At 33.6% G+C, this 230,686-nt stretch carries 207 protein-coding genes, 4 tRNA genes and 13 pseudogenes (2 of these 224 cut by a window edge); 120 read left to right on the top strand and 104 right to left on the bottom strand.

Annotation, left to right across the window (positions count from 1 at the left end; genetic code table 11):
• From AAGD29_RS03985 to AAGD29_RS03965, 5 genes are all read left to right on the top strand, one after another.
• Positions 1–1,838, top strand: partial view of an NB-ARC domain-containing protein gene (locus tag AAGD29_RS03985; protein ID WP_341758604.1) — the 3' portion only. The gene continues 1,147 nt to the left of window position 1, outside the view; 1,838 of the gene's 2,985 nt are visible here — the last part of the coding sequence; the start codon falls outside the window, past its left edge; it ends in the stop codon at positions 1,836–1,838.
• Between the two features lie 1,025 nt (positions 1,839–2,863).
• Entirely contained in the window at positions 2,864–7,585 is a 4,722-nt protein-coding gene (locus AAGD29_RS03980; RefSeq protein WP_341758603.1) for an autotransporter outer membrane beta-barrel domain-containing protein, read from the top strand.
• Between the two features lie 152 nt (positions 7,586–7,737).
• Positions 7,738–7,872, top strand: coding sequence for a hypothetical protein (locus AAGD29_RS03975; RefSeq protein ID WP_341758602.1), 135 nt, complete (start codon positions 7,738–7,740; stop codon positions 7,870–7,872).
• Positions 7,873–8,639: 767 nt separating this feature from the next.
• Positions 8,640–9,080, top strand: a complete 441-nt coding sequence (gene tnpA, locus AAGD29_RS03970) for an IS200/IS605 family transposase (RefSeq protein ID WP_341758601.1) — start codon at positions 8,640–8,642, stop codon at positions 9,078–9,080.
• Positions 9,081–9,336: 256 nt separating this feature from the next.
• Positions 9,337–10,008, top strand: coding sequence for a hypothetical protein (locus AAGD29_RS03965; protein WP_341758600.1), 672 nt, complete (start codon positions 9,337–9,339; stop codon positions 10,006–10,008).
• On the opposite strand, the gene AAGD29_RS03960 is transcribed toward AAGD29_RS03965, so the two are convergent.
• A complete protein-coding gene (locus AAGD29_RS03960) occupies positions 9,955–10,521 on the bottom strand; it encodes a group II intron maturase-specific domain-containing protein (protein WP_341758599.1) in 567 nt (188 codons plus the stop codon). The two genes, AAGD29_RS03965 and AAGD29_RS03960, sit on opposite strands and share 54 nt — an antisense overlap.
• Before the next feature lie 81 nt (positions 10,522–10,602).
• Positions 10,603–11,244, bottom strand: coding sequence for a recombinase family protein (locus AAGD29_RS03955; protein ID WP_341757363.1), 642 nt, complete (start codon positions 11,242–11,244; stop codon positions 10,603–10,605).
• Between the two features lie 32 nt (positions 11,245–11,276).
• Between AAGD29_RS03955 and AAGD29_RS03950 the strand changes: the two genes are divergently transcribed.
• From AAGD29_RS03950 to AAGD29_RS03940, 4 genes and pseudogenes are all read left to right on the top strand, one after another.
• The gene (locus AAGD29_RS03950; protein ID WP_341757647.1) at positions 11,277–11,564 is read left to right on the top strand and encodes a hypothetical protein; all 288 of its coding nucleotides are present in this window, start codon (positions 11,277–11,279) and stop codon (positions 11,562–11,564) included.
• Between the two features lie 12 nt (positions 11,565–11,576).
• Positions 11,577–11,888 (top strand): annotated as a pseudogene (locus tag AAGD29_RS10255) (DUF4158 domain-containing protein); the annotation flags it as partial.
• Positions 11,889–11,984: 96 nt separating this feature from the next.
• A complete protein-coding gene (locus AAGD29_RS03945; protein ID WP_410521188.1) occupies positions 11,985–14,591 on the top strand; it encodes a Tn3 family transposase in 2,607 nt (868 codons plus the stop codon).
• 144 nt (positions 14,592–14,735) lie between these two features.
• Complete coding sequence (locus AAGD29_RS03940; RefSeq protein ID WP_341757373.1) at positions 14,736–15,626, top strand: IS982 family transposase; 891 nt, start codon at positions 14,736–14,738, stop codon at positions 15,624–15,626.
• On the opposite strand, the gene AAGD29_RS10250 is transcribed toward AAGD29_RS03940, so the two are convergent.
• From AAGD29_RS10250 to AAGD29_RS03920, 5 genes are all read right to left on the bottom strand, one after another.
• Positions 15,613–15,846, bottom strand: coding sequence for a carboxymuconolactone decarboxylase family protein (locus AAGD29_RS10250; protein WP_410521177.1), 234 nt, complete (start codon positions 15,844–15,846; stop codon positions 15,613–15,615). The two genes, AAGD29_RS03940 and AAGD29_RS10250, sit on opposite strands and share 14 nt — an antisense overlap.
• Before the next feature lie 694 nt (positions 15,847–16,540).
• Complete coding sequence (locus tag AAGD29_RS03935) at positions 16,541–17,104, bottom strand: tetratricopeptide repeat protein (protein ID WP_341758598.1); 564 nt, start codon at positions 17,102–17,104, stop codon at positions 16,541–16,543.
• 8 nt (positions 17,105–17,112) lie between these two features.
• Positions 17,113–18,420 carry a hypothetical protein gene (locus tag AAGD29_RS03930; RefSeq protein WP_341758597.1) on the bottom strand — a complete coding sequence of 436 codons (1,308 nt, stop codon included), beginning with the start codon at positions 18,418–18,420 and terminating at the stop codon, positions 17,113–17,115.
• A gap of 35 nt (positions 18,421–18,455) precedes the next feature.
• Entirely contained in the window at positions 18,456–18,782 is a 327-nt protein-coding gene (locus AAGD29_RS03925; RefSeq protein WP_341758596.1) for a hypothetical protein, read from the bottom strand.
• A 26-nt stretch (positions 18,783–18,808) separates the two neighbouring features.
• Positions 18,809–19,546, bottom strand: coding sequence for a hypothetical protein (locus AAGD29_RS03920; RefSeq protein WP_341758595.1), 738 nt, complete (start codon positions 19,544–19,546; stop codon positions 18,809–18,811).
• A 273-nt stretch (positions 19,547–19,819) separates the two neighbouring features.
• On the opposite strand from AAGD29_RS03920, the gene recA reads away from it, so the two are divergent.
• Both recA and fabG read left to right on the top strand, forming a co-directional pair.
• Positions 19,820–20,860, top strand: coding sequence for a recombinase RecA (recA, locus tag AAGD29_RS03915; RefSeq protein ID WP_341754445.1), 1,041 nt, complete (start codon positions 19,820–19,822; stop codon positions 20,858–20,860).
• A gap of 2 nt (positions 20,861–20,862) precedes the next feature.
• Positions 20,863–21,588 (top strand): 3-oxoacyl-ACP reductase FabG, encoded by a 726-nt coding sequence (fabG, locus tag AAGD29_RS03910; protein WP_341758594.1) that lies wholly within the window; start codon positions 20,863–20,865, stop codon positions 21,586–21,588.
• Between the two features lie 277 nt (positions 21,589–21,865).
• Here the strand turns inward: fabG and AAGD29_RS03905 are convergent, their stop codons facing one another.
• Positions 21,866–22,684, bottom strand: a complete 819-nt coding sequence (locus AAGD29_RS03905) for a YihY/virulence factor BrkB family protein (protein WP_341758593.1) — start codon at positions 22,682–22,684, stop codon at positions 21,866–21,868.
• Positions 22,685–23,136: 452 nt separating this feature from the next.
• Here AAGD29_RS03905 and AAGD29_RS03900 point away from each other — a divergent pair, with 452 nt between their 5' ends.
• The 15 genes from AAGD29_RS03900 (at position 23,137) to AAGD29_RS03830 (ending at position 42,873) form a co-directional block, all read left to right on the top strand.
• A complete protein-coding gene (locus tag AAGD29_RS03900; RefSeq protein WP_341758592.1) occupies positions 23,137–23,511 on the top strand; it encodes a helix-turn-helix domain-containing protein in 375 nt (124 codons plus the stop codon).
• Between the two features lie 139 nt (positions 23,512–23,650).
• On the top strand, positions 23,651–24,340 hold the full coding sequence (locus AAGD29_RS03895; protein ID WP_341758591.1) for an RNA methyltransferase: 690 nt from the start codon (positions 23,651–23,653) through the stop codon (positions 24,338–24,340).
• A 167-nt stretch (positions 24,341–24,507) separates the two neighbouring features.
• Positions 24,508–24,891 (top strand): 30S ribosomal protein S12, encoded by a 384-nt coding sequence (gene rpsL, locus AAGD29_RS03890; protein ID WP_341747241.1) that lies wholly within the window; start codon positions 24,508–24,510, stop codon positions 24,889–24,891.
• Between the two features lie 19 nt (positions 24,892–24,910).
• Positions 24,911–25,399, top strand: coding sequence for a 30S ribosomal protein S7 (rpsG, locus tag AAGD29_RS03885; RefSeq protein WP_341747240.1), 489 nt, complete (start codon positions 24,911–24,913; stop codon positions 25,397–25,399).
• Between the two features lie 9 nt (positions 25,400–25,408).
• Positions 25,409–27,484: an elongation factor G gene (gene fusA, locus AAGD29_RS03880; protein WP_410521176.1), complete on the top strand. Its 2,076-nt coding sequence runs from the start codon at positions 25,409–25,411 to the stop codon at positions 27,482–27,484.
• A gap of 148 nt (positions 27,485–27,632) precedes the next feature.
• Positions 27,633–27,708, top strand: a tRNA-Trp gene (locus tag AAGD29_RS03875).
• 21 nt (positions 27,709–27,729) lie between these two features.
• Positions 27,730–27,930 carry a preprotein translocase subunit SecE gene (secE, locus tag AAGD29_RS03870; RefSeq protein WP_341748453.1) on the top strand — a complete coding sequence of 67 codons (201 nt, stop codon included), beginning with the start codon at positions 27,730–27,732 and terminating at the stop codon, positions 27,928–27,930.
• Between the two features lie 19 nt (positions 27,931–27,949).
• Positions 27,950–28,483 (top strand): transcription termination/antitermination protein NusG, encoded by a 534-nt coding sequence (gene nusG, locus AAGD29_RS03865; RefSeq protein WP_341758747.1) that lies wholly within the window; start codon positions 27,950–27,952, stop codon positions 28,481–28,483.
• A 335-nt stretch (positions 28,484–28,818) separates the two neighbouring features.
• Positions 28,819–29,253, top strand: a complete 435-nt coding sequence (rplK, locus tag AAGD29_RS03860; protein WP_341758590.1) for a 50S ribosomal protein L11 — start codon at positions 28,819–28,821, stop codon at positions 29,251–29,253.
• Between the two features lie 3 nt (positions 29,254–29,256).
• Positions 29,257–29,964 (top strand): 50S ribosomal protein L1, encoded by a 708-nt coding sequence (rplA, locus tag AAGD29_RS03855; RefSeq protein ID WP_341758589.1) that lies wholly within the window; start codon positions 29,257–29,259, stop codon positions 29,962–29,964.
• A 21-nt stretch (positions 29,965–29,985) separates the two neighbouring features.
• On the top strand, positions 29,986–30,495 hold the full coding sequence (gene rplJ / locus AAGD29_RS03850; protein ID WP_341758588.1) for a 50S ribosomal protein L10: 510 nt from the start codon (positions 29,986–29,988) through the stop codon (positions 30,493–30,495).
• 32 nt (positions 30,496–30,527) lie between these two features.
• Positions 30,528–30,896 carry a 50S ribosomal protein L7/L12 gene (rplL, locus tag AAGD29_RS03845; RefSeq protein ID WP_341758587.1) on the top strand — a complete coding sequence of 123 codons (369 nt, stop codon included), beginning with the start codon at positions 30,528–30,530 and terminating at the stop codon, positions 30,894–30,896.
• Positions 30,897–32,625: 1,729 nt separating this feature from the next.
• Positions 32,626–36,732, top strand: coding sequence for a DNA-directed RNA polymerase subunit beta (gene rpoB / locus AAGD29_RS03840; RefSeq protein ID WP_341758586.1), 4,107 nt, complete (start codon positions 32,626–32,628; stop codon positions 36,730–36,732).
• Positions 36,733–36,825: 93 nt separating this feature from the next.
• Positions 36,826–40,956 carry a DNA-directed RNA polymerase subunit beta' gene (rpoC, locus tag AAGD29_RS03835; protein WP_341758585.1) on the top strand — a complete coding sequence of 1,377 codons (4,131 nt, stop codon included), beginning with the start codon at positions 36,826–36,828 and terminating at the stop codon, positions 40,954–40,956.
• 465 nt (positions 40,957–41,421) lie between these two features.
• Positions 41,422–42,873: an IS4 family transposase gene (locus tag AAGD29_RS03830; RefSeq protein ID WP_341757292.1), complete on the top strand. Its 1,452-nt coding sequence runs from the start codon at positions 41,422–41,424 to the stop codon at positions 42,871–42,873.
• A 311-nt stretch (positions 42,874–43,184) separates the two neighbouring features.
• On the opposite strand, the gene AAGD29_RS03825 is transcribed toward AAGD29_RS03830, so the two are convergent.
• The 5 genes and pseudogenes from AAGD29_RS03825 to AAGD29_RS03805 all read right to left on the bottom strand — a co-directional run.
• A complete protein-coding gene (locus AAGD29_RS03825; protein ID WP_341758584.1) occupies positions 43,185–43,850 on the bottom strand; it encodes a hypothetical protein in 666 nt (221 codons plus the stop codon).
• A gap of 22 nt (positions 43,851–43,872) precedes the next feature.
• Entirely contained in the window at positions 43,873–44,904 is a 1,032-nt protein-coding gene (locus AAGD29_RS03820; RefSeq protein WP_341748048.1) for a transposase, read from the bottom strand.
• A 30-nt stretch (positions 44,905–44,934) separates the two neighbouring features.
• Positions 44,935–45,195 (bottom strand): hypothetical protein, encoded by a 261-nt coding sequence (locus AAGD29_RS03815; RefSeq protein ID WP_341758583.1) that lies wholly within the window; start codon positions 45,193–45,195, stop codon positions 44,935–44,937.
• 14 nt (positions 45,196–45,209) lie between these two features.
• A pseudogene (locus AAGD29_RS03810) lies at positions 45,210–46,766 on the bottom strand (methyltransferase regulatory domain-containing protein); the annotation flags it as partial.
• Positions 46,767–46,911: 145 nt separating this feature from the next.
• Positions 46,912–47,274: pseudogene (locus AAGD29_RS03805) on the bottom strand (outer membrane protein); the annotation flags it as partial.
• A 76-nt stretch (positions 47,275–47,350) separates the two neighbouring features.
• Here AAGD29_RS03805 and AAGD29_RS03800 point away from each other — a divergent pair.
• Positions 47,351–48,114, top strand: a protein-coding gene (locus AAGD29_RS03800) for an IS5 family transposase (RefSeq protein ID WP_341757317.1) whose coding sequence is annotated in 2 segments (ribosomal slippage) — positions 47,351–47,683 and positions 47,686–48,114 — 762 coding nt in all. Because the reading frame shifts where the segments join, the coding sequence is not laid out codon by codon here.
• A gap of 10 nt (positions 48,115–48,124) precedes the next feature.
• Here AAGD29_RS03800 and AAGD29_RS03795 read toward each other — a convergent pair.
• Positions 48,125–48,496, bottom strand: a pseudogene (locus AAGD29_RS03795) (porin family protein); the annotation flags it as partial.
• Positions 48,497–48,592: 96 nt separating this feature from the next.
• On the bottom strand, positions 48,593–49,363 hold the full coding sequence (locus AAGD29_RS03790) for a restriction endonuclease subunit S (protein WP_341758746.1): 771 nt from the start codon (positions 49,361–49,363) through the stop codon (positions 48,593–48,595).
• On the opposite strand from AAGD29_RS03790, the gene AAGD29_RS03785 reads away from it, so the two are divergent.
• The 4 genes from AAGD29_RS03785 (at position 49,272) to AAGD29_RS03770 (ending at position 51,750) form a co-directional block, all read left to right on the top strand.
• Positions 49,272–49,889 (top strand): biotin transporter BioY, encoded by a 618-nt coding sequence (locus AAGD29_RS03785; protein WP_341758582.1) that lies wholly within the window; start codon positions 49,272–49,274, stop codon positions 49,887–49,889. The two genes, AAGD29_RS03790 and AAGD29_RS03785, sit on opposite strands and share 92 nt — an antisense overlap.
• Positions 49,890–49,941: 52 nt before the next feature.
• Positions 49,942–50,616 carry an energy-coupling factor ABC transporter ATP-binding protein gene (locus AAGD29_RS03780; protein WP_341758581.1) on the top strand — a complete coding sequence of 225 codons (675 nt, stop codon included), beginning with the start codon at positions 49,942–49,944 and terminating at the stop codon, positions 50,614–50,616.
• Between the two features lie 222 nt (positions 50,617–50,838).
• Entirely contained in the window at positions 50,839–51,204 is a 366-nt protein-coding gene (locus tag AAGD29_RS03775; protein WP_341758580.1) for an energy-coupling factor transporter transmembrane component T, read from the top strand.
• 21 nt (positions 51,205–51,225) lie between these two features.
• Complete coding sequence (locus AAGD29_RS03770) at positions 51,226–51,750, top strand: BPL-N domain-containing protein (RefSeq protein WP_341758579.1); 525 nt, start codon at positions 51,226–51,228, stop codon at positions 51,748–51,750.
• Here AAGD29_RS03770 and AAGD29_RS03765 read toward each other — a convergent pair.
• Positions 51,747–52,784 (bottom strand): IS630 family transposase, encoded by a 1,038-nt coding sequence (locus AAGD29_RS03765; protein ID WP_341758578.1) that lies wholly within the window; start codon positions 52,782–52,784, stop codon positions 51,747–51,749. The genes AAGD29_RS03770 and AAGD29_RS03765 overlap by 4 nt on opposite strands.
• 41 nt (positions 52,785–52,825) lie before the next feature.
• Here AAGD29_RS03765 and AAGD29_RS10245 point away from each other — a divergent pair, with 41 nt between their 5' ends.
• The 3 genes from AAGD29_RS10245 (at position 52,826) to AAGD29_RS03760 (ending at position 54,581) form a co-directional block, all read left to right on the top strand.
• Positions 52,826–53,110 carry a BPL-N domain-containing protein gene (locus tag AAGD29_RS10245; RefSeq protein WP_410521187.1) on the top strand — a complete coding sequence of 95 codons (285 nt, stop codon included), beginning with the start codon at positions 52,826–52,828 and terminating at the stop codon, positions 53,108–53,110.
• A gap of 491 nt (positions 53,111–53,601) precedes the next feature.
• Positions 53,602–53,817, top strand: coding sequence for a S16 family serine protease (locus tag AAGD29_RS10240; protein WP_410521175.1), 216 nt, complete (start codon positions 53,602–53,604; stop codon positions 53,815–53,817).
• 80 nt (positions 53,818–53,897) lie between these two features.
• A complete protein-coding gene (locus tag AAGD29_RS03760; protein WP_341758577.1) occupies positions 53,898–54,581 on the top strand; it encodes an HD domain-containing protein in 684 nt (227 codons plus the stop codon).
• On the opposite strand, the gene AAGD29_RS03755 is transcribed toward AAGD29_RS03760, so the two are convergent.
• On the bottom strand, positions 54,532–55,857 hold the full coding sequence (locus AAGD29_RS03755) for an MFS transporter (protein WP_341758576.1): 1,326 nt from the start codon (positions 55,855–55,857) through the stop codon (positions 54,532–54,534). The two genes, AAGD29_RS03760 and AAGD29_RS03755, sit on opposite strands and share 50 nt — an antisense overlap.
• A gap of 553 nt (positions 55,858–56,410) precedes the next feature.
• Between AAGD29_RS03755 and AAGD29_RS03750 the strand changes: the two genes are divergently transcribed.
• From AAGD29_RS03750 to AAGD29_RS03730, 5 genes are all read left to right on the top strand, one after another.
• Positions 56,411–57,808 carry a hypothetical protein gene (locus AAGD29_RS03750; protein ID WP_341758575.1) on the top strand — a complete coding sequence of 466 codons (1,398 nt, stop codon included), beginning with the start codon at positions 56,411–56,413 and terminating at the stop codon, positions 57,806–57,808.
• A gap of 21 nt (positions 57,809–57,829) precedes the next feature.
• Positions 57,830–58,450, top strand: a complete 621-nt coding sequence (locus AAGD29_RS03745) for a hypothetical protein (RefSeq protein ID WP_341758574.1) — start codon at positions 57,830–57,832, stop codon at positions 58,448–58,450.
• A gap of 94 nt (positions 58,451–58,544) precedes the next feature.
• Positions 58,545–60,215: a tetratricopeptide repeat protein gene (locus AAGD29_RS03740; RefSeq protein WP_341758573.1), complete on the top strand. Its 1,671-nt coding sequence runs from the start codon at positions 58,545–58,547 to the stop codon at positions 60,213–60,215.
• Between the two features lie 6 nt (positions 60,216–60,221).
• A complete protein-coding gene (locus AAGD29_RS03735; protein ID WP_341758572.1) occupies positions 60,222–61,610 on the top strand; it encodes an MFS transporter in 1,389 nt (462 codons plus the stop codon).
• Positions 61,611–61,651: 41 nt separating this feature from the next.
• A complete protein-coding gene (locus tag AAGD29_RS03730; protein WP_341758571.1) occupies positions 61,652–62,983 on the top strand; it encodes an MFS transporter in 1,332 nt (443 codons plus the stop codon).
• On the opposite strand, the gene AAGD29_RS03725 is transcribed toward AAGD29_RS03730, so the two are convergent.
• On the bottom strand, positions 62,901–63,626 hold the full coding sequence (locus AAGD29_RS03725; protein WP_341758570.1) for an HD domain-containing protein: 726 nt from the start codon (positions 63,624–63,626) through the stop codon (positions 62,901–62,903). The genes AAGD29_RS03730 and AAGD29_RS03725 overlap by 83 nt on opposite strands.
• Before the next feature lie 518 nt (positions 63,627–64,144).
• Here AAGD29_RS03725 and AAGD29_RS03720 point away from each other — a divergent pair.
• A pseudogene (locus tag AAGD29_RS03720) lies at positions 64,145–64,528 on the top strand (helix-turn-helix domain-containing protein).
• Positions 64,529–64,583: 55 nt separating this feature from the next.
• Here the strand turns inward: AAGD29_RS03720 and AAGD29_RS03715 are convergent.
• The 5 genes from AAGD29_RS03715 to AAGD29_RS03695 form a co-directional block, all read right to left on the bottom strand.
• Positions 64,584–64,979: a D-Ala-D-Ala carboxypeptidase family metallohydrolase gene (locus AAGD29_RS03715; protein ID WP_341758569.1), complete on the bottom strand. Its 396-nt coding sequence runs from the start codon at positions 64,977–64,979 to the stop codon at positions 64,584–64,586.
• A 14-nt stretch (positions 64,980–64,993) separates the two neighbouring features.
• Positions 64,994–65,284 (bottom strand): hypothetical protein, encoded by a 291-nt coding sequence (locus AAGD29_RS03710; RefSeq protein ID WP_341758568.1) that lies wholly within the window; start codon positions 65,282–65,284, stop codon positions 64,994–64,996.
• A 7-nt stretch (positions 65,285–65,291) separates the two neighbouring features.
• Positions 65,292–65,495 (bottom strand): hypothetical protein, encoded by a 204-nt coding sequence (locus tag AAGD29_RS03705; RefSeq protein WP_341758567.1) that lies wholly within the window; start codon positions 65,493–65,495, stop codon positions 65,292–65,294.
• A gap of 74 nt (positions 65,496–65,569) precedes the next feature.
• On the bottom strand, positions 65,570–65,905 hold the full coding sequence (locus AAGD29_RS03700; protein WP_341758566.1) for a DUF2793 domain-containing protein: 336 nt from the start codon (positions 65,903–65,905) through the stop codon (positions 65,570–65,572).
• An 8-nt stretch (positions 65,906–65,913) separates the two neighbouring features.
• Positions 65,914–66,588 (bottom strand): hypothetical protein, encoded by a 675-nt coding sequence (locus tag AAGD29_RS03695; RefSeq protein WP_341758565.1) that lies wholly within the window; start codon positions 66,586–66,588, stop codon positions 65,914–65,916.
• 150 nt (positions 66,589–66,738) lie between these two features.
• Here AAGD29_RS03695 and AAGD29_RS03690 point away from each other — a divergent pair, with 150 nt between their 5' ends.
• A complete protein-coding gene (locus AAGD29_RS03690) occupies positions 66,739–67,629 on the top strand; it encodes an IS982 family transposase (RefSeq protein ID WP_341757407.1) in 891 nt (296 codons plus the stop codon).
• Here the strand turns inward: AAGD29_RS03690 and AAGD29_RS03685 are convergent.
• The 5 genes and pseudogenes from AAGD29_RS03685 to AAGD29_RS03665 all read right to left on the bottom strand — a co-directional run bounded on the left by AAGD29_RS03685 (position 67,551) and on the right by AAGD29_RS03665 (position 71,375).
• Positions 67,551–68,420 (bottom strand): annotated as a pseudogene (locus tag AAGD29_RS03685) (phage tail protein). The gene AAGD29_RS03690 and the pseudogene AAGD29_RS03685 overlap by 79 nt on opposite strands.
• On the bottom strand, positions 68,421–68,642 hold the full coding sequence (locus tag AAGD29_RS03680) for a transposase (protein WP_341757360.1): 222 nt from the start codon (positions 68,640–68,642) through the stop codon (positions 68,421–68,423).
• An 18-nt stretch (positions 68,643–68,660) separates the two neighbouring features.
• Positions 68,661–69,424 (bottom strand): IS5 family transposase gene (locus AAGD29_RS03675; RefSeq protein ID WP_341757317.1). Its coding sequence is split into 2 segments (ribosomal slippage): positions 68,661–69,089 and positions 69,092–69,424, totalling 762 coding nucleotides; the frame shifts between segments, so codons are not numbered across the junction.
• A gap of 59 nt (positions 69,425–69,483) precedes the next feature.
• On the bottom strand, positions 69,484–70,314 hold the full coding sequence (locus tag AAGD29_RS03670; protein WP_341758564.1) for an IS630 family transposase: 831 nt from the start codon (positions 70,312–70,314) through the stop codon (positions 69,484–69,486).
• Between the two features lie 47 nt (positions 70,315–70,361).
• Complete coding sequence (locus AAGD29_RS03665) at positions 70,362–71,375, bottom strand: glycoside hydrolase TIM-barrel-like domain-containing protein (RefSeq protein ID WP_341758563.1); 1,014 nt, start codon at positions 71,373–71,375, stop codon at positions 70,362–70,364.
• A 39-nt stretch (positions 71,376–71,414) separates the two neighbouring features.
• On the opposite strand from AAGD29_RS03665, the pseudogene AAGD29_RS03660 reads away from it, so the two are divergent.
• Positions 71,415–71,786: pseudogene (locus AAGD29_RS03660) on the top strand (IS630 transposase-related protein).
• A complete protein-coding gene (locus AAGD29_RS03655) occupies positions 71,750–72,268 on the top strand; it encodes an IS630 family transposase (protein WP_341758101.1) in 519 nt (172 codons plus the stop codon). The pseudogene AAGD29_RS03660 and the gene AAGD29_RS03655 overlap by 37 nt, the downstream one beginning before the upstream one ends.
• Positions 72,269–72,787: 519 nt before the next feature.
• Here AAGD29_RS03655 and AAGD29_RS03650 read toward each other — a convergent pair.
• The 3 genes from AAGD29_RS03650 to AAGD29_RS03640 all read right to left on the bottom strand — a co-directional run bounded on the left by AAGD29_RS03650 (position 72,788) and on the right by AAGD29_RS03640 (position 74,650).
• Positions 72,788–74,002 carry an FAD-dependent oxidoreductase gene (locus tag AAGD29_RS03650; RefSeq protein WP_341758562.1) on the bottom strand — a complete coding sequence of 405 codons (1,215 nt, stop codon included), beginning with the start codon at positions 74,000–74,002 and terminating at the stop codon, positions 72,788–72,790.
• Between the two features lie 219 nt (positions 74,003–74,221).
• Entirely contained in the window at positions 74,222–74,437 is a 216-nt protein-coding gene (locus AAGD29_RS03645; RefSeq protein ID WP_341758561.1) for a hypothetical protein, read from the bottom strand.
• Between the two features lie 48 nt (positions 74,438–74,485).
• Positions 74,486–74,650, bottom strand: coding sequence for a helix-turn-helix domain-containing protein (locus AAGD29_RS03640; protein WP_341758560.1), 165 nt, complete (start codon positions 74,648–74,650; stop codon positions 74,486–74,488).
• A 240-nt stretch (positions 74,651–74,890) separates the two neighbouring features.
• On the opposite strand from AAGD29_RS03640, the gene AAGD29_RS03635 reads away from it, so the two are divergent.
• Both AAGD29_RS03635 and AAGD29_RS03630 read left to right on the top strand, forming a co-directional pair.
• On the top strand, positions 74,891–75,028 hold the full coding sequence (locus AAGD29_RS03635) for a hypothetical protein (protein ID WP_341758559.1): 138 nt from the start codon (positions 74,891–74,893) through the stop codon (positions 75,026–75,028).
• 386 nt (positions 75,029–75,414) lie between these two features.
• Positions 75,415–77,265: an AAA family ATPase gene (locus tag AAGD29_RS03630; protein ID WP_341758558.1), complete on the top strand. Its 1,851-nt coding sequence runs from the start codon at positions 75,415–75,417 to the stop codon at positions 77,263–77,265.
• A gap of 566 nt (positions 77,266–77,831) precedes the next feature.
• On the opposite strand, the gene AAGD29_RS03625 is transcribed toward AAGD29_RS03630, so the two are convergent.
• Positions 77,832–78,833, bottom strand: a complete 1,002-nt coding sequence (locus AAGD29_RS03625) for a serine/threonine dehydratase (protein ID WP_341758557.1) — start codon at positions 78,831–78,833, stop codon at positions 77,832–77,834.
• Positions 78,834–78,923: 90 nt separating this feature from the next.
• On the opposite strand from AAGD29_RS03625, the gene lon reads away from it, so the two are divergent.
• Positions 78,924–81,263 carry an endopeptidase La gene (lon, locus tag AAGD29_RS03620; protein WP_341758556.1) on the top strand — a complete coding sequence of 780 codons (2,340 nt, stop codon included), beginning with the start codon at positions 78,924–78,926 and terminating at the stop codon, positions 81,261–81,263.
• A 252-nt stretch (positions 81,264–81,515) separates the two neighbouring features.
• On the opposite strand, the gene AAGD29_RS03615 is transcribed toward lon, so the two are convergent.
• The gene (locus AAGD29_RS03615; RefSeq protein ID WP_341758555.1) at positions 81,516–82,064 is read right to left on the bottom strand and encodes a DUF1543 domain-containing protein; all 549 of its coding nucleotides are present in this window, start codon (positions 82,062–82,064) and stop codon (positions 81,516–81,518) included.
• Between the two features lie 267 nt (positions 82,065–82,331).
• Here AAGD29_RS03615 and AAGD29_RS03610 point away from each other — a divergent pair, with 267 nt between their 5' ends.
• Both AAGD29_RS03610 and AAGD29_RS03605 read left to right on the top strand, forming a co-directional pair.
• A complete protein-coding gene (locus tag AAGD29_RS03610) occupies positions 82,332–82,784 on the top strand; it encodes a 23S rRNA (pseudouridine(1915)-N(3))-methyltransferase RlmH (RefSeq protein WP_341758554.1) in 453 nt (150 codons plus the stop codon).
• Between the two features lie 28 nt (positions 82,785–82,812).
• On the top strand, positions 82,813–83,781 hold the full coding sequence (locus AAGD29_RS03605; protein ID WP_410520723.1) for an LD-carboxypeptidase: 969 nt from the start codon (positions 82,813–82,815) through the stop codon (positions 83,779–83,781).
• A gap of 29 nt (positions 83,782–83,810) precedes the next feature.
• Here the strand turns inward: AAGD29_RS03605 and hemC are convergent, their stop codons facing one another.
• A complete protein-coding gene (gene hemC / locus AAGD29_RS03600; protein ID WP_341758552.1) occupies positions 83,811–84,716 on the bottom strand; it encodes a hydroxymethylbilane synthase in 906 nt (301 codons plus the stop codon).
• A gap of 317 nt (positions 84,717–85,033) precedes the next feature.
• On the opposite strand from hemC, the gene AAGD29_RS03595 reads away from it, so the two are divergent.
• Positions 85,034–85,837 (top strand): IS982 family transposase, encoded by an 804-nt coding sequence (locus AAGD29_RS03595; RefSeq protein ID WP_341758551.1) that lies wholly within the window; start codon positions 85,034–85,036, stop codon positions 85,835–85,837.
• Here the strand turns inward: AAGD29_RS03595 and AAGD29_RS03590 are convergent.
• Positions 85,804–86,567, bottom strand: a protein-coding gene (locus AAGD29_RS03590; protein WP_341757859.1) for an IS5 family transposase whose coding sequence is annotated in 2 segments (ribosomal slippage) — positions 85,804–86,232 and positions 86,235–86,567 — 762 coding nt in all. Because the reading frame shifts where the segments join, the coding sequence is not laid out codon by codon here. The two genes, AAGD29_RS03595 and AAGD29_RS03590, sit on opposite strands and share 34 nt — an antisense overlap.
• A 354-nt stretch (positions 86,568–86,921) precedes the next feature.
• Between AAGD29_RS03590 and AAGD29_RS03585 the strand changes: the two genes are divergently transcribed.
• The gene (locus tag AAGD29_RS03585) at positions 86,922–87,191 is read left to right on the top strand and encodes a hypothetical protein (protein ID WP_341758550.1); all 270 of its coding nucleotides are present in this window, start codon (positions 86,922–86,924) and stop codon (positions 87,189–87,191) included.
• A gap of 241 nt (positions 87,192–87,432) precedes the next feature.
• Here AAGD29_RS03585 and AAGD29_RS03580 read toward each other — a convergent pair whose 3' ends face one another.
• Together AAGD29_RS03580 and AAGD29_RS03575 are read right to left on the bottom strand one after the other, a co-directional pair.
• Entirely contained in the window at positions 87,433–88,602 is a 1,170-nt protein-coding gene (locus AAGD29_RS03580; protein WP_341758549.1) for a hypothetical protein, read from the bottom strand.
• Positions 88,603–88,743: 141 nt separating this feature from the next.
• Positions 88,744–89,034 (bottom strand): hypothetical protein, encoded by a 291-nt coding sequence (locus tag AAGD29_RS03575; protein WP_341758548.1) that lies wholly within the window; start codon positions 89,032–89,034, stop codon positions 88,744–88,746.
• A 43-nt stretch (positions 89,035–89,077) separates the two neighbouring features.
• Between AAGD29_RS03575 and AAGD29_RS03570 the strand changes: the two genes are divergently transcribed.
• Positions 89,078–89,931, top strand: a protein-coding gene (locus AAGD29_RS03570; RefSeq protein ID WP_341758547.1) for an IS5 family transposase whose coding sequence is annotated in 2 segments (ribosomal slippage) — positions 89,078–89,465 and positions 89,465–89,931 — 855 coding nt in all. Because the reading frame shifts where the segments join, the coding sequence is not laid out codon by codon here.
• Here the strand turns inward: AAGD29_RS03570 and AAGD29_RS03565 are convergent.
• Both AAGD29_RS03565 and AAGD29_RS03560 read right to left on the bottom strand, forming a co-directional pair.
• Positions 89,893–90,474: a hypothetical protein gene (locus AAGD29_RS03565; RefSeq protein WP_341758546.1), complete on the bottom strand. Its 582-nt coding sequence runs from the start codon at positions 90,472–90,474 to the stop codon at positions 89,893–89,895. The two genes, AAGD29_RS03570 and AAGD29_RS03565, sit on opposite strands and share 39 nt — an antisense overlap.
• A gap of 138 nt (positions 90,475–90,612) precedes the next feature.
• Positions 90,613–90,689: transfer RNA gene (locus AAGD29_RS03560), tRNA-Pro, on the bottom strand.
• Between the two features lie 117 nt (positions 90,690–90,806).
• Between AAGD29_RS03560 and trmD the strand changes: the two genes are divergently transcribed.
• On the top strand, positions 90,807–91,523 hold the full coding sequence (gene trmD, locus AAGD29_RS03555; protein WP_341758545.1) for a tRNA (guanosine(37)-N1)-methyltransferase TrmD: 717 nt from the start codon (positions 90,807–90,809) through the stop codon (positions 91,521–91,523).
• Positions 91,523–91,948 carry a 50S ribosomal protein L19 gene (rplS, locus tag AAGD29_RS03550; RefSeq protein WP_341747533.1) on the top strand — a complete coding sequence of 142 codons (426 nt, stop codon included), beginning with the start codon at positions 91,523–91,525 and terminating at the stop codon, positions 91,946–91,948. Before trmD ends, rplS begins: the two co-directional genes overlap by 1 nt.
• Positions 91,949–91,961: 13 nt before the next feature.
• Here rplS and recN read toward each other — a convergent pair whose 3' ends face one another.
• Positions 91,962–93,674, bottom strand: coding sequence for a DNA repair protein RecN (gene recN / locus AAGD29_RS03545; RefSeq protein WP_341758544.1), 1,713 nt, complete (start codon positions 93,672–93,674; stop codon positions 91,962–91,964).
• Between the two features lie 157 nt (positions 93,675–93,831).
• Complete coding sequence (locus tag AAGD29_RS03540) at positions 93,832–94,590, bottom strand: outer membrane protein assembly factor BamD (RefSeq protein ID WP_341758543.1); 759 nt, start codon at positions 94,588–94,590, stop codon at positions 93,832–93,834.
• Between the two features lie 871 nt (positions 94,591–95,461).
• Here AAGD29_RS03540 and AAGD29_RS03535 point away from each other — a divergent pair.
• From AAGD29_RS03535 to AAGD29_RS03490, 10 genes and pseudogenes are all read left to right on the top strand, one after another.
• A complete protein-coding gene (locus tag AAGD29_RS03535; RefSeq protein ID WP_341758542.1) occupies positions 95,462–96,337 on the top strand; it encodes a glycine--tRNA ligase subunit alpha in 876 nt (291 codons plus the stop codon).
• 1 nt (position 96,338) lies between these two features.
• Complete coding sequence (gene glyS / locus AAGD29_RS03530; protein WP_341758541.1) at positions 96,339–98,450, top strand: glycine--tRNA ligase subunit beta; 2,112 nt, start codon at positions 96,339–96,341, stop codon at positions 98,448–98,450.
• A gap of 235 nt (positions 98,451–98,685) precedes the next feature.
• A complete protein-coding gene (locus tag AAGD29_RS03525) occupies positions 98,686–99,663 on the top strand; it encodes an L-threonylcarbamoyladenylate synthase (RefSeq protein WP_341758540.1) in 978 nt (325 codons plus the stop codon).
• Positions 99,660–100,571 (top strand): signal recognition particle-docking protein FtsY, encoded by a 912-nt coding sequence (gene ftsY / locus AAGD29_RS03520; RefSeq protein ID WP_341758539.1) that lies wholly within the window; start codon positions 99,660–99,662, stop codon positions 100,569–100,571. Before AAGD29_RS03525 ends, ftsY begins: the two co-directional genes overlap by 4 nt.
• A gap of 434 nt (positions 100,572–101,005) precedes the next feature.
• Positions 101,006–101,989 carry a Fic family protein gene (locus tag AAGD29_RS03515; protein WP_341758538.1) on the top strand — a complete coding sequence of 328 codons (984 nt, stop codon included), beginning with the start codon at positions 101,006–101,008 and terminating at the stop codon, positions 101,987–101,989.
• A gap of 241 nt (positions 101,990–102,230) precedes the next feature.
• Complete coding sequence (locus AAGD29_RS10235; protein WP_410521173.1) at positions 102,231–103,748, top strand: CCA tRNA nucleotidyltransferase; 1,518 nt, start codon at positions 102,231–102,233, stop codon at positions 103,746–103,748.
• A 209-nt stretch (positions 103,749–103,957) separates the two neighbouring features.
• On the top strand, positions 103,958–104,959 hold the full coding sequence (locus tag AAGD29_RS03505; RefSeq protein ID WP_341758537.1) for a metal ABC transporter solute-binding protein, Zn/Mn family: 1,002 nt from the start codon (positions 103,958–103,960) through the stop codon (positions 104,957–104,959).
• Positions 104,944–105,645 carry a heme ABC transporter permease gene (locus AAGD29_RS03500; protein ID WP_341758536.1) on the top strand — a complete coding sequence of 234 codons (702 nt, stop codon included), beginning with the start codon at positions 104,944–104,946 and terminating at the stop codon, positions 105,643–105,645. The genes AAGD29_RS03505 and AAGD29_RS03500 overlap by 16 nt, the downstream gene beginning before the upstream one ends.
• Positions 105,642–105,962, top strand: a complete 321-nt coding sequence (fdxA, locus tag AAGD29_RS03495; protein ID WP_341758535.1) for a ferredoxin FdxA — start codon at positions 105,642–105,644, stop codon at positions 105,960–105,962. The genes AAGD29_RS03500 and fdxA overlap by 4 nt, the downstream gene beginning before the upstream one ends.
• Before the next feature lie 153 nt (positions 105,963–106,115).
• A pseudogene (locus tag AAGD29_RS03490) lies at positions 106,116–107,568 on the top strand (IS4 family transposase).
• A 206-nt stretch (positions 107,569–107,774) separates the two neighbouring features.
• On the opposite strand, the gene AAGD29_RS03485 reads toward AAGD29_RS03490, so the two are convergent.
• On the bottom strand, positions 107,775–108,524 hold the full coding sequence (locus tag AAGD29_RS03485; protein ID WP_341758534.1) for a TlyA family RNA methyltransferase: 750 nt from the start codon (positions 108,522–108,524) through the stop codon (positions 107,775–107,777).
• 61 nt (positions 108,525–108,585) lie between these two features.
• Complete coding sequence (locus tag AAGD29_RS03480; RefSeq protein ID WP_341758533.1) at positions 108,586–110,163, bottom strand: lysine--tRNA ligase; 1,578 nt, start codon at positions 110,161–110,163, stop codon at positions 108,586–108,588.
• A 135-nt stretch (positions 110,164–110,298) separates the two neighbouring features.
• Here AAGD29_RS03480 and AAGD29_RS03475 point away from each other — a divergent pair, with 135 nt between their 5' ends.
• The gene (locus AAGD29_RS03475; RefSeq protein WP_341758532.1) at positions 110,299–110,862 is read left to right on the top strand and encodes a disulfide bond formation protein B; all 564 of its coding nucleotides are present in this window, start codon (positions 110,299–110,301) and stop codon (positions 110,860–110,862) included.
• A gap of 328 nt (positions 110,863–111,190) precedes the next feature.
• Here the strand turns inward: AAGD29_RS03475 and AAGD29_RS03470 are convergent, their stop codons facing one another.
• The 4 genes from AAGD29_RS03470 to AAGD29_RS03455 all read right to left on the bottom strand — a co-directional run bounded on the left by AAGD29_RS03470 (position 111,191) and on the right by AAGD29_RS03455 (position 113,543).
• Entirely contained in the window at positions 111,191–112,150 is a 960-nt protein-coding gene (locus AAGD29_RS03470; protein WP_341758531.1) for a cell envelope integrity protein TolA, read from the bottom strand.
• Positions 112,140–112,574, bottom strand: coding sequence for a protein TolR (gene tolR / locus AAGD29_RS03465; protein ID WP_341758530.1), 435 nt, complete (start codon positions 112,572–112,574; stop codon positions 112,140–112,142). The genes AAGD29_RS03470 and tolR overlap by 11 nt, the downstream gene beginning before the upstream one ends.
• Positions 112,574–113,299 (bottom strand): protein TolQ, encoded by a 726-nt coding sequence (tolQ, locus tag AAGD29_RS03460; protein WP_341758529.1) that lies wholly within the window; start codon positions 113,297–113,299, stop codon positions 112,574–112,576. Before tolQ ends, tolR begins: the two co-directional genes overlap by 1 nt.
• A gap of 159 nt (positions 113,300–113,458) precedes the next feature.
• A tRNA-Leu gene (locus tag AAGD29_RS03455) sits at positions 113,459–113,543 on the bottom strand.
• Between the two features lie 985 nt (positions 113,544–114,528).
• Here AAGD29_RS03455 and AAGD29_RS03450 point away from each other — a divergent pair.
• Positions 114,529–115,263, top strand: a complete 735-nt coding sequence (locus tag AAGD29_RS03450; protein WP_341758528.1) for a Bax inhibitor-1/YccA family protein — start codon at positions 114,529–114,531, stop codon at positions 115,261–115,263.
• Positions 115,264–115,585: 322 nt separating this feature from the next.
• Positions 115,586–115,711, top strand: coding sequence for a hypothetical protein (locus AAGD29_RS03445; RefSeq protein WP_341758527.1), 126 nt, complete (start codon positions 115,586–115,588; stop codon positions 115,709–115,711).
• A 541-nt stretch (positions 115,712–116,252) separates the two neighbouring features.
• Here AAGD29_RS03445 and AAGD29_RS03440 read toward each other — a convergent pair.
• From AAGD29_RS03440 to ubiG, 3 genes are read right to left on the bottom strand one after another with little or no spacing between them, the layout of a single operon-like run.
• The gene (locus tag AAGD29_RS03440; protein ID WP_341758526.1) at positions 116,253–116,846 is read right to left on the bottom strand and encodes a DUF6314 family protein; all 594 of its coding nucleotides are present in this window, start codon (positions 116,844–116,846) and stop codon (positions 116,253–116,255) included.
• On the bottom strand, positions 116,828–118,234 hold the full coding sequence (gltX, locus tag AAGD29_RS03435) for a glutamate--tRNA ligase (RefSeq protein ID WP_341758525.1): 1,407 nt from the start codon (positions 118,232–118,234) through the stop codon (positions 116,828–116,830). Before gltX ends, AAGD29_RS03440 begins: the two co-directional genes overlap by 19 nt.
• A gap of 16 nt (positions 118,235–118,250) precedes the next feature.
• Positions 118,251–119,018 carry a bifunctional 2-polyprenyl-6-hydroxyphenol methylase/3-demethylubiquinol 3-O-methyltransferase UbiG gene (gene ubiG / locus AAGD29_RS03430; protein WP_341758524.1) on the bottom strand — a complete coding sequence of 256 codons (768 nt, stop codon included), beginning with the start codon at positions 119,016–119,018 and terminating at the stop codon, positions 118,251–118,253.
• 96 nt (positions 119,019–119,114) lie between these two features.
• Here ubiG and AAGD29_RS03425 point away from each other — a divergent pair, with 96 nt between their 5' ends.
• Entirely contained in the window at positions 119,115–119,900 is a 786-nt protein-coding gene (locus tag AAGD29_RS03425; protein WP_341758523.1) for a metal ABC transporter permease, read from the top strand.
• A 115-nt stretch (positions 119,901–120,015) separates the two neighbouring features.
• Here the strand turns inward: AAGD29_RS03425 and AAGD29_RS03420 are convergent.
• Positions 120,016–120,090 (bottom strand) — tRNA-Gln (locus AAGD29_RS03420).
• A 217-nt stretch (positions 120,091–120,307) separates the two neighbouring features.
• Between AAGD29_RS03420 and AAGD29_RS03415 the strand changes: the two genes are divergently transcribed.
• The 10 genes from AAGD29_RS03415 (at position 120,308) to AAGD29_RS03370 (ending at position 131,468) form a co-directional block, all read left to right on the top strand.
• Positions 120,308–121,009 carry a VirB8/TrbF family protein gene (locus AAGD29_RS03415; protein ID WP_341758522.1) on the top strand — a complete coding sequence of 234 codons (702 nt, stop codon included), beginning with the start codon at positions 120,308–120,310 and terminating at the stop codon, positions 121,007–121,009.
• Positions 121,006–121,752, top strand: coding sequence for a P-type conjugative transfer protein VirB9 (gene virB9, locus AAGD29_RS03410; protein ID WP_341758521.1), 747 nt, complete (start codon positions 121,006–121,008; stop codon positions 121,750–121,752). Before AAGD29_RS03415 ends, virB9 begins: the two co-directional genes overlap by 4 nt.
• A gap of 292 nt (positions 121,753–122,044) precedes the next feature.
• Positions 122,045–122,401 (top strand): Na+/H+ antiporter subunit C, encoded by a 357-nt coding sequence (locus AAGD29_RS03405; RefSeq protein ID WP_341758745.1) that lies wholly within the window; start codon positions 122,045–122,047, stop codon positions 122,399–122,401.
• A complete protein-coding gene (locus AAGD29_RS03400) occupies positions 122,398–123,786 on the top strand; it encodes a proton-conducting transporter membrane subunit (protein ID WP_341758520.1) in 1,389 nt (462 codons plus the stop codon). Before AAGD29_RS03405 ends, AAGD29_RS03400 begins: the two co-directional genes overlap by 4 nt.
• A gap of 16 nt (positions 123,787–123,802) precedes the next feature.
• The gene (locus tag AAGD29_RS03395; RefSeq protein ID WP_341758519.1) at positions 123,803–123,952 is read left to right on the top strand and encodes a hypothetical protein; all 150 of its coding nucleotides are present in this window, start codon (positions 123,803–123,805) and stop codon (positions 123,950–123,952) included.
• Positions 123,952–125,421, top strand: a complete 1,470-nt coding sequence (locus AAGD29_RS03390) for a proton-conducting transporter membrane subunit (RefSeq protein WP_341758518.1) — start codon at positions 123,952–123,954, stop codon at positions 125,419–125,421. Before AAGD29_RS03395 ends, AAGD29_RS03390 begins: the two co-directional genes overlap by 1 nt.
• A 102-nt stretch (positions 125,422–125,523) precedes the next feature.
• Positions 125,524–126,396, top strand: coding sequence for a type II CAAX endopeptidase family protein (locus AAGD29_RS03385; protein ID WP_341758517.1), 873 nt, complete (start codon positions 125,524–125,526; stop codon positions 126,394–126,396).
• 460 nt (positions 126,397–126,856) lie between these two features.
• Complete coding sequence (locus AAGD29_RS03380; RefSeq protein ID WP_341758516.1) at positions 126,857–128,626, top strand: proton-conducting transporter membrane subunit; 1,770 nt, start codon at positions 126,857–126,859, stop codon at positions 128,624–128,626.
• 85 nt (positions 128,627–128,711) lie between these two features.
• Positions 128,712–130,817: a S9 family peptidase gene (locus AAGD29_RS03375; RefSeq protein WP_341758744.1), complete on the top strand. Its 2,106-nt coding sequence runs from the start codon at positions 128,712–128,714 to the stop codon at positions 130,815–130,817.
• Positions 130,818–131,024: 207 nt separating this feature from the next.
• Positions 131,025–131,468, top strand: a complete 444-nt coding sequence (locus AAGD29_RS03370; protein ID WP_341758515.1) for a phasin family protein — start codon at positions 131,025–131,027, stop codon at positions 131,466–131,468.
• A 12-nt stretch (positions 131,469–131,480) separates the two neighbouring features.
• Here AAGD29_RS03370 and AAGD29_RS03365 read toward each other — a convergent pair whose 3' ends face one another.
• Positions 131,481–132,764 carry an MFS transporter gene (locus AAGD29_RS03365; RefSeq protein ID WP_341758514.1) on the bottom strand — a complete coding sequence of 428 codons (1,284 nt, stop codon included), beginning with the start codon at positions 132,762–132,764 and terminating at the stop codon, positions 131,481–131,483.
• Positions 132,765–133,594: 830 nt separating this feature from the next.
• Between AAGD29_RS03365 and AAGD29_RS03360 the strand changes: the two genes are divergently transcribed.
• The 7 genes from AAGD29_RS03360 (at position 133,595) to AAGD29_RS03330 (ending at position 139,580) form a co-directional block, all read left to right on the top strand.
• Positions 133,595–133,837 carry a Holliday junction ATP-dependent DNA helicase RuvA gene (locus AAGD29_RS03360; protein ID WP_341758513.1) on the top strand — a complete coding sequence of 81 codons (243 nt, stop codon included), beginning with the start codon at positions 133,595–133,597 and terminating at the stop codon, positions 133,835–133,837.
• Positions 133,838–133,840: 3 nt separating this feature from the next.
• Positions 133,841–134,443: a Holliday junction branch migration protein RuvA gene (gene ruvA / locus AAGD29_RS03355; RefSeq protein WP_341758512.1), complete on the top strand. Its 603-nt coding sequence runs from the start codon at positions 133,841–133,843 to the stop codon at positions 134,441–134,443.
• Complete coding sequence (gene ruvB / locus AAGD29_RS03350; protein ID WP_341758511.1) at positions 134,436–135,416, top strand: Holliday junction branch migration DNA helicase RuvB; 981 nt, start codon at positions 134,436–134,438, stop codon at positions 135,414–135,416. Before ruvA ends, ruvB begins: the two co-directional genes overlap by 8 nt.
• A gap of 27 nt (positions 135,417–135,443) precedes the next feature.
• The gene (locus tag AAGD29_RS03345) at positions 135,444–136,589 is read left to right on the top strand and encodes a tetratricopeptide repeat protein (RefSeq protein WP_341758510.1); all 1,146 of its coding nucleotides are present in this window, start codon (positions 135,444–135,446) and stop codon (positions 136,587–136,589) included.
• 344 nt (positions 136,590–136,933) lie between these two features.
• The gene (locus AAGD29_RS03340; protein WP_341758509.1) at positions 136,934–137,932 is read left to right on the top strand and encodes an FKBP-type peptidyl-prolyl cis-trans isomerase; all 999 of its coding nucleotides are present in this window, start codon (positions 136,934–136,936) and stop codon (positions 137,930–137,932) included.
• A gap of 11 nt (positions 137,933–137,943) precedes the next feature.
• A complete protein-coding gene (gene thyX, locus AAGD29_RS03335) occupies positions 137,944–138,837 on the top strand; it encodes an FAD-dependent thymidylate synthase (RefSeq protein WP_341758508.1) in 894 nt (297 codons plus the stop codon).
• 11 nt (positions 138,838–138,848) lie between these two features.
• Positions 138,849–139,580 (top strand): N-acetylmuramoyl-L-alanine amidase, encoded by a 732-nt coding sequence (locus AAGD29_RS03330; protein WP_341758507.1) that lies wholly within the window; start codon positions 138,849–138,851, stop codon positions 139,578–139,580.
• 132 nt (positions 139,581–139,712) lie between these two features.
• On the opposite strand, the gene AAGD29_RS03325 is transcribed toward AAGD29_RS03330, so the two are convergent.
• Entirely contained in the window at positions 139,713–141,029 is a 1,317-nt protein-coding gene (locus AAGD29_RS03325) for a porin (RefSeq protein ID WP_341758506.1), read from the bottom strand.
• 1,085 nt (positions 141,030–142,114) lie between these two features.
• Here AAGD29_RS03325 and rimP point away from each other — a divergent pair.
• The 5 genes from rimP (at position 142,115) to AAGD29_RS03300 (ending at position 148,833) form a co-directional block, all read left to right on the top strand.
• On the top strand, positions 142,115–142,603 hold the full coding sequence (rimP, locus tag AAGD29_RS03320; RefSeq protein WP_341758505.1) for a ribosome maturation factor RimP: 489 nt from the start codon (positions 142,115–142,117) through the stop codon (positions 142,601–142,603).
• 217 nt (positions 142,604–142,820) lie between these two features.
• Positions 142,821–144,317 (top strand): transcription termination factor NusA, encoded by a 1,497-nt coding sequence (gene nusA, locus AAGD29_RS03315; protein ID WP_341758504.1) that lies wholly within the window; start codon positions 142,821–142,823, stop codon positions 144,315–144,317.
• A 1,152-nt stretch (positions 144,318–145,469) separates the two neighbouring features.
• Positions 145,470–147,959, top strand: a complete 2,490-nt coding sequence (gene infB, locus AAGD29_RS03310) for a translation initiation factor IF-2 (protein WP_341758503.1) — start codon at positions 145,470–145,472, stop codon at positions 147,957–147,959.
• Positions 147,960–148,355 carry a 30S ribosome-binding factor RbfA gene (rbfA, locus tag AAGD29_RS03305; protein ID WP_341758502.1) on the top strand — a complete coding sequence of 132 codons (396 nt, stop codon included), beginning with the start codon at positions 147,960–147,962 and terminating at the stop codon, positions 148,353–148,355. It abuts the gene before it with no gap.
• Positions 148,356–148,362: 7 nt separating this feature from the next.
• Positions 148,363–148,833, top strand: a complete 471-nt coding sequence (locus tag AAGD29_RS03300) for a GNAT family N-acetyltransferase (protein WP_341758501.1) — start codon at positions 148,363–148,365, stop codon at positions 148,831–148,833.
• A 431-nt stretch (positions 148,834–149,264) separates the two neighbouring features.
• On the opposite strand, the gene AAGD29_RS03290 is transcribed toward AAGD29_RS03300, so the two are convergent.
• The 5 genes from AAGD29_RS03290 to AAGD29_RS03270 all read right to left on the bottom strand — a co-directional run bounded on the left by AAGD29_RS03290 (position 149,265) and on the right by AAGD29_RS03270 (position 155,070).
• Positions 149,265–150,785 (bottom strand): HlyD family type I secretion periplasmic adaptor subunit, encoded by a 1,521-nt coding sequence (locus AAGD29_RS03290; RefSeq protein WP_341758500.1) that lies wholly within the window; start codon positions 150,783–150,785, stop codon positions 149,265–149,267.
• A 9-nt stretch (positions 150,786–150,794) separates the two neighbouring features.
• A complete protein-coding gene (locus tag AAGD29_RS03285; protein ID WP_341758499.1) occupies positions 150,795–152,552 on the bottom strand; it encodes a type I secretion system permease/ATPase in 1,758 nt (585 codons plus the stop codon).
• Positions 152,553–152,959: 407 nt separating this feature from the next.
• On the bottom strand, positions 152,960–153,985 hold the full coding sequence (gene asd / locus AAGD29_RS03280) for an aspartate-semialdehyde dehydrogenase (protein WP_341758498.1): 1,026 nt from the start codon (positions 153,983–153,985) through the stop codon (positions 152,960–152,962).
• Positions 153,986–154,076: 91 nt separating this feature from the next.
• On the bottom strand, positions 154,077–154,427 hold the full coding sequence (locus tag AAGD29_RS03275) for an HIT domain-containing protein (RefSeq protein WP_341758497.1): 351 nt from the start codon (positions 154,425–154,427) through the stop codon (positions 154,077–154,079).
• Positions 154,428–154,704: 277 nt separating this feature from the next.
• Positions 154,705–155,070: a DUF2628 domain-containing protein gene (locus tag AAGD29_RS03270; RefSeq protein WP_341758496.1), complete on the bottom strand. Its 366-nt coding sequence runs from the start codon at positions 155,068–155,070 to the stop codon at positions 154,705–154,707.
• A gap of 90 nt (positions 155,071–155,160) precedes the next feature.
• Here AAGD29_RS03270 and hslV point away from each other — a divergent pair, with 90 nt between their 5' ends.
• Genes hslV through AAGD29_RS03255 form a run of 3 tightly spaced genes read left to right on the top strand, consistent with a single transcriptional unit; the run spans position 155,161 to position 158,587 of the window.
• Positions 155,161–155,727 carry an ATP-dependent protease subunit HslV gene (hslV, locus tag AAGD29_RS03265; RefSeq protein ID WP_341753698.1) on the top strand — a complete coding sequence of 189 codons (567 nt, stop codon included), beginning with the start codon at positions 155,161–155,163 and terminating at the stop codon, positions 155,725–155,727.
• Positions 155,724–157,064, top strand: a complete 1,341-nt coding sequence (gene hslU / locus AAGD29_RS03260) for an ATP-dependent protease ATPase subunit HslU (protein ID WP_341758495.1) — start codon at positions 155,724–155,726, stop codon at positions 157,062–157,064. Before hslV ends, hslU begins: the two co-directional genes overlap by 4 nt.
• A gap of 2 nt (positions 157,065–157,066) precedes the next feature.
• On the top strand, positions 157,067–158,587 hold the full coding sequence (locus AAGD29_RS03255; RefSeq protein WP_341758494.1) for a YifB family Mg chelatase-like AAA ATPase: 1,521 nt from the start codon (positions 157,067–157,069) through the stop codon (positions 158,585–158,587).
• A 453-nt stretch (positions 158,588–159,040) separates the two neighbouring features.
• Here the strand turns inward: AAGD29_RS03255 and AAGD29_RS03250 are convergent, their stop codons facing one another.
• Entirely contained in the window at positions 159,041–159,295 is a 255-nt protein-coding gene (locus tag AAGD29_RS03250) for a hypothetical protein (RefSeq protein ID WP_341758493.1), read from the bottom strand.
• 264 nt (positions 159,296–159,559) lie between these two features.
• On the opposite strand from AAGD29_RS03250, the gene AAGD29_RS03245 reads away from it, so the two are divergent.
• Positions 159,560–160,323, top strand: a protein-coding gene (locus AAGD29_RS03245) for an IS5 family transposase (RefSeq protein WP_341757859.1) whose coding sequence is annotated in 2 segments (ribosomal slippage) — positions 159,560–159,892 and positions 159,895–160,323 — 762 coding nt in all. Because the reading frame shifts where the segments join, the coding sequence is not laid out codon by codon here.
• Between the two features lie 552 nt (positions 160,324–160,875).
• Here the strand turns inward: AAGD29_RS03245 and AAGD29_RS03240 are convergent.
• Positions 160,876–161,639 (bottom strand): IS5 family transposase gene (locus tag AAGD29_RS03240; RefSeq protein WP_341758492.1). Its coding sequence is split into 2 segments (ribosomal slippage): positions 160,876–161,304 and positions 161,307–161,639, totalling 762 coding nucleotides; the frame shifts between segments, so codons are not numbered across the junction.
• 66 nt (positions 161,640–161,705) lie between these two features.
• Between AAGD29_RS03240 and AAGD29_RS03235 the strand changes: the two genes are divergently transcribed.
• From AAGD29_RS03235 to AAGD29_RS03225, 3 genes are all read left to right on the top strand, one after another.
• Positions 161,706–162,362 carry an HD domain-containing protein gene (locus AAGD29_RS03235; protein ID WP_341758491.1) on the top strand — a complete coding sequence of 219 codons (657 nt, stop codon included), beginning with the start codon at positions 161,706–161,708 and terminating at the stop codon, positions 162,360–162,362.
• Between the two features lie 826 nt (positions 162,363–163,188).
• A complete protein-coding gene (locus AAGD29_RS03230) occupies positions 163,189–164,145 on the top strand; it encodes an MFS transporter (RefSeq protein WP_341758490.1) in 957 nt (318 codons plus the stop codon).
• 53 nt (positions 164,146–164,198) lie between these two features.
• Positions 164,199–164,765, top strand: coding sequence for a hypothetical protein (locus AAGD29_RS03225; RefSeq protein ID WP_341758489.1), 567 nt, complete (start codon positions 164,199–164,201; stop codon positions 164,763–164,765).
• 276 nt (positions 164,766–165,041) lie between these two features.
• On the opposite strand, the gene AAGD29_RS03220 is transcribed toward AAGD29_RS03225, so the two are convergent.
• Together AAGD29_RS03220 and AAGD29_RS03215 are read right to left on the bottom strand one after the other, a co-directional pair.
• On the bottom strand, positions 165,042–167,174 hold the full coding sequence (locus AAGD29_RS03220; RefSeq protein ID WP_341757396.1) for a recombinase family protein: 2,133 nt from the start codon (positions 167,172–167,174) through the stop codon (positions 165,042–165,044).
• Positions 167,171–167,386, bottom strand: coding sequence for a hypothetical protein (locus AAGD29_RS03215; protein ID WP_341757397.1), 216 nt, complete (start codon positions 167,384–167,386; stop codon positions 167,171–167,173). Before AAGD29_RS03215 ends, AAGD29_RS03220 begins: the two co-directional genes overlap by 4 nt.
• 116 nt (positions 167,387–167,502) lie before the next feature.
• Here AAGD29_RS03215 and AAGD29_RS10230 point away from each other — a divergent pair, with 116 nt between their 5' ends.
• Positions 167,503–167,745, top strand: coding sequence for a hypothetical protein (locus tag AAGD29_RS10230; RefSeq protein ID WP_410521172.1), 243 nt, complete (start codon positions 167,503–167,505; stop codon positions 167,743–167,745).
• On the opposite strand, the gene AAGD29_RS03205 is transcribed toward AAGD29_RS10230, so the two are convergent.
• Positions 167,742–168,488: an IS110 family transposase gene (locus AAGD29_RS03205; protein ID WP_341758488.1), complete on the bottom strand. Its 747-nt coding sequence runs from the start codon at positions 168,486–168,488 to the stop codon at positions 167,742–167,744. The two genes, AAGD29_RS10230 and AAGD29_RS03205, sit on opposite strands and share 4 nt — an antisense overlap.
• Before the next feature lie 539 nt (positions 168,489–169,027).
• Here AAGD29_RS03205 and AAGD29_RS03200 point away from each other — a divergent pair.
• The 11 genes from AAGD29_RS03200 (at position 169,028) to AAGD29_RS03150 (ending at position 180,932) form a co-directional block, all read left to right on the top strand.
• Positions 169,028–169,531, top strand: a complete 504-nt coding sequence (locus AAGD29_RS03200) for a DUF2155 domain-containing protein (RefSeq protein WP_410521171.1) — start codon at positions 169,028–169,030, stop codon at positions 169,529–169,531.
• A gap of 13 nt (positions 169,532–169,544) precedes the next feature.
• Positions 169,545–170,984 (top strand): O-antigen ligase family protein, encoded by a 1,440-nt coding sequence (locus AAGD29_RS03195; RefSeq protein ID WP_341758487.1) that lies wholly within the window; start codon positions 169,545–169,547, stop codon positions 170,982–170,984.
• On the top strand, positions 170,984–171,358 hold the full coding sequence (locus AAGD29_RS03190) for an NADH-quinone oxidoreductase subunit A (RefSeq protein WP_341754178.1): 375 nt from the start codon (positions 170,984–170,986) through the stop codon (positions 171,356–171,358). The genes AAGD29_RS03195 and AAGD29_RS03190 overlap by 1 nt, the downstream gene beginning before the upstream one ends.
• 4 nt (positions 171,359–171,362) lie before the next feature.
• A complete protein-coding gene (locus AAGD29_RS03185; RefSeq protein ID WP_341758486.1) occupies positions 171,363–171,908 on the top strand; it encodes a NuoB/complex I 20 kDa subunit family protein in 546 nt (181 codons plus the stop codon).
• Between the two features lie 7 nt (positions 171,909–171,915).
• Complete coding sequence (locus AAGD29_RS03180; RefSeq protein WP_410521170.1) at positions 171,916–172,512, top strand: NADH-quinone oxidoreductase subunit C; 597 nt, start codon at positions 171,916–171,918, stop codon at positions 172,510–172,512.
• Between the two features lie 869 nt (positions 172,513–173,381).
• Positions 173,382–174,743 (top strand): M23 family metallopeptidase, encoded by a 1,362-nt coding sequence (locus AAGD29_RS03175; RefSeq protein WP_341758485.1) that lies wholly within the window; start codon positions 173,382–173,384, stop codon positions 174,741–174,743.
• A gap of 563 nt (positions 174,744–175,306) precedes the next feature.
• On the top strand, positions 175,307–176,683 hold the full coding sequence (gene murD / locus AAGD29_RS03170; RefSeq protein ID WP_341758484.1) for a UDP-N-acetylmuramoyl-L-alanine--D-glutamate ligase: 1,377 nt from the start codon (positions 175,307–175,309) through the stop codon (positions 176,681–176,683).
• Entirely contained in the window at positions 176,661–177,821 is a 1,161-nt protein-coding gene (ftsW, locus tag AAGD29_RS03165) for a putative lipid II flippase FtsW (protein ID WP_341758483.1), read from the top strand. Before murD ends, ftsW begins: the two co-directional genes overlap by 23 nt.
• Entirely contained in the window at positions 177,818–178,894 is a 1,077-nt protein-coding gene (gene murG / locus AAGD29_RS03160; protein WP_341758482.1) for an undecaprenyldiphospho-muramoylpentapeptide beta-N-acetylglucosaminyltransferase, read from the top strand. Before ftsW ends, murG begins: the two co-directional genes overlap by 4 nt.
• 117 nt (positions 178,895–179,011) lie before the next feature.
• Positions 179,012–179,731: a hypothetical protein gene (locus tag AAGD29_RS03155; protein ID WP_341758481.1), complete on the top strand. Its 720-nt coding sequence runs from the start codon at positions 179,012–179,014 to the stop codon at positions 179,729–179,731.
• Between the two features lie 437 nt (positions 179,732–180,168).
• Positions 180,169–180,932 (top strand): IS5 family transposase gene (locus AAGD29_RS03150; RefSeq protein WP_341757859.1). Its coding sequence is split into 2 segments (ribosomal slippage): positions 180,169–180,501 and positions 180,504–180,932, totalling 762 coding nucleotides; the frame shifts between segments, so codons are not numbered across the junction.
• Positions 180,933–181,726: 794 nt separating this feature from the next.
• Here the strand turns inward: AAGD29_RS03150 and AAGD29_RS03145 are convergent.
• The 13 genes and pseudogenes from AAGD29_RS03145 to AAGD29_RS03085 all read right to left on the bottom strand — a co-directional run bounded on the left by AAGD29_RS03145 (position 181,727) and on the right by AAGD29_RS03085 (position 193,810).
• A complete protein-coding gene (locus tag AAGD29_RS03145; RefSeq protein WP_341758742.1) occupies positions 181,727–182,479 on the bottom strand; it encodes a cytochrome c1 in 753 nt (250 codons plus the stop codon).
• A 206-nt stretch (positions 182,480–182,685) separates the two neighbouring features.
• Positions 182,686–183,882 (bottom strand): cytochrome b/b6, encoded by a 1,197-nt coding sequence (locus AAGD29_RS03140; protein WP_341758480.1) that lies wholly within the window; start codon positions 183,880–183,882, stop codon positions 182,686–182,688.
• A gap of 6 nt (positions 183,883–183,888) precedes the next feature.
• Positions 183,889–184,416: a ubiquinol-cytochrome c reductase iron-sulfur subunit gene (gene petA, locus AAGD29_RS03135; RefSeq protein WP_341753569.1), complete on the bottom strand. Its 528-nt coding sequence runs from the start codon at positions 184,414–184,416 to the stop codon at positions 183,889–183,891.
• 730 nt (positions 184,417–185,146) lie between these two features.
• Complete coding sequence (locus tag AAGD29_RS03130) at positions 185,147–185,578, bottom strand: DUF2670 domain-containing protein (protein ID WP_341753570.1); 432 nt, start codon at positions 185,576–185,578, stop codon at positions 185,147–185,149.
• 109 nt (positions 185,579–185,687) lie between these two features.
• Positions 185,688–186,335, bottom strand: coding sequence for a heme exporter protein CcmB (locus AAGD29_RS03125; RefSeq protein WP_341758479.1), 648 nt, complete (start codon positions 186,333–186,335; stop codon positions 185,688–185,690).
• Between the two features lie 343 nt (positions 186,336–186,678).
• Positions 186,679–187,657 (bottom strand): annotated as a pseudogene (locus tag AAGD29_RS03120) (DUF4040 domain-containing protein).
• Between the two features lie 14 nt (positions 187,658–187,671).
• Positions 187,672–187,959 carry a Na+/H+ antiporter subunit G gene (locus AAGD29_RS03115; protein ID WP_341758478.1) on the bottom strand — a complete coding sequence of 96 codons (288 nt, stop codon included), beginning with the start codon at positions 187,957–187,959 and terminating at the stop codon, positions 187,672–187,674.
• Between the two features lie 7 nt (positions 187,960–187,966).
• Positions 187,967–189,421 carry an NADP-dependent isocitrate dehydrogenase gene (locus AAGD29_RS03110; protein ID WP_341758477.1) on the bottom strand — a complete coding sequence of 485 codons (1,455 nt, stop codon included), beginning with the start codon at positions 189,419–189,421 and terminating at the stop codon, positions 187,967–187,969.
• A 20-nt stretch (positions 189,422–189,441) separates the two neighbouring features.
• The gene (locus AAGD29_RS03105) at positions 189,442–190,014 is read right to left on the bottom strand and encodes an OmpH family outer membrane protein (protein ID WP_341758476.1); all 573 of its coding nucleotides are present in this window, start codon (positions 190,012–190,014) and stop codon (positions 189,442–189,444) included.
• Between the two features lie 394 nt (positions 190,015–190,408).
• Positions 190,409–190,870 carry a DNA polymerase III subunit chi gene (locus AAGD29_RS03100; RefSeq protein ID WP_341758475.1) on the bottom strand — a complete coding sequence of 154 codons (462 nt, stop codon included), beginning with the start codon at positions 190,868–190,870 and terminating at the stop codon, positions 190,409–190,411.
• A 50-nt stretch (positions 190,871–190,920) separates the two neighbouring features.
• A protein-coding gene (locus AAGD29_RS03095; protein WP_341757317.1) for an IS5 family transposase occupies positions 190,921–191,684 on the bottom strand; the annotation gives its coding sequence in 2 pieces (ribosomal slippage) (positions 190,921–191,349 and positions 191,352–191,684; 762 coding nt in all).
• Positions 191,685–191,930: 246 nt separating this feature from the next.
• Entirely contained in the window at positions 191,931–192,875 is a 945-nt protein-coding gene (gene prmC, locus AAGD29_RS03090; protein WP_341758474.1) for a peptide chain release factor N(5)-glutamine methyltransferase, read from the bottom strand.
• On the bottom strand, positions 192,872–193,810 hold the full coding sequence (locus AAGD29_RS03085; protein ID WP_341758473.1) for an RluA family pseudouridine synthase: 939 nt from the start codon (positions 193,808–193,810) through the stop codon (positions 192,872–192,874). The genes prmC and AAGD29_RS03085 overlap by 4 nt, the downstream gene beginning before the upstream one ends.
• 489 nt (positions 193,811–194,299) lie before the next feature.
• Between AAGD29_RS03085 and AAGD29_RS03080 the strand changes: the two genes are divergently transcribed.
• Positions 194,300–194,971 (top strand): uracil-DNA glycosylase family protein, encoded by a 672-nt coding sequence (locus tag AAGD29_RS03080; protein WP_410521186.1) that lies wholly within the window; start codon positions 194,300–194,302, stop codon positions 194,969–194,971.
• A 12-nt stretch (positions 194,972–194,983) separates the two neighbouring features.
• Here the strand turns inward: AAGD29_RS03080 and AAGD29_RS03075 are convergent, their stop codons facing one another.
• The 6 genes from AAGD29_RS03075 to AAGD29_RS03050 form a co-directional block, all read right to left on the bottom strand.
• Complete coding sequence (locus AAGD29_RS03075; RefSeq protein WP_341758472.1) at positions 194,984–195,637, bottom strand: hypothetical protein; 654 nt, start codon at positions 195,635–195,637, stop codon at positions 194,984–194,986.
• A gap of 66 nt (positions 195,638–195,703) precedes the next feature.
• The gene (locus AAGD29_RS03070) at positions 195,704–196,372 is read right to left on the bottom strand and encodes a glutathione S-transferase family protein (RefSeq protein ID WP_341758471.1); all 669 of its coding nucleotides are present in this window, start codon (positions 196,370–196,372) and stop codon (positions 195,704–195,706) included.
• 9 nt (positions 196,373–196,381) lie between these two features.
• Positions 196,382–197,479, bottom strand: a complete 1,098-nt coding sequence (ychF, locus tag AAGD29_RS03065; protein WP_341758470.1) for a redox-regulated ATPase YchF — start codon at positions 197,477–197,479, stop codon at positions 196,382–196,384.
• A 410-nt stretch (positions 197,480–197,889) separates the two neighbouring features.
• On the bottom strand, positions 197,890–198,315 hold the full coding sequence (locus tag AAGD29_RS03060) for a GNAT family N-acetyltransferase (protein ID WP_341758469.1): 426 nt from the start codon (positions 198,313–198,315) through the stop codon (positions 197,890–197,892).
• Positions 198,316–198,317: 2 nt separating this feature from the next.
• Complete coding sequence (gene pth, locus AAGD29_RS03055; protein ID WP_341758468.1) at positions 198,318–198,899, bottom strand: aminoacyl-tRNA hydrolase; 582 nt, start codon at positions 198,897–198,899, stop codon at positions 198,318–198,320.
• An 87-nt stretch (positions 198,900–198,986) separates the two neighbouring features.
• Positions 198,987–199,601 (bottom strand): 50S ribosomal protein L25/general stress protein Ctc, encoded by a 615-nt coding sequence (locus AAGD29_RS03050; RefSeq protein ID WP_341758467.1) that lies wholly within the window; start codon positions 199,599–199,601, stop codon positions 198,987–198,989.
• A gap of 364 nt (positions 199,602–199,965) precedes the next feature.
• On the opposite strand from AAGD29_RS03050, the gene AAGD29_RS03045 reads away from it, so the two are divergent.
• Positions 199,966–202,389, top strand: a complete 2,424-nt coding sequence (locus AAGD29_RS03045) for a hypothetical protein (RefSeq protein WP_341758466.1) — start codon at positions 199,966–199,968, stop codon at positions 202,387–202,389.
• Between the two features lie 652 nt (positions 202,390–203,041).
• Here AAGD29_RS03045 and AAGD29_RS10225 read toward each other — a convergent pair.
• The 7 genes and pseudogenes from AAGD29_RS10225 to AAGD29_RS03010 all read right to left on the bottom strand — a co-directional run.
• Positions 203,042–203,120 (bottom strand): annotated as a pseudogene (locus AAGD29_RS10225) (transposase); the annotation flags it as partial.
• A gap of 18 nt (positions 203,121–203,138) precedes the next feature.
• A protein-coding gene (locus AAGD29_RS03035; RefSeq protein WP_341757859.1) for an IS5 family transposase occupies positions 203,139–203,902 on the bottom strand; the annotation gives its coding sequence in 2 pieces (ribosomal slippage) (positions 203,139–203,567 and positions 203,570–203,902; 762 coding nt in all).
• Positions 203,903–203,961: 59 nt separating this feature from the next.
• Positions 203,962–204,768: an IS630 family transposase gene (locus AAGD29_RS03030; RefSeq protein WP_341757806.1), complete on the bottom strand. Its 807-nt coding sequence runs from the start codon at positions 204,766–204,768 to the stop codon at positions 203,962–203,964.
• A 115-nt stretch (positions 204,769–204,883) separates the two neighbouring features.
• Positions 204,884–205,057 (bottom strand): hypothetical protein, encoded by a 174-nt coding sequence (locus tag AAGD29_RS03025; protein ID WP_341758465.1) that lies wholly within the window; start codon positions 205,055–205,057, stop codon positions 204,884–204,886.
• A protein-coding gene (locus AAGD29_RS03020; RefSeq protein WP_341757859.1) for an IS5 family transposase occupies positions 205,057–205,820 on the bottom strand; the annotation gives its coding sequence in 2 pieces (ribosomal slippage) (positions 205,057–205,485 and positions 205,488–205,820; 762 coding nt in all). The genes AAGD29_RS03025 and AAGD29_RS03020 overlap by 1 nt, the downstream gene beginning before the upstream one ends.
• 59 nt (positions 205,821–205,879) lie before the next feature.
• A complete protein-coding gene (locus AAGD29_RS03015; RefSeq protein ID WP_341758464.1) occupies positions 205,880–206,635 on the bottom strand; it encodes a hypothetical protein in 756 nt (251 codons plus the stop codon).
• A gap of 538 nt (positions 206,636–207,173) precedes the next feature.
• Positions 207,174–207,386 (bottom strand): hypothetical protein, encoded by a 213-nt coding sequence (locus AAGD29_RS03010; protein WP_341758825.1) that lies wholly within the window; start codon positions 207,384–207,386, stop codon positions 207,174–207,176.
• Between the two features lie 52 nt (positions 207,387–207,438).
• On the opposite strand from AAGD29_RS03010, the gene AAGD29_RS03005 reads away from it, so the two are divergent.
• Positions 207,439–208,329, top strand: coding sequence for an IS982 family transposase (locus AAGD29_RS03005; protein WP_341757373.1), 891 nt, complete (start codon positions 207,439–207,441; stop codon positions 208,327–208,329).
• 4 nt (positions 208,330–208,333) lie between these two features.
• Here the strand turns inward: AAGD29_RS03005 and AAGD29_RS03000 are convergent.
• Positions 208,334–208,960: pseudogene (locus tag AAGD29_RS03000) on the bottom strand (outer membrane protein assembly factor BamD); the annotation flags it as partial.
• Between the two features lie 481 nt (positions 208,961–209,441).
• Between AAGD29_RS03000 and AAGD29_RS02995 the strand changes: the two are divergent.
• Positions 209,442–210,068 (top strand): superoxide dismutase, encoded by a 627-nt coding sequence (locus AAGD29_RS02995; RefSeq protein ID WP_341758463.1) that lies wholly within the window; start codon positions 209,442–209,444, stop codon positions 210,066–210,068.
• A 190-nt stretch (positions 210,069–210,258) separates the two neighbouring features.
• Here AAGD29_RS02995 and AAGD29_RS02990 read toward each other — a convergent pair whose 3' ends face one another.
• From AAGD29_RS02990 to coxB, 7 genes are all read right to left on the bottom strand, one after another.
• On the bottom strand, positions 210,259–211,218 hold the full coding sequence (locus tag AAGD29_RS02990; protein WP_341757783.1) for an IS110 family transposase: 960 nt from the start codon (positions 211,216–211,218) through the stop codon (positions 210,259–210,261).
• Positions 211,219–211,690: 472 nt separating this feature from the next.
• Positions 211,691–212,434: a gamma-glutamyl-gamma-aminobutyrate hydrolase family protein gene (locus AAGD29_RS02985; protein WP_341758740.1), complete on the bottom strand. Its 744-nt coding sequence runs from the start codon at positions 212,432–212,434 to the stop codon at positions 211,691–211,693.
• A gap of 10 nt (positions 212,435–212,444) precedes the next feature.
• Positions 212,445–212,861 (bottom strand): RDD family protein, encoded by a 417-nt coding sequence (locus tag AAGD29_RS02980; protein ID WP_341758462.1) that lies wholly within the window; start codon positions 212,859–212,861, stop codon positions 212,445–212,447.
• 4 nt (positions 212,862–212,865) lie between these two features.
• A complete protein-coding gene (gene ctaD / locus AAGD29_RS02975) occupies positions 212,866–214,485 on the bottom strand; it encodes a cytochrome c oxidase subunit I (RefSeq protein ID WP_341758461.1) in 1,620 nt (539 codons plus the stop codon).
• Positions 214,486–214,493: 8 nt separating this feature from the next.
• Positions 214,494–215,111 carry a CatB-related O-acetyltransferase gene (locus AAGD29_RS02970; protein WP_341758460.1) on the bottom strand — a complete coding sequence of 206 codons (618 nt, stop codon included), beginning with the start codon at positions 215,109–215,111 and terminating at the stop codon, positions 214,494–214,496.
• 219 nt (positions 215,112–215,330) lie between these two features.
• Positions 215,331–216,782 carry an IS4 family transposase gene (locus tag AAGD29_RS02965; protein ID WP_341757292.1) on the bottom strand — a complete coding sequence of 484 codons (1,452 nt, stop codon included), beginning with the start codon at positions 216,780–216,782 and terminating at the stop codon, positions 215,331–215,333.
• 152 nt (positions 216,783–216,934) lie between these two features.
• Positions 216,935–217,735 (bottom strand): cytochrome c oxidase subunit II, encoded by an 801-nt coding sequence (coxB, locus tag AAGD29_RS02960; protein WP_341758459.1) that lies wholly within the window; start codon positions 217,733–217,735, stop codon positions 216,935–216,937.
• Between the two features lie 177 nt (positions 217,736–217,912).
• Between coxB and AAGD29_RS02955 the strand changes: the two genes are divergently transcribed.
• From AAGD29_RS02955 to AAGD29_RS02945, 3 genes are read left to right on the top strand one after another with little or no spacing between them, the layout of a single operon-like run.
• A complete protein-coding gene (locus AAGD29_RS02955) occupies positions 217,913–218,665 on the top strand; it encodes a YebC/PmpR family DNA-binding transcriptional regulator (protein ID WP_341758458.1) in 753 nt (250 codons plus the stop codon).
• A 1-nt stretch (position 218,666) separates the two neighbouring features.
• Complete coding sequence (locus AAGD29_RS02950; protein ID WP_341758457.1) at positions 218,667–219,401, top strand: sugar phosphate nucleotidyltransferase; 735 nt, start codon at positions 218,667–218,669, stop codon at positions 219,399–219,401.
• Positions 219,402–219,440: 39 nt separating this feature from the next.
• On the top strand, positions 219,441–219,890 hold the full coding sequence (locus AAGD29_RS02945) for a hypothetical protein (protein ID WP_341758456.1): 450 nt from the start codon (positions 219,441–219,443) through the stop codon (positions 219,888–219,890).
• Here the strand turns inward: AAGD29_RS02945 and AAGD29_RS02940 are convergent.
• A complete protein-coding gene (locus AAGD29_RS02940) occupies positions 219,870–220,535 on the bottom strand; it encodes an HD domain-containing protein (protein ID WP_341758455.1) in 666 nt (221 codons plus the stop codon). The two genes, AAGD29_RS02945 and AAGD29_RS02940, sit on opposite strands and share 21 nt — an antisense overlap.
• A 120-nt stretch (positions 220,536–220,655) precedes the next feature.
• Between AAGD29_RS02940 and AAGD29_RS02935 the strand changes: the two genes are divergently transcribed.
• Positions 220,656–221,419 (top strand): IS5 family transposase gene (locus tag AAGD29_RS02935; RefSeq protein WP_341757317.1). Its coding sequence is split into 2 segments (ribosomal slippage): positions 220,656–220,988 and positions 220,991–221,419, totalling 762 coding nucleotides; the frame shifts between segments, so codons are not numbered across the junction.
• Positions 221,420–221,458: 39 nt separating this feature from the next.
• Here AAGD29_RS02935 and AAGD29_RS02930 read toward each other — a convergent pair.
• Complete coding sequence (locus AAGD29_RS02930; protein ID WP_341758454.1) at positions 221,459–221,782, bottom strand: hypothetical protein; 324 nt, start codon at positions 221,780–221,782, stop codon at positions 221,459–221,461.
• 301 nt (positions 221,783–222,083) lie between these two features.
• The gene (locus tag AAGD29_RS02925) at positions 222,084–222,932 is read right to left on the bottom strand and encodes a DsbA family protein (protein ID WP_341758453.1); all 849 of its coding nucleotides are present in this window, start codon (positions 222,930–222,932) and stop codon (positions 222,084–222,086) included.
• A gap of 427 nt (positions 222,933–223,359) precedes the next feature.
• Between AAGD29_RS02925 and AAGD29_RS02920 the strand changes: the two genes are divergently transcribed.
• From AAGD29_RS02920 to AAGD29_RS02905, 4 genes are all read left to right on the top strand, one after another.
• Complete coding sequence (locus tag AAGD29_RS02920) at positions 223,360–225,108, top strand: hypothetical protein (RefSeq protein WP_341758452.1); 1,749 nt, start codon at positions 223,360–223,362, stop codon at positions 225,106–225,108.
• A gap of 116 nt (positions 225,109–225,224) precedes the next feature.
• Positions 225,225–226,121, top strand: coding sequence for a DUF2608 domain-containing protein (locus tag AAGD29_RS02915; RefSeq protein ID WP_341758451.1), 897 nt, complete (start codon positions 225,225–225,227; stop codon positions 226,119–226,121).
• A complete protein-coding gene (locus tag AAGD29_RS02910; protein ID WP_341758450.1) occupies positions 226,105–226,938 on the top strand; it encodes a DUF2608 domain-containing protein in 834 nt (277 codons plus the stop codon). Before AAGD29_RS02915 ends, AAGD29_RS02910 begins: the two co-directional genes overlap by 17 nt.
• Positions 226,939–226,955: 17 nt before the next feature.
• A complete protein-coding gene (locus AAGD29_RS02905; protein WP_341758449.1) occupies positions 226,956–227,717 on the top strand; it encodes a 3'(2'),5'-bisphosphate nucleotidase CysQ in 762 nt (253 codons plus the stop codon).
• A gap of 382 nt (positions 227,718–228,099) precedes the next feature.
• On the opposite strand, the gene AAGD29_RS02900 is transcribed toward AAGD29_RS02905, so the two are convergent.
• The 4 genes and pseudogenes from AAGD29_RS02900 to queC form a co-directional block, all read right to left on the bottom strand.
• Positions 228,100–228,648 carry a GNAT family protein gene (locus tag AAGD29_RS02900; RefSeq protein WP_341753480.1) on the bottom strand — a complete coding sequence of 183 codons (549 nt, stop codon included), beginning with the start codon at positions 228,646–228,648 and terminating at the stop codon, positions 228,100–228,102.
• Positions 228,641–228,796, bottom strand: a pseudogene (locus tag AAGD29_RS02895) (7-cyano-7-deazaguanine synthase); the annotation flags it as partial. The gene AAGD29_RS02900 and the pseudogene AAGD29_RS02895, both read right to left, overlap by 8 nt.
• Before the next feature lie 24 nt (positions 228,797–228,820).
• Entirely contained in the window at positions 228,821–229,927 is a 1,107-nt protein-coding gene (locus AAGD29_RS02890) for an ISAs1 family transposase (RefSeq protein ID WP_341758448.1), read from the bottom strand.
• Positions 229,928–230,237: 310 nt separating this feature from the next.
• Positions 230,238–230,686 (bottom strand): annotated as a pseudogene (gene queC, locus AAGD29_RS02885) (7-cyano-7-deazaguanine synthase QueC) (its annotated part continues 121 nt past the right edge of the window); the annotation flags it as partial.

Below are 230,686 nucleotides of genomic sequence, written 5' to 3'. Positions count from 1 at the left end.
AGAATCATACACTAGAAGGAATAAATAATGTAGCAGTTACTGCATGTGCTGGACTTGGAGGAATTGGAAAAACACAATTAGCCTTGCAATATGTCAATCACACAAAGCATCCGTATACACTTAAAGTTTGGTTTCCTGCAGAAAACATTGATGATTTATATAATAAATATATTGAATTCGCTAAGTTATTAGGATACGCAGAAAACACCTATACAAAAGAAAACATTATTGCTTATGTTAAACAATGGTTAGTTGAGAATCCAGGGTGGCTTTTAGTTTATGATAACGTAAGCAACTATCGTAAAATTGCACCATTTTTACCAGAAACTGGTGGATATATGATTTTAACAACTCGTCAACGTCATTGGCCAACAAAATTTTCAATATTGCCTATTGATGTCATGACAGAAGAGGAGTCGATTAAAACAATAAAGACTTTAATACAGCGAAATGTGGCAGCAGAAGAACAAAATGCTATGAGGACATTAGTAGAAGTTTTAGGATATTTACCCTTAGCACTAGTACAAGCGAGTGCTTATATTAAGCAAAAACATATCACTATTCCAGAATATTTAGCTCTTTACCAGAGGTATGAATCAGAATTATTAGCTGATAATTCTTTTTTAGGAGAAACAAATAGTTATAACTACCCAGTGGCAATAACCTGGAACATCACCTTAGAGGCAATTGTTAGAGATACTAAAATTAACAATGAACCGCCAATAGCTATTGAGCTTTTAACAGTATGTGCTTACTTAGCACCAGACAGAATCTCTCGTAAACTATTGCTTACATGGCTACAAACCGCTCATCCTCATTTATCATCTCCAGAATTAACATTAAATAAACATATTGCTCTATTATGGCAATATTCCATGATCAATTATGATGATAATAATATTTCTATCCATCGCCTAGTACAAGCAGTTTTACATCATAAGATAATTCAGGTACTAAATAAAAACAATAATATTTATTCTACCTTAAATTTAGGGTGGTTTGAATCCCTATTACAATTTTTTATAGATAATGAACATGAATTTAAACTAACTAATTCTTTTCAACAAATTATTGAAACTAGTAAGCAATTTAAAACTAAATTTAAGGATAAATATAATGAAAATCTTGCGACATTAGATTTAATAATTGCTTCAATCTACTATTATCAAGAAAAATATGAAGATTTTTTAAAGATACTTGGTCAGGTTAATGCATATTTGCAGAAAACTGACGGCTTAGAAATGTTAAAATTTAGAGTTCTAACTTTATACTCAACATATTTTTGTAGAATTAGTAATTATCACGAGGCTGAAGAAAAGCTAAATAAAGCATTTGATGAGTATAAAAATGTGAAAATAAATAAGTCAGTAAAAGATCAGGATATGAAAGCTTTAAAGGCAAGATTATTGTATACTAAAGCTAATCTTGTCTTAGAGAAAAACACAAAAACAGATAAAATTAATATAAGTACACTAGAAATAGAGGCTTCTATTAAATCAATTCAAGAAGCAATAGTTTTATTTAAGGAAACTGATAACATTAGAGGCTTTTTACTATCAATCAGATTATATGGAGAACTACTTATGTTAACCAACCAAGCGGATAAAGTAATAATAGAGTTTAATAAATACAATAACTTAATTGAGCAAAGAGCTGATGACATAATAAAAATGTTTTTTTATATAACTTATTCAGATGCTTATTTTAGCAAAGGTGATTTCAACAAAGCTTTGGAGTATTCTAGTAGAGCTAAACAACAAGCAGAAAAATTACGTCTTAACAATAGATTAAATTATCTTAACAATAAAGAGAAAGATATTAAAGCATCGATGCAATAAAATTGAATAGGATTCTATAAAGAAAAATTATGAGTCAGTCACTTGTTTGAAGGTATTGGCGGGTCAATCATTTAATTTGTAAAAGTCAAGATTTGATCTTACAGTACGATGCAGGGTAATTTAAAAGTCACAATTAATAGTTGCTATAGATATAAATTCAATCGTTATAGATGTCATTCCCGCGTAGGCGGGAATCTAAAGAAACAGACAGAAAGGGTGCTTTAGACATTCTAGATTCCGCACCGAAGCGGGAATGTTAAGCTCCAACTGTGAATGATGTCACCCCTGCGTAGGCAGGGGTCTAAAGAAATAGCCTAATATGATAGTTTGAAGCAGGAAAGATTCCTGCTTACGCAGGAATGACATAAAGGGGGAGCAGGAATCCAAAAAATCGATATTCGAGGTTATAGTTAGATAACTTTATGCAACTTTCCAGTCAATTGTCAGATGTTTTTGGGGTAAGAAAGTTTGAGAGTCAAGTAAGTCAAACTATCATGATATAACAAATTTCTATAGCTGTTTCAAATATAACACAGTTGATAAGAATTTATAAAAAAAATAGTCAAGTAGCTTGTAATTAGTTATTTTTACATATATAGTAGCTGCGTGTTTAGATATTTCTAAAAAGGTTTTAAGGTATTATTGATTGCGTAGGGTTATCCCTATGCTTTCGATGTTATCCCTGCACCTTTGATGGTCAATTCTGTGCTTTTGATTGTCATCCCTGCGAAGGCAGGGATCTACTTGGCTACTTTTTTAGATACCAGCTTTCGCTGGGATGACACCGAGCGGGAATAACTTTTGAAACTAATACTACAGTTGTAGTACTAACGTCAGAACGATGTCATCCGAGCTACGGCGAGGATCTAATAATGTTTAATAGTCTTTAGGCTATTTTTTTAGATTCCGCACTGAAGCTGGAATGACATAGATGCAGGAATGACATCGAGCAGGAATAACTTTTGAAACTAATTGCTCTAAGAAACTGTATTTAGAAAATGAATTAACTTAAATAGGAAAAAATTATGGATAATAAAAGTAAAAAAAGCAGTTTTTTGAAAAACTTGCTAGCGACTGCTTCTATTGCTTCAGTTATAGTCGGTGGAAGTACGGCATTTGCTGCTGCGAATAGGGAGACGGATGGTGCTGACGCTGTGTTTAGGACAGGTGCCGGATTAAATCTAGGTGGTGCTACGCCATTTGTCACAGGTTCTAGTTTGAAATATGATAATCTGCGTAAGGTTAATGCTAACCTTGATGGTGGTCAAACTATTAGTTACATTGATCTACATAGAATTGCTGGTGATGGTGCTCAAGATACATTTACAGTTACTACAGACACAGTTATCAATTCGATAACTAATACTGCTGTTGGAGGTCCTAATAATGTACTGCCTTTTGCAATTGCAGCTGGTCGAAGTTTAACTATCGGTGGTAGGACTGTTGGTGCTATAGCTCCTGCTGCTGTTTTGGTTGCTGAGCATGTAGGTCCAGTTAACTTCGGTGGTGATAATGGTGTCTTGAATATTACTACTGGTGCTGGTGCTGGTGCTGGTGCTGGTTTTGCTTTTGCTCCTAGAGCTCTCGATTTTACTATGTTTAAAGTTGTTAATGGTGCAAATGCAACATTGAATATTGACAATAAAGGTGAAAATACAAAATTTGGTCAAGCAGAAGTTGCCACAGCCAACATAATTAACATTTTTGATGATAGTATTGTTGAATTCGACTCTACTGCTAGTGCTCGTGCTCCTAATACGTTGGATTTACAACAAGGAGCAAATAGTAGAATCAACTTTGGTAATACTGGTAATGGTACATTGTTATTTACTTCTAATGCTAATGCTGCTAACTTTACAGTTATAAATGGATCTCTTATTGGTGTTAAAGATGGAGAGGGTAAAATTCACTTCAATACTCATGTAATAGCTGGAACTCTTAGTCATGTAGTTGCAAATAAGGCCGTAGTTGGTACACGTAAGGATCTTAGAGTTCAGAAATTCACAGTTACTGCTGGTGCTGTTAATGCTGCAACAATTGTAGGAGGAGTATATACTAAAGAGCTTGAATTACTCGGGGGGCGTATCATTTTCAATGGTGAAGTTGATGTAGGAGATCAGGGTGTTACAAACATAAAAGCAGCTACAAATCTAGATATAAACGTCAATAGTAATCTTGGTACAACAAATTTCCATAATGTACCTAGTACAATTACTGTGGGAGTTAATAAAACACTTCAAGGAAATTTTTATGCTAACAAACAAGGTAGTGCTGGTGCAGTTAGAAATGGAACGATAGTTTTTCAAGGTAATGGTGAATTAAGTGGTACAGGAGACAACTTGATTGAAATTCGAAGTGATGCTGCTGGTACTCTGAAATTGTCAGGAGATCATAATGTCACTGAACTAAAAGGAATGGTGCTTGATACACATTTTACATTTGCTAAGGATTATAAACTGACCGGTAATATTAATGAAACTGTTGGTGCTGGTGTTCCTGGTGTTGGTTCTGCTTCAAATTTAACGTTTGAGGGTAATGCTGAAATTATTGGTAACATTGGTAACATTGGTGCTGCTGGTGCTGGAGCAGTTGGTAAGATTACCATTCCTAAGGATGCAATAGTAACAGTTAAAGGTGCTACGATTCGTGCTAATGATATCTTTAAGGATGCTGGTGGTGGAACATTGAAATTAAATAATGGAGCAGATGTAACCATTACATCTACAATAAGTGCTAATGGTGGTGGTACTATTGATGCAACTGAAATGACCGCGAGTAAGACTTTAACTATTGTTGGCACTATTGGTATGGATCCTGCTGGTGCTGATCCTAAGGGTCTAGATAAATTATTACTGAAAGAGCAAAAACTTAACTTTAACTTAGCTACAGCTGCCAATAAATGGGTTAATATTGCTGGAATTGATTTTGGTGGTAGAGCTACAACAGTTAAGATGGATGTTGCTGCTAACTATGCCTTTGGAGCTTTGACAAATGCAGAGGAATCTACATTTGAAGTTCATGAGAATGTCTCCTTATATAAGACAACAACCTCTGGGTTAAAGGAAGTCAAGTTTACAGCAGACAATAAGATTCTTACTCTTCATAAAGATAATGATATTACTGCTCAGAGTATAACTTCTTTCGGTAGAGCTCAAGGAGGTGATATAGTTTTTGCTGGGAATGCTACTCTAAAGGGTGCAATAGGAGATTCAGTAAAGAAATTTAACAATCTTACAGTAAATGATGGTGTTACGGCAATTACATCTGGTTCAGGCTTTTTCGGCGGAAATATAGAATTAGGTGACGGATCTACATTAGTTGTAGACAGTAATTATACTGCTAATGCAGTTGTTGGTAAAGCTCCTGGTAAGGGAATACTAAAATTTGTTAATGCTGCTGGTACTGGTGTAAAATTGACTACAGCAGCTGCTAATGCTGCTAACAACGGTATAGCTATCTTAGAATTGAATGGTGGTGATGTTGCATTAGAAGGTAACGGTATAAAATTTAGCACTATTAAGTTCACCAGTACAGCTGCTGCAAGCTTAACTTTAGCTCCACAGATGAAACTTGATGGGATAAATGTTGTTAGTACTTTGAAAGACGCTAGACCTACAGTTGTATTATCAGCTATTGATCACTCTATCGATAAAGCTATTGGTACTGATAGGGATCATTTGGTTAATCTACAATTTACTGGAGATAATACCATAAATGTTAGTACTCCAAGCTTCTTTGGTGTAACAACTAAAAATGATAATCAAGGTACTGTTAACTTTAAGGCTGCTCCTCATCAGGTTTATGGCTTAGGTTCTGAAGGACGCCACTTAAAAGCTGCAACTTTTGAAGTAAATACCGAGAACTTTGGTGATACTTATGTCAATAATGGTATTATAAATGACAATGTGGTTTACAAAGCTGGTGGAATGGTAGCTAGTAGACTACAAGTTGGTAGTGATAAAGGTGGTTCTGTAGCTGAGTTTAAAGATGGTGTGATTTTGACAGCTGCTATGACCAGTAAGGGAGACAATAATAAGATTAACTTCACAAATGATGCTGAGATCGGTGCTAATCTTGGTGCAGAGAACGCTCGTTTTAAGGCTATAACATTTAATGGCAATCAAGAAGCATTATTATACAACGCTGCTATGTATGCAGAAATAGTTGACTTCACTAGTGAAAATATCATAAGTCTTGGTGATAACATAATTAGTGGTACTTCACGTATTAATAGAGTGATTAATCTGACCGATGGTAAGTTAATCTTCCAAGATAACCAAAATAACATAGTTTCTACATGGGGTCCTAACACTGTGATTGCAACTACCTTAACTCCAGATGGAAAACTTGGTTCTATAGAGGTTAATACTCCTATAGATGTGCTTGCTAATGTACCAGTTCATGCTATAATCGTTAAGGATAAAGCTCAATTAGGGGCGGATCAAGAGTACAAGTTGATTGCCAAAGGTAAAAATCTACGTCTAGTTAATGGTGCGCAATTTGGTCCTCTAACAGGAGTAGAAACAGATCAACCATATGCACAGTGGACCGTTCATACTAAAGATGATAAAGATGTTTACTTGTTGCGTTCAAATGGTGCTGCAACTATAGCTCCAATTGATATAAAAGCTGTTGGTGGTGATGAGAAAGATCAGGAAAATGCTGCTTTGCTTGGTCGTGAGTCATTAGCTGCTATGACTGATATTGGTCTGTTATCAAAAGATCCAAAAGTACGTGGTATAGCAATACAACAACTTGTAAATACTGAGAATCGACTAGTAACTGAAGCTATTGAACATGCTAATGTTGGGATTGCTAATTTAGTGGGAGCAAGACTTGCCCAAGTTGATCAACAAAAACCTGTAGGTAGTGGTTCTGATGATGTAGCTGGTGAATCAATGGGTGCATGGGCTATGCCATACTATAATCAAGCTATTCAGAAGGGTGAAGGTAGTGTTGTTGGCTATAAAACAAAATCTGTTGGTGGAGTCCTTGGTTTCGATGCTTTAGCGAGCGAAAATCTAACGATCGGTGCTGCTGTTAGTATTGTTAGAACTGATATGAAATACAAAGATTATAAATTTGGAGAAAAAACAGACATTAATACTGTGATGCTCTCTCTTTATGGATCACAACAACTTGATAAAGATTTCTTTGTACAAGGTTTGGTTTCTTTTGGTTCAAATAAAATTAAAAATAGCGATCCTAGAAAAGTTCCTACTTCTCGTAATGCTAGTGGTCAGCAAATTGCTAAAGCTAGTTATGATTCTCTGTCTTACGGTGGTCAAGTATTATTTGGTTACAATGCTAAAGTATCTGACTCAGTATTATTAACACCGATGGCTGGAATTCGTTATACAGGATCTAGCGATGAAGGTTATAAAGAAACTAATACAGACAACGTAAATAAGGTCGTTGGTAAGAAGACTAGCAATAAAGTTGAAGCTGTGCTTGGTACTAGATTTGCAGTTTCTGTAGATGCTAGTGGTATTACAGTGATGCCTGAAGTACATGCTTTTGTTTCACAAAAGTTAGTTGGTAGTTTAGGGAAAGTTAATGCTAAATTAGATGGTATGACTAGTTCGTTTGCTACTAGATCTGACAAAGCTGCAAAAACATTATTTAACCTTGGTTTAGGCGTTACTGCTAAAGCTGGTAATATGGAGTATGGAGCTGGTTACGATGCATATTTAGCTAGTAAATATGTTGGTCACCAAGGTACTTTAAAAGTTCGTGTAAACTTCTAAACTAATCTTTTAAGTTTACTTATCTATTACTTTAAACAAAAGGGTTTTCTTTTTTAAAAGAAAACCCTTTTTGTTTAATAAGAGTGCCTACGAACTGACTTACTCACTGGTCTAGTTTTATGGGGTCATTATAAGGTGATTGCAAACATTTTATGGAAATTATCAAATTTATAAAAAAGCAACATAAGCCTATTACTTTTGTAGCTGATAAAGTTGATCGTGTCCAAAGAAGTCAAAAAGAAACGCCTATTTTAGATGATCTAATAAGGCAAGGTAACTTAACCTGAGCATCTGTTTTATGTTGTTGTTGGGATTGTTTAACGAGTTGCATACGGAAATTCGGTAAAATTATAGAAACAATCAGATTTGAGACGGCTCTGCATCTGATTGTTAAATTAACCTCAGTTTGATGTAAGAATAATTATTATTCTCTGCACGCTCGATGTCATCCCTGCGAAGGCAGGGATCTAAAAATGTTTAAGCACTTAATCCTTGCTACTGCTTTAGACCCCTGCCTACGCAGGGGTGACATCACCCACAATAGAGATGATACTGGGTCTAGTATTAACTTGTTACATCGAATTCAGGTTAAATTAATATTTTGCTAAAAACATGATTTTAAAAGATTAAAATCATGTTTTTAGTTTTAGAAAGGTTTAAAATGCATTCGCGTTAGCCGCTTTAAGAATATATTTTTCCTTATATTAAAGCCAATTCGGGATAAGAATTAACTAATTCTTATCCCGAATTGGGGTTATTTTATGTCTGAACTTTCGGTATTTTTTAAGTTGAAGTGGCTAGGAAAACTTTTACTGTGATAGATTTACAACCTATAAAATAAATATTATGATTAAATAGTATATAAATTATTATTAAAGCTAGAAGTGTGTAAAAATAATTAATGTCACAGTAGTAATGGATGTTGAAACAACAACCTAACTATCCCAAATGCTAAGCTACCGTTTTCAGCGGTGGAATCATAGTGTTTGACATATGCTAAAGATATCCCTAAATGATTTTGCCGCTCAAAGCAGAATCAAGAAGGATGATGTATATGCCAAACTATAATAGTTTAAACCACTGTACATGGGAATGTAAGTACCATGTTGTTTTTACACCCAAATATCGCAAGAAAACGATATTTGGATTAATTAGGAAAGAGTTAAAAGAAGTGTTTCATCGTTTAGCGGGTCAAAAGGAATGTAAGATAGAAGAAGGATATTTAATGCAGGATCATGTGCATATGCTAATATCCATTCTTCCCAAACATTCTATTTCAACCATTGTGGGTTTTATTAAAGGTAAAAGTTCTATATGGGTAGCACAAAATATAGCAAATAAACAGCAAAATTTTGTTGGTCATAAATTTTGGGCAAGAGGATATTTTGTGAGTACCGTAGGAGCGAATAAAGAGGTAGTACGTAAATACGTTCAAAACCAAGAATCTGAGGATAAAATAGCTGATCAACTTAACCTGTTTTACAGGTCAAAATAAGTAATATTAACCCGCTTTGAGCGGTTCTATAACAAACTCCCACTTCTAGATAAATAATATTTTTTTTAAGTATACTGTAAGTTATCATAGTCACCATTATACTTACTCCACAGTACAACGATTAATCTTTGATCCCCCTAGCCAGGAAAAAGAACTCCTCAGGCTAAGGGAAGAAGCGATCCACCATAAGAACAGTATTAACAAGGAATCGTATTATTACAATGCATTAGTAGAAACAAAACATAGGACATCTATTTTGGGTATAAATGCCGAACCTTATTATACTGAACATACAGAGAGAAGATTTAATCAGGGTGAATATGATCAAGATGTAACAGAAGCAACTAATACAATTCAATTACGTCAAAAAAATATTGATAATTTCTACGCTGCTATGACCGTCTTTAAACAACAAGAAGCGGAACAGGCTATTGAGCAGGAGAAACAGCAAAAAATAGCTGCTGAAAAAGCAAGATTAGATGCTATTGAACAGGAGAAGCAACAAAAAATAGCTGCTGAGAAAGCAAGATTGGCTGCTGAAGTTGCTGAACAAGCAAGATTAGATGCAGTAAAACATGGCAATGATGTAATAAGTGCTAATATTAGCAAGCAGCAAAAAGCTAATTTTGATATGTTGCAATCACTTAATAGCAAACAGCGGGCATTTTTCTTATCTGAACTATTTGGTAAGTCTGATAGTGAATCAATGACGATGATTAGTATAATAAAATCTCTAGGAGTTGATGCTGATGAGTTAGCATATTATGCCATTAAGAAAACACATAATGAGTTATTTGAATTGTCGGATAAGCAGAACCCATTACTGAGTTCCACTCTCCTAAGAACGCAGCATACTAGTTTCCCAGTACTACGCTCAAGCATTTATAAGGCCTTGGTAGACCCGGTTACTACTGTATACAATGGGTGATACTCTCTTATATTCTTCGCGTTTTTGAAAATATTCAAAATAACTAGGATCATAAGGTTGAGCATCAGCAAAAATTTTGGTATGACGTCTAATTTTAGTATCACTTGCTAATTTCAAGTTTAAATGAAAAGTTGTAGTATTTTTCTTATCATTCTTATTGACTTTAGCATGAAAATGCCACCTTCTTGAGGATGCTTGGCGTTGAAAGTACTTTTGGTAAATCCAACGGAATCCTTTATTATAGTGTCTTTTTCGTGTCCATCTATAGAGCAACTTATAAATTCGATTATCAATATAAGAGAAGATTTTTGAAGCGGCTGAGTGTCTATAGTAATTAGTCCAGCCAGTTATTTTGGGGTTTAGCAGATAAATTAGCTCTTCTGTTTTTGATCCAAAATTACGTCTGACTGTGGCTTTGATATCAGCAAGGAAAGCCTTTACAGAAGCCTTTGTAGGCTTCGTAAGAAATTTTTGCTTCTGACCGTATTTACGAATATGGGGTTCGAAGCACAAATCCCCGCCGATAAACCAGCATGAACTAAGCCTTTTATAATATAGGTTTTAGAGTGTTTTTTGTGTTATTAATTAAACCATTTAAAAACTCGTATTTTTGTCTCCATTTAAACTATCTTTCAATTTTCTTTTTTGAATATAAGTATTAAGCGATATATGGTTATTATAACCAAAGAATTTGGATATTTTTCTTACCGACAGACCTAGTTTTAGTAATTCTTTAATTTTACTAACGTCTTTATCAAACTTGCTTTTTTGTATACTACCAATTGGTTTACCTAATATTTGTCCTTGAGCTTTTTTAAGTGCAAGGGCATCTTTAGTACGAACACTGATTAGATCACGTTCAAGATCTGAAAATAATGCAAACAAGGTAATTGTGACTTTGGAATTCATATCCTGCTTGCTAATGTCAAGGTTTTGTTTAAGTATTACCACTCTGATATTTTTTTTTACTAATTCATTGACCAGATCTATGACTTCAGGAGTACTCCTGCCAAGCCTACTCAGCTCTGTTACAATCAACATATCAGTACTACAGAGTTTTCCTAAAACGTCTTCTATCCTTCGCTGTTTAGAAGTTTTTCTAGAAGAAACTTGAATTTCAATAAACTCAGATATTTTTAGATTATTTCTCTGGGCATACTCTAATATTGCAAGTTTTTGATTATTTAATTCCTGTTTATCGGTTGAGGTACGAATATAAGCTATAATTTTGGTCATTCTCTAGCCTGTTAAGTTTTAACTGTATTTTTATGAAAAAACTATACATATTGTATTATTTATATAACATATATAGCACTTACAAAATAGCAGTATCTTATCGACCGTTTTATCATATACAAAAAGCTATGATTTATGGTTTTATGGTTACAGGTTATAAACGCATCAAAATTTTAAGCGAGGCTGAAGTCAATGATCTTTATTCTTTGCCAAAGTTCACATTAGAAGAAAGGATTGTTTTCTTTTCTTTAAATAAGAAGGAGAGGCAGCTCATTGAAAAAATTCCCGATATTTCTTCTAAAGTTCATGCAATATTATAACTTGGCTATTTTAAAGCTAAAGGTCGGTTATTTTCTTTTGACTACAAAGATGTTCTGCTAGACTTGGATTATGTGTTAACTCAGTATTTTGCCATACAAGATAAGCGTAAAAGTATATTGCTTAAGGCAAAAAAAGAAGAAAGCAATAAGAAAATTTTGGCTTTACTGAATTTTAGAGACTTCAATGATAAAGCACGTAAAGAGCTTGTAGAACAAGCTTTGCTTTTAGTGCGTATTCATGCAAATCATCTAGATATTTTTAGGGAAATACTATCTCAGATTCAGATAAAACAAATTGTATTACCAAGTTACACTATATTACACGATATAATCAGCCTATCAATCAGTATCGAATTTAAACGTATAGAAAATATACTTCGAGATAATATACCTCCAGCACTTGATAATTTTTTGTTAGGTATGACTCAATCAGGCTCTACAATGAATTTATCAACACTCAAGCGAGAACCAAAGAATTTTAAATACTCAGAACTCAAAGAAGAATGTGCTAAGTCTCGTATATATTCAGAATATTATAAACTATCCAAACAGCTAATAGATAAACTTGAAATATCACCTAAATGTATTAGGTACTACGCCAGTATTGCAGATGAGTATAATATTTACAGATTAGAGCAATTTAGCAAACCACTTAGAAACCTGTATTTGCTATGCTACATTAATCAGAGATACAAAGAGATCATCAATAATTTAGTTACTAGTTTTATCTATTGTAATAACAACTTCATTCAAGAGTCCAATGAATATGCTCATCAGCAACTCGTACTCCATACAGTTCATTATAATGATAATTTACCAAAAGTAAGTAGCTTATTAAGATTTATGGGAGAGGCGGAACAAATAGAGCATACAAATTTTTGGAAATCTGCGTACAATATTCTCCCTAAAACTCAGTATCTACCAACAGCTGACTATATTGAGGGACAATCCTTTGACTTTGAGTCTGCTAAATGGGAATTCTATGTTAATAAAGCCAAGCGTATTAAGGGTAATCTCCGTATGCTATTTAGATCAATAGAGTTTTGTAGCAGTAAAAAGGATGATGATTTAATGCAAGCAATATCCTTTCTACAGGATGTTTTTGATAAAGAAGTGCCGCTAAGTAAGATCGCTAACGATAAATTTCCTGACACATTTATTCCAAAAAGTATCAGAAAATATCTATATATTTTTAAAGGCAATGAAACTAACACCAAACCCTCTGATGCAGCACAAACGTCACCTACGTCCAACCAAAGTCAAATCTTGGCTGGAACTGCCGTAACCACAACTCCTACGGCTGTTACTACAGCAACTAAACCAACCTCAAGCACGGCTACAACCTCCAATGCTTATCATCTAGATAAATATGAGTTTTATCTATACCAATCTATTGTAAAGGAAATTGATAAGGGGAATATTTTTTGTAATGAAAGTACTAAGTATAAAAGCCTAAGCACGGATCTTGTTTCTGATAAGGTATGGCAAAATAAAGACGAACTCATACAAAAACTGAACTACCCTAATATTGCTGTTGATATAGAACAAAGACTTGATGAATTAGAAACAAAACTTCATGCAAAAACTTTAGAAGTGAATAGAAAAATTGCTAGTAAAGAAAATAGCCACATTAAAATAAAAGAGAGTAAGACTAAAGCTGGCAAAGAGGATAAAGATGGTAACAAGAACTACAAATGGCACTTAATCAATCCTACTGTAGATAAGAGAGATGATAATTTCTTCGCTGGAATACCAAATATTAATATTAGTGAGTTGTTATATTGTATCAATGAGCAAACCAACTTCTGTGAAGCTTTTGATCATATCAAACCACGTTACTCTAAGCAAAAAGCTGATTATGAAGGAATCATTGCCTGCATTGTAGCCAATGGGTTTAGTTTTGGTACTTATCGCATGGCACGAAGTTGTGATATAAGCTATAGCACTCTGAGTAATATAGAAAAAAACTTTTTGAGCCTAGAAAATTTACGAGAGGCTAATGATATTATCAGTAACAAAATAGCTAGTCTTAAGGTATTTAACTCGTGGAACATTTTGACGGATAAATTACTAGCTGCAGTAGATGGCCAAAAGTTTGAAACAAGGTTAGATACTATGCAAGCAAGATACTCTCCCAAATATTTTGGCTTATATAAAGGCATTGTTCCGTTTAGTATGGTACTTAACCATGTGCCGATCAATTGCAAGATGATTGGTGCGAATGAGCATGAGAGCCATTATACCTACGACATTATATATAATAATACCTCTGACATTGATCCAAACGCCATATCAGGAGATATGCATTCAATTAACAGGGTTAACTTTGCTGTGCTTGATTCCATAAGCAAATTATTTATGCCAAATTTTAGCGACCCAAAAGAACAAGTCAAAAGCCTTAGAAGTATGAAGCCTTTGACCTTATACAAAGACTGCTTTATCAAACCAACTAAACTCGCCAATAGAAAACTCATCACAGAAGAATGGGATAATATTCAAAGAATATTTATATCGCTCGCGACGATGGAATCAACCCAAGCTACTATTATAGGTAAGTTGTCATCTCATAAGAGGTACAGCAGAATTAAAACAGCTCTTTGGGAATATGATTCAATACTGAAAAGTCTCTATTTATTAGATTTCATCGATGATGACATTTTACGGAGTCAAATTCGTAAAGCTTTAAACAGGGTTGAAGCTTACCACCAGCTACGTAGAGCTATAGCAAAAGTACATAGTGGGAAGTTTAGAGGACAGACCATTTTAGAGAATGAGATATGGAATCAATGTTCTAGATTACTGGCGAATTCTATAATATTATACAATGCAATTATACTAGACAAACTGCTTGCAGAGCTTACCACACAAGGAAATATAGAGGGAATAAACTATTTAAACAGCGTGTCTCCAGTAAGGTGGGAACATATTAACTTTATCGGCAAATATGAGTTTATGCAAGTAAAAGAGACAATAAAAATAGAGGATATAGTTGCACAGTTACAAAAAAATCTAAAAACAACCTTGTAAACCTAGAGATATAAGGTACATAGAGCATCCTAGTTTATCGGCGGGGATTTGTGCTTTGGATACCAAATAGTAATAGATAAAAGGATTGTCAAAAAGGAGTGCCTGCAGTATTTATATTTTTAAACAAAAAAACAAACTACAGGCATGAAAAAAGATATCACAGAATTATATAGTTTTATAGATGATTTTTGTAAAATTTATTTGGAGTATGAACAGAGAAAGTTATTACCATCAAATAAGCAGAGAAATCGCTGTTGTAGCATGAGTTTAAGTGAAATGTTAACAATAATAATTATGTTTCATACATCCTATGCTAAGAATTTTAAATTTTTCTATAAAAGTTATATAGAGTGCATGCATAAGGATGATTTCCCTAAAGCCTTGAGTTATAATAGATTTGTTGAATTAATGGCACGATTATTCATACCGCTAAATATGTTGATTCATTTGTTGTTTGGTGAGGAAACAGGTATTTATTTTATTGACTCTACAACGATTAAAGCTTGTCACAATAAAAGGCGTTATAGCAATAAAGTTTTTAAAGGATTAGCCAAACATAGTAAATCCTCTATGGGGTATTTTTATGGTTTTAAATTACATGTAATAATCAATAATAAAGGGGAGTTTATGGCATTAAAAGTGACCAAAGGCAATGTAGATGATAGGATTCCAGTACCGGAGTTAACAAAAAGATTAACTGGAATTATAGCAGCTGATAAAGGTTATATTAAGCAAAATTTGTTCTTAAATTTATATGAAAGAGGCTTAAAAATGATTCATGGAATTAAGAAGAATATGGAAAATAAATTAATGGATTTGAAAGAAAAAATCTTACTTCGAAAGCGTAACTTAATTGAAACAGTTTTTGATTATCTAAAAAATAAAATGAACCTTGAACATACTAGACATAGATCACCAATAAATGCCTTTGTCCATATATTATCTACTCTTGTTGCTTATTCATTAAAGAAAAATAAACCTTCAACAAAATTTGATTTTAATCTACATGTTCTCAATATCCTTATCCCGAATTGACGTATATTGGTAATAAATCTAGTTTCTCTTGGGAAACATTATTCTTTCTAGCATCGATAAGATGTAAATTGCAACAATAAAAGCAGCCATTTATTTGCGATACTCTTAGTTCAATTAAGGCTCTGAGTCCTTTGTCAATTGGAGACTCATTAAGACTTTCATAAGCTTTATATATGCATAAAATTGTGTGTTTAGAGATTTCGGCCTCAGTACACGACATAAAGGTTAACAAAAAGTTAATGTCTTGCAAAACATAATAATTATAATACAAAAATAGAAAATAACTGAATATTTTTAACTATTAAGTTATGATAACTAGATTGATGATATGTTTTGTATTACGTATTTTCTACTATTATGCCCCTTTTTCTTGGCTATTAATTTTTTGTTAACCTTTATGTCGTGTACTAAGGATTTCGGCATAATTCATTTTTTTTCCTTTAAATTAGTTATTTAGTAAATTATTATCGCTGCATTGAGCAATGGAAATCTCTGAACCATGTCGTCTATTAAGTAAGGATCTAACAAATTTACTAGGGCTTAAATCTTTAAATTTATCAACATTTTCAAACCATAACATCGAGTTATGAGCCACATTACACAAACCGTTAATTTCTCTTTTCCGTATATTTTGGTAAGCAACTAGAGTAGTGTAGTATGAGTATTTATATTTTTAACGCGAGTTGCCAATTAATTATACAGGTAAACCATTATTTAAAGCGGTTTACAAGTAGGAGTCGTAGTTAAAATGTTCGTTATAATTAGCTATATTTTAAAATATAGCTAATTTTGAGCCTTTTAATGCTATAAGTTACCTTCAAAGGCTTGATGAAATTCAGCTTTGTGCTTAGCAATTAATTGGCAACTTGCGTTGATAAGAAATTTATTAAATGGATACTGAAACAAAAATATACTCATCGTTGAGATTCAGGATAACATATCGAATCCATCTTTAGTATTTCGATACTTCTAGGATGATCTGAACCAAATTTGCTTATATGTTGATCATGAAATTTAATATACCAAGCTTTTTCTGCTAAATGACAAGTAGCTTTTGCTGTTGCTAAGTACATCAGACTTACTTCGTCAACATTTTTCATATTATCTTTATAATTATTCCAATATAACATTTCTGCTGTTAAATAAGACTGAACTGATTTCTCGTTTTGACCAAGAACTGCTAATGCATCCCCTTCAGCAACAAACGCCTTAGCTAAATCTATATCTGGTGAGGTGGTAAGGTTTTTATTAGGTCTGCTTGGATCATTAATGAATATGGTTGTAGCTTTTTGAGCATGTTCTAGAGCTTTGTTAGCATTTCCTAACCCAAGTTCAGCTCTTGACATTTGGGTAAAGATTCGACCAAATACTTCATGCTCTTCTTTCTTTACTGACTTATGCATATCATATAATTGCTGTGATTGTTCATAGGCTTCATTATATTTACCTAAGGAGTTTAGTATTTCAGATCTTGACATATAAGGTCCTACAAGATATATATCATTAGCTTGTACTCCACTTCAATATGTTTTTTTATAGTATTATTAACTTGCTCTAGTGCTTCTTTATATTTTCCTTGCATAAAAAATAAACTTGTTTTGGCATAATACAAATTTACTATATCTGGACTATTTACCAACTCCTTATTAAACATATTTTCTACTACTTGAATATTTTCCTCTGCTTTTTGAGTTCTTCCTAGTGAAATATAGGCTTTAGCTAAGAAATATACTACATTACATTTATAAGCTTCATAACCTTTTACTTTGTCAAAGATTTCTTTTGCTTTGGTGTAATATTCAATCGCAGTATTATAATTAACCTTACCTCTATAATAGATACCTATTAATTCTAGATAAGCTGCATACATGGCTTTCTCATCATTATTCATTAACCATAATTTAAAATTTCCTTGTTGATCGTTTTTATTAAACCAGTCAATTTTTTTTTCTACATTATAGTAATCATAAGAGTTCATATATTGAATTATTAATTGGGTATTTAACTCCATCAATTTATATATAGCAATATTATAATTGATGGAATTTTTTTCAATTATTTCAAAATTTTCTTGGATAGTCCTAGAATTCCTAAAAACACGTCCTTTTATTACATCCTTTGGAATATAATTAACCAATTTAGTAATAACATCTTCTAAAAAAGCTCTATTATTCTTATTTCCATTTAGTTCCATTATTTTATTAGCAACAACATTATGCATTTCAAAAATAGGATTAGTTTCATTTGAGTCAATGTTAGCTATCAAAGCAAATTTAGATAATTGATAAATATCATCATCAATGGTATTTTTATCATCAGTAATAATCCTTAGTAAGTTCTTGGAAAAGCCTTGGTTATTAATCAAGGCTATCTTATTCAGTAGTCTTTTAGTATTTGGTTTTAATTCATTAATTGCTAGAGTAATGTTTAGTTTAATTTTATCGGTAGAATTCTGTATCTTCTTTTTATACTCTTCTTGATTTAAATCTAGTGCTTGGTTTAATAACTGAACACCTTGTGCTATAAGTATAGGATAACCAGCAAATTCTTGAACTAAAAATCCTACTAGTTTAGGATCGTCTTTTTCTAAAATATTATTAGCAAGAGTAGTAGTATCATTTTTTTCAAATGCCGTCATTTTGATTGTATTATGTAATAACTCACTATCTTGGGAAGCAAAGATAACATGACCATTATGCTCCCAATTAATGAACTCTTGAACTTTTTGATTTTCTTTGATCTTTAAATTATCAAATACTAACAACCATTTATCTTTACTAGATAAGTAAGACAATACTTCTCTCTTTGCTGATTCTACATCTTCTGATATTAAGTTAGTCTTGCCTCTTCATTAATTGACTTTGCTAGCTTTAAAAACTCTTCATTAATATTTAAGTTACAATCAATAAACCAAATAAGCTCATAATTATTTTTATTCTCATAAGCATACATTCTTGCAAGTTGAGTCTTGCCCATGCCACTAATGCCAACGAGACTTGTCTGCCTATATTTAATTAAATTATTTTTAACTAAAGTTAATTGTTTAACATGGTCAACAAAATAACTAACTGGTATAACAAGATTAGATATTGCCGCTTGAACAACTGATATATAAGACATAATTAATACCATAATTATTAATAGAGATTTTTTCATCTTTTCCTCCAAGTATAAACAATTTACTATTTTATATGTTTATATTTTTTCAAACTTATTACCTTAGCTTTTTCTTTATTAGCAGTTGTAGTTTTTCGTAACTCAGTCTCTATTATATTTCTTTTGTTTTCATTATATATTGCGTAGTTTAACCCATGTTCCTTTAAAGGTTGAAATATTTTACTACAATTCAGTAAAAACGGATCAATAGTTTCTACAATCATACTATTTGATAAATTTACCATTATTTGTTCTGTTAATAAAAATTCATCATAGAAAATAGTTAATTTATGGGTAGTAAACGTTATACATAAGGACTTAGGTATTTTACTCTGATCCTCCATAAAATTTATTAAATTATAAAGTAGACTAAAAATTATCTGATAGAAAACATGTTGTCCACAATCTACTATTAATTTATCTATATTACACTCATATTTTATTGCTGTATATAAAAAATATTCAGCGAAATATTTTTTTAAATAATTAATTAGTTCTTTTGTATCAATCTCTGCTTGGGCATGCTTAGTAAAGCAGACTGGAAATAAATAATTACTGGGATCTATCTTATAAAGAAGGTAATTTGGAAATATTTTTGTAATTATTTCGTTGAAAGCTTGCAAATCGAAAATCAACGTGTTGTAAGAATTATTAATATAAATAGAAGATTTATCAGATAAAATAAGATTCAACGAAACATTTGGGTGTAATATTTCGTTGTTATTGATAATATTATTTTTTAAGTAAGAAAAAGGTTTTGTCAAATAAGTTTGAATTTAGAGCTATCTCTATATCCCTAGATAATAAAGTAATTATACTCTGTTGACAGATCATAGAGGGGAGGTTCTCTGAAAAGAGAACCTCCTACTCGAGCTATTAAACCGATGGCTTACATCGAACCTAGGTTAAAGAATAGATTTGTTTTAATTTTTAGTTGCAATTTTTAAATCATTATGATATTAATATTTGTAATTATTTTACTGGATTTTCCTCGTATGTTACTTTATAAATTTAATTTTATTAAGCTGATTCTAGAAATGAACGTTATAGACAAAGAAAGAGCATTGCTTGCCGCACTTAGCCAGATTGAAAAAAGTTACGGCAAAGGTTCTGTCATGAAACTCGGTCAACGCCCTGCTGTAGACGTTGAGGCAATACCAACAGGATCGCTAGGGCTTGACTTGGCACTCGGTATAGGTGGGTTACCTAAGGGAAGAATTATTGAAATTTTTGGGCCGGAAAGTTCAGGAAAGACCACTTTAACTCTACATGTAATTGCTGAAGCACAGAAGAAAGGTGGTACTTGTGCTTTTATTGATGCAGAACATGCTTTAGACCCAGCATATGCCAAAAAACTTGGCATAAATATTGACGAGCTTATTATTTCTCAACCAGATACTGGAGAGCAGGCACTTGAAATAACTGATACTCTAGTACGTTCTGGAGCTATTGATATGGTCGTTATAGATAGTGTTGCTGCTCTTGTGCCTAAAGCAGAGATTGAAGGGGAAATGGGTGACTCTCATATGGGGTTACAAGCTAGATTAATGAGCCAAGCACTTAGAAAACTCACTGCATCAATTTCAAGAACTAATTGTATAATTATTTTTATTAACCAAATTAGAATGAAAATAGGTGTCATGTTTGGTAGTCCAGAAACTACCACGGGTGGTAATGCTTTAAAATTTTATGCTTCAGTAAGGCTAGATATTAGAAGAGTTTCAACAATCAAGGATAAAGAAGAGCTAGTAGGGAGTCAAACTAAGATCAAAGTTGTTAAAAATAAAGTCTCTCCACCGTTTAAAACAGCGGAATTTGATATAATGTATGGTAGTGGTATTTCTAGAGAAAGCGAGATAATTGATCTTGGTGTTAAATTTGAAATAATAGAAAAATCGGGTTCTTGGTTTTCATATAATGACACTCGTATAGGTCAAGGTAGAGAAAATGTCAAACATTACCTAAGAGAACACCCTGCTATTTGCTTTGAAATAGAACAACTAATTCGTCAAAAGTCTTCTCATAATACTAGTGTTACTTTTGATAGTGAAACGATAACTATAGAAGAGGAAGAATAAAAATGATAGATTTAACTGCTAAAAAATCTCTAATTACTGGAGCATCTGGGACAATTGGTGGTAGCATTGCTAAGCTATTCCACTCTCTTGGTAGTCATGTGATAATTAGTGGTAGTAACCAAGAAAAACTACAAGCACTTGCAAATAACTTAAAAGATAATTATACGATAGTACCATGTAATCTAGCAAATATTGATGAATGTACTAACTTGGTGGCTAGTCTTGAACAAATCGACATTTTAGTTTGTAATGCCGGAATCACTCAAGATATGCTGGCAATGAAAATGTCCAATGAAATATTTGATCAAGTTATAGATATAAACTTAAAAGCTAGCTTTATTCTAAATCGTGAAGCGATAAAGAAAATGATGAAAGTTCGTTATGGTAGAATAATTAACATAGCGTCTGTGGTTGCAGTTTCCGGCAATCCAGGACAGGCAAATTATTGTGCTTCCAAAGCTGGCTTGATCGGTATGACAAAGTCTCTAGCAATTGAGGTAGCAAGTAGGGGTATCACAATTAATGCAGTTGCTCCTGGTTTTATTAAATCAAACATGACTGATAAATTAAACGAAGCTCAAAAAGAGGCTATAATGCAAAAAATTCCTCTTAGAACTTTCGGAGAAGCCGAAGATGTTGCAAACGTAGTAGCTTTTCTAGCAAGCGACAAAGCTTCCTACATCACCGGTCAAACTATCCATGTTAATGGTGGAATGTTGATGGTATAATTGAATTAGGTGAAGAAAATGAAAAACATAGCTTTTCTTGAAAGCAGAAGATCATAGTACCCTACATTTTTCTATAATCGTCATCGCGAGGCATCTTTAGATGCCGTGGCGATCTAGGTAAACAGCGAAGCTGTTTTTTCTAGTACGCTTCGCGTATCCTGGATTGCCGCGTCGCCTCTTTCAGCGACACCTCGCTAATAGACGATCAGCAGCCATTTTAATAGTGGTTATATAAAAAATGTAGGGTACTATGGCAGAAGAATATATTATTCTGCTTTCAAGGATATTCTCTTAGTAGGTAATTAAATTCTGCACCATATATAAAAATCATGTTAATAATATAAAAAAATATTAAAGTCACTATTATACTACCAAGTGAACCATATATTATACTTAATTGGTTATAATATATTATGTAGGTAGATAATAAATATCCACTTATCACCCATAAAATTACCGTTAATAAAGCTCCAGGAACTACGTCTGTAAAATTTAATGTTGCATTAGGGATTATATAATATAGTGATGAGGAGGTAATAAATAATGAGCAGAAAATTATAACATATCGAAAAAGGGTTAAAGTGTGCTTATGTTCTTCTATCATTTGTAAAATTATTGGTAGTTTTGTTAATATTATTGGTACTATAATGAGAATAAGCATGGCAAAGGTAATGAATATACTGATTACTAAAAACTGTGCTATGCTAAGTAATCTTCGCCTTATGTAGGTAGGAGGAGATTTTATCTCATATACTCTATTTAAAATTGTTCTTAAACATTCAACAAAAGATGAAGCAGTCCAAATACTTCCCATTATCGCTAAGGTCATTAGGCTCTGAGGAGGAGTTTTCCCAAGTTCATTTATCCTAGTTTTTATTGAGTCAGTAGCCAGTTCTGGCATACTTTCAAGAAGAATAGTGATAAAATTCTTTCCAAGTTCTGATGCTCCAACAAAACTTGTTAGTGCTAACAAAAAAACTAAAAAAGGAAAGATCGTTAGGAGTACCATAAATGACATATACCCTGAATATTCAACACCATCATGTTCAATTGTTCTAAAGGCTGCCTGATATAGGCATTTTATAATTCTTTTCATCAAGTAACTTTCTTTTGTTTTATATAATCATTCAAGTATATATATAAAATTCAACATTATCACTTTTTATATTAAGTATATTTTTTAACATTCTGCAATAATTCTTTAAATATCCTAGTTAATTCTATGATTTTAATTTTTTTAGTCTTATTCTATCTAGAATAGTAAAAAAAGGTTAAAAAAATACGATAAAAATGAAATTATAATTTACAAGGTTGCTAAGTATCTATAAGATCAGTATAATTATATAATAGTTAAAAAATATTAAGCACTACTTGTACATAAACAAAAAATATAATCAATATTTACTGATAGTAGACAGTTTGCATGTGGGTGTTCCTATGTGAATTGTTGGCTTTCTAGGTTATATAATATATGACAATAATCTTTTTATTTGTTAATAATCTATTATATTCTTAAAATTTAATAGTTCATGCATAAAGGAGTTAATTATGGCACGAAGAAATGACTACATACAAAAAGTTGATCAATTTATAGGTGGAAAAATCTATTCTCTAAGGCTTGCCAAGGGGTTGTCACGTCAACAACTTGCAGAGGTAATAGAGGTAACACATCAGCAGTTACAAAAATATGAGAAGGGTATTAATAGAATATCAATAGGTAGGTTGGTTCTTATTGCTAAAGCATTAGATAAAAATATCGATTATTTCTATCAAGGTTTAGAAGATGCTGACAATGTCGAGCCTGTGCTTACTCAACATCAGCGTATGTGTATAGAAGTGTCAAGGAATTTTATGAAAATTCGTAACTCAGAACATCAGCAAGCAGTTAATGCATTGATACGTTCTTTGATTAAAGAAGATTAGGTAAAATAAAAAAATCATTGGCTCGTTATGAAACTAAGAGTTGACAGAGATAAAAGAGTATAGTAATTAGATACGAGTAGTTAGTAGGAATTAAGTAGCTATTTAGAAGAAAATAATTACATATTAATCAAAGATATTTATGCCAATTATTATTTTAGTAGCACCTCAAATGGGTGAGAATATTGGTGCTACTGCTAGAGCAATGAAAAATTTTGATGTTTCAGAGTTGAGAATCGTTTCACCTAGAGATGGTTGGCCGAATGAACAGGCACGTAGTATGGCGGTATCAGCGGTAAATATCATAGATAATGCTAAGATTTATGATAGTTTGGAAGCAAGTATCGAGGATATTGATTATTTATATGCAACAAGTTCAGCAACACGTAATATCAATAAAAACTATGTTCTATCAGAGAATTTAAGTCAGGATTATCCTACAGGTCTTAAAGTCGCCATCATGTTTGGTCGTGAAAATTGTGGTCTGCAAAATAGAGAAATTACTTATGCCCATAAAATTATTAACATTAATACAGGGGGTTTTAGTTCTCTTAATATTGCACAGTCAGTAATTATTATATGTTATGAGCTATTTCGTAATAAACAGCTGAGAATGAATGTTAGTAATGAACAGGAAGTAGCATCAAAAGGAGAATTAGGATATTTCTTTGAACATTTGTTTACTGAATTAAACAAAAAGAATTTCTTTAAAGTGCCTGAGAAAAAATTACACATGACTCAAAATATTATGAATATTTTTACTCGTATAGATAAATTATCTAGTACAGAATTACAAGCTTTAAGGGGAATAATTACAACCCTAAGTTCATAAAAATAGCTAATCTAGTCAATGTTGTTAAAAACTCGTTGCTTTTATAAAAAAAATAGCTATAGTTCCACTTGTTGCCGCTTAATAATGAAAGTGGTACAGTATATAGTTTTCCCTATAGCTTTAAGGGTTGATAGATAAATATCAAAAGGAAAAATTTGGAGTATTGAATGCCAACAAACAATCAGTTAGTACGTTTTGGAAGACAGTCGAAGATTCGTAGGACAAAATCCCCAGCTTTGGAATCTAATCCATTTTTGAAAGGTGTTTGTGTAATAGTGAAAACTGTTACTCCTAAGAAACCTAATTCTGCTCTTCGTAAAATGGCACGTGTTCGCTTAAGTAATGGGCAGTACGTGAATGCTTATATACCTGGTGAAGGGCATAATTTACAAGAACACTCTACGGTGTTGGTAAGAGGCGGAAGAGTTCCTGATCTCCCAGGTGTTAAGTACCATATAGTACGCGGTGCTTATGATACTCAGGGTGTAAAAAATCGTAAGCAAGGACGCTCACGTTATGGTACATCAGCGAAGCAAGCTGTAAAAAAATAATTTGAAATAGAGAGATAAGATGTCACGTCGTCATGCCGCAGAGAAAAGGGTTATCTTGCCTGATATGAAATATAATAGCCCTCTGCTTGCTAGGTTTATTAATAATATCATGAAGGAAGGGAAAAAAGCTCTAGCCGAAAAGATAGTATATTCTGCTTTTAGTAAAATAGAAAAAAAACATAGGGTAGATCCTTATGAAACTTTCAATAATGCTATGAATAATGTAAAGCCATATCTTGAGGTTACCTCAGTGCGTGTGGGAGGTGCAAACTATCAGGTCCCTTCCCCTGTTGATGAAAGAAGAGGGTATGCACTTGCGTCACGTTGGATTATCAATGCAGCAAATAAACGTTCTGAAAAAATGATGATTGATAAGTTGGCAGAGGAATTATTTGAAGCATCAAATAATAGAGGGGTTGCTATTAAAAAAAGAGAGGACACTCATAAAATGGCTGAAGCTAACAAAGCTTTCGCTCATTTTAGTCCCAAAAAATCGCAACCAAGGTAATTAAATCATATGGCGATTACAGAATTTTCTCTTGCTAATACTCGTAATATAGGTATTTGTGCTCATATTGACGCTGGTAAAACTACCACAACCGAGCGTATTCTCTTTTATACAGGAAAATCACATAAAATTGGTGAAGTTCATGAAGGTGGTGCCACTATGGATTGGATGGCACAAGAACAAGAACGTGGTATCACTATTACTTCTGCTGCTACTACCTGTTACTGGAAAAATATAAGGATTAACATTATTGATACTCCAGGTCACGTAGATTTTACGATAGAAGTAGAAAGATCTTTACGTGTGTTAGATGGAGCGGTGGCGGTATTTGATGGTGTGGCCGGTGTTGAACCTCAGTCAGAAATAGTTTGGAGACAAGCTGATAAATATAGAGTACCTAGAATGTGCTTTGTCAATAAAATGGATAGAATGGGGGCTAATTTCTACAAATGTGTAGAAATGATTAAAGATCGTCTTGGTGCAAAACCTCTAGTAATTCAGTTGCCAGTTGGTATTGAAGAAAATTTTAAAGGAGTTATTGATTTAGTCAAGATGCAGGCCATAATTTGGAAGGATGAATCTCTTGGAGCTGAATATTCGTACCAAGAAATCCCTGCTGATATGTTAGAAAAGGCTGAAGAATACCGTGCTTTACTAATTGAAATGGTTGCTGAGACTGATGATCATTTGATGGAGAAATATTTATCAGGTGAAGAATTTACTGAAGAAGAAATTCAAGTAGTAATAAGGAAAGGAACGATCTCACGAGTCTTTTTTCCTGTGTTATGTGGTAGTGCCTTTAAAAATAAAGGTGTACAACCTTTGCTAGATGCGGTTGTTGACTACTTACCTTCACCAATCGATATTGGAATAGTCAAGGGAATAGATATTAATTCTGGAGAAGAAAAAGATTTTAAAATATCAGCATCTGAACCTTTCTCTGCTTTAGCTTTTAAGGTAATGACCGATCCATTTGTGGGATCGCTTACATTTATCAGGATTTACTCTGGTAAGATTAGTTCAGGTGCTACTGTCATTAATACGGTAAAAGACCAAAAAGAACGAGTAGGTAGGATGCTTCTGATGCATGCTAATGAAAGAGAAGATATTAAAGAAGCTTTTGCAGGAGATATTGTTGCTCTAGCTGGTCTTAAAAATACTACTACTGGTGATACTTTGTGTGATCCGGATAAGCAGGTTATTTTGGAGAGAATGGAATTTCCTGAACCGGTTATTGAATTAGCTGTAGAGCCAAAATCAACTGCCGATCAAGAAAAAATGGGAATGGCATTGTCTAGGTTAGCTGCTGAGGATCCATCTTTTAGAGTATCAACTGATCAGGAAAGCGGTCAAACTGTTATTAAAGGTATGGGTGAACTGCACCTAGAGATTATGGTTGATCGTATGAAACGTGAGTTTAAAGTTGAGGCTAACATTGGGGCACCACAAGTAGCTTATCGAGAGACAATTACCAAGCATTGTGAAATTGATTATACTCATAAAAAGCAATCTGGTGGAGCTGGACAATTTGCACGGGTTAAAATAATATTTGAACCTCAAGAAGCTGGAACAGGATTTGCTTTTGAAAGCAAAATTGTTGGAGGATCTATACCCAAAGAATTTATTCCTGGTGTTGAAAAGGGTCTAAATAATATTAAAGATACAGGTGTAGTTGCCGGCTATCCAATGATTGATTTTAAAGCAACTTTGATAGATGGAGCATTCCACGATGTAGATTCAAGTGTACTTGCATTTGAGATTGCTGCAAAAGCTGCTTTTAGAGAAGGTATGCCAAAAGGTAATCCAAAATTACTTGAGCCAATTATGAAAGTTGAAGTAATTACTCCTAATGAGTATATGGGAGATATTATTGGTGATCTAAATAGTCGTAGAGGGCAAATGCAAAGTATGGATCCAAGAGGTAATGCACAAGTTATAACTGCAAATGTGCCTCTAGCTGAAATGTTTGGGTATGTTAGTACTTTGAGATCTTTATCGCAAGGTAGATCTCAATATAGTATGGTTTTTTCTCATTATGAGCAAGTGCCGTTGCAGGTGGCTGAAACTATTAAAGCTAAAAAATAAGTTTTTTTATTCTAAATAGTATTAGTGTAGTTATGCAGAAATGATATACTAAAAGTGATGCACTAATGATTAATACTAGAATATTGTGTATAGTAGAGTGCTAATACTTTATTAAAAAAATAGTTTGATTTTTTAGTAAAAATATGATAGGAGTGTAGCTCAATTGGTAGAGCGTCGGTCTCCAAAACCGAAGGTTGCGGGTTCGATTCCTGTCGCTCCTGCCAACTATAATGAGTTCGTATAATATGTTAAAGGAAAATAGAGTCTACAAATTTTACGAGCAAGTAAAGCAAGAAGTTTATAAAATTGTTTGGCTTGGTAAGAAAGAGTTGATAACTTCAACTCTTATAGTAGTGGTGGCTGTATTTATTTTTAGTATAATTTGTTTGGTGTTAGACTACGGTATACATAGCATAATGCAGGTTTTACTTAATATTGGGAAGTAAAGAATAGGTTTAGGGAAAAATTGTGGTGCAGTGGTACGTTATTCATACATTATCAGGCTCAGAAAAGCGTGTAAAGCAAATGATTCTCGATCAAATTGCTAAGCAGGGTATGTCGGAGTTTTTTGAGGATATCGTTGTTCCGGTTATTGAAGTACCTGAGGTTAAACGTGGTAAAAACGTTAAGACAGAGAAGAAATTTATGCCTGGTTATATTCTGATTAAAATGAATATGACAGATGATTCTTGGCATTTGGTAAAAAGTGTAACTAAGGTTACAGGTTTTTTAGGTAGTAAAAGTACTCCACAAGCCCTTAGCGAAAAAGAAATACAAAATATTTTTAGTAAACTGGAAGCTGAAACCAAAGATGCTAGGATTTCGAAATTATATGAAATTGGCGAGGCAGTAATTGTTACTGATGGTCCGTTTGAGACTTTTACAGGGGTTATAGAAGAAATTGATTATGACAAAAATAGATTGCGTGTGTCTATATCTATTTTTGGTAAAGCAACTCCTATAGAACTAAATTTTACGCAGGTTAAGAAAAATAATTAGGGCTTGTTTAGGGCAGGGTCAGGGTAATTTAAAAGTCGGGTTGTAAGCCTAGTAGATAAAAGAAAAAGTGCTTAATATGTACTCGATGTCATTCCCGCTTCGGTGCGGGATCTAAAAAAGTTTACATATTCTTCTTGGTTACTTTTTTAGATCCCTGCTTTCGCAGGGATGACATCGATGCAGGAGCGATGCAGGAAAGGGATGACATCGATGCAGGAATGATTGCAGGGACTGCGTCCATACCAATCAATGGACTCCATATATGACATTGAGAGTGTATTGACAAAGCTCACGTGAATAAGGCTATTAATTAAATAAGTAAGGATAAGATTATAATGGCAAAAAAAATAACCGCTTATATTAAGTTAACTGTGCCAGCAGGTAAGGCTAATCCATCCCCACCTATTGGTCCTGCACTTGGTCAGAAGAAACTTAATATTATGGAGTTTTGTAAGGCGTTTAACGCAGCGACTAGTGCTATTGAACCAGGGACTCCTATCCCAGTTGTGATTACTGCTTATGAAGATAATAGTTTTACTTTTGTAACTAAGACTTCTCCAGCATCGTATTACTTAAAACAATTTGCTAAAATTCCTAAAGGTTCTAGTGCTACTAAAAAAGAAGCATTTGTTGGTAAGGTTACTATGTCAGATTGCATTGAAATTGCAAAAATTAAAATGGTAGATCTTAATACTGATAATTTAATAGCTGCCGCTAAAATTATTCGTGGTACTGCTGAATCTATGGGTCTTGAAGTGGTAGGAGATTAATATATGTTAGTTGATAAAAAATTAGTTGGTGGCAAAAAGATTAGAGAAGCAAGAAAAAAAGTAGCTCTAGTTGGCAACCGCACTTTAGCAGAAGGAATAGAGCTACTTAAGTCTGTGTCTTATACTAAATTTGACTCTACTTTAGAAGTGGTGATGAAATTAGGGGTAGATCCTAAGCACTCGGATCAAATGGTGCGTGGTGTTGTCGCATTACCAGCTGGTACGGGTAAAGTTAGTAGAGTTGCAGTGATTTGTAAGGATGAAAAGATAGAAGAAGCTAAAGAAGCTGGAGCAGATATTGCTGGTTCTACAGAAATTATCGATGATATTAAAGCAGGAAAAATTAATTTTGACGTTTGTATTGCAACACCAAATATGATGCCAGCAATAGGTGCAGTGGCAAGAATTTTAGGTCCAAAGGGCTTAATGCCAAATCCAAAACTTGGAACTGTAACTACCGATATCGTAACGGCAATTAAAAATGCCAAAAGTGGTCAAGTAGAGTATAGGGTTGAAAAGGCAGGTATTATTCATGCTGGAATTGGTAAATTATCATTTTCCAAACAAGATTTGCTAGATAATGCATCAACTTTGATATCTGCTGTAGTTAAAGCAAAGCCTTCTGGTGCTAAAGGAAATTATTTAAAAGCAATATATCTATCTTCTACTATGAGTCCATCAGTAAAAATAGATTTAGCAAGTATATCGTAAAATACGACAAGGAGAGTTAAGGTGTTAAGATCAGAGAAACATGAATTTGTCGTAGAACTTGAAGAGGTGTATAAACGGTCAAATTCCGTGATAATTACTCATTATCATGGGCTTACTGTTAGTCAAGTAACTCTACTGCGTAGGTCTCTTAAAGCAAAAAATGCGGGGTTCAAAGTAGTTAAGAATACTTTGTCAAAAATAGCAGCAAATAAGGCTGGTATTGGTGATATTGTACATTTGCTTGTTGGTCCGACAGCCTTTGCATATTCTGAAGACCCTGTTGAAGCTGCGAAAGTTGTCGTAGAATTTGCTAAAACTAATGAATGTTTGAAAATAGTTGGCGGTTTAGTAAATAATCAAGTATTAGATGCGAATTCTGTACAACAACTTGCAAAATTGCCTTCATTAAATGAGCTTAGAGGCAAAATTATTGGGCTGGTACAAGCTCCTGCAACTAAAATTGCTGGTGTGGTGCAAGCTCCTGCAGCCAAGTTTGCTAGAATTTTTCAAGCTTATCTAAATAAAGAATAATTTAATAAAAAAGTTTTAAAAGGAAGAAAATTATGACAGACATAGCAAAAATCGTAGATCAATTGTCAACACTTACAGTAATTCAAGCAGCAGAGCTTGCAAAAATGCTAGAAGAAAAATGGGGTGTAACAGCCGCAGCTCCTGTAGCACAGGTGGCGAGTCCTGTAGCATCAGAAGCAGTAGCTGAAAAGACAGCGTTTGAAGTTGTTTTAGTCAGTAGTGGTGATAAAAAAATAGAAGTAATTAAGGTAACTAGAGAACTTACTGGTCTTGGCTTAAAAGAGGCTAAAGAGTTAGTAGATGCTGCCCCAAAAACTATTAAATCCGGTGTAAATAAAGAAGATGCTGAAAGTTTTAAAGCAAAATTAGAAGCAGCTGGAGCAAAAATTGAATTAAAATAATTGAGTATATTATCGGGTGGAAAAAGCCTAGAGTTTACTTTGGGGGTGTATTAAGTAACTCGTTTGTGTAAGTCCATATTAATTAGTTTCTGTGAAGGTTGTTAGGATAACTTTCTAAGTTAAAAGAATAGGGGTAAAGGATTAAGCGTACATTTGTAAGTACGCGAATCCCCAGCAGTTTTCATGGGTATTAACTTAAGCACAGGGTTGTTATTGTTGAGCAGTGTTTCAATAAAAAAGATGTCATTCTCAGCAACGGCGGGAATCTAAAGAAATAGCATAGACAGTGTTAGATATTTTAGATCCCAGCCTACGCTGGGATGACATAAACTGCCATGAATTGTAGCCTTCAGAAAAAAAATTTGATTATCGAGTATACCGCAAGATTTAGAATCTACATAGATTGGTAAAAACATTTTGGGACTAAATCTAGGTTTGTATTGTTGATAATGGAAATGAACTTAATTGTGTGATATTCTATTTGGTTTACGAGTTATGTTGCTAAATACGTTATCATACCTGTGTAAACTATTACATTTTGTACAAAAATTTATAAAACTTTTAAGACAAAGTTCTTTTGGTTTAATAGGTCTTTGTACTTGTTTATCCAAAATTCTGAATCAGATGAAGATAAGAAACAGATTTGTGCATTTTAGTATATTTTTCTACTTTAAAGAATTGGTGTGGCAAAACTTCGGGTATTTGTGTATTCACGTACTAGATGTACGTATAGTCCGCTCACCCCTTGTTTGTTGTTCCCATTCTTCAAATCATTTGAGTACACCTCTATTATATTTGAATAATTTAAAGAATTGGCTTCGTAAAATTACAGAGTATTTGCATGTTTTTTTTCCTAATGTACATACGCTACGCTCTCCTCTTGTTTTATGCTCTAATTCTTTAAATCATTCAAGTATATTTTTAAATCGAGTTTTTTTAGAGTTTTATCTTTATTTGGAGTTTATATAGAATGCTAAAAAAGAAATCTAAGGTATACTCGAATGCTTTGAAGAATTGCTTTCGCAAATATTTGCGGGGATTTCGCGTACGAACAACGGTTTACTACGCTGCGTTTGCTCGCTCTTTGTTTGTTGTTCCCATTCTTCAGATCATTCGAGTATAACAATTAGTTTATGTTAAGGTAAAGAAATTGGTAATTAGAGTTTAATTTTGAATTAAATAACCTGAATTCGATGTAACAAGTTAATAGCAGATTTAATGTTATCTTTGTTAGGGTTGATGTCATCCGAGCTACGGCATCCTACTATTAATTCGGGATAAGAATTTGTCAATTCTTATCCCAAATTCGGTGAAGTTATAGAAACAATCAGATTTGAGACGGCTCTGCATCTGATTGTTAAATTAATATTTTGCTAAAAACATGATTTTAATCTTTTAAAATCATGTTTTTAGCTTTAGAAAGGTTTAAAATGCATTCGCAAAACCGCTTTAAGAATGCATTTTTCCTTATATTAAAGCCAATTCAGGATAAGAATTAACTAATTCTTATCCTGAATTGGGGTGGATAAGTAAACTCTATATCATCCCAGCTTCGGTGTGGGAAAAAAAGTAGCCTTCTAGGCTTTTTCTAGACCTCGCTACTTTCGTAGGGGTGATATTGAAGGGAATGACATTGAGACTATTGTAATATGTGAGACTCCAAGTTTGAACTAGCTTTTTACTTGGTTTCAAAATAAAAAATTATTAAAAGCATTAATCGGGAGATTATATGACAACGCAGTCCTTATCAATTGGCAAACGCGTAAGAAAAAATTTTGGTCACATAAATTTGGTAGCGTCTATACCAAATTTGATAGAGGTTCAGAAGAATTCTTATGAAAAAGGTTTTTTACAATTCGGAGTTAAAGATTCCGAGCGAGAAAACAGAGGATTACAATCAGTATTAAGTTCAATTTTTCCGATTCACGACCCCTCTAATATTGCATATTTAGAATTTGCTAAATATGAATTTGATAACCCTAAATATGATGTCGAAGAATGTACTCAAAGAGGTCTTAGTTATGCTGCTCCTCTTAAAGTCACATTGCGATTAAGTATTTGGGATATTGATGAAGACACTGGAGCAAAAGAAATCAAAGGTATTAAAGAACAAGAAGTTTATATGGGGGATATTCCCCTAATGACAAAGAATGGTACTTTTATTATTAATGGTACAGAAAGGGTGGTGGTATCACAGATGCATAGGTCACCTGGCGTATTTTTCTATCATGATGATGGAAAAATTCATTCTTCAGGGAAGTTTCTATATTCTGCTAGAGTTATACCTTATAGAGGATCATGGCTAGATTTTGAATTTGATGCTAAAGATATTGTTTACTTTAGAATAGATAGGAAAAGAAAGCTTTATGCTACTACTCTTCTTAGAGCCATTGGAATGTCTACCAATGAAATTATAAAATTCTATTATGATACGGTAACATGTTTTACCAAAAATGCAAGCTGGGCAACAAAGTTTATACCTGAGTCTATAACTGCTCATAGGCTAGTTAATGACTTAGTGGATGCGGATACCGGCAATGTGATACTTGCATCTGGTCAGAAGATTACTCCTCGTTTGGCTAAAAAATTTGCTAAAGATGGAGTGAAAAATATTTTGGTAGAACGTGAATATTTAGTAGGCAAATATTTATCACAAGATCTCGTTAATCCGAATAATGCTGAGGTACTAGCCGAAATTGGTGAAATGATTACAGTGGATATGCTGGATTCTATTATGACTCTTGGAATTTCGTCTGTCGATGTACTTGCTATAAATCCACAATCAGGTCCTTACATAAGGAACACCTTATTTGCTGATAAAAATCAAAATTATGAATCAGCATTGATAGACATATTTAGGGTATTAAGACCAGGAGAACCAGCTAATATTGAAGCTGCTAAAACATTATTTAACAACTTGTTCTTTGACCATGAAAGATATGATCTTTCAGAAGTTGGTCGTATTAAAATGAATGCAAGATTGGAACTTAATGTACCAGAATCTACAGCTATTTTAACTATTGAAGATATAAAAAATATTCTTAAAGTTTTAGTAGAGCTAAAAGATGGTAAAGGTTCGATAGATGATATTGATCACCTTGGTAACAGAAGAGTTAGGTCAGTTGGTGAACTAATTGAGAATCAGTTCCGAATTGGTCTTGTTCGTATGGAGAAATCAGTACTTGAAAGAATGTCGGTGGTTGATCTTGATGCCGTTATGCCTCATGATTTAGTAAATTCAAAAGTTTTAGTTTCTGTAGTAAAAGAATTTTTTAGTACTTCACAACTTTCTCAATTTATGGATCAAACTAATCCATTATCAGAAATAACTCATAAAAGAAGATTATCAGCTTTAGGACCTGGTGGAATTAACAGGGAGAGAGCAGGGTTTGAAGTGAGGGACGTCCACCCTACTCATTACGGGAGGATTTGTCCAATTGAAACACCAGAAGGACAGAACATAGGTTTGATTAATTCCATGGCTACTTATGCTAGAGTTAATAAGCATGGCTTCATTGAAACACCTTATCGAAAAGTCGTGGATTGTCATGTAACTGACGAAGTTGTTTACTTGTCAGCTATTGAAGAAGGAAAATATAAAATTGCTCAAGCTAATGCAGTTGTCGATCAAAAAGGTTTGTTACAAGAAGAATTAATTAATTGTCGAACTGAAGGTGGTAATTTTGTTATGGTTACCCCTCTAGAAGTAGATTACATTGACGTTACCCCGATGCAGGTTGTTTCCGTTGCTGCATCACTTATTCCATTTTTAGAAAATGATGATGCTAATAGAGCCTTGATGGGGTCAAACATGCAACGTCAGGCTGTACCGCTTATTAGAAGTGATGCCCCTTTAGTTGGTACTGGTATTGAAGGAATTGTTGCACAAGATTCTGGGGTTTCAGTTGTAGCCTTGCATGATGGGATAGTAGAGCAAGTTGATTCAACTAGAATAGTGGTGAGGACTAAGGAGCAGAAAACAGATGGATCACCTAGTGTGGACATTTATAATTTATTAAAGTTTCAAAGATCTAACCATAATACTTGTATTAATCAAAAGCCGTTGATTAACGTTGGTGATTATGTAAAAAAAGGTGAAGTAATTGCTGATGGACCAAGTACAGATAATGGTGAAATAGCTCTTGGTAGAAATGTACTGGTAGCTTTTTTACCATGGAATGGTTATAATTTTGAAGATTCGATTTTAATATCAGAACGTATTGTAAAAGATGATATTTATACCTCAATTCATATTGAAGAATTTGAAATAATTGCTAGAGATACAAGACTTGGTCCCGAAGAAATTACTCGCGATATTCCAAATGTTAGTGATGAAAGTTTACGCCATATTGACGAAGTCGGTATAGTATATGTTGGTGCAGAAATAAAACCAGGCGATATCTTGGTGGGTAAGGTTACCCCTAAAAGTGAGTCACCTATGACTCCAGAAGAGAAATTACTCAGAGCTATTTTTGGAGAAAAAGCTTCAGATGTTCGGGATTCATCTTTACGTGTTCCTACTGGGATCACTGGTACAGTGGTAGAAGTACGAGTGTTTTCTCGTAGGGGAATAGAAAAAGATGAGCGTGCTATAGCTATTGAAAAGCAACAAATTGAAAAATTATCAAAAGATAGGGATGATGAACTTCGAATCATAGAGCATTTTGTTTTTATGCGTTTAGAGAAGATTTTAACAGGACAAATAATTGTTAGCGGTCCTAAATCCGTAAAATCCGGTCAATTAATTAGTGATCAAACCCTTAAGTCATTATCAAAAGGACAATTTTGGCAACTGATTGTTGAAGATGCTAATGTAATGAATGAAATTGAGCAAATTAAACGTCATTATGATGAAAAGCAAGACAAGCTTAATAAGCGTTTTACTAGCAAAGTAGAGAAATTACAAAGTGGTGATGACTTACCACAAGGGGCTCTTAAAGTTGTAAAAGTATTCATTGCTACTAAACATAAGTTGCAACCTGGAGATAAAATGGCCGGAAGACACGGGAATAAGGGTGTTATCTCTCGTATTATGCCAGAAGAAGATATGCCATTTTTAGAAGATGGTACAGTAGTTGATATAGTTCTTAACCCACTTGGCTTACCTTCACGTATGAATGTCGGGCAGATTTTAGAGACTCATCTTGGTTGGGCGGCAGTAAATCTTGGTAAAAAAATATCTTCTATGTTGGATCAAGTTCATAACAACAAAATTGATGTAGAAGAGCTTAAATCTTTTGTTTCCGAGGTATATGGACATAACTCAACGACAAAAAATATAAAGAAAATGTCCAATCAAGAGATTATTGCGTTTTGTAATAATATCGATAAGGGGGTATATTTTTCAACTCCAGTTTTTGATGGTGCAAAGGTTGAGAATGTAAAAGAAATGCTAGTCCTTGCAGATCAAGACCCATCAGGTCAAATTAGGTTGATTGATGGTAGAACAGGAGAGTATTTTGATCGTGCTGTTACAGTTGGCTATAAATATTTCCTAAAATTACATCATTTGGCCGATGATAAAATCCATGCTCGTTCTATCGGTCCTTATAGTTTGGTAACTCAGCAACCATTAGGTGGTAAGTCGCATTTTGGAGGTCAAAGATTTGGTGAGATGGAGTGTTGGGCACTGCAAGCTTATGGTGCTGCTTATACGTTACAAGAAATGTTAACTGTAAAATCAGACGATGTGGTTGGTAGAATTAAAATTTATGAATCTATTGTCCGAGGTGATAACAATTTTGAATCGGGTATTCCTGAGTCGTTTAACGTGATGATCAAAGAATTCAGGTCCTTGTGCTTAAATGTAAAGCTTGAGGATACTACCACAGATTAAAGCTATTTTTTGCAATTACAGAAGGTCCAAGAGGCTTTTTACTAAACTAGATCTGATAAAATTTTTTAAGGAAGAATCTTTATGACAACAGGGATGACAAATTTTTACGGACAATTAAGCAGTACTCAGCAATTTGATCAAATAAGAATTAATATTGCTAGTCCTGATCAAGTGCGTTCATGGTCTTTTGGTGAGGTAATGAAACCTGAGACAATAAATTACCGTACTTTCAAGCCAGAGAAAGAAGGACTATTTTGTGCTAGAATTTTTGGACCCGTGAAGGACTATGAGTGTCTTTGTGGTAAATATAAACGTATGAAATATCGTGGCATCACTTGTGAGAAATGTGGTGTTGAAGTTACTACATCTAGAGTCCGAAGAGAAAGAATGGGGCATATTGAGCTAGCAGCACCAGTTGCCCATATATGGTTCTTGAAATCTTTACCATCAAGGATTAGTACATTGCTAGATATGACTATGAAGGATCTAGAAAAAGTTCTATATTTTGAAAGTTATGTTGTTGTTGATCCTGGGTTATCTGCTTTGCAAAAAGGTGATCTTTTATCGGAAGATGGTTTGCAAAAGGCACAAGATGAGTACGGAGAAGATAGTTTTACTGCTTCTATTGGGGCTGAAGTGATTCAGCAGATGCTTACAGAACTTGATTTACCTGAATTAAAGAAGAGTTTGCAAGAAGATTTATTAAATACATCTTCAGAAGTTAAAAAGAAGAAGATTGTTAAAAGACTTAAGTTAGTTGAAGATTTTCTTGAATCTGAGAATAAGCCAGAATGGATGATTATGACTGTTCTGCCAATTATCCCACCTGAAATTAGACCATTAGTTATGCTTGATGGTGGAAGGTTTGCAACTTCTGATCTTAACGAACTTTATAGAAGGGTTATTAATAGAAATAATAGATTAAAAAGACTACTTGAACTAAAAGCACCGGATATTATCATCAGAAATGAAAAAAGGATGTTACAAGAATCGGTCGATGCATTATTTGATAATGGTCGTCGTGGTAAAGTAGTGAAAAATACTAATAAACGTCCATTTAAGTCACTTAGTGATATGCTAAAAGGTAAACAAGGTCGTTTTCGTCAGAATTTGCTTGGTAAACGAGTGGATTATTCTGGTCGTTCTGTTATCGTTGTGGGACCAGAACTTAAGTTACACCAATGTGGTTTACCAAAGACGATGGCGTTGGAATTATTCAAGCCATTTATTTATTCAAAGCTTGAATTATATGGAATTGCTACCACTATAAAAGCTGCTAAGAAAATGGTTGAAGCTGAGAAATCAGAAGTATGGGATATTTTAGAAGAAGTCATACGTGAACACCCAGTATTGCTGAATAGAGCACCAACTTTGCACCGTTTAGGTATCCAAGCTTTTGAACCTTTACTGATAGAAGGGAAAGCTATCCAGCTACATCCTTTAGTCTGTGCTGCGTTTAATGCTGATTTTGATGGTGATCAGATGGCAGTGCATATCCCTCTTTCAATTGAGGCTCAGCTTGAGGCAAGAGTGCTTATGATGTCAACAAACAACATATTGAGTCCGGCAAATGGTCGTCCGATTATCGTCCCTGATAAGGACATAGTACTAGGTCTTTATTATTTAACAATGGTTTTTGACAATGAACCTGGTGAAGGGATGAGTTTTGCTAGCATGTCGGAGATTGAACATGCTTTGTATAATAAGGTAATAACTATTCACTCAAAGATAAGATTTCGTCGCGATGTGCTTAATGTTGAAGGGGATGTTGTATCAACTATGGTGGATACTACCCTTGGTAGGTTAATTATAGGAGAATTATTACCACGTAATCATAATGTTGGATTTAAGTTCGTAAATAAACCCATGACTAAAAAAGATATATCTGCGGTTATTGATTTGGTGTATCGCCATTGTGGACAAAAGGCTACAGTGATCTTTGCTGATCAACTAATGAAACTTGGATTTAAATATGCTTGTTCCTCAGGCATTTCTTTTGGTATGGACGACATGGTTGTACCAAAATCAAAAGATAGTCATATTAATTCAACATTGACTGAGGTAAAAGAATTTGAACAACAATATTCTGATGGTCTAATTACTTACGGTGAAAGATACAATAAAGTGATTGATGCTTGGTCTAAATGTACGGATAAAGTAGCAAATGATATGATGAAAGAAATTGCTATGACACCTGTTAATAATAAGCCTAATCATCAGAAAGTAAATTCGATATATATGATGGCTACTTCGGGAGCAAGGGGATCAGCAGCACAGATTAAGCAATTAGCTGGTATGCGTGGTTTGATGGCTAAACCATCAAGTGAGATTATTGAAACCCCGATTATTTCTAATTTCCGAGAAGGTCTTACTGTTCTTGAATATTTTAATTCTACACATGGTGCACGTAAAGGTCTTGCAGATACAGCGTTGAAAACAGCTAATTCTGGGTATTTAACCCGTAGATTAGTTGATGTTTCTCAAGATTGTATAATTACTGATGAAGATTGTAAAACTACAAAAGGCATAGAAGTCAGAAGTATTATCGATGGTGGTGAAGTTATTGTATCGCTCGCAGAGCAAATTTTAGGCAGAACAGTTGCGATTAACGTGTATCACCCAGTTACTAATGAACTATTACTATCAGCTGCTGAATTAATTAACGAAGCAAAATTAGAAGAAATCGAATCTTCTGGTTTGGATGTGGTAATGGTAAGATCTGTTCTAACATGTGAGGTTGCTGATGGAATATGTGTAAGATGTTATGGTAGAGATCTAGCCACTGGTTCTTTAGTATCAGTTGGAGAAGCAGTTGGAGTGATTGCTGCCCAGTCAATTGGCGAGCCAGGTACCCAGCTGACCATGAGAACTTTCCATATTGGAGGAGCTGCAACGAAAGGTGTTGAGATATCTTCAATAGAAGCCTCTCATGATGCAAAAGTGAAGCTTTTAGGTCGTAATGTGGTTATTGATTCTGAGGGACGTAAGATCGTAATGGGTCGTTCATGTGAGTTATTATTATTGGATGCTAATAATAACGAGAAGGCAAGACATAAAGTACCGTATGGTGCAAGATTAATAGCCGATGATTCAGATAAGGTGAAAAAAGGACAAAAATTAGTAGAGAGGGATCCGTACACTATTCCGATTATTACCGAGAAATCTGGAAAAGTTATATTCAAGGATATGGTAGAAGGAGTGTCAATTCGTGATATTACTGATGAAGCAACTGGTATTTCTAGCAAAGTTATAATTGAATCAAAACAATATTCACGCGGAGCAGAGTTACGTCCTCGTATTCAATTAGTTGATGAGAATGGAGAAACTATTATGCTATCCAATGGTTTGGAGGCTAGATATTACATACCAGTGAATGCTATTTTAAATGTTGAAGATGGTGCTAAGGTGTCAGTAGGTGATATTTTATCACGTATTCCAAGAGAGTCAACCAAAACCAAAGATATTACCGGTGGTCTTCCACGAGTAGCTGAACTTGTTGAGGCTAGACGTCCAAAAGATCATGCTGTTATTGCAGAAGTAGATGGTAGAGTTGAATTTGGCAAAGACTATAAGTCAAAAAGGCGTATTATTATTCAGCCAAGTGATAACACTACACCAATTGAGTATATGGTACCAAAAGGCAAACATGTTGTTGTTAATGAAGGTGATTTTGTTAAAAAAGGCGATATGTTAATTGATGGCAATCCAGTTCTACAGGATATTTTAAAGGTAATGGGAGTGGAAGCTCTTACAAGCTACATGGTAGGAGAAATCCAAGCAGTTTACCGTTTACAGGGTGTAAAAATTGACGATAAGCACATTGAGGTAATAATTCGTCAAATGTTACAAAAAGTAGAGGTAACCCATTCTGGGGATACGACATTAATGGTTGATGAGAAGATAGATCATCGTGAATTTGCTGAAATTAATAAAAAAGCTATAGATAATGGTTTAAGACCGGCTGAAGCCCAGCCAATCCTGCAAGGTATTACTAAGGCATCGTTGCAAACTAGATCATTTATTTCTGCTGCTTCTTTCCAAGAAACAACAAGAGTTCTAACGGAGTCTGCTATAGCTGGAAAAGTTGATAAATTGCGTGGGTTGAAAGAAAATGTCATAGTTGGTAGATTAGTACCAGCAGGAACAGGCTTTTACATGAATAGGATGCGTAAACTTGCAGCTAAACTGGATCAGGAAGAGGTCAATTATCAGAAAACTTTATGATAGATTCTTTTAATACTCGATAATCAAGTTTTTGAGTTATATAATTCAGGGCATTTTAAAAGTCATGAAAAGAAGCTGAGAAGATGTCACCCCTGCAAAAGCAGGAGTCTAAAAAAATAGCATAGAAGGTATGTTATGTAGTTTGAGATCCCAGCTTTCGCTGGGATGACATAGATGAAAATCAACAATTGTGTTGTTGTTTTTCAAGTGGGGCAGTTTAAAAGCATAGTACCCTACATTTTTTATTAAAATGGCTGCTGATAGTCATTGCGAGGAGTCGCTGAAAGCGGCGACGCGGCAATCCAGGATACGCAAAGCGTACTAGAAAAAACAGCGAAGCTGTTTACCTGGATCGCCACGGCATCTAAAGATGCCTTACTATTACCCACAAAATAACAATGGTGAAAAAGAAGTAAAAATAATATACTGATTTGCAATTAAAATATTACATTGTAGAGGTATAGTATGAGTCAAGAAATAATAAATAATTATTTGACCGAGGAATTTAGTGGAGCTATTTTGGGTGATAAAAGGCTGACAAATAGGTTAATAAAGATAGCTGATAATTTTGCAAATATACCTGAAAGCTCAATTAATCAAGCATGTGGAAATTGGGCAGAAACAAAAGCAGCATATCGTTTTTTTAAAAACGATAATGTTAAGGAATCAAAAATATTAGAAGCCCATATTGCTAAAGCAGTAGAAAGAATCAAAGAGCATGATAAAGTTCTTGTTATACAAGATACTAGTTATATCACATATACTAGTCATAAAAAAACTACTGGATTGGGTGTGTTATCAAGAAAAGAGGGAAAGAATGTTAAAAATATTGAATGTAAAGGTCTGATAATGCATACTGCCTTTGCGGTTGCTACCAATGGATTAGCACTTGGGTTGTTGGATCAAAAGATTCACAATAGACCAGCAGTGCCTGAAGAAATACAACAGTTAAAAAAAACTAGTCATGGTAATGCGGTACATATTAAAGATAAAGAAAGTATGAAGTGGCTTAATGCATTACAGAACACTATTAATGCAACGAATAATAGTAATACCCAAATTATAACTGTTTGTGATAGAGAAGCTGATATATATGATTTTTTTGAATTGGCACAAGCTCAGAAATCTAAAGTTTTAGTTAGAGCTGCACAGGATAGAGAAATAAATAAAAAGTCAAAATATTCCAAAAAAGATAGACAATATTTGTGGAAGGTAGTATCGGGTTTCCAGTGTGCTGGAGAAATAGCAGTTAAAGATACTAGTCAAGAAAATAAAGCTAATAGGATTAGACATTTGGAAGTTAGATTTGGAAAATTTATAATGAATCCTCCTGTAAACAATGTAAGACATAAAACAGAAACATTGCCAAATTTACCAGTATATGCCATCAATGTTATTGAGCGTCGTCCCCCTAGTGGAACAACACCATTAGAATGGATGTTACTAACCAATATAGTTATCAATAATTTTGAAGAAGCTATAGAGAAAGTAAGATGGTATTGTTTAAGATGGAGAATTGAAATTTTTCATAAAATTTTAAAATCTGGATTTAGGGTTGAACAATGTAGACTTGCAACAGGAGAAAGATTAATAAAATACTTGACAATCATGAGCATAATTGCTTGGAGAATTTTTTTTATTACTTTAATTGGCAGAACTAATCCTAATCTACCATGTAGTGTAATATTAGCTGAAGAAGAATGGCGAGTTTTGTATGTAAAGATACACAAAGCAGCTCCCCCTAATAATACAATTCCTACAATAAAAAATGCTATAATATGGGTTGCTAAATTGGGTGGGTATTTAGCAAGAAAAAATGATCTAGAGCCTGGTCCTATTGTATTGTGGAGAGGATGGCAACGGTTATTTGATCTAGTTCAAGGTTATCAATTAGCTAACTCTAATATTTGTGGGTAATAGTAAGCTAAAGATGCCTCGCGATGACGATTATAGAAAAATGTAGGGTACTATGGTTTAAAAGTCACACTTTAAGGTTGAAAATCATGTAAGCACAACTGCGAACGTCATGAGCTACGGAGGCTTCCTAAAGCCGATGAAGCAATCCATAACATGGTTTGTTTATAGATTATTTTTCTAGATTGCGTAGCTAGGCTCGCTAATAGCGTTTGTGACGTTGAATTTATACTCACCTAAGGATTATTTGAGTCTTCTGCAATTTAGGATGCGACTTTTAAACTGCCCTGTTCTAGGTGAACTAGAAGAGATAATCATTCATTGTTATTACCACCGTATGGAGTCGTAAGTTTATTTGCCTCCTCTGTTTTTAGATAATCCAAGATTTCTTGTTTTGTTTTCACAGGAAGCTTAGTAGGTTTAAATTGTATACCTTGTGAATTTATATAATCTACTACATCTTGCTCATATACTCTTTTAGCAACAGCATTTAAGTATCCTACCACAGGATTATCAATAATCATATAGAATGGCTTAGGATTCTTCTTTGTTCTATTATTACCTATTATTTCAAAGTCCCACGCTGACTCTTTAGTATCTATAAGTTTTTTTAATTCTTCTGTATTCCAAATACAGGCTTGTAAACTATTTCTGTAAGAAGAGTTTTTACTGCGATAAATTACTCCTTCAATTCCAGGTACAAGTTTTTTATGTTTTTCCATACCATATACAAACATACCTTCATCCTTGGCTACCTCTATATATGCCCCGTTAGTTTTTTCAAGTAAGGTAAGTAACTCTATAAAACGACTTTCATTAACAGGAGAATTAATTATATAGTCATCCAACAATAAGAATACATATTTAGTTTTTACTGAACTAAGTGCTTTAAGTAAGTTATTTGACCAAGTTGTATCCTCCCCAATCTTAAGGCTAACAACTCTAGGATCATTATAAGTCAATTCATTACTAATAAGCATTATAGGTATAAAACTACAAAACTTACGCTATGTAAGGTTCTAAATAGCGTAAAGAGGGTGAACGTAACTGCTGTTGCATATAATGATCTAAAAGCCCTAACTTTATTTGATAAACCGTCTTACCTATTTTGTGTGCAGTTCTTTTTAGAAAAGCCCACACTAAAAATGCACAACTAATGTGATTACGCTGGATGCGTTGTTTTCTGCATTGGCATCGTTCTATACCGGTAAGTTGCTTGATTTCTCTATGCATGCTCTCAATTACCCAACGAAAGCCACACTCATCTTGTACGGCTTTAGAAGATTTTTGAGTTTTGTTATTGGTAACAATATAATCAACTCTGTTGGTAGAAACAGTAAGTTTAAACAAATTAACATGCTTATCTTTTGCAAAGCCCTTTATATGAATCTCCACTCCGCTCTTAATTTCCTCATCTGAAAACGTTAACTTGCTAACAGCTTTATAAGGCTTAGAAGAGGAAGTTTTAGTAACGTTTCTATTTGCTTTAATAGGAGCATAATAATATTTACCCAAGGAATCAACATGTTGCATAATTTTATGCGTAGCATACCATGTGTCAAAAAGCACAGTTTGAAAAGGAATCTTTTTGCTATACACAGCATTATTTAACATATTTAATAGGTGTTCTACTTTTGTCGCTCCATCATGTTCGGGCGAAAAAATTCGGTAATCTATTACCCAAAACTTATTAATATCCGGATTATAATATACCAAACTTACTACTCCTATACCAGTAGTAATACCACCTGTAGCCCCACTGTACTGTGATCTAGCAATTTCTATTTTCTTGGTATTTCTTTTATTTAACACCGTATCATCAAATATTGTATATCCGTTAGGCGATAAAATAACATCATCCTTAATATGTTCCCATAACAAAGAAGGTGTATATTTTTCATTTTTTAAAAATCTATTAATAACATCATGGCTACATTTTTTGGCATGTTCAGCATAGTAGGTCAAACTATAATTCTTTTGACTCACTATTAGAAATTGACAGTAATCTGTCCTATTAACTGGTATTGCTTGCAATTTTATCCTCTTGGCATTTGTAAATTATACTCAACATAATTTACCATTTTTTTTCTCATAGCGTAAGTTTTGACTATTAGCCTTATTTAGCTCAGGCCAATTTTTGAATAATAGCTTATAATGTGACTCCCATAACTCAGAATAGCCATCATAAGATGAAGTAAGTATTGTAACTTCTTTAAGCAAATTTCTATTTGGTATTATAGACTCCTGCTTTGAAGAATATTGAAAATAACCATAAACTACAGCTACACACAATAACAATAATACGGGTAAAAGTTTAAATTTCATAAGATATCTTATCTTTAAATCAGCAGAGCATTAGTCACAAATCTAGTTAGTGTAGGTTGCAAAAATGTTTCTAATTCTTTATTGACTTCATCAATATTCTCTATTTTTTTACCATCACGGCTTAATGTCATCTCACCAGAATTAACATGCTGCATGACAGATTCAATTATTTGCTTATTATCATGCTTACCGTCCATATATTGCAGAACAAATTTTTCAAAAAGGTTAATAGCTACCACCTCATGTCTTTGATTTGTCACCCACATATTGGGTGTATGAGCTACCTGATATGCAATAAGCTTTGATGTTTTAGGTTTATTAATATCTACTTCTTTGCGAGTTACCTGTAACGTTATATTAATATATCCTTGCAATACTAATTTCATGGCATTAGCTAAGAACTCAGCCTTTATTTCATTCAATTTTGTTCCATGTAATTTTTTATTGCTACTCACGGCAATTTTATCAAAACTCATTGGGTTATTGATATTCTCAGAGAAAGTATAGAGTATTGCTTTCATATAAGGAGAAGATGTTGATAAACTACTATCCTTATTACCATTATAAAAAAACTTCTCTGTTTCAAGTGAATTAAGATCTATATCAACAAGAGGCTTTTCTGGCACTATATTAAATGTCATATTAAATTTATTAATATCCTCATTATTGATAGATCTATTTAATTTAACACTATTATGGCAAAGTAAGGTTGATCTAAATCGACGATTGGTAATGAAATCCATATATTGTTCGGTTCTAACAATATCATTTATCGCTTGTAATTTCTCCACCACTTTTGCCGGCATATTTCCTAAATACATGCTAGCTATACTACAATCAGACAGATATTGTAGATTATTTTTTCTAGCCTCATCCATAAATTCATGAAAATAATATTGTACATTATCTTCTTCTAGATGATCATGACGCAAATAATGGTCATTTTGTTTGGCAAGCAAACTGGCTTCAGATTTTAACACTTGAGCATAAGGAGAGTCGGAAGTTTCCAAGCTATCCTTAACAAATTCAAGTAACAATCTAGATTGAGCAATTTTATCTTGAATGTTATTAAACGTATTTGAGTGATAAAGCATCATATCTCTTATGGTACGAACCATATTCCAACCAGGTAGTGTATTATAACTAATATACGCGATGCCATTCTCTGATAAATTTTTACTACTTACTTCAAAAATCTTATCCTGAACAAATTTTGGTACCCAAGAGATTACTCCATGAGCAATTATGTAATCAAATTTACCAAATGATTCATCAATATCTGTAATAGAACAATGTCGGAATTCTATATTTTTAAGAGCTAATCCTTCTTTATGTTTATTAGCCTCATCTATTTGCACTTTAGATAGATCAACTCCAACAAAATGTGCTTTAGGATAATTGATAGCATGAGGTATTAAATTCCCGCCTGCAGCACATCCTAGCTCTAGAACTCGTGCAGTCTCAATTGCTGTTGGTTTCATCCCAAATAAAACAGCAAGTGTTCGTAGGTGATATGGATCGGTTAAGGCGTACGGATAACTCTCGTAAGGCACTTCATCGTATGTATTATGAGGTGCTGAGGTAAGTTCTAAATTAGTGGTCATATATTCTCCATAACGTTAAACAAAACAAGGATAATACCGTATTTTGCTGTCAATTTTTCAAATTTTTACTAGTATACACTAAAAAATTCAATACACTAATAGTCTTATTGCATTAAATTGGTAACCTATAAGTAAACCCTATACCAAATTCTCCAACCCCTATGGTCTTTTTAATAGGAGTGGCTGGTATAAATTGCTGGGTTTTCATATCCAAAGTAGCATACTTAATCTTTATTGAATGAGCAGCTTGTAATTTTACTGCTGCATCAATGCTAAAATTGCTAGATAACTCCTTAGAAAATCCAAGGCCCACTTGCCAAGCAAAACAATTACTACGAGTTGTTTTAATTCTAAAATACTCTACATTCATTAAATCCCAACGAGAAGAAGCAGAGCTAACTTTTACCCGTGCCACCCCAGCACCTAATATGACAAAAGGTGTTATTTCCTTCACTTTATCTAAATCATATACTAGGGTGTGTCATCAATTAAGTTGACAGGAGCGTTTATTTGTTGTGTAATAGAGAAAAAATTAAGGATAAATTTTCTCTATGCGTCGATATGCTCTACGTGACGATCAATGGGATCGGATTAAAGATAAGCTACCTGGAAGGGAAGAGTCTGTTGGTGTAACAGCCAAGGATAATCGCCTATTTGTAGAAGCAGTCTTGTATCGATATAGGGCTGGTATACCTTGGAGAGACCTACCTGAACGTTTTGGAGATTTTCGAGTGATTCACCTACGTCATTCAAGGTGGAGCAAGACAGGTGTGTGGAAAAAGGTTTTTGAGATGCTGGCTGAAGATGCTGATAACGAGTATGCCATGATTGATTCAACCATTGTTAGGGCTCATCAACATAGTGCCGGTGCTAAAAAAAAGAGTTAGATGATGACCAAGCAATTGGACGAGGTAAAGGGGGGCTGAGTACTAAAATCCATGCCACATGTGACGCTCTAGGGAATCCAACGGGATTCCATCTTACCCCGGGTCAAGCTCATGATTTGCAAGGATCTGATGTTTTGATGAATGAATTGACGAAAGCGGATGCTGTACTTGCTGATAAGGCTTATGATGCCGATGTACGTATGCGAGATAAGCTGAAAGATAAGGGATGTATAGCTGTGATTCCCCCAAAGAAGAATCGTGTGAATCCAGCTAAGTATGATAAGGACCTATATAAAGCTAGGCATTTGATTGAGAACTTTTTTGCAAAATTGAAGCAATATAGAGCTATTGCAACACGATATGACAAAACATCTCAGAACTTTTTGGGTGCTGTTTATATGGCTTCCATGGTAATTTGGCTCAATTGATGACACACCCTAGATTAACCATATATATATTGGAAATTACCTTAGTGATCCCTGGAGTTTGTGGTATAATTAGAGAGGGAGCTAGTTCTTTTTGTGGTAAAACATAATGTAGTCGATATTTTGGTTGATGTGTTACCGAAAACTCAATTGCCATTTGCGGATAGAAGCTGTAACCAATCTTACCGCTATACATCTTAGACCTTTTTAAAGTAAAATCACTACCTGAACTATGACGAAACTTTTTTATCACTGGCTCTACTATGCCAGCTTCAGTACCAATATAAAAAAATCTTTGATCAGCTGTAATCTCATCTGCCTGAGCATTGGCAAAAAATAATGAATATATATAAATTGTAGATAATATTTTCGGTAATTTATTCATTATAATTTTATACTTATTGAAAGCGTGGATTATATAATTATCTACTGATAGATCAATATAAAAAATTTTTTATTGTTGTATTTCTGTCTAATTTAGTTACTTCAAATGTTTATTTAATACTTCTTGTTTCATTTCTTTTGCATTTATTAGAAATTGTTTTGCTCGTTCAATTTCTTCAACTTCTTTTACAATTTTTTCTTGGATTTTAAGTAATGGTAGTTGGACTTTTACATCAGATATTTTAGGTATGGTTAATTGAGGTATTACTGAACCAGTATTTTTAATTCCTATTCTACTTAAGATATATTTCAGATACAGAGGATTTGCTACTTCTATTTTTGGTATTAATACAATTAATCTAATTATCGGATAGAATTTTTCATTTCTAAATTCAACATGACCTATTGTTCCACGGGCAGTTATTGTAACACACGGCTTGTTAACTTTGACAATGTTTGTATAACCATATATTGCTTTTTTTACATTATTAGAATAAATCGGTATTTGAAATTCATCTGTTTTCGATTTTGAAAAATTATCTCTTGGAATATCACCTCCAGCAAACAAACTTTTTGCAATATCTTTAATTGCGATTTCTTTAGCACTTACAGTGTCTTTTTGATATTCGAATATCTTGTTAATTCTGTCTTGTAATTTATTAATTTTTTGCTTTGCTTCACTTTCTTTTTTTTCAATTTCTGTGATTTCTCCTATAATTTTTTCTTGGATTTCAATAGGTGGGAGAAGAACTAAAAAATCTCTTAACATTTGAGTATTGACGTGTTTTACTCCAACATTATCTGTTAAAACACTTAAAGAATTAGTTTTATTTTCAAGAAAATATCCAAGATACTCAGGTTTTAGAATATTTTTACATGCTCTTTTTGCTGCAATTACGGCTGCGTTAGGTATCATACCTGGTATCGTAATTCCTGCTATTGGTGTTCCTATAAGTACACAATCTCTAGGAGCTATGCTTTCTGGCAGTATTTTAGGAGCTAAAAGAGGTGCTTTATCTCAAATTCTTTTTCTAGGAATAGTATCACTTGGTCTTCCAGTTCTTGCTGGTGGGTATGGAGGCTTAGGATCAATTTTAGGACCGAGTGGTGGATTTCTTTTAGGATGGCCGATTGCAGCGTTTGTTATTGGTTTTTTATTTAAAAAAAATTGGTCTAATTTAACTAATATTAGTGCTTTTATATATATTATAATTGGAGGTATACTAATTATGTATATTATAGGTATTTTATGGCTTAATATAATTATTAATATTTCTATAAATCAAGCTTTTATTGGAAGTATGATATTTATCCCAGGAGACCTTATTAAAGCAGTTATTGCTACTACTACAGCAATGGTAGTAAAACGTTCTTACCCTATAATACAAGATTAAGTTTTTATTTTATAATTTTAATATTAGTTAAAGTATAAGCTATAAAGTCTATATGATAAAAATTGAAAATGTTAGTTACAGTGTTAATAATTATGACATTTTATCAAATATAAGTTTAATACTAGGTGAAAGAAAGATTGGTATAGTCGGAGCAAACGGTAGTGGAAAAAGTACATTTGCAAGACTTCTTAATGGCATTAAACTACCTACTACTGGACTTGTAACAATTGATGGTTTAGATACACGTAAATTTGGTAAAGAAATAAGACGGAAAGTTGGATTTGTATTTCAGAATCCAGACAATCAAATTGTTTTTCCAATAGTTGAAGAAGACCTTGCTTTTGGTTTAAAAAATCTTGGTTACAATAAAGATAAGATTGAGCAAAGTATAAATTCAATCTTATTCTTATATAATATACATAATCTGCGTAAATCTCCATCTCATCTTCTTAGTGGCGGACAAAAACAATTATTAGCTATTGCCGGGGTATTAGTGATGAAACCTGATTATATAGTATTTGATGAGCCTACGACGCTTTTAGATTTAAGAAATAAAAAAAATATTTTCCAAGTAATAGAAAATTTAAAGCAAGTTGTTATTATGATTTCTCACGACCTTGAATTATTATCAAATTTTGATCGTGTAATTGTTTTTGAGCAAGGGCAAGTAATTGGAGATGATCATCCTTCTATTACTATACCGTTATATAAAAATATGATGACATGAATTTAGATACTTATTATCAATATAACTCTCCTATCCATCGCTTATCCCCAGGGATTAAGCTATATTTTCTAGTAGTTTTTTCAAGCGGATTATTTTTAGTATCTAATTTATTTTTGCTTAGTATAAGCTTATTTTTTACATTTTTTTTATATTTTATAGCTAAAATACCACTGCAAAAATTATTTATTCAATTACGCCCGATTACTATTATTATTAATTATTTTGCTTGTCCATATATTTACCAGTAATTGGATAGTAGGAGTACAAGTCATCATTCGATTTGCAACATTATTACTTTTCGCTTCATTGATAACACTTACAACACGTATATCTGAAATGATTGATGGTCTTAATGAAATTTTAATTTTATTATCTTATGTTGGGATTAATCATAAGAAAATAAGTCTATCCCTGTCTCTTGCTATACGATTTATTCCTGTGATTGTTAGTATTTTTCAGGAAATAAGTGTAGCTCAGCGTACCCGTGGTTTAGAACGTAATTTTATTGCAACTATAATTCCTACAATTATAAAAATTCTAAAAACAGCAGAAAATATTGCTGAAGCTATTGAATCACGTTCTTGGTAATTAACTAATTATATTTATAGAATGAAGAATAATATCATATACTTGTATAATGATTTAGGAGTGTCTATCGAATCTATTAAGCACATTATGTATACATTAAAACAAATTGTTTTATCTAACTATAAAATACATTTCATTAGTGCCTCAGAAATTATAGAAAACAAATGGTCAAATCAAGCTGCTCTATTAATAATACCCGGCGGGAGGGATATATATTATGCTAAACAACTTAATGGTAAAGGAAATAAAGCTATAAAGAATTATGTAGAAAACGGAGGTAATTATTTAGGTATTTGTGCCGGTGCGTATTACGGTTCAGGATTTGTAGAATTTGATAAAGATGGTTCTTTAGAAGTTTTAGGAGAAAGAGAATTAGCATTTTTTCCCAACAAAACTATCGGTCCTGTCCTTGCAAAATACAATTATGACGATAATAGTGGTGTACGTGCAGCATTAATTAAGTTAGCTATAGACGATAATTCTTTATCTAATAAAATTATGATTTATTATAATGGAGGTTCTTATTTTGTAGATATACTCAATTAACCTGAAGAGTTGGCAAAATGATTAAAAGTTATAGTCTGAAATTGGTCAGTTATAAGAGTAAGCAAATTACCTTTGTATTTATCAATATTACCAAAAAATCTATCTATAGCTTCTGAGAATTGAGCAAAATTATGGTAAAATTTATTATTTGTTACAATTCTATGCATAAATTTCCATAATCGTTCAATCGGATTAAGATTAGGGCTATAGGGAGGTAAAAATACTAATTCTATTTTGCTATTTACTAGATACTCCTTTACTTTCTTTGACTTATGATACCCAGCATTATCACAAATCAAATATATCTTCTCTTTATTAGGATTTTCTGCTTCTAATTTTTGTAGAAAATTGATTATATAATCACCGTTTACTTTAGGATTATCTGTGCTAACTAATTGCAAATCAGATAAATTAATTGCTCCTATTAAATGCTTCCTTTTCCAGCCACTAAATGTTGGTAAAGTTTTATTTTGATTCTTTCTGATCCAACCATAACGGGCTTTTGTTTGATACTGAGGATGAACGCTATCCATAAAATATATAGCTTCTTTAGCCTTGAGATTACCTTTTAACAAACTATATTCTAGCTTAAATAGTTCTTGCTTATCTACATCAAGCTTGCCGGGTACGATCTTTGGCTTTTTATATACAAAGCCTAATCTCCTTAATAGCTTTGTTACTCCTGCTATTGTATAGGCAACACCGTATTTTTTTTCTATGTAATTGCTAATATCTTTGGCATAAACATAATTACATACTTCTAAATGCTCTATTAACTCTTTCTCTTCTAGCTCACTTAGCTTACTTGCACTACCACCGTTAGCTGTCTCTAATTTATTAAATTTTTGATAATCTCTTATATGCTTTCTTATAGCTTCTTCACTTAACAGCAATGCTTCTGCTATTTCTCCATAGCTCCAACCTTTATCATACAGTAAAACTGCCTTAATTCGGTCACATACTCTCCTATCTCGTTCATTACCATGACGTGACTTCAGTACCGTTCTTTGTTCAGATGTTAAAATATTTCCCATAATCATATTCTAGCTTCTTTCTTCTCTTCCTTCAACTCTTCATTTACGAGCAGTATACTCAATTATATAAAAATATAATTACTATTGCTTACTATCAATTTTCAGACCAATCAGTTTTACCAGCAGTTTTAAAAATCAAATATGATAAGGGAAATGTAATTTTATCTGCCGTACACTTTGAGTATTCCTCAAAGTTATTAAATATGGAGGATAAATTTCATGCCCAAATTTTATCTGAATTAGAACAAAGTGAATTTGATAGAATTAAATTCGCTGGTGTTATTTTTAAATATTTAGGGTTGAAATCAAAAATCAAATGTAAATAACTATCCCATATGCTAAATCTCTGCTTTGAACGGTTCATAAAAAGATTCCCTCTTCTAATGGGAATCCTTTACCAATGCCAAGAATAATGTTTTCTTTATATGCTACTACAAAGTAAAATAGTTATATTGAAACAATTTTTAATGTTCTAAAGAATAAAATGAATCTTGAACATACAAGGCATAAGCCTACTATAAATGCTTTAGTCAATATATTATCAACTCTTATCGCTTATTCACTAAAAAAAATAACCTTCAACAAAACTTGACTTTAAATATGCATATCCACAACATCCTTATCCCAAACTAGCGTGTGGGAGTAATTGCGTATAATTTATTGTATACTCAATTAACCTGAAGAGTTGGCAAAATGATTAAAAGTTATAGTCTGAAATTGGTCAGTTATAAGAGTAAGCAAATTACCTTTGTATTTATCAATATTACCAAAAAATCTATCTATAGCTTCTGAGAATTAAGCAAAATTATGGTAAAATTTGAGTCAAGAAAAACTATCGGTAGCAGTTAGAGATAATATTAATACAGTGATCATACCTAGAGCCAACAAAAGAGATGTTGCTAAAATACCAGCTGAGATTAGGGATGTATTAACCATCATCCACATATCCCAGCTAGCGAATTATTGGATATTATTTTTATGGATAAGAAACTGTAATTTATACAACAAGATTAGAAAATATGCATATTTTTAAAAATAAAAAGTAGTAAATGCTTTGAGTAATAAAAATTTTAGTTTATTATAACTTTATAATTAAAAATATTATGATTTTCTATGGAAGAGATAAACTATTGGGATAATTCACAATACCAGTATTGTGCATATGCTGAGAGGTTGCTTAATGAATTAATTTTGCTAAATACAAAAGTAAAGCAACCAATAGACATTGATGTAGTAAAAAAAGGCATCTACTATGCTAAAAAATATCATGGCAGTCAAATGAGGCAGTCCGGCGAGGCATATTACTCACACCCAATAGAGGTGGCATATATGGTTGCCCAGTACACGGCACTAAAAATTCCAAAATATTTCAGAACTGACATGATTGTTACCGCATTACTGCACGATACCATTGAAGATACAAAACTGACCGAACCCCCCATGATTGCTTACATCTTTGACAGTCAAGTGGCTAGTCAAGTAGAAGACCTGACTAGAGTTAAGCCTCATGGCAAGATTAGCTCGGCAGAAACATTAAATATATTATTTCAACAAAAAAAACATGATGTAGCACTGATTAAACTTTTTGATAGAAAGCATAACTTGCAAACAATTGGAGCTAAATCTCTAGAGAAAGTAAAGAAAATCATTGAGGAGACTATAGAACATTTTATAATAATCTCTACCTATCTTGAAATGCCACAAATAAGCAATGACATAATTAAACTTTGTAAAGATAGTCTAGGTATCAAGTTACAGTCGAGTCATAACTACCAGTTACCTTCTCTAGATTTATGAAATGTAATAACCCAATCCCATATAATGTGATTATAGGGAGCATAGCAACTAACAGTCCATAATTACCCAAATATTCTATAAGGTAAACAATTCCAAAAGAAGTCACTACATACATTAATGCACGGGATATAGCAAATGTAAAGCTAGCGTAAGTAAAACGTTTAAAAACAGGAAAAGCTTTGTAAAAAATAGGGCTAGCTGGAAATGTACTAGGGGCAAATGCAGCTGTTAGTGCTTGAATCATGAATATACCTCCTACAGTATTAATATTGTTTAGAAGAAAAGGATACACTAAAACCAAAGCAAAAAATATTATTGACTGTGTTTTTAAAATTTTTAGAGGATGTATCTTATATGCTAAATATGTAAGTGTGATAACTACTAGTAGATCTACCATAGAAACTAAGAAATTGTGATGAATAACTTGCCCAGCATCAAAATTAAAAGAATTCCTCATACTATTGCTACAATAGATATAAATAAAATAAAACCACACAGGTTGTCCTAGTTCCATAAAAAAATATGATATTGCAGTTTTCTTACTAACTCTTTCTTGAATAACAGGATTAGCAACTAATGATTTTGTATTTATAGTAAACTCTTCGAAAGTTTTTTTTATCCGTCGTTTCGCGTCAGCAAATTCTGGCGTTTCTCTAAGTGCTGTTCTAGCTACTACACCAATCATAGCGATGCCTGTTCCAAAAAAGAAGATCATCCGCCAGTTAAAACCATAACTAGTAAATAAAGAAGCAATAGCTAAGGCACATACTGCACCTAGACTTACACTTACCATTATTAATGCTACTACCAAATATTGTACTGGTGATTTTTGAATAAGTTCTGTTAAATAAAGTTGTGCTCCTACCACTTCTCCCTTAGAAGAAATACCTTGCATAATACGGCATATAGTAACCACATAAGAAGCAGTAACACCAATTTGAGCATAAGTAGGAAGATTAGCCATCACAAAACAAGACAAGGCCATCATAAAAGTTGTTATAATAACAGTTGCTTTGCGTCCTACATTATCACCTATCCAACCAAAAATTAAAGCTCCTACTGGTCTTAAAACGTATGTTGAACAAAAAGTAAAAGCCATCATTAGAGAGGCTGTATGAGGATCAGTCGATTCAAAAAACAACTCATTCAACAATACTGCCATGTGTACATAAAGCGTCAAGTCAAAATATTCCAAAAAACTACCGATTGATAATAACCCAACAGCTTCTTTTTGCTCTTTCGTTAGGCTTCTTTGTTCTTGCTGGTATCCTATCATTTATTTACCTTACTATATTATTTATATAATAACCAATGTCTTACATGTCATTCCCGCGTACTATGTCATCCCTGCGAAAGCATTGCCCGCGTGGATCACTAGTATGTCATTCTTAGCAACGGCGGGAATCCATAATATCTAATAGCCTTTACAGGCTATTTTTTTAGCCCCCTGCCTACGCAGGGGTGACATCGGGATTGTTAAACCTAATGTCTTACATCGAATTGAGATATAACATATATATTGATGATTTGGTTGAACGATAGCAAGAAAAAATAATACAGAAAATTGAAATAATAAATCTTAGTTGTAACAATATCACGGTTCTATAAACAAATTAGAAGGGGGAAAAGAGATATTTGGTAAAAATATAGGCTTAAGATCAAAGAGATGTTGACTATCAAAACTGCATAGCATTCTAATAAATTATTAAAAATAATCTTTGCAGAGAAAATAGTTAAAAAATAATAATATTTATAATTAAAAAATACTTGACTATTATTTTAGAATTGATTCTAATTAAAATTATGGCAACATAAATCAACCTATTAGCATGGCAAAATATAAAATGGCTGATGATTTTGATGATAAGAATATGGGCAAAGAAGACTCTGCTTATTTTACTCAGTTTGAGAATGTTATTAATGGGATCAAATCTCAGCTGCATACTACTAACCCAGCTGAATTAGCTAGACTCAATAGTGCTATAAGTATTTTGTTAGCTAGTAATCTTCCAGCAAAAATACTAAAAAGTTTGGAATCTTTACAAGCTGCTGTTGCCAAAGAAGAGCAGCGTGCTGAACAAAATATTGCTTACAGGCAAGAAGAAAAAAGCAGAGAAGCAGTTGAGTTACAAAAGCAGATAGATTTTTTAGAAAAGGAGGCTGAGAGGCTAGAAGCTGAGCGGTTATTAGCACAGTTTCATCAAGCAGGCTCTAGGTTAGAAGAACAATGTGCAGAGTTTAACAAAAATGCTGATGCATATTTGACCGCAAGGAAAAGCTGGACAAATCAGTTGCACGATGTGGTTAAAGATCTTAAAGATGGCAAAGATGTAGAAAGTGAACTGCAAAAACTGGTAAAGAGCGAAGATCAGATTAAAAAACAAAATACAGAATATAAAAATTTACTTGAACATCGTGATAAAGTACATGAACATTACGATGGAGTAATGAAGCACGATGAAAAATTAAGAGCAGAGAAGGTAAGGTTAGAAAAGGAAGCTGAGAAAGAGAAACAAAAACCGAAAGAAATCCATTCACCAAGTGTGTTTGAAGAAGTAACGCAAAAAATAAAAGATCAGGATAAGAAAATTACGAATTTTGCCCCTGTTGTGGAACAAGCTCAAAAGCAGAAAGATGAGGTGGATGCTAAGGTTCAGGAGATAGAGGAGGTGAATAAGCTGTATGTTGCAGGTATGGAAGATATTAATAAAGAAATTGAAAAGTCTGAACATATTACTCCTGAAAAACGTAAGGTACTCAAAAAATTTACTACTTTGATTAAGAATCAAGAGGAAGCTATTACTGGTAATGGAATAGTTAATGATACATTACTTCGTAGTGAATTTACCGATAAAACTAAAAATGCAGAAAATTTAGAACCTGAAATAGCAGGAACTAACGCACCATCTTCCCCCTCTAAGCTAACTGAAGTAGCAAATGATAAAATCCCACAAGATTCTAAAACTATTGACCAAAAACAAGATAAAACACCAACAACCAATCTTAATAAAACTCTTAAAGACGAATCACATAAGCTTGGGGATAAAATAATACAAAAATTAGGATATGATGAACAGGTGGCAGTAATGAATCAATTATCAGAAAAACACTTAGATCAGCATATTACTAAGGGATTATCTGAGGCAAAGGCTGCTGTTCCTCTAAAACCTGTGCCAACTCCTAATCCCAAATTTACTACTCTACACAAGGATGACAAACAAAGGTAATCATTAAATAATAGGTAAATTATGGCAAAATCAACAGACTCATTAAAAAATTATATAGACCCAAAAAGAACTATGTTACGTACTAGTAATAATTTATATGAATATGCTGTATCTCAATTAGAATTAATAGAAGGGGTACAGGAAGAACAAGGATCAACATCTAAGGTCATAAATGCTTATAAAGCAGTAGGTGGTTATTTAAATCAAGCTTTGTTATTTGGAAAAGCAGAAGCAGCCTCTGGACTTGCTTATCTTTATCGCGAAGGTTTAGGAGTAGAAAAGAGTGAATATAAGGATAAACTTCACGTATCTATTGGAGCTAAGTTAGGTGATCCTTCTTGCAAAGAATTATTGCCTCAACGAGATCATAAAGATGTTGCTTCGGAAGCTGAAAAATGGGTAAAATCTATTAAAGATATTACCACAAGATATCCAAACAAGAAGGCAGAAATTACTGCGGCAGATATAGTTTGGGCTAACGGAGTATTAGAATTCCATTGTCAACAATTTCACTCACATCAGGGAGCGTCCTCTTCCCAGCTTAATGCTTCGTACGAAACTCCTGATACATCGTTTGACTCGGAAAAAGATACCTCACTAATTGGAAGTACTAAGCTTCATGTCTGTTGTGAAATTATATAGTATCAATTCCATAAATCATCATCCCCTATGCCAACTTGACATAGGGGCAACAACATCGAGGGAATACCTACAATCACGCAACATATGGCAAGCTATGTCGAAAGAGAATAATTACAGTGATTTGACTAGACTAGATATTCTTCTAGGTGAGCTTGGGGTTATGGTATTAAGAAAACATCATAAAGAAGCTCTTAAATGTTGCGATGAAATACTTAAACTAACGCATGATGAGGCGTGTATTTATTATATATGGTGGTATAAGGGGCGTATATATACAAAGATGGGGCTTTTTAAAAAGGCATATGATTGTCGGAAAAAAGCAATAGCATTAGACTCAGTAGATGCTGAGATTCATGATAATGAGGTTCATGATTTAGAATTTCTAGCAAATATTACTTATACGAAATGCTACGACACAATAAAAAAACGCTATGCTGATAATAAAAGCAAAGAGGTGTTAGAAAAAAGTAAAAACTATGCTCTAAAAACCCTTGATCTGTGCTTAAATGAAAAAGAGCGTTCATGTTTTAATAAAGGATGGAACTATAGTGATCAGAAATTATACTTAGATGCTATAAATATCTATGATAGAATTATATCGCAATGTGCTGATGTACAGTTTATACACTTCAAAGCTTTAGTATGTAAGGCAAGCTGTTTATTTAAATTAAGTAAATATGAAAAAGCATTAGAATGTTGTGAAAAAGAATTAGAATTAAAACCTAACGATGTTGATTCTTTGCTTTCTAAAGCACAGTGCTTATTTACACTAAATAGATATGAAGAAGTAATTAGCTGTTTAGATATAGTATTAAAGTTAGATAAATGTAGTGAACTTAATAAGAAGTGGGGTTTAGAATATCAAGCAAAAGCATATTTTAGACTAGAAAGATACAAAGAAGCATTAGAATATTATGATAAACTTTTAATTATTACGTCTTCTGCAGATTCTTTGAGAAATAAAGCAATATGCCTGATGGAATTAAACAAATTTGCAGAAGCATTTTACGTAATAAACGAAGCATTAACACTTGCTCCTCAAGATATACTAATATTACATAGTAAAGCATGTTGTTTAAGTGGTTTAGAGAAATATGAAGAGCTGTTGGAAGTTTGTAATGAAATAGCAAACAATCCTGAATATAAAAATGATCCACAAATTCTTGAATATAAAATATTAGCTCTATTAAAATTAGAAAGGTATGATGAAGCTATTACTTGCGAAAACAACTTATTAATAATGAATATTAACGATACTAAGGTTTTAGGATATAAAGCATCAACTCTGTACAAATTAGGTCAAAATGCAGAGTCAATAAAATATCTAGAGCGGGCTATTCATCTTGATCCAACAAATAAGGAATTAAATATAAGGTTGGCTTTATCACAAACTCTTCACTTAGAAAGTGAAGGAAAAATAGACAAAGCACTAATTGCGATTAATAAAGTACATGAACTCATACCCGATAACACAGCTATTATGGTGTATAAAGCACGTCTTTGTAATGCTGTTGGCAAATATTCTGAAGCGATTAAATACTGTAATAAAGTAATTGATAGAGAGCCATTGTTTATGGATGCATGGCAAGAAAAGGGCATAGCTTGTTCTAAATTAGGGGATGAAAAAGAAATGGGTATAATGTATTCTGCATTAGTGTCAAAATTAGATTTATTGAAATCACAAAATCAAAAGGACGCTACTAATTTAGCAGCTATAGTAAATTTTCCAACTAATATTAAAGTCAAACACAACAGTGAGATTTAAACAACTATGAGCAAATTTGTACGAGCAGATGGCAGGGTTATCCATCCCCAAACTAGTCTAACGAGAGAACAAAAACAAGCTATTGGTTTACTCTCAATCGGCACGTTCTTAGAGTACTTTGACTTGCTGTTATACATCCATATGGCTGTACTTCTTAATGAGTTATTTTTTCCTAAAACCGATCCGCATACGGCCACTCTTCTTTCAGCTGCTGCTTTTTGCTCTACTTACTTACTTAGACCATTTGGTGCATTAATATTTGGTTGGATAGGCGATAATATAGGACGAAAAGTATCTGTAGTTATTACAACTATGATGATGGCAATATCTTGTTTTGTAATGGCTAATCTACCAACTTTTGCTCAAATAGGAATTACTGCAGCTTGGTTGGTAACAATATGTCGTATTGTACAAGGTATGAGTTCTATGGGGGAAATTACAGGGGCTCAATTATATCTAACAGAATATCTAAATCCACCGGGACGATATGTTTCTGTAGCTCTTATAAGTCTCTGTGCTTCTATTGGTGGTTTTGCTGCTTTAGCTACAGCATCTTTTGTAACTTCTTATGGTCTTAATTGGCGATTGGCTTTTTGGTTTGGTACAGCCGTGGCATTAGTTGGCATGGGTGCTAGGACAACTTTACGAGAAACGCCTGAATTTGCTGACGCTAAACGTAGGTTAAATAGAACTTTGCATAAGTCAAAAAATGCTGGAGCTACTGTTGATCTTGACCATGTAATGCAAGATACTCTTGAAGTTCAAGAAAAAGCTAGTTGGAAAACAGCTGTAAGTCTACTGTTAGTAGATAATATATGGCCTGTACTGTTTTATTTTGTTTATATACATTGTGCCAATATTTTAAAATATTCGTTTAGCTACACAGCTGAGCAAATTATTCATAATAATTTTATTGTTTCAACGGTGTTTCTAATTAACGTTTCTTTTGTGGTATATTTAAGTAGTAAACTACATCCATTAGTTATACTAAAAATGAGGTTAATTGTAGCTTCTATATATTTTCTTGTGATGCCATTTTTATTAAATAACGCAGACACTGCCTTTAAAATATTGATAGTGCAATCTTTAGGGGTGCTTTTTGCATGCGATGCAACTCCAGCTAATGCAGTATTCTTCAAGCATTTTCCAGTATTTAAACGCTTTACTTACGCTAGTGTGATATATGCTGCGTCAAGAGCCTTAGTGTATCTTATTACGTCTGTCAGCCTTGTCTATTTAACAGAGTATTTTAGTCAGTGGGGGTTGTATTTTATTACAATTCCAATAATTGTTGGTTGTGTATATGGTTTGTCACATTTTATTAAACTTGAGAAAGATGCTGGAAATTATCCTCAGAGAATACCAAATGTTGATTTTACGGCAAAAGCTGTGTAACTATAGGTAAATGATAACATAACAAAGAGAGTTAAACAACTATGAGTAAATTTGTACGAGCAGATGGTAGGGTTATATATACTCAAACCAGTCTTACTAGACAACAAAAAGAAGCTTTTGGGTTGCTTTCTATTGGAACATTTTTAGAATATTTTGATTTGATGCTTTATGTGCATATGGCTGTACTTCTTAATGAGCTGTTTTTCCCAAAAGAAGATCCTCAAACTGCTAGTATTCTATCAGCCACAGCATTTTGTTCTACTTTTATTTTTAGACCAATAGGTGCTTTAATATTTGGTTGGATAGGGGATAATTTGGGGCGAAAAGTAACAGTCGTGATAACTACTCTTATGATGGCTATTTCATGTTTTGTTATGGCCAATTTGCCTACTTATGAACAAATAGGAATTACTGCTGCTTGGTTAGTGACCATATGTCGTATGGCACAAGGTATGGCATCTATGGGAGAAGTGACAGGAGCTGAATTATATATTACCGAAATGACCAAGCCACCAATACGGTATTTCCTTGTAGCCCTTATAGGTACAGTAGGGATTGTGGGTACTGTGTCAGCTTTAGGGATAGCTAGCATTGTGACTTCTCATGGCTTGAATTGGCGTCTTGCTTTTTGGGTTGGCATGGTTATAGCAGTGGTTGGTTCAATTGCTAGAACTACATTAAGAGAAGCACCAGAATTTATTGATGCAAAACGTAGAATTACAGAAGCATTTCAACATGCAAATAAAGATTCATCCTGCTTAAAGCAGCACACAATTTGGAAAGAGAAAATTCCCAAAAAAACATTATTATCCTATTTCTTAATACAATGTTCATGGCCTGTAATTTTTTATTTTGTATATATTTATTGTACAAATATACTAAAAGACTTATTTCACTTTACTTCTGCCCAAATCATTTTCCATAATTTTATTATTTCAATAGGACATTTATTGGGGAATTTTATCTTTGCATACCTAAGCTATAAAATATATCCATTAAAAATTCTTAGAACATTATTTATAATATTTACTATTGGTATGTTATGTTCACCGTTGCTATTATCAAACATAAAAACCCCTTTTCATTTATTACTAATTCAGTTGTTTTTTATCATGTTTGGACTTAGTGAATCCCCTGCTATGCCAATCTTCTTTAAACATTTCCCTGTTTTAAGACGTTTTACTTGCAGCAGTTTCTCATTTGCTTTATCACGTGCTTTTATGTACGTTATCGTTTCTTTTGGACTTTCTTACCTAATACAACTATTTGGTAATTATGGATTATTAGTGATTATGATACCAAATTGCTTAGGATATCGTTGGGGATTAAGTCATTTTGAAAGGTTAGAGAAGAATGATGGAAATTATCAATAATAGAAATTTGTTGTTTATATGTAGTTTCAGACCCTAGTTGTTTACACAAACTTCTTAAAGCAATTTCTAATTCTATAATGTCTATGTGTTGAGCAAAGAGCAAAAACTCCATTACAGTTTCCTCAATGATCTTCCTAGCTTTTTCCGGAGATTTAACCCCAACTGTTTGCAAATTATGAACCCGATCAAATAATTTAATTAATGCTACATCATGTTTTTTTTGCAGCCATAACGATTCCATAATTTCCGCCGAGCTAATTTTGCCGTGAGGTTTGTTCCTGCTTAAGTCTTCTACTTGACTAGCAACCTGATCCCCAAAAATACAAGCTATCATTTTTTCGCTAAGTTTTGTATCTTCGATGGTGTCATGCAGTATGCTGGTAACAATAATGTCAGTGCGAAAAATATAATCAGAGATCATATATGCTACCTCTATTGGGTGAGAATAATAAGGCTCACCAGACTGCCTCATTTGGCTGCCATGATATTTCTTGGCGTAATAAATAGCCTTTCTAACCTCATCAATATCTATGGGTCGGTTTACTTCCTCATTAATCTTACGTAATTTGTCCAGTAACCTAGTAGCATATTGACAAGATTCATACTGTGAGTTGTCCCAATAATTAATCTCTTCTTCTTCCATAAAAACCCTAATATTTTAAATCACTATACTAAATTAAACTAAAAACTAGAATATTACTAGGAATTTATTATATTTTTTTAAAAAAGATGAATATTTTTACATTTTATTGTTGTATAAATAGACAGCTACTCCCTTTATATTCATGTAGTTCATAATAAACTATTAAACTAAAATGTCACTACTAATCTATAGCTATAATATTTACATTAATATATTTTTAAAAACTGAACAAAATATTTAGATAGGTGCTGACTTAAGGTTATAGAAAAATCTAGCAATTACACTATTGTAGGGGCTAAGCTAGGTGATATAGTTAAGACCATAGGATTAGGTGACAAAGAACATAACAATTGTAAATTGTCATTCCCGCGTAGGCGGGAATCTAGATACCTGCTTTCGCAGGTATGACACAAAATTTGTATCACCTAATTCAATAGGTTTCACTATAGTACTTGTTTAATGGTGTTTCAGGAGTATACTATACAAATCTATAACGATGTTTTATCAAGGAAAATAGAATGGCAAGAAAAAACCAATACATAAAGCAAGTTGATCAACTTATTGGAGAAAAAATTTATACTTTGAGGTTGGCAAAAGGTTACGCACGGCAACAACTTGCTGATTTAATTGAAGTAACCCATCAACAATTATAAAAATATGAAAAAGGCATTAATAGAATATCCACAGGTAGATTAATGCTTATCGCCAAGGCATTAGATAAAAATATTGATTATTTTCTTGAAGGGTTGGGAAATACAGGTAGTGCTGAATCAGTACTTACCCAACACCAACTTATATGTATTGAAGTATCAAGAAATTTTATGAAAATTCGTAATTCAAAACATCAACAAGCTATTAATATTTTGATACATTCACTTATAGTACAAGAAACGTCGGAGTAATTTTATCAGTTTTTAAGAGCAAAAGAATATAACGGTTACTTGAACTGTGTGTTCTTTAATAAAGAAAAATCGTTTGTTTCAGGTCTGTATAATCAATCCGTCTATCCAAATGGGTGAAGTTTTTGTTGATGCCGATAGACCAGCCTAGCTGCCAAGCAAGTGAGATAAGGTTTCCTTTAATGGTATTGTCTGAAGTAGCTACATCAATAGCACAGCAGCCGCTAAAGCCATAACGTGGATAGTCGTAGATGTGGAAAGAATTTGGTACACCGCCGATCTTGCGGTTGTATTCTTTAGAACGACAGGCTGAGGTAAGCTGCATGGGGCAGTTAAATTTGCTACGTAAGGTAACTAGTTTTTCAGCAAAACCTGCCGCTAAAATGATTTGACCAGTTTGCCTGCATGCTAGCTCTTGGTGAGTAAAGTAGGGTAGGTAGTATTTGTTGTTCATAGTATTTTTATTATTTATTTAAATAAGATTATCTTTACACCTTCCCACAAGGTTACAGCTGCTGTCCCTATGGTTACTGAAATTATAGCCCGTATCAGCATGTGACTTGATTCTTCTGAGCGTTTGCGAAGTTTCCTTAAAAAATGAAAATCACATTGTACTTCTTGTTGATTGTCCATATCTGCACCAAAGGACTTTAAAGCACTTATCACGCCTTTCTCTATGGCTTTTTCAAGATGTACCTCTATACTTAATAATATTTCTCTTCTTAGGGCTTCACATATGCGTTTTTCTGTGAATCTCATGAGAAGCTTATTTTTGACGTTTGTTTTTTTTACCGCCTATAGGACTGTTAGTAAGAAACCGTAAGACAATATTGACAAGGGATACAATTGTGATAGTAATTGCGGTTTGATGATCTTCTGATACTTCAATAGCATGCTCACTAGTAAGCCAACTTGCTGCTATTGCGACCATATTGAAGGTAATAGTTTTAAAACCTTGTAGTATGTTCATAATAATTTCTCATTAGTTGTTATTGTTTAGATTAGAATTTTGGTTGAAGGTTAGATTTAGATTGGGAATTTGGACTATGATTTTATCCAACTATTTCCATCGAAGCGGTATTTGCTGCCATTACTATCAAGTGTTACTTCCAGCCATTTAGGAGCAGTAATAAACTTCCAGCCAATCTCCAACTTTTGGGCTATTTTGTTTGCATGGCTGATAAACTCACCTTGAGGATTTTGACTAACTATGTACAACTGTCCAGCAATTGCATCTTGAGGCGGCACAGTTACTTGAGTAGCTTCTACCACTGGATTAATGAGGATATCAAGTAAAGTTAGTGCTTCGTTATGAGTAATCTCCTTTTGTGCCTGCCCACTATGGATATATGGTAGCTTTAACCTAGAAGTGTAAGACATAGTAATTTTTAGAGTAACATTAAAGTTGCCCCGTAGCCTCTGCCGATTTGGCTGGAGAGTTGGTAAATGCTGGCATTTAAGTTTATCGGTAGTTCTGATGCATCGGCAAAATCAGCTGTTTGTGCTTGTTTGCTATATATAACATTTGGGCTTGAGGCTTCAAGGGTTCTAATAACATTATTACCACTTTTAATATCAACCTGATATTTTTCAAACTCTTCGCCAAGTGGTACATCAACATAATCACGCCATTCACTATCTATTCTACTCCGTCTAATCCAACTGATAATAATGTTACCCTGTTTATCTTTTTCAGACTTGGTATGCACTGGTGCAAGAGGTTTAAGATTTCTAGCCATAAACCTGCTCTCTATAGTATTAGTTTCACCAAATGAACTACCGACTGATACGGGTTTGTAGAGTAACTTCTGACCAATTAAGTGATGATTTAGATTAACTGCCATAACTGCTGAATTTAGAAGAACAAATTTATCTGCAATTTGGTGTTTATTAATAGCCCATTCTGTTCCTTGTCTACCTCTCAACAATTTTGTTAACTTATATTTATGATCACCAATTAATTCAGCGTTTTGGAATTGTACTAGCTCATCACCTATTAGAGCGGCGTTTGCCCCATTTAGTAACGCAAGTTCGCTGACGCTTGATAATGATCCATAAAGCAATTGTACAATTATTTCGTTATGACAATCAAAAATTACTGTATATACGTCAGTTTGGGATAAGATATAGATGAAATAGTAATAGATAAAAGGATTGTCAAAAAGGAGTGCCTGCAGTATTTATATTTTTAAACAAAAAAACAAACTACAGGCATGAAAAAAGATATCACAGAATTATATAGTTTTATAGATGATTTTTGTAAAATTTATTTGGAGTATGAACAGAGAAAGTTATTACCATCAAATAAGCAGAGAAATCGCTGTTGTAGCATGAGTTTAAGTGAAATGTTAACAATAATAATTATGTTTCATACATCCTATGCTAAGAATTTTAAATTTTTCTATAAAAGTTATATAGAGTGCATGCATAAGGATGATTTCCCTAAAGCCTTGAGTTATAATAGATTTGTTGAATTAATGGCACGATTATTCATACCGCTAAATATGTTGATTCATTTGTTGTTTGGTGAGGAAACAGGTATTTATTTTATTGACTCTACAACGATTAAAGCTTGTCACAATAAAAGGCGTTATAGCAATAAAGTTTTTAAAGGATTAGCCAAACATAGTAAATCCTCTATGGGGTATTTTTATGGTTTTAAATTACATGTAACAATCAATAATAAAGGGGAGTTTATGGCATTAAAAGTGACCAAAGGCAATGTAGATGATAGGATTCCAGTACCGGAGTTAACAAAAAGATTAACTGGAATTATAGCAGCTGATAAAGGTTATATTAAGCAAAATTTGTTCTTAAATTTATATGAAAGAGGCTTAAAAATGATTCATGGAATTAAGAAGAATATGGAAAATAAATTAATGGATTTGAAAGAAAAAATCTTACTTCGAAAGCGTAACTTAATTGAAACAGTTTTTGATTATCTAAAAAATAAAATGAACCTTGAACATACTAGACATAGATCACCAATAAATGCCTTTGTCCATATATTATCTACTCTTGTTGCTTATTCATTAAAGAAAAATAAACCTTCAACAAAATTTGATTTTAATCTACATGTTCTCAATATCCTTATCCCGAATTGACGTGTATATCCAAAAGACAAATGATTAGTTACCACGCCCATAACTGAGGGGACAGTAGTAGTTGCTAGCAATTTGTAATCATAACCATCATCCCTACTATTATATATAGCTGTTCCTTGCCAGTTGCTACCATCAGGCACTATGGCTATGCGTAGCATTGGTTGGTTTGTCTTAGCATCAGTTGGCAGCGTAGGCATCTCTATTAGCTCCATGATGGTTGCAGCTAATGGTTTTGGTAATTCATAATTTGACGTAAGATAATTTGTGTTGCTATGAAAGTCATACATCGCCATATTAAAGCTAGTAGCAAAAATCTTCATCAACCCTGAACGCTGCATATCGGTTTTAACAATTCTTAACTGATGCTGCACTTGATTATTTTCTGCTTTACAGATAACATTGATAATATCTGTTGGTTCTAAAAAGCCATATTGGGGAGGCAAAGTTAGTTGGTAACTAATTCTCTCCTGCCAAGCATTGTATAGGGTAATATAGTGAAACCTATTGAATTAGGTGATACAAATTTTGTGTCATACCTGCGAAAGCAGGTATCTAGATTCCTGCCTACGCGGGAATGACAATTTACAATTGTTATGTTCTTTGTCACCTAATCCTATGGGCTTCACTATATCAGCAATTTGTTTGGCTGATTGATCATCTAACACTATTGGTAATGAAAAATTTACTTGTTCTGTGGTTTGAACTGCCTGCCGTTGTGATTGGACAGTGACTAAATCATAATTTTGTTGGCAGTCAATATGAGTAACACTTACTTTTTGTGGTATACTCAATTAACCTGAAGAGTTGCAGAAATGGTTAACGGTAATAGTTTGGAAATTATCGTTTATTAAGGTACGTAACCTATCTTTATAATCACCGATGTTGCTAAAAAATTTGTTTATTGCTTCCGAAAATTGTTCAAAATTATGATAAAATTTATTATTAGTTGTAATACGGTGCATAAACTTCCATAATCTCTCAATTGGGTTCAGATTTGGACTATATGGTGGCAAAAATACTAGGGTGTGTCATCAATTGAGCCAAATTACCATGGAAGCCATATAAACAGCACCCAAAAAGTTCTGAGATGTTTTGTCATATCGTGTTGCAATAGCTCTATATTGCTTCAATTTTGCAAAAAAGTTCTCAATCAAATGCCTAGCTTTATATAGGTCCTTATCATACTTAGCTGGATTCACACGATTCTTCTTTGGGGGAATCACAGCTATACATCCCTTATCTTTCAGCTTATCTCGCATACGTACATCGGCATCATAAGCCTTATCAGCAAGTACAGCATCCGCTTTCGTCAATTCATTCATCAAAACATCAGATCCTTGCAAATCATGAGCTTGACCCGGGGTAAGATGGAATCCCGTTGGATTCCCTAGAGCGTCACATGTGGCATGGATTTTAGTACTCAGCCCCCCTTTACCTCGTCCAATTGCTTGGTCATCATCTAACTCTTTTTTTTAGCACCGGCACTATGTTGATGAGCCCTAACAATGGTTGAATCAATCATGGCATACTCGTTATCAGCATCTTCAGCCAGCATCTCAAAAACCTTTTTCCACACACCTGTCTTGCTCCACCTTGAATGACGTAGGTGAATCACTCGAAAATCTCCAAAACGTTCAGGTAGGTCTCTCCAAGGTATACCAGCCCTATATCGATACAAGACTGCTTCTACAAATAGGCGATTATCCTTGGCTGTTACACCAACAGACTCTTCCCTTCCAGGTAGCTTATCTTTAATCCGATCCCATTGATCGTCACGTAGAGCATATCGACGCATAGAGAAAATTTATCCTTAATTTTTTCTCTATTACACAACAAATAAACGCTCCTGTCAACTTAATTGATGACACACCCTAGCTCTATTTTCGTATTTACTAGGTATTCCTTGACTTTCTTGGATTTGTGGTAACTAGCATTGTCACAGATTAAATATATTCTCTCCTTGTCACTATTCTCCTCTTCTAACTTTTGTAAAAAATTAACTATCTGCTCCCCATTTATTTTGGGGTTCTCTGTACTTACTAACTGCAAATCGGCTAGGTTAATAGCACCAATCATGTGCTTTCTTTTCCAGCCACTGAATGTTGGTAAGGTTTTATCTTGGTTCTTTCTTATCCAACCACACCTTGCCCTTGCTTGATACTGAGGATGAACACCATCCATAAAATATATAGCTTCCTTATCTCTGAGATTCCCTTTTAGCAAACTGTAGTTTAACTTAAATAATTCTTGCTTGTCAAAATCCAGCTTAGCCGGTACTATTTTCGGCTTCTTGTAAACAAATCCCAGTTTGTATAGTAATTTTGTTACTCCCGTTATCGTATATGTCACACCATATTTGTTCTCAATGTGATGCATAATATCTTTCGCATAAACATAATTATTTGCTTCTAGGTGAGTCACTAATTCTGTCTTCTCACCATCACTTAATTTGCTTGCACTACCCCCATTGTCGGTATTAAGCTTATTGGCTTTTTGATAATCAACAATATGTTTTCTTATCGCTTCGTGGCTCAAGAGTAGTACCTTAGCAATCTCTACATTACTATACCCATCGTCATACATCAAAACTGCCTTAATACGATCACGTATGCGTCCGTCTCGTTCTGTCTTATGACGTTCCTTCAACTTTTCTCTTTGTTCTTCTGTCAATACATTCTTACTCATAATGTCCTAAACTTTATAATATCTCTCCTATCTTTGCAACTCTTCATTTATGAGTAGTATAGCTCTAACTCCTGAGTAATGCTTATTTCTATAGTAGTTTTGGTATCTATACCTACTGTAAGTAAATTATCTTCTTCTATATCTATGCTACTCATAGATTCAAGTCTTAGCATAAACTTAAGGATACCATCACTTTCTACTACATCAAAAAAATAGGCACTTTGCAGTTGTTCTATTGCTTCTCTTGCCGTTATATGCTGATTGATAATATAACCATAAACGTCTTGGGTCAGTCTAGACACATCATAATCAGTAGGTTTTAATCCAACACTTGCTAAAATTTCAGCAATAATAGCTCCAAGGCTTGAAGCTCCCAGCTTACCGTTAATCCAGTGACCAGTTGGCCATAATATTCCATCTTGCCATATGCTTTTAAAGTCAGGCCAAAAAGGGAAAGGTCTTGCGTCATAAGTCCAAACAAATCTTTTTGGTATTAGTTGCTCACAGCCTTCTTTAGTATTACGTTCTGCTAGATAATCTAGTGTGGCATTTAGTGCATGACGTTGAGCTAAAAAATTTACTCTACCTTTAGAATTTCTAGGAAAGTACGACTCAACGGAAGTCGGGTCATAAAATACATTAGGCTGATTAGTGCAAGCATCTACTGACGGAAAACCAAATTCAGTAAACCATATAGGCTTCATCTTCGGCTGCCAGCTAGTAGCTCCACCATCCGGGTTATGATGTACAGTTGTCCACCAATGTTGTAAATTTTTCCAAGCATATTTATCAGGGGTTTGTGGTGATTCAGCAGCAAAATAATGTTTTTGCTTCCTTTGCCAGTCCCAATAATAGTCCCATCCTTCACCACTTTCCCAGCCTTTTTTAATAAGCTCTTCGGTAATCTGAGAATATGGCAAGTCTTCAGTAAGCGGAAAATAGGCATCAATACCGACAAAATCAATGTTTGGACTAGCCCAAAGTGGATCAAGATTAAACCAACCACCTTTTGTATGATGGTATTCTGTCCAATCAGCAGCATATGTTATAGTGAAACACATTGAATTAGATGAGTTTATATGATATAAATAAGAGAAAAAATGTCAACAAGCCCATATAGTCGAGATTTAAGAGAAAAAGTAATAAATTATATAGAAAAAGGTAATAGTCAAAGATCTGCTGCTAAGATATTTGATATACACGAGAATACAATTAGTCGTTAGAAGGTAAGGAAGAAAAAAGAAGGAACAATATTAGCAAAAGTAAGATTAGGATTTAAAAGTAAAGTTGACAAGCAACAATTAGAAGATTTTGTCAAAAATAATTCAAATATTACGCTAAAAGATATTGGTAAGAAATTTGGGATTACAGGCACTCAAGTTGGAAGAATATTAAAGAAGTTAGGCTATAGTTATAAAAAAAAACCTTTAGCTATTTGGAAGCAAGTGCAGAGAAACGATCTGAATATTTAGAAAAGGTCAGTAAATATGACAAAGAGCAAATGGTATATCTTGATGAAAGTGGTATAGATAGGACTATTTGCCAAGATAGAGGTTGGGGTAAGATAGGAGAATTGTTGCTAGGACAAAAAAGTGGTAAACAGTATCAAAGAACTAATATCATAGCTGGTTTGGTAAATAATAAGCCGATAGCCCCTTTTGTGTTTAATGGAACTTGTAATACAGAACTATTTAATAATTGGGTTGAGAAGTTTTTAATTAAAGAATTAAAAGCAGGACAGGTTGTAGTACTGGATAATGCTAGTTTCCATAAATCAAAGAAGACGAAAGAATTAATAGAATCAGTAGGTTGTAAGGTTATTTTTTTACCCCCATATTCACCAGACTTAAATCCAATAGAAAAATTTTGGGCTAATATGAAAAAATGGATTAAAAATAAGATAACAGAAACTAGTAAATTATTCGAAGCTATTTCTATGTTCTTTGTCACCTAATTCAATGTATTTTACTATACAATAAATAACCTAGCCTGAATATTGCATGATGACAGCAATTTTCTATCGTGTAGGTCTTATACTAAAAGGCATGCAGGTCGATTATCTAAAAATACACTTTGTAAATTTATATTTTTTATAAAATTACTGTATTTCCTGATATTATCAATACTTTGTGGGTATTGTGATAATTGATCGTGCAATATTCAGGCTAGTGATTTTATTATCTAAAATTATAATAGAAACTTTATACCTAGTGTAAGCAATTGTATATAAAACTAAATACCAAAATAATATGCCTAATATCATATTGCTATAAAACATTACTTTTGGGTTAGAAAAAAAGCCCATAAAACTCCAAAAATATAAAACAAATTGAGTAGTCCAAACGTTTGGTATATTAACAATTTCAAACAACAAGATAAAAAGTTGAATTTTGACTATCTATTTGATTTGTACAACTAACTCTGATATCATACTTACACTATCTTTCTGATAGACTCAATTGTACACCTAGGATTATTTTTTTACTTTACTTGCATCAATACCATAAAAACTCCTTGCTCTCTCAACTATCAGATCAAACTGTTCTTCATTGGGAATTTGTGGTGTAGCTCCTTCAATAAATGTTCCACCAATAGCTCCTATATCACTAGCATTACTGTTAGGTAAATGCTTTGGATGCATGTAAAAATACCAACTTACTTCTTGCCCAAAATTAGTTTTTCCCTTACCTAAATCAATTGAAATTACATATTTCATATCTTCAGGATTTTGATTTTTTAACATAATTAAATGTCCTTGACCAGGAGTCATTGCATTATCATTGTTAAGTTCTTTAGCACCAAGACCAGTACAATCTAATATATATTTAGTTTTAATTTCTGCAAAGTTTTGAATTTTATTTTTAATAAAAGGTACTTTCTTATTTTTTAAATAAGTTGTTAGACTTGTCATCATTTTTGGCACATTGATCAGAATTCCATCATCGTAAGCCACCATCTTTCTTGTTGTGCCAGTGCCAAAATCAAGTATTACGTCTTTAGGTGGTTGCATCACTCCGGCAGTTACATAAGGCTCTAAATTTATTTCCTCCTTATTTGTTAAATAAGTTGGTATTATAGCAGCTCCATCAATAAAATTACTCTGTTGTTTCTTAGCAATGGCAGAATAAAATTTATAAGAATTGATACCTATTGTATTCATCAAAAATTTTGTCGATGAATCCTTATAAGAAGGAGGCATAAACATTGCTCCAGCATCATTAGAATCTAGCTTATCAAATTGGTCAGCAATAATAGTAATATTATATCCTTTTTCAATCAGATCATAGGCAGTAAATAATCCTATAATGCCTGCTCCAATAATAGTAATGGGAGTATTGGATTTTAAATCATTAGCATATTCTGATTTTTGCAATAACCCATTAACATAACCAACAGATCCTGGTGCTAATGTCCAACCACTACCACCATGCCCATAATTATGGGCAATAACTTTATCACCTAGTTTAGTAACAGTCATATTTGGTATATCATGTCTCATAGGGCGATAACATATAATTTTTTGACCAAGATTATCAGGAGCTAGTTTTAGTGGGACAATTCTTCGTATTTCAGATTGAGGTTGAGCGTACACCGTTGGTAACATAAATATTAGAACCATAGCAAAAGATTTAACACCTACTATCATGTTGCTATAAAACATTACTTTTGGGTTAGAAAAAAAGCTCATAAAACTTACCAATTAGATAAAAACCGTAATTATTTAATAAGCAAGTTATATCATGATTATTCGATTAGTAAAAGTTTTTTAAAAGGGCTTTTTTTGAAATGGTACTTTTGACGGGGTTAATATTACAAAATGCTAAAGAAATATTAGGTTATTTTTTATTTATTACAAACTCTCATGCATTTCCAGCTATAATTATTTCTGTTGTTCTAAATGTTTCTCTTACCTATATATCGCTGTTAGTCTTTTATCTATCGTGGTATTTTTCAAATATGGGGCAAGTAGCTTATCATTCATCCTATATTCTAAATAGCCTATCTCATCATAACTATTATCGTTAATCTCTACCATTCCATGGCTATTTAGCTCTTTTATCTCTGGACTTATCTCTTTTAATACATGTGTTTGACACGTCTTATATAATTGCTTAGCTAGCATCTTTTATATTCTCTGCTAATAGCTGATGCAACATCGCAAGATATTCATCTAAACTGGCTTAGCTTTACTATATTTAGCTAATTCAAACTTGGTTGCATCACTGCGTATAACTTTTTTAACAGTATTTTTTGATATATTAAGCTCTTTGGCAATTGCTCTAATTGCCTTGCCATCAACATGATACATTTTACGTATCTTTGAAATTGATTCCACGATAAACACTCCCTAAAAACTCCTTAAAAAAATATTTAAAATATTAATTTTTTGGAGATATTGTTACTTTTTTAGAGGGGTCATTTTTCGTTACAATCTTTGCTCTAAAGGGGTCAAAACCTGATTACAATTTACAAAGGTGCTGATCTTAAGGCTACAAGCAATGATGGCAAGACACCACTGGTTTTAGCTACAGAACAAAATCACGAGAAGATTATTGCATACCTACAACTAAAAAACGTGCTGAAAAGTGTTGATTTTCAAGGTCAAGATTTAGCTATAAAAGACAATACATCAGACTATCCTATTCCTCCTGAAGTTACAGAGCAAACCTTTAACTCTTTGTTAGGTTCTTTACAAGAGCCGCCGGATTTTTAAAACTGTAATTGTGTATCCTGTATCAGTAAGGCAGGTGTCACTGTTATAATGCTAGATCTACGGCATTTTGATAAAAGGTTTGCACCTAGAGGTTTATTTGACGTGCCTGTAAAAATGGGGTGGATCAAGCATTCTACTTTAGAAAAAGATCTTAATCCTTATCCAATATTTTTTTAAAATGAGTACAATATGACGTTTATTATGGATAAATTAGGCGATGTTGTTACTAGATATAATTCTGTATTGAATCAAACTTATCTATACTATATCATATTTTTATCGAAATAGTCATACTAGCACATTTTATTAAAACTTAATCGGTAAAATAATTTATTAAAATTTAACTAAAAATTTTACTACCAAAAACATAAATATAATTGAATAATATGATAGTTGAACTTTCAGACACTAATACACATCTCAAGGGAACTGATACTATTACGGAGAGTAGTAAGCTGCCTAAAATGCTAGTAGGTACGGATGATTTTAAAAAATTATTATTAAACAGTAATATCTTTGTTGATAAGAGTCTCCTTGTTAAGGACATAATAGAAGATAGTGGTGATGTTATATTAATCACTCGACCAAGACGTTGGGGTAAGAGCCTTAACATGGATATGCTTTGCAAGTTCTTGGAAATTGAAGAGGACAAGAGAGGTAAGCCTTTAGCTCAAGAAAAGAGAGTAAATCATAAATTATTTATCGGTGGTGAAATTGATTTAGGAGTAGCTAGTGGTAAAAAAAGACTACTTAAACCACTTCAGATAACACAGTATTCAGACATTATCTCTGACTACCAAGGTCAATTTCCTGTTATTTCCATAAATTTTAAGGACGTTAAAGGTAGTAGTTACCAAGAAATTGAGAGTGGGATAAGGATAAATATTAAAAATGCTTATGACCATCATAAATATCTAGAAAGTAGTGATAAACTTAGTGTAGAAGAAAAAAAGAATTTTCAAGATTATTTAACAGGTACAGATAAGCTAGAATTAGCACAGTTGAAAATTAGTTTAGCTTTCTTAAGTAAACTACTGTTTAAGCACTTTAATCAAAAAGCCTATATATTGATTGACGAATATGATACGCCTATTAATAGTTCATACATTGAGTTTGGGGATAAACCAAAAGAGTTTGAGGATGTACTAAAGATATTTCGCGGGATATTTGGTAGTAGTTTAAAGAGTAACCCTTATGTGGAAAAAGGCGTAATTACTGGGATATTACGGATAGCTAAGGCTAATTTGTTCTCAGATTTGAATAATGTTACAGAATATACCTTACTTGATGATGATTTCTCTAAGTTCTATGGTTTCACTCAAGCAGAGGTAGATGATTTGCTTACAAAAGTACCGCTCGACACTAATACTGAACAAATTAAGGATTGGTATAATGGTTATACATTTGGTGGAGAGGTAATTTATAATCCATGGTCAATCATGCAATGTTTAGCACACAAAGGTAAGCTGGATCATTATTGGCTTGATAGTGGTGGTACAGGTTTGATAGATAAAGTATTGTTATCAGATGAAATGCAAGAAGATTTACAGAGTTTAGCTGCGGGCAAAATCATTATTTCACCTATTACCAAACAAATAAGTTTTGCTGATATCAATAAACCAGTAGGATTACTCAGTCTATTATTGTTCAGTGGTTATTTAAATCCTACGGTTCAAAATTCAGAAGAAAATATTTATGAATTGTCAGCACCAAATCGGGAAGTAAGGCATATATATAAGGCACGGATGCTACAATGGGTAACTGATCAGTTAAAAATTGATAGTTCTAGATATTACTCGTTTGTTAGCTTGTTACCAGTAGGTAAAATAGAAGAATTTAAAGAACGGTTACAAGAATTACTACAAAATTCTACCAGTTTCCATCAGATAGGAGAGAGAAAAGCAGAATTATTTTATAGTGGCTTTATGTTAGGACTTGTTAACATGTTAGCCTTCAGCTACATAATAGCAAGTGAACAGGAGTCAGGAAGTGGCAGAGCTGATGTGATCATGATCCCAAAAGCTGGTAAAGGAGATAAGGCAATTATTATCGAGTATAAGATAGCTAAAAATGTAGAAGATTTAGCCTCAGTAGCTAAAATGGGCTTAAAGCAGATTATAGATAAACAATATGATACTAAGATAAAAGAACATTCTCATGTCAAAAAAATCATTAAACTTTCCATGGCTTTTTTCGGGAAAAATATGGATTTACAATATCAGGTGACAATGCTTTAGTAATAGAGTGCTAGTGTTTGAATAATAAGTGATTTATAGTGTCTGTTGTGGTTCTGAAATTGTTCACTACGCCCCGCCACTTTGGTACAAGTTGTCGTTTTTTTAAAAATATCGAACGGGAAACGTAGAGAGGTCTCAAGTTTTTTGCCCCTGACGTTTAAGGTTCTGAAATACGTAATTTATGATCTAGACTCCTTTTAACGTTATCACTTAAACTATCAACATAAGATTGTGCCATTAATACGTTCATCCCCTACATTAGCCTTGCATGGGATTGAGAATCTTTGTTTATTACATAACCTTCTGTTCTAAAATAACCTCAGTTCGATATAAGAATTAATAATTCTTATATCGAACTGGCTTTGTTATAAGGAAAAATGCACTCTTGAAGCGGTTCTGTGAGTGCATTTTAACTTTTTTCATCATTCAATATGTGATTTTAATTATTAAAATCACATATTGAATGGAGTGTTATATTTTTACAATCAGGTGTAGAACCGCTTCAAACCTGATTGTTTCTATATATAACACGAAAGTTCGATGTAACTTATTACATCGAATTCAGGTTACATTAATGGGTTTGGTAAATTAGATAGATAGTTTCCCTTCCAAAGCTCCTGATAAAGAACAGGATCAATGTTTCCACCTGATATAAGTACTAAAACTCTCTTAGGTTTTGATTGTCTCTTTAACCAATCAACTACTCCAACCATATTTAAAGCACATGATGGTTCACAAGCAATTTTTAGCAAATGCGTTAACCAAGTGGTCCAGTAATATATAGAATATTCATCAGCAAGAAAGAAATCATCAAGTTTATTTAGATAATTAAATGTACGTGGTGAAACTGCTAAAGTACGCAAACCATCTGCTATAGTATGTGGTGAATCAGTAAATCTATATATTGAACCTTGCTTAATAGATAAAAAAGCATCATTCGCATTAACCGGCTCTGAACCTATAAGCAAGCTGGATGGAGACAGTAATTTTTTTGCTAAATATGATCCAGAAAGTAATCCACCTCCTCCACAAGAAGCAAAAATAGCATCTGGGCTAAACCCTAGCTGTTGCAAGGCTTCATAACACATAGTACCAGCCCCAGCTATATTCGAATCGCTATCAGAAGGATGCAAATAGTAGAAATCATTTTCTATGTCACCTTTTGCCCTATCTTCCGCCACTTGCCTAGTATCGGTCAGTATAATTTCTGCTCCGTAATATCTTGCTGCTTGTTGCTTAATTGGAGAAGTATCTTTTGGCAAATAAATTCTTGCATTTAGATTAAGGATTTTTGCTACCCAAGCAAGACCAATTCCATGATTACCTGTACTATATGCAACAATTTTATCTAGTAAACGCTCTCGTTCTTGTAACTCTAATAAATGGTTTAATACCCCTCTAACCTTGAATGCTCCAGTTTTTTGCAACGATTCTATTTTAAAGAAAATTTTATGCCCCAGCATTTCATTTAAAGTTTCAGACTGGACTATTGGAGTCAAATGAAGATATTGTTTTACCCTATCACTTGCTATTGATATTATATTTGAAGGTTGAGGTGATAAATGCATATATAAAACTAAATGTAGCTTGAAATCCCAGCACGGCAACATTATATAGTTAACAATCCCTTTAGTATATAAATTTTTCAAGGTTTTAGTATGACAAATAAAGAAAAATTACCCCTACTCGTATTAAAAGACATGGTGATATTTCCCGGCATGGTTGCTCCCATATTTGTCGGTAGGACAAAGTCTCTAAAAGCCTTACTTAATACTAAATCTACAGATACTAATAGATATATATTATTGGTGTTACAAAAACAACAAGATCAAGACACTCCAGATATTCAAGATCTCCATTCTACAGGAGTAATTGCTAAAATTATACAAACAGTAAGATTACAAAATAATGCAAAAATTCTTGTTGAAGCAATGCAGAAGGTAAAACTTCATAACATAACTAATAAAGAAACATTTGAAGCTGAATATAGCATACTACAAGATGAAGAGGTAATTGATGTGGAAGCTTTAAAAGTTTCTACATCAATTGTCATTGAGTTATTTATGAAATATACCAAGAATCATAAGAAAATTAATCCAGAAATAATAGAAACAATAGCTGATGAAATAACCAAAGATCCAACAAATTTTAGTTATATTACTAATGTGCTAGCCTCTTATCTGACTGCACCATTACTAATAAAACAAACTTTATTAGAAGAAACAAAACCTCAAACACGAATTAAAACTATAATAGATACATTAACATCTAGTATGGCTCAAATGGAAGCAGAACAAGCTTTACAACTACGAGTAAAAAAACAAATTGAAAAAACTCAGCGTGATTATTACTTGCACGAACAAATGAAAGCTATACAAAAAGAACTCGAGCAGGATAAATCTGACTTTTCTGATATAGAAAAAAAGATTAAGACCTTAAAACTTTCAAAAGAAGCAAAAGAAAAAGCTGAATCAGAACTGAAAAAGCTAAAGCTTATGAATCAAATGTCAGGTGAATCTTCAGTTGTTCGTAACTATCTTGATACAATATTAGCTATGCCATGGGGAAAATTTGATAATAGTAAAACTGATATAAACAAAACTAGAGAAATTTTGGATCGGGATCATTTTGGCCTTGAGAAAGTCAAGGATCGCATCATTGAATATTTAGCAGTATTACAACGCTCTAAAAAAATTAAAGGACCTATACTATGTTTAATTGGTCCTCCAGGAGTGGGAAAAACATCACTGGTCAAGTCAATTGCTGAAGCAATGGGTAGGAAATATACTAAATTTGCTCTTGGCGGCATTAGAGATGAATCGGAAATTAGAGGTCATAGAAAAACATATCTTGGTTCTATGCCAGGAAAAATCATAAACTTAATTAAAAAAGTTAAAACTAATAACCCTGTTATGTTATTAGATGAAATTGATAAAATGGGTTCTGATTTCCGAGGCGATCCAGCATCTGCTTTACTTGAAGTTTTGGATCCTGAACAAAACAGCCATTTCGTTGATCATTATTTAGAAGTAGAATATGATTTATCAGAAGTAATGTTTATTGCAACAGCCAATTCTTATAATTTGCCAAGAGCTTTACTAGATCGTATGGAGATCATTAATGTTTCTGGTTATGTTGAAGAAGAAAAATCACAAATTGCTAAAAACTATTTAATACCAAAGCAATTGAAACTACATCAAATGAAGAAAAATGAACTAACTATTGATGATGAAGCAATTTTAGAGTTAATCAGATATTATACCAAAGAATCAGGGGTAAGATCGATTGAAAGAGAAATTAGCTCTGTTACAAGAAAAGTATTGCAAAGGATTCTGAGTAACAAAGAAGTAAAAAGCATATCGATATCATCTGAGAATCTTGAAGAATATTTAGGTGCTAGAAAACATAATTTTGGTTTAGCTGAGAAAGAAGACCAAATAGGTAGTACCACGGGGCTTGCTTATACAGAAGTTGGCGGAGAACTATTAACCATTGAAGCATTGTCATTCCCTGGAAAGGGAGATATTAAAACTACAGGCAAGCTTGGGGATGTAATGAAAGAATCTGCTCAAGCAGCTTATAGTTGTTTCCGCTCTAGAGCTAATAATTTTGGATTGAAGTATGAAGATTACAAAGACCTTGATATCCATTTACATGTACCAGCTGGTGCAATTCCAAAAGATGGACCATCTGCTGGATGTGCAATATTTACCACTATTGTTTCACTTATGACCAAAATACCAGTCAAAAGAACTGTGGCAATGACTGGAGAAATTACCCTAAGGGGTACAGTGTTACCAATTGGAGGACTAAAAGAAAAATTATTGGCTGCTAGCCGAGGGGGTATACAAACAGTACTAATACCTGAAGAGAACATCAAGGATTTAAAAGATATTCCACCGAATATAAAGAATAGCTTAGAAATTTTATCAGTGTCAAATATAGATGAAGTACTAAAATTAGCTTTAGTGAATAATAATTTTACGGTTGCTAACTAAAAAAACATTAAGATATACTACTCGTAAATGAAGAGTTGATAGACGAAGATCAAAATTATGAAGTGCTAGGAGTCGAAGGGTCGAGGAGCGGAGCGTACATTTAGTACGTGAGCACCGAAGATCCCTGAAGACGACAACGCAATTCTTGATTTTCATCGAGTATAGAAACTTGAATAGACTTAAAACCTACAACATAGCTTAGATTCGAGTGCCATATTATTGCCCCAATTACCAGCTATGCAATAAGTCTATTCAGTTCGCAACACTGCCATTCAGCTTTTGATAACCATTGATTACAGTATTTTCTTGTTCAATACCAGTGTAATCAAGAACAATATAATAATTATCAATTTTATCAATTCTTATACATTCATCAATATCATAGATGTTATCACAATGCTGCATTTCTTCATTTTTGGGTGCATTTATTTTTGCTTTTTCAATGGCGGCATGCCTTGACTCTGCAACAATAAGGGACATAAAATGAAATTCTCCAAAAAAGTTCTTTTTATAAGAACCAAGGTTGACAAAAAATAAACGATTTTTTCTAGTTTGTGGAGTTGTTTCAGAAATACGAATATTAAAACCATCTACAGTTTCAGCTATAAACCAAGAATCAATATGCAAAGAATTAGGCGACCCAATCCATTTTTTTCTAATTTGCTCCGACATATCTATATTTGATTTCCCAACAACGAAAACTACATCATGTATTTCTATACTACATCCTTCAATCTTACCACCAAGATAAAAAATACCTAATTTAGGAGTATTAAATATAAAATTTTGGAATTGCTGCATATAACTATGTATAGTCCTCTATAATATAAAAACATTGTGGATAAGTTTGTGAATAAAAAATGAATAATCATTTTGTAAAATCCATGTTCAACTTAATTTTACGTCTTATTAACACACAAATATATTACCATAATTGCTTAAAGTATTGATTAAATCTCATTAACATCTTAATTATAAATAGAAAAAATATTGATGCCATTGACTAATTTTTACTTAGTGGATAACTTTTATCGTGTATAATCAAATTAATTAATCAATAATAAAATAATGAGACAAATACAAATAATTTCTGTTGGCAAACTTAATAATTATTATCAGCCAATTGCTAGAGATTATCAGAAACTGATAAAATATAATATAAAATCTACAGAAATTTCTTATTCAAAAAAATTACCACCTGAACAAATTAAACAATTTGAAGGCAAATTAATTAAAGAATTTTTAGAAGAAAAATCCTATAAAATAGTATTAAATATTATTGGACAAAGTTATACTAGCCATGAATTTACAAAATTAATAGAAAATAATTTGCAATCCGGTGAAAATATACAATTTATTATTGGTGGTGCATTTGGTTTAGATAAGACTATTCTTGAACAAGCAAACATTAATCTTAGCCTTTCAAAAATGACTATGCCCCATCAAATGGCAAAAATAATATTATTAGAACAAATATATCGGACTCAGACTATAATAGAAAACCATCCATATCATAAATAGGCTATACTCGATGAGAATCAATATTCGTATAATCCTCCTACCAGTTGTTTTTATGTTATTATCAGCATTTTCGAATCTAGACTTTAACAAAAATAATAAGGAATTTATTAGCTTATTGAAAGATACAAAAATTACTGTTGTCGCTCCTGCCTCAGGGGTAAGCAGTGAATTATTATCTAATTTAAAAAATATTATTTCATTAAAACTAGATATTCCAAATAGTTGCTTTGGAGGAAAAAGCTTATTCCATTCTACCGATGATAAAACAAGGTTATCGTGTTTGGAAAACGCATTACTGGATCAATCAAATGACGTAGTATGGACACTTCGCGGGGGATATGGTTCAGCAAAATTGATTCCTGACTTACAACGCATGAAAAAACCTATAAAGGAAAAGTTTTTTATAGGGTTTAGTGATATGACTGCTTTACATATTTTCTTTTCTCAAGAATGGGGATGGAAGACAATTCATGGTAATGGAATCATTGAAATATTTAATCCAACAAGAGATCATCAGAATTTTATAAAAATAGCAAAAATAATTTCTGGTAAAGAAACTCTAGCTAAAATTAAAGGGTTATCAGCAATCAACCCTGCCGCAAAATCTAGCAAAATTGTTACAGGTAATCTTACTGGTGGTAATCTAACTATTGTACAAACATCTATAGGTACATCATGGCAAATAAAAACAGCAGATAAGATCCTTTTTTTGGAAGATGTTGACATAAAACCATATCAGCTAGATCGTACTTTATATCATTTAAAACAAGCAGGGCTGTTAGATCATGTAAACGCTATAATATTTGGGACTTGTGGAAGTGATGGTAAGAGTATCATTACTGTTCTTACTGATTTTGCAGCAACCTTAAAAATTCCAGTGTTTAAGACTAATAGGTTTGGTCATGAGCAAATTAATGATCCAATTATTTACAATACTAGTACGAAAATTATTCCTTCTAATGATAACCAGTTCGAATTAATAATGAAATGCTATTAAAAATAATTCTAAATTAACCCAAGAAGGTTTTAGCTATAGTCAATAGCTAACATCAAAGCTTTTGCAGCCTGTATGCCAGAATTTCTACAATCTTTTGGATTAGAAATGTCACTATGAAAAACTATTTTACTACCGTCAAAATCAGACAGCATAAACTCTGTATGAATATCATTATCTATATACGTTGAATAAGCAGCTATAGGAGTTTTACAATCTGCATCTAAATATTCCAAAAATGCCCTTCCAGCTTGCATTAGCTCCCATGTTTCAAAATGGTTAATTTTATTACATATTTCTTGCATTTTATTATCATTTTTTCTTATCTCTATCGCTATAACACCCTGTCCTACAGATGGTAACATTTCCTTTGTCTCTATTAAGTGGCAATATTGTGTATCAAATAGCCCTAGTCTTTTTAAACCACTATAAGCTAAAATGGTTGCATCAACATCACCTTGCATTAATTTTTTTATTCTTGAATCAACATTTCCTCTAAAAGTAACAATTTTTAAATCAGGTCTTTTTCTTTGTATTAGGACTTTCCTACGCACTGAAGATGTACCTACCTTACTAGCAAAAGGCAGTTCTTCTATTGATTTATAATCTAAGCAGACAAATACATCCCGTGCATCTTCGCTCTCAAGTACAGCACATATCATCAATTCTGACGGTAGTTTGCAAGGTACGTCTTTTAAGGAATGTACAGCTAAGTCAATTTCGCCATTTATAAGAGCATTTTCTATTTCTTTTAAAAATAAAGCTTTGCCACCTATATCATACAGATTTTTATCCTTAATCAAATCACCAGAGGTAATTATTGGGACTATTTCACAATTTATGTTTGGGTAATGAATTTTAATTTGTTCGACTACTAAATTTGTCTGTACTAAAGCCAAAGGACTTCTTCTTGTACCTATTTTTATTACTTTCTTCATAGCAATTATCTTTTAAAAAAAATTCAATTAGTTTTTCTATGCTCTCTTTGTCAACACCATCAATACTAAATTTTCCCGTCTTTGCTGATATCTCTTCAAAGTTTCTGATTCAACTTGATATAGGTAATTTGCGGTAAGTTGCATTTTATTACCGTAATACGCTAGTATGACCTTATCAGGACGGTCTTATATGTCATTCATCCCTAAGGGACGTCAGTTTGGGATAAGATATAGATGAAATAGTAATAGATAAAAGGATTGTCAAAAAGGAGTGCCTGCAGTATTTATATTTTTAAACAAAAAAACAAACTACAGGCATGAAAAAAGATATCACAGAATTATATAGTTTTATAGATGATTTTTGTAAAATTTATTTGGAGTATGAACAGAGAAAGTTATTACCATCAAATAAGCAGAGAAATCGCTGTTGTAGCATGAGTTTAAGTGAAATGTTAACAATAATAATTATGTTTCATACATCCTATGCTAAGAATTTTAAATTTTTCTATAAAAGTTATATAGAGTGCATGCATAAGGATGATTTCCCTAAAGCCTTGAGTTATAATAGATTTGTTGAATTAATGGCACGATTATTCATACCGCTAAATATGTTGATTCATTTGTTGTTTGGTGAGGAAACAGGTATTTATTTTATTGACTCTACAACGATTAAAGCTTGTCACAATAAAAGGCGTTATAGCAATAAAGTTTTTAAAGGATTAGCCAAACATAGTAAATCCTCTATGGGGTATTTTTATGGTTTTAAATTACATGTAACAATCAATAATAAAGGGGAGTTTATGGCATTAAAAGTGACCAAAGGCAATGTAGATGATAGGATTCCAGTACCGGAGTTAACAAAAAGATTAACTGGAATTATAGCAGCTGATAAAGGTTATATTAAGCAAAATTTGTTCTTAAATTTATATGAAAGAGGCTTAAAAATGATTCATGGAATTAAGAAGAATATGGAAAATAAATTAATGGATTTGAAAGAAAAAATCTTACTTCGAAAGCGTAACTTAATTGAAACAGTTTTTGATTATCTAAAAAATAAAATGAACCTTGAACATACTAGGGTGTGTCATCAATTGAGCCAAATTACCATGGAAGCCATATAAACAGCACCCAAAAAGTTCTGAGATGTTTTGTCAAATCGTGTTGCAATAGCTCTATATTGCTTCAATTTTGCAAAAAAGTTCTCAATCAAATGCCTAGCTTTATATAGGTCCTTATCATACTTAGCTGGATTCACACGATTCTTCTTTGGGGGAATCACAGCTATACATCCCTTATCTTTCAGCTTATCTCGCATACGTACATCGGCATCATAAGCCTTATCAGCAAGTACAGCATCCGCTTTCGTCAATTCATTCATCAAAACATCAGATCCTTGCAAATCATGAGCTTGACCCGGGGTAAGATGGAATCCCGTTGGATTCCCTAGAGCGTCACATGTGGCATGGATTTTAGTACTCAGCCCCCCTTTACCTCGTCCAATTGCTTGGTCATCATCTAACTCTTTTTTTTAGCACCGGCACTATGTTGATGAGCCCTAACAATGGTTGAATCAATCATGGCATACTCGTTATCAGCATCTTCAGCCAGCATCTCAAAAACCTTTTTCCACACACCTGTCTTGCTCCACCTTGAATGACGTAGGTGAATCACTCGAAAATCTCCAAAACGTTCAGGTAGGTCTCTCCAAGGTATACCAGCCCTATATCGATACAAGACTGCTTCTACAAATAGGCGATTATCCTTGGCTGTTACACCAACAGACTCTTCCCTTCCAGGTAGCTTATCTTTAATCCGATCCCATTGATCGTCACGTAGAGCATATCGACGCATAGAGAAAATTTATCCTTAATTTTTTCTCTATTACACAACAAATAAACGCTCCTGTCAACTTAATTGATGACACACCCTAGACATAGATCACCAATAAATGCCTTTGTCTACTGCTCGTAAATGAAGAGTTGGTAGACGAAGATCAAAATCAACAAGTGCTAGGAGTGTCCAAGCCGAGGAGCACAGCGTACATTAGTACGTGAGCACCGCAGGTCTTGGACAACAACAACGCAATTGTTGATTTTCATCGAGTATCCATATATTATCTACTCTTGTTGCTTATTCATTAAAGAAAAATAAACCTTCAACAAAATTTGATTTTAATCTACATGTTCTCAATATCCTTATCCCGAATTGACGTATTTAGATAGAATTAGTAAATTGCTTGGTTTACTTGCTATAGCATTTACTTTTGCTTATGTTGTGGGTCAATGGCAAAATTCTATCAAACCTATAAAGCTTAAAAAACATGGTAGAAAGTCTATATCCTTATTCAGGTATGGCTTAGATTACTTGCAGAGAATATTTTTGAATATTGCAGAAATGATGGAAAAATGGATGGAAGTTATAACAAAATTTATTAAGCCAATAATACCATCTTTACTCCGATTATCACCTTGTTAATCTCTTTGTCCTGTACTGAGATTATTAACCTTATCGTAATCATTTTTTTCTCAACTAATACAATTAATTTCATCAACTTAACTACCAATTCAAATTTTTGTTTATTAGTGAAATAAACACCTTAAAATTTTACAAATACAGACTCGTACAATAGTGTTATTTGTTTTTAACATATCTCCCCCTAGCTAAAAATTAAAATCCTCTTATAAATATATTTAAAATAGCTTTAAATGCTATTTCTCTAAATTGTCATTGCACCATTATCAGCTTTTATAAATTCAAAAGTGAAATTATGACTCTTAAAAGCGTTCCACAGATCCCTTCCATACTTCTGCTGAATCCAGTAACCAATAAAGTCAGTTGCTGGTTTAAGAATAATCCTATTGCAAGTCATATCCTCTTCAACTGCTTCTAACTTGCTAAACCAAGATTGATCGATAAGCTCACCATGTAACTCGATTAGATATTTCCGTACTTTGTACCATATTGACTGAGGATTTAGCTGGCTTAGTCCTAAATAGTTCGATTGCGATTTATCAGCAGTTGTTTCAGCAGTTGTTATAGTTTTTTTGCTAATAATCTCTAATTGTTGAACCTTGTTGCCGTATAGCTCTTGTACTTGATGGAGTAATTTTGTTTTCTCATGCTCGAGTAAGCTAATATCCGGTGCTAGCTTGATCCTGTAGGCATCGCCAAAGACCCCTAAAAAATTACAATTAGTCAGCAACTCATAGGCAGTATCAGCCTCAAAGACTCCAGCGATTTTGCGTTGCAGTCGATGTGTTGGACGAGTATCCTCTTCTACCTGCTGTAAATAGCTCTCTCTAGCCCTAGTAGTATCATCCATCTTGAAATTAAAGCTTTCGTTATTTGCCGAAGCCGGTGGACGCATTTCCTCTTGTAAAGCCAAAGTCATATAGTTTAGCACTGCCTTCTTGTTACGAAAGCGATTATTAGGACGTTGCTCGCTTAGTCTAATCATCAACTTATTGATGAAATTTAGGTTAAAATCACGGTTTGATCTGATTCTTAATATCGATCCATCTTCTTCGGTCAACGGGTGAAACTCCTCTAACTTCTGAAGAAAACCCCAGCCTTTAACCGTGCTGGCAACTTGACTAATCACACTAGCCAATTTTTGGCAAGATTGTCGATTAACCCCACCACTACTTGCATCATCATCTTTTGAGTCAGAGTCTGAGTCACTGCCTGAATCGCTGATTGGAGAAGTATTGCTATAATTGAGGTGTGGTATCTTACTTACTGAATCTACCGCTGCTTCTGATTGAAAGTTTTGCTCTTGTGTTGACTTACCTTCTACCCAGTTTTGTTGACAATTCTTTTTATTTTCCTCACAGTCATCGCTAGAGTTTAGGATGGGTATCTTAACCTTGTTGACAATTTTACTCATCACGCTAGCTAATGTTTGGCAAGATTGTTGATTAACTCCACCTCTGCTTGCATCATCATCTTTTGAGTTAGAGTCTGAGTCACTGCCTGAATCGTTGATTGTAGAGGTCTTGCTAGAATTGAGGTGTAATATCTTACTTACTTAACTTACCGCTGCTTCTGATTGAAAGTTTTGCTCTTGCGTTGACTTACTTTCTGCCAAGTTTTGTTGACAATTCTTTTTATTTTCCCCACAATCATCGCTAGAATTTACGATGGGTATCTTGCTTACAGAACTTACCGTTGCTTCCGATTGAAGATTTTGATCTTCCGTTGATTTAATCTCTGCCAAACTTTGTCCACAATTTTCCTCAAAAAATTTTTTTTCGGCATATCTAGATATAGATATATTATATAGATAATTATCTATTAGGCTTCTTTCGAAACTAGACAATGATGTAGAATGGTGTTATAAATATCTGATTTGAAGTAATAATATGAAATTCGATCAGATTAAAGAGTTAGAGGATGAAAAATTTCGTCGATTAACAGGAGTAAAGAAGGGAACATTCTCAAAGATGGTGGATATTTTGAGGCAAGCTGATGGTCTTAAGAAATCAAAAGGTGGGCGTAAAAATAAGCTCAATTTGGAGGAACAGTTGCTGATGGTCTTAGAATACCTTAGAGAATACCGTACTTATTTCCATATAGGTCAGAACTATGGGATTAGTGAAAGTTCAGCATATAAAGCTGTTAAATGGGTAGAAGACACCCTAGTTAAACACCCAAACTTTGCTCTTCCAGGTCGTAAAGCTCTAATGAAGAGTGATATGAATTATGAAGTAGTCTTGATTGATGCTACTGAGAGTCCTATAGAAAGACCCAAAAAAAACAAAAATTCTATTATTCAGGAAAGAAGAAAAGGCATACACTAAAAACTCAAATAGTGGTAGACAAGAAAACACACCAAGTAATATGTACAGATTTTTCTAACGGTAAAAAACATGACTTTAGATTATTTAAGGAATCCAAAATTCTTATCCATCCTAAGGTTAAAGCGATTACTGATACAGGATATCAAGGTATACAAAAAATTCACAATAATTCTGAATTACCAAAGAAAAAAAGCAAGAAAAATCCTTTAACTAAAAATGATAAAAAGAATAATCGTAGGTTAGCAGGAGAAAGAGTTCTAAATGAAAACATTATTGGTATGCTAAAACGGTTCAAAATTATTGCTGACAAATATCGAAATAGATGTAAAAGATTTGGTCTTAGATTTAATTTGATCTCTGGCATTTATAATTTTGAACTACGTCAACCAGTTTCGAATGAGGTCTATTATATGTAGTGGGTAAAAATTTTTTTCAATTTTTTGAGTTGAGATGCAATTTTTTTCAGGTTGACCTGAAATTTTTTGCAGATTAGACTGAATATTTTGCCATAGGCTGTAATTTATTTCAGCTTGACCTGAAATGTTTTGTTGATTAGGGTCACAATTATTTTTACGAAGATTTATAAGTTTTTTAACTAATTTGATACATAAAATATTAGGACATTTAACATTATGTTTAACTATTGTAGTTGAATAAAGATCAATAAAACCACTGTCTTTTAATTCTACTAGACATTGCCTTACCCGTCTTTGACAAACTCCAAGCTCTTGTTGAAAAAAATGATAACCTTCTTGTAATTCATCCGAATTTCTATAATTACTAGTTTTCATGCAAGAAACTATCAACGATAAAAGTTGACGAGAGGTTTTACTTAATTGTTTACCACAATTGTTGGTAAGATTCCGCCACTCAGGTGGGATAAAATTACCGACTATGTTATAAAAAATAATATCTTGATTTTCAACTAAGTTGCTGGAGAAAATTAACGTTTTTGTCATATTTACCCCCTCAAAATACTCATTAAAAAGAAGATTTTTTGAGGGTCGTATTCCGGCAACTTTAGTGAAAAAACGGCATGGAAGTAGCATACAGAACTTTGAGAACGATCATAGAATTTATGAAAGTTGATATATATGTGGTCGGAGCAGAGAGATTTGAACTCCCGACCCTCTGGTCCCAAACCAGATGCGCTACCAGGCTGCGCCATGCTCCGAAAAATAAATGATGAAGATTAACAATAAGTGTTAGTGGATTCATATTGCCTAATTATATAAACTATAATATAAGTCAAATCAATTTTTTTGTTTAAAAATTTCATCATATTTATTAAATGTCTTCATTACATGCATCAATATTAACCATATTTCCAAAAATGTTCCCTGGATTTTTGCAATATTCCCTTGCAGGGCAAGCCTTAGAAAAGGGTATTTGGTCTTATAATGTAGTTAATATAAAAGATTTTGGATTAACTAGGCATAAAAATGTTGATGATGAGCCTTATGGTGGTGGTAGTGGACTGATAATGCGTCCAGATGTGGTTGGTAGTTGTATAGATCATGTTTTGTCTTCAAACCCTAATGCCAAAATATATTATCCCTCACCAAGAGGAAAGCTATTTAACCAAAATATTGCTCGTGAAATTATACAAGAAAAGCAAATAATAATTTTATGTGGTCGCTTTGAAGGGGTTGACGAACGTATAATTGAAGAGTATAATGTAACGGAAATTAGTATAGGGGATTATATTTTATCTGGTGGGGAGGTGGCAGCTCTTGCTATTCTTGATTGCTTGATTAGATTACTTCCAAATGTATTACTGAATCAAGACACATTGCAATCAGAATCTTTTGAAGAAAAGGGAGAGTTTGCTGGATTGCTTGAATGTCCTCTGTATACGAGACCGGCAAAGTGGAAAAGTAGAGAAGTTCCGAGTATTTTGTTGTCTGGTAATCATCAGTTAATTAGAGATTGGAAAAGCAAGCAATCTTTAGAGATTACTAAAAAACGTAGGCCGGATTTATTAAATATTTATAGGAGTTTAAGGTAATGAATATTATTGAAGAGTTTGAACAACAGCAAATTCTGAAACTAACGGAAAATAAAAAGATTCCTGACTTTAAAGCAGGGGATACTGTAAAAGTTACTGTAAAGATAATTGACCGAACAGTTGAGAAAGATGGTAAGGAAAAATTACTAGAAAGATTTCAAATGTATGAAGGTGTAGTAATTGCTAGAAGGAATAGTGGTGTTGCATCTTCTTTTGTAGTTCGTAAGGTCAGTCATGGTGAAGGTGTGGAAAGACGATTTATGATTTTCTCACCAATTGTACATTCGATTGAAGTTGTTAAATATGGTGTAGTACGTCGTGCTAAACTATATTACTTAAGAAATCTAAGTGGTAAAGCAGCTAGAATTAAAGAAAAACTTCAAGTAAATCCTAATAAAGTAATTAAGAAAAAGGTGGTTGCTTAAAAGGGGAAGGAGGCTAAGGATGTAGAAGCTCTTTAGCCGCCTTCAAGCTCGCATCGGTGATAGATTTGCCTGAAATCATGCGAGCAAGTTCAGCTTGCCTCTCTTGAAGATTTAGATTTTTTACAGTAATTTTAGTGCTTTCATTCAATTGCAGCTTATTAACGATAATATGCTGATCTGCCTTACCTGCCACTTGCGGTTGGTGGGTAATTGCGATAACTTGGGCAATAGAGCTAAGCTTTTTTAGTTTTTCTCCTACTTTATCGGCTACGATACCACCAATTCCTGTATCTATTTCATCAAAAATAATAGTTTCCTTAAGTAGTTTATCAAAAAGACAAGTTTTTAGTGCTAACATAAATCTTGATAATTCACCACCAGAAGCAATTTTATCAATAGGAGCAAGTTGCATACCAGGGTTAGTTGAGGCAACGAAACGCACATTATCGATACCATTATCTGATACCTTACATAACATTACTTGAGAAGTATCCCCGTCTTCCAAAAAATGTTTATTGTCAGTTTGGTTTGCAATATTATCCTTAGATACTATTTCTACTTTAAAAATTGCCTTTTCCATTTTAAGTTGTTCAAGCTCTTTTTGCACAGCTAACTCTAGCTTCTTGGCTACTTTAGAACGCTGATGAGATAAAGCTTCAGCTAGTTCAAAATATTTTTTATGGCCAGCTAGCTTATTGATATCTAGGATTTTAACGTTATTAATTTTATCCTTCAGGGCATTTAATTGTTGGTTAGAATTGTCAACAAATTCAGGTATTTTATCGCAAGAAATATTATATTTTCGTGCTATATCACGGATTTTAAACAGCCTTTCTTCCACTTCATCTAAGTTAAATTCATTTGTATCGAAGTTATTAATAATGTTTTGTAATTTTATACGTGCTTCTTCTAGACTATTATAACAATCATCTAAATTTAATGAAATAGAGGCAAATTCTTCATTTCCCTGTAAGTTACGGGCTATTAAACGTTGAACATTAGTAATGGACTTATTAATTTCAGGAGTTTCAAGATGTGATAATATATCTTGAGTTGCCTGTATTTCTTTATCACGATTTTGTAAACTGTGTCTTATAGTGGTAAGTTTTTCTTCTTCTCCTACTTGATAGTCAAGAGTTTTTAATTCCTTGGTTACAAAATTTAAATAATCTATCTCTCGTTCTATAGTATCTTTATCTTTTGTGACTTTATTGATTTCTTTAGTAGTTGCTTGTAAAATATTGAAATGCTTGGATAATTCAGCTCTTAAACCTAGAAGGTTTCCATAATCGTCTAGAATATTAATATGGGAGGAGGGGGTAAGAAGGGTAGTAGGGCTATTTTGTCCATGAAGTTCAAATAAATAATCTGCTACTTGTTGCAAGGTATTTACTGTCACCGCTTGATCATTTATAAGAAATTTTTTGCGGTTACCAAATTTTTGGATACGTTTTATCAGTAATTCTTGGTCACACTCAATATTAAATTGTTCCAAAAGCTTTTTTAAATCATTATTGAGAGTAAATGTTGTAGCAACCGTACAATAATCGCATCCATGTTTTATTACATTATCAGAGAATTTGTTACCTAAAGAGAACAAAATTGCATCTAGCAAAATAGACTTACCAGCTCCAGTTTCGCCGGTAATCACACATAGTCCTTTTTCAAACTCTATGTCCAATTCGTCTATCAAAATAAAATTCTTTACCGAAAGACTTTGTAACATTAGACCTCTTGCATAACTCTACTTCTACTGGTGATTTGGGCATCTAGGCTAGACTCAATGCCGTAACGTAACTTACCGTATTGCTTGCTGCGTTCCGCAGTGAAGACCCCTGCAAATTCCCTAGCATAAGCGAATTATGCAAGAGGTCTATTATATTTTATTCTTTTAAAGAGTTATCAATAAGTAGGTAACAATGTTTATACCAATGACTGTCTAGATAGTTGTGACCAAGTACTGCAGCATATTTCTTTGCTTCAACGTTAAGTCCCAGCATTAAATAACTTTCCACTAAACGATAAAGTGCTTCTGGTATATGTGATGTAGTTTGGTAATTATCCACAATAAGCTGGAATCTATTAATAGCAGCTATCGGGTTATTTTTACTGAGATAATAACGACCTACGTCCATTTCCTTACCGGCTAAATGATCATTTACTAAATCAATTTTTAAAGATGCATCAATTGAATATTTTGTTTTAGGGAAAAGTTTTATAACATCTTCAAAACTTTCTTTAGCTAAAAAGGTTCTTGATTGATCAAGCTGTACATTTGAGATTTGCATATAATACGATAATGCCTTTAGGTAATACGCATATGCAATATCTTCATGCATTGGATGAAGCTTAATAAAAGTATCAAGTACATCTACCGCTTCCTCATACTGACATGCTAAGAATAAAGAATAGGCTTGCATTAACTCAGCTTGAGGAGTCATTTTATTACCAGGATCTTGATAAAAAATTCTAGAAAATTCTTCGGCAGCTTTCAAATATTTTTGTTTTTCCAGTAAAACAAGGCCATCATTATATAATTCAGGAGCTGGAACAATTAAATCTTCATCTATCTTCTTGGTTTTACAGCTAGATAAAGCTAAGCAGGTAGTGATTATATAAAATAATAATTTTGCTAATTTCATATAGAGCTTACAAGTTTTTTAAACTTAATTTATACACGAAACATCAAGGATTATACAAGATTATTTTGAAAATTATTATTTAACCTCAGTTCGATATAAGAATTAATAATTCTTATATCGAACTGGCTTTGTTATAAGGAAAAATGCACTCTTGAAGCGGCTGACGCGAGTGCATTTTAACTTTTTTCATCATTCAATATGTGATTTTAATAATTAAAATCACATATTGAATGGAGTGTTATATTTTAACAATCAGGTGGGCAGCCGCTTCAAACCTGATTGTTTCTATATATAACACGAAAGTTCGATGTAACAAGTTATACCATTTCCCATTATTAACTACGCTAATACTACAGTTGTAGTACTAATGTCAAAACGATGTCATCCCAGCGAAAGCTGGGATCTAATAATGTTTAATAGTCTTTTAGGCTATTTTTAGATTCCCGCCTACGCGGGAATGACAACTCCGGGCAGTAACTACAACTGTAGTATTAGCGTAGTTAATAATGGGAAATGGTATTACATCGAATTCAGGTTAGTTATTCAAATTGAATTAAATAGCAAAAAAAGATATTATTCTTGTAAAAACATATTAGTGGAAGAAATTTTTGGTATATACTGCAAAAAATTAAAGATATTTAGAAGAGAAAATTCTATAACGATGTTATTCGAGCTACAGCACATAAGTATCAACTTAAGCAACCTCGATGTCATCCCAGCGTAGGTTGGGATCTAAAAAGAAAAGCCCAAGAAGACTATTGGGCTTTTCTAGACTCCTACTTTCGCAGGGGTGACATCGAAAGTGCAGGAAGTTCTCTAATTGCAAAATAGGGAGTGTTCGTCTAAAAAATAAACAAACAAATTTACAAGTATGCAAAAATTATCATTTCAACAAATTATCTTGACCTTGCAAAATTACTGGCAAGATTATGGTTGTGCAATTTTGCAGCCATATGATGCTCATGTTGGAGCTGGTACTTTTCATCCTGCCACTGTACTACGAAGTCTTGGCAAAAAACCTTGGTTTGTAGCTTATGTTCAGCCATCTAGGCGTCCTAATGATAGTAGATACGCTCAGCATCCCAATAGAATGCAGCATTATTATCAATTCCAAGTTATACTAAAACCATCTCCTGATGATATACAAGAGCTATATTTAAAGAGTCTCGAATGTCTTGGTATAGATTTGCAGAAACATGATATTAGGTTTGTTGAAGATGATTGGGAATCTCCTACTCTTGGGGCAGCTGGACTTGGTTGGGAAGTATGGTGTGATGGTATGGAAGTATCGCAATTTACTTATATGCAACAAATTGGTGGTATTGAATGTTGCCCGGTTGCTGGTGAAATTACCTATGGTTTAGAACGTTTAGCACTTTATATACAAGGGATCGATGAGGTCAAAAGTCTTGACTGGAATGGTCAAACTGGAGAGAAGGCTTTAACATATGGTGAAGTAGATTTTGCCGCTGAAAAACAATTTTCAAAGTTTAATTTAGAATTGGCTGACATAGCAATATTATTTCAGCATTTTATTGATAGTGAAAAACAATGTAATGATTTGATTGCTGCAGATTTACCGTTGCCAGCTTATGATTATTGTATTCAAGCTAGCCATCTTTTTAACCTGTTAAATGCTCGGGGGGTGATTAGCGTAACAGAGAGAGCATCTTACATACTCAGGGTACGAAATTTGGCGAAGCTATGCTGTAATAAGTGGTTAGAATTAGAAGAGAATAAGAGTTAATATGAGTGAGTTATTGTTAGAATTGTTTAGTGAAGAAATACCAGCTTTGATGCAGAAAAATGCAGCGGAAAGCTATAAAACCTTATTTACTACAATCTTGCAAGATAGTAGGATAACAGGGGATGTTCAGGTATTTATTGGACCTAGGCGAATTACCGTATATATTACCAATTTACCGAAATCTATACCGCAAAAAGAAATTACCATAAGAGGGCCAAAAGTTTCAGCTACATCGCAGGCTATAGAAGGGTTTTGTCGCTCAAATAATATTGAGCAAAAAAAATTATCTACACTATTAGTGCAAGGGCAATCATATTATATAATAGTAAAAAATACTAAAGAAACCGATATACGAGTGCTATTGGAAGATATGATTCCTAAAGCAATTAGTAAGTATATTTGGCCAAAATCTATGTATTGGGGGAACTATGATATAAGCTGGATTAGACCTCTTAGGAATATTTTATGTATATTTGATGGAGAAATACTAGCAATTAAATATGGTCATTTGACGGCTAATAATATTACCTTTGGGCATAGATTTATCAGTCCTGAATCGATTACTATAGACAGTTTTTCTGAGTACCAGATTAAGCTGCGGGAAAGTAATGTCATTATTGATCAAGATGGTCGCAAGGAGATAATTAAAAGCCAATTATTAATAATAGCAAAGTCACTTAATTTAGTGATAAAAGAGGATGAGAAATTATTAGAAGAAGTAACAGGATTAGTAGAATTGCCAGTTGTTATGGTGGGTAAAATACCATCTCACTTTTTGAAGTTACCTAGAGAGGTGCTGGTTAGCTCAATGCGCAACCATCAAAAATATTTTAGTACTTTTGATGAGACTGGTAATTTTGCCCCTTATTTTCTTTTCGTCAGTAATATGCCTCATGATAAGGATATTATTGTAGCTGGCAACGAGAAAGTATTATCTGCTAGACTCTCTGATGCCTTGTATTTTTATCAGCAGGATTTATCTAATAGTTTACAATCAAAATTGCCAAAACTTGAAAGGATAACATTTCATGCCAAGCTTGGTAGTGTAAAACAAAAAACTGAAAGGATTGCTGATATTTGTAATTATATCATAGCAAGAAATCAGAATTTACAAATAGCCGCTAGACTTTGTAAAAGTGATCTCACTAGCGAAATGGTTGGAGAATTTCCTGAGCTGCAAGGAATTATGGGATATTATTATGCTAAAGAAGATCGGCTAGGGGAGGAAATCGCAGTAGCAATCAGGGATCATTATAAACCACAAGGTCCATCGGATAGTTTACCAATAGGAGATGCAGCAATATTGGCTATTGCTGATAAATTGGATAGTTTAGTAGGTTTGATATTAATAGGAGAAGAGCCAAGTGGTTCAAGAGACCCTTACTCACTCAGGCGGCAAGCACTAGGTATTATTAGGATAATTTTAGGTAATAGACTGAGTATAAATATTAAGCAATTAGTTGCATATGTAATTGAATTGTACTCAAAAGCTTTACTTGAAGAAAATATAACATCTACAGCTACCCAAGTATGTCATTCCCGCGAGAGCGGGAATCTAGATACCCGTCTATGCAGGGATGACACTAAAAATCGTAAGGGTAACACTAGTTTGTTGCAGATAATTCTAGATTTTTTAGAAGAAAGAGCAAAATATTATTTAAAAAATCACTATGATATATCGTTAATTAATGCTGTGCTTGATTTTGATATTGAAGAAGACCTAGTTGTTAGTGAAATAAAGCTTGCCTCCTTACAGGAGTTTCTGACTAAGGATGATGGTGAGAATTTATTAACTATTTACAAAAGAGCAAACAATATACTAGAAGGTAGTAATATAGAAGGAGAGGTTAACCAAGATGCTTTTATTTCCAAATATGAACAAGAATTATTTTTATCATTAGGAGTTATTTCTCAGCAAATTGATAGTTATATTGTAGAAAAAGATTTTACTAAGACTCTTAGCCTATTACTAGAGATATTAAAACCTGTCAATGAGTTTTTTGATAATGTTATGGTCAAAGACCAAGATCATAACATTGCCAATAATCGTTTATTGTTGCTCAGAATGGTTACGCAATTATTTGATAAATTAGCAAAATTTAGTTTTTTATGATTAGTACAAACGAACTAGATTGGGGTCTTAAACATCATTGTGAGGAGTCGTTTTTCGGTTCAATCGTCATTGCGAGGAGCTACTTTAGTGGCGACGAAGCAATCCAGGAAAGTTATTTGGATTGCTTCGTCGCAGCGAAGCTGCTCCTCGCAATGACGTTTAAGTTAGGCGATAAATATATCTCTCTAATTTTGTGTGAGTTGCCTAGGTACATAGGAAGTGGAGGTAAATTTTGATGACAAAATTACCAACTAAATTGACTTATGCAGCAAGTCTATTAGAGGCTGCCAAATTCATAAAACTTGGTAATGTGGTAGCTTTTCCAACAGAAACAGTATATGGACTTGGTGCAGATGCTAGTAACGAACAAGCTTGTCAAAAGATTTTTAAGATAAAAAAGCGTCCAAGTATAAATCCTCTGATTGTCCACGTGGCAACTATGAGGCAAGCTAAAACTATAGGGGAATTTAATGCAGATGCTCTTAAGTTAAGTAATGTCTTTTGGCCAGGACCTTTATCTATTGTTGTACCATTAAAAAGCGGTGCAAATATAGCGGAGTCAGTATTAGCTGGACTGACGACGGTTGCACTTCGTATACCATCACATAATATTGCTTTAGAGCTAATAAGAAAATCTGGCACGGCTATAGCAGCACCTAGTGCTAACCCATCAGGTTATATTAGTAGCACGGCTTTAGAACATGTAAAAGAACATTTTTCAGATGAGAAAGATGTTTTTATTTTAGGTGATAATTTGAATGATTGTAAGTGTCAGTATGGTATAGAGTCCACCATAGTGGACACTACTACTAATAACCTAACTATTTTGCGAGATGGCTTTATAACGAAGGAAGCATTAGAGGAAGTTCTAGGTAAGAAATTAGATAAAACACCTAGCTTGATGCAAATTAAAGCTCCAGGTATGATGCATAAACACTACTCTCCAAAAGTTAGAATAAGGCTGAATGCAGAGAGTTTAGAAGCTAATGAGGTAGGGCTTAATTTTGCTAATAGTAAGCTTGAGGGCAAATTATCGCTTAACTTAAGTTTAACTGGTGATTTAATTGAAGCAGCTAGTAACCTATTTGCCAACCTTAGAATATTGGACAATTATGCGGAATTAAATGGGCTGGCAATTGCTGTTGCTCCCATACCGGAAGTTGCTATTGGAGTTGCAATCAATGATAGACTTAAAAGGGCGGCAATAAAATGACCTCTATATTTACTAAATTAAAACAGGCATTAATCAATAGCTCGGATAAAATATCTTCGGGCATTGATCAAATATTTTATAAGAAAAAGCTAGATGAGCAAACTTTAAATGAGCTAGAAGAGTTGTTAATATCTTCAGATATAACTCCATCTGTTGCGATAGAACTTGTCAGTAAACTAAGATCTATCAAATTTGACAAAGAAGTGAGTAGCTTGGTAATCAAAGAAAAACTTGCCGATATTATTGGGCAATTATTGATAAAAACTAGTAAGCCTTTTGAATTGTATGATAAAAAGCTTAATGTAATCCTAGTTTGTGGTGTTAATGGTTCAGGTAAAACTACTACGATAGGCAAGCTTGCCGCCATTTATAGTGGGCAAGGTAAAAAAGTGGCTATTGCAGCTTGTGATACATTTAGAGCTGCTGCTGTTAGCCAATTATCTAGTTGGGCTGATAGAAGTGGAGCTATGTTTATTACAGGAGAAGAATCAGCTGATCCTGCTAGTGTTGCTTACACTTCTATGCAATCCTCAATAAAAAACGATGTGGATATATTATTTATTGATACAGCTGGCAGGTTACATAACCAAAAAAATCTGATGGAAGAGCTTGGAAAAATTGTTCGGGTTATCAAGAAGATTGATGATACAGCACCTCACCATAGTATATTGGTAATTGATGCTACTACTGGGCAGAATGTATATAACCAAGTCGAACAATTTTCGGCTATTGCTAACATAAAAGGTCTTATAGTTACTAAATTAGATGGTACAGCAAAAGCTGGCGTAATAGTTGGTGTTGTACAGCAATTCACCTTACCGGTATATTTTATAGGGATAGGAGAGAAAATAGATGATTTAAAATCGTTTGATCCGGTTTTATTTGCCAGTAGTTTAGTAGGAAATTAACTATTAAATATAGACAGGGTAATTTAAAAGTCACAATTAATAGTTGTTATAGATATAAATTCAATCACCATCGATGTCATTCCCACGTAGGCGGGAATCCATAATACTTAATAGTCTTTCAAGCTTATTTTTTTAGATTCCCGCCGTTGCTAAGAATGACATCGAGTGCATATTAAGCACTTTTTCCTTTATCTATACTCGATGAAAATCAACAATTGCGTTGTTGTTGTCCAAGACCTGCGGTGCTCACGTACTAATGTACGCTGTGCTCCTCGGCTTGGACACTCCTAGCACTTGTTGATTTTGATCTTCGTCTACCAACTCTTCATTTACGAGCAGTATATTAGGCTTGTAGTCCTACTTTTAAATTACCCTGAATATAGATGATAAAATAATTGTTGAAAAGTATTAAGTGATACTTTATATTTTGCTATATGAAATATGACCTACTAGACAACAAAAAAAAGCAATTGGATAGAATCAGACCATTAACTCCAGAGTTGGTTAAAAACTTGGAGCAGTGGTTTAAGGTAGAGTTGACTTATACCAGTAATGCTATTGAGGGGAATACTCTATCGCGTTTGGAAACTGCTGTGGTAATTGAAAAAGGCTTAACAGTTGGTGGAAAATCGTTAGTAGAACATCTTGAGGCAAAAAATCATGCACAAGCTTTGGACTTAATCCATGAAATACAGCGAAAGAAAATTTGTGAAATTACTGAAAACGATATTTTATCAATTCATGCTCTTATCCTAAAGGGTATCGATGATCATAATGCTGGATGTTATAGACGAGTAGCAGTACGTATTTCAGGTTCAAGGGTAATAATGCCAAATCCAGTAAAAGTACCAAACTTGATGGCAGATTTTATTGCATGGCTAAAATCATCTAAAGATATGCATCCTGCAGCACTTGCAGGAGAAGCACATTATCGACTAGTAACTATCCATCCTTTTTCAGACGGGAATGGTCGAACTGCACGATTGTTGATGAATTTAATTCTAATAATGGCAGGTTATCCACCGGCTATTATTAGACTACAAGAGAGGTTACCTTATATAACATCTCTAGAAATTGCACAACTTGGTGGTTCAAAAGAAGCCTATGAAAAGATTATCTTTAATGCAGTCAATCGTTCTCTTGATATTTATCTTAAAGCAGCAAACGGTGTAAACTCTTCAGATGTAGTATTATCAGAGAAATTATTAAAAATTGGTGAGCTTGCAAAAGCTGTCAGTGAGACTGTGCCGACAATTCGTTTTTGGACTAAGGAAGGTTTGCTTGAAATTGCTGATGTTACTAAATCACGCTATCAGCTTTACTCACCTGAAATGATTGAACAATGTATAGAAATTCAACGATTAAAGAAACAAAAGCTAACACTGAATGAAATCAAGGATATGCTTGTAACTCGATAATCAAGTTTTTTTCTGAAGGCTACAATTCATGGCAGTTTATGTCATCCCCGCGAAGGCGGGGATCTAGTAATGTTTAATAGTCTTTTGGGCTATTTTTTTAGATTCCCGCCGTTGCTAAGAATGACATCTTCTCGGCTTCTTTTCATGACTTTTAAACTGTACTGAATTATATAACTCAATAAAAACTTGATTATCGAGTGTAAGGTCTAATAATGTTTCTCAAAAATAAGGTGTTTCTATAATGCACGTTGTAACAAAAGAATTATCTATCCAATCACGCTATTACAAAGAAATTTTGTCAATACTGAAACTAAATGGAGGGGTGGCTAGAATTGTTGGGGGGGCTGTTCGGGATGCTATTCTTAATGTTGTCAACTACGACATTGATATAGCAACAAATTTATTACCAAAACAAGTAACAGATATTTTATCAAAAGCCAACATTACGGTTATACCAACTGGCATAAAACATGGTACAGTTACGGCTTTAGTAAAGAATGAAAAATTTGAGATTACTACACTTAGAAAAGATATAAAATGTGATGGTAGGAGTGCAGAAGTTATCTTTACTGATGATTTTATGGAGGATGCTACTAGAAGAGATTTTACTATTAATGCCCTCAGTTATTGCCCATTTGAACATAAAATTTATGATTATTTTGGTGGCATAGATGATTTACGACAATCGAAAGTAATCTTTATAGGACAGGCATTTGAACGAATCCAAGAAGATTTTTTGCGTATTTTACGGTTTTTTCGGTTTTCCTGTTATTATGCTGCACAGCTGGATCTAGATGGGCTAAATGCTTGTATTAAACTGAAAGAAAATCTAAGATTATTATCAAAAGAACGGATAAAATGGGAAATGGATAAATTGATTATCTCAGACAATAGTCCTGATATTTTGCAGCAAATGTTTGATAATGGTATATTGCAGATAATATTGCCAGTTAGCCAGTTTGATAAAAAATATTTGTCAGAAGCAATTAGCTTTGGTTCTCTTGAAACGATGTCATTCCTGCGAAAGCAGGAATCTAAAGAAATAGACAGGAAGGGTGTTTTAGATATTCTAGATCCCTGCTTTCGCAGGGATGACATAATGGTGAGTAGGGATAACATAAAGGGAAGCAGGGATGAACGAAGTAGGGACATATACGATGGAACGATGTCATTCCTGCGAAAGCAGGAATCTAAAGAAATAGACAGGAAGGATGTTTTAAACATTCTAGATCCCTGCTTTCGCAGGGATGACATAATGGTGAGTAGGGATGACATACAGGGAAGCAGGGATGACATCGAGGAAGTTCAAATGCCCCTGTCTCTTGCAATTTACACTAGGTATTCACTCTTATTTTATCACATAAAGAACTTATCACTAAGTGATTTACTGAATTTAAAATTTTCCCGGCAAATCGCCGTAAAAATCACTACTATACTTAAAGTTATTAATAGAGAAATAAACGAATTTGTATTAAGAGAAATTTGGTTGGAAAATGGTGATTATTTGCAGTATATAAGTGTTCTAGTATCATTAGGCAAAGTAGATAGAACGGTAGCCAAGAAATTTCTAGATAGATATAGCTCCATTCCCCGTCCAATATTTCCTATAAAGGGTCATGACTTGCAAAAATTAAATATTCATGGTAAAGCTATTGGCATATTGCTGGACAAATTAAAAAAAGATTGGATAGAAAGTGATTTTACGTTTAATAAGAATCAATTACTTAAATTATTACTCGATAATCAAGTTTTTGATTGAGTTATATAATTCAGGGCATTTTAAAAGTCATGAAAAGAAGCTGAGAAGATGTCATTCTTAGCAACGGCGGGAATCTAAGCAATAGACCGAAAGGGTGCTTTAAACATTTTAGACCCCTGCTTTCGCAGGGGTGACATAAACTGCCATGAATTGTAGCCTTCAGAAAAAAACTTGATTATCGAGTATTAGAAAATTATTAGAAAATGACGATGAAAATGAAAATTACTATTAGTGCTAGCATTTTTATTGCTATGATGATGATATTGTTTAATTATGCAGCTTTTGCCAGTATAGATAAAATGAAAATTAGATATCTTTCGAAACTCGCTTATGCTGAGGAATTTAAAGAAGCCACTTCACTGCGAACCGTAGCGTACTTAGATGTACGTGAGGAGCAGAGTACCGGTAGCACGAATAAATTACCAGCAGAAGTAGAGTTTCGAAAGATATCTATTGTTACTAGTATAACTCCGCTAGCAGCTATTATAGCTATGCTAGTTAAAGATCAAGCAAGGATTGTAGCTATTGCCAATAATGATGATTGCCCGCACCATTATAATTTAAAACCTAGTGACCTTAAAAAAGTCAAAGATGCAGATATTGTATTTTATATAGATGAGCAATTTGATGGTTTTGCTGGGAAGCTAATGAATGGTCATAGTAAAAATGTTATTAAAATTAGTAATTTTACGGGGCTGAAAATTATTAGTAATGACTCATATAGTAATTGGCATATTTGGCTTGATTTAGATAATGTAAAAGTAGCATTAGAACAATTATCTAAGATATTAGCGGAACGATTTCCTGAGATTAGTTCAGATATTTACCAAAATCTTGATAAGGCAAAAAAACAAATAGAGAGACTTACGAAAATCAAAAATGAAAAATTAGGACCTTTGACAGATGTTATTTTACTTAGTGATAGTCTAGAATATTTTTTTGATAATAGCCAAAAAAGCGTTGCAAAATTATATAATTCTGATCAAAAAAGCCTTAAATATATCAGTAATCTTGAGCATTTATTAGCTATGTCCAATAGTAAATGTGTATTATTAAGTCTCGAGCAAGATGTTCGAATTTATAAAAATTTTAAAGCAGAGATAGTAGAAGTTGAAAGCGAGAATTGGAGAATAACTGACATTAACGATGATTTATACTATAATCAATATTTAAAAATAATTAACCAAGTAGCTAAATGTTTAAATTACTAAATCCTTATTTTTTTAGTAAGTTAATACAAACCATGATACCATTATTGCTAGTTTCCATGTTGATATTAATGGGGCTGGGGTTATACCAAGCTTTGATAGTCTCACCACAAGATTACCAGCAAGGTGAGATGGTCAGGATTATGTATGTTCATGTGCCAGCTTCTTGGATGGCACTAGGGATTTATACATTTATGGCTATTTGTAGCTTGTGTAATCTAGTGTGGAAGACTAAAATGTCTTTCTTAATGGCGGTGGCCAGTAGTCCTATTGGTGCAGTTTTTTGCCTGATTAGTATGGTTACAGGTTCGTTATGGGGAAAGCCTATTTGGGGAACTTGGTGGGTTTGGGATGCTAGACTTACCTCAATGTTAGTATTATTCTTACTATATTTAAGTTATATAGTAGTTGTTAATAGTGGTGATAATATAAGGCGTGCTGAAAGACCAGCTTCAGTGATTGCCTTGATTGGTTTTATCAATATCCCTATAGTAAAATTTTCGGTAAATATTTGGTATAGTTTACACCAGCCAGCAAGTGTTTTACGGTTAGGTAGTCCGACAATTCATAATTCTATGTTATTGCCCTTAGTGCTAATGTTTATAAGTAGTATACTATATTTTCTATTAGTTTTAGGTTTGAGATCTTGTGTTTTAATAGCCAAATTCAAGGAATATGATAATTCATGACTTATGTTGTTACCGATGAGTGCATAAAATGTAAATATACCGATTGTGTAGAAGTATGTCCTGTCGATTGTTTCTATGAAGGGGAGTTAATGTTGGTGATTAATCCCGATGAATGTATTGATTGTGGAGTGTGCGAGCTTGAGTGTCCGGTTAAAGCTATTAAGCTGGATTCAGAACAGCTGATTGATTGGATAGAGAGAGCTAAATTTTTCTCAAGTATTTGGCCGAATATTACTATTAAAAAACCAGCTCTACCGGATGCAGATAAATATCAAGACGAGGAAAATAAGTTTGAAAAATATATGGGAGGGATCTAATTTGTTATGGATTATTTAATTAATTCGATGTAAGACATTGGTTTAACAACCCCGATGTCACCCTTACTATTACCCACAAAATAACAATGGTGAAAAAGAAGTAAAAATAATATACTGATTTGCAATTAAAATATTACATTGTAAAGGTATAGTATGAGTCAAGAAATAATAAATAATTATTTGACCGAGGAATTTAGTGGAGCTATTTTGGGTGATAAAAGGCTGACAAATAGGTTAATAAAGATAGCTGATAATTTTGCAAATATACCTGAAAGCTCAATTAATCAAGCATGTGGAAATTGGGCAGAAACAAAAGCAGCATATCGTTTTTTTAAAAACGATAATGTTAAGGAATCAAAAATATTAGAAGCCCATATTGCTAAAGCAGTAGAAAGAATCAAAGAGCATGATAAAGTTCTTGTTATACAAGATACTAGTTATATCACATATACTAGTCATAAAAAAACTACTGGATTGGGTGTGTTATCAAGAAAAGAGGGAAAGAATGTTAAAAATATTGAATGTAAAGGTCTGATAATGCATACTGCCTTTGCGGTTGCTACCAATGGATTAGCACTTGGGTTGTTGGATCAAAAGATTCACAATAGACCAGCAGTGCCTGAAGAAATACAACAGTTAAAAAAAACTAGTCATGGTAATGCGGTACATATTAAAGATAAAGAAAGTATGAAGTGGCTTAATGCATTACAGAACACTATTAATGCAACGAATAATAGTAATACCCAAATTATAAACTGTTTGTGATAGAGAAGCTGATATATATGATTTTTTTGAATTGGCACAAGCTCAGAAATCTAAAGTTTTAGTTAGAGCTGCACAGGATAGAGAAATAAATAAAAAGTCAAAATATTCCAAAAAAGATAGACAATATTTGTGGAAGGTAGTATCGGGTTTCCAGTGTGCTGGAGAAATAGCAGTTAAAGATACTAGTCAAGAAAATAAAGCTAATAGGATTAGACATTTGGAAGTTAGATTTGGAAAATTTATAATGAATCCTCCTGTAAACAATGTAAGACATAAAACAGAAACATTGCCAAATTTACCAGTATATGCCATCAATGTTATTGAGCGTCGTCCCCCTAGTGGAACAACACCATTAGAATGGATGTTACTAACCAATATAGTTATCAATAATTTTGAAGAAGCTATAGAGAAAGTAAGATGGTATTGTTTAAGATGGAGAATTGAAATTTTTCATAAAATTTTAAAATCTGGATTTAGGGTTGAACAATGTAGACTTGCAACAGGAGAAAGATTAATAAAATACTTGACAATCATGAGCATAATTGCTTGGAGAATTTTTTTTATTACTTTAATTGGCAGAACTAATCCTAATCTACCATGTAGTGTAATATTAGCTGAAGAAGAATGGCGAGTTTTGTATGTAAAGATACACAAAGCAGCTCCCCCTAATAATACAATTCCTACAATAAAAAATGCTATAATATGGGTTGCTAAATTGGGTGGGTATTTAGCAAGAAAAAATGATCTAGAGCCTGGTCCTATTGTATTGTGGAGAGGATGGCAACGGTTATTTGATCTAGTTCAAGGTTATCAATTAGCTAACTCTAATATTTGTGGGTAATAGTAAGGATGTCACCCCTGCGTAGGCAGGGGTCTAAAAAAGTAGCCAAGAGAACTATTTAGACTTTTCTAGACCCCTGCTTTCGCAGGGGTGACATCGGGGGAATCAGGGAATCTAGAATGCCTGAAACACTCTTCCTGTCTGCTTCTTTAGATTCCGCTACTTTCGCAGAATGACATCGTTTTATCGTATTTTGAATCAATTAATTATAGTTTTTTGTTACGCTGTCCATAAATTAAAAACTCCTGATTGCCTTTTGCCCCTAAAATAGGGCTGGGTATTATCCCGTATATATTAAAGTTATGGTTTGATTCTAGCCATTGTTGAATATGGTTACATACTCTTTGGTGTAAGAGTTGGCTTCTGACAATTCCACCACTCCCGACTTCATCCTTTGCTACTTCGAATTGTGGTTTAATTAGGGCAACTAGACTACAATTATCTTTTGCTAGGCCAAATGAAGTGGGTAATATAGTGGTAAGACTAATGAAGCTGGCATCACAAACGATAAGGTCTAGTGGTAAGCTAATTTGCTCAACTGTCAGATAGCGGGCGTTAGTTCTTTCAATTACTGAAATTTTAGGATTATTACGCAATTTATAATGTAGTTCACCATATCCTACATCTACTGCAAAAATCTTTTTGGCATTTCTACGGAGTAAAACCTCAGTAAAACCACCAGTGCTAGAGCCTATATCTAGACAAACTAAATCTTGTGGATCAATATTGAAATGGTCTAGAGCAGCAATTAATTTTAATGCACCTCGTGATACATAATCATGTACTGGGTGTTTTATAATAATATCAGGAGTATCAGCCAATATTCCTGTACCTGGTTTGGTATTTTGGTACTGGTTGATATATACTTTGCCTTGCACTATTAAGCTTCGTGCTATGTTAATATTATCAACTAATTTGGATTCTACTAGATACTGGTCAAGTCTTATTTTTTTCATAAATCTTCATAGTAACTTAAACCTGAGTTCGATGTAACAGGCTTGATGTCATCAACTAGGGCTAAATTAATTTCTGTTGAATCAAATTTATAGAGTCCTTAATACCAAAAAGTTTAATAAAAGACCCAAGCCTTGGTCCTTCAGTTTGCCCAAGTAATATTTGATATAATTCTTTAAAATAATCTCTTAAATTATTATAACCATGCTTATTACCAATATCATAAATTTTTTCTTGGATTTGTTCGGAAGTAATATCTCCCGGCAAAACATCTAACATAGAGATAATGTCTTGTAAGATAATTTTCTGCTGATCATTAGGAATTAAATAGCACTTATTAGCTTTAATAAAGTCATTATAATAACGAGTGGCAAAATCGGTTAAATGATCAAGGTACGGGGCATTTTGTTTCGTTGCACTCGGGGCGTACTTACTGATAAATCCCCAAAGTACCGATTTATCTTCAGGATTGCAAACCGATGCGAGGTTTAGCAATAAGCTAAAACTAATGCCAAAAGTTCCGATATTAGGCACATTCCCATGATGAATATGATGTACTGGATTTGCGAAACGCTTTACTTGATCTAGTTCTAAATGATATTTTTTATTGAAGGTAATATATTCATCAACATTTTTAGGTATCACATCAAAATGTAAACGTTTGGCTCTTGTTGGATTTTGGTACATAAATAACGACATACTTTCCACCGGTGCATATTGCAGCCATTGATCAACAGTAATGCCATTGCCTGTAGATTTAGAGATTTTCTCTCCGCTTTCATTAAGAAATAATTCATAAAAAAATTGTACTGGTGGGATTCCCTCTAAGATTCGACAAATCCCAGAATATAAGCCAGCATTAGGCATATGCTCCTTGCCATACATTTCATAGTTAACTTGCAAGCCAGCCCAGCGCATACCAAAATCGGGTTTCCATTGCAGTTTACAATGTCCCTTTGTCACAGGAACTTCCACAAACTTCCCTTCATCGTCTTTATAGGTAATAGTAGCGGCTAAGCGATCGATCTTTGCAATAGGTACTTGTAGTACAATACCGGTTTTTGGACAAATTGGCATGAAAGGTGAGTAGGTGGCTTTTCTTTCCTCTCTAAAGCTTGGTAACATTAGAGCCATTATTTCATCATATTTGTCTATGACTTTAAGCATCATCTGATCAAATAAACCGGATTTATAACATTCTGTACTACTAAAAAATTCATATTTAAAGCCAAACCTATCTAAAAATGAGCAAAGCTTAGCGTTCATATAATGTCCATAACTTTCACATTCACCAAAAGGATCGGGAATAGATGTTAAAGGCTTACCAATATGTGATGCCACCATATTAGGATTTGGGATATTATTTGGGACTTTACGCAAACCATCCATATCATCAGAAAAACAGATAATCTTAGTTGGGATATTGGATAGTTGTTTAAATGCTTCTTGCACCATTATAGATCTAGCAACTTCTGCAAATGTACCTATATGTGGTATCCCTGACGGTCCATAACCAGTTTCAAATAATACATAACCTTTAGCTGGAGTTTTGTTACCCAGTTGATCTAATATTTTTTTTGCTTCTAAAAAAGGCCAAGCGTTTGATTTAACGGCATTTTCTAAAATTTCTAATTCTGACATCTATATATTCCATGTAGTTTGATTATACCCACTGAGATTATACGTATACTTGGTTTTCTGTAAACTTATAAATTATCTCTTGAGTTTTTGGTAATATTCCTAGACAATAGCGAGTTAAAAAAATAATATTTACTTATGCTAATTTCTTCTATTGTACATTTTTTTCACAAAGATAGTTTTAGAGTTTTACATATAACTCTAGTTTGTACGTGCATTTTTGCCTTATCTTTGGCTTATTTTGTCGAATATATATTACATTTTTCACCTTGCCCTTTGTGTATTTATCAAAGATTCCCATATTTATTTATAATCAAGATTTCAGTTGTAGCGATTCTTATCAAGAAAATAAGCAAATATACTTTATTTTTTATCGTTCTAAACTTATTAGGTGCTTGCATATTAGCAGGCTATCATAGTGGAGTGGAAAGAGGGATATTTGAACCAAGTAGTCTTTGTTCAACTTTAATCCATATTCCAAAGCACTTATCCATCCAAGATATTAAAGAAATATTTTATAGCCAACCTATTGCGACTTGCACAAAACCAGCAGTTAAATTATTTGGTATATCTATGACAGAATGGAATTTACTACTAAACCTATCTTTATTATTTGCCGTCCTCTTTATTTGGTTTTATCCTAATCCTACAGTTGTAGTTACTACACAGAGCTGTCATTCCCGCGTAGGCAGGAATCTATAATATTTAATAGCCCTTGCAGGCTATTTTTTGGATTTCCGCCTACGCGGGAATGACAGCGTTTTGACGTTAGTACTACAACTGTAGTACTAATCCCAAATCCGAAAATTAATACTAATATAGAGGAAATTTGACTAGCACTAAGTATAAATCTTAAAAAATATAATAATTCTTCAAATATACTCGATGAAAATCAAGAATTACGTTGTCGTCTTCAGGGATCTTCGGTGCTCACGTACTAAATGTACGCTCCGCTCCTCGACCCTTCGACTCCTAGCACTTCATAATTTTGATCTTCGTCTATCAACTCTTCATTTACGAGTAGTATATTTTACATACTTGGATCAAAAAGAAAATTAAATTCTTTCCAGCTATTGTAACGCTGAGGGTCTAGATTATTAATAGGACTTGCTTGCCATACTGCCCTCATTGCACTGTTAGATAGAGCGTCACAAGCTATTTTTGTTATATTTGGGCATATTGTTTCTTTGACTTTTACTTCTTTGACACTGCCATCTTGATTTAAAGCTATATACAAAGTTACCCGTAGCTGCTCAAGGTTTTGTATCCCAATAGGTTTGTTCCATACTCTCTCTATTTGTTGTTTAATTAAAGATATTTCACTGATGGAAAGAGGCAATGTGTTATCGTAAGGACCTTTTGATTCTTGGGTTTCTTTATTTTCTTTGGATATAGCTTGTTTATTTGATTTTGCACTCGACCCTTCAGATGATTGTTCTAAATTTTTAATCAAAGAATCTAAGTCACTTTTATTAGGAATTTTCTTTTTTTTCTCGAGTGCCTTCTTTGTGTCTACAGGTTTTTTTTCTTCTGCAGGCTTCTTCTCTTCTATAGGCTTTGTTTCTACAGGCTTTGTATCTATAACCTTCTTTTCTTCGATAGGAAGCTTGTCTTCAAGAGGCTTCTTCTCTTCTATAGGTTTTTTATCTATAACCTTCTCTTCCTTGATAGGAAGCTTGTCTTCTAGAGGTTTCTTTTCTTCTAGAAGTTTTTCTAGAGGCTTCTCTAAAGGTTTCTTCTCTTCTGTATCATCAGGTTTGCTTTGTTCTACTTTTTTTGTATCTTGATTTTCTATAGCTTTTTCAGACTGTTTTATTTTATTGGGTACATTAGATTTACTATTAATTGGTAACATTTCAAAAACTATTACTTGTTCTTCAGGAGGTTTTTTAAACAATGATGGAAGACCAAATAAGAAGAAATATATTATTAGTAAATGAAGTACTACGGAGCAAATAAAAGAAATAGAAAAAAAATTATTATTTTTCATTATATTTAATATTTGAAACTAGTGCTACCTTAGAAAAGCCTGCTGCATGGATTTCAGATACAACGCTAACTACCTCGCCATATGGCACATTTTTGTCACCTCTTACAAAAATTCTAATATCTTTTTTTTCTTTTGTAATATTAGTTAGCTTAGTAGCTAAATTTTGTCTCTCTATTTTAGATTCCAATAAATATAATTCTCCTTTGTTGTTAATACTAATCACTAACGGTTCATCTTGCCCTGACAGTGGGCTAGAAGTTGTTTCTGGTAAATCAACATTAATACCGGATACTAGCATTGGAGAGGTTATCATAAAGATGATCAATAGCACTAACATGACGTCAACGAGTGGTGTAACATTGATCTCACTGACTAAATTACGTCTAAATCTTTGATTGTTTGAATTTGGTAATTGTATAGCCATTACATTTTCCCTTCATCTATGGCTCTTGATAGTATAGAACTAAGCTCATTAATGAAATCATCAATTTTGTTATTAATCTTAATTATTTGTGAAGAAAGGTAGTTATAAAAAATCACCGCCGGAATTGCCGCAAATAGACCTATTGCCGTTGCAAGTAGAGCTTCTGCAATGCCAGGAGCTACGATAGCAAGTGAGGTATTTTTTGATGCTGCAATAGATTGAAAACTATGCATAATCCCCCAAACAGTACCAAATAACCCTATAAATGGTGTACTAGAAGCAACAGTTGCCAAAAAACCTAAATTTTGCTCTAATCTTTCAAGTTCACGATTCCTTATCAAGTACATAGATTGTATTATTCGCTCTTTATGGCTAATTTTAAGTGCATCAGTGAGGTTGTTAGGATTTTGGCGTTTACATTCGTTCATAGCTGCTACAAAAACTGCGGCAAGAGGATTATTCATTGTTCTTTTAATAGTTTCATATAACTGATCTAAAACTGCTCCAGACCAAAAAATAGCTTCAAAAGTTGCAATTTTCTTTCTTATTTGAACTAAATGAACTATCTTATCTATAATTATTGTCCATGCCCAAATTGAAGCAATTACCAAAATTATCATAACAGATTTTCCTATAATATCAGTGGATGATATCATAGAGAAAATTGATGAACCACTTTGTGCTGTAATTTCTACAACATCATTAATATTGTTATGTGTACTCATTGGATGTAACTAACCTTCATTGTCTAAATATTGTTTTTGTATATATTTGAATGTGTCTTCAAATTAGCTTCGTGAATAACCTGAATTCGGTATAACATTACTTTGACATCAACCCTCACTGGGATAAGTCTAGCTTTCAAATTGCCTTGGTCACAATGATGGTACCTCTGGCCGGACTTGAACCAGCACGCCTTTTGAGCTGTAGATTTTGAGTCTACCGTGTCTACCATTCCACCACAGAGGCATTAAATCCCTAAAAATTAGATCATATTTTTTTAAGTTTTGTAGACAAAATAGCAATATCTTTGTATCATGTAAACAACTAAATTACCTGAGCTTATCAGGGTAATTTAAAAATTGCAACTAATAGTTGGTATTTACCTCAGAATAATTTAAAAATTAGGCTGTAGGGCTTGTAAAGTAAGGGATACAGCTTTCAATATACCCTCGATAATTCGATGTCATTTCCGCGTAGGCATTGTCCACGTGGATCAAAAAGCCAACGTAAGTAATGGTACTTACAGGATCAAAAATGATGTCATTCTTAGCAACGGCGGGAATCCGTATTCTTAATAGCCTTTCAGGCTGAATAATAAATATTAATCTAGGAAACTAAATTATAAATTTTTCTCTCTAACCTGAATTCGATGTAATACCATTTCCCATTATTAACTACGCTAATACTACAGTTGTAGTTACTGCCCGGAGTTGTCATTCCCGCGTAGGCGGGAATCTAAAAAAATAAGCCTGAAAGACTATTAAACATTATTAGATCTCAGCTTTCGCTGGGATGACATCGTTTTGACATTAGTACTACAACTGTAGTATTAGTGTAGTTAATAATGGGAAATGGTATAACTTGTTACATCGAACTTTCGTGTTATATATAGAAACAATCAGGTTTGAAGCGGCTGCCCACCTGATTGTTAAAATATAACACTCCATTCAATATGTGATTTTAATTATTAAAATCACATATTGAATGATGGAAAAAGTTAAAATGCACTCGCGTCAGCCGTTTCAAGAGTGCATTTTTCCTATAATAAAGCCAGTTCGATATAAGAATTATTAATTCTTATATCGAACTGAGGTTCTCTAATCTTTTCTTTGCTTTTATAAGCGTTTCATGATAATTTAAATAAATATTTCACAATTTTCTTCTTGAAAAGAAAAGGTATGAAGCTTATACTATTATAGTATAAATAATAACATGATTCATGGGGTTTCTTATGATTGATTACACCAAGACTTTTACTGCTACTCAGAAAACATATGATGTTGGACTGAGAGAATACATGCTGAAAGTCTATAATTATATGGCTTTAGCTCTTGTGCTAACTGGAGTAATGGCTTTTGCTACTATATCATTTGAGCCATTAACTAGGCTTTTATTTCAAGTTGAAGCAAATGGACAGTTCATGGGCTATACCGGTTTGGGAACGTTGGTAATGATTTCTCCTGTGGGAATTGCTTTGTACTTTTTTATGGGATTTGGCAGGATGAGTCTAGATACTACTAAAGTATTGTTTTGGGTTTATGCTGCTTTAACTGGTATGTCTTTGGCATCCCTCGGGTTTATCTATACAGGAGAGTCAATTGCTCGAACTTTCTTTATTTGTTCATCTGTTTTTGGTGCAATGAGTCTTTATGGGTATAGTACCAATAGGGATTTGACATCAATGGGTTCATTTCTTATCATGGGATTATTTGGTCTTATCATTGTATCGCTAGTCAACATGTTTTTGCAAAGCTCAGCTATATATTTTGCAACGTCTCTCATTGGGGTTGGTATATTTATGGGTATTATTGCATGGGATACTCAAAAAATTAAGTCTATGTATTTTATGTCTGGAGGTGGAGAGTTAGGACAAAAAATGTCTATAATGGCTGCTTTTAATTTGTATTTAGACTTTATTAATTTGTTCTTACATCTTCTAAGATTCTTTGGTAGTAGAAGAAACTAGTACTACAGTTGTAGTTACTACACAGAGCTGTCATTCCCGCGAAGGCACACTGGTATTTGGTTTAAGTTGGCGACACGTCACATCCTAGACAAGTGAGAGCCTTCGGTGCGAACGCTCGAGTCAGAATTCTCGAAACTTCAAATTGTCGTAAGGCTGATTTGTAAATTTTACTTAACCTCAATTTGATGTAAGACATCGGTTTAATAGCCTAGGATGTCACCCCTGCAAAGGTAGTGGTCTAAAAAAATAGCATAGAGAGCTATGTTATATAGTTTTAGATCCCTGCCTACGCAGGGATGACATAAAGGAAAGCAGGGATGACATGTACGATGAAACGATGTCATTCCTGCGAAAGCAGGAATCTAAAGAAATAGACAGGAAGGGTGCTTTAGATATTCTATATCCCTGCTTACGCGGGAATGACATAATGGCGAGTAGGGTGGCATAATGGCGGCGGCAGGGGTGAAATTACCCATAATGGCGATGATTACTTAAGCCTACTATTAATTTATTACATCGATACTTGAGGTTATTTACGATAATTTACGCTAACTACCTTACCTTACGCATGGCAAAAAGTCATAGAGAAAATAGCCTAGAGTCATTGCGAGGAGTCACTTTGGTGGCGACGAAACCCCAATTCGGGATAAGAATTAGTTAATTCTTATCCCGAATTCGCGTGACGAAGCAATCCAATAAATGTGGATTGCCACAACCACTACGTGGTTTCGCAATGACGTTTGATGTTCTTAATAATTACTTATTTCAACTCCAAAGTGTGACTTTTTAATTACCCTGTAGGTGGGGGTGATATCGAAGGTACGGTAATGTTATATTATATCTCTTTCGAAACTCTACTTCTGCTGGTAATTTATTCGTGCTACCGGTACTCTGCTCCTCATGTACATCTCAGTACGCTGCGGCTTCTGCGTTCCGTGGCTTCTTTAAATTCCTCAGCATAAGCGAATTTCGAAAGAGATCTATTGAATTCAGGATATTCTAGTAAAACTAGTTGTTATCGTATAGTTTTTGTTAGGGCCTAAAACTTTATAACTCAGTTCAAAAGAATTCTTATTCAAGAATGTGTAATTAGCTTGGTAAATATCCAAGTTGCACTGATGTGTACCTTCAGCCTGAAAAGGAGTATTAGAGATAAAATGTAATTGGTAAAATAAACTATTGTTATTTTCATTAAAAAAATATTTAACAATTTTGTTTTGCTCTAGAGAGTATAGATACTCCTTAAAAGCTTTCACCTTATTGGTATTACCATAATATTCAACATCAAGCTCCTCTCTGTATAATATACGTGAATGAGGTGAGTATATATGTTCTTTATCTTCTATAAAGTAAGCGATTCCTTTAGCTGTACCATAATTGCCTAAAATTCTCGTAATAGCATATGTTCCAACTAGGTTGTGAAATATACTAAAGTGATCCTCCGAATTGGCTCTTGCAAATACTTGCGGGGTATTCGCGTACTCATGCACTTCATGTACGCCTAGTCTGCTCACCCCTTGTTTATTGTTCCCATTCATAGGATCATTTAAGTCTATTCTTTTTATTAAATCATTTGAGTACATTTCAATCTAGCAATAGCATTTTCTTTACCAATTATGGCGATAATTTCAAAAATACTTGGAGAAGCAGTCATGCCTGTTATTAGAGATCTAATGGATTGCATGAGATCTGCAAGTTTAATATTATTATTCTTGGCTATTTCTTTAAATTTTATTTGAATTGAGTCTTTATCACAATTTTGTAAATTTTCTAATTCCTCAATAACTTGGTTAAGTAAATTTTTATCACAATTTTTGATTATCTCTTTGGCTTCCTCAGAGTAGATAATAGGAACGTTAATCAAGTAAATCTTGGCTAGTTCAGCTAATTCGACTAAATTTGTGCTTCTTATTTTCAAGTTTGGCATTGCTTGCTTAATATATTCCGTTTCTTCCGTGGTAATTTTATAAGTTTTTTGCAAACTCTTACAAATCATTTTTGTTAATAGCGTAGCATCAAGCTGACGTAGATAATGAGCGTTTAAATTATCCATTTTGGCAAAATCAAGACGAGAAGGCGATTTGCCAAGTCCTTCAAGGCCAAACCATTCTATAGCTTGTTGTCTTGAAATAATCTCATCATCTTTGTGACTCCATCCTAACCTTAGTAAATAATTACACAAGCTCTCGGGTAAATATCCCATATCTTGGTATGCTTTTATTCCAAGAGCTCCATGTCTTTTAGATAATTTTGCCCCGTCATCACCATGTATTAACGGTATATGTACCATATGTGGTACATACCAACCAAAGGCTTGATAAAGTAGGATTTGACGAGCAGCGTTAGTTAAATGGTCATCCCCCCTGATAATATGGGTAATCTGCATATCGTGGTCGTCCACTACTACCGCCAACATATAGGTGCTACTTCCATCGCTACGTAACAGCACCATATCATCTAGGTGGGAGTTTTCAATAGTAACATCCCCTTGTAAAGCATCATGGATAGTTGTATAGCCAGTTCTTGGAGCTTTCAGTCTAATCACTGCTTTTGTGGATTGGTAACCTTTCGGAAAGTTAGCAGGATCAACATCTCGCCAAGGGCTTTGAAATAAAAAATGTTGTTTATTAGCTATAGCATTATCTCGTTGCCGATCTATTTCTTCTTGAGGCGTAAAACAATAATAAGCTTTTCCTTCATCTAGCAATTTCAGAGCTGCTTTTTTGTATAAATCATTTCTTTTAGACTGAAAAACCACTTCACCGTCCCAGTCTAAACTAAGCCATTTCAAACCGGAAAATATAGCATCTACTGCATCTTCGGTTGATCTTGTTTTATCAGTATCCTCAATTCGAAGTAAAAATTTGCCATTATGGTGTTTGGCAAATAAATAATTAAACAATGCTGTCCTTGCCCCACCAATATGCAAGAAGCCAGTAGGGGAGGGGGCGAATCTGGTAATTATAGTCATAGTATTTCCTTTAAAGTCAATTCGCGTAATTCAGGGCGAGTTCTGCAAGAGGTCTAGTTAAATAAGCAAAATAATTTACCTCTATATCATCACTCAACTGCCAACTTCTATTGACGATATTATAGGTTAAGCCCTTAAGCTCTTTAAGCTCTATGTTATTTTTACTAAACATAGAATAAATTTCAGATGGTTTAAGAAATTTACTATGGTCATGGGTTTTTTTTGGTATCCAACTAAGCACGTATTCTGCCATCAAAATAGCTAACATATAAGCTTTTACAGTACGGTTAATTGTTGAAATTATAATCATGCCATTTGGTTTTACTAAACTAGCAAGGTTTTTTACAAAATCACTAGGATTGTCTATATGTTCTATGACTTCTAAGCATAGTACCACATCATACTGTTTGCTATTTGAGTATACTAATTCCTCAGCAGTCGATTTAAAATATTGTATATTCAAATTTTCTTCTTCAGCATGCTTCATCGCAATATCTATATTACTTTGTAGTGCATCTATGCCAGTGACTGTGCCATTTAGTTTACAGAGAGCAGAGGTAATTAATCCCCCGCCACATCCTACGTCTAAAATATCTAATTTTGAAGGTAGTACTACATCATCATCTATATTAAAATGATATTTTATCTTATCTATTATGTAACCAAGACGAATAGGATTTATTTGATGAAGAATTTTAAACTCTCCATCTTCCTGCCACCACCCGCTAGAAATTTTACTAAACTTTTCTAGTTCTATTTGATTAATAGAAGATTTTGTAGACATATTTCTTCACTGGTTATAGAATCCATTCCTAATATACCACAAAAATCATGAAGCACTAAGTGCTATTCTCAAATTATCTACCAAAAATCGTATAAAATGACTATAATAATATTAACTATAATTCTAATCAGTCTAATTTTTGCTCCTCTTGGTTGTATAAGCTTATGGAAAAAATATATTTATTTTGGTGATGGTCTTTCGCACGCAAGTTTACTTGCTGGAAGTATTAGTATCCTTGCCCATTTGCCTGTTGTTTATTCAGGACTAGTTGTTGCCGTTATATTTGCTATCTTGGTGTTTACGTTAAAACATAGGTCAGGTGGTAGTAGCGTGGTAATGTTAATATCAAGTTTTATGTTATCTTTAGCCTTAATAGTAGGTTATATGTACCCACTACAGATTAAGATCACTAACCTATTATTTGGCGATATTTTATCTGCCTGTTTAAATGATATATTAACCTTATCAATTATACTTATATTCGTTATTTCTTTCGTTTGGTATTTCTATAGTCAGATTATTCTAATTGTCATTAATAGAGATATTGCACAAATTAAGGGGGTGAAAGTAAGAACGATTGAATTGGCATTTTTGTTACTGTTATCTTTATCAGTATTCTCGACTATTAAGATTGTTGGGGCATTACTTGTTACTAGTATTTTGCTGATTCCAGCCATGACCGCTAGGATGATTTCTAGTAATCCAGCACAAATGATTATCAATTCAGTTATCGTAGCTTTAATTGTAGACTTCCTTGGCTTAGTAGTATCATTATATCTTGACATACCAATTACCCCAATAATTACGGTAATAAACACCATAGTTTATTGTTTATTCTATATAATTTCACGGGCAAATAAAACAGGATTTTTTAGATTATAAAAAATTAAGATCATTAAATTTGGTATTTTCGAACCTAGAATTAAAAGACGGAAAGCTAGACTTTATGCTACGTCCACCGTTTTATATGTTCACAAAATGTACTAAAATCGGAGAATGGCTGGGGCGGATGGATTCGAACCACCGAATGACGATACCAAAAACCGTTGCCTTACCACTTGGCCACGCCCCATTATTAATACTAGTGTATACACAGAGCTTATAACAACAAACATTTCCTGAGTCAAATATTCTTTTTAATTTGACTATTCTTAATATGATCTTTATTGGTATTGTAGACACAAAATTAGCTTTTTGAATAGGCTAAAAGAATAATTTTTACAAAAAATAATAACATCTTTTCTAATATGTGTTAGAATCCGATATAGGTAAGCAATTATTTAAAGTTAATGGATAAGGTATTAAGTTCTGTTCAAGAATATATTAAGTCTGGGGAATATTTTGTTGATGCTAAAAGATGGTATAATTTTGAATATGTATATCCACTTGTACACAGAACATTTTTGTTGATATTTAGTGTAGTTCTATTTGTATTATTTCTAAGTGTGGTGATTAATTTTGAGACTTTATTACTAGTAAAGCGTCAGGTGAGATACGCAATTAGTGCTAAATCCCTTAAAAGTGCAACAATAACTAACGCTAATCATATTAAGCATGATGCAATTAATTCTATTGCAGATATTATGATTAGAAATTACGTTATACATAGGGAATCATACGACTATGATTTACTTCGTCCTCAGTATATATTTATGCAGAATAATTCTACGCGTATAATATTTAGACAATTTGCCAATTTTATGAATATTGACAATCCATTGTCTCCAGTTATGCGTTACCAAAAGTCCTTAAAGCGTTCTGTTAATATATTATCAGTGGTTTATCATAAAAATAATAAGGCTGAAGTTACATTTACATCTTTGGCAAAAAACGCTTCTAATGATATTTTAGAAAATATGGTGTGGCAAGCTACAATAAATTTTGAAATAGATGCAATTAATATACATCTACCGTCTAACTCAAGATTTAATTTTGCTGTTACTGGTTACAAACTTAAGTTAATAGAAGATAAAAGTAAAAAAATAAGATGAAGCAACTAATAATATTTTTTGTAGTAGTATTTTTTGTAAATACTGCGTTAGCCGTTAGGGAATCTAGACCAATGCCGATTGATAGTAGAATCAGGGTGATGGTTTATAGTCCTGATGATGTATTTAAGTTTACTGGATATTATGGTTATCAGGCTAGTATAGAGCTAGCAAAAGATGAAGAAATAGTTAGTATTTCCATGGGAGATACCACTTCTTGGCAAATAGTACCAGCGGGTTATAGGATCTTCATTAAACCGATGGAACAAGATGCTACAACTAACATGACGCTTATTACTAATAAGCGAACTTACTTTTTTGAACTATATGCTACAGAAGCCTTAGATATGAGAGATCCAGATATGGTTTTTAATTTAAGGTTTATTTATCCTGATGATGAAAATTCTGGAGATCACTTACAAAGTTACGTTACATCTTCAGCTAACCTTGATTTATCGCATCCTGAAAAATATAATTTTAATTATTCCATAAGTGGTAATGAATCGATTGCACCAATTAAAATTTTTGATGATGGAGTGTATACTTACCTACAATTCAGAGATAAAAATGTTGAGTTACCAGCTATTTTTGCAGTTGATGAAGCTCTTAGAGAGTCGATGGTAAATTATCGACTCTCCCAAGATAATGCTAATATGGTGATTATTGAACAAGTATTTCACAAACTTTCAATACGTCATGGTAAAAAAATAGTGTGTGTGTTTAATGAAGCATTTAAGCCGTATTAAACCTCGTATATCTAAGAAAAATATCATCCCTGTGAGGCAGGGTAATTTAAAAGTCGGGCTGTAAGCCTAATAGATAAAGGAGAAAGTGCTTAATATGTACTTGATGTCATCCCCGCGAAAGCGGGGATCTAAAAAAATAGCCTGAAAGACTATTAGATATTATGGATTCCCGCCTACGCGGGAATGACATACTAGCGATTCACGCAGGCATACGCGGGAATGATATCGAAAGTGTCTTTACTCGATCCGGAAATAATTAAGTTAAGCAATAATGTTTTTAGAAACTATATATATCTCACAAATTTTATATTTTTTTACACTATTAGTGTTAGTTAGTGGTTTATTTATAATGCTAACCAGTGATAATTATGTTCGTAAAATTATTGGGCTTAGTGTAATGCAAAGTTCGGTGCTAATTTTTTACCTTATGCTTGGTAAGGTAAGTGGAGGTATTGTACCAATTGAACGTACAATACTACATAGCTATTCAAGCCCACTCCCTCAGGTGTTAATGCTCACGGCTATTGTTGTTGGATTTGCTACTTTATCATTGGGTCTTAGCTTGATTTACCGTATTTCTAAGCAATTTAATACTATATCAGAAGGTGAGATTAATTTTAGTGAAACGACTAATGATCGAAGTGAATGACATTAATTAAACATTTCCCCGCTCTGCAAGTATTGCTACCATTTTTTGGAGCGTTATTCTCAATACTAACTTTTCGCTATAGGCTAGCTACTCGAATTATAGCAGTTATATCGATTGCACTAAGTTTATTTTTAAGTATTTACGGTTTATCTGTAATTAATAAAGAGGTCGTATCATATAATTTTGGTGATTGGCATGCCCCTATAGGTATTGAATATCGGCTAGACTATCTGAACCAACCTATAATTATCTATATTAATTGTGTATTATTATTTTTTCTAATCTTTTGTAACAAATTGGTTACAAATACCATACTTAAATTTCTTGATAGAAAAAGACAATCGTTATTTTATGCAGTTTTATTATTTGCCCATAGCGGCTATCTTGGTATTGTAAGTACTAATGACCTCTTTAATCTTTATGTATTCATTGAAATATCTTCATTAAGTAGCTATGTATTAATGGCACAGGGCAATAATCCTAGGGCTGTTATCGGTGCTTTCGATTATCTTATGCTTGGTACTGTCGGGGCTACTTTGATATTAATAGGCATTGGATTTTTATTAAGTAGCACAGGCAGCCTTAATATGTTAGATGTTTCAATGCTTCTTAAGACGCATTATGACTCTAAAATAGTGATGCTAGGCATTAGTTTTTTTCTAATTGGCTCTATACTAAAAACAGCTTTTTTCCCTATGCATTTTTGGATGATCAGGGCCTATAGTTCAGCCGCTCCGGTTATTCTGACATATCTTGCTAGTATATCCAGTATAATTGGTATTTATATAATATTGAGGTTCATTCATTTTACTATTGATTACAATGTGATCATTAAGGATCTATCAAATTTTATCAGCTTAATCGCTTTGGTAACTATTACTTTATGTACATATTTTGCTTGCAGAAACCAAAAAGTCAGAAATATTGTTATATATTCTTCTGCGGTGCAAATTGGTTATATGTTTTTGCTTTTAGTTATTCCTAGAGGTGAATCACTGTTATTTCCCTTTTTGTTTGCTGATAGCCTTAACAAGATCGCTTTATTTCTGATCATTGCTTATTCTGATATTTCAAAATCGTTTAGTATGTTATGGCGTGTTTTGGTAGTTTTTAGCCTAATTTGCAGCTGTGGTTTGCCAATAAGTAGTATGTTTTTCATTAAGATTAGTATTTTTGAGTTGTTGATTGTTGAAAATATGTGGTTAGAGTTTGGTATTGTTGTTATAAGTTCTGCTATGTCACTACTTTATCACTATAAAATTGCCAAAAAACTATGTTGGGATCACTACGATTATACACGATTAAAATCGAACACTAAGTATGGTGGGCTGATTTTTATTAGTATAATGCAATTTTTTCTGCCAATGTTCTTAAACTTTTTTTAGGAGTCATGAAAACGATATGAGATATAGTGCTTTTGGAATGATGTCATTCCTGCGTAGGCAGGAATCTAAAGAAATAGACAGGAAGGGTGTTTTAGATATTTTAGATCCCTGCCTTCGCAGGGATGACATAAAGGGAAACAGGGATGACATAAGGGGAGGGCAGTAATGTATTCTGCTATTACCCCTAGTTTTTTGATTTTATCGACTTTACTGCTAGCTATGCTAAATTTAGTAGCTCCCCTTATCAGTAATAGTAATAATAACACCCGTAACTCTTTATTAATTACTATTAGCAGCTTCTTTTTTGTCAATATTTTAATTATTGACTGGTTATTTCTGAAAGGCGTAAAAGCAAATCTGTCAATAAACATATATGGTAATTTTTCTATAGGGCTGCATTTAGAAGCACTCACTCTTATTTTTTTAACGTTGCTGAGCTTTTTATGGATTTGTGCTTTGGTTTACACAACAAAATATTTGGCAATTAATAATATCGATAATTCGAGTCGTTTTCTATTCTTCCTTAATCTAAGTGTGTTATTTGGCGGGATGGCAGCATTATCTTCGAATCTTTTTACTATGTTTATTTTTTATGAACTATTAACATTATCAACTGCTCCACTAATTGGTCACAGTGGTGGAGATAAAGTTATGGCAGGGGTTTATAAATATTTAAAAATATTAATGATTTTCGGGATATTACTATTCTTGCCAGCACTAATAATTATTTATGCTAAAGTAGGTCATGGAGATTTTACATCGCAAGGTTTTATCAAGCATTATTTCTCCAAGAATCAAACAATAATTTTGTTATTAATGTTTATTTTTGGTATATCAAAAGCAGCTTTATTTCCTGTACATCAATGGTTACCAGCCGCGATGGTAGCACATTACCCAGTAAGTGCCTTGCTACATGCTGTGGTAGTTGTTAAAACTGGACTTTTTTGCATTTATAAAATTTTGATGTATATTTTTGGTCTTAAATATTTACAATCTCTTTTTGCAGAATTTAACTGGGTTATTTTCTTACCAATTATAACTATAATTTATAGTTCTTTTAAAGCGTTAAAAAGTGATAATATTAAAAAGATATTAGCCTATTCTACCATTAACCAATTATCTATAGCTTTACTTAGTAGCTTCATGTTTACATCAAAAGCCATGGGAGCTTCTATCCTACATTTATGTTCACATTCATTTACTAAAATCTGTTTATTTTATGGAATGGGAAGTATTTATAGCTTAAAGAATACCAACCAAGTCTCTGATCTTATAGGTACTGCTAAAGCAATGCCCAAAACCAGCTTTATGGTACTCATTGCCAGTTTATCCTTAATAGGCATTCCTCCTTTTGGTGGTTTTATTAGTAAATTTTATATTATGTTAGCTGCTGCAGAACAAAATCAAATATTAGTTATGGTAGTACTAGCTTTAAGTACGCTATTCTCTGCACTGTATTTAGCAAAGCTGATAATATTTATTTATAAGCCTATTGATAATAATTCTAAAATATTTTCTATAGAAAATAAATTGCCTATTTCCATGCTATTGAGTTTAGTTATATGCTCGTGCATGGTGGTATTATTTTATTTTATACAGATTTTTATTAAGAAGTTTTTGGTATTTATAACTTGAATTCGATGTATACTCCTATGATTTAAACAGTTGGTAGACAAAGCTAAACCTTCTCGGGTTAGCTATAACAGCACTCCCATTATAATGATATAAAGGAATCAGATGAACATAACTTATATTTTATTAATTATTACAGTAATCATTGCATTGTTTCATAGAGATAAAAAGTTTTTATACATAAGCATCATTATAACAAATATTGTAGGATTATCTCAGGGGGTAATAAATATCGTGGGACTAACTTTGTTGTGTTGCTTTAGTATAATGACATACTTATATTTCCACCTTAACAATGTCAATAGAGCTTTAAAAATTCTATTCTTTATAGGATTATCCTCTTTCATAGCTGGGTTTGCTTTTCATTTAATACCAGGTTTCTTTAATATATTAGTTTTGAATAAAGTCCAGCTTTCTGAGTTGTCATGTCCATTTTCTATGTTTTTAAATTTTGACAAGACTATGCCTGCACTAATACTCTATTCTATAAGTAATTTTTATATTTTAGAGAAAACTATAGATGTAAAATCTTTAAAACAAACAGCTTTTTTTCTTTTACTTTGTATTGCAGGAGTTTTGATTCCTGCTTTTATTAGTGGATATGTAAAATTCGATCCGAAAATACCAAATGTGTTATTGATTTGGGCAATTAATAACTTATTCTTTGTATGTATGGCAGAGGAAGTAATTTTTCGTGGATTCTTACAGAATACCTTAAAAACTTTATTAGAACCACTTGTAGGATTTAATATTTTAGGGATAGGAGGCAAAAATGCTCATATTATTATTGCATCTTTAATATTTGGTTTAGCTCATTTTCAAGGGGGTAGCGTCTATATAATATTAGCCACGATTTGTGCCTTATGTTACGGATATACTTACGATAAAACAAATAGGATCATATGTGCAATGATGGTGCATTTTGGATTAAATTTATTCCACTTAATGTTATTTAGCTATCCTGCTGCAAATATATAAGTCAGGTTAGATAAAAGCGATGTTATCCCCGAGAGGCATTGCCCGCGTGGATCAAAAACCACAACTGTCGAAAGTTAGAAGAGGAAGGGGTTTTAAATAGGGTAACGTCATTGCGAGGAAGACCGTAGGTCGACGAAGCAATCCAAAAAAGTAACCATAAGTGGATTGCTTCGTCGGCTTACGCCTTCTCGCAATGACAGCGGTTATAAGCCGACAACTTTTAAACTGTCATTATGACTTCTAAAACCGCTTCCTCTTCTAACTTTCGACAGCTGTGGTAGTATCCCCTAAGCGTTTAGGTCATCCCTGCGAAAGCAGGGATCTAGAATATTTAACAAGTCATCTTAGGATGTTTTTTTTAAGATTCCGCACCGAAGCAGGAATGACATCGATACTATTAAACTGATATTTTATATCGAATTAGGTTAACCTATCTCTTATATCAAATTGAGGCTAAATAATGAGAAAGGCATTTTATAAAACATTTTATATTATTTCAATAATATATCCAATAGTTGCTGGCATATTATTAATTAACAACAAAGATGAGATGGTAATTAATCTATACAATAATAGTTTTGTTATTAATTTTAGTAGTGAAAATAAGTTAATAGCACTTGCTTTTATTGTTGTAACGCTGGCTACTAACTTATATGCCATAAGTAAAAATAGAAAATTTGAGGTACTTATAGGTAGCCTATATTCAGCTAGTTCTTTGGTCTGTTTATTTGCTGGGGATTTTGTTTCGATGTTTGCTTCTCTAGAAATGATGATGATATTTGCTGCTTTGTTGATTTTTTATGGCAATTACAAAAATAGTGTTAGAGCAGCAAGACAATATTTGCTTACCCATCTTATAAGTGGTAGTCTTATTTTAATAGGGATTAGTTATATAATTACTCACACCTCTAGTTCACAAATTGTTTCTCTTACCTCATTGACAGAAAATCAAGATGCTGGTTTTATATTTTATGCTCTAATACTTTGTGGTTGCTTGATTAATGTAGCTAGCATACCTTTCTCTGGATGGATTGTTAATTGCTATCCATTTGCTTCAAGCTCAGGGATGGTATATTTAACTAGCTTTACTAGTAAAATATCAATAATTATACTCCTTAAACTATTTAGTGGCTTAGAAATACTTAAATTCTTTGGATTATTAATGATTATATATGGTGGGGTTTATGCTTGCCTAGAAGATAACATCAAAAGATTAGTAGGTTATCTCACTATTTCTCAGCTTGGATTCATGCTAATTGCTATTGGCACAAAATCTCAACAAGCAAATTTAGGAATCATAGTTTTTCTTTTTGTCCATATATTGTATAAAGCTTTATTTGGTTTATACGTTGCTATATTAATAGACAAAGAAAATATAGAGAATTGTTCTGAGATAAAAGGAATTTACTCGCCCAAAAGTCATTTGTTGTTTGTTAGTTTAATAGTTAGTGTATTGTTCATTATAGCCTTGCCTCCTTTTGCTAGTTTTGTTACCAAAATTGTTGTGACCAATGCTTTAGACCAAGATATTAATTATTATGCTATTTTCTTACTCAAGATTGTCACATGTATCGCTTTATTTTCTACGGTTAAATACAAATACGATGGAACGATGTCATTCCTGTGCAGGCAGGAATCTAAAGAAATAAACAGGAAGGATGTTTTAGATATTTTAGATCCCTGCCTTCGCAGGGATGACATAAGGGAAAGCAGGGGTGACATCACCCACAATAGAGATGATACTGGGTCTAGTATTAACTTGTTACATCGAATTGAGGTTAGATTAAATATTCTGACTAGAGTTAGTTTATTTGTCATGTTATCGTTTTTATTAGTAACTAGTTTTTGTTTAGAAGAAGGTTTGAAACTAGTATGGTCATCTTATCCTGTTGAAATAATTGATACAAATTGGTTGGATTTAGTAAAACAAATGGTAATAATAGTAATAGGTATAATATTTGCTTTAGTCCTTAGTAAAACGATTTCTAGGTGTTCAACTGCCAACATAAATTTAGACTTATTTCAGTTTGTTGAAAATAATATTCGTCGTATTTATTTTAAATATAACTTAGTGGTGCAAGACTTTTATGATAAAATAGGGGCGGACTACCCTATTTTTGACAGAATAGAAAAAAGTACTTTACGTAAAATGAAATCTTGGCATAATCAGTCAACCGGTTTGTTGGTAGTAATGATATTATTAATTATTTTTACCATATTACTAATCTAACAACATTATCATGCTATTTTTAGATCCCAGCCTACGCTGGGATGACATTGAGGACGCTTAAAAGGAGAATAAAATGAAACCACCCATGACACCACCCATAGCCGATAAGATTGATTATAATTTTGTATTACATGGTCAAAAAATTACAGATGAGTATGCTTGGCTTAGGGATAGTGAGTGGCCTAATGTTAATAATAAAAAAATTATAGAATATTTACAGGTAGAAAATAAATATTCCGAGCAATTTTTTACACAATTACAACAAGAAAAAGATAAAATATTTGAAGAGCTAAAAGGTAGGATTAAGCTCGAGGATCAGTCAACTTACGTAAAGAAAGATAATTATTACTATTATACTAGAACTGAAGAAACTACAGAATATCCTATATATTGCCGAAAAATGGGGTCGGTAGATGCTTATGAAGAAATTATATTAGATGTCAACGCTATTGCCAAAGGTAATAAATTTACTGATGTAGGGCAAGTAGCAGTCTCTCCTGATCATACGTTAATGGCTTATAGTGCTGATTTTTCCGGTGATGAAAAATATATAATTAGGGTTTATAACTTAAAGACTAAAGAATATTTACTAGATGAAATAAATAACGTTAGTAGTAATATAATTTGGCATGAAGATCTCAAGGGATTTTTTTATATGCCTATTAATGAGAATTTTCGTCATGATAAATTAATGTTCCACTCTTTAGGTGATGTAGTTTCAAATGATAAGTTAGTACTCCATATAACAGACCCATTATATCAGCTGGACGCTACAAAGTCAGCTAGTCGACAATATATTTTTGTTAATAGCTTTGGTCATAATGAAAATGAAATATATGTGGTGCAAATGCATGATCATAGCTTTCAGCCTAAACTGATTAGAGCGTCAAAAGAAGAGATTTTTTATGATGTTGAGCATAATGGTGATAATTTTTATATTAAGACCAATGAAGGGGCAAAAAACTTTCGTATAGTACTAGTAAATGTAAATAATTTCCAAAATGATTTGTGGAAAAATGATTATATACCGGAAGATTCGGGTAGATATTTGTCAAGCTTTGACATCACTAGAAATTATTTGATACTTAATTATCGTGACCAAGGATTGCCTGTTATTAAAATAAAATATCTTAAAGAACAGGAGGAAAAAGTTATTCACTTTCCGGATACTTCTTTTACTGCCTACGCTTTGTCTACTAATTTTGAGGAAGATGATATTAGAGTAAATTATTCTTCACTTGCTAGACCAAACACCACTTATAGTTATGATTTTGATAGTGATAAATTGTCAATACTGAAAGTGCAAGAAATACCAAGTGGTTTCAACCCTGAAGAATATATGGTGGAAAGGATATTTGCTGATAATGAGGGGGTTAAAGTGCCAATTACCTTATTATATAAAAAAGCACTGTTTAAAAAAGATGGGAAAAATCCTTTATATTTGTATGGCTATGGCTCATATGGTATTAGCATACCAGTATCTTTTCGGAATACAGCTATTTCTCTTGTAGATCGTGGGTTTGTCTACGCTCTTGCCCATATTAGAGGTGGAGATGATCTTGGACATGATTGGTATGAGGCTGCCAAATTCCTCAATAAAAAAAGAACTTTTGATGACTTTATTGCGGTTAGTAAAGAGCTAATTAAAGAAAAATATACTAGCCAAGGTAATATAGTAATCTGTGGTGGAAGTGTAGGGGGGTTATTAATTGGAGCGGTAATTAATGAGCAGCCACAATTATTTAAAGCAGCACTTGCCCATGTACCTTTTGTTGATGTATTAAATACCATGCTTGACGAACAATTGCCATTAACCCCAAGTGAGTTTAAAGAGTGGGGGAATCCTAAAGAATTAGACTATTTTAACTGTATTAAGTCTTATTCTCCGTACGATAATATAAAGCCACAAAATTATCCAAGTCTATTTATTACTGCTGGAATCTCTGATCCAAGAGTTGGGTATTGGGAAGCGGCTAAATGGGCAGCAAGGATTCGTGCAACAAAACTCGACGATAATATATTATTGCTAAAAACTAATATGGATTCAGGACATAAAGGGGCTTCTAGTCGTTTCGATTATCTAAAAGAAGCAGCCGATGATATAGTATTTGTATTTAGGGTTTTTGGTATACTCGGTGAACTTCAAGAATTGGCGTCGTCGTGTCAAAGATCTGTGCTGCTCACGTACTAATGTACGCTCCGCTGCTCGACTTTGACACTCCTAGCTCTTCTTGAAGTTGACCTTCGTCTACCCAACTCTTGAAATCATAGCAGTATATAATCAATTGACTATATTAAGATTATTATTAACCAGCTATTGACTCGTATTTTTATAAGTGGTAGCATGAAGTTTATGATTTACATAATAAATAGAATCACTTAATTTAGAGGATTTACAATGACTAATAGTACTACCCAATTTTTAGATTTAATGAAATCTTTTATGAATCCAGAAGTTTACATGAATTCCGTAAAAAACTTACCTGTTATGGATTTTTCTGCTATGTCAGATACTATCAAGAAAAGTACTAAAATACTTACTACAACAAATCAGATTGTTACTGAATCACTGCAGTCTATGATCCAAAAAAATTCAGAGGCTTTTCAGAACAATGCTATGAATATGCTGAATTCTACAAAAGATGCAATAGCTTCTGGAGATTTAAACCAAATAGCCGAATGTCAGCAAAAATATCTTAAGTCGACTTGTGAGACTTCAATCAATAACATTAAAGAGTTTGCCAGTATGGCATCCGATAGTTCAATGAAAATGTTTGATGCCATAAATAGTATTACAGGAGAGATGACTAAGACTTGTGACAACATAAAAAACAAAGCTTAAGATATTTACTGATTAATAGTAACCAGCTTGCTTTTCTAACTTTTCAAAGTGATAGATGCCAAAAGCAAACCCTAGGGTTATTGGGGTTATGATAACTAATAACCCATAATTACCAAAATATTCTATTAGGTATACAAGGCCAAAAGAAGTAACAATATACATTAAAGTACGCGATAAAGCGAAAGACAAACTAACGTAAGCACATCGTCTAAAAATAGAAATATGCCGGAAAAAAATTGTATCCGCTGGCATGGTACAGATACCAAATAGCCCAGTCATTAATTGGATTAGAAATATGGCAACAGGGGTTTTATAATGGTCTAGTAAATAGGGACAACTAACAATAAAAATACAGAATATCGCTAGTCTTACCTTAAGAATTATTAATGGGTATATTTTATAACTTAAATACGCATAAATTAAAGAGCTAACTAAAGATAGCATTACAAGAAGAAAATTATGATGAATTACCTCCTCCGACGAATAACCAAAAGAGTTTTTTAAAATGCTACTACAATGGATATAGGCAAAATAGAAGCATATCGGCCATCCACACTGTATCAAGAAGTAAGATAACATTGTTGTCATATTAACTTTTGTAGGCCCAATAGAATTATTTACTACTGCTTTTTGTTTTAACAACCTTGGTGCTTCTTTAAGCAGTGTCCTAGCCATTGTACCAACAACTGCAATTGCTGCACCTGCCCAAAAAGCCATACGCCAACTGATTCCAAATGATGTACTAAAAGATGCTAAACCAAGTGCCAATATTCCTCCCATGATAGTACAAACTGAAACTAACGCTACAATTGGATATTGGATAGGTGGCTTTGTCATTTCAGTCAGATAGAGTTCAGTACCTATTAGTTCTCCTACAGAAGACATACCTTGAATAATTCGACATATTATAATTACCCATGTAGATATAATACCTATTTGTTCATAAACAGGTAAATTAGCTATAACAATACATGAAATAGCCATCATAAAAGTTGTTATAATAATTGTAGCTTTATAACCAACATTATCTCCTATATAACCAAAAATAAGAGCACCAACAGGTCTGAATATATATGTCAAACAAAAAGTCAAAGCAGCGAGGAGGGAAGCAGCGTGTGGGTCAGTTTTAGGAAAAAATAGCTCATTTAACAGGATTGCTAAATGAATATATAGCATCAGATCAAAATACTCTAAAAATGTACCTATCAAAAGTAAAGCTACAGTGGTTTTTTGATCGCTTGTTAAATGTGTTTGAGTAGGTATTACTTTTCTATTTGATTGAATAACTCTATCCATAGTTTTACCATAGCTAATTGTTTATTTTTTAAATCTTTCCATATTTATATATGTCTATTAACCTCGAGTATCGATGTAAGAATAATTATTATTCTCTGCACGCTCGATGTCATCCCTGCGAAGGCAGGGATATAAAAATGTTTAAGCACTTAATCCTTGCTACTTCTTTAGACCCCTGCCTACGCAGGGGTGACATCACCCACAATAGAGATGATACTGAGTCTAGCATTAACTTGTTACATCGAATTCAGGTTCTATTAACTCTAGATGTATAAATTATTATATCTGTAGTGGAGAACAGATAAAAGAAGAATGTAAAATTTTAAATAAAAAAAATCTATTGCCTTAAATACAAACATTTCAGACTTGGACTTCATTTTATGCTATCTCTATATACTAGATATCTTTCGAAACTCTACTTCTGCTGGTAATTTATTCGTTGCACCTAGACTCGAATCCTCACGTACATCATCGTCCGCTGTGGGTCTGCATTGCCCGCGTGGATTACTAGTATACGCGAATTTGGGATAAGAATTTGTCAATTCTTATCCCGAATTGGGGTTAGTATGTCATTCCCGCTTTGGTCAGGAATCCATAATATCTAATAGCTTTTGCAGGTTATTTTTTGGATTCCCGCCTACGCGGGAATGACATCGTTTTTGGTTCTGTAAATGCCATTACTTACGTTGGCTTTTGATCCACGTGGGCAATGCCTTCCCGGGAATGAGGATACGGTAATGTTATATCAAATTCAGGTTAATTAAGTCTATCATTTACTAACATATTCTATTATTGTTATGTAATGGTTAGCTATAGTAGAAGAGAAGATTATGATTAAGAGTATTTGGGAAAAGGTTAAATATGTAGTATACTTGCTTATATATATAGTGATTACTTGGGTTGCTGCGAAAATTATACTTATATCAACATTTCCTGATGATGGTCAATGCCATTGCACTGAAACTCCAACGTTACTACATTATATTTTAGCTTCGATAGTAACTATATTGCCAGTAATAGCACATATATGTACAAAAAATCGTAAACCAAAAGTAAAATCTGATACTAAATAAATTATGATTGGTAAATTAAAAGGTAAAATAGATGCATGTTTTAATGATTATGTCATTATTGATGTTAGTGGTGTTGGATATTTAGTGTATTGTTCTAGTAAAACTTTAAATAAGTTAGTCGTTAATGAGTTTTGTCAATTATTTATTGAAACACATGTAAGAGAAGATCATATTAATCTTTACGGCTTTTTATCTCTCGAAGAGAAGGCTTTTTTTAATTTATTACAATCGGTAAACGGTATCGGTACAAGAATGGCTTTAGCTATTTTATCAAATTTATCACCCGAGCAAATCCAATCAGCGATAGCAAGAAGGGATAAAGAAGCTTTTAAAGCCATTTCTGGTGTTGGGCTAAAACTAGCTGAACGAATTATCATAGAGTTAAAGGATAAAGCCTTAACTAATTTTACTAACAACCTTACTATGGATAACAATGATACTGACTTAGCTAAGATATCATCTGATGCCACATTAGTGTTAACCTCGCTTGGTATTGGTAAAACTGAAGCACAGAATTTAGTACAGGGAATTATTGCAGAAAATTCTAATCTCTCTATTAATGAACTAATTAAACTTGCACTAAAAGTACGTGGATCCAATGTCTAAAAATGTTTTGTCAGCTGATATACTTCCTAGTGATCAAGAATTTTCTCTACGGCCTAGCTATTTAAGAGAATTTGTTGGACAACAACAAATTAAGGAGAATTTATCCATTTTTATCCAAGCAGCTAAAAATAGGTCTGAACATTTAGATCATACATTATTTTACGGTCCTCCTGGACTTGGTAAAACCACTCTTGCACAAATTATTTCTAAGGAAATGGGAGTAAATTTTAAATCCACCTCAGGACCTGCTATATCAAAAGCAGCTGACCTAGCTGCTATACTTACTAATTTGCAAGATAATGATGTGTTATTTATCGATGAAATTCACCGTCTTAGTACAAATATTGAAGAAGTATTGTACCAAGCAATGGAAGATTTTGCTTTGGACATAGTTATTGGTGAAGGGCCTTCAGCAAGGTCAGTAAAAATTAATCTACCCAATTTCACTTTAGTTGGAGCAACTACTAGGCTCGGTTTACTCAGCAATCCTTTGAGAGATAGATTTGGTATACCATTGCGTTTGCATTTTTATAACGTGGCTGAATTAAAACTTGTTTTGAGTAGAGCTAGTAAATTGCTAGCAATTAATTTAACCGATGAGGCATTAGAAGAGATAGCTAAGCGTAGTAGAGGAACACCAAGAATTGCCCTTAGGCTAGTTAGACGGGTGAGAGATTTTGCTTCTGTCGATGATAAGCTAGAAATTGATAAAAATATTGCCAATTCCTCACTAAATCGCTTAGAGGTTGACAAAATAGGTTTAGATAGTAATGATTATAGATACTTAAAATTTATAGCTGATAATTATGCTGGTGGTCCGGTTGGTATAGAGACAATTGCCGCAGCTTTATCAGAACAACGCGATGCTGTTGAAGAAACTATAGAGCCCTATCTAATACAAATAGGGTTATTACAACGCACCCCAAGAGGTAGAGTTATTACTAAAAATGCCTTTGACCATCTTGGAATATAGTAATTTACAGTTACAAAGAGGTAGTTTATGAAAATAATTAATAGACTCCTTTCGAAACTCGCTTGTGCTGAGGGATTTGAAGGAGACGCGAAACGCAGAACCGCAGCGTACTCTAATGTATGTGAGGATTTGAGTACCGCATCGACGTACAAATCACCAGCAAAAATAGAGTTTCAAAATAGGTCTAATATAAAACGACTAACAATCCTGCTTACTTTCATATTACTTCCATTCAGTGAAGTGGTAGCCAATAGCCAAGAATATTTTGAGAAAGCGAATGCTTTAATAATAGAAGGCAAGTGGCAGGAAGCAATTGACTCCTTTGATTTAGCAATCAAACATAAGCCTGATTTTGCCGAGGCTTACTATAACAGAGGTATTGCTTTGAATGAATTGGGGAAATTGCAAGAGGCAATTAACTCCTATAATTTAGCAGTCAAACATCAGCACGATTATGCTAATGCTTACTATAACAAAGGTAACGTTTTAGATAAATTAGGAAAATTGCAAGAAGCAATTAACTCTTATGATTTGGCAATCAAATATAAGCCTGATTTTACTGCTGCTTACAACAACAAAGGTTTTACTTTGAATAAATTGGGGAAATTGCAAGAGGCAATTAACTCCTATAACTTAGCAATTAAATATAATCCTGATTTTGCTGATGCTTACAACAATAAAGGTATAGTTTTAGGCAGATTAGGTAAATGGCAGGAAGCAATTGACCCCTTTGATTTAGCAATCAAACATAAGCCTGATTATGCTGATGCTTACAACAACAAAGGTTTTGCTTTGAATGAATTGGGGAAATTGCAAGAGGCAATTAACTCCTATAATTTAGCAATCAAACATCAGCACGATTATGCTGAAGCTTACTACAACAAAGGTAACGTTTTAGATAAATTAGGAAAATTGCAAGAAGCAATTAACTCTTATGATTTGGCAATCAAATATAAACCTAATTTTGCTGAGGCTTATAATAACAAAGGTATTGCTTTAGGTAAACTAGCCAAATACCAAGATGCAATTGCATGTTTTGATTTAGCAATCAAATATAATCCTTACCATGCTAAAGCTTACCATAACAAAAGTATTGCCTTGAACAAGTTAGGTAAATACTCGCAATCAGAAGAAGCATTTAGCAAGGCAGAGCGACTTAGAGCAAAACATTAAAAATTATAGAATGTATAGCTAACCCGACTAACATTACTCCGTCATTGCTAGGAGCCACTTTAGTGGCGACGAAGCAATCCAAAAAAGTGATTAGAAATAGATTGCTTCGTCGCCACTAAAGTGGCTTCTCGCAATGACGTTGTTTGATGTGCTGATTTTACCCGGACACTAGTGTGCTTTCGCAAGGGTAACACAAAACAGGATTGCTTAGTCACTACTAAAGTAGCTCCTCGCAATGACACTAGGATTTATGTACTTCTCGCTAATAGCCGGAGTACATGTTAATCGGAGTTAGCTATATATTTTAAAACCAAACTAAAAGATACTTAAGGAAGAAATATTATATGCAAAAAGCTTTAAGTCTTATAATTGCTGCAGCAATTATTTATTCTATTGTCCAAATGAAGATGCTCTCTCTTCCCGAGGATAAAGACCCTAAAGTTCAGACGACTAATGATGCTGAGAATAATAAAAATACTGCCGCTGCTCCTGAACAAGCAAATATACCATTAACTGGTAATTTTCTTGAAAAAACTGTTTCAAAGGTTTTGATAAATGCTCTTAAGACAGAAGAAGGTCGACTATTTTTTGAGCATTTACTACAACCAACGAACAAACCTATTACTGATGGTAAATATACTATAGAGGTTAATAGAGACTTAATACAACCAATGTTTAAGATTAATAGCTTTGGTAATGGGACTATTGGGCCAGCCACTTGTGGTCACGTAGTCACATTACGTTATCAATTATTGGATATTAACAATAATTTACTTAGCGAAAATACCAAAACCTTTACACTTGGTTCTAGAGCGATCATGCCAGGCCTTGATTCTGTAGTAGTAGGTATGATGGTTGGACAAACAAGACAAGCGGTACTTCCTGCAAAATATGCATATTATAACCAGCAATATAAAGAAGAAGATAGAGAGCATGATGTACCTTATAGAGTTAATATTGTTTTAAATTCAATATTACCTAATAATTTTGTTGATAGTAATGAAGTAAAGATATTTGATGATGAAATAGCTTATAGAATGCCATTATTATGTGGAGATAGAGTAGGGGTTGACGTAAAGATTACTAAATTATCGAATGGTCAGGTAATTTATGATTCAGCACAGAAAGGTAAGAAATTAGATATAAAAATTGGTGATATTAATTATCCATTAATCGTTTCATATGCTCTACATGGTAAAGTGCCAGTTGGCACTAGAACAGTAATTGCCAAAGGTAAGTCATTTAAGGCACTTGGTTCTAATATCAACAAAATGCTTAATCAAGATAAGATTCCTATGGATGAATATTTGATGCTGGAATTAACAAATTTTCAAACAGAATAATAGAGAAAAGAATGCACGACAATAATTACAAGACAAAAAGAGCTACAGTACCAGCTCTAGAAGAATTATTATTTGAACCTATAAAAATACTAGATCATGGTTTTATCAGAATTATTGATTATATGGGTGATGATAGTAGCATCGTCCAAGCAGCACGAGTATCATATGGTAAAGGTACAAAACAACTAAGCCAAGATAAAGGTTTAATCAATTACCTAATGCGTCACCACCATACAACACCATTTGAAATGTGTGATATCAAATTTCATATTAAACTGCCTATTTTCGTTGCAAGACAATGGATACGTCATAGAACCGCTAGTGTTAATGAATATTCAGCTAGATATTCTATATTAGGGAATGAATTTTATTTACCAGAAAAACAGAATCTTGCTGCTCAATCCACAATAAATAAACAAGGAAGAAGTGATGAAGAAGTGCCAAAAGAAATTGCAGATAAAGTCTTAGTGCTACTAGAAAAAGATGCTAAACTATGCTATCAGCATTATACTGAAATGATGAACCAAGATGAACATGGCAATATTATCGATGAAAATACTATAGGTATTACTAGGGAACTTGCGAGAATGAATTTAACCTTAAACTATTATACAGAATGGTATTGGAAAATTAATTTGCATAATCTACTACATTTTCTACTATTGCGAGCCGATTCTCATGCCCAATATGAAATCAGAGTATATGCAGACAAGATGCTAGAAATAGTAAAAGCTTGGGTACCTTTTACCTATGATGCTTTTAAGGAATATAGGCTGGAAGGTAATAATATTTCTAAAAAAGGACTTGCTGTTATAAAAAAACTACTCAATAATGAAGAAATTACTCAAGAATCTAGTGGCATAAATAAAAGAGAATGGGATGAATTAATGCAACTTATAAAATAGGTATTATAAAAATGATTACAATTGATAGAACAACCTACCGAGCCCCATCTTTTAATGAGAGAGTTAGATTTTTGGTACTGCATTACACTAACGAAAACTTAGAAGGATCCCTAATAGACCTGCTAGGCTCGAAAGTTAGTGTACACTATCTAGTTTCTGACTCTAATCCGAATCATATATTTCAATTAGTGGAAGAGTCTAGACGAGCTTGGGATGTTGGTGTTAGTGGTTGGCAAGGGCGTCAGAATCTCAATGATACTTCTATAGGTATTGAAATAGTAAATCTTGGCGATACTAAAGATTCTCAAGGAAAGATTCATTGGTATCCTTATCCCGAAGAGCAAATTACAGCGGTAATGGAGCTTTGTCAGAATATTATAGCTCGCTATGATATTGACCCCACTTGTGTGATCGGCCATTCTGATGCCGCTCCGGGAAGGAAACAAGACCCAGGGCCTCTATTCCCATGGAAACAATTATATGATAATAATATCGGAGCTTGGTATGATCAAGATACTGTTAATGCTCTAATACCTAAGGTAGATATGTCTAATGTAAAGTTAATCCAAGAACAATTTAGCAAATATGGTTATGTGTTGCAGCCGACAGGAGTAATTGATCAACAAACAACTAATGTCATAGTATCGTTCCAAATGCATTTTCGCCCAAAGAATTTTTCTGGAGTATTAGATGTCGAAACTGTGGCAATTTTGCAAGCGTTATTACAAAAATATCTTATGTAAAAAAGCTGTCAATCCCTGAGAACGCATTGCCCGCGTGGATCAAAAAGGCAACGTAAGTAATGGTACTTACAGAACCAAAAACGATGTCATTCCCGCCTACGCGGGGGAACGACAACGAGGGCTTATTAAAGGTTAAAATTTAAGCTTTGCACCAATAAGAGCAACTGTACCTTTAGTTTTTTTCTTAGGAGCTTCAATAAGGTAAACCGGCTTACCTTTAGCTTGAAAATAAGAGATTTCAGCGTAAGGCAACAAGCCTGGTGTTATCTTATATTCAGTACCTAGACTTACTGTATCCACCGTATTTTTATACCTTAGTGATTTAAAATAGGAAAGACTTGTTTTAATAGGACCTTGCCCATAAGCAATTGTACCATTATAATATTTCGTATCACGACCAACTTTATGATAAGTTTTTGAAGTCAAACTTTTACCTAAACTACCATAAGAAGCTGCACAAGAAATATTACCATAAGTTAAGACTGCACCTAAATTGTAAGCGTTTAGATCTGATAGCTTGTTACTAGATACTATCTTTCCATTAGGATCTAATACTATAAGTTTGCGAGCTGGTTTGGCATGTTCTCCTGTAACACCAACTTCTACCGACGCATCATCTAAAATCTCGTACTTATAGGATATCCCTGCAGAAATGGCATCTTTGACATTGTAATTATAAATTACTGTATTACCTGTACCACCATCTATACCTGGTAGTGTTACTTCAACTATACCAGTCTTTAATGTACTACGACCCGTTTTACTATCTAAGTTTTTTATACTACGATGACCACCAGTATTTGCTGAATCAGGAATATAAGAAATACCAAACTGAAAGCCTTGTATCTCTGGCGTATAATAAGAGACTTTTCTAGATGGCTCTGTTCCTTTACTTATATCATCAAAGCTATTGCTAAATGAGTCTGTGAAAGTGGGTGGGATTACCTCAAATTGTGGTTTCATACCTTTATATTGCATACTGCTATCGTCTAGTGATACATACTTACTCCAACTAAAACCACAACTAGCTACTGCAACTTTAGCACCACTAATACCCATCTTATTTGCAGCATCATAAGGAGAGCCTAACTCTACTTTACCATAGTCTGTCTCTAAGAAAATGTGAGAACCATTGACACTTGCAGAACCCTTTGGTTTACTTGTTGTTAGTAAAATTATTTTAGCTCCAGCTATTACATCATTAAATTCTTGCTTAGCAGTGGCAGAGAAAGCTGCTTCACTATAAAATCCAAGATTTTTCTTATTATCAGTGATATATTTACTTTGTTCTGACGACAATTTACCTTGAGCACTATAACCAGCTTGGAAACCAAAAAAACCTTCTAATTTTATTTCAGTATCTGAAGCAGCATCAGCTGGAGGAGTAGAACTACTCAAGGCTGTGCTAGACAAACAAGAAACACAAAGTAACATTATTAATTTTTTCATAGTAATACCAAAACTTTTTATTCATTATATTCTTTTTATATAGCCTAGCCCATTGAACGTATATACATTCCTATATTGGAGTATTTATAGCAGAAGATAAACCATAATGTAACAAATTTTCGTAAATAACTATGATTAGTCAGACAAATTTTGTTATTTTAATGATAAAATTACAACTATATAATATTATACCATAGTAGTACAAGTTTTGTTAAGTAGCCTTGATGTCATGCCTGCGGAGGCTTTGCCCGTGTGGATCACTAGTATGTCATTCGAGCTGCGGCGGGAATCTAAAAAATAACCTGCAAAGGCTATTAGATATTATAGATTCTGCACCGAAGCGGGAATGACATAAAGGGAAGCAGGTCACGTTGAAAATTTACAAACACCTATACCACAGCGTCATTGCGAGCGTAAGCGAAGCAATCTAGGAAACAATCTATAGATAAATGATGTTACTGGATTGCTTCGTCGGCCTTACAGCCTCCTCGCAATGACGTATAGGGAAGGTGTATTTACTAACTTTCGACAGTTATGGGAAGCAGGGATGAACGAAGTAGGGACATATACGATGAAACGATGTCATTCTGCGAAAGTAGCGGAATCTAAAGAAACAGACAGGAAGGGTGCTTTAGATATTTTGGATTCCCGCCTACGTGGGAATGACATCAACCCTTAAGGATTATTATACTTACTTAAACTTACACACTTGGTAATTATAACAGGGTAATTTAAAAGTCGGGCTGCAAGGCTAATAGATAAAGGAAAAAGTGCTTAATATGCACTCGATGTCATTCTTAGCAACGGCGGGAATCTAAAAAAATAAGCCTGAAAGACTATTAAGTAATATAGATCCCGCCCCAAAGCAGGGATGATATTGATAGTGGTTAAACTTGTGTTTATAACAACTAACGATTGTAACTTTTAAATTACCATGAATTATAACATTTTTTTAATTGTTGCTAATATCATAAAAATATTGTATTCTAGCTTTGCGGGTTGAAATTTTTGTAAATAAAGTTGAAAAAACAAAGGTGGGGTTAACCCCACCTTTTTTATTAGAATCTTTAAATATTTATGTTGTAATGCAAACTATAGAGCAACAAATTATTGATGCGGTGCAAGATAACCTGAAAGATCTTGGTTTCGACTTAGTAAAAGTAACTTTAAAGGGTTCAACCCATAAAGTACTTGAAATATTAATAGATAGGTTGGATGGCGAAAAGGTTAATATAATAGATTGTCGGAATAGCAGTAGAATTATCTCAGCCCTTTTAGATGTTGAAGATATAATTAGTGATAAATATTTTTTAGAAGTTTCTTCAGCAGGTATTGAACGCCCATTAATAAAATTTGAAGACTATACTAGATTCCTCGGTAGGGAGGCTACCATAAAATTAAAAGAATTATTAAATGGTCAAACTCGATATCAGGGAAAGATAGTTAAAGCTGAAGATAATAAAATTCATCTAAATAACCATGGTGAAGACATAGTGTTTTCATTTGATATGATAAAAAAAGCCTCTTTGGTATTAACAGATGAAATGTTTAGGAATTTAATGAATAAAAAATAGACTTCTTGGAGAATTTGCTCTAGCTCAGGAATTTGTAGGAGGATTGGAATCTCGACTCGCAGCGTACTCAAATTCTGTTACGGATTCGAGTCTAGTACCGACGCACAAATTACCAGTAGAAGTAACGCGAATTTGGGATAAGAATTGACAAATTCTTATCCCAAATTGGGGTAAGTAGAATTATGCAAGAAGTCTAATCTTAAAAGGCAGTGAATTTATGGTTAATATTGGTAACATAGAAATTCTGCAGATCATAGATTCTGTAGCTAGAGAAAAGAGTCTTCCTAAGGAAGCACTACTTTCGGCAATGGAACAGGCTGTACAGATTGCAGGACGCAGAAAATATGGAAATGAGCATAATATAAAAGCTGAGATTGATAGGAAAAATGGTAATATTAGTCTTTTTAGAATCCTTGATGTAGTGGATGATGTAGAGAATTATTTTACTCAAATTTCTTTAAAGGATGCTGTTGAAAAGAAAGCCGATGCTAAAATTGGCGATGAGATTTATGAATTCTTACCGCCTATTGATCTTGGACGTGTTGCAGCTCAGGCAGCTAAGCAAATAATAATACAACGCGTTGGTGAAGCGGAAAGAGAAAAACAATATGAAGATTTTAAAGATAAGAAAGGTGAGATTTTAAACGGCACTGTTAAGAGAGTAGAGTTTAATAATATCATAGTTGACCTTGGTGGTCGTGCTGAAGCAATGATTAAAAAGGAGCAGCTCATTAGAGGAGAAAGCTTTAAGGTTAATGATCGTATTAAAGCTTATGTACGAGACGTAAGATTATCGTCTAAAGGACCGCAAATTTTTCTATCTAGAACTGATGACCAAATGCTAGTAAAATTATTTGAATTAGAAATTCCAGAGATTTATGATAATATAATTGAATTGCGAGCTATAGCTCGTGATCCTGGATCAAAAGCAAAAGTTGCAGTCTTTGCTTCTGACTCAAGTGTTGATCCTATAGGTTCATGTGTAGGAATTAGAGGTAATAGGATTAAGGCTATTACTAATGAGCTTAATGGCGAAAAAATAGATGTAATATTATGGAGCAAGAATATTGCTCAATTTATTATGAATGCACTTGCTCCTGCAGAAATTGCAAAAATTGTTATTGATGAAGATAAGAATATAGTTGATGTAGTCGTGTCTCAAGATAATTTGAGTCTTGCAATTGGTAGAAGAGGTCAAAATGTTCGTTTAGCCTCTAAACTTACTGGCTGGAATATTAATATAATGACGGAAGATCAAGAATCCAAACGGAGAAATGATGAGTTTTGCTCTGCTACTGAGTTATTTATGGAGACCTTAGATGTTGAAGAAGTGATAGCACAACTGTTATCTGCACAAGGTTTTACTTCTCTAGAACAGTTAGCTTCCAGTAAAATTGAAACTTTAATGAATATTGAAGGCTTTGAAGAAGAATTAGCAACTGAGATAAGAGAACGAGCAATAAATTATGTAAATGCTAAAAATGAAAAAATTATTATTAAACTCGAAGCTTTAGGTGTTGAACAAGAATTAATTGATGTATTGGATTTACAACCAGAATTCATATTAAAATTAGCTGAGTATGGTGTAAAGACTATAGAAGATTTGGGAGAATTGACAGTTAATGAATTTAAATCATTAGTGCCTAATTCTAACATGGTAGATGATGATATAGAATTACTGATTCGTACAGCTCGTACTCGTGAAGATGAATAAATTTAAGCAACCTCAGTATCATTCTAGAAAACAAAGATGTCATTCCCGCTTACGGCGGAAAGGCTTTGCTCGCGTGGATCACTAGTATGTCATTCTCAGCAACGGCGGGAAGCTAAAATGTCTAATACTCGATAATCAAGTTTTTATTGAGTTATATAATTCAGGGCATTTTAAAAGTCATGAAAAGAAGTTGAAAAGATTTCATCCCGAAGGGGCAGGGATATCCTAGGCTATTAAACCTATGTCACCCCTGCGAAGGCAGGGGTCTAAGAAAATAGCATAGAAGGTATGTTATGTAGTTTTAGATACCAGCTTTCGCTGGTATGACATAAACTGCCATGAATTGTAGCCTTCAGAAAAAAACTTGATTATCGAGTAATAGTTATCAGTCAAAGCAAGAAAATTTTAAAAAATTTAACATTAAGTATTAGTGCTAAGAATTTTATTGATATAACTGAAGAACTACCAGCAAAATTAGCCATTTCTAATAACAGAAACTTGGTAATTTAATTTTGGGTAAAGAAAAAATTAACAATTTCCTTAAAAAAACTGGTATGATAGTGTAAGCATGAGATGCAAGTGCAAGAGAAAAAATCTAAGTGTGCAAGTTTAAGTGAGTATAATAGTCCTTAAGGGTTGATGTCATTCCTGCGTAGGCAGGAATCTATAATATCTAATAGCCTTTGCAGATTATTTACTTTGGATTCCCGCCTACGCGGGAATGACATCGTTTTTGGTTCTGTAAGTACCATACTAACGTTGGAGTTCTTGATCCATACAACAAAGTCTTTGCGGGGATGATACCGGGGCTACTTAAGTTAACAAAACTTGCACACTTGGTAAATTTGTAAATTATTCGATATACTCAAATTATTTGAAGAATGGAGACAACAAACAAGGGGTGAGCGTACCTTACTATTACCTACATTTTTGGACTCGTGGGACGTCATCCTGAAGGATGTGGATAAGTGGATAATAGTAAGGAAACGTACTAGGTGTACGTCTAGTAGTGAGTACACTAAATCCCCGCAAGTATTTGCAGAAGCCAATTCTTTAAAGCAGAAGAGTATATCAGTTAATCATTAATCACATAGCAAAATTATTTAAAAAACTTTATCACAAATATAATTGCTATTTAAAGGTTTAATATTTATGACGTATAACCAAGAACCTAAACCAAAGAAACTAACACTTGGTGGTCCTAAACTCTCGCTTAATAAGCCAGCCCAACCCACCAATGTTACTAGAGGTTTTGTTAGTTCTGCAAAAACAATAGTAGAAGTTAGAAAGAGTAGCACTCCAACTAATACTTTGTCTTTTAACAAACTTTGGTCTAGTGGTTCTACTTCTCAAGGCGGCGAATCTACTGCTGGAGAAGAATTTAATAGACGCCTAACTATTTTAAAAAAAGCAGCAGAAGATGCAAAATCTCAGAGTACTGATAGTAAGATTAGCACTCTGAGTAAACTTGCAACTATTAATCAACCTGTGAAAAAAGACGATATTGAAGAAAATGTTCAGGATGAGTCACAAGATATCGAAAATGATTCTGAAATACCACCTACTACATTAGCACCTACATCTTCACAGGATAACAACCCATCAAAGTCTTTTGTTAGATCAACACTGATTGGTTCTCAGAGTAATTTTGGCGTTGCACCTGAAGATGTTTCTGGGGCAGATAAGACTGGTGATAATAAAATAGTAGTGCCAAAGGTTAAAGTTGAGGAGCCTAAAAAATTAAAAAAGGCAGATATCTTCAATATGCTTGATGCGGATGGAAGCGATAATACTGGTAGAACTAGAAGCCTTGCATCAATAAAAAGAGCTAGAGAAAAAGAAAAACGTAAAGCCGAGCAACAAACACCAGACAAAGTATATAGGGAAGTTATTATTCCGGAAGCTATTTCTGTAGGAGATCTAGCTAATAAAATGTCTGAGCGAGCCACGGATGTTATAAAAGAATTGATGAAACTTGGTATTATGGCTACGACCATCCAAATAATTGATGCAGATACAGCAGATCTTGTTGCTACGACCTTAGGGCATACAGTAAAAAGGGTTCAAGAGTCCGATGTTGAAAATATATTGATTAGTGAAGCTGATAAAGAAGAAGATTTAAAGCATAGGGCTCCTATTGTAACGATTATGGGACATGTTGACCACGGTAAAACTTCGTTACTTGATGCTTTAAAGTCAACTGATTTGGCAAGTCAGGAAACAGGTGGGATTACCCAGCATATTGGTGCTTATCGAGTAACCTTGGCTGATGGTAGAGCTATTACTTTCATTGATACTCCAGGACATGAAGCGTTTTCAGATATGAGAACTAGAGGGGCAAAGGTAACGGATATAGTGGTTATAGTAGTTGCTGCAGATGATGGAATAAAGCCGCAAACGATTGAAGCAATTAATCACGCTAAGGCGGCAAATGTTCCTATAATCGTTGCAATAAATAAGATAGATAAACCGGATATTAATCTTGACCGAATTAAAAATGATCTATTAATTTATGGTTTAGTTAGTGAAGAGTTGGGAGGTGATACTATAGTTGTACCAATTTCAGCTTTAAAGAAAACTAATTTAGATAAGTTAGAAGAGGCTATATTATTGGTTGCAGAAATGCAGGATCTTAAGGCTAACTTTAGCGGACTTACTGCTGGAGTGGTCATAGAGGCAAGAGTTGATAAAGGTAAAGGAGCGGTGGCTACTATATTGGTACAACGTGGTATTCTAAGAAACGGAGACATAGTAGTTGCTGGAACGAAATATGGTAGAATTAAGAGGATGAATAATGATAAAGGATTAGATCTTACCGAGGCAGAACCAACTTTACCAGTAGAGATTTATGGTTTAAATGAAGTTCCGCGAGCAGGAGATCAGTTTAATGTAGTGCAGAATGAAAAACAGGCTAGAGATATTGTAGAGTATCGTGAACGCCTTGCAAAAGAAAAGAAAATTTCTGTTACCCAAAGATCAAGTCTAGAAGAATTATTCCTAAAAGCCTCCGGTAGTAGTGGTATGGTAAAAGAGTTACCTATAATTGTTAAAGGCGATGTGCAAGGTTCAATTGAAGCAATTAACACTAGTCTATTAAAGTTGCCAAATGATGAAGTTCGTTTAAGAATTTTACATCACGCAGTAGGTGGAATATTGGAGTCAGATGTTACTTTAGCTAAAGCATCCAATGCTATTATTGTTGGTTTTAACGTTAGAACTAATAATAATGCTTTGGCTATGGCAGAAAGAGAAAAAGTGGATATTAGATATTATTCCATTATCTATAATTTGTTAGATGATATTAAATCAATAATGAGTGGTATGCTTTCACCAATTATTCGTGAGCAATATATCGGTACAGTAGAGATTAGACAGGTATTCATTGTCTCAAAAGTTGGTAAAGTTGCAGGTAGTTATGTTACCAAGGGTACTATTAAAAGAGGTGCTGGAGTTCGCTTGTTACGAGATAATATTGTTATTCACGAAGGAAAACTTAAGACTCTAAAACGTTTTAAAGATGATGTTAAAGAAGTTCACGAGAATTTTGAATGTGGTATCGCTTTTGAAAATTATGATGCTATAAAAGAAGGTGATATAGTAGAAGTCTTTGAAATTATTGAAGAAAAAAAACAGTTATTGTAAATGCAAAAACTTTCTGATAAAGACAAGTCACAAAATAGCTCACAAAGGCAAAAAAAAGTGGCAATATTAATAAATGAAGCATTAGTGGAAGTACTAAGGCGTGGTAAGATGTTAGATGAACGTCTGATTAATTGTCCAGTAACTATTACTAAAGTCTTAGTTACTTCTGATTTAAAAGTAGCAGATTGTTACTTTTTACCATTTAATACTACTTTTAATGAGATACAACTTACTGAATCTTTAAATAATTCGAAATATGCTATAAGAAACTTTATAACTGCTAAGATTAATTTAAAATATTCACCGGAAATTCGTTTTCATTATGATCACGGATTTGATAATGCTTACAAAGTTGAGGAGTTATTGAAGCAAGTTGAAACTAATCGAGTGAACTAGGATTACAATGAATCAAAACCTTACCCATCGCAAAGCCACAATTGCTGACTTAAAAACAATTGTCAACCTTCTTTTAGAAGATGAACTTGGACAAACAAGAGAACAGTTTTCAGCAGAATTGGATCAAGCTTATATTGATGCGTTCTACAAGATAGATAGTGATCCACATCAATATTTGATGATAGTTGAAATGAATAAAGAAATAGTTGGTACTTGCCATCTGACCATTATGCCCTCGCTAACTTTCATAGGTTCAACTAGGATGCAAATTGAAGCTGTTCGTATCTTAGAAAAGTATAGAGGGCAACATTTCGGTGAATGGATGATGAGTATTGCATTGAAATATGGCAAATCAAAAGGTGTCTCCATTGTTCAGCTCACAACTAATAAAAAACGTCCAAGAGCCAAACAGTTCTATGAAAGACTTGGTTTTGAAGCAACACATGAAGGGATGAAATTATATAACTCTAATGAATAATAGTGTTATTATTTTAAATATTAGATATCTTTCGAAACTCTACTTCTGCTGGTAATTTATTCGTGCTACCGGTACTCTGCTCCTCACGTACATCTAAGTACGTTGCGGGTCGAGGTTCACAGCTGTCGAAAGTTAGAAGAGGAAGCGGTTTTAGAAGTCATAATGACAGTTTAAAAGTTGTCGGCTTATAACCGCTGTCATTGCGAGAAGGCGTAAGCCGACGAAGCAATCCACTTATGGTTACTTTTTTGGATTGCTTCGTCGACCTACGGTCTTCCTCGCAATGACGTTACCCTATTTAAAACCCCTTCCTCTTCTAACTTTCGACAGTTGCGGGTCGAGGTTTCGTGGCTTCTTTAAATTCCTCAGCATAAGCGAGTTTCGCAAGAGATCTATTAACATATAGCTAAAACCTTCTCGGGTTAGCTATATCATTTCTCTTTAAATGCTCTAAACATCGTATCAGTAATAGGATCAAGTAAATATCTCAGGAGAGTCCTTGTACCAGTGACAATTTGAACTTCCGCTTGCATACCAGGATGTAACTCTAACTTTTTAGCTTTTGCAATCTTATTAAACTCATCCATATCAATCTCAATTCTAGCGATATAATAAGTGGTAGGATCTTGACTTGGATTTTTGTCTTGTACAATATCAGGAGATATTTTAACAACTTTGCCAGTAAATAACGGCGTTGTTCTAGATTTAAAAGCACTGAAGCGAATTTTTGCTACCAAGCCTTCATGCACTGAATCTATATTCTTGCTTGGAACTTTTGCTTCTATTATCAAACTATCATCAGTTGGAGAAATCTCTAGAATTGGATAACTTGGTGAAATCACCTGTCCTATTGTATGATAGTTCAATACATTTATAATACCATCAACTGGTGATTTAATAACCACTCGATTTAAAGAGTCTTGATGTGCATTAAATGCCTCTTTAAAACGAGCTACTAGCTCTTGTGCCTCTTTTAGTTCAGTCAGAGTTTTCTCTGTATATTTATTCTGTAAGCTAATAATGCTAATCTCACACTCTGTAATCGAATGCTTAATAGATGCAATCTCAGCTTCTGCCATAGCTATGTCACTTTTGTACTGTGCTTCTTTAGCTTCGAATTCCAATAAAGCGGCTTTATTAGCAAAACCTTTTTCATGCAATGTATGCATTGCCTTTAAACGATCCTTAACAACCTCTAGAGTTTTTATATTTGCAACTTTTTTAGCCTGCATACCTTCGATTTTTTTATTTAATTGCTCGATCCTTTGATGTAAGGCATTTTTTTCACTTTTATATACTTCTTTTTTAGACTGAAATAAACTTTCTTGGGTATGTATAATCCTTGCTACTTCAGGTAAATTGATATCTTTGGTTAATAATTCTGGAAATTCAATCTGAGTTTGATTATCTCTCTCGGCAATTAAACGACTTTCCGTTGCTAAAGCATGTCTATATTGGCTTAAATTACTTTCATATGCTGACTTAATTTTTGTATCTTCTAGCTCTATTAATTTATCACCTTCTTTAACTTGATCACCTTGTTTAACAAAAATATTAGCTATAATCCCACCTTCTTGGTGATTAATTGTCTTCTTATTACCACTCGTTATAACAACACCCAGTGCTGTAGCAGCACTATCAAGAGGAGCAAAACTGCCCCATACCCCTCCAACTAATACAAAAAAGATTATTACATATACCCCAAAAAGAATTGGAGATCTAGCAATTTGCACTACATCATTGCGATCAACATCATTATTTTTAGTAACAAAATTGACGAAACGATCAAGATAATATAATGTATTTTTAATGGCATTAGAAATCTTTACTATTACCTTTTGTGATACAATAGCTCCCTTTGTTTTTTTCGTGTGTGTTAAATCATTTTGTAGCGACAAAAGCTGTTTAAGTTGCTCCGCTGTGAATGCCGGCTTATTGTTCTTTTCTTCCATATTTAAAACTTATTCATTAATGTGGATTACACCACTTTGTAACAGTTTAACTCGATTTTGCATTTCTTCTTGAGTGCCATAAAGAGCTACCGCCCCATCTTGTAATACCAAAATCTTATCTACCACCGATAATACAGAAGGTCTATGAGAGATAACAACTACAGCAATACCCCTAGATTTTGCTTGCTTTAAGCAATTTGACAGGGCTATTTCACCCGCTTCGTCAAGATTTGCATTAGGTTCGTCTAAAATAAGCAGTTTAGGATTACCATAAAATGCTCTAGCAAGACCAACACGTTGTTTTTGTCCGCCAGAAAGATTAGAACCTGCTGTTCCAATATCTGAATCATAACCATCAGGTAATCTTAAGATCATTTCATGAGCTCCAGCAATTTTAGCTGCCTCAATTACTTTTTCCGGATCAGCATTTTCAGCCATCCTAGCTATATTCTGCTTTATACTACCACTAAATAACTCTATTCCTTGCGGCAAATACCCTACATGTTTACCAAAGTCTTCCCTGTTCCAACGATAAATCTCTCCAGTATCAAGCCTAACAGTCCCTGACGATGTTTTCCATACTCCAACTAAAACTTTTGCTAAAGTTGACTTACCTGCTGCAGAAGGTCCTATAATTGCTAATATTTCACCAGGTTGCACCGCAAAGGACACTCCCTTTAAAATATATCTTGGTACTGGCGGCTGTGGTATATGTGGAGGAATTGGTATCGAATAATAAATATTTTCCACAGTTAAATGTCCTTCGACATTTGGAATTGGCATTGATTCTTCTCTTGATTTATACGAAGCAAATAATTGATTGATATTTTTATAAGATTTTATAGCCCCGCTCATACTTTTCCATAACTCAATAGCGTTATCAAAAGGGGCTAAAGCTCTACCAACTATAATGGAACTCATAATCATACCACCAGTAGTCATAGCTCTTCCTGAAGTATCAACAACAACATAAGCACCAATACCAGTTACCAGCATTTGCATAACATTACGGATAAATCTTGAAAAATTAGAAATAGCACCATTACGGTAACTAGCAATTGATTGCTTCTCCAAAGAAGCAATATTAAATTGATGCCAATTTGCCGTAACATTTTTCATCATGCCCATAGCTTCTACAACTTCTGAATTTCTATTGGCGATGTCAGCTTGCGTCATACCCTTTATAGAAAATTCAGTAGCTTCACCGAGAGTTCTATTAGTTGCAGCCGCATTAAAGAAAGCCGTAGATACAATAATAATAGCTCCAACTAATGTAAGGATTCCAATATATGGATGAATTAAGAAAATTACTATTATATAGACAATACTCCAAGGAGCATCAAATAAAGTATTAATACCAGTGCTGGTTAGAAAGGTTTTTACTGTTTGAAAGTCACGAAGTAACTGACTAGCACCCATATTAGTACGAGTTGCAGAGGCTGAAATAGAGTGACCAAAAATTACAGGAGCAATTGTTTTATCCAACCATTCACCAACTTTAATTAGGGTGAATGATCTAGCAATTTGCAATAACCCATAAATAAAATAGATTGTACCAATAATAATAGACAACCACATTAATGTAAATAAGTTACCACTTCCTATAACCCGATCAAGAACTTGCAAGGAATAAAGAGGCGTTATCAACATTAACAAGTTAATAACAAACGCAAAACTAAAAACTATCCAAAACGCAATTTTGCACTTCTCAAGAGCAGTAGTTAGGGGATTTATTACTTGAGATATTAATGCACTATTATTGATCATATTACCATTGTTATATTATATTGTTCTGAATTATAATCTATATCATCTAACACAAATTAAATTAGCCTGTCCTGATAATAGTAGTTATCCGAACCTGACGGCTTCCCAGCTCTATTATATTTTTTTACTGCTGATTAGTAAAAATTATACTATTTGTAATATTTTTATTTGACTCTACACTATACGCAAAATAAATAATATGGCAACCTCTTTATTAGACTTAGAGCCTAAAAGTAATACAAATAACCTAATTAACCTCAGGTCGATATAAGAATTAATAATTCTTATATCGACCTGGCTTTGTTATAAGGAAAAATGCACTCACGTCAGCCGCTTCAAACCTGATTGTTTCTATATATAACACGAAAGTTCGATGTAACTTGTTACATCGAATTCAGGTTAATTAATTACTTTTTCGATAAATATCCTTTTATCAACTCCTCAGCAATTTGCACAGCGTTTAAAGCTGCTCCTTTACGTAAATTATCTGCTGTAATCCATAAATTAATGGTATTTTTTTGACTATGATCATTTCTAATTCGCGAAACATAAACAAGATCTTTACCAACAACATCTATGGGAGGAATATATTGTGTTTTATCCAAATGAGAATTAACTACAATAGAGTCTGATTCTTTTAGTATTTCTTCTATTTCTTTAGCATCTATCTCTCCACTAAACTCAACATTAACTGAAATAGAATGACCAACAAACACCGGCACTCTCACGCAAGTTACACTAGATTTAGCATGTGATCCTATAATTTTTTCTAATTCCAAGGAAATCTTAGATTCTTCACTAGTAGAACCATCTTCATTAAAACTACCTATATAAGGAAATAAATTAAAAGCTATTTGCCTAGGAAAAATTTTAGGAGTGATGTCACTAAAAACATACTTTGCCTTAGTTTGCTCGTAAAGCTCATCCATTCCTCTCTTCCCTGCTCCTGAAACCGACTGATAAGTCGATATCACCATTCTCTTAATCTTTACTGCATTATCCAAAGGCTTTAATACAGTAGCTATAGGAGCAGTACAACAATTAGGATTAGCTATAATATTTTTAATAGTATAATCTTTTAGGCTCGCTAGATTGGCTTCTGGAACTATCAAAGGAACATCAGAATCAAGTCTGAAAAATGATGATTTATCGATAGCTATGCAACCTTGCTCGACAACTTTGGGTATATATTTCATTGATATTTCTGATCCAGCTGCAAAAAAAGCAATATCTATTTTACTAAAATCTACACTATCTATATCAAATATTTTTATACTATCTTCCCCAAAACTAACCTCTTTACCTTTAGATTCACTTGATGCTACAGCATAGAGCTTATTAATTGGAAAACATCTTTCAAACAAAATCTCTAAAGTCTCACGCCCAACATTACCCGACGCACCAATTACCGCAATATTATATTGTTTTGTCATCTACATCTATCTTTTTATCATTCTTACATATCTGTTAGTATATGTCATTCCCTAATTTTTAACATATAGTCAATTCAGTCAAATCAATTGACTATATCAGCTTAGAAATAGTTTTTCCCCCTATAATATGGAAATGAAAATGGAACACACTCTGTCCAGATTTTACCCCTTTATTAGTAATCAAACGATAACCATCTTGATCTAAACCAACTAGCGATGCAATATAGGATAGTTTGGTGAAATAATCTTTAATTTCATCACTAGAAGCTTTAAGGATAAAATCACTATAGTCAATATACTCCTTTTTTGGTATAATTATTATATGTATTGGAGCTACAGGATTTATATCATTAAATGCTATTAAATTATCATCTTCATATATTATCTCTGCTGGAATATCTTTACCAATAATTTTTACAAAAACATTATTCTTGTCATACATATTATACTCTCATTTTTATTATCTACTCCCAAATACTATTAGCAACAAAAATATTGGTAATAGTTGACCTCAAGTATTGATGTAATAAATTAATAGTAAGCTCAAGTAATCATCACCATTAGGGGTGATGTCACCCATGTTGCCATTATGTCATCCCAGCGAAAGCTGGGATCTAAAATGTTTAAAGCACCTTCTTTGTCTATTTTTTTAGATCCCAGCTTTCGCTGGGATGACACCCTAGGCTATTAAACTGATGTCTTATATCAAACTGAGATTACTATAACACATTTTTTTCATCCACTAAGCGTTCTAAAAATTTTAATTCAGCTTCTATCTCAGATTTTGCTAATATTATGTCTGTAAGCTGGTATTTCTTTTTTTGCAAATCATATTCTCTCATATCATCGCTGAAAAAACCAAATATTAACATAATGGCGAATTGACTTACAGAAATAAAATTAGTACAACCTAAATTTGATATAACAATATTTAATATCAAAGTAATTATTAGTGGTAACCACATTCTATGATAGAATGCCCAAAACACGCTTAAAAACGCAGCAAATAATGAAAAACCTTGCTTGATAAGAATAAAATCGTTATCTTTTTTTTGAGGATTAACATATATTGAATAAATATTCATAAGAGAGTCTTGTAATTACGATATTAAATGATTACTTAAATACCATAATAATAAACAAATAGCCAAACATCAATATTTAAAAGATTCTTTATGTCAGATAACTCGCCTAGCCCTGTCACATTACACGGGACTACTATACTTTGCTTAAGAAAAGGGGGGAATGTTGTAATCGCAGCGGATGGTCAGGTCTCCCATGGTAATACAATTTTAAAATCTACAGCAAGAAAATTAAGAGTCATGTTCAATAATAGTATTATTGCTGGCTTCGCTGGATCTACTGCAGATGCTCTAACTTTATTTGAAAAATTAGAATTAAAGTTGGAGAAATATTCGTATCAGTTACTGAGAAGTGCTGTAGAACTGGCAAAAGATTGGCGTAGCGATAAATATTTACGTAAACTTGAAGCAATGATGATCGTTGCAGATCAAAAAAATATATTAATTTTAACTGGTAATGGCGATGTAGTTGAACCTGATGGTGATGCTGCTGCCATTGGCTCTGGTGGATTATATGCACTGTCTGCTGCTAGAGGTTTAATGTCTTTTGACAATGACCTAACTGCAGAAGAGATTGCTTTAAAATCAATGAATATTGCAGCTGATATCTGTGTTTTCTCTAATCATAATATTATTCTAGAAAAAGTTAAAGTTATATGAGTATTAATCTTAAAAAAAAATCTATGGGATTAACTCCCGCTAAAATCGTAGCTGAACTTGATAGATTCATTGTTGGGCAATATAAAGCTAAAAAAGCTGTTGCGATAGCGTTGCGGAATCGCTGCAGACGTAGAAATGTAGACGAACCACTTCGTCAAGAAATCGTGCCAAAAAATATTTTAATGATAGGACCAACTGGCGTAGGTAAGACTGAAATCGCTAGGCGACTTGCTAAGCTTAGCGGCTCACCATTTCTTAAAGTAGAAGCAACAAAATTCACGGAAGTAGGATATGTTGGACGAGATGTTGAGTCAATAATACGAGACTTAGTGGAAATAGCTGTTAACACACAAAAAGCTAATGCTAAAAAAGCAGTGATTGCTAATGCAAATTTAAAAACTGTAGAAAGGATTTTGGATGCTTTAGTCGGCAAATCAGCATCAACTGAAACTAGAGAAAAATTTTGTCGCAAGCTTGAAAAAGGTGAACTTGACAATACTGAAATTGAAATAAGTATAACAGATTCAGGGGGCTTATTTGGTAGTAGTAATTTTGAGATTCCTGGTATGCCAGGAGCTGCCATGGGCGTCTTAAATATTTCTGATATGATCGGTAAAGCTATCGGTACTAATAAAACAAAAACTAAGAAAATGCTGGTTAAAGATGCTCTTTTAATTATTTCTGCTGAAGAGTCAGAAAAATTGATCGATCAAGAAAAAATTACTCAAGATGCCTTAGTGCTAGTACAAAATGATGGTATAGTATTTTTGGATGAAATAGATAAAATCACCTCAAGATCTGAGGGAAAAAGTTCAGAAATTAGTAGAGAAGGAGTGCAGAGAGATTTATTGCCTATTATTGAGGGTACAACAGTTAATACAAAACATGGTCCTATAGAAACTGCTCATATATTATTTATAGCATCAGGTGCTTTTCATTTATCAAAACCATCTGATTTATTACCTGAATTGCAAGGAAGGCTACCTATTAGAGTAGAGTTAAGCTCACTCACTAAGGACGATATGATAAAAATTTTAATTGAACCAGAATCCAGTTTAATAAAACAATATTCAGCCTTAATCGCAACCGAAGGGGTAAAATTAAAATTTACTGATAATGCAATAGATAAAATTGCTACTTATGCAGCAAATGTTAATTTAGAAGTTGAAGATATTGGAGCAAGAAGATTACATACTATTCTAGAAAATTTATTGGAGGAGATAAGCTTCAATGCAAGTGATACGAAAGAAAAAGAGATAGTTATTGACGAACATTTTGTCGACCAGCAATTATCAAAAATTATCAAAAATCTTGATCTAGTAAAATTTATTTTATAGAAATGATAGTTCACCTTGGTAGTTTAACTTTTAGCGGTATAGATATTATCGATGTTGATGTGCAAGTACAGATATCACCAGGGATACCTAATTTTACTATAGTAGGACTTGCTGATAAAACTATTGGCGAGTCTAAAGAACGAGTTAGAGCAGCACTTTCTTCAATAGGTCTTGCCTTGCCTGCTCAAAAAATACTGATAAATTTAGCTCCAGCTGATTTGGTTAAAGAAGGTAGTCATTTTGACCTTGCTATTGCTTGTGCTATACTTAGCAGCATGAAAATTTTACCAGCTGAGGAAATACAAGAATATCTAGTAATAGGAGAATTATCTCTAGATGCTTCTATTCTGCCTGTCAGTGGGGTTTTACCTGCTGCTATTGGAGCTTTGGCTAGGAATAAAGGGCTAATTTGTTCAAAATCTAATGGTCAGGAAGCTGCATGGTCTGGCAATAATAATATTTTGGTAGCAGGAAATTTAATAGAGTTAATTAACCATTTTAAAGGCTTACAAATATTATCATCACCTGAATTAGAAATTGATACTACTGTCATAAATTACCCTGACTTTAAAGATATCAAAGGACAAAAAGTAGCCAAGCGAGCTTTAGAAATAGCGGCCTCTGGTAGTCACAATCTATTAATGCTTGGTCCACCTGGTACTGGCAAATCTATGTTGGCACAATGTATACCTGGTATATTACCCAAAATGCGACCCGAAGAAATATTGGAGTGCAGTACTATAGCAAGTGTTGCAGGCAAGCTAGCAAATGGGAAACTATCAAGAGCTAGACCTTTTCGGACTCCCCACCACTCATGCTCGATAGCAGCGATGGTCGGCGGTGGAGTTGGTAAAAGAGTAAAACCTGGAGAGATCTCGTTAGCACATAACGGAGTGTTGTTTTTAGACGAATTACCAGAATTTCCACCTAACGTTATCGAATCTTTAAGGCAGCCAATTGAAACCGGAGAAATACTGATTGCTAGAGCAAATTCGCATATAAAATATCCGACCAACTTTCAGCTAATAGCAGCAATGAATCCTTGTAAATGTGGTTATTTAAGTGATCCTCACAAAGCATGTTCTAAAGCCCCAAAATGTGGGAGCGATTATCAGATGCGAATTTCCGGCCCTATCATGGATCGATTTGATCTACATATAGAGGTAGGATCTATCGACTCATATAACTATAATTTAATAGCAGATGATACAGAAGAAGAATCGGGGCAGATAGCACACAGGGTCGAAATGGCTCGCAATATTCAACAAACTAGATATGAAGGATATAATATCAAAACAAATAACCGTTTGGATGGGCAGTTGCTTATCGAATATGCATTGCCAGTAGATGATGGTAAAGATTTACTTAATGAAGCCGCGACAAAATTTCGTATATCCATGCGTGCTTATAACCGTATCTTACGGGTCGCAAGAACCATAGCAGATCTAGACTCTTCTTCCAACGTCCATAAGATACACATTGCTGAAGCACTAAACTATAGAAGAATGGGGAATAGCTTTTGAATTAACCATTAGTCGCGCTTCTGTATACTGCTATGATTTCAAGAGTTGATAGACGATAGTATAACTTCAAGAAGAGCTAGTAGTAGCAAAGTCGAGCGGCGTAGCGTATATGAGTAACGGAGCAGCCTCGATCTTTAGCGTGGGAACGCCAATTCTTGAGGTTCTACCTGAATATAAGATGAAAGTGCGACCTGAAAAGTCGATTAAAGTAATTGATTAATGGAGGAGAGCAAATGCTTAATTCTAATTAATCCTGACGTTCTTCCGTCAGAGCCTATCATATCTAGCGTCCTTGGTAACTTTGCAATTTTTACCTTTTTCCTAAAAATACCATCTGATCTAAAGCGTTTCTAAAGTAACAAATTTTAAATCCATATAACAACTCTATCGCTTTTAAAAACAGCCTTATGTTGTCCTTTCAACCAATAAACTAATTTCTTTAGCGAAATCTACCTATTTTGCTGAGCTATTTGGTGTTGATATATTTTGGCTTGTTTGCTCTTTTAGTAGTTTACTTTTTTCTTCTATTGAATTAAGAAAGAAATAAGTGAAGGTTAGGAAACTAACTAAAAGTGGTATAAATACAAAGAGAATTGCTTTTAGTTTTCTAGCTGATTCTTCACGATCCAGTCGTTTTTCTCTTTCTTCTTCTGTTTCAACAAATTTATTATCGGTATTTCTGCCAGTATCTAAATTATCTTTTGACATTTCTATAATCTAAGAATCTCATTAGTTGCATAGTAGCATAATATTATTATCTTGCAAAATGTTTTCTACATTTCTTTTATTTATCCTAAAAAGCTGATAATAATTGCTAAATCAATGTCACAGTGCATAAGATGACTCATTTCTATAATCAATACCAAATTGATCAATTTTTTGTAACATAGCACTAGGGTGTGTCATCAATTAAGTTGACAGGAGCGTTTATTTGTTGTGTAATAGAGAAAAAATTAAGGATAAATTTTCTCTATGCGTCGATATGCTCTACGTGACGATCAATGGGATCGGATTAAAGATAAGCTACCTGGAAGGGAAGAGTCTGTTGGTGTAACAGCCAAGGATAATCGCCTATTTGTAGAAGCAGTCTTGTATCGATATAGGGCTGGTATACCTTGGAGAGACCTACCTGAACGTTTTGGAGATTTTCGAGTGATTCACCTACGTCATTCAAGGTGGAGCAAGACAGGTGTGTGGAAAAAGGTTTTTGAGATGCTGGCTGAAGATGCTGATAACGAGTATGCCATGATTGATTCAACCATTGTTAGGGCTCATCAACATAGTGCCGGTGCTAAAAAAAAGAGTTAGATGATGACCAAGCAATTGGACGAGGTAAAGGGGGGCTGAGTACTAAAATCCATGCCACATGTGACGCTCTAGGGAATCCAACGGGATTCCATCTTACCCCGGGTCAAGCTCATGATTTGCAAGGATCTGATGTTTTGATGAATGAATTGACGAAAGCGGATGCTGTACTTGCTGATAAGGCTTATGATGCCGATGTACGTATGCGAGATAAGCTGAAAGATAAGGGATGTATAGCTGTGATTCCCCCAAAGAAGAATCGTGTGAATCCAGCTAAGTATGATAAGGACCTATATAAAGCTAGGCATTTGATTGAGAACTTTTTTGCAAAATTGAAGCAATATAGAGCTATTGCAACACGATTTGACAAAACATCTCAGAACTTTTTGGGTGCTGTTTATATGGCTTCCATGGTAATTTGGCTCAATTGATGACACACCCTAGTATTTTTATAAGTATAATCACTAAAATATTCATCCTGCATTAAAGCAACACGTTTTGCAATATTATTCGCAGCTTTTATTCCCATAATCTTGTAGTTTTCTTATTATTGCATAATTAAGCAGTTTTTAACTTCTGCTGTTTAATTTGGTCTTCATTTTTTACTAGAGTCGCCAAATCCGCTACCCACTCAAATTTACGCAATTCTTTCATAATCGGTAATTACAAACTTAATATAGTTTTATTATAAATTGAAATATTATTATTGTTTTTCTAACAAAAATTCTATATAATTTGTAGTAATTTTACTGAGACTTAAGGCTAGGTGAACATGAAGGAAGCAACTGTCTGTTTATATAACAATAAAATTAAAAAATATTACATCTTTTTTAAAAATAGATAAAAATCCTTGGTAATAATTTATATTTTAGTTTAATCTATAAATTGAATATAAAAATATTATGGTTTTTTATGGAAGAAGAGATTAATTATTGGGACAACTCACAGTATGAATCTTGTCAATATGCTACTAGGGTGTGTCATCAATTGAGCCAAATTACCATGGAAGCCATATAAACAGCACCCAAAAAGTTCTGAGATGTTTTGTCATATCGTGTTGCAATAGCTCTATATTGCTTCAATTTTGCAAAAAAGTTCTCAATCAAATGCCTAGCTTTATAGAGATCCTTATCATAATTAGCTGGATTCACACGATTCTTCTTTGGGGGAATCACAGCTATACATCCCTTATCTTTCAGCTTATCTCGCATACGTGCATCGGCATCATAAGCCTTATCAGCAAGTACAGCATCCGCTTTCGTCAATTCATTCATCAAAACATCAGATCCTTGCAAATCATGAGCTTGACCCGGGGTAAGAGAGAATCCCGTTGGATTCCCTAGAGCGTCACATGTGGCATGGATTTTAGTACTCAGCCCCCCTTTACCTCGTCCAATTGCTTGGTCATCATCTAACTCTTTTTTTTAGCACCAGCACTATGTTGATGAGTCCTAACAATGGTTGAATCAATCATGGCATACTCGTTATCAGCATCTTCAGCCAGCATCTCAAAAACCTTTTTCCACACACCTGTCTTGCTCCACCTTGAATGACGTAGGTGAATCACTCGAAAATCTCCAAAACGTTCAGGTAGGTCTCTCCAAGGTATACCAGCCCTATATCGATACAAGACTGCTTCTACAAATAGGCGATTATCCTTGGCTGTTACACCAACAGACTCTTTCCTTCCAGGTAGGTTATCTTTAATCCGATCCCATTGATCGTCACGTAGAGCATATCGACGCATAGAGAAGATTTATCCTTAATTTTTTCTCTATTACACAACAAACAAACACTCCTGTCAACTTAATTGATGACACGCCCTAGGTTACTGAGCAAATTACGTAAGATAAATGAGGAAGTAAACCGACCAATAGATATTGATGAGGTTAGAAAGGCTATTTATTACGCCAAAAAATATCATGGCAGCCAAATGCGGCAATCAGGAGAGCCTTATTACTCTCATCCAATAGAGGTAGCATATATGATTTCTGATTATCTTTTTCGCACTGACATTATTGTTACCAGCATACTACATGATACCATCGAAGATACAAAACTTACCGAAAAAATGATTGCCTATATCTTTGGGGAGCAGGTTGCTAGTCAAGTAGAAGCTTTGACTAGGGTAAAGCCTTATGGAAAGATTAGCTCGGCGGAAACATTAGATATATTACTTCAACAAGAAAAATATGATGTGGCATTGATTAAAATTTTTGACCGGATTCACAACTTGCAAACTCTAAAGGCTAAATCTCCGGAGAAAGTGAGGAAAATTATACAAGAAAGTATGAGGGCATTTATAATAATCAGTATGCACCTAGAAATACCGCAACTAACAGAAGAATTACTGCAGTTATGTTATCAACATTTACCACCTATAAATACAAAATCTTTGTCGCAGGATCTACATCAAAAATCTTTTAAGGATGCATCATTTTTTCCAACCTTTCAAAATGAAATAGCCTAAATGCGAATCCTAGACTGATTAAACAAAATAGGATGAGCAACCCCCAATGACCAAAATATTCAGTTAGATATATTGACCCAAAGGATACAATGACATACATAAAAGCACGTGATAGGGCATATGTGAGAGTGGCACAGGTAAAACGTTTAAATACAGGAAAATGCTTATAAAAAATTGGGGTAGCCGGCATATTATCAGACATGAACAAAACAACAAATGCTTGAAGTAGGAAAACATCTAAAGAACTTCTAAGGTTATTTAATAAGTACGGACAACTTAAAGACAGGATAATTAGAGCTACTAATTTCACTCTTAAAATTGCGATGCAGTTTTGATAGTCAACATCTCTTTGATCTTAAGCCTATATTTTTACCAATATCTCTTTTTCCCTTTCTAATTTGTTTATAGAACCGTGATATTGTTACAACCAAGATTTATTATTTCAATTTTCTGTATTATTTATTTCTTGCTATCATTCAACCAAATCATCAATATATATGTTATATCTCAATTCGATGTAAGAACATTGGTTTAATAACCTAGGGTGTCATCCCAGCTTTCGTTGGGATGATGTTATTCCAGCGTACTATGTCATCCCTGCGAGGGGTTATGTCATTCCTGCGTAGGCAGGAATCTAAAAAATGATCAATATTAGGTTGTGTTAAGTTATTTTAGACCCCTGCCTACGCAGGGGTGACATCGTAAGATCGTATTAGCCCCCTGCCTACGCAGGGGTGACATCGTAAGATCGTATTAGCCCCCTGCCTTCGCGGGAATGACATGTAAGACATTGGTTATTATATAAATAATATAGTAAGGTAAATAAATGATAGGATATCAGCAAGAACAAAGAAGCCTAACGAAGGAACAAAAATCAGCTGTTGGGTTGCTTTCGATCGGGACTTTTTTAGAATATTTTGATTTGATGCTTTATGTACATATGGCGGTATTTCTTAATGAGTTGTTTTTTCCTCAAAGTGATCCACATACTACAGCAATTTACTCTGCTACGGCTTTCTGTTCTAGTCTTATTTTTAGACCTGTTGGTGCAGTAATATTTGGCTATATAGGTGATAATATAGGGCGTAAGACTACCGTTATTATAACGACTTTTATGATGGCTTTATCATGTATTACCATGGCTAATCTACCTACTTATGTCCAAATAGGCATTACAGCCTCTTGGTTGGTTACAATATGCCGTATACTACAAGGAATGTCCTCTATGGGAGAAACAATAGGAGCAAGACTTTATTTAATTGAATCTATAAACCCACCAATCCAATATCCGGTTTCTTCATCAATTTCCATTTTTAGTACTTTAGGAGAAGTTGCTGCTTTAGGCATAGCATCGTTAGTAACCTCCTATGGATTTAATTGGCGCATAGCCTTTTGGATGGGAGCAGGCGTAGCACTGATCGGCACAGCAGCTCGAAGGAATCTTAGAGAAACGCCGGAATTTGCTGACGCTAAGCGTCAACTAAAAAGAACTTTTCAGCAGCCTTCAAATGTTGCCAGCATAGATCTTAAAAAACTAGAAAATAATCCAATATGGAAGGAAAAAGCTAATAAAGTAACAATAATAGCATTGTTTCTAATAGAATGTATGTGTCCTGTATGTTTTTATTTTGCTTATATGCATTGTGGCAATCTTTTAAAAACTTCTTTTGGCTATAGTGCTGAACAGGTCATTCATCAAAATTTTATTCTCTCAATATTTTCCTTCTTAAGCACCTCAGTACAGGACAAAGAGATTAAGGAGAGAATAAAAAATAGTAGATAACGCGTAGCCAAAGCTCTATTACTTAGGTTATTGAAGACTTAAGAGGCAAGAGAATGATTACAGCGTTATCACAATTAATAGGAGACTACTTTTTTAATAGTTTTGCAAGCATAAAATTAATAGAACAAATAATATTAGGATTATTGCAAGTGAGAGATGTAAATCTTACACAGCTTGCCTTAACGATAAAAGGAGATAAGCAAGAATCACGCTATAAGAAATTACAGAGATTTTTTGCCAAATGTGAATTATCATATACGTCCTTAGCCAAGTTACTGGTTAGGTTGGCTGGAATTGATGCTGAACAATGGTTACTAGTGCTTGATCGGACAAATTGGAAATTTGGCAAGCTTGACATCAATATTTTAGTATTGTCAATTTGTCACAATGGTATAGCTATATCAATTATGTGGGATATGTTAGCAAAAACTGGCACTTCCAATAGTAGTGAACGTCAAAAATTAATAGATAGATTTTTGAAATCATTTGGGGTAGAAAAAATATTATCATTGCTTGGAGACCGTGAATTTATCGGTGATAGTTGGTTGAAATTTTTAGCAGATCGTAATATCCCGTTTTATGTACGAATAAAGGAAAATTTAACTATTGGCAGGTCGTAAGATGAATTAGTTACCGCAAATCACCTAGTAAAAAAGCTAAAGAATAATGAATATAGGATATTCAAAGGTAAGAGATATTTAGGAAAGAATTATAAAGGACCTAAGGTTTTTATTTCTGCTTTGCGTAATGGAGAAGGAGAGTTAGTCATTATAGCTACCAATGACAATCCCTATCAGGCTTTAGATATTTACAAAAAACGTTGGGAAATTGAGATTTACCAGCCATAATGCCTCTATAATAGTGATGTTGTTGATATTTTAATTAATGTTTATTATTTAGTCTACTTTTTCTACCCTAGAATGGTAAATCCATTGTTTTGGTTGTTCTCTTAATGAGCTTAATCTTTTAATTTCTTGCTCATCGGCTGTAATTAGCCAAATCCAACGGTTTAATGTATTTTTTGCTTTTCTTGCTTTTAATCCTCCTTGTTGCATCCATTTATATAAAGTTGGTTGTGGTACATTTGTTTCTTGAGATAATTCGCTAAAAGTAAATTCATCGTAAGTGCGATCAACTCCTGCTGATAGTGTTTTTCTATGAAAAGGTATAACATTGTTACGACTCAGTAATGTACCTACTATATTTTTACTAAAACCGCCTAATAATTTAGGTGGATGGAGTCCTTGTTGATTTAAATTATCGGCAATTTGTTGCAATGTCATACCTTGAGTTCTTAGACTTGTTGTCAATGCAATTAATTCATGATAATAACTAAGTTGTTCAGGTTTTGCTACAGGACGAATAAAATTCGTACTAGTTTTATATCCACCTGACCAATGTATTTCCACAGACACTTTCTCACTTATCCCTTCTACTGTTACTAGAACACGCTCAATAAGTAAACGTAAAATTTCTTTCCGTTCTTCTACTGTAGTAGTTTCTGATGCCCATAAGGCAGGAATATCATTGGCTAGTTTGTATATTAATTCACGTTCAGTGCTAGAGAGAATCTTTGACTGATTAGCTAAAAATTTGTTATATTCTTGCTTTAATTTTTCTTCTGCAGATAATGATTCTTCCCACTTTTTCTCAAGAGTCCTAGTAACAAGACGATTCTCCGGTTCTGAGGCATTATATTGTCGATAGCTACGTTCAACTTCATATTTTGCTCTCTCCAGCTGCTTGTGCCAATGTTTTTGTAAATTATTATGCTCTTGCTCAGCATCTGTTGCCACACGTAAGCTAACTTCTAAAGCACTTGGTTTTAATACTTCTAATGCCTGATTAGTAATTAATTCATCTAGCCCATCTCCAACTAATGATTGGCAAGTATCTTCAGCATAATCAACAGCCATCCTACGACAAATGTAACGTAGTTTATTACTATTATTTGTATAACAAGTAACCATTCTTAGACCGCACCGACCACAAACAATAAGACCAGTTAATAGTGAACTACCTTGTCTTGCTATACCAATTCCTTGTATAGAGTTGGTTAATAATTGTCTTTGGTTACGTTCATATTGTTGCCAACTAATATAAGCAGGAACTTTATCTTTTATCATCACTTCCCAGTCAGACATTTTAGCAACTGTCCTTCCAGTAGAGGGTCTACCAAGCTTTTTTTTGTGTGGTTCAGTGGGTCTACGACCATATACATAAGCTCCAGCATATATAGGATTATGTAATAAATTTGATAAGGTAGCTCTATTAGGACGATGCCATGCTAATTCACCTTTTTGCAAACCACTACGTTCTCTATATGGCATTTGAATGTTATTTTTAGCTAAATATTTCAATACTGCATTAATTGTAGAGAATTTATCAAATAACTCAAATACCATTTGAATAATTGTTTGTGCTTGCTCATCTAGATCTTTAATAATCTCTCCGGAAGCCCTTCTAACATATCCCATAGGAACTTGCATACCTAACTCTCCTCTACGAGCCTTGGCTTTCTTTCCTTGTAGCATACGCTGTTTAATTATATGTAATTCCGCTTCAGACATTGTACCTTTAAGACCTAATAGTAGCCGATCATTATAAGAAACTGGATCATAAACACCATCAGTATCAGCAATCAAGGTTCTAAAAAGTGCACATACTTCTAGTAATTGATACCAATCCCTACATGAACGAGCCAATCGCGATATTTCTATTCCTAATACTATACCAACACGGTTTAACCCAACTTCAGCAACTAAACGCTGAAATCCAGGACGACCTTCTGCAGTTGAACCAGATTGACCCAAATCATCATCAATTATAACTACTCTGTTAGCAGACCATCCTAAATCATAGGCTCTTCCCACTAGATTATATTGTAATTTTGTCGATTCACTATGCCGTTCTACTTGTTGCAGGGTTGACTGCCTTACATAGACAATTGCTAGACGGTCGTAGTGACAAGCTTGGATTTTTCCACTTAATAACGTAATTTGAGGTGATTTTTTCTCCTGATCTATCATTGCCTTTCTCCATGTTTATTGTCAAACTTTGTAGTTTTTTCAATGACATTGTTCCTAATAAATTTATTAGGCGCTGACGATTCTCTGTGGGAATGTTCTCCCATTGCATGAATTTCAATATAGGTACTCCTATTATGATATTTCTTTACCCATTCAACTAGGGTTAGCAATGCTGCTTTACTCAGTGTCGGTGATTCTCCTGAATTTGTCAATTCTAAATTTATAGATGTTTTAATAATGGAATATCGAAAACCTTTTTGCTTGCCTTAAAACGCGGGGCTTCAATTTTGAAAATACCCATATAATACATTTAGATAGAATTAGTAAATTGCTTGGTTTACTTGCTATAGCATTTACTTTTGCTTATGTTGTGGGTCAATGGCAAAATTCTATCAAACCTATAAAGCTTAAAAAACATGGTAGAAAGTCTATATCCTTATTCAGGTATGGCTTAGATTACTTGCAGAGAATATTTTTGAATATTGCAGAAATGATGGAAAAATGGATGGAAGTTATAACAAAATTTATTAAGCCAATAATACCATCTTTACTCCGATTATCACCTTGTTAATCTCTTTGTCCTGTACTGAGAGTTTTTTGACCGCTTTGGCTTGTTTTTGGGGCGAGTCCAACTAAGCTTGCAATTTCCTTATTGCTCAGCACACCAAGCTCTGGCAGTTCTATTAGCAAAACACTAGCTGTTTTTTCACCTATACCTTTATAGCTTATGAGTAAATCATTTTTGGCCTTTAAACTCTTATCTTCCTTTATAGCAGCCTTTATATCTTCTCTAATTTCATCAAGTTGCTTTTTGCCAAACTTTATCATTTTCTCGAGATATTGCTTAGCCTTCCTGGATGCAACTTTTGCTCTGCATTGATTAGCATGTATCTCTTCTTCTATATTACGTTCTATGCTCCTTAAAGATTGTAATTCTTCTTGTATAACAGAAATTATTTGGTCTCCTTTCTCATCATTAGCAATAAAAGCTGCATATTTCTCAAGTAATAACGCATCCAATTTATCAGTCTTAGCAAAATGGTTACAGACCTTGGCAAAAGCGTGAACTCTATTAGGATGAGCTCTATGCACAGCAAGCCCGGCTTGTTGCAACATCCTCATAACCAAACGTTCATAACCGCCAGTAGATTCCAAAACAGTAAGCACAATATTTCGAGAAGCTATTTCTGATTTTATAAAATCAGAAATAGCTTTATCTGTATTTTTAATCTTACAATGAATATTGTTCATAGATATATCAAGCGTATTTTTTGAAACATCTATTCCCATAAATATCTTGCTTTTTTCAGTCATTTGCTTTACCTATAATTAGTGGTTGTTTTGCAAAGTTTTGATACATGATTGTAAATTCGATCTCTAAAGGATCATCCTACCGTTCGTATTATACTTTGCGATTCAAGGAAGGAGTGCACCAAGATTCCCTCGGTCTTTAAAGACCAATCTAAATTAAACGGCGTCACTCCTTCCGACCATATTAACTCCATATTGAGCTAATATTCAAGATACAATCTAAAAAAATAGCCTAGAAGACTATTATACATTATTAGATCCCAGCTTTCGCTGGGATGACATCATTTTGACATTAGTACTACAACTGTAGTGCTAAATAGTGTAGTTAATAATGGGAAATGGTATAACATACCTATCTATGCTATTTTTAGCTCCCCGCCTATGCGGGGGTGATATTTTCCATCTTCAGTTGCGATTTTTAAACCGCCCTAGTTACATTCTTGCAAAATTTTATATATACAATTTTGCTACATGCTAGTATAATTCAGCATAGTCCAAATTATAACTTAAAGAATTGTTATTTTCGCATGTTGCAGAAATTGATGAAGCACCTTATATTTGCCAGTATAATGGGGTTTTTATGCATTCTTTCTTCTTATGGACAAGCTGAAGATACTGCTCAAAATATGGAATTCCTTGATACTACAGATGAAAGTAATGAATTAGAAAAAGATAATAATTTTACTGAGCATGTTGCTGATTCTAATAATTTGCTAAATATACAAAATAATGTTGAACATTCAGAATTAAAAACTTGCAGTCTTGGTAAGATTATTGCTTTAAATAAAATCACAGCAACATCAAAGGAGCTGGTATTAAAGCCTAATGAACCACAATATTTTGGTAATATTCAAATTAAACTTCATAAATGTATTAAAAATCTTGATCCTTATAATGAAGATAATTACATGCTATTAACCATTACAGAGCATAAAATTGATGAGGATGCTATGTTAATTTTCCAAGGATGGCTTATCTCGTCAAGTATTTCAGTCTCCACCTTTGAACATCCTATTTATGAAATCTTTGCTAAAAATTGTTTATAGGATATTTTAAGTAATGATATACTCAAATGATTTGAAGAATGGGGACAATAAACAAGAGGAGAGTGAGCGGAACGTACATTTAGTACGTGAGTACGCGAATGTCCCGCAAGTATTTGCAAAAGCCAATTCTTTAAAGCAGAAGAGTATACAATCCATGATCTGCCTATTAGTTATGTTATTCCCAGTAGTTGGATTGATTTCTGGTTTTTCTGCTGCAGTAACAGTTCCTATGTTGTTATTAACTATATTAATTGCTTTGCGAGATAAAATCTTTATTCATTTGAAATACGCTACTATTAAAGAAACTTTGTTATCCAATTGGAAACTGGAATTACTATTTTGTCTTTGGTGTCTTATAACAAATTTTTATTCACCTAATTACCCCGCCTCTTTATTTAACTATCTACAGGTTTGTTTAATTGTTCTAATAGGGTTTATCGTAAATAGCAATATTGACAAATTATCCATAAATGTAACTAAAATAAAAATATACTTTATTATAGGAATAACAGCAGCAATTGCTCTGTTTTTTATAGAATACGCATCTCACGGTATTATAACAAGGGCTTTCCGTACTGTTTTTCAGCCAAAATCCTCATGTCAATTCTTTTTATTCATTCTTGACCGAGGATGTTCTTTATTATCAGTTCTTTCATGGGTAGCTATAGCTATAATTATATCATATAATAGATCATATCATAGATATTTATTAGCACTAATATATTACCTGATAATTTTTTATTTGCTCTATATCTCAGATAGCCTTGCAAGCTCTTTAGCATTTACCGTAGCTGGATTAGTATTTTTAACAAATAGGCTGTTGGTAACCAAATCACTACAATCTGTTTTTTTGAAATTATTTACCCTTGCTATGATATCTGGTTCAATATTGATGCCGATAATTGCATATAAAATACAACCACATTATGCCTCAGATCACTATGCCAAATTTCTACCAAACTCTGCTAAGCACCGTGTATTTATTTGGCACTTTGTTGCCGAACAAATTATCAAGAAACCAATTTTGGGTCATGGATTTGCTTCATCAAGAAATTTTAAAATTGATGAGAAACAAATGATTAGCTATAACCAGTGGACGTGGTCTCCCCTTCCTCTACACCCACATAATAATATAATGCAAATTTTATTGGAAACGGGCTTAATAGGTTTGATACTATTTTTATCTTTAATTTACAAATATATTCAAAAAATTAGTAATATATCCTTAGTGCAGTCTTCTAAAAGTGGTAAGATGAATCGAACGAAGGAGAATAACAAAATAGACGTAGATGTATTAAATTACAAGTCAGTTGCCTATGCTTGCTTTATAAATTATTATATAATAGGTATGATTTCATTTAACATTTGGCAAATATGGTGGGTTTGCAGCTCTTTTGGAGCGATGATTTTGTTTAAGTTACTTCTTGCAAAATCACAGGAGTATAATTACTAATGTTGGAAACATCTAATATTTTACAGGAATACTTGCCTATAGCTGTGTTTTTTGGTATAGCATCAGTTTTGTCGTTGGTAATAGTTACATTGCCAAGGCTTTTAGCTCCTCGAAAATATAATAAGGCTAAGTTGGATAGTTATGAATGTGGATTTGAACCTTTTGGTGATGCTAGAAGCAAATTTGATGTACGTTTTTATCTAGTAGCTATTTTATTTATTATTTTTGATCTAGAAATAACTTTTTTGGTGCCGTGGGCTATTACGCTTGGACAAATTGGTAAATTTGGTTTCTTCTCAATGATGTTTTTCTTATTGGTACTTACTATCGGTTTTGTATATGAATGGAAAAAAGGTGCTTTAGACTGGGAGTAATGACATGCAAGCAAAGATAGATCTATATGAATACGATCAAGATAAGCTCCTTGAAGAAGAAATTTCAAACCGAGGATTCCTTATAACTAAACTCGATGATTTGATAGGCTGGGCTAGATCTAATTCACTTTGGCCTATGAGTTTTGGTCTTGCATGTTGTGCAGTAGAAATGATGCAAGCTGCTTCTAGCCGCTATGATATGGATCGTTTTGGCATGTTGTTTAGACCGAGTCCACGTCAATCTGATTTAATGATAGTTGCAGGGACATTAACAAATAAGATGGCTCCGGCTCTTAGAAAAGTTTATGATCAAATGACTGAACCTAAGTGGGTTCTGTCAATGGGAAGCTGTGCCAATGGCGGTGGTTATTATCACTATTCATACTCAGTAGTACGCGGCTGTGATCAGATTGTTCCAGTAGACGTATACGTGCCAGGCTGCCCTCCAACTGCTGAAGCTTTGATTTATGGTTTAATGCAGTTACAAAAGAAGATTAGAAGAACTACTAGATTTAGAGAAGGTGAAAATATGACTTTTAAATTACCCTAGGCAACAAATGGAAAATATCATTGACGACTTAATAAAAAATCAGGAGCTTGAGATAACTGCTTTGCCTGTAAATGATTTGAATATACATTTTATTAGCTATAACGCTGGTATAGAAAGTTTGCTACCATTTTTATCGGCAATTAAAGAATCTGAGGATTTGCGTTTTACTGTGCTAACAGATCTATTTGCTGCTGATTTCCTAAACCGCTCTAATCGGTTTGAGATAGTATATAATTTACTAAGTCTTAAATTAAATAAACGTATATTAGTAAAAATTGAGGCTGGAGAACATGACATAATCCCCTCAGTTACCAAAATATTTAGTGCTGCTTGCTGGTATGAACGCGAAGCATATGATATGTTTGGAGTAATTTTTGGTGGTAGTCATGATAATCGTCGTATTCTAACAGATTACGATTTTGTCGGTCATCCTCTCAGAAAAGACTTCCCATTAACGGGTTACGTGCAGGTTAAATATGATGAGACTCTTGCAAAAGTAGTATATGAGCCAGTGAAACTCGACCAACCATATAGAGAATTTGATTTTTCATCAAGTTGGCAAGGACCAAGTTATGTATTACCTGGAGATGAAAAGGCAAAGTGAAACAACCAGGGTAATTTAAAAGTCACAATCATTAGTTGTTATAGATACAAGTTTAACCACTATTGATGTCATTCCTACGAAGGCAGGAATCTATATTAACCTCAGTTCGATGTAACAAGTTAATACTAGACCCAGTATCATCTCTATTGTGGGGGATGTCACCCCTGCGTAGGCAGGGGCATAGTACCCTACATTTTTCTATAATCGTCATCGCGAGGCATCTTTAGATGCCGTGGCGATCTAGGTAAACAGCGAAGCTGTTTTTTCTAGTACGCTTCGCGTATCCTAGATTGCCGCGTCGCCGCTTTCAGCGACTCCTCGCTAATAGACGATCAGCAGCCATTTTAATAGTGGTTATATAAAAAATGTAGGGTACTATGAGGCAGGGGTCTAAAGAAGTAGCAAGGATTAAGTGCTTAAACATTTTTAGATCCCTGCCTTCGCAGGGATGACATCGAGCGTGCAGAGAATAATAATTATTCTTACATCGAACTGAGGTTATATTACTTAATAGTCTTTCAGGCTTATTTTTTTAGATTCCCACCTACACGGGAATGACAGCTCTAGGTAGTAACTACAACTGTAGTATTAGCGTAGTTAATAATGGGAAATGGTATTATATAGTTTTAGATCACGCTACCTTCGTAGGGATGACACCCTAGGCTATTAAACCGATGTCTTACATCAATACTTGAGGTTAGTTTAAAATAAGTAAAACTTTAGTAATATTTTTATTGTAATTTATTTCTCTATACTCCATATTGGTAGGATCACTACATAAAAGATCAAATAAAAACTAAAAATATTTAAATAAATTTTTGGTTAGTTATTTATTTTTTCATAAATCAATATCACTTAAGTGAGCATTAATGCAAGCTATTATCCGCCTTATATTAACAAACCCGCATATTAAGTCTAAATTTAGGGTCATTTTCTCGTACTTTTCTATATTCCTTTTTATGGGGTTTGCTACTTTTGTATCTTTATCGATCAATAAGTTCGTTAGTGATACTATGTCAATTACTATAGCAGAGCCAGAGCTTGAATCTTCAGAAGAACTATCAAATGAAATCTCTCAAGTTATAACAGTCAAAAAAGGTGATACATTAAAGGCAATACTTTTACGGCAACAAATTCCAAATAATGAAATAAACCAAATCATAAAACTAGTAAAAGACAAGAATATTGAATCTTCCCTGAAGATAGGACAGCAACTTGTTTTTGATTATGAAATAAAAATTACTGAACAAGACGATGAAGATCTTGCTTCTGAGTCACGTATATTGAATAAAATAACCATAGCGTATGATAATGTTAAATCTTTAGAAATTATTAGAGAAGAGGAAAGTTTTTATGCGAAAGATGTAACCAAAGTTCTAAATAAATTAATAACCAAATCTTCTGTGGTTATTAATTCAAGTTTTATGTCGGCCTTAAAATCGTTGGGATTATCAAGTAATAGTATAATTGAGCTGATTAACTCGTATAGTTATCAGATTGATTTTCAACGTCAAATTAAAAGTGGTGATACGGTAACTGTTATAACCGAAAAATTTGTTACCAAGGAAGGTAAATTTTCTCATCATGGTAAGGTTTTATATGTATCGCTTAATTTGTCAGGTAAAGAATATAATATTTTCCGGTATTCTCTAGACAATACACCCAATAATCATGATTTCTTTTCTGAAGATGGTAAAAGTGTAAAAAGAAGTTTGCTTAGAACCCCTGTTAAATTAGTTAGAATTTCTTCTCATTATGGTAATAGACATCATCCTACTTTAGGCTATACCAAAATGCACAAAGGTGTTGATTTTGCTGCTCCAACTGGTACGCCGATTTATGCTGCAGGTAATGGGGTGATAACTGAAATAGGATGGAAATCTGGCTATGGAAAATTTATACAGATCAAACATAGTCAAAATCTATCAACTGCTTATGCTCATGCTTCTAATTTTGCTAAAAATCTTAAGCCAGGAAGTATAGTTAAACAAGGCCAAGTTATTGCGTATGTTGGTAGTACTGGTAGAACTACGGGGCCACATTTACATTATGAGGTTAAAATAGGTGGTAAGAACATAAACCCTATGCACGTTAAATCTAGTCCAGGCATAGAACTTGCTGGCAAGCAATTAGCAAAATTTAAACAATTTAAAAGTAATGTAAAGTCTTTAAGTAGTGAGCTTGATAATAAGTCAGAGATTGCTGAAAATTCAGCAACAAAATTCTTTTGAAATTTTAAGGATGTCACCACATAACTGTTGAAAGTTAGTAAATACAGCTTTTTTATACGTCATGAGCTACGAAGGTCGTAAGACCGACGAAGCAATCCAATAACATCATTTATCTATGATTGTTTCCTAGATTGCTTCGCTTACGCTCGCTAATAGAAGCTGTGGTATAGGTATTTGTAAACTTTCGACAGTTGTGGGATGTCACCCCTACTCGCCATTATGTCATCCCCGCTTCGGTGCGGGATCTAAAGAAAATAGCATAGAAGACCATTTAAACTTTTTTAGATCCCTGCTTTCGCAGGGATGACATAATGGAGAGCAGGGGTAATAGTATGGATCTCCCTATATACAGAATGAGAAGCATATGCTAAACTTCTAGAATTAGGAATAAACCTAAAACAACAATTAAGGAGACCCATATGAAAGTTACCACAATTGGTATAGATATTGCAAGAAAAATTATAGATAATGCCTGCATTGAATAATTTTCGAGTAATTTTTAATCAAAATACAGCTAAGTACTGTAAATAGTAAACATAAGTAACAAGGTGATCCTAAAAATTATGTCATCATTTCTTTCGCAAAAACATAAGAATATAGGTATAGTTGGTTTAGGTAAGACTGGTATAGCTGCTTGGGAAGTACTGAATAAAGTAGCTAAAGTAATTTGCTATGATCAAGCAAGTAGCAGTCAGGATGCTTTTACCAAAATCTATGGGAGTGATAGTCTTGTTAGCTTATCTGATCTGCAGTGGCAAAATCTTGATAAGATTCTACTGAGTCCAGGTATTCCTTTGTCTCATGACATTGTTACAATGGCTAATTCCCATAATATACCGATAACTTCAGATATAGATCTGTTATTTGAGGAAGTTAGGTTAAGAGAGCTTGAGGCAGCTAATTTCATTGGCATAACTGGTACTAATGGTAAGAGTACTACCACTGCTTTAACCGGTCATATTTTACAATCTTGTGGTTTTGATTATCAAGTTGGAGGAAATATTGGTTTTCCTGTTTTGGCTATGAGGTTAGATAGTAAAGGATATGTATTGGAGCTATCCTCATTCCAATTAGATTTATTAAACAGTTTTAAAGCCAAAATTGTGGTGCTTCTTAATATCACGCAAGATCATTTAGACCGACATAATAACATGCAAGGCTATATTGCTGCTAAAAAAAAGATATTTAATCGAATGGATAAAGATTCATTTGCTATAATTAGTGTTGATAATGAAATTACCAAGAATATTTTTCTAGAATTACAAAAGGAAAATAGGACAAATGTAGTACCAATCTCTATTTATGAAATTCTTAATAAAGGAATATCAATTTGTAATAATATTATTTATGACAATATTTTTGAACCGATTACTATTAATCTCCATAATAATAACTATCTACAAGGTATGCATAATCAAGAAAATATTGCCGCTAGTTATGCAGCCTGTCGAGTTATAGGGGCAAGGTCAGAACAAATAATTGCCGCTATCGGGCTATTTAAGGGGTTACCACATAGAATGCAATATGTTGGTACAGTACAAGGGATAAATTTTTATAACGATAGCAAAGCTACCAATAGCATGGCTGCCTCAAAATCCATCTCATCGCTTGATAATATATATTGGTTAGCTGGGGGGATAGCAAAAGAAGGAGGAATAACAGAGCTAGAGCCATGGTTTTATAAAATTCGTAAGGCTTATCTTTTTGGTCAAGACAAAGATCTTTTTGCATCATTCCTTAATGGCAAGGTAGATTGCCAAATTTGTCAAGATTTAACGGAGGCTTTTAATTCTGCCTTTAGAGATGCAATAGAGGATACGGGGGGTATAAAGAATATTCTGCTAGCCCCGGCTTGTGCTTCCTACGATCAATTTAAAAATTTTGAGGAACGCGGGAATCTATTTATAGAATTATATAATGCTATTATTAATCATGGCTAAAGATAATAATAATGAATTGTCTAACAACTATATAAAATGGTGGTGGCGTAGTATTGACCAGCAAATGATTATTGCTTTAGTAATCCTATTTGTGTTTAGTATGATGTTGGTTACCACATCAGGATCAGCAGTAGCAAATAGAATTGGACTTAATGAGTATTATTTTGCATCTAGACAATTATTCTACCTTGCTAGTGCTTTGTTACTAATCATTTTTTTTTCTTTTTTCTCAAAAAAATGGTTAAAGAGATTCTCAATTCTAGGATTTATTGGTAGTATATTATTATTAATTTTAGTTAGATTTTATGGTTATGAGGTTAAGGGGGCTACTCGTTGGATTAATATTCTAGGTCTCTCTATGCAACCTTCAGAATTTGTAAAACCATTTTTTGCAGTGGTGGCAGGCTGGATATTATCGCTGAAATTTGAAGGTGAATTTCCAAGTTTTTCTATTTGCATAAGTCTTTATAGTATCGTTGCTTTATTATTAATTATCCAGCCAGATTTTGGTATGTTAGTGATGGTTACTGCTGTTTTTGGTATTCAACTTTTTATTGCTGGTATGCCGATATTTTGGATTATACTTGCTGCTTTTATGTTGGTATTTGGGGTTACAGCAGCTTACTTTTGGCTTCCTCATGTAACAAAAAGGATTAATAGTTTCTTGGATCCTGATAGTAGTAGTAATTACCAAGTTGGTAAGTCAATCAGGGCGTTTGAGCATGGAGGTTTATACGGTCGTGGTCCTGGTGAAGGGGCGGTAAAACAAGTATTGCCGGATTCGCATACTGATTTTATCTTTGCTGTTGCTGGTGAAGAATTTGGGGCAATTATTTGTTTAATCATTGTAGGGATCTTTGCTTTTATAGTTATTCGTAGTTTACTTAAACTTATTAATGAAGAAAATAAATTTATTCAATTAGCAGCAAGTGGTATTATTTCCCAAATAGGGTTACAAGCAATCGTTAATATTGGTGTAACCTTGAACTTATTGCCAACCAAAGGTATGACGTTACCCTTTATTAGTTATGGTGGTTCTTCAACTCTTGCCATAGCCATTGCTACGGGGATGCTGCTTGGTTTTACCAAACATAAAACCTCTCTTAGTAAATATAAAATTCAAGATATTGACATATGAAGAATATAATTGTTGCTGGTGGTGGTACGGCTGGTCATTTGTTCCCCGCTATTGCTTTAGGTGAAGAATTAATGGAACGTGGGTATGAGTCGCATCTTATCACCGATGTTAGATGCCAAAAATATTTAACTGAAGATTTAAAGCTTATACCACATATAATAAATTTTAGATTGCCACCTAAAGGTTTATTTAATAAGTTTAAATTATTGATTTCTTTATTAATTATAACTTTTAAGATGTTATTGCTATTAGTGAAGATTAAACCATATGCTATAATTGGGTTTGGTGGCTATCCGACTTTTCCTCCATTGCTCGCTGCAGTATTTTTACGTATTCCTATCATAATTTATGAACAAAATTGCTTTATTGGTAAAGCTAATAGATTTTTCTTAAAATATGCTAGGAAAGTTGCTCTTACATATGATGAAACTAAAAATTATAATATTCTTGATAAGAATAAGAAATTGGTTATAGGAAATATAGTACGGGAGAATGTTAAAAACCTAAAATTTAGGGAAAATTTTAATAATGATATTTTCCGAATATTTATTTTTGGAGGAAGCCAAGGAGCAAAGATTTTTTCTACTTTAGTGCCTGAAGCTATTCAGATATTAGTACAATCAAATCCTGATATTAAATTGCATATTACCCAACAAGCTTCCCTAGAAGATCATGATAATATTGCTAAAATTTATGCTCAGTTGAAAATTCCATATAAGTTGGCAGATTTTTTTTATGATATGGATCAGCAATATGCTAATCAAGAATTAGTAATATCAAGAGCTGGGGCATCGACTATTTCTGAGCTTTGCTATGTGGGATTGCCGGCGATTTTTATTCCACTACCTTCAGCTAGCGAAAACCATCAATTCTATAATGCCAAGGCTCTAGAAGATAGTGGGGCAGGGTGGTGTTTTGAACAAAGTACAATCACAGCAGAAAAATTAGCCAATAAACTCTTAGTGCTAGTAAAAAATCGTGATATATTAAAAAAAACATCTAATGAGTTATTAAAAAGGAAAAATGATGGTAGTAAGACTTTAGCTGACGCAGTAGAAGAAATAATAAGCTGACTTTTTAATTCAGTTGAGGGAATTGCTGCTTGCAACTTTAATAATTCTGTGTCATTAATTATGTTTAGTAAAAAATTATCGGATTGCTTTATGTTAGGGAAAATTATTATTACAGTTTTGGGATTGTTCCTACTTTCAGGTTGTACTGATGGTTTTAGAGGATATTTTAAAAAATCTGCTAATAATAAAATTATAGATACCAAAGGTTTTGAAGGTGGTAAGCGTCCGCCTCTTTATAATAAGAAGTATATATCAACGGCAAAAAGGAACGTCATGGAAGGAAATTTTGATGACGATGATGAAGATTTACTTAGTGAAGCTGATACGGAAACAATCAATCCAACTTTAAGAAATCGTCAGATGTATCTTAAGATGGTAAAACAGGATGCAGATCGCAAAAGAAGGCAGAAGTTAAATCAAGACAAAGATTATCCTTCATTGAACTTGGCAAGTGATAGGGTGAAAAAGCGGAATAGTGATGAGGCAAACAGTAAGTTGCACAAAGAGCTAGAGCAAATTAAAGCTATGCTGCATGAAACTAAAAAAGATTTAGAAAAGTATAGTTGTCCTGCGGGAAAAAATGCTAAAACACAAAGTGCTGATATGTTACCAATAGAAACAGATAGTCATAAAACAATTAAAAAGCTAGAAACTAATAAAACTAAGAGTGTACTCAATAAATCAGAAATGAAAAGAAAATTTCTTAGTGAAGATTATGATGATGTAAAGGTAAATGACCCTAATGGGAAAGTTGGTAAAAATGACACTAATAATAGAGTGAATAGTACTATTGTTAATGAACAAGAGAAATTCCAGTTACCGCCTCGTGCAATATAAACAACCCTTTAGGATATTTTTTAGACCCCGCTACTTTCGCAGGGGTGACATCAGGGATGATACTGAACCTAGTATTAACTTGTTACATCGAACTTAGCTAAAATAAGTAGGAATAGTTGAAGGTATGAGTAAATTTATCCAAGCAAATGGCAGGGTTATATATACCTAGACTTACCTTACTAGAGAACAAAAAGAAGCTGTCGGGTTACTTTCTATCGGAACGTTCTGAGAGTTTCTTGACTTAACTTATATATTCCCATTATTAACTACGCTAATACTACAGTTGTAGTTACTACCATAGTACCCTACATTTTTCTATAATCGTCATCGCGAGGCATCTTTAGATGCCGTGGCGATCTAGGGTGTGTCATCAATTAAGTTGACAGGAGCGTTTATTTGTTGTGTAATAGAGAAAAAATTAAGGATAAATTTTCTCTATGCGTCGATATGCTCTACGTGACGATCAATGGGATCGGATTAAAGATAAGCTACCTGGAAGGGAAGAGTCTGTTGGTGTAACAGCCAAGGATAATCGCCTATTTGTAGAAGCAGTCTTGTATCGATATAGGGCTGGTATACCTTGGAGAGACCTACCTGAACGTTTTGGAGATTTTCGAGTGATTCACCTACGTCATTCAAGGTGGAGCAAGACAGGTGTGTGGAAAAAGGTTTTTGAGATGCTGGCTGAAGATGCTGATAACGAGTATGCCATGATTGATTCAACCATTGTTAGGGCTCATCAACATAGTGCCGGTGCTAAAAAAAAGAGTTAGATGATGACCAAGCAATTGGACGAGGTAAAGGGGGGCTGAGTACTAAAATCCATGCCACATGTGACGCTCTAGGGAATCCAACGGGATTCCATCTTACCCCGGGTCAAGCTCATGATTTGCAAGGATCTGATGTTTTGATGAATGAATTGACGAAAGCGGATGCTGTACTTGCTGATAAGGCTTATGATGCCGATGTACGTATGCGAGATAAGCTGAAAGATAAGGGATGTATAGCTGTGATTCCCCCAAAGAAGAATCGTGTGAATCCAGCTAAGTATGATAAGGACCTATATAAAGCTAGGCATTTGATTGAGAACTTTTTTGCAAAATTGAAGCAATATAGAGCTATTGCAACACGATTTGACAAAACATCTCAGAACTTTTTGGGTGCTGTTTATATGGCTTCCATGGTAATTTGGCTCAATTGATGACACACCCTAGGTAAACAGCGAAGCTGTTTTTTCTAGTACGCTTCGCGTATCCTAGATTGCCGCGTCGTCGCTTTCAGCGACTCCTCGCTAATAGACGATCAGCAGCCATTTTAATAGTGGTTATATAAAAAATGTAGGGTACTATGAGTTACTACCCAGAGATGTCATTCTTGTTCTGGTGCGGAATCTAAAAAAATAGCCTAAAACTCGATAATCAAGTTTTTTCTAAGGCATACAATTCATGGTAGTTTATGTCATCCGAGCTACGGCGGGGATCTCAAAAACCTTTACGTCTAAGGTGTTCCTGTATTTTTAGATTCCTGACCGAAGCAGGAATGACATCTTCTCGAGTTCTTTTCATGACTTTTAAACTGCCATGAATTATATAACTCAATAAAAACTTGATTATCGAGTAAAAGACTATTAAACATTATTAGATCCCCGCCGTAGCTCGGATGACATCGTTTTGACATTAGTACTACAACTGTAGTGCTAAATAGCGTAGTTAATAATGGGAAATGGTATTACACTAAAAAGTAAATTAACCTGAATTCGATGTAACTTGTTACATCGAACTTTCGTGTTATATATAGAAACAATCAGGTTTGAAGCGGCTGCCCACCTGATTGTTAAAATATAACACTCCATTCACATATTGAATGATGAAAAAAGTTAAAATGCACTCGTGTCAGCCGCTTCAAGAGTGCATTTTTCCTTATAACAAAGCCAGTTCGATATAAGAATTATTAATTCTTATATCGAACTGAGGTTAAATTACTTCTAAAGATTTGTTATTTATACTTTTCTGTTTCTAGATTCTTCCAAATTCTATTTTTAGAGATATAGAAGAAAATTATAAAAATTACTAAGAACATCATCACTTTCAAACCCATGGATTTACGGTTTTCCATTTCAGGTTCAGCAGCCCATTGTAAAAATGTTGTAACATCCATAGCCATTTGTTCGACTGATGAGTTTGTTCCGTCTATATACTTTACTTGTCCATCTGACAAGGGAGCTGGCATGGCAATCTGACTATGTGGAAAATATGGGTTGTAATTTAATCCTGGCATTAGTTTAAAATTTTCAGGAGGATCACTATAACCAGTAAGTATAGAATATAAATAATTTGCTCCATCAGGTCTTGCTTTGATAATCAACGATAAATCAGGCGGATCTGCTCCATTGTTGGCAGCTCTTGCTGCTTGTTCATTGGGGTAGGGACGAACAAATGGATCGGAGGGTAGAGCAGGTCTTTCAAACATTTCTCCTGCATCATTTGGACCATCTTGTACAGTATAATTTTTGGCTATTTCTTTAATTTCTTCATCTGAAAATCCTAGATCTTTAAGATTACGATAATATAAATTATAAAGACCATGACAGCTACTGCATACTTCTTTATATACTTGGAATCCACGCTGTGCAGCTTTCCTGTCAACAGTTGCAAAAACTCCATCAAATGGCCAAGCAATCTTTTTTGCAGGTAGTGCTTCGTTTGCGATAGAGATGTTTGATAGTAATAATATGAATAGACAAATAATAGAGTTTCTCCATGACAGAAAAGAAAGGTCATTAAGTATAATAGATCCCTGCTTTCGTAGGGATGACATCGGTTTAAATATCATAGATTCCGCCGTTGCTAAGAATGATAGCCCCTGATCTACACGGGCAAAGCCTTTAGCTAGGAAGGACATCTTTTTTGCTATAAAGCTGAAGTTCAAATGCCCCTGTATAATTTTGTTGTCTTTCATATAGAATCCGGTAATGGCAGAGTTTTTTCATATTTGCTAATTAGGGGTACTGCAATTAAAAAATGAAAAAAATAATAAGTAGCAGCAAACCGGCTTAAGGTAATGTAAGGTTCTTCTGCTGGTTGTCCTCCAAGATACCCAAGTGTCAAGCAGTCAAATATGAACAGCCAAAAAGCTATACGGAACATTGGTCTATAATTGCTACTCCTAACTTTTGAACTGTCAAGCCAAGGTAAAACAAATAATAATAAAATACTAGAGAACATTAATATTACGCCACCTAGCTTTGACGGTACTGCACGTAAAATGGCATAAAATGGCAGAAAATACCATTCGGGAACTATATGAGCTGGAGTAACCAAAGGATTAGCTGGTATGTAATTGTCAGGATGCCCTAGATAATTTGGTTGGTAAAAGACAAAAAAGGCAAATATTAAAAAGTAGACACCGAATCCAACGAAGTCTTTTACCGTATAATACGGGTAAAAAGGAATAGTATCTTTGGATGACTTAACATCGATCCCTTTGGGGTTATTTGATCCATGAATATGTAGTGCTACTAAATGGAGTAGTACTAAAGCTACTATAATAAACGGCAATAAATAATGTAAAGCAAAAAATCTATTAAGTGTAGGGTTATCAACTGAAAACCCCCCCCAAAGCCAAGTAACTATCGATTTGCCAATAATAGGTATAGCTGAAAATAAATTGGTGATTACAGTTGCTCCCCAGTAACTCATTTGTCCCCAAGGTAGTACATATCCCATGAAAGCAGTAGCCATCATAGTAAGAAAAATTATTATGCCTATATGCCACAACAACTCTCTAGGTTTTTTGTATGAGCCATAATATAATCCTCTACAGATGTGTAGATAAACTGCAGCAAAAAACATTGATGCTCCAACTGAGTGTATATAACGTATTAACCAGCCGTAATTGACATTACGCATAATTTTTTCAACACTCTCAAAGGCGTAATCAACATGAGGAGTGTAATGCATAGCTAAAATAATACCAGTGATTATCTGAATTACTAAAGCGATACCAGCTATTGACCCTAAGTTCCATAGGTAACTTAAATTTTTGGGTGTTTGGTATTCACCTAAATGTTTAAGGAACGAGAAAACAGGTAGTCTATAGTCTATCCATTCTATAACGGGGTTTGATTTTTTAGGATCATTAGTTTCATTCATAAATAACTATCCGATTTTAATTTTTGTATCGGAAATAAACTCATATGGTGGGACAGCCAAATTTAAAGGAGCTGGTCCTTTACGAACGCGACCAGATGAGTCGTATTGAGAGCCGTGGCATGGACAAAACCAACCATCATAATCACCCTGGTTTGCAAGTGGTACACAACCTAAATGTGTACAAATGCCGATAGTTACTAACCATTTATCATGTCCAGCTTTAACTCGTACTTGATCAAGTTCGGGATCTATTAACTCGGAAAGGTTTACATTTCTTGCTTCAGCAATTTTTTCAGGAGTCCTGTTAGTAATAAAAACCGGTTTACCTTGCCATTTAACAGTAAGAGTTTGACCTGGTTGTATGTGAGATAAATCCACTTCTATTGAAGATAGGGCAAGAACATCCGCTGAAGGGTTGAATGAATCAACAAGAGGCCAAGTGGCACATGCAGCTCCAACCACAACCATACTGCTGGCAGTTAAGGTTATAAAATCTCTACGAGTTGCCTTATCATAATCATTAGTATTTGACATAAACTGACTAGTATATTTAATATAATAATCTCAAATATCGATGTAAGACATCGGTTTAATAGCCCCAGTGTCATTCCTACGCCTTCGATGTCATATATGGACAAAGTCCATGCAATCATCCCTGTTTCAGTGCAGGATATAAAATATCTAAAGCACCCTTCTTGTCTATTTCTTTAGATTCCTGCCTTCGCAGGAATGACATCGTTCCATCGTATATATCATCCCCGCTACCTTCAATATCATCTCCGCCTCCCTTTATGTCATCCCTGCGAAGGCAGGAATCTAAAAAAATAGACAGGAAAGATGTTATACATTTTTAGACTCCTGCTTTCGTATGGGTTACATCAGCCCTAATGGCGATGATACTGATCCTACTATTAATTTGTTACATCGATACTTGAGCTTATAATAGATTACTGGAAAAATAACAAAAAATCAAGGGTAGCTTCAGCAATTAACAGCAGGGTAATTTAAAAGTCGGATTGTAAGCCTAATAGATAAGGAAAAAAGTGCTTAATATGTACTCGATGTCATTCCCGCGTAGGCGGGAATCTAAAAAAAATAGCCTGAAAGACTATTAAGTAATATATATCCATGCCTTCGCAGGGATGACATCGGTAGTGATTAAACTTACATCTATAACAACTAATGATTGCGACTTTTAAATTACCCTGATTAACAGTGAAGTATTACCCTAATTTTGCTTATATTATTCTCAATTACCATCGGTTTATTTACCATCACTATCTGTAGAATCTCTAGGAGAATCATAAGGATTGCGATATGGAAGCATTTCCGGTACTGTCTTATCTTTAGGCAATAACTTATTTAATCCATCTTCTAAAGCTTTTTCACCTGTTTCTTCTTCTTTAATCTCGTATTTTGGTGGGTCTCCTAAACATTTCCAAAAATTGGTTAAGCTCTCAAAGTTGGGACCTAATTTTGTAGTACAGTTTTGTGCAATTGATTTAGATGTATAAAGAATTTCAGTTGTAGCATTGGTCATATATTTTATAAATCCAATTTGTTCAAGACCCTTGGCTACCCAAAATAATACTATCAAAGAGGCAACTGCTATCATAAAGTACCATTTAGCTATGATACTCCATAAAAACATCCCCATAGGGTTAGCTGCTATTAGTCTTCTTAAAGCTTGCCACATATATATAACTACCAAAAAATGGTTAAAAAACTACGACTAAATTACATGAATAATAAAAAAATAACAATTTTTTTATTAGTGAAGTGGTCAGTATGGTGTATAATATAAATTAAATGTTGTAAATATTCTTAATTAGATATGATGAGAGATAAAATATGGTTGGTAAAAGAAGCATATTGATACCAATCATAACAAAAATTAGGCTTATATTCTCAAGATTTTGTAAAACAAGACCGGTAAGTATTATGTTGGGTATTAATAGTGGCATGATTAATATTGCTAGCAGGTTAGTATTTGACCTAAAATAGCTTTGAATAGATCCAATTAAAACTAGTAGGCTACTAGACAAAGTTAATAGCAAAGTTAGAGTGATAAAAAGATAGGTTACTGTTATTAGATCAAGATCGAAAATAATATAAATTATCGGGATATTTAATAAAGAGCTAGTAAGTGAACTAAAAAATATAGCAAATAATTTAGATGTAACAATTTCACTCTCAGTGAAACTGGATAATAGTAGCTCTAAACTTCCATCCTCCACATCTTGCTTTAATATTAGACTAGAGAAGCCAATTAGGGCTATTGGTAAAAAAATTACTGAAAAAATAACCCCAAATTTCTTAATATCTGCTTGGTCATTGATTAAAGCAGTACTGAAAATACAAAATAAAAAAAATATAAATAGATATTTGCTAAGATTATTAATACGATTTTGAATTAAGTATTCCCATTTTATTATCTGTATTAGTTTATGCATATTATAACCTCAAGTATTGATGTAATAAATTAATAGTAGGCTCAAGTAATCATCGCCATTAGGGGTGGCATCATGGCGTTTATGTCATCCCTGCGAAGGCAGGGATCTAAAAAGGTTGAGTAGTCTTCTTGGCGATTTTTTAGACCCCTGCATACGCAGGGGTGACATCCCAAGGTGCAGGGACACCCTAGGCTATTAAACCGATGTTTTACATCAATAGTTGAGGTTATTATAAGTTTCAAGTCTAATATGAGGTGGTTTTCTTCTCTATATCCTGTTCCAATTGCCTCTAGCATAAGAGCCAAATAATTGACTTACCTTTAGCTGTTCTTTAACAATATTGTTACGTTTTTACAGTACTCATTATAGAATATATTAAACACATAACCGATGCAACGCAAAGTCCAACGCCAATTTCAATGATAAAGATACCAATATGTTGAGCTAATAATTTATCATTTGCAAGAGAATAGTAGTTTAAGTAATTATCATCAAATAATATTGATACCATACCGGTCATGGCATAGATAAGTACCCCGATAGTAGCAATACCAACTAGTAAATCAGTAGAAAAATATTGTTTTAATTTAAACTGACCATGAACTAAATCAAAACCAATTATCATAGAAGCAAATATAGCCCCAGCTTGGAATCCGCCTCCTGGTGATGCATCACCATTAATTTGAATATATAGACCATATAAGAATATATAAGGTAAGATAAAAAGAGTAGAATGTTTTATAATGATAAAATCTTTAAGCATGTTCATTACTTTTTTGTGAAAATAGCAATAATACCGATATTCCAGCAATTAAAATGACTGCCGTTTCTCCAAGAGTATCATAACCTCTGTAGCTAGCTAGTAGTGCTGCTACAAAAGAGGGAATACCAATATCACTTTTAGTATTTTCAATATAATATTTGGTTAGGTGACTTTGCATAGGAGAATCTATAGATCCATATTCTAGAAAATCAAGTCCTGCAAAGCTTAACACTACTATAAAAATTACACATATAATTGATGAACTTATTACTCGTGTTGGTTTAGGATTACATTTCTGTATGGTTGGTAATTTGCTTAAAAATCCTAAAAATACACAGCTAGACAAACAGCTACCTAGAGCTACCTCAGTCATTGCCACGTCTGGAGCGTCCATAAGAAGATAAGATAAACCAATAAGTAAGCTAAAAATAGAATTTATTACTACTGTTTCTAATAAAGAATTACAAAATATAATCTTAATTGATACGATGGCAAGCATTATAAGGATTACCATAAGCAACCAGCTAGCTAGTTGAAAATTTATTATTTCTGCTATCATAAATAAACGATCAATTATTTTTGGTTAGTTTTTCCTAATAAAGCAGCCTTGCCAATTGCATGAGTAGATACCGGGTTTAATATTAAAATCAATATAGAGGCAAAAACTAATTTAAAAGAGCTAGTAAAATCATCTTGTAAAAAGGCAAGACCAACAAGTGATAAAGGTACGCCGCAACATTCAATTACACTAGCAGCATGAATTTTTGTATAAAAATCAGGAAATCTAAAAAGCCCAACAATCCCAGAAAATATTGCTATAATTCCGAGTAAGATTAATCCATAACCGATAACAAAAAACATAAATATTCTATTCTCCTTGAGCAAGCGAATATCCAGCTTTCCCATCAAATTCAAATAGATTTTCAATTTTAATAAAATCTACTTTTGCCTTGCTTAGAGCTTCAAGTAAATGGGCTATAGATAAATGCGTTACTCTTTCCCCATCTTTCTTTACCATAAAGCGGCAACACCAATGGTCAGACAGTAGTTCAAATCTCTCATCTCTTGGCCATAATTTAAGTCCCATAGAAGCTATGGTTTTTAATTCTAAGTCACCTAAATTGATAGTTTGAATTTTTGCTGCTACATCATGGGCAGTCAAAGCCTCCATCTGTATGAATATATCACTACCTACCAATTCTTTAGCTTCTTTAGTATTAATCGAATATATCTTGTCAATAGTTTCTTGTGCAGTTGATGATGAATATGCAGCTACTGCGAGCTTAGAAGGTTTGAAACCTAGTCTTTTCACTACTTCATCAGCAAATTCCTTAGTTCCAACTTTTTTGTTAGATATTTTCTCATCATAGATATCTTCAGTATGAACTCCATCCTCAATGGTTTTTTTCCAAGCATTTTCTATTAATGCAGCAATATCATTTTGCTTAATATGAACTAGCATCATAATTGCTGCATTAAGCAAACCAGAAGGATTAGCCAAGTTACGATCTGCAATATCCGGGGCAGAGCCATGTACAGCTTCAAATAAAGCATAATTTTGACCTATATTGGCAGAACCGCTAAGTCCTACTGATCCAGAAATTTCTGCCACTACGTCAGATATAATATCCCCATACAGATTTGAGGTTACAACGACGTCAAATAATCCTGGCTGAGTTGCCAGTCTTGCAGTGCCTATGTCTATTATATAATAGTCACTTTGAATCTGCTTATATTCACTCGCCATTTCATCAAAAACTTTATGAAAAATTCCGTCAGAAAGTTTCATAATATTATCTTTACTAAAACAGGTGACTTTTTTACGGTTATTTTTTATCGCATATTCAAAGGCATATCTAATAATTCTTTCACTACCAACTCTGCTGATTAGTTTAAGAGATTCATAAACATTGTGAGTTTGGCGATATTCAATTCCAGCATATAAGTCTTCAACATTTTCCCGTACTATAACCGTATTTAAGTCTGGATGGAGTGTTTTAACAAAAGGAGCATAAGAGACAGAAGGGCGAACATTTGCATAAAGAGAGAGAGCTTTTCTAAGAGTTACATTTAAACTTTTATACCCACCACCTAAAGGAGTGGTAATAGGGGCTTTTAGAAGAATCTTAGTTCTTGCCAATGATTCCCAAGTATCTTGTGCTATCCCTGAAGTATAATGCTTCTTGTATAATTTCTCTCCTACTTCCACCATTTCTATACGTATTCTTGCTTCAGCTTCTTTTAAAATATACAGTACTGCTTGCATTATTTCTGGACCTATACCATCACCATAAGCTACTGTAATAGGAGTAAATTCTGTCATTGATAAACCTCTATAACAAATTATTCGTATTTAATTGTAACATGTTTTAGTTCATTATTTAGTTCTGCTATTACTTCTTGCGTAATATTCAGACTATTTTTAGCAAATAAAATTTGAGTACTAGGTATAACTAGATCAAGATTATACTTTTCTGCTAAAGCACTTATAATCTTTGTTATTGCTTCTTGTACTTTCCCTATGCCCTCAGCATGGGCTTGCTCAAGACGTACTTTCCTATCTCGTATTTCTTTTTGTGCTATATTTATTTTATTTTCAAAAAGACTAAATTCTTGTTCAAAAGCTGATTCACTTAAAGAGTTACGTTTTCTCATTAATAGATTCTCTATTTCTTTTAGTTCTCCATCCTTCTTTGATAGATCTTGTCGAATTTTTTCGCTTATTTGGTCTACAGATTTTCTTATAGACTGGATTGCTACAGAATGTTCTAGAATAGAGTGTATATCTACAATAGCAATTCTTGTCGCAAATCTATTTTCAATATTTGTATTAGAAGCATAAATAATTGAATAGCTGTTAATTATTAAACAAAATATTATTGTTAACCAGCTATAATATTTTTTATTTTCTTTCATGCCATCTCCACGAGGACTGATGTATTCCCTACAAATGATGTTATCTCTACTAGCCACTATGTCAACCCCTGCACCTTCGATGTCATCCCTGCTTCGGTGCGGGATCTAAAAAAATATCCTAGAAGGATGTTATACATTTTTAGACCCCTGCCTACGCTGGGACACCCACAACTGTCGAAAGTTTACAAATACCTATACCACAGCGTCATTGCGAGCGTAAGCGAAGCAATCCAGGAAACAATCTATAGATAAATGATGTTACTGGATTGCTTCGTCGGCCTTACGGTCTTTTCGCAATGACGTATAAAGAAGCTGTATTTACTAACTTTCAACAGTTATGGGATGACACCGAGGCTGTTTAAGTTAACAAAACTTGCACACTTGGTAGAAATGGTTAAATCTTACTCCATGTTCCTACTGGACTCTGTTTATAACAGTCAATCATCGGTGTCGCAATAGTTAGTTCATTTATTGCTTTAACTGTTAGACTTAAATTATCCAAACCATCGTATATTATAATTATTCTTTGAAAATGTGCAACATAGTGTTTGTTATTAAGAATTTCTTCAATATCAAATGGGGCAATGATTATTAGAATGGTAGCTTGATTAGGATTCTCTAACTGATTAGTAATATAGACTGGTTGTTTTTCTGGTAATGGATCAAGTTTACTGCCATGCGGAATAAACTGTTTCCTAGAATATGTCCATATCATCTTGTTTAGTGATTCTTGCACCTCAATATCCGGAGTTAAAACTACAATCCTTAAATTACTATGATAAGATTTTTCTACTAAAAGGTAGGTTGTCTTATATAGTAATCCTTCAGCAGTATGGTAAAGACTAAATTGTTGCATGATAATTCTCTTAAATTTAAAACTTATCTAATTAATACTAGGGTGTGTCATCAATTGAGCCAAATTACCATGGAAGCCATATAAACAGCACCCAAAAAGTTCTGAGATGTTTTGTCATATCGTGTTGCAATAGCTCTATATTGCTTCAATTTTGCAAAAAAGTTCTCAATCAAATGCCTAGCTTTATATAGGTCCTTATCATACTTAGCTGGATTCACACGATTCTTCTTTGGGGGAATCACAGCTATACATCCCTTATCTTTCAGCTTATCTCGCATACGTACATCGGCATCATAAGCCTTATCAGCAAGTACAGCATCCGCTTTCGTCAATTCATTCATCAAAACATCAGATCCTTGCAAATCATGAGCTTGACCCGGGGTAAGATGGAATCCCGTTGGATTCCCTAGAGCATCACATGTGGCATGGATTTTAGTACTCAGCCCCCCTTTACCTCGTCCAATTGCTTGGTCATCATCTAACTCTTTTTTTTAGCACCGGCACTATGTTGATGAGCCCTAACAATGGTTGAATCAATCATGGCATACTCGTTATCAGCATCTTCAGCCAGCATCTCAAAAACCTTTTTCCACACACCTGTCTTGCTCCACCTTGAATGACGTAGGTGAATCACTCGAAAATCTCCAAAACGTTCAGGTAGGTCTCTCCAAGGTATACCAGCCCTATATCGATACAAGACTGCTTCTACAAATAGGCGATTATCCTTGGCTGTTACACCAACAGACTCTTCCCTTCCAGGTAGCTTATCTTTAATCCGATCCCATTGATCGTCACGTAGAGCATATCGACGCATAGAGAAAATTTATCCTTAATTTTTTCTCTATTACACAACAAATAAACGCTCCTGTCAACTTAATTGATGACACACCCTACAGTTGTAGTTACTCACAATATTGTCATCCCTGCGAAGGCAGGGATCTAGAATATCTAAAATACCCTTCCTGTCTATTTCTTTAGATCCCTGCCTTCGCAGGGATGACATAGTACAGGTCACTCCTACTCGTCCATATATGAACATCGATTCTATCATTACTATACCTCAAACATTTTCCAGGTTAGCCATACCTATTAGCAACCCCCTATCTCTACCTTCCAAATCCTTATAAACTTGCTTAACCGTATAACCATAACTAACAAAAATTTCTGTAACAGCTGCCAATTGATTAAAACCAATCTCTAAGAATAATTTACCATTTTGTTTTAAAAATCCCTTGGCTTCTTTAGCGATTATGTAATATGAGGCTAATCCATTATCTTCGGCAAATAAGGCTAAGTGGGGTTCATATTTTAGAGTCTCAGGAGACATATAAACAGTATCATCAAAAGAAATATATGGTGGATTACTTACGATAATATCAAATTTTTGCTTTTCCAAATTTTCAAACCAGTTACTATTAATTATTTTAAATCTATCAGAAACTTTATGTTTTATAGCATTTTGACGAGCTATAGCAATCGCTTCGTTACTTATATCAGTCGCAGTTACATTGCCATTGATATTAGCATTTAGCATTTCCAGTAACAAGCTCAAAGCTATACAACCACTACCTGTGCCAAGTTCCAATATTGTTAGCTCTTCCTTGATGTCATCCCTACGAATGCAGGGATCTAGATTCCCGCCTACGCAGGAATGACTAGGAATGCTAATCGGATCAGTTATAACATCCTTTAAAATCGCATCTACAAGTACCTCAGTATCTTGCCTAGGAATAAGCACTTTATTATCTATGATAAATTGGTAACTATAAAACTCTTTATACCCTATAATGTAGGCTATTGGTTCTAATAATATACGTCTATTAACTAAATTTTTAAAAATAATTTGTTTTGGCTTGGTCAATCCTTCTTCTGATCTTGCTAATAAATATTCGATAGACTTACCAGTTACATACTGCATCAATATGCGTGATTCTAGGTTTGCTGATTTAATACCTACTGTTTGTAATTTGCTAGCAGCATAAATTAAGGATTCTTTTATATTCATGTAATTATTTCCGTAATATCCTGTGGCAAAGGTGATTGAAATTCCAACAATTTACCACTCACTGGGTGGGAAAAACTTATATACCAAGAATGTAATGCTTGCCTCTTGAAATCCATTAATTTTTGTGGTACTATGCTAAAATTGTAGTTAACTTTCCTGCTATTCTTGCCATAAGTTTGGTCTCCTACTACAGAATGTTTTAAATGACTCAACTGCACTCTGATTTGATGAGTTCGTCCGGTAGTAAGTCGACATTCTATCATACTTATAATACCATTAAAAAATATTTCCTCTGTTTTGTAATGAGTAATTGCTTCTTTACCACCAAATTTCAAAATAGTCATTTTTTGCCGTAGCGAACGGCTTCTCCCGATATTATTTCTTATAACTCCTTGTTGTGGATTGATAATACCCCAAACTAATGCTTTATATTTGCGTATAAGATTACGACTTTCTATCTGACTGGCAAGATGTTGATGAGCAAAATTATTTTTGGCGACAACCATCAATCCTGATGTATCTTTATCTAAACGATGAACTATACCAGGTCTTTCTAATCCTCCTATGCTAGATAAAGATTTTGCATGGTGTAATAAAGCATTGACCAAAGTATCCTGATGGTTTCCACTACCAGGATGCACTGTCATACCAGCTGCTTTATTAATAACCATTAAATCTTCATCTTCATAGAAAATATCAAGTTTAATATCAGCTTCCTGCATTGCTAAAGGCTCAGGCTCTTTAAAAAATACTGAAATAAGATCATTCTCCTTGACCTTAAAGTCGGAATCAGAAATAATCAAACCATTAACTTGTACTTGCAAGCCATTTATGAGCTTCTGAATTTGGCTTCTAGATGTTTTACTGATAAGACTTACCAAAGCCTTATCAAGTCTAAACCCATCTAAATTTTTTGGTACGTTATATTCTTCCATCTACTACGAAATATTTTTTAAATGAATAAAATGACGCATTTTACACAAAAAATCAACCAACTAAAATGGTTGCAAGCAATTGGTATAGATTATTATTTATCAGAATCAAGCAGTAAGCAAAAAATATTAGACATTCCAGATTCCCGCCGCAGCTCGAATGACATAAAGGGAAGCAGAAATGAACGGAGTAAGGACATATACGATGAAACAATGTCATTCCTGCGAAAGCAGGAATCTAAAGAAATAGACAGGAATGGTGTTTTAGACATTTTAGATTCCCGCCGCAGTTCGAATGACATAAAGGGAAGCGGAAATGAACGAAGTAAGGACATATACGATGAAACAATGTCATTCTGCTTCAGTGCGGAATCTAAAGAAATAGACCGAAAGGGTACTTTAGAGATTCTAGATCCCTGCTTTCGCAGGGATGACATAATGGTGAGTAGGGATGATATAAAGAGAAGCGGGAATAACATCAAGGAAGTTCAAATGCCCCTAAGAAAAACGCCGACAAAATCTCCTGTGGATTCGAATTCGGAGGAACATTCAAATATACAGCTTGCTAGAGATTTGGCTGACTCAGCTAGCAGCCTAGAAGAACTAAAAAAACTACTAATGGATTTTAATGGTTGTGGTTTAAAGAAATTGGCCAATAAAACCGTATTTGCTGATGGGAATCCACAAAGCTCTATAATGTTTATTGGGGAAGCACCGGGTAGTAACGAAGATGCACAAGGGATACCATTTTGCGGTGAAAGTGGTAAGTTACTCGATAATGTATTAGCCTCTATCAATATTTCAAGAGAACATAACGCCTATATTACTAACACTGTATTTTGGCGACCACCAGCCAACCGCCAACCAACACAAGAAGAAATAGATATTTGCAGACCTTTTGTTGAGAAACATATTGCTTTAATAAACCCAAAACTAATTGTTTTAGTGGGAAACGTCGCGGCAACCAGCTTACTTGGCAAAAATGCTGGTATAAGTAAAATCAGACAAGAATATTATTTATACACAAATCAGTATCTTAGCAAACCAATTCAAACTACTTCTATCTTCCATCCTGCCTATTTGCTTAGACAACCCATGCAGAAAAAAACCACTTGGTATGATTTACTAAAAATCCATGAATATATCAATACAAGTGGGATATAGGGTGTTGTCAAACTAAATGCCCATAGTTGTTTGTTTCGCTCCTTTTCCTACAATGGTATTTTTTATTGCTACACCTAGATTAACAACACTTTTGGCAAGTTCTCCAGTAGCTATCGCATTGTTTAAAGTACCTTTAGCTATAGTAACAACCGCATGACAGGCAGATTGTATCACATTCCCTACCGCATTTAAAATTGGATTGTTTTTAACTGCATTAGTTGGTCCTTCAAATATTTTTTCAACTTTCTTTAATTGCTCTTTGGCAAATTTTTCTAGGCGTCCAATTGGACTTTTTGCGTAATTTTCAGCATTTCTCTCATCAGCAAAAGCTTTGATAGGAGAACCAGCTAGAGTGTCAGTATAACCTTTTACCTCTTGTTTTACTTTGTCAAAGCCCTTTTTAAAATCCTGCCAAAGTTCTTGCGTTTTTTCACCTTGCAATTTATCTAATCCGTTTAATTGTGGAATTTCTTTTAGTTTTTCTTCTACCTGTTTCAAATATTCTTCAACTGTATTTAAAGCTATGTTTATATTTCCCAATGGTCCAACAACACCACTATTACTTAAACCGACAGCTTTATCATGAAACGGTACACTTGGTTTTATAGCTTCCTGATAAGACGGTGGAGAATCCACTTTTGGATTATTATCGTCACCTTTACTCATAATCTCCTCTATATTTTGATTATTATACTATTAGAAGCTATCATAAAAGCAATTGTATCGCAACCACTAAAAATCTAAATCAGCATAACAAACGGGTGGAGTAAAACCTGGTATTTGGTCGTATAATAAAGAGCGGAAGCTAGGTCTAGATTTTATGATTGCATACCAATGACGAATAGACAGCCATTTGTCCCAATTAATTTCGCCAAAATAATCTAGAACCGATATATGACAGGCAGCAGCTATATCTGCACAACTTAAAGAATTTGATGCAATAAAGCTACGCTTTTCAAATAAATTTGACATATAGCTTAAATGATGTGATAGATTATTTTTTGCTGCCCTAAGAAAGTCGGTTCTAGGACCACCTAATTGGCAGAAGGACCTTACTATTTTTTCATCGATAATAATTTTTGTTACTTCGCGGTAAAATTTTTCATTAAACCAACTGAGCAACCTACGAATTTCACATCTAATATCAATATCTTCATCGATAAAATTAAAATTTGGATATTTTTCATGTAAATACTCAGTGATGGGATAAATTCCTGCTATAATTAGGGTGGACACCTCTTGTAAGACAGGTATCGTTCCCGCCTGATTTAAAGACAAAAATTCCTTATCCCGAAGCCAATAATCCTGCTTAACCATAGTAAACTGCACATCTAGCTCTTTTAAATACACCCGAACTTGACGTGATAATGGACAAATAGGATAATGGTATAATTTTCTCATATCCCTTATTTAAACATTAAATCTAAAATGCACCACATCCCCATCCTGCATTTTATACTCCTTGCCCTCTAAACGCATTTTACCCATTTCTTTGGCTTTCACTTCACCATTAAAATTTATATAATCCTCATAACTAATAACCTCAGCCCGGATAAAGCCTTTCTCAAAATCAGTATGAATAATACCGGCTGCTTGAGGGGCTAGCGTACCATTATGAAAAGTCCAACCATGTGTTTCTTTTGGACCTACAGTAAAAAAGCTTCTTAGGTCTAATAAGTTATACATTTCTTTGATAATTTTACTTAGACCCGTTTCCACAAGACCCATACTATTTAAGAATTCAGATTTCTCTTCGTCACTTTCTAAAATTGCAATATCTGCTTCAATTTTTGATGAAATAATAACATGTTTTGCACCTTCTTCCTCAGCTTTTTTGGCTACAAGTTCCGTAAATTTATTACCAGTAACTGCATCTTGTTCCAGTACATTGCAAGCATACAAAACCGGCTTAGAAGTTAATAATTGTAATTGATCCAAAGCCTCTTTACTATAAGTTCCTATCATGCTACGCACCGGTTTACCTATCGTTAGAGTTGCTTGAATTTCTTTTAATAACTCTATTTGGTCTTTTAAAGTTTTATCACCTGTTTTTAAACGTTTCTCAGCATTTATTAAGCGTTTCTCTACCGACTCAAAATCTGCTAAAATTAATTCTGTTTCTATTATTTCAGCATCATATATTGGATCAATTTTATTATGTACGTGAGTAACATCTATATCCTCAAAACAACGTAGTACGTGCAAAATAGCATCAACTTCTCGTATGTGAGATAAAAACTTATTACCAAGACCTTCACCTTTACTTGCCCCTTTTACCAAACCGGCAATATCGACAACTTCTATATAAGTAGGAATAATTTTAGTAGAATTAGCAATAGCTGCCAACTCATTTAGCCTAACATCCGGTACTGATACTATAGCAGAATTTGGCTCTATAGTGCAGAAAGGATAATTAGCCGTTTCTGCTGCAATACTTGAAGTTAAGGCATTAAATAGGGTTGATTTTCCTACATTTGGCAAGCCAACAATACCACATTTTAATGTCATAATTTTTTATTCATTTGGTTTTTTATTCTTATTGACTATCATCCCTGCTAGGGTTAATGTCATTCCCGCTTCGGTGCAGAATCTCAGGGTAATTTAAAAGTCATAATTAATAGTTGTTATAGATATAAATTCAACCACCATCTATGTCATTCTTAGCAACGGCGGGAATCCATAATACTTAATAGTCTTTCAGGCTTATTTTTTTAGATTCCCGCCGTTGCTAAGAATGACATCGAGTGCATATTAAGCACTTTTTCCTTTATCTATTAGGCTTGTAGCCCGACTTTTAAATTACCCTGCGGAATCTAGAACCCGCACCGAAGCTGGGATGACATAGTACGCGGGAATGACATACTAGTTGATCCACGTGGGCAATGCCTACGCGGAAATGATATATCGAATTCAGATTATCACAAATCCTTTATTAAAAAATATAATTCTGAATCTTTATCATATCCCCTTCTTGTAAACTCTAATTTAAAACCTAATTTCTCATAAAATGGTCTAGCTTGCCAATCGGTAGTACACAAATTCATAAATCTACAATTACGCTCTCGTGCTAGATTTTCTGCCTTGGACATTAGTAAAGTACCGTAATTCTGACCTCGAAAATCTTCAGAAACCCATAACGTATCAACGTATAAACAACCATAAATAAGTACACCTTTTATACCAGCAACAAAGTTTTTATCATTATCAAAACACGAGAAGGAAAATGATTGGACAGCATCAAGACCCTTCTTGTTTTTAGCATGTTCATCTAATCCATCCTGCATTATCTTCGAATATTGTGCATCCATCTCATCTGCATAGACACAAGTTAATTGTTGTTTCATATTTAAACGATCTTCCTTTTAAACTCTTCCATTTCACCTGAAAGCAATAAACGAAAATTATTAATTATTACTTCAATGGAATTAACAATAATTTTATATTCCTCTTTAGAAAAAGAAGCTAAAACATAATCCGACACATCATCATACGCTGCTGGTTTTCCTACCCCTATTCTTATACGATGATAATCATTTCCTATACACTGATCCAATGATTTTAAACCATTATGACCACCACTACCACCAGCCAATTTATATTTTATTCTACCAGTTTCTAAATCTATATCATCATGTAAAACAAAAATATTCTGTAATTTGACATTATAGTAAGAACATATTGCTTGTACTGCTTTACCGGACAGATTCATGTAAGTTAGAGGCTTTGCTAATAGTAATTTATGTCTAGCTATTATCCCTTGTGCAAGTTCTGCATGAAATTTAGCTTTGCTATTCCAAGAAAATTTATAGTATTCTGATAAACGTTCCACAGCTGTAAAGCCAACATTATGGCGAGTATTTTGGTACTCTTTGCCTATATTACCTAAACCTACAACAACTATATACCCTTTGTCTTCAGATTTAAGCATATTATAATATCATTAGAGAGCGATTTGCACTTATATTTAAGGGATTGGATGACATCGTTTTTCGTTACCTCGTAGCTTCAAAAACAACTACTTTGCTGCCTTCACTTCCTCAGTTGCAGCTTCTTCACCTTCTGACTTACTACCCTTACGACCGATTATAGTAGCAATAATAAAATCATTTTTACTAGCTAGCTGGACTCCTTCAGGAAGTTTAATGCTTTTTGCTTTTAAAGACTGACCGATATGCATGTTGGTAACATCAATATTAATATTTTTAGGTATATTATTGACATCACATAAAAGAGTTATAGTTCTTTTTATTATATTAAAGAATCCACCTCTTTTAACTCCCAAAGCTCTTTCTTTACCCTCATAAACTACCGGTACTTCCATTCTTTGGGTCTTTTCCTCTAAATGTACAAAGTCAACATGCCTTACTATGTCAGTAATAGGATGCAATTCTACAGCCTTTGGTAACACTTTATGCGTTTTACTACCCACTTTAATTTGAATAACTGTAGAGATAAAACCAGGTTTTCTATAATGCTTAGTTATCTCTTTTTCTTCGATAGAAACGGCTAACACTTCTTTACCTGATCCATAAACCACAGCTGGAACCATACCTTTCCTACGTAGATCTCTTGCGACTCCCGTACCAAATTTCTCCCGCATTTCTGCTGCAAGTTCTAATAGTTCACTCATCTTTTTCTCCCAAGAGCTTTTAAAGCATAGATGATAGTACTAAATGCTAAAAAATTCAAGTATTAATTTGACAAGCTGCTTTAAAGCTGCTTACAATACCAAATGTGTTTATAACCCGATAATCAAGTTTTTTTCTGAAGGATACAATTCATGGCAGTTTATGTCATCCCAGCGTAGGCTGGGATCTAAAAAAGTTTAAATAGTCTTTTAGGCTATTTTTTAGATTCATCTACCTACGCGGGAATGACATCTTCTCGGCTTCTTTTCATGATTTTCAAACTGCCATGAATTATGTAACTTAATAAAAACTTGATTATCGAATATAACACAAATTATAGTTTAAGTTATATAAGGAGGTATTCGCATGTCGAAAGATAAAGATCAACAAATAGAAAGTGTGTTATCACAGGAGAAAGGTAAATTACTGGATACAATAAATTCTGTAGAGAATCTTTTAAAGGCTAATAAACAACTAGACGAGAGTAGACAGCTAAAACAGAAAGTGGAAGATTTAAAGAAAGAATACCCTTCTTTACCTTGGTTTGAAAGGTTTGTACATACTGTCGCACAAGTAAAATATCTGTTTATAAAAAATGATGAGGAAATTGCTGAAGAAAAGAGAAGAACCAACAGAGTTGTACTCAAAGATATTGACAATACATTAAGAGATGTAGGTAAAAAAAACTTATCTCTACAAAGAATTATAGATGCAGAGTTACAAGCAGAATTTAATAAGATCATAACCAAAGAACTATCAGAAGAACAACTACAACGGGTAAAACGATTAAGAGAATCCTTAGTAAAGTTGGATATATCTGCTGAAAATTTTAGCCAAATTGTACCACAAATTTATAATGCTGATGAAGCGAAGGCACTATACCAAGAAAGAATAAGACTGTCACACGTACAACACGACCTAGTTAAGTTGGTAAAGGCTAATGATAATGTTAAAGAACTTCTTTCCATAAAGAAAGAATTAGCAGAATTGCAGGAAAAATTACCATCAACATGGCTAGACGGCCTTAAAAAAATCACTGCAAAAATCAAGCATGTTTTCGTAAATACTCCAGAACAAATTTTAAAAGACACCGTAACCCACAATAATGAAATATTAAAAAGGGTTGATCAGGGATTAGACATCACTGGTAAAAACATAGAAGATGCAACAGTAGCTAGAAAAAATAGGTTGCAGAAAGAATTAGAAAAGCTTAAAGGAAGAGATCTAATAAACATACGGTCAGACAAAGTAGAAGCTTTAAGAAGTGAGCTTGAAGCCACTTTTTCAGCTGCAGTTACTGCTTCACAGCCATTGTCTACAAGCCAAGATCAGACTAAATCTCAAGCCATGTCATCATCAATGCCTGACCGAATAATACCTACACGCCCAGCACCACCACCTCCGCCACTTATGCATACTACGTCGATGCCGAACCCAACTATTCATCAAGCAGCGGAAAACACTATACCAAGATCTCTTTCATCTTCACCCCTTCCCCATACATCATTGCAGGATTCACAAAATATTCAGCATAGAGAGGAAGCTAAACAGACACCTAAATCTCTTAAATATAAAGCACCACAGCCACCGTTGCAGAATCAAGAGGTACAGCAAGCAGCAGAACCTGCTATACCTCCAGCTCCTCCGTTACCTGGTTCTATACCTCCAGCTCCTCCATTGCCGGGTCAAAATACAACACTGCGTCCAGCACCACTGCCTCCTACACATTCTGTGCCGTTGCAGAACCAAGATGTTCAGCAAGCAGTGGGAAGAGATATACCAACACCACCACCGTTGCCACCTACAGCTAATATACCTCCACCTCCTCCGATAGAAGGTTTACATGCCGCTCAGCGAGCAGCAGGAAATGCTATGGCAGCACCTACTCCACCACCGCCTCCACCGTTACCACCTGTAAGTAATATACCTCCACCTCCTCCATTGCCACAAGCTACTCAGCAAACAACGGGAAGTGTGCCACCACCTCCGCCTCCACCGCCAGCTCCTCCACCGGCTGTAGAACCTACGGCAGGTCAAGATCAGAAGCAAGCAGCAGTAGCAACACCGAAAGGACAAGGAGAAGAGAGGGGAAACTTATTTGCTCAAATTAAGACGGGGATACAACTTAAAAAAGTAATAGCCTCAACAACGAAAGGACAAGGGGAAGGAGGGGGAGACTTCTTAGATGAAATTAAGCGGGTAGGAAAGATTAGGGAAGAAAAAAAGCTATATGAATCAGGGGAAGTACTAAAAGAACTAGAGGAAAAACAAAAAACACTACCTACTCAGTCTCCTGACTCAACGGAGGATATCTTTAAGAAGGGTTTGGCAAATATACGTCATGCAGTTCGTGGTGATGATGATGAAGATGAACATGAACTTGCTGATCTTGTGAAACTTATTACAGATAATAAGATCGATGGACCTACTCTTAAGAAGCTTAAGGAACAGGCTGGTGTTAAAGATGTTAATGGGTTAGTTGAATTTATTCGGAAGGAGTTTGATGGGTTTGATGATGATGAGGCGGAGAGAGAAGAAATACAACAAAACGTCATCAAGCAGCTAGAGAAGATTAAAGAAAATCTTGATAGAGGAGAATCGGCTAAGTTACCGTCTAACCCTGTTGCTAACGTTGGTGCGACAAAATTCCCTCCAGAGTTACAGTCAGAAGTAAAAGCTATTGCAGGAAGTCTCTCCATGACCCCAAAAGATGGAGACAAACCCCTTGCTCCTCCTCCATCCCCCAAACCAGCTGGTATCAAAAAAGGTACTGAATCTGTGAGGACGTAGCGATTTATGTGAATTTGGGATGACATCAAAGGCGTAGGGATAAATAGTAAGCTCAAGTAATCATCACCATTAGGGGTGATGTCACCCCTACCGCCGTTATGTCATCCCTATCACCATTATGTCATCCCAGCGAAAGCTGGGATCTAAAAAAAGTAGATCGAAGTACAGTTGAACATTTTTAGACCCCTGCTTACGCAGGGGTGACATTAATTCTATTACTAACCTCGAGTATCGATGTAATAAATTAATAGTAGGCTCAAGTAATCATCGCCATTAGGGGTGATGCCACCCCTGCCGTCGTTATGTCATCCCTACTCGCTATTATGTCATCCCTGCGAAGGCAGGGATCTAAAACTATATAACATACCTATCTATGCTATTTTTTTAGACCCCGCACCGAAGCAGGGGTGACATCCGACACCTAGGCTATTAAACCGATGTCTCAGGTTATTTAAGCAGTATATTCGAATTCTTTAAATATATACTCAATTAACCTGAAGAGTTGGCAAAATGATTAAAAGTTATAGTCTGAAATTGGTCAGTTATAAGAGTAAGCAAATTACCTTTGTATTTATCAATATTACAAGAAATCTATCTATAGCTTCTGAGAATTGAGCAAAATTATGGTAAAATTTATTATTTGTTACAATTCTATGCATAAATTTCCATAATCGTTCAATCGGATTAAGATTAGGGCTATAGGGAGGTAAAAATACTAATTCTATTTTGCTATTTACTAGGGTGTGTCATCAATTGAGCCAAATTACCATGGAAGCCATATAAACAGCACCCAAAAAGTTCTGAGATGTTTTGTCAAATCGTGTTGCAATAGCTCTATATTGCTTCAATTTTGCAAAAAAGTTCTCAATCAAATGCCTAGCTTTATATAGGTCCTTATCATACTTAGCTGGATTCACACGATTCTTCTTTGGGGGAATCACAGCTATACATCCCTTATCTTTCAGCTTATCTCGCATACGTACATCGGCATCATAAGCCTTATCAGCAAGTACAGCATCCGCTTTCGTCAATTCATTCATCAAAACATCAGATCCTTGCAAATCATGAGCTTGACCCGGGGTAAGATGGAATCCCGTTGGATTCCCTAGAGCGTCACATGTGGCATGGATTTTAGTACTCAGCCCCCCTTTACCTCGTCCAATTGCTTGGTCATCATCTAACTCTTTTTTTTAGCACCGGCACTATGTTGATGAGCCCTAACAATGGTTGAATCAATCATGGCATACTCGTTATCAGCATCTTCAGCCAGCATCTCAAAAACCTTTTTCCACACACCTGTCTTGCTCCACCTTGAATGACGTAGGTGAATCACTCGAAAATCTCCAAAACGTTCAGGTAGGTCTCTCCAAGGTATACCAGCCCTATATCGATACAAGACTGCTTCTACAAATAGGCGATTATCCTTGGCTGTTACACCAACAGACTCTTCCCTTCCAGGTAGCTTATCTTTAATCCGATCCCATTGATCGTCACGTAGAGCATATCGACGCATAGAGAAGATTTATCCTTAATTTTTTCTCTATTACACAACAAACAAACACTCCTGTCAACTTAATTGATGACACGCCCTAGATACTCCTTTACTTTCTTTGACTTATGATACCCAGCATTATCACAAATCAAATATATCTTCTCTTTATTAGGATTTTCTGCTTCTAATTTTTGTAGAAAATTGATTATATAATCACCGTTTACTTTAGGATTATCTGTGCTAACTAATTGCAAATCAGATAAATTAATTGCTCCTATTAAATGCTTCCTTTTCCAGCCACTAAATGTTGGTAAAGTTTTATTTTGATTCTTTCTGATCCAACCATAACGGGCTTTTGTTTGATACTGAGGATGAACGCTATCCATAAAATATATAGCTTCTTTAGCCTTGAGATTACCTTTTAACAAACTATATTCTAGCTTAAATAGTTCTTGCTTATCTACATCAAGCTTGCCGGGTACGATCTTTGGCTTTTTATATACAAAGCCTAATCTCCTTAATAGCTTTGTTACTCCTGCTATTGTATAGGCAACACCGTATTTTTTTTCTATGTAATTGCTAATATCTTTGGCATAAACATAATTACATACTTCTAAATGCTCTATTAACTCTTTCTCTTCTAGCTCACTTAGCTTACTTGCACTACCACCGTTAGCTGTCTCTAATTTATTAAATTTTTGATAATCTCTTACATGCTTTCTTATAGCTTCTTCACTTAACAGCAATGCTTCTGCTATTTCTCCATAGCTCCAACCTTTATCATACAGTAAAACTGCCTTAATTCGGTCACATACTCTCCTATCTCGTTCATTACCATGACGTGACTTCAGTACCGTTCTTTGTTCAGATGTTAAAATATTTCCCATAATCATATTCTAGCTTCTTTCTTCTCTTCCTTCAACTCTTCATTTACGAGCAGTATACTCAAATGATCCTTGATATCTCTTGCAGAAGTAGAATTCTGCAAGAAGTCTAATAAATTTAATCCTCTAAATTAGCAAGGTTAATTCCATAACCATTTTTACACCAATTTTGCACTTCTTTAAATTTTTTTGAAAAATCTTCATCTAATTGAGATAATTTTTTATATTTGTTGTTATCAAGAATTAAAGGATCAATACCTCTGAATTTTGGTTTTATATTTGGGTGTGTCATCAATTGAGCCAAATTACCATGGAAGCCATATAAACAGCACCCAAAAAGTTCTGAGATGTTTTGTCAAATCGTGTTGCAATAGCTCTATATTGCTTCAATTTTGCAAAAAAGTTCTCAATCAAATGCCTAGCTTTATATAGGTCCTTATCATACTTAGCTGGATTCACACGATTCTTCTTTGGGGGAATCACAGCTATACATCCCTTATCTTTCAGCTTATCTCGCATACGTACATCGGCATCATAAGCCTTATCAGCAAGTACAGCATCCGCTTTCGTCAATTCATTCATCAAAACATCAGATCCTTGCAAATCATGAGCTTGACCCGGGGTAAGATGGAATCCCGTTGGATTCCCTAGAGCGTCACATGTGGCATGGATTTTAGTACTCAGCCCCCCTTTACCTCGTCCAATTGCTTGGTCATCATCTAACTCTTTTTTTTAGCACCGGCACTATGTTGATGAGCCCTAACAATGGTTGAATCAATCATGGCATACTCGTTATCAGCATCTTCAGCCAGCATCTCAAAAACCTTTTTCCACACACCTGTCTTGCTCCACCTTGAATGACGTAGGTGAATCACTCGAAAATCTCCAAAACGTTCAGGTAGGTCTCTCCAAGGTATACCAGCCCTATATCGATACAAGACTGCTTCTACAAATAGGCGATTATCCTTGGCTGTTACACCAACAGACTCTTCCCTTCCAGGTAGCTTATCTTTAATCCGATCCCATTGATCGTCACGTAGAGCATATCGACGCATAGAGAAAATTTATCCTTAATTTTTTCTCTATTACACAACAAATAAACGCTCCTGTCAACTTAATTGATGACACACCCTAGTATAAAAGATTTTGCATCTTTTTTGCATTTATTTAGTAATTTTTTTATAATTTTATCATTACTATTTTCTATTTTTTGCATCACATTTTGATCTACGCTAAAATGTAACTCATTTTTAGAAACTAGTTTTATTTCTATAGCACGTTTTAATATTTTATAAAAATAATCATATACTACAGCATTAAATGGTGCTCCCCATAATTCTTTAATTAAATATAGAGGAATCATTGCAAATTTCTTGGCAATATCTTTATTACTAAAAAACCAGACTCCATTATGGAATTTCAGATCATCTACTATTTCCTTTGCTTCTAATTTAGATATTTTGTTAAGTATTACTGCTGTATGAATATTGTATTGTATTCTATCAGCGCAAAGCTCAGGTAATGGCCTTTCAAGAGCCATATATTTTGGATCATCTGGATCAAGATCTTTTATTGCAATACTGTATCTACTTATAATTTTATCTATTTTCATAGAACGTAAAAACCATAAATGAATAGTATCTTGATAAGATTTTTCTTGCTCCTGATGATAAAATAAATGATCTCCTAAATGAGAAAAAACAGTGTGGGAAGTATCATGCAATAGACCAGCTATTTGTTCAATTTTGGATACTTGTGCTTTTTGAAGTAATACAAATACCCCTATACTATGATCATATCTACTAAAATATGGAAGTAGCCCTATATAAGGTGCGGGTCCAGATTGATCAATTAATTTTAATCTTTGCATTGCTTTGCTATCAATTATTTCCTCTATAAGTGGATCGTCAACTACTACAGTATCCTGCCATATAGTATACTACTCGTAAATGAAGAGTTGATAGACGAAGATCAAAATTATGAAGTGCTAGGAGTCGAAGGGTCGAGGAGCGGAGCGTACATTTAGTACGTGAGCACCGAAGATCCCTGAAGACGACAACGCAATTCTTGATTTTCATCGAGTATATATAATTCTTTCTTAGCATAAGCAGAGAAACAAAATAAAATATAGAAAAAAAATAAAAAGTAAGCTTTTTGCTTCATAAAAATACCTAGATTGTTAAATAATGAATGATAAAGGCTTTATTCTATATCATGAAACTGTTGCAACAATCCCATAAGATATATAGAGCCTACATAAGGTACTTATGCTAGAGAATTTGTAGAAGAGGCAAGAAAAGCAAGAAACCGTAAGTTGTATGAAAGATTTAACAATCTCTGCATTACAGATTTGAGCCTAGGAGCGACGTAAAATTTACCAGCAAAAGTAGAATTGTGAAAAAATTCTATTATTGAGATGGCGTTTTATTTGGTCCCTTTGGAAAGTTGTTAATAAACGGTTGACAATATTTATACCAGTTACTGTTTGGGTAGTTATGACCAAGTACTGCAGCATATTTCTTTGCTTCAACGTTAAGTCCCAGCATTAAATAACTTTCCACTAAACACGTCAGTTTGGGATAAGATATAGATGAAATAGTAATAGATAAAAGGATTGTCAAAAAGGAGTGCCTGCAGTATTTATATTTTTAAACAAAAAAACAAACTACAGGCATGAAAAAAGATATCACAGAATTATATAGTTTTATAGATGATTTTTGTAAAATTTATTTGGAGTATGAACAGAGAAAGTTATTACCATCAAATAAGCAGAGAAATCGCTGTTGTAGCATGAGTTTAAGTGAAATGTTAACAATAATAATTATGTTTCATACATCCTATGCTAAGAATTTTAAATTTTTCTATAAAAGTTATATAGAGTGCATGCATAAGGATGATTTCCCTAAAGCCTTGAGTTATAATAGATTTGTTGAATTAATGGCACGATTATTCATACCGCTAAATATGTTGATTCATTTGTTGTTTGGTGAGGAAACAGGTATTTATTTTATTGACTCTACAACGATTAAAGCTTGTCACAATAAAAGGCGTTATAGCAATAAAGTTTTTAAAGGATTAGCCAAACATAGTAAATCCTCTATGGGGTATTTTTATGGTTTTAAATTACATGTAATAATCAATAATAAAGGGGAGTTTATGGCATTAAAAGTGACCAAAGGCAATGTAGATGATAGGATTCCAGTACCGGAGTTAACAAAAAGATTAACTGGAATTATAGCAGCTGATAAAGGTTATATTAAGCAAAATTTGTTCTTAAATTTATATGAAAGAGGCTTAAAAATGATTCATGGAATTAAGAAGAATATGGAAAATAAATTAATGGATTTGAAAGAAAAAATCTTACTTCGAAAGCGTAACTTAATTGAAACAGTTTTTGATTATCTAAAAAATAAAATGAACCTTGAACATACTAGACATAGATCACCAATAAATGCCTTTGTCCATATATTATCTACTCTTGTTGCTTATTCATTAAAGAAAAATAAACCTTCAACAAAATTTGATTTTAATCTACATGTTCTCAATATCCTTATCCCGAATTGACGTCTAAACGATAAAGTGCTTCTGGTATATGTGATGTAGTTTGGTAATTATCCACAATAAGCTGGAATCTATTAATAGCAGCTATCGGGTTATTTTTACTGAGATAATAACGACCTACGTCCATTTCCTTACCGGCTAAATGATCATTTACTAAATCAATTTTTAAAGATGCATCAATTGAATATTTTGTTTTAGGGAAAAGTTTTATAACATCTTCAAAACTTTCTTTAGCTAAAAAGGTTCTTGATTGATCAAGCTGTACATTTGAGATTTGCATATAATACGATAATGCCTTTAGGTAATACGCATATGCAATATCTTCATGCATTGGATGAAGCTTAATAAAAGTATCAAGTACATCTACCGCTTCCTCATACTGACATGCTAAGAATAAAGAATAGGCTTGCATTAACTCAGCTTGAGGAGTCATTTTATTACCAGGATCTTGATAAAAAATTCTAGAAAATTCTTCGGCAGCTTTCAAATATTTTTGTTTTTCCAGTAAAACAAGGCCATCATTATATAATTCAGGAGCTGGAACAATTAAATCTTCATCTATCTTCTTGGTTTTACAGCTAGATAAAGCTAAGCAGGTAGTGATTATATAAAATAATAATTTTGCTAATTTCATATAGAGCTTACAAGTTTTTTAAACTTAATTTATACACGAAACATCAAGGATTATACAAGATTATTTTGAAAATTATTGTTTTTGGTCTTGTAAGTATCATTTCCAATTTTTCAAATCATTTGAGTATACTCTAGAATAGAAAATCAAGAATTGCGTCGTCATTATCCAAAATTCTAGCGGTACTCACAAATGTACGCCTAGTCCCTCCTGCTACTATCATGATTTTAGGGGTCTAAAAAAATAGCCAAGAAAACTATTTAGACTTTTCTAGCACCCTGCTTTCGTAGGGGTTGTAAGATAAAACTATGATATAATTATGGTTATGATATACTAAGAAAGTAAGTGGCACTCGTTAGGGGTGACAAATAGTCAAGTTTTAGATGACTGCCGACTTAAACCGAACAATAGTATACTGAAGCGGGAATGACAACGAGAGTGCTTAATAAAAAAGTAAGTATTTTATACTAAAATTGAGGAAATTATGATATATTGCAAACAATCTAACCAAACATCTTATCCTTTTGTCTTGCCGGAATTGCCTTATGGTAAAAGTGATTTTGTTCCACATTTTTCCCCTGAAACTTTTGACTACCACCATGGGAAACACCACCAAACATATGTAACTAACCTGAATAATTTTCTACAAGATAATCAGGAGTTGCAGAAAAAAAGTTTGGAAGAATTAATAATTTCTACAAGCATAAAACCAACTGAAGCAGCCATATTTAATAATGCAGCACAAATATGGAATCATACTTTCTTTTGGCATTCTATTAAACCTTCAGGTGGAGGAAAGCCTACTGGTAAGATATTGGAACAGATAAATAAAGATTTTGGCAGTTATGAGAATTTTGCTACTGAATTTAAGCAAGCGGCAGTAAGTCAATTTGGTAGCGGCTGGGCATGGTTAGTCTCTAATAATGGTAAATTACAAATAGTAAAAACTAGTAATGGTGAAACTCCTATTACTAAATCTATGAAACCTCTGCTTGCCTGCGATGTTTGGGAGCATGCATACTATATAGATTATCGCAATAAGCGTCCGGACTATGTCTCAGTTTATATAGAACATATGATTAATTGGCAATTTGCTGAAAGTCATCTTTGAGACTATGTGAGGTGAAGGATCAGTAAAAAACCCCTTCGGATGTCATCAACTATGATTTTTAAAAAATTAAAAAAAAGTTTAAAATAAAAAACCAAATTGGTTTAGAGAAATAACAAAAAATCTCTAGCTTAACATTCACAGTAAACCACGACTTGATAAAAATTTAAATAAATATAGGTTTAAATTTTTATCAAGTCTTTGCCGATTTTAAATAATAATCTCTAACCCTTGCATTAGCAATGACAATAATTTTACGCATTAAAGCAGTAATGGCAACTATAGGCTTTTTACCTCTAGCAATTAGCTCTCTATAATATTCACCTAACTTGCTCTTTGATTTAGCTGCTGCCATTGCTGCAGTAAATAATTTGGTTCGTACATTTTGTCTACCACCACTAACTGAACGATACCCTTTATATTGTCCACTATCCTTAGGATGTGGGGCTACTCCGACTAAACTAGCTATTTGCCTCCGATCAACCTTACCAATCTCTGGTAAAAATGCTAATAAAACTTTACTAACAACCTTACCAATACCGGTTACTGTCTCCAATACCTCAAGCTGTTCTACAGTCTTTTCATCGGTTGTTAACTCGGCTATCTCTTCTTCTAATTTCTTTATAGCTTTGGATAAACATAACAATAAATCTTCTATACTATCTTTTATCATATCATTATTAGGTCCTGCCATCCTATTTTTCTCTTGAGTCTGCAATTTTACTAAATCATCACGACGAGATAAAAATATTTTTAGCTTGCTCATCTTTTGATCAGGTTTTTGTTGTAAAGATAATTCCTTATGCCTTTCTTGTCCATATTTTACTAAAGCTTGAGCATCTACAGAATCAGTTTTAGCACGAGTACCAAGTGATCTTATAAAGTACTTTACTTTTTGGGCATGTGCTCTATGAACAGCACATTTTTTGCTTAATAAAAAATTTACTAATTCAGTTTCATATCCACCTGTAGTCTCTAATACTATTAGGGAGTCAGTCAAAAAACTTTTATATTGCTTAAAAAATTCCTTAAATCCAATAGTGTTATTAGAAAAAGTCATAATTTTATTATTATTAGATATTGCTACTGCAAAAGTTGATTTTGCTATATCAATACCAATAAAATTGTTATATAATTTATCCGTTGGGGTCATAAAATCCTCGACATATTTACGATTGTAAGCGGGCGTTTCAGCCCAATGAACTATTTAAACGTTCGAGCTTATTAAGTAAGTGGTCTCTTGATGACAATGTTTGTATAAACTCACCCCTGACGAGCACCACTTACTTTTTTCATTATATCATAGTTTTATCTTACAACCCCTGCGTAGGCAGGGGTCTAAAAAAAGCCTGAAAGACTATTAAACATTATTAGATCCCAGCTTTCGCTGGGATGACATCGTTTTGACATTAGTACTACAACTGTAGTATTAGCGTAGTTAATAATGGGAAATGCTATACTCTTCTGCTTTGAAGAATTGTTTTTTGAAAATATCATGGATTCGCATGCTCACGTACTATATGTACGCTACGCCTGCTCACCATTCATTTTCAAATCCAATTCTTCAAATCATTTGAGTATATCACATCGACTCTTAATATGGATTTGTTCTTCAAATCATTCGACTATATAGCTTCGATTAATCCTTTAAATAAATTTAAATCTAAATCATTAGGGTTTAAATATTCAGGATGCCATTCTACTCCTATAACAAATTTGTGATTTATTGACTCGATTGCTTCAATTATCCCGTCCGGTGCTGTTGCTGCAACTCGGAGTCCTTTGCCTATTTTTCCTACTGCTTGATGGTGGCTCGAGTTAACCATACAAGTTTGCTTATTTCCCGATAACTTTGCGAGAATAGTGTTTGGTTCTATCGTTATAGAATGCGATAATGTATTTTTGGGGGCAGGTTGCTCGTGGTTAATAGCCGTAGCTACTCCTGCTTGTGACTTTATGTAATCAGGTATATGCTGGATAAGGTTGCCACCGCATACTACATTTAACATCTGCATACCACGACATATTCCAAGGAATGGCATGTTCTTTTCTAGAGCTTTTTGGGTAAGTAGTAACTCAAAATTATCACGTTGGTCGTTGGTAGCTGTTTTATCACAAGTGAATTCTTGACCATAAAATTTAGGGTGAATATCCTCATCACCGCCGGGAATAATTAGCCCATCGAACATTGACAGCATCACTTCAATTGTATCATATTGATAGGGTAGCATTAAGGGGATTCCCCCAACTTTTATCACACTATCTGCATAATTTTGTCTAACTGCATACCAAGGAAAAGCAGCATAGGCATATTTTTCAGAATTATTAGCCAAATCTAGTGTTATTCCTATTACTGGTTTTTTTTGTATCATACTAACCTTATCTTTTTACCATCCGAGTACCACAAATCATGTCATGTAGAAACTTTTTCTCATCAGTACATATCATGCAGAAAACACTTATAATCCCTAATATTACAGTACTACTTATTAGTGCTAATATAATAAATCTAATCAACGCTTTTAAAAAGCTTATTCGTGTACCATCCTCGTTTATGATCTTCATGCCCAATATATAACCGCCAAGAGTTGCTTGCATTGAGGATGACTCTAATATTGGAACATATAATATTATTAATGCTATAATACAAGAACCGTGTAGTGTATTGGATAATGGAGAAAATAGCACTTTACTTACTAGGATCATAAAAGTTATACTAAAAGTAATTGAGAAAATTCGATCCAAAACTGCAGCAATAGATCTTCGCCAAAAGCCACAATAGATATATCCATTCATAAAATTAGTTTCCTTTATGTGATGTTTCAAGATGTGATGTTTCAAAAGTATGAAATGGTGGCGGAGATGATACTGACCATTCAAGAGTGTCAGCCCCATCACCCCAAGGATTATTTGGGCATTTTTTCCCATATTTCAGAGTATAAATAACAATGAATACAAAATAAAGAGCCGCAACAAATGAAATACTAGCTCCGATAGATGAAACCATATTCCAGCCGGCAAAAGCATCTGGATAGTCCGGTATTCTTCTTGGCATACCAGCTAATCCTAGAAAATGTTGAGGGAAAAATGTCAAATTAACACCAATAAAGGTAACCCAAAAATGAATTTTGCCCATCATCTCAGGATATTGCCGCCCTGACATTTTACCAAACCAATAATAGAACCCAGCAAATGCAGTAAATAACGCTCCAAGTGACATAGTGTAATGGAAATGTGCTACAACATAATATGTATCGTGTAAAATTCTGTCGATTGCTGAATTTGATAATATTATACCGGTAACTCCGCCAATAGTAAATAGCAAGATAAACCCTATGGAAAATAACATAGGGGTTTCAAAAGTAATTGATCCTCCCCACATTGTGGCAATCCAGCTGAAGATTTTGATACCAGTAGGTACAGCGATAATCATAGTGCCGGCAGTAAAATATATTAATGCATTGTACGAAAGACCAACAGTAAACATATGGTGAGCCCAAACTATAAAACCAACAAACCCGATAATTACCATAGCTACCACCATACCAAAATAACCGAATATTGGCTTACGAGAAAAAGTAGAAATAACCTGACTGACTATACCAAATCCCGGCAATACTACAATATATACTTCTGGATGACCAAAAAACCAAAATAAATGCTGAAATAACACTGGATCTCCGCCACCATCAGGCTTGAAAAAAGTAGTACCAAAATTTCGATCAGTTAGTAACATGGTTATTGCACCTCCTAACACAGGAATTGCCAGTATCAACAAGAAGGCAGTAACCAAAATTGACCAAACAAATAAGGGCATTTCAAATAACCCCATACCATCAGTTCTCATATTAAAGATAGTGACAATCATATTAATTGAACCAAGAATGGAGGAAAGTCCTGTAAGATGTAAGCTTAAAATAGCCATATCCACAGCAGCCCCAGGATGTCCTACTAGACTACTTAGAGGAGGATAAAATGTCCAACCAGTACCAGCTCCTCCATCAACCAAACCTGACAGCATTAATAATATAAAAGCAGGGACAAGTAGCCAAAAACTTATATTATTTAGCCTTGGAAAAGCCATATCTGGGGCACCTATTAAAATTGGTATGAAGTAATTACCAAATCCGCCAAATAAAGCTGGCATAATCATGAAAAACACCATAATTATAGCATGAGCGGTAATTAATACATTGTATAGCTGATAATTACCACCTAGTAGATGCCCGCCGGGTACTGCTAGTTCTAACCTAAAAATAACAGAAAATAATCCACCAACAAGCCCAGCAAATATGGCGAATATAATATACATTACGCCAATATCTTTGTGATTAGTAGAAAAAATCCATCTTTGTAAACCCTTAGGAGTTTCGTGATGTTCAGATATTAATTCAGTAGAGGCTTTATCTTTAAGAGTCATAATGGTTACTATTTACATTCTTTAAGTTGATCAATATCTGCACCTACTATGACTTCGATATTTCTAGTAATTTTATCATAATCCCAGTCCCACCATTTTATTTGTACTAGTTCGTCTATTATGTCTTCTGAGAATCTTTTTCTAATAATTCTACTAGGATTACCTGCAACGATAGAGTAGGGGGGTACATCCTTGGTAACCACTGCATATGCTCCGATCATTGCTCCGTCCCCTATTGTTACTCCTAGCATAATGACTGCATTAGCACCAAACCACACATCATTACCAATTACGGTATTTCTTCTTTTATTAAGAGTTGGCGTATAATTGTTCCAATTCTCGAAAATAAAAAATGGATAAGTAGAAAAGCCATCCATTGGGTGAGTTACATCATCCATGATGAAAGTGGTTCTCATGGCGATAGAACAAAACTTACCGATAATTAATTTACACTCATGGCATCCTATGATATTATTACGCTCAAAATATTCTGGGTGTTGGTTATCATGGTAGTAAGTATAATCACCTACCATTATGTTAGAATTGTGAATAAAATGTTTTAAAAATACGGTTTCTTTAACCTGTTTTGCATAAAGATGTGGATAATTATTATTTGAGTTTACCATATGAGTCTTGTTTATTTAGTTAATAATTATTCCCGCTTCAGTGCGGAATCTATAGCTAACCCGTTAATATTCTAGATAGTCTCCTCGTCATTGCGAGGAAGACCGTAGGTCAACGAAGCAATCCAAGAAAATGACTAGAAATGGATTGCTTCGTCGCTACTAAAGTAGCTCCTCGCAATGACGAGTTATAAGTACTTTCGCCTATTAGCGAGCTTACTATTACCCACAAATATTAGAGTTAGCTAATTGATAACCTTGAACTAGATCAAATAACCGTTGCCATCCTCTCCACAATACAATAGGACCAGGCTCTAGATCATTTTTTCTTGCTAAATACCCACCCAATTTAGCAACCCATATTATAGCATTTTTTATTGTAGGAATTGTATTATTAGGGGGAGCTGCTTTGTGTATCTTTACATACAAAACTCGCCATTCTTCTTCAGCTAATATTACACTACATGGTAGATTAGGATTAGTTCTGCCAATTAAAGTAATAAAAAAAATTCTCCAAGCAATTATGCTCATGATTGTCAAGTATTTTATTAATCTTTCTCCTGTTGCAAGTCTACATTGTTCAACCCTAAATCCAGATTTTAAAATTTTATGAAAAATTTCAATTCTCCATCTTAAACAATACCATCTTACTTTCTCTATAGCTTCTTCAAAATTATTGATAACTATATTGGTTAGTAACATCCATTCTAATGGTGTTGTTCCACTAGGGGGACGACGCTCAATAACATTGATGGCATATACTGGTAAATTTGGCAATGTTTCTGTTTTATGTCTTACATTGTTTACAGGAGGATTCATTATAAATTTTCCAAATCTAACTTCCAAATGTCTAATCCTATTAGCTTTATTTTCTTGACTAGTATCTTTAACTGCTATTTCTCCAGCACACTGGAAACCCGATACTACCTTCCACAAATATTGTCTATCTTTTTTGGAATATTTTGACTTTTTATTTATTTCTCTATCCTGTGCAGCTCTAACTAAAACTTTAGATTTCTGAGCTTGTGCCAATTCAAAAAAATCATATATATCAGCTTCTCTATCACAAACAGTTATAATTTGGGTATTACTATTATTCGTTGCATTAATAGTGTTCTGTAATGCATTAAGCCACTTCATACTTTCTTTATCTTTAATATGTACCGCATTACCATGACTAGTTTTTTTTAACTGTTGTATTTCTTCAGGCACTGCTGGTCTATTGTGAATCTTTTGATCCAACAACCCAAGTGCTAATCCATTGGTAGCAACCGCAAAGGCAGTATGCATTATCAGACCTTTACATTCAATATTTTTAACATTCTTTCCCTCTTTTCTTGATAACACACCCAATCCAGTAGTTTTTTTATGACTAGTATATGTGATATAACTAGTATCTTGTATAACAAGAACTTTATCATGCTCTTTGATTCTTTCTACTGCTTTAGCAATATGGGCTTCTAATATTTTTGATTCCTTAACATTATCGTTTTTAAAAAAACGATATGCTGCTTTTGTTTCTGCCCAATTTCCACATGCTTGATTAATTGAGCTTTCAGGTATATTTGCAAAATTATCAGCTATCTTTATTAACCTATTTGTCAGCCTTTTATCACCCAAAATAGCTCCACTAAATTCCTCGGTCAAATAATTATTTATTATTTCTTGACTCATACTATACCTCTACAATGTAATATTTTAATTGCAAATCAGTATATTATTTTTACTTCTTTTTCACCATTGTTATTTTGTGGGTAATAGTAAGATTAGCGAGACCACGTGAGTGTAGTGGCAATCCACATTCATTTTAGATTGCTTAGTCGACCTCATGGTTTCCTCGCAATAACTTTAGTCTTCATATTCATAGAGAATTTTGATTTTGCCATAATCAACCAGTTTTGAAATTCTTCCTTACTTACCACTTCAATGGCAATCGGCATAAAACCGTGATTAACACCGCAAAGTTCTGAACATTGACCATAATACACGCCTTTTTTGCTAATTTTAGTCCAAGTTTCATTGATTCTTCCAGGAACGGCATCCATCTTTATGCCCAGTGCTGGTACTGCAAAACTATGTATGACGTCTCCTGCCGTAATTAGAAATTTCACAGTAGTATTTTCTGGTATGATAATACGGTTATCGACATCTAATAAGCGTTTTTGACCAAGTTTTAATTTTTCATCGGTAATTAAATAACTATCAAATTCGATATTATCGTGATCAGGATATATATAATGCCAATACCACTGATAGCCCACGACTTTAACAGTCATATCTATTTCAGGAATCTTTTCTGCAAAACGTAAAATACGAAATGATGGTATGGCAATAATAACTAAAATTATTATAGGTATTATCGTCCAAATAACTTCAATTAAGATATTATGAGAAAATTTTGCTGGAATAGGATTGGCTTTTGCATTAAATCTAATGCAAACATAGACTAGTAGAATGGTAATAAAGACAACTATTCCTCCTGATATTAACAGTAGGAAATTGTGAAACCCGTGAAGCTCTTCCATAAGAGGGCTTGCTGGAGTTTGCAACAACATTTGCCACGCCTGAGGTTCTGAGGCTAAGCAATCGTGAGCAAATAACAGATATAAAATTATAAATTTTTTCATATTTGGTATTAGTGGGTTTGTTCTATGTGCTATACTTAGCTAATATAAAAGGATATGCAGTTTTATTAAAGTAAAAAATGACTCTAATATTGGAAAAGCTTGAAGAATTTATTCTTGACTTTAAATTGCCTTCTGATACGATCCGGCTTTGATAGCTTTAGGTTTTATGGGAGCATTATGGCCGGTCATTCGAAATTTAAAAACATTCAACACCGAAAAGGTGCACAAGATAAGAAAAGGGCGAAAGTTTTTACTAAGCTAATTAGAGAAATTATCACTGCTGCTAAAATGGGAACTGATGTAAGCAATAATCCACGCCTGCGGAGTAGCATAGCTGCAGCACGCAGTCAGAATTTGCCAAAGGATCGAATAGATAAGGCAATAAGTGCAGCAAGTGATTCGAATAATAACGAAAATTATACAGAGATTAGATATGAAGGCTTTGCTCCGGGCGGTATTGCAATAATAGTAGAGGCTTTAACTGATAATAAAAATCGCACAGCTGCTGAAATTAGGTCGGCTTTTACTAAATTTGGTGGTAATTTAGGTGAGACTGGAAGTAGCAGTTATATGTTTGACCATCTTGGAGTAATACAATACCCAGTAGAATTAATATCGGCAGAATCTATATTGGAAAGTAGCCTAGAGGTTGGGGCAAAAGATGTGATTTCTGAAGAAGATGCGTATTTAATCTATACAGATATTGAGAATTTTGTACAAACTCTTGAATTTTTGACTAATAAATATGGATCTCCTGAGGAATCCTATATCGGTTGGATTCCTCAGAATATCATGATTATAGAAGATAAAGATAAGGCAGAGAAGCTATTAAAATTAGTGGATCTTTTAGAAGAAAGCGATGACGTACAAAAAGTTTTTGGTAATTATGAATTATCTGATGCAATTTATGAAACTATGAAGGACGTTTAATATGGACTGCCAAATTATTGTTCTAGCTGCTGGTAATGGTAGAAGAATGGAATCTTCGTTACCAAAAGTAATGCACGAAGTTGGTGGTAGACCTATGCTTGATAGGGTGCTAACAAATGCCAAGAAAGTGACTAACGATGTTATCTTAGTTCACTCATTGCAATTAGAAGAATATATTTCTTCTTATAAAGAGGTTTGTAAATTTGCATTGCAGCTAGAACGATTGGGTACTGCTCATGCGGTATATACTGCTTTAGACTTAGTTGATGACAATAAAATTGTAGCAGTGCTTTACGGAGATAATCCTTTAATCACCGCAAATATTATTAATGATTTACTAGACCACCTAGTTTCTACAAATTCAGCCATTACAACGTTATGCTTTAGACGTGATAACCCCGGGCAATATGGACGAATAGTTACTGATGAACTAGGAAATTTTTTAAAAATTGTGGAATTTAAAGAAGCAACGAATGAAGAACAAGCTATAACAATTTGTAATTCTGGTATTATGGCTTTTGAAGCTGGTATATTAAAAAAATATCTACCTACTATTTTTTTAGGTGAGGTTGATAGATCAAAAGAGTTGTATTTGACCGTACTTGTAAAAATAGCTAAGGATAGTGGAGAAAAAGTATCATATTTGCTATCTTCAGACCACGACATAGTGCTTGGAGTAAATACTAAACAGGAGCTAGAAGAAGCTAATAAAACTATTGCTAAGTTAATGGGCTAGGTGATACACACAAAATTCTTCAACGTCATTGCAAGTATAATGGAGCTGTTAACCACATTAATATTATGTTATTTAAGTTTAAAAGTATATCCATTATTAATCATCAAAATTACACTGCTAATATTTTCTATTTTCATGATATTTTGTCCGTATTTATTGAATAATGTTAATTCTCCTGATCAGTTATTTTTTATTCAATTTTTTATAGTTTTATGGAAACAATGCTTAAACTCTGCTACTCCTATTTGTTTAAAAAGCTTTCCTATATTTAAACGTTTTACTTGTGCCAGCATAACATTTGCTTTATCTCGTGCTTTAATGTATGTTATTAGTGCTTTTGGTTTTGTCTACCTTGTTGAATGTTTTGGCAATTGGGGAATATGGTTTATTATGATTCCTATAATCATTGGTTTTACTTACGGATTATTGCATTTTGAAAACCTGACGAAAATAGCTAAAATCATCCACTCAGAAAACTTTATAGTCTAGAGCCGGTATGGAGTTAATAGGCAAATTTTTGTAACATAGATTTATTAATTGTTGCTCGGCTGTTGGTATTTCTAAGTGAATACAAAGAGTTATAAAATATCCTATAGTTTCCTTAACTATCTTCAGTGCCTTTTCCGGTGATTTAGCTCCTAGAGTTTGTAAGTTGTGAATGCGATCAAAAATTTTAATCAATGCTACATCATATTTTTCTTGTTGAACTAATAAATCTAAAATCTCTTTGGAGCTAATTTTGCCATAAGGCTTGGTTCTTGTTAGAGCTTCCACTTGGCTAGCAATGGTACTCCCAAAAATTTGAGCAATCATCTCTTCGGTAAGTGTTGTGTCTTCAACAGTATCGTGCAGTAAACTGGTAACGATCATGTTAGTGTTAAACAATTGGTGAACTTCTTGAGCTGTATAGCTAGCAAACATATAAGCTACTTCAATCGGGTGTGAGTAATATGGTTCACCCGATTGCCGCATTTGACTACCATGATATTTCTTAGCATAATAGAGAGCTTTGATAATTTCTCTGATATCTACTGGGTGAGCTACTTTTTCATTGAGTAAAATCAATTTACTAAGTAATTTAGCAGAATATTCGCAAGATTTAAACTTGATCTGCCAATTGTCAATATCTTCCATGAAATGCCTCCCCATTATTTTGATTGTACATTAAATTAAACTAGGGTGTGTCATCAATTAAGTTGACAGGAGCGTTTATTTGTTGTGTAATAGAGAAAAAATTAAGGATAAATTTTCTCTATGCGTCGATATGCTCTACGTGACGATCAATGGGATCGGATTAAAGATAAGCTACCTGGAAGGGAAGAGTCTGTTGGTGTAACAGCCAAGGATAATCGCCTATTTGTAGAAGCAGTCTTGTATCGATATAGGGCTGGTATACCTTGGAGAGACCTACCTGAACGTTTTGGAGATTTTCGAGTGATTCACCTACGTCATTCAAGGTGGAGCAAGACAGGTGTGTGGAAAAAGGTTTTTGAGATGCTGGCTGAAGATGCTGATAACGAGTATGCCATGATTGATTCAACCATTGTTAGGGCTCATCAACATAGTGCCGGTGCTAAAAAAAAGAGTTAGATGATGACCAAGCAATTGGACGAGGTAAAGGGGGGCTGAGTACTAAAATCCATGCCACATGTGATGCTCTAGGGAATCCAACGGGATTCCATCTTACCCCGGGTCAAGCTCATGATTTGCAAGGATCTGATGTTTTGATGAATGAATTGACGAAAGCGGATGCTGTACTTGCTGATAAGGCTTATGATGCCGATGTACGTATGCGAGATAAGCTGAAAGATAAGGGATGTATAGCTGTGATTCCCCCAAAGAAGAATCGTGTGAATCCAGCTAAGTATGATAAGGACCTATATAAAGCTAGGCATTTGATTGAGAACTTTTTTGCAAAATTGAAGCAATATAGAGCTATTGCAACACGATATGACAAAACATCTCAGAACTTTTTGGGTGCTGTTTATATGGCTTCCATGGTAATTTGGCTCAATTGATGACACACCCTAATATTGCCAATAATTTTATTATATTTTTTAAGAATCTTTTTGGAATTGATGGCAAAGATTTTCAATTGCCTGCTCATAAGCAACGAGTTCTGATATAGTCCAATTAAACTGGTTAAAAATATCATAGGCTTCATTTATTTCAGTATTAATAGTAACTGTATTAAGTCTCTCCTCATCAAATAACTTTCTTAATTTTTCTTCCTGCGTTTTTTTATATGCCTCATGGTTGGCTATGCCAAATTCGGCTATATTATGCATCCTTCTAGTCCGTATTTGTATTTCTATGTTATAGTTATAGATATCAGCTATAACTATGAGATGCAAAGAACGGTAACCATTATCCTTAGACACTTAACAAAGGTATAGAAAAGAAAGTAAGAATAGGATAGAATGGTCTTAAAAAGGAGAGATATATGGATCAACGATTATATCCTATTAAGGCTGATTTTTTCCGTAAAGAAATAGACAGGAAGGGTGCTTTAGATATTCTAGATTCCGCTACCTGCGCGGGAATGACATAAAGGGAAGCAGGGACATTAGCGAGTAGGGATAAGACATAATGGCGGCGGCAGGGGGTGACATCACCTTTAACAGGAATATACTGAACCTAGTATTAACTTGTTATATCGATACTTGAAATTAAGTAAGTATATTAATTTTCGGATTTGATACTAGAGTTTTCTAACGTTTTATCAATTATCCTAGAAAGGATTTCTAAAGTATATCCATTTGTTAGTATGCCATTAACAAAAAATGCGGGTGTACCAACAAAACTTTGTGAACTAGCAGCAAGGTTAGTATTGGCAAGTAATGTTTCGACAATTTGATTATCACTAAGACATTTAGCATAAGTTTCTGCGGATACTCCACCAATTTGAGCTATATTTGTTAGTAACTCACGATATCTATTACTACTGCCCCATTTATCTTGTTGTGCTAGTATTACACTTTGGAATTTAAGAAAACTATCTAGATCATTTGGACAACGTGCTAAAATTGCTGCATCTAAATCTTGCTTATTACCGATGAATTCACGAATTATATAAGCAATTTTATTGGTATCAATATACTTCTTTTTAAGTTCAGGTAGAATTTTTTCATGATAATAAGCACAATGTGGGCAAGTTGGAGAAAAATACTCAACTACCACTACAGTTGCCTTAATATTACCAAGAACTATATCGTTTTGGCTAACATTGAAAGTTGGTTTATAAGGCATCTGTTTCAAGCTAACATCACTTATATCAGTAGAGTTAGTAGCAGAATCATCTACCGTATCTAGAGATTCTTCTGTATTAGTTGAAGTCGGACTGTCTTGAGGATTTACTATTGTGTTCCATTTATCATTGGCAAGGTTGTCATTATTTTCTTCTTGTGGAGCTTTTTCCTGAGTCACTTCAGCCTTATTATCAGGTTGCTCGTTTTTATTATTAGATTTATCACTTTCTTCCGAACATGATATTAACAATAATGAAATTATAATGATAAGGATATTATGCATAAGTTTGGATATAGTTTTAAGTTAAATTAAATACTTTACTCTTCAGGATTTTATATTTCTTATGAGAAGTCCTTATAAAAATAAGGTTTTACTGGTGTTTAAGCAATAAAAATTTTACTTTTCGTAACAAAATAACTAATTTGTATACTATAAATATTTTTTCTAATAAATGCAAAAATACTATTAGTTAAAATAAAAATATTGTTATAATAATTTGAACCCCCGCATAACTTTCGAGTAATGTGGGCTTTTATATAGCTAACCCGAAAAACCCCAAGAAGTGAGAAATATATTTGGATACCATGATGATACTGATATAATGCTTGATGGAAGCATGAAATTGGTATACATCCGTATAATTTATGTTCCGATTTAGTTAATTGATTCTCCTCCCTAGATACTGAATAACACGATAAGAAAATTAATTATGAAAGATTTTAATACTAAGGTTATTAGTAAGTATGCAGAAAGATTAAAAGGCTGTTTTGTCTCTTTAAGCTCTGAATGCATCGTGTCTTACAAGTATCCTAGTACTTTAAAAAGGTCTTTGCGTACTTTTAATATTATAAAGATTCTACAACAGAATAGTGATTTGCTTGATTATCTTAGTCTAGATAGTCAAAAGAACTTGCTTTCTGTTCTTGAGCATTATGGACCTCTCTCTATTGAGGCGTTAAAGCAACAAAAATATCAAATGGAAGAGGTAACAAATTTTGTTACTTCTCTTAATCAACTGGTTGATTGCTTAAAAAGTTCTTCCACTTTATATCATGAAGAAAATAATAAGGCACTAAAACCAGTAATGGATTTAGCTAGAAACTTTGTACAGCATTGTTGTATATTAATAACTGAAGATGTTAAAAATCAAGATGTTATAAATAATCTACAGGCGACTGCAATTGTTTTGAATTTAGATAATTTATCGCTTGAGCAACAAAATCTACTTTTAGATCAATTGTTGCTCATTAAAGAATTATGGCAGATTGATTCTACCATTGACATAAAGAAAGAATCTGTTCCATTGTTATTTCATGCCAGTATATTATTAACACTGAAAGAAGAGAACACAGTAGATTACAGATACATTTTTAAAAAAATTACTAATTTTTTAATAGATGATCACAATGTATTGATGGAGTTAACCAATGCTAAGTTAATTTGCTTATATAATAGGCTAAAAGATTTATGTATTAAATCTCAGACTATAAACCATATTTTGCTAAGAATACATGATGAGTCAAAATTTAGGAAGAGTTTCAGTAAACTTAATAATTCAGGGTATGAGCTTTCAGTATTATTTGAAAATTATAATGCAATAATACATCAGATAGAAAATGCAGAGTTCGCTATAATAGAAAGATTTTTACTCAAGCAAAATGTCTTTATGCATGAAATTTTAATTAATATTACAAAGCATATAGATGCTATCAGGATACTCAATATAACAGAAGATTCTGATCTGAATTATATACTAGCTCAGATTAGAAAAAGGTTAACTCAAAATATCCAAAGTGGTCATACTATTTCTTTAATGATTTCTTCTATTGAGTCTAAATTTTCTGCAAAACTTGAAGTTAAAATTATCAAACGATATGCTTCTTTAGATAGTTTTACTAAAAATGCTTTAAAAACTAGGTATCAGTTGCTATTTAAAAATATTACTTCATTATTAAAAAAAGATCTAAATTATGCAGAGTTTGTACAACAGGTAATAACATGTAAAATCGCAGCTGATTATAAGATAAATAGCAATGTTACTTCAGTTAAAACGTTAAGACTAATTGAACAAGAAAGGTTAGAAGTAAAAAAACAATTATGTGAAATAAATTTTGTAGAAATTTTTAGTGACAAATATTTAAATAAAACATCTAGTTTAAGTTTTAAAAAACATGTCAGGAGAACTAGTACAACAACTCCTTCAGGTTATGTTACGATAATTATTAGAATATTACTAACAAATTTTAGTGTTGAACAGCTTCAACTTTTATCACAATTTTTAATGAATGGTAATCTAACTACAATTCGAACAATCGTTCAACAAGAGTTGGTTATGCAAGTTAAAAAACGCACCACTATAAGTAAAATAATATATTATGTATTTACCAGAAAGAAAAATGAACTTACCATGCTCAATAATATCAAGAGAATTCTAAATGAATATACTAACCTCAATTAACCCACATTTGGGATAAGAATTAATAATTGAAGATTTTAAAAACGATGACCTACGCATGACATAAAAAGATGTAGGGCAACTACTTTTGCTATAAACAAAAAATAAGAGCAATTTCTATGCTAATTAAAAGAATTAAATTTAAAACATATAAACTCATTGCTTACATAATATTACTATTGCCTTTAATAGCAAATGGTAAGATTGTTGATACTGATAGTTTAGACCAAATAAATAAGGACTATGAAGAATTATGCAATAATTATTCCCCTAAAGATATCTTAATGGTTTTGGGTAGAGAAAAAGTTATATTCAAATCATTTTTCCCCCCCATTATCCAATTGAATAAAAATGAATTATCTAAGCTACAGGAAATATTCAAATCAGTTAGACCATCAAAGGATACTTATTTTGATACAATACTGCTTACAGAGTATAAAAATGAGTTATTAGATGTCAATTTTCCTAATTTTATAAAGAATATAATGGATAAAGGTAGCCCCGTAATTGTGAGTGATCATGGTTTAACTGGTAACTTTAACAATATAAAGAAGCTAGAAATATGGGAGGCTGAGTATTTAAAGAAATTTAATATTGATTTGTCCAATAGTTTCCCACAACATAATTATCTTATTTTTAATGATATGAAGCCTTTTGATAATACTTATCCGACGTTTTATCAGGGTATATTGAGTAGTAATAATAATGCTTCATTTCAGTTGATATTAAATTTTTTAATAGAAGTGAAGTTTATGCCAAAAGTTTTAATAATGGTTGATGGAAATTCCAATGAGTTGACCGCAATGGAAAGTCAACTAAGAAATTATGACGATAATGTGATGTTTATTGGTTATAATTATAAATTATCTGACCAAAAAGAATCAATATTCAATTCTCGTGATTTAAAAAAATCACTTAATGAATTGGTTAATAAGGTAAATGCAGTAAAAAGAAGCAATGGCAAAATCAAAGTTAAGAATCAAGAGAGTGTAAATCCGTATGATAATAAAAAATAACTTTTTATTAAAATTATTGTTAATTTTAATCATGTTACCATATACAGGTTATGCAATAATGATTCCCACTTATTCTATAGATTCTGTTACGGTAAAAAATTTACTTGAAAAAATTGATGCATCTAGCTTAGTGCTAATCAATATTGATGATACAATAGTCACGCCTAAGTCTAAGATGTTTCGTTATGCTAATCCTTATAGAGGGTTTGTTGAAGAGTTGGCAAGTTTGGCAAAATATCATTCTAATATGGATGAGATAATTGCTAAGTTGTTATTGCAAAGACAAGTTATGTTAGTAGAAGCTAGTTGGTCAAAATTTATCGATAAACTGAAAAGTTCAGGGGCTTTGGTTTTTGGGTTTACTAAAATTAACCCAGCATGTAGACTGATTAAAAATTATGAGGAATGGCAATATGAGCAGCTAAGTAGACTCGGTATTAAATTTACTGATAAAGTTAATAATAAAGAAATATTAAAATTTGATGAAACTGATAAAAGGTCACCAATTTTTCATAAAGGTATAATATTTACCGACTATCTAAATAAAGCTCAGGCACTACGTGAGTTTATGAGTATCACAAATATTTTACCTAATAACATTATAATCTTTGAGAATAAAAAAAGTGAATTAGATAACATAGATAATTTTCTAAGAACAATTGATCTAGATTGTTATGGGGTAGAATATTTAGCCGTTACAGAATTACAAGGCACTCCACAGGAGGATATAGTGAAATTTCAACAGGAAATATTATTAAAAACAGGAAAGTGGTTAGAAGATGATGAGGCTAAACAATTTATAACAAATAACAAATAGCAAATGATGAATAATAAATGATGCTTAATTTAATTAAGTCTTTAAAAAGTTTAATTACTGAAGCTGGTGGGATTGCTCTAATTAGAAGAGATTTAGGGTTAATAGTTTCTTATAAAGATGATAATTCTCCTGTGACAAATGCTGATAAGGAAATTAGTAGCTTTATATATAATGGTTTAAAGGACCTAGCACCTAATATTCCTGTAATTTGTGAAGAAAGAGATATAATTGCTTTGAATGGCAATCAATTTTGGTTGATTGATCCGATTGATGGTACAAAAAGTTATATAAAAGGTGAGGATACGTATACAGTAAATATTGCATTGATAAAAAATGGTATGCCTATTATTGGTTTTATCTATCAACCATCCGTGCAAAAATTACATTATACAGATGCTAATAATGCTTTAAGAATTGAACAAAATGGCGTAGAAACAAGCTTTGATGCCCTACCTAAAACTCATTATAGGGCTGTTGTTAGCTCACGTCCGTCAAATTCAGATACCAAGAAATTCCTAAAGAAACATCTAATTACTGAGATAGTTACTATACCAAGTTCAATTAAATTATGTTTAGTAGCAGAAGGAAAGGCAGATATTTATCCCAAGTTTGGTCCAACTATGGAATGGGATATTGCAGCGGGACATGCGTTAATTAAAGCTAGTGGTGGAAATATTGTGGATCTAGATGGAAATGAATTAGTTTATCAAAAGAAGAACTTCCAAAATCCTCATTTCTATGCCTATAGTCGATATTTCCCTATCTTTACTTCGTTTTGATATTGATTTATAACCTCAAGTATTGATGTAATAAATTAATAGTAGGGTAATCATCGCCAGTAGGGGTGATGTCACCCCTGCCGCCATTATGTCATCCCAACGAAAGCTGGGATCTAAAAAGGTTGAGTAGTCTTCTTGGCAATTTTTAGACCCCTGCCTACGCAGGGGTGACATCCAAGGTGCAGGGACACCCTAGACTATTAAACCGATGTCTTACCTCAAGGTGATTTGTTTTAGGTTAAAAATATCAGAAACCTACAGCACCATAGTACCCTACATTTTTCTATAATCGTCATCGCGTCGCCGCTTTCAGCGACTCCTCGCTAATAGACGATCAGCAGCCATTTTAATAGTGGTTATATAAAAAATGTAGGGTACTATGCTACAGCACTCTAGCGTAAATATAATAATCCCTATGTACTCCTTGAACAATTTCATATTTTTTAAGCAACCCCTCTTTGACAAAATTACATCGTTCCAAAACATTAATTGAACGTATATTGTCATTTATTACAGTAGCTTGGGTTCGAACAATACCAGCATATTCTATAAATCTTAAAATAGCTTTGATAGATTTTAGCATAATTCCTTTACCCCAAAATGCAGGATCAAGATCGTAGCTTATTTCTGCTTTGAGGTGCATTGTAGAAACAGTATTAAACCCAGCCGTACCTATAAGTTTATTATTATCTTTAAGGGAAATACCCCAGTAAAATCCTCTCTGGTGATGAAATAAGCTAGACCAATATTTTAGTTCATCAGCAGCTTGTGGGATAGTTGATGGACTGTTGCTATCTGTCAAGAAAGGGAGCATCTCTAATTTACTCATATAACCAAAATAGTCTTCTGAATCATCACTAGTTAATTCTCTCAGCACTATGTTGTCTAGGTCTAACATAGGAAATTGATGGTATATAGAACGATTAAGCATATGTAGAAGCGAATTTACTTTTATAGTTAATTGGATCAATGGTATTATTTTCTTCAAAGGCCTTAAGTCTAAGTAAGCAGGCATGACATGTCCCACAAGATAACCCATTATATGGGTCATAACAAGAAATTGTTTTGGAGTAATCTACCAGGGCGATTTAAAAGTCGCAACTTTAAGTTGTCATAACCTTAAATAGTTTGTGTCTATAATTATTAAAATTTTCTCTGGTTTCAGTAATTTTGTTTGAAAATAAAGTTATTACAGAAATAGTTATTGTCCGGAGTAATGACATTACCAAGGGAGCCTTTCCTATACTTATAGTTGACTTATCTTCCCCAAAAACTGTATCTTTGACCCAATTTAAATTATTTTCACATGACCAATGATTCTTATTGAACTTTAGCAAGCTCTTTGGATTAAACTCGCTTCCGAGACTTGTTATTATAAACACATTCTCTTGTTCATAGCTATTAGTTTTATTTTTCTTATCTCGCTCTCGGCTAATTTTACATATTTGTTTGATGTGCCGAAAGCCGTTCAGATATTCAAATGGCATATCAATTACCTCAATTTTTCTTCTCTCTATTCTCCCATGTTGTAAATCGGTATTTTCTTCAAAACTCCTGACTTCTTGCCCTTTTTCTGCTATTTCATCAAAAACTTTGCTGCTATAATAATGCAAATTAGGTTCATTACTTTTCAGAGTAAAAGCAAATTCTCCTTCTTGTTTAACAACTTCTTCACATATATCTTCATGACAAAATGATGCATCTGCTGTCACAATTTTTCCCTTAATATCGTATTCTGATAAAAACTCTAGCATAGAACCATACTCGTTTTTATTTTCTATTTCTATAAAGCCAGTAATAGCTTTAAGCTGGCTACTAAACCCAGTCAAAATTTGCCTTTGCTCTTCTTTCCCATGGCTATTGCTACCACACAGGGTTTTTCCATCAATATGAATAACATCATAACCTATGTTCTTAACTTGGCATATATATTGGATTAGTTCTAATATCACTTCCCTTAAACTCTCTGGAGAAATTTTACGGATAATTAGTGTTAAATTACTATAGCAAAGTGCTTTATTCCTATTAAAACCTAACATTACCAATTCTTTTGGGCTAAAACTTTTAGCAAATCTAGAAATAGATTTTAAATTATTTCTATTACTTAATAAACCTACTACTATAAGTTTTATAACACTCGCTGCACTATATCTCTTACCACGAGCTTTTCTAAAATCTTTGACTTTTTCTAGAGATAAAGATATACTCATAATGCTCCGTTATTTATAGTTGAAAAATCTTTAACGGAGTACTTATACTATTATCATCTATTATATTCTAGATTTTTCTTTACTTTCATCTAATTTTTTAAAAATTTTTAATCGTTCTACATATTAGCCAGAAATAATTAACGTTCAGGCTACAATCCTTGCAATATAATCATTACAACGGCAAAATATTATCCAAACTTTTCAAGCTTATACCAAATATTCTTACTACAATTCTATCACTTTCCCTTCTAAACCCAAGCTAATATTAGATTATAACTCCAACAGATATTTAATCTTTAGTTGCGACTTTTAAATCGCCCTGGTAATCTACTCCTAATTCTAGGCCGGTTTTAATAATTTGCCCTTTTGTCATATTTATTAAGGGAGCATGAATGGTAATTCGTGTACCCAATACTCCTACCGCAGTTGCAAGATTAGCAAGCTTCTCAAAAGCGTCTAGGTACTCTGGACGGCAATCTGGGTAATTAGCATAATCAGTTGCGTGTACCCCCATAAAAATATCAAAGGCTCCTATTATTTCACTAAATCCCAAAGCATAACTTAAAAATATAGTATTACGTGCTGGTACATAAGTGACTGGTATATTATCCTCTAAATCACTATGGGCTTTATATTTTGGTACTTCTATGGCATCATCAGTAAGAGCTGATCCGCCAAAGCTACGTAAATCAATATTTACAATTTTATGTTGTTTGATATTATAGTCCTTAACTAACTCTTTAACTTTCTCAAGTTCAA

This window comes from Candidatus Tisiphia endosymbiont of Ditula angustiorana (assembly GCF_964026425.1).
Lineage (GTDB): Bacteria > Pseudomonadota > Alphaproteobacteria > Rickettsiales > Rickettsiaceae > Tisiphia.
This window is presented reverse-complemented; position numbering and strand designations above follow the sequence as displayed.

Excerpts from the sequence above, each read along its gene's own strand:
- AAGD29_RS02920 (WP_341758452.1), top strand. The coding sequence starts at position 223,360 with ATGAAAGATTTTAATACTAAGGTTATTAGTAAGTATGCAGAAAGATTA.
- AAGD29_RS02965 (WP_341757292.1), bottom strand. The coding sequence starts at position 216,782 with ATGAGTCAAGAAATAATAAATAATTATTTGACCGAGGAATTTAGTGGA.
- AAGD29_RS03475 (WP_341758532.1), top strand. The coding sequence starts at position 110,299 with ATGCTAATTTCTTCTATTGTACATTTTTTTCACAAAGATAGTTTTAGA.
- AAGD29_RS03370 (WP_341758515.1), top strand. The coding sequence starts at position 131,025 with ATGACTAATAGTACTACCCAATTTTTAGATTTAATGAAATCTTTTATG.
- AAGD29_RS03300 (WP_341758501.1), top strand. The coding sequence starts at position 148,363 with ATGAATCAAAACCTTACCCATCGCAAAGCCACAATTGCTGACTTAAAA.
- secE (WP_341748453.1), top strand. The coding sequence starts at position 27,730 with ATGTTAAAGGAAAATAGAGTCTACAAATTTTACGAGCAAGTAAAGCAA.
- AAGD29_RS03360 (WP_341758513.1), top strand. The coding sequence starts at position 133,595 with ATGATTAAGAGTATTTGGGAAAAGGTTAAATATGTAGTATACTTGCTT.
- thyX (WP_341758508.1), top strand. The coding sequence starts at position 137,944 with ATGCACGACAATAATTACAAGACAAAAAGAGCTACAGTACCAGCTCTA.
- AAGD29_RS03205 (WP_341758488.1), bottom strand. The coding sequence starts at position 168,488 with ATGACTGAAAAAAGCAAGATATTTATGGGAATAGATGTTTCAAAAAAT.
- AAGD29_RS03345 (WP_341758510.1), top strand. The coding sequence starts at position 135,444 with ATGAAAATAATTAATAGACTCCTTTCGAAACTCGCTTGTGCTGAGGGA.
- AAGD29_RS03750 (WP_341758575.1), top strand. The coding sequence starts at position 56,411 with ATGGCAAAATATAAAATGGCTGATGATTTTGATGATAAGAATATGGGC.
- AAGD29_RS03925 (WP_341758596.1), bottom strand. The coding sequence starts at position 18,782 with ATGAAAAAATCTCTATTAATAATTATGGTATTAATTATGTCTTATATA.
- AAGD29_RS02910 (WP_341758450.1), top strand. The coding sequence starts at position 226,105 with ATGATAATAAAAAATAACTTTTTATTAAAATTATTGTTAATTTTAATC.
- AAGD29_RS03535 (WP_341758542.1), top strand. The coding sequence starts at position 95,462 with ATGCAAAAATTATCATTTCAACAAATTATCTTGACCTTGCAAAATTAC.
- AAGD29_RS03290 (WP_341758500.1), bottom strand. The coding sequence starts at position 150,785 with ATGGAAGAAAAGAACAATAAGCCGGCATTCACAGCGGAGCAACTTAAA.
- AAGD29_RS03235 (WP_341758491.1), top strand. The coding sequence starts at position 161,706 with ATGACACGCCCTAGGTTACTGAGCAAATTACGTAAGATAAATGAGGAA.
- murG (WP_341758482.1), top strand. The coding sequence starts at position 177,818 with ATGAAGAATATAATTGTTGCTGGTGGTGGTACGGCTGGTCATTTGTTC.
- AAGD29_RS03565 (WP_341758546.1), bottom strand. The coding sequence starts at position 90,474 with ATGACAAAAACGTTAATTTTCTCCAGCAACTTAGTTGAAAATCAAGAT.
- AAGD29_RS03395 (WP_341758519.1), top strand. The coding sequence starts at position 123,803 with ATGAGATATAGTGCTTTTGGAATGATGTCATTCCTGCGTAGGCAGGAA.
- pth (WP_341758468.1), bottom strand. The coding sequence starts at position 198,899 with ATGCTTAAATCTGAAGACAAAGGGTATATAGTTGTTGTAGGTTTAGGT.
- ctaD (WP_341758461.1), bottom strand. The coding sequence starts at position 214,485 with ATGACTCTTAAAGATAAAGCCTCTACTGAATTAATATCTGAACATCAC.
- AAGD29_RS02900 (WP_341753480.1), bottom strand. The coding sequence starts at position 228,648 with ATGCTTAATCGTTCTATATACCATCAATTTCCTATGTTAGACCTAGAC.
- AAGD29_RS02890 (WP_341758448.1), bottom strand. The coding sequence starts at position 229,927 with ATGAGTATATCTTTATCTCTAGAAAAAGTCAAAGATTTTAGAAAAGCT.
- rplK (WP_341758590.1), top strand. The coding sequence starts at position 28,819 with ATGGCAAAAAAAATAACCGCTTATATTAAGTTAACTGTGCCAGCAGGT.
- AAGD29_RS03175 (WP_341758485.1), top strand. The coding sequence starts at position 173,382 with ATGCAAGCTATTATCCGCCTTATATTAACAAACCCGCATATTAAGTCT.
- rimP (WP_341758505.1), top strand. The coding sequence starts at position 142,115 with ATGCAAACTATAGAGCAACAAATTATTGATGCGGTGCAAGATAACCTG.
- AAGD29_RS03780 (WP_341758581.1), top strand. The coding sequence starts at position 49,942 with ATGATAAAAATTGAAAATGTTAGTTACAGTGTTAATAATTATGACATT.
- AAGD29_RS03480 (WP_341758533.1), bottom strand. The coding sequence starts at position 110,163 with ATGTCAGAATTAGAAATTTTAGAAAATGCCGTTAAATCAAACGCTTGG.
- AAGD29_RS03900 (WP_341758592.1), top strand. The coding sequence starts at position 23,137 with ATGGCACGAAGAAATGACTACATACAAAAAGTTGATCAATTTATAGGT.
- AAGD29_RS02955 (WP_341758458.1), top strand. The coding sequence starts at position 217,913 with ATGGCCGGTCATTCGAAATTTAAAAACATTCAACACCGAAAAGGTGCA.
- AAGD29_RS03940 (WP_341757373.1), top strand. The coding sequence starts at position 14,736 with ATGAAAAAAGATATCACAGAATTATATAGTTTTATAGATGATTTTTGT.
- AAGD29_RS03140 (WP_341758480.1), bottom strand. The coding sequence starts at position 183,882 with ATGAATGAAACTAATGATCCTAAAAAATCAAACCCCGTTATAGAATGG.
- AAGD29_RS03740 (WP_341758573.1), top strand. The coding sequence starts at position 58,545 with ATGTCGAAAGAGAATAATTACAGTGATTTGACTAGACTAGATATTCTT.
- AAGD29_RS02950 (WP_341758457.1), top strand. The coding sequence starts at position 218,667 with ATGGACTGCCAAATTATTGTTCTAGCTGCTGGTAATGGTAGAAGAATG.
- AAGD29_RS03110 (WP_341758477.1), bottom strand. The coding sequence starts at position 189,421 with ATGACAGAATTTACTCCTATTACAGTAGCTTATGGTGATGGTATAGGT.
- AAGD29_RS02990 (WP_341757783.1), bottom strand. The coding sequence starts at position 211,218 with ATGACCCCAACGGATAAATTATATAACAATTTTATTGGTATTGATATA.
- AAGD29_RS03630 (WP_341758558.1), top strand. The coding sequence starts at position 75,415 with ATGATAGTTGAACTTTCAGACACTAATACACATCTCAAGGGAACTGAT.
- AAGD29_RS03015 (WP_341758464.1), bottom strand. The coding sequence starts at position 206,635 with ATGCAAAGATTAAAATTAATTGATCAATCTGGACCCGCACCTTATATA.
- AAGD29_RS02925 (WP_341758453.1), bottom strand. The coding sequence starts at position 222,932 with ATGCATAATATCCTTATCATTATAATTTCATTATTGTTAATATCATGT.
- AAGD29_RS03595 (WP_341758551.1), top strand. The coding sequence starts at position 85,034 with ATGAAAAAAGATATCACAGAATTATATAGTTTTATAGATGATTTTTGT.
- AAGD29_RS03255 (WP_341758494.1), top strand. The coding sequence starts at position 157,067 with ATGATAGTTCACCTTGGTAGTTTAACTTTTAGCGGTATAGATATTATC.
- AAGD29_RS10235 (WP_410521173.1), top strand. The coding sequence starts at position 102,231 with ATGCACGTTGTAACAAAAGAATTATCTATCCAATCACGCTATTACAAA.
- AAGD29_RS03950 (WP_341757647.1), top strand. The coding sequence starts at position 11,277 with ATGAAAAAACTATACATATTGTATTATTTATATAACATATATAGCACT.
- AAGD29_RS03085 (WP_341758473.1), bottom strand. The coding sequence starts at position 193,810 with ATGGAAGAATATAACGTACCAAAAAATTTAGATGGGTTTAGACTTGAT.
- AAGD29_RS03250 (WP_341758493.1), bottom strand. The coding sequence starts at position 159,295 with ATGTCAAAAGATAATTTAGATACTGGCAGAAATACCGATAATAAATTT.
- rplS (WP_341747533.1), top strand. The coding sequence starts at position 91,523 with ATGAATATTATTGAAGAGTTTGAACAACAGCAAATTCTGAAACTAACG.
- AAGD29_RS03815 (WP_341758583.1), bottom strand. The coding sequence starts at position 45,195 with ATGAAATTTAAACTTTTACCCGTATTATTGTTATTGTGTGTAGCTGTA.
- AAGD29_RS03470 (WP_341758531.1), bottom strand. The coding sequence starts at position 112,150 with ATGAAAAATAATAATTTTTTTTCTATTTCTTTTATTTGCTCCGTAGTA.
- AAGD29_RS03030 (WP_341757806.1), bottom strand. The coding sequence starts at position 204,768 with ATGGGAAATATTTTAACATCTGAACAAAGAACGGTACTGAAGTCACGT.
- AAGD29_RS03905 (WP_341758593.1), bottom strand. The coding sequence starts at position 22,684 with ATGAAAAGAATTATAAAATGCCTATATCAGGCAGCCTTTAGAACAATT.
- AAGD29_RS03500 (WP_341758536.1), top strand. The coding sequence starts at position 104,944 with ATGTTTAAATTACTAAATCCTTATTTTTTTAGTAAGTTAATACAAACC.
- AAGD29_RS03105 (WP_341758476.1), bottom strand. The coding sequence starts at position 190,014 with ATGAAAGAAAATAAAAAATATTATAGCTGGTTAACAATAATATTTTGT.
- AAGD29_RS03730 (WP_341758571.1), top strand. The coding sequence starts at position 61,652 with ATGAGTAAATTTGTACGAGCAGATGGTAGGGTTATATATACTCAAACC.
- AAGD29_RS03190 (WP_341754178.1), top strand. The coding sequence starts at position 170,984 with ATGTTGGAAACATCTAATATTTTACAGGAATACTTGCCTATAGCTGTG.
- AAGD29_RS03755 (WP_341758576.1), bottom strand. The coding sequence starts at position 55,857 with ATGATAGGATACCAGCAAGAACAAAGAAGCCTAACGAAAGAGCAAAAA.
- AAGD29_RS03670 (WP_341758564.1), bottom strand. The coding sequence starts at position 70,314 with ATGAGTAAGAATGTATTGACAGAAGAACAAAGAGAAAAGTTGAAGGAA.
- AAGD29_RS03690 (WP_341757407.1), top strand. The coding sequence starts at position 66,739 with ATGAAAAAAGATATCACAGAATTATATAGTTTTATAGATGATTTTTGT.
- ftsW (WP_341758483.1), top strand. The coding sequence starts at position 176,661 with ATGCTATTATTAATCATGGCTAAAGATAATAATAATGAATTGTCTAAC.
- tolR (WP_341758530.1), bottom strand. The coding sequence starts at position 112,574 with ATGGCTATACAATTACCAAATTCAAACAATCAAAGATTTAGACGTAAT.
- AAGD29_RS03615 (WP_341758555.1), bottom strand. The coding sequence starts at position 82,064 with ATGCAGCAATTCCAAAATTTTATATTTAATACTCCTAAATTAGGTATT.
- AAGD29_RS03130 (WP_341753570.1), bottom strand. The coding sequence starts at position 185,578 with ATGTGGCAAGCTTTAAGAAGACTAATAGCAGCTAACCCTATGGGGATG.
- rpoB (WP_341758586.1), top strand. The coding sequence starts at position 32,626 with ATGACAACGCAGTCCTTATCAATTGGCAAACGCGTAAGAAAAAATTTT.
- AAGD29_RS03700 (WP_341758566.1), bottom strand. The coding sequence starts at position 65,905 with ATGTCTTACACTTCTAGGTTAAAGCTACCATATATCCATAGTGGGCAG.
- rplL (WP_341758587.1), top strand. The coding sequence starts at position 30,528 with ATGACAGACATAGCAAAAATCGTAGATCAATTGTCAACACTTACAGTA.
- AAGD29_RS03505 (WP_341758537.1), top strand. The coding sequence starts at position 103,958 with ATGAAAATGAAAATTACTATTAGTGCTAGCATTTTTATTGCTATGATG.
- AAGD29_RS03115 (WP_341758478.1), bottom strand. The coding sequence starts at position 187,959 with ATGTTTTTTGTTATCGGTTATGGATTAATCTTACTCGGAATTATAGCA.
- AAGD29_RS03665 (WP_341758563.1), bottom strand. The coding sequence starts at position 71,375 with ATGTGTTTCACTATAACATATGCTGCTGATTGGACAGAATACCATCAT.
- recN (WP_341758544.1), bottom strand. The coding sequence starts at position 93,674 with ATGTTACAAAGTCTTTCGGTAAAGAATTTTATTTTGATAGACGAATTG.
- AAGD29_RS03230 (WP_341758490.1), top strand. The coding sequence starts at position 163,189 with ATGATAGGATATCAGCAAGAACAAAGAAGCCTAACGAAGGAACAAAAA.
- AAGD29_RS03425 (WP_341758523.1), top strand. The coding sequence starts at position 119,115 with ATGACTATAATAATATTAACTATAATTCTAATCAGTCTAATTTTTGCT.
- AAGD29_RS03270 (WP_341758496.1), bottom strand. The coding sequence starts at position 155,070 with ATGAATATTTATTCAATATATGTTAATCCTCAAAAAAAAGATAACGAT.
- infB (WP_341758503.1), top strand. The coding sequence starts at position 145,470 with ATGACGTATAACCAAGAACCTAAACCAAAGAAACTAACACTTGGTGGT.
- AAGD29_RS03050 (WP_341758467.1), bottom strand. The coding sequence starts at position 199,601 with ATGAGTGAACTATTAGAACTTGCAGCAGAAATGCGGGAGAAATTTGGT.
- rpsL (WP_341747241.1), top strand. The coding sequence starts at position 24,508 with ATGCCAACAAACAATCAGTTAGTACGTTTTGGAAGACAGTCGAAGATT.
- AAGD29_RS03325 (WP_341758506.1), bottom strand. The coding sequence starts at position 141,029 with ATGAAAAAATTAATAATGTTACTTTGTGTTTCTTGTTTGTCTAGCACA.
- AAGD29_RS03735 (WP_341758572.1), top strand. The coding sequence starts at position 60,222 with ATGAGCAAATTTGTACGAGCAGATGGCAGGGTTATCCATCCCCAAACT.
- fabG (WP_341758594.1), top strand. The coding sequence starts at position 20,863 with ATGATAGATTTAACTGCTAAAAAATCTCTAATTACTGGAGCATCTGGG.
- AAGD29_RS03745 (WP_341758574.1), top strand. The coding sequence starts at position 57,830 with ATGGCAAAATCAACAGACTCATTAAAAAATTATATAGACCCAAAAAGA.
- AAGD29_RS03275 (WP_341758497.1), bottom strand. The coding sequence starts at position 154,427 with ATGTATGACAAGAATAATGTTTTTGTAAAAATTATTGGTAAAGATATT.
- AAGD29_RS03515 (WP_341758538.1), top strand. The coding sequence starts at position 101,006 with ATGAAATATGACCTACTAGACAACAAAAAAAAGCAATTGGATAGAATC.
- AAGD29_RS02915 (WP_341758451.1), top strand. The coding sequence starts at position 225,225 with ATGCTAATTAAAAGAATTAAATTTAAAACATATAAACTCATTGCTTAC.
- AAGD29_RS03980 (WP_341758603.1), top strand. The coding sequence starts at position 2,864 with ATGGATAATAAAAGTAAAAAAAGCAGTTTTTTGAAAAACTTGCTAGCG.
- AAGD29_RS03375 (WP_341758744.1), top strand. The coding sequence starts at position 128,712 with ATGACACCACCCATAGCCGATAAGATTGATTATAATTTTGTATTACAT.
- ubiG (WP_341758524.1), bottom strand. The coding sequence starts at position 119,018 with ATGTCTACAAAATCTTCTATTAATCAAATAGAACTAGAAAAGTTTAGT.
- AAGD29_RS02940 (WP_341758455.1), bottom strand. The coding sequence starts at position 220,535 with ATGGAAGATATTGACAATTGGCAGATCAAGTTTAAATCTTGCGAATAT.
- asd (WP_341758498.1), bottom strand. The coding sequence starts at position 153,985 with ATGACAAAACAATATAATATTGCGGTAATTGGTGCGTCGGGTAATGTT.
- AAGD29_RS02905 (WP_341758449.1), top strand. The coding sequence starts at position 226,956 with ATGATGCTTAATTTAATTAAGTCTTTAAAAAGTTTAATTACTGAAGCT.
- AAGD29_RS03045 (WP_341758466.1), top strand. The coding sequence starts at position 199,966 with ATGTCGAAAGATAAAGATCAACAAATAGAAAGTGTGTTATCACAGGAG.
- gltX (WP_341758525.1), bottom strand. The coding sequence starts at position 118,234 with ATGACTATAATTACCAGATTCGCCCCCTCCCCTACTGGCTTCTTGCAT.
- tolQ (WP_341758529.1), bottom strand. The coding sequence starts at position 113,299 with ATGAGTACACATAACAATATTAATGATGTTGTAGAAATTACAGCACAA.
- virB9 (WP_341758521.1), top strand. The coding sequence starts at position 121,006 with ATGAAGCAACTAATAATATTTTTTGTAGTAGTATTTTTTGTAAATACT.
- AAGD29_RS03625 (WP_341758557.1), bottom strand. The coding sequence starts at position 78,833 with ATGCATTTATCACCTCAACCTTCAAATATAATATCAATAGCAAGTGAT.
- AAGD29_RS03100 (WP_341758475.1), bottom strand. The coding sequence starts at position 190,870 with ATGCAACAATTTAGTCTTTACCATACTGCTGAAGGATTACTATATAAG.
- hslV (WP_341753698.1), top strand. The coding sequence starts at position 155,161 with ATGTCAGATAACTCGCCTAGCCCTGTCACATTACACGGGACTACTATA.
- AAGD29_RS03075 (WP_341758472.1), bottom strand. The coding sequence starts at position 195,637 with ATGAGTAAAGGTGACGATAATAATCCAAAAGTGGATTCTCCACCGTCT.
- AAGD29_RS03200 (WP_410521171.1), top strand. The coding sequence starts at position 169,028 with ATGAAGCACCTTATATTTGCCAGTATAATGGGGTTTTTATGCATTCTT.
- AAGD29_RS03485 (WP_341758534.1), bottom strand. The coding sequence starts at position 108,524 with ATGAAAAAAATAAGACTTGACCAGTATCTAGTAGAATCCAAATTAGTT.
- AAGD29_RS03710 (WP_341758568.1), bottom strand. The coding sequence starts at position 65,284 with ATGAGATTCACAGAAAAACGCATATGTGAAGCCCTAAGAAGAGAAATA.
- AAGD29_RS03540 (WP_341758543.1), bottom strand. The coding sequence starts at position 94,590 with ATGAAATTAGCAAAATTATTATTTTATATAATCACTACCTGCTTAGCT.
- AAGD29_RS03330 (WP_341758507.1), top strand. The coding sequence starts at position 138,849 with ATGATTACAATTGATAGAACAACCTACCGAGCCCCATCTTTTAATGAG.
- ychF (WP_341758470.1), bottom strand. The coding sequence starts at position 197,479 with ATGACATTAAAATGTGGTATTGTTGGCTTGCCAAATGTAGGAAAATCA.
- AAGD29_RS03070 (WP_341758471.1), bottom strand. The coding sequence starts at position 196,372 with ATGAGAAAATTATACCATTATCCTATTTGTCCATTATCACGTCAAGTT.
- AAGD29_RS03125 (WP_341758479.1), bottom strand. The coding sequence starts at position 186,335 with ATGCATAAACTAATACAGATAATAAAATGGGAATACTTAATTCAAAAT.
- lon (WP_341758556.1), top strand. The coding sequence starts at position 78,924 with ATGACAAATAAAGAAAAATTACCCCTACTCGTATTAAAAGACATGGTG.
- AAGD29_RS03525 (WP_341758540.1), top strand. The coding sequence starts at position 98,686 with ATGACAAAATTACCAACTAAATTGACTTATGCAGCAAGTCTATTAGAG.
- AAGD29_RS03450 (WP_341758528.1), top strand. The coding sequence starts at position 114,529 with ATGATTGATTACACCAAGACTTTTACTGCTACTCAGAAAACATATGAT.
- AAGD29_RS03770 (WP_341758579.1), top strand. The coding sequence starts at position 51,226 with ATGAAGAATAATATCATATACTTGTATAATGATTTAGGAGTGTCTATC.
- AAGD29_RS03195 (WP_341758487.1), top strand. The coding sequence starts at position 169,545 with ATGATATACTCAAATGATTTGAAGAATGGGGACAATAAACAAGAGGAG.
- AAGD29_RS03080 (WP_410521186.1), top strand. The coding sequence starts at position 194,300 with ATGCCCCTAAGAAAAACGCCGACAAAATCTCCTGTGGATTCGAATTCG.
- hslU (WP_341758495.1), top strand. The coding sequence starts at position 155,724 with ATGAGTATTAATCTTAAAAAAAAATCTATGGGATTAACTCCCGCTAAA.
- AAGD29_RS02995 (WP_341758463.1), top strand. The coding sequence starts at position 209,442 with ATGATATATTGCAAACAATCTAACCAAACATCTTATCCTTTTGTCTTG.
- AAGD29_RS03185 (WP_341758486.1), top strand. The coding sequence starts at position 171,363 with ATGCAAGCAAAGATAGATCTATATGAATACGATCAAGATAAGCTCCTT.
- AAGD29_RS03400 (WP_341758520.1), top strand. The coding sequence starts at position 122,398 with ATGACATTAATTAAACATTTCCCCGCTCTGCAAGTATTGCTACCATTT.
- ruvA (WP_341758512.1), top strand. The coding sequence starts at position 133,841 with ATGATTGGTAAATTAAAAGGTAAAATAGATGCATGTTTTAATGATTAT.
- AAGD29_RS03365 (WP_341758514.1), bottom strand. The coding sequence starts at position 132,764 with ATGGATAGAGTTATTCAATCAAATAGAAAAGTAATACCTACTCAAACA.
- AAGD29_RS03705 (WP_341758567.1), bottom strand. The coding sequence starts at position 65,495 with ATGAACATACTACAAGGTTTTAAAACTATTACCTTCAATATGGTCGCA.
- AAGD29_RS03955 (WP_341757363.1), bottom strand. The coding sequence starts at position 11,244 with ATGACCAAAATTATAGCTTATATTCGTACCTCAACCGATAAACAGGAA.
- AAGD29_RS03580 (WP_341758549.1), bottom strand. The coding sequence starts at position 88,602 with ATGAGTAAAATTGTCAACAAGGTTAAGATACCCATCCTAAACTCTAGC.
- petA (WP_341753569.1), bottom strand. The coding sequence starts at position 184,416 with ATGTCAAATACTAATGATTATGATAAGGCAACTCGTAGAGATTTTATA.
- AAGD29_RS03005 (WP_341757373.1), top strand. The coding sequence starts at position 207,439 with ATGAAAAAAGATATCACAGAATTATATAGTTTTATAGATGATTTTTGT.
- AAGD29_RS03225 (WP_341758489.1), top strand. The coding sequence starts at position 164,199 with ATGATTACAGCGTTATCACAATTAATAGGAGACTACTTTTTTAATAGT.
- AAGD29_RS03025 (WP_341758465.1), bottom strand. The coding sequence starts at position 205,057 with ATGACACACCCAAATATAAAACCAAAATTCAGAGGTATTGATCCTTTA.
- AAGD29_RS03715 (WP_341758569.1), bottom strand. The coding sequence starts at position 64,979 with ATGAACAACAAATACTACCTACCCTACTTTACTCACCAAGAGCTAGCA.
- AAGD29_RS03445 (WP_341758527.1), top strand. The coding sequence starts at position 115,586 with ATGTACGATGAAACGATGTCATTCCTGCGAAAGCAGGAATCTAAAGAA.
- AAGD29_RS03760 (WP_341758577.1), top strand. The coding sequence starts at position 53,898 with ATGGAAGAGATAAACTATTGGGATAATTCACAATACCAGTATTGTGCA.
- trmD (WP_341758545.1), top strand. The coding sequence starts at position 90,807 with ATGTCTTCATTACATGCATCAATATTAACCATATTTCCAAAAATGTTC.
- AAGD29_RS03415 (WP_341758522.1), top strand. The coding sequence starts at position 120,308 with ATGGATAAGGTATTAAGTTCTGTTCAAGAATATATTAAGTCTGGGGAA.
- AAGD29_RS03610 (WP_341758554.1), top strand. The coding sequence starts at position 82,332 with ATGAGACAAATACAAATAATTTCTGTTGGCAAACTTAATAATTATTAT.
- AAGD29_RS02970 (WP_341758460.1), bottom strand. The coding sequence starts at position 215,111 with ATGGTAAACTCAAATAATAATTATCCACATCTTTATGCAAAACAGGTT.
- rpsG (WP_341747240.1), top strand. The coding sequence starts at position 24,911 with ATGTCACGTCGTCATGCCGCAGAGAAAAGGGTTATCTTGCCTGATATG.
- AAGD29_RS03285 (WP_341758499.1), bottom strand. The coding sequence starts at position 152,552 with ATGATCAATAATAGTGCATTAATATCTCAAGTAATAAATCCCCTAACT.
- AAGD29_RS03825 (WP_341758584.1), bottom strand. The coding sequence starts at position 43,850 with ATGCTTATTAGTAATGAATTGACTTATAATGATCCTAGAGTTGTTAGC.
- ftsY (WP_341758539.1), top strand. The coding sequence starts at position 99,660 with ATGACCTCTATATTTACTAAATTAAAACAGGCATTAATCAATAGCTCG.
- ruvB (WP_341758511.1), top strand. The coding sequence starts at position 134,436 with ATGTCTAAAAATGTTTTGTCAGCTGATATACTTCCTAGTGATCAAGAA.
- AAGD29_RS03385 (WP_341758517.1), top strand. The coding sequence starts at position 125,524 with ATGAACATAACTTATATTTTATTAATTATTACAGTAATCATTGCATTG.
- AAGD29_RS03945 (WP_410521188.1), top strand. The coding sequence starts at position 11,985 with ATGACTCAATCAGGCTCTACAATGAATTTATCAACACTCAAGCGAGAA.
- AAGD29_RS02980 (WP_341758462.1), bottom strand. The coding sequence starts at position 212,861 with ATGAATGGATATATCTATTGTGGCTTTTGGCGAAGATCTATTGCTGCA.
- AAGD29_RS03220 (WP_341757396.1), bottom strand. The coding sequence starts at position 167,174 with ATGATAGATCAGGAGAAAAAATCACCTCAAATTACGTTATTAAGTGGA.
- rplA (WP_341758589.1), top strand. The coding sequence starts at position 29,257 with ATGTTAGTTGATAAAAAATTAGTTGGTGGCAAAAAGATTAGAGAAGCA.
- rpoC (WP_341758585.1), top strand. The coding sequence starts at position 36,826 with ATGACAAATTTTTACGGACAATTAAGCAGTACTCAGCAATTTGATCAA.
- AAGD29_RS03725 (WP_341758570.1), bottom strand. The coding sequence starts at position 63,626 with ATGGAAGAAGAAGAGATTAATTATTGGGACAACTCACAGTATGAATCT.
- AAGD29_RS03645 (WP_341758561.1), bottom strand. The coding sequence starts at position 74,437 with ATGCTAGCTAAGCAATTATATAAGACGTGTCAAACACATGTATTAAAA.
- AAGD29_RS03180 (WP_410521170.1), top strand. The coding sequence starts at position 171,916 with ATGGAAAATATCATTGACGACTTAATAAAAAATCAGGAGCTTGAGATA.
- AAGD29_RS03440 (WP_341758526.1), bottom strand. The coding sequence starts at position 116,846 with ATGTACTCAAATGATTTAATAAAAAGAATAGACTTAAATGATCCTATG.
- glyS (WP_341758541.1), top strand. The coding sequence starts at position 96,339 with ATGAGTGAGTTATTGTTAGAATTGTTTAGTGAAGAAATACCAGCTTTG.
- AAGD29_RS03380 (WP_341758516.1), top strand. The coding sequence starts at position 126,857 with ATGAGAAAGGCATTTTATAAAACATTTTATATTATTTCAATAATATAT.
- tnpA (WP_341758601.1), top strand. The coding sequence starts at position 8,640 with ATGCCAAACTATAATAGTTTAAACCACTGTACATGGGAATGTAAGTAC.
- AAGD29_RS03765 (WP_341758578.1), bottom strand. The coding sequence starts at position 52,784 with ATGGGAAATATTTTAACATCTGAACAAAGAACGGTACTGAAGTCACGT.
- coxB (WP_341758459.1), bottom strand. The coding sequence starts at position 217,735 with ATGAAAAAATTTATAATTTTATATCTGTTATTTGCTCACGATTGCTTA.
- recA (WP_341754445.1), top strand. The coding sequence starts at position 19,820 with ATGAACGTTATAGACAAAGAAAGAGCATTGCTTGCCGCACTTAGCCAG.
- prmC (WP_341758474.1), bottom strand. The coding sequence starts at position 192,875 with ATGAATATAAAAGAATCCTTAATTTATGCTGCTAGCAAATTACAAACA.
- AAGD29_RS03975 (WP_341758602.1), top strand. The coding sequence starts at position 7,738 with ATGGAAATTATCAAATTTATAAAAAAGCAACATAAGCCTATTACTTTT.
- AAGD29_RS02945 (WP_341758456.1), top strand. The coding sequence starts at position 219,441 with ATGGAGCTGTTAACCACATTAATATTATGTTATTTAAGTTTAAAAGTA.
- AAGD29_RS03060 (WP_341758469.1), bottom strand. The coding sequence starts at position 198,315 with ATGAAACAACAATTAACTTGTGTCTATGCAGATGAGATGGATGCACAA.
- nusA (WP_341758504.1), top strand. The coding sequence starts at position 142,821 with ATGGTTAATATTGGTAACATAGAAATTCTGCAGATCATAGATTCTGTA.
- AAGD29_RS10250 (WP_410521177.1), bottom strand. The coding sequence starts at position 15,846 with ATGTCGTGTACTGAGGCCGAAATCTCTAAACACACAATTTTATGCATA.
- AAGD29_RS03650 (WP_341758562.1), bottom strand. The coding sequence starts at position 74,002 with ATGAGCTTTTTTTCTAACCCAAAAGTAATGTTTTATAGCAACATGATA.
- murD (WP_341758484.1), top strand. The coding sequence starts at position 175,307 with ATGTCATCATTTCTTTCGCAAAAACATAAGAATATAGGTATAGTTGGT.
- rbfA (WP_341758502.1), top strand. The coding sequence starts at position 147,960 with ATGCAAAAACTTTCTGATAAAGACAAGTCACAAAATAGCTCACAAAGG.
- fusA (WP_410521176.1), top strand. The coding sequence starts at position 25,409 with ATGGCGATTACAGAATTTTCTCTTGCTAATACTCGTAATATAGGTATT.
- AAGD29_RS03830 (WP_341757292.1), top strand. The coding sequence starts at position 41,422 with ATGAGTCAAGAAATAATAAATAATTATTTGACCGAGGAATTTAGTGGA.
- AAGD29_RS03340 (WP_341758509.1), top strand. The coding sequence starts at position 136,934 with ATGCAAAAAGCTTTAAGTCTTATAATTGCTGCAGCAATTATTTATTCT.
- AAGD29_RS03390 (WP_341758518.1), top strand. The coding sequence starts at position 123,952 with ATGTATTCTGCTATTACCCCTAGTTTTTTGATTTTATCGACTTTACTG.
- fdxA (WP_341758535.1), top strand. The coding sequence starts at position 105,642 with ATGACTTATGTTGTTACCGATGAGTGCATAAAATGTAAATATACCGAT.
- AAGD29_RS03935 (WP_341758598.1), bottom strand. The coding sequence starts at position 17,104 with ATGTCAAGATCTGAAATACTAAACTCCTTAGGTAAATATAATGAAGCC.
- AAGD29_RS03895 (WP_341758591.1), top strand. The coding sequence starts at position 23,651 with ATGCCAATTATTATTTTAGTAGCACCTCAAATGGGTGAGAATATTGGT.
- hemC (WP_341758552.1), bottom strand. The coding sequence starts at position 84,716 with ATGAAGAAAGTAATAAAAATAGGTACAAGAAGAAGTCCTTTGGCTTTA.